211 protein-coding genes, 8 tRNA genes and 2 pseudogenes are annotated in these 223,734 nt (G+C 72.5%); 95 read left to right on the forward strand and 126 right to left on the reverse strand.

Annotated elements, in window-relative coordinates; genetic code table 11:
- From ACH4PU_RS22400 to ACH4PU_RS22445, 10 genes are all read left to right on the forward strand, one after another.
- Window positions 1-711, forward strand: coding sequence for a DUF2637 domain-containing protein (locus ACH4PU_RS22400; RefSeq protein ID WP_398274747.1), 711 nt, complete (start codon window positions 1-3; stop codon window positions 709-711).
- Window positions 712-730: 19 nt separating this feature from the next.
- Window positions 731-913, forward strand: coding sequence for a hypothetical protein (locus tag ACH4PU_RS22405; RefSeq protein WP_398274750.1), 183 nt, complete (start codon window positions 731-733; stop codon window positions 911-913).
- Window positions 914-917: 4 nt separating this feature from the next.
- Window positions 918-1,106, forward strand: a complete 189-nt coding sequence (locus ACH4PU_RS22410) for a mobile element transfer protein (RefSeq protein ID WP_398272602.1) — start codon at window positions 918-920, stop codon at window positions 1,104-1,106.
- Between the two features lie 12 nt (window positions 1,107-1,118).
- Window positions 1,119-1,274 (forward strand): hypothetical protein, encoded by a 156-nt coding sequence (locus tag ACH4PU_RS22415; RefSeq protein ID WP_398274753.1) that lies wholly within the window; start codon window positions 1,119-1,121, stop codon window positions 1,272-1,274.
- A gap of 23 nt (window positions 1,275-1,297) precedes the next feature.
- On the forward strand, window positions 1,298-1,594 hold the full coding sequence (locus ACH4PU_RS22420) for a SpdD-like protein (RefSeq protein ID WP_398274756.1): 297 nt from the start codon (window positions 1,298-1,300) through the stop codon (window positions 1,592-1,594).
- A 95-nt stretch (window positions 1,595-1,689) separates the two neighbouring features.
- Window positions 1,690-1,872 carry a hypothetical protein gene (locus tag ACH4PU_RS22425; RefSeq protein ID WP_398274759.1) on the forward strand — a complete coding sequence of 61 codons (183 nt, stop codon included), beginning with the start codon at window positions 1,690-1,692 and terminating at the stop codon, window positions 1,870-1,872.
- A complete protein-coding gene (locus ACH4PU_RS22430) occupies window positions 1,869-2,048 on the forward strand; it encodes a hypothetical protein (protein ID WP_398275323.1) in 180 nt (59 codons plus the stop codon). Before ACH4PU_RS22425 ends, ACH4PU_RS22430 begins: the two co-directional genes overlap by 4 nt.
- The gene (gene repSA / locus ACH4PU_RS22435) at window positions 2,045-3,439 is read left to right on the forward strand and encodes a replication initiator protein RepSA (protein ID WP_398274762.1); all 1,395 of its coding nucleotides are present in this window, start codon (window positions 2,045-2,047) and stop codon (window positions 3,437-3,439) included. The genes ACH4PU_RS22430 and repSA overlap by 4 nt, the downstream gene beginning before the upstream one ends.
- Window positions 3,436-3,624, forward strand: a complete 189-nt coding sequence (locus ACH4PU_RS22440) for a helix-turn-helix domain-containing protein (RefSeq protein ID WP_398274765.1) — start codon at window positions 3,436-3,438, stop codon at window positions 3,622-3,624. Before repSA ends, ACH4PU_RS22440 begins: the two co-directional genes overlap by 4 nt.
- Window positions 3,624-4,775, forward strand: coding sequence for a tyrosine-type recombinase/integrase (locus ACH4PU_RS22445; RefSeq protein WP_398274768.1), 1,152 nt, complete (start codon window positions 3,624-3,626; stop codon window positions 4,773-4,775). The genes ACH4PU_RS22440 and ACH4PU_RS22445 overlap by 1 nt, the downstream gene beginning before the upstream one ends.
- Window positions 4,776-4,843: 68 nt before the next feature.
- On the opposite strand, the gene ACH4PU_RS22450 is transcribed toward ACH4PU_RS22445, so the two are convergent.
- Window positions 4,844-4,918, reverse strand: a tRNA-Val gene (locus tag ACH4PU_RS22450).
- A 267-nt stretch (window positions 4,919-5,185) separates the two neighbouring features.
- On the opposite strand from ACH4PU_RS22450, the gene ACH4PU_RS22455 reads away from it, so the two are divergent.
- Together ACH4PU_RS22455 and ACH4PU_RS22460 are read left to right on the forward strand one after the other, a co-directional pair.
- The gene (locus ACH4PU_RS22455) at window positions 5,186-5,974 is read left to right on the forward strand and encodes a DUF4097 family beta strand repeat-containing protein (protein ID WP_398274770.1); all 789 of its coding nucleotides are present in this window, start codon (window positions 5,186-5,188) and stop codon (window positions 5,972-5,974) included.
- A 125-nt stretch (window positions 5,975-6,099) separates the two neighbouring features.
- Window positions 6,100-7,557 carry a hypothetical protein gene (locus ACH4PU_RS22460; protein ID WP_398274773.1) on the forward strand — a complete coding sequence of 486 codons (1,458 nt, stop codon included), beginning with the start codon at window positions 6,100-6,102 and terminating at the stop codon, window positions 7,555-7,557.
- A gap of 66 nt (window positions 7,558-7,623) precedes the next feature.
- Here the strand turns inward: ACH4PU_RS22460 and ACH4PU_RS22465 are convergent, their stop codons facing one another.
- Window positions 7,624-8,121, reverse strand: a complete 498-nt coding sequence (locus ACH4PU_RS22465) for an NUDIX hydrolase (RefSeq protein WP_398274777.1) — start codon at window positions 8,119-8,121, stop codon at window positions 7,624-7,626.
- Between the two features lie 70 nt (window positions 8,122-8,191).
- Between ACH4PU_RS22465 and ACH4PU_RS22470 the strand changes: the two genes are divergently transcribed.
- Complete coding sequence (locus ACH4PU_RS22470; RefSeq protein ID WP_398274780.1) at window positions 8,192-8,425, forward strand: zinc ribbon domain-containing protein; 234 nt, start codon at window positions 8,192-8,194, stop codon at window positions 8,423-8,425.
- Window positions 8,426-8,512: 87 nt separating this feature from the next.
- Here the strand turns inward: ACH4PU_RS22470 and ACH4PU_RS22475 are convergent, their stop codons facing one another.
- The 4 genes from ACH4PU_RS22475 to ACH4PU_RS22490 form a co-directional block, all read right to left on the reverse strand.
- Window positions 8,513-9,178, reverse strand: coding sequence for an O-methyltransferase (locus tag ACH4PU_RS22475; protein WP_398274783.1), 666 nt, complete (start codon window positions 9,176-9,178; stop codon window positions 8,513-8,515).
- Between the two features lie 215 nt (window positions 9,179-9,393).
- A complete protein-coding gene (locus ACH4PU_RS22480; RefSeq protein ID WP_398275281.1) occupies window positions 9,394-10,218 on the reverse strand; it encodes an HAD family hydrolase in 825 nt (274 codons plus the stop codon).
- A gap of 26 nt (window positions 10,219-10,244) precedes the next feature.
- Entirely contained in the window at window positions 10,245-12,695 is a 2,451-nt protein-coding gene (locus ACH4PU_RS22485) for a phosphoribosyltransferase (protein WP_398274786.1), read from the reverse strand.
- The gene (locus tag ACH4PU_RS22490; protein ID WP_398274789.1) at window positions 12,695-13,894 is read right to left on the reverse strand and encodes an HpcH/HpaI aldolase/citrate lyase family protein; all 1,200 of its coding nucleotides are present in this window, start codon (window positions 13,892-13,894) and stop codon (window positions 12,695-12,697) included. The genes ACH4PU_RS22485 and ACH4PU_RS22490 overlap by 1 nt, the downstream gene beginning before the upstream one ends.
- A gap of 280 nt (window positions 13,895-14,174) precedes the next feature.
- Here ACH4PU_RS22490 and ACH4PU_RS22495 point away from each other — a divergent pair, with 280 nt between their 5' ends.
- Window positions 14,175-15,269, forward strand: coding sequence for a TerD family protein (locus ACH4PU_RS22495; protein ID WP_398274792.1), 1,095 nt, complete (start codon window positions 14,175-14,177; stop codon window positions 15,267-15,269).
- 89 nt (window positions 15,270-15,358) lie between these two features.
- Here the strand turns inward: ACH4PU_RS22495 and ACH4PU_RS22500 are convergent, their stop codons facing one another.
- From ACH4PU_RS22500 to ACH4PU_RS22525, 6 genes are all read right to left on the reverse strand, one after another.
- The gene (locus tag ACH4PU_RS22500; protein WP_398275284.1) at window positions 15,359-16,093 is read right to left on the reverse strand and encodes a Tellurium resistance; all 735 of its coding nucleotides are present in this window, start codon (window positions 16,091-16,093) and stop codon (window positions 15,359-15,361) included.
- A 123-nt stretch (window positions 16,094-16,216) separates the two neighbouring features.
- The gene (locus ACH4PU_RS22505; protein ID WP_398274795.1) at window positions 16,217-17,353 is read right to left on the reverse strand and encodes a DUF475 domain-containing protein; all 1,137 of its coding nucleotides are present in this window, start codon (window positions 17,351-17,353) and stop codon (window positions 16,217-16,219) included.
- Window positions 17,354-17,538: 185 nt separating this feature from the next.
- Complete coding sequence (locus ACH4PU_RS22510) at window positions 17,539-18,114, reverse strand: TerD family protein (protein ID WP_398274798.1); 576 nt, start codon at window positions 18,112-18,114, stop codon at window positions 17,539-17,541.
- Window positions 18,115-18,258: 144 nt separating this feature from the next.
- On the reverse strand, window positions 18,259-18,834 hold the full coding sequence (locus tag ACH4PU_RS22515) for a TerD family protein (RefSeq protein WP_185940666.1): 576 nt from the start codon (window positions 18,832-18,834) through the stop codon (window positions 18,259-18,261).
- A 115-nt stretch (window positions 18,835-18,949) separates the two neighbouring features.
- Window positions 18,950-19,408, reverse strand: a complete 459-nt coding sequence (locus tag ACH4PU_RS22520; RefSeq protein WP_398274802.1) for a peroxiredoxin — start codon at window positions 19,406-19,408, stop codon at window positions 18,950-18,952.
- Between the two features lie 164 nt (window positions 19,409-19,572).
- Window positions 19,573-19,995, reverse strand: a complete 423-nt coding sequence (locus tag ACH4PU_RS22525; RefSeq protein ID WP_185940668.1) for a DUF3052 domain-containing protein — start codon at window positions 19,993-19,995, stop codon at window positions 19,573-19,575.
- Window positions 19,996-20,465: 470 nt separating this feature from the next.
- Here ACH4PU_RS22525 and aceE point away from each other — a divergent pair, with 470 nt between their 5' ends.
- On the forward strand, window positions 20,466-23,198 hold the full coding sequence (gene aceE, locus ACH4PU_RS22530; RefSeq protein WP_398274806.1) for a pyruvate dehydrogenase (acetyl-transferring), homodimeric type: 2,733 nt from the start codon (window positions 20,466-20,468) through the stop codon (window positions 23,196-23,198).
- Window positions 23,199-23,292: 94 nt separating this feature from the next.
- Here the strand turns inward: aceE and ACH4PU_RS22535 are convergent, their stop codons facing one another.
- Window positions 23,293-24,888, reverse strand: a complete 1,596-nt coding sequence (locus ACH4PU_RS22535; RefSeq protein WP_398274809.1) for an MFS transporter — start codon at window positions 24,886-24,888, stop codon at window positions 23,293-23,295.
- A 116-nt stretch (window positions 24,889-25,004) separates the two neighbouring features.
- Between ACH4PU_RS22535 and ACH4PU_RS22540 the strand changes: the two genes are divergently transcribed.
- The 5 genes from ACH4PU_RS22540 to ACH4PU_RS22560 all read left to right on the forward strand — a co-directional run bounded on the left by ACH4PU_RS22540 (window position 25,005) and on the right by ACH4PU_RS22560 (window position 30,130).
- Window positions 25,005-25,691, forward strand: coding sequence for a TetR family transcriptional regulator (locus tag ACH4PU_RS22540; RefSeq protein WP_398274812.1), 687 nt, complete (start codon window positions 25,005-25,007; stop codon window positions 25,689-25,691).
- A gap of 130 nt (window positions 25,692-25,821) precedes the next feature.
- Window positions 25,822-27,051: an alpha/beta hydrolase gene (locus tag ACH4PU_RS22545; protein ID WP_398274815.1), complete on the forward strand. Its 1,230-nt coding sequence runs from the start codon at window positions 25,822-25,824 to the stop codon at window positions 27,049-27,051.
- A 62-nt stretch (window positions 27,052-27,113) separates the two neighbouring features.
- Window positions 27,114-27,983, forward strand: coding sequence for a DUF4429 domain-containing protein (locus ACH4PU_RS22550; RefSeq protein ID WP_398274818.1), 870 nt, complete (start codon window positions 27,114-27,116; stop codon window positions 27,981-27,983).
- A gap of 240 nt (window positions 27,984-28,223) precedes the next feature.
- Window positions 28,224-29,456: a sensor histidine kinase gene (locus ACH4PU_RS22555; RefSeq protein ID WP_398274821.1), complete on the forward strand. Its 1,233-nt coding sequence runs from the start codon at window positions 28,224-28,226 to the stop codon at window positions 29,454-29,456.
- A complete protein-coding gene (locus tag ACH4PU_RS22560) occupies window positions 29,453-30,130 on the forward strand; it encodes a response regulator transcription factor (protein WP_004946755.1) in 678 nt (225 codons plus the stop codon). The genes ACH4PU_RS22555 and ACH4PU_RS22560 overlap by 4 nt, the downstream gene beginning before the upstream one ends.
- Here the strand turns inward: ACH4PU_RS22560 and ACH4PU_RS22565 are convergent.
- The gene (locus ACH4PU_RS22565) at window positions 30,094-30,573 is read right to left on the reverse strand and encodes a MerR family transcriptional regulator (RefSeq protein WP_398274825.1); all 480 of its coding nucleotides are present in this window, start codon (window positions 30,571-30,573) and stop codon (window positions 30,094-30,096) included. The genes ACH4PU_RS22560 and ACH4PU_RS22565 overlap by 37 nt on opposite strands.
- A gap of 140 nt (window positions 30,574-30,713) precedes the next feature.
- Between ACH4PU_RS22565 and ACH4PU_RS22570 the strand changes: the two genes are divergently transcribed.
- Window positions 30,714-31,541 (forward strand): serine hydrolase domain-containing protein, encoded by an 828-nt coding sequence (locus tag ACH4PU_RS22570; RefSeq protein WP_398274828.1) that lies wholly within the window; start codon window positions 30,714-30,716, stop codon window positions 31,539-31,541.
- 182 nt (window positions 31,542-31,723) lie between these two features.
- Here the strand turns inward: ACH4PU_RS22570 and ACH4PU_RS22575 are convergent, their stop codons facing one another.
- The gene (locus ACH4PU_RS22575) at window positions 31,724-32,389 is read right to left on the reverse strand and encodes a pirin family protein (RefSeq protein ID WP_398274830.1); all 666 of its coding nucleotides are present in this window, start codon (window positions 32,387-32,389) and stop codon (window positions 31,724-31,726) included.
- Between the two features lie 57 nt (window positions 32,390-32,446).
- On the opposite strand from ACH4PU_RS22575, the gene ACH4PU_RS22580 reads away from it, so the two are divergent.
- The 5 genes from ACH4PU_RS22580 to fabF all read left to right on the forward strand — a co-directional run bounded on the left by ACH4PU_RS22580 (window position 32,447) and on the right by fabF (window position 37,389).
- Window positions 32,447-33,622, forward strand: coding sequence for a CdaR family transcriptional regulator (locus ACH4PU_RS22580; RefSeq protein ID WP_004946766.1), 1,176 nt, complete (start codon window positions 32,447-32,449; stop codon window positions 33,620-33,622).
- Window positions 33,623-33,720: 98 nt separating this feature from the next.
- Window positions 33,721-34,668: an ACP S-malonyltransferase gene (locus ACH4PU_RS22585; RefSeq protein WP_398274834.1), complete on the forward strand. Its 948-nt coding sequence runs from the start codon at window positions 33,721-33,723 to the stop codon at window positions 34,666-34,668.
- A gap of 13 nt (window positions 34,669-34,681) precedes the next feature.
- Complete coding sequence (locus ACH4PU_RS22590) at window positions 34,682-35,698, forward strand: ketoacyl-ACP synthase III (protein ID WP_185940680.1); 1,017 nt, start codon at window positions 34,682-34,684, stop codon at window positions 35,696-35,698.
- Window positions 35,699-35,806: 108 nt separating this feature from the next.
- On the forward strand, window positions 35,807-36,055 hold the full coding sequence (locus ACH4PU_RS22595; RefSeq protein WP_398274838.1) for an acyl carrier protein: 249 nt from the start codon (window positions 35,807-35,809) through the stop codon (window positions 36,053-36,055).
- A gap of 71 nt (window positions 36,056-36,126) precedes the next feature.
- Window positions 36,127-37,389, forward strand: a complete 1,263-nt coding sequence (fabF, locus tag ACH4PU_RS22600; RefSeq protein ID WP_398274841.1) for a beta-ketoacyl-ACP synthase II — start codon at window positions 36,127-36,129, stop codon at window positions 37,387-37,389.
- Window positions 37,390-37,448: 59 nt separating this feature from the next.
- Here the strand turns inward: fabF and ACH4PU_RS22605 are convergent, their stop codons facing one another.
- From ACH4PU_RS22605 to ACH4PU_RS22615, 3 genes are all read right to left on the reverse strand, one after another.
- Window positions 37,449-38,927, reverse strand: coding sequence for a PQQ-binding-like beta-propeller repeat protein (locus ACH4PU_RS22605; RefSeq protein ID WP_398274844.1), 1,479 nt, complete (start codon window positions 38,925-38,927; stop codon window positions 37,449-37,451).
- 119 nt (window positions 38,928-39,046) lie between these two features.
- Window positions 39,047-39,937 (reverse strand): NAD(P)-dependent oxidoreductase, encoded by an 891-nt coding sequence (locus tag ACH4PU_RS22610; protein WP_398274847.1) that lies wholly within the window; start codon window positions 39,935-39,937, stop codon window positions 39,047-39,049.
- Between the two features lie 46 nt (window positions 39,938-39,983).
- The gene (locus ACH4PU_RS22615; RefSeq protein ID WP_398274850.1) at window positions 39,984-40,478 is read right to left on the reverse strand and encodes a DUF3145 domain-containing protein; all 495 of its coding nucleotides are present in this window, start codon (window positions 40,476-40,478) and stop codon (window positions 39,984-39,986) included.
- Between the two features lie 320 nt (window positions 40,479-40,798).
- Here ACH4PU_RS22615 and ACH4PU_RS22620 point away from each other — a divergent pair, with 320 nt between their 5' ends.
- The gene (locus ACH4PU_RS22620) at window positions 40,799-41,692 is read left to right on the forward strand and encodes an SGNH/GDSL hydrolase family protein (RefSeq protein ID WP_398274853.1); all 894 of its coding nucleotides are present in this window, start codon (window positions 40,799-40,801) and stop codon (window positions 41,690-41,692) included.
- Window positions 41,693-41,815: 123 nt separating this feature from the next.
- Here ACH4PU_RS22620 and ACH4PU_RS22625 read toward each other — a convergent pair whose 3' ends face one another.
- On the reverse strand, window positions 41,816-42,619 hold the full coding sequence (locus ACH4PU_RS22625) for an MgtC/SapB family protein (protein ID WP_398274856.1): 804 nt from the start codon (window positions 42,617-42,619) through the stop codon (window positions 41,816-41,818).
- Between the two features lie 109 nt (window positions 42,620-42,728).
- Between ACH4PU_RS22625 and ACH4PU_RS22630 the strand changes: the two genes are divergently transcribed.
- Both ACH4PU_RS22630 and ACH4PU_RS22635 read left to right on the forward strand, forming a co-directional pair.
- A complete protein-coding gene (locus ACH4PU_RS22630) occupies window positions 42,729-44,018 on the forward strand; it encodes a pyroglutamyl peptidase (RefSeq protein ID WP_398274859.1) in 1,290 nt (429 codons plus the stop codon).
- Window positions 44,019-44,025: 7 nt separating this feature from the next.
- The gene (locus ACH4PU_RS22635) at window positions 44,026-44,763 is read left to right on the forward strand and encodes a carbon-nitrogen hydrolase family protein (protein WP_398274862.1); all 738 of its coding nucleotides are present in this window, start codon (window positions 44,026-44,028) and stop codon (window positions 44,761-44,763) included.
- Between the two features lie 52 nt (window positions 44,764-44,815).
- Here ACH4PU_RS22635 and ACH4PU_RS22640 read toward each other — a convergent pair whose 3' ends face one another.
- Window positions 44,816-45,244 carry an organic hydroperoxide resistance protein gene (locus ACH4PU_RS22640; RefSeq protein WP_004946798.1) on the reverse strand — a complete coding sequence of 143 codons (429 nt, stop codon included), beginning with the start codon at window positions 45,242-45,244 and terminating at the stop codon, window positions 44,816-44,818.
- 29 nt (window positions 45,245-45,273) lie between these two features.
- Window positions 45,274-46,296 (reverse strand): NADP-dependent oxidoreductase, encoded by a 1,023-nt coding sequence (locus tag ACH4PU_RS22645; protein WP_398274866.1) that lies wholly within the window; start codon window positions 46,294-46,296, stop codon window positions 45,274-45,276.
- A gap of 88 nt (window positions 46,297-46,384) precedes the next feature.
- Here ACH4PU_RS22645 and ACH4PU_RS22650 point away from each other — a divergent pair, with 88 nt between their 5' ends.
- The 4 genes from ACH4PU_RS22650 (at window position 46,385) to ACH4PU_RS22665 (ending at window position 48,994) form a co-directional block, all read left to right on the forward strand.
- Window positions 46,385-46,849: a MarR family winged helix-turn-helix transcriptional regulator gene (locus ACH4PU_RS22650; RefSeq protein WP_398274870.1), complete on the forward strand. Its 465-nt coding sequence runs from the start codon at window positions 46,385-46,387 to the stop codon at window positions 46,847-46,849.
- Between the two features lie 47 nt (window positions 46,850-46,896).
- The gene (locus tag ACH4PU_RS22655) at window positions 46,897-47,475 is read left to right on the forward strand and encodes a hypothetical protein (protein WP_398274873.1); all 579 of its coding nucleotides are present in this window, start codon (window positions 46,897-46,899) and stop codon (window positions 47,473-47,475) included.
- Window positions 47,476-47,626: 151 nt separating this feature from the next.
- Complete coding sequence (locus ACH4PU_RS22660; RefSeq protein ID WP_398274876.1) at window positions 47,627-48,241, forward strand: sortase domain-bontaining protein; 615 nt, start codon at window positions 47,627-47,629, stop codon at window positions 48,239-48,241.
- A 24-nt stretch (window positions 48,242-48,265) separates the two neighbouring features.
- Window positions 48,266-48,994: a YoaK family protein gene (locus ACH4PU_RS22665; RefSeq protein WP_398274879.1), complete on the forward strand. Its 729-nt coding sequence runs from the start codon at window positions 48,266-48,268 to the stop codon at window positions 48,992-48,994.
- On the opposite strand, the gene ACH4PU_RS22670 is transcribed toward ACH4PU_RS22665, so the two are convergent.
- The 3 genes from ACH4PU_RS22670 to ACH4PU_RS22680 form a co-directional block, all read right to left on the reverse strand.
- Window positions 48,969-49,394 carry an OsmC family protein gene (locus tag ACH4PU_RS22670; protein WP_398274882.1) on the reverse strand — a complete coding sequence of 142 codons (426 nt, stop codon included), beginning with the start codon at window positions 49,392-49,394 and terminating at the stop codon, window positions 48,969-48,971. The two genes, ACH4PU_RS22665 and ACH4PU_RS22670, sit on opposite strands and share 26 nt — an antisense overlap.
- A 121-nt stretch (window positions 49,395-49,515) precedes the next feature.
- Window positions 49,516-50,154, reverse strand: a complete 639-nt coding sequence (locus tag ACH4PU_RS22675; protein ID WP_398274885.1) for a histidine phosphatase family protein — start codon at window positions 50,152-50,154, stop codon at window positions 49,516-49,518.
- Complete coding sequence (locus tag ACH4PU_RS22680) at window positions 50,147-50,533, reverse strand: thioredoxin family protein (RefSeq protein ID WP_398274888.1); 387 nt, start codon at window positions 50,531-50,533, stop codon at window positions 50,147-50,149. Before ACH4PU_RS22680 ends, ACH4PU_RS22675 begins: the two co-directional genes overlap by 8 nt.
- Window positions 50,534-50,723: 190 nt before the next feature.
- Between ACH4PU_RS22680 and ACH4PU_RS22685 the strand changes: the two genes are divergently transcribed.
- Window positions 50,724-51,776: a DUF1259 domain-containing protein gene (locus tag ACH4PU_RS22685; protein ID WP_398274891.1), complete on the forward strand. Its 1,053-nt coding sequence runs from the start codon at window positions 50,724-50,726 to the stop codon at window positions 51,774-51,776.
- 114 nt (window positions 51,777-51,890) lie between these two features.
- Here ACH4PU_RS22685 and ACH4PU_RS22690 read toward each other — a convergent pair.
- The 3 genes from ACH4PU_RS22690 to ACH4PU_RS22700 form a co-directional block, all read right to left on the reverse strand.
- Window positions 51,891-51,964, reverse strand: a tRNA-Ile gene (locus ACH4PU_RS22690).
- A 192-nt stretch (window positions 51,965-52,156) separates the two neighbouring features.
- Window positions 52,157-52,232 (reverse strand) — tRNA-Asn (locus ACH4PU_RS22695).
- Window positions 52,233-52,237: 5 nt separating this feature from the next.
- Window positions 52,238-52,310: transfer RNA gene (locus ACH4PU_RS22700), tRNA-Asn, on the reverse strand.
- A gap of 207 nt (window positions 52,311-52,517) precedes the next feature.
- Between ACH4PU_RS22700 and ACH4PU_RS22705 the strand changes: the two genes are divergently transcribed.
- Window positions 52,518-52,805 carry a YtxH domain-containing protein gene (locus ACH4PU_RS22705; RefSeq protein WP_398274894.1) on the forward strand — a complete coding sequence of 96 codons (288 nt, stop codon included), beginning with the start codon at window positions 52,518-52,520 and terminating at the stop codon, window positions 52,803-52,805.
- Window positions 52,806-52,847: 42 nt separating this feature from the next.
- On the forward strand, window positions 52,848-54,278 hold the full coding sequence (locus ACH4PU_RS22710) for an FGGY family carbohydrate kinase (RefSeq protein WP_398274897.1): 1,431 nt from the start codon (window positions 52,848-52,850) through the stop codon (window positions 54,276-54,278).
- 4 nt (window positions 54,279-54,282) lie between these two features.
- On the opposite strand, the gene ACH4PU_RS22715 is transcribed toward ACH4PU_RS22710, so the two are convergent.
- From ACH4PU_RS22715 to ACH4PU_RS22730, 4 genes are all read right to left on the reverse strand, one after another.
- On the reverse strand, window positions 54,283-55,425 hold the full coding sequence (locus ACH4PU_RS22715) for an RNA polymerase sigma factor (protein ID WP_398274900.1): 1,143 nt from the start codon (window positions 55,423-55,425) through the stop codon (window positions 54,283-54,285).
- 245 nt (window positions 55,426-55,670) lie between these two features.
- Window positions 55,671-57,581: a DNA primase gene (gene dnaG / locus ACH4PU_RS22720; protein WP_398274903.1), complete on the reverse strand. Its 1,911-nt coding sequence runs from the start codon at window positions 57,579-57,581 to the stop codon at window positions 55,671-55,673.
- 62 nt (window positions 57,582-57,643) lie between these two features.
- The gene (locus tag ACH4PU_RS22725) at window positions 57,644-58,906 is read right to left on the reverse strand and encodes an NAD(P)/FAD-dependent oxidoreductase (RefSeq protein ID WP_398274906.1); all 1,263 of its coding nucleotides are present in this window, start codon (window positions 58,904-58,906) and stop codon (window positions 57,644-57,646) included.
- Between the two features lie 149 nt (window positions 58,907-59,055).
- Window positions 59,056-60,384 (reverse strand): deoxyguanosinetriphosphate triphosphohydrolase, encoded by a 1,329-nt coding sequence (locus ACH4PU_RS22730; protein ID WP_398274909.1) that lies wholly within the window; start codon window positions 60,382-60,384, stop codon window positions 59,056-59,058.
- A 165-nt stretch (window positions 60,385-60,549) separates the two neighbouring features.
- Here ACH4PU_RS22730 and ACH4PU_RS22735 point away from each other — a divergent pair, with 165 nt between their 5' ends.
- Complete coding sequence (locus ACH4PU_RS22735; protein ID WP_398274912.1) at window positions 60,550-61,239, forward strand: vancomycin high temperature exclusion protein; 690 nt, start codon at window positions 60,550-60,552, stop codon at window positions 61,237-61,239.
- Window positions 61,240-61,354: 115 nt separating this feature from the next.
- Here ACH4PU_RS22735 and ACH4PU_RS22740 read toward each other — a convergent pair whose 3' ends face one another.
- Entirely contained in the window at window positions 61,355-62,284 is a 930-nt protein-coding gene (locus ACH4PU_RS22740) for a trypsin-like serine peptidase (RefSeq protein WP_398274915.1), read from the reverse strand.
- Between the two features lie 255 nt (window positions 62,285-62,539).
- Window positions 62,540-63,325 (reverse strand): TSUP family transporter, encoded by a 786-nt coding sequence (locus tag ACH4PU_RS22745; protein WP_398274918.1) that lies wholly within the window; start codon window positions 63,323-63,325, stop codon window positions 62,540-62,542.
- Between the two features lie 162 nt (window positions 63,326-63,487).
- Between ACH4PU_RS22745 and ACH4PU_RS22750 the strand changes: the two genes are divergently transcribed.
- Complete coding sequence (locus tag ACH4PU_RS22750; protein ID WP_398274921.1) at window positions 63,488-64,423, forward strand: oxidoreductase; 936 nt, start codon at window positions 63,488-63,490, stop codon at window positions 64,421-64,423.
- A gap of 214 nt (window positions 64,424-64,637) precedes the next feature.
- Here the strand turns inward: ACH4PU_RS22750 and ACH4PU_RS22755 are convergent, their stop codons facing one another.
- A complete protein-coding gene (locus tag ACH4PU_RS22755; protein WP_398274924.1) occupies window positions 64,638-66,518 on the reverse strand; it encodes an APC family permease in 1,881 nt (626 codons plus the stop codon).
- 234 nt (window positions 66,519-66,752) lie between these two features.
- On the opposite strand from ACH4PU_RS22755, the gene ACH4PU_RS22760 reads away from it, so the two are divergent.
- Window positions 66,753-67,328, forward strand: a complete 576-nt coding sequence (locus ACH4PU_RS22760) for a hypothetical protein (RefSeq protein ID WP_398274927.1) — start codon at window positions 66,753-66,755, stop codon at window positions 67,326-67,328.
- Between the two features lie 144 nt (window positions 67,329-67,472).
- Here ACH4PU_RS22760 and ACH4PU_RS22765 read toward each other — a convergent pair whose 3' ends face one another.
- Entirely contained in the window at window positions 67,473-69,494 is a 2,022-nt protein-coding gene (locus ACH4PU_RS22765; RefSeq protein ID WP_398274930.1) for a glycosyltransferase family 2 protein, read from the reverse strand.
- Window positions 69,495-69,864: 370 nt separating this feature from the next.
- Between ACH4PU_RS22765 and ACH4PU_RS22770 the strand changes: the two genes are divergently transcribed.
- From ACH4PU_RS22770 to ACH4PU_RS22780, 3 genes are read left to right on the forward strand one after another with little or no spacing between them, the layout of a single operon-like run.
- Window positions 69,865-71,124 (forward strand): ABC transporter substrate-binding protein, encoded by a 1,260-nt coding sequence (locus tag ACH4PU_RS22770; RefSeq protein ID WP_398274933.1) that lies wholly within the window; start codon window positions 69,865-69,867, stop codon window positions 71,122-71,124.
- Window positions 71,125-72,066 carry a carbohydrate ABC transporter permease gene (locus tag ACH4PU_RS22775; protein ID WP_398274936.1) on the forward strand — a complete coding sequence of 314 codons (942 nt, stop codon included), beginning with the start codon at window positions 71,125-71,127 and terminating at the stop codon, window positions 72,064-72,066.
- Between the two features lie 46 nt (window positions 72,067-72,112).
- Window positions 72,113-72,949 carry a carbohydrate ABC transporter permease gene (locus ACH4PU_RS22780; protein ID WP_398275287.1) on the forward strand — a complete coding sequence of 279 codons (837 nt, stop codon included), beginning with the start codon at window positions 72,113-72,115 and terminating at the stop codon, window positions 72,947-72,949.
- Between the two features lie 22 nt (window positions 72,950-72,971).
- On the opposite strand, the gene ACH4PU_RS22785 is transcribed toward ACH4PU_RS22780, so the two are convergent.
- The 4 genes from ACH4PU_RS22785 to ACH4PU_RS22800 all read right to left on the reverse strand — a co-directional run bounded on the left by ACH4PU_RS22785 (window position 72,972) and on the right by ACH4PU_RS22800 (window position 80,071).
- Window positions 72,972-73,994 (reverse strand): ArsR/SmtB family transcription factor, encoded by a 1,023-nt coding sequence (locus tag ACH4PU_RS22785; RefSeq protein WP_398274941.1) that lies wholly within the window; start codon window positions 73,992-73,994, stop codon window positions 72,972-72,974.
- 579 nt (window positions 73,995-74,573) lie between these two features.
- Entirely contained in the window at window positions 74,574-77,291 is a 2,718-nt protein-coding gene (gene ppdK, locus ACH4PU_RS22790) for a pyruvate, phosphate dikinase (RefSeq protein WP_398274944.1), read from the reverse strand.
- A 544-nt stretch (window positions 77,292-77,835) separates the two neighbouring features.
- A complete protein-coding gene (dusB, locus tag ACH4PU_RS22795; RefSeq protein ID WP_398274947.1) occupies window positions 77,836-78,969 on the reverse strand; it encodes a tRNA dihydrouridine synthase DusB in 1,134 nt (377 codons plus the stop codon).
- 181 nt (window positions 78,970-79,150) lie between these two features.
- Window positions 79,151-80,071: a helix-turn-helix transcriptional regulator gene (locus ACH4PU_RS22800; RefSeq protein WP_398274950.1), complete on the reverse strand. Its 921-nt coding sequence runs from the start codon at window positions 80,069-80,071 to the stop codon at window positions 79,151-79,153.
- A 264-nt stretch (window positions 80,072-80,335) separates the two neighbouring features.
- Here ACH4PU_RS22800 and ACH4PU_RS22805 point away from each other — a divergent pair, with 264 nt between their 5' ends.
- The 8 genes from ACH4PU_RS22805 to ACH4PU_RS22840 all read left to right on the forward strand — a co-directional run bounded on the left by ACH4PU_RS22805 (window position 80,336) and on the right by ACH4PU_RS22840 (window position 86,726).
- A complete protein-coding gene (locus tag ACH4PU_RS22805; protein WP_398275290.1) occupies window positions 80,336-81,661 on the forward strand; it encodes an MFS transporter in 1,326 nt (441 codons plus the stop codon).
- A 168-nt stretch (window positions 81,662-81,829) separates the two neighbouring features.
- Complete coding sequence (locus ACH4PU_RS22810; protein ID WP_398274953.1) at window positions 81,830-82,834, forward strand: aldo/keto reductase; 1,005 nt, start codon at window positions 81,830-81,832, stop codon at window positions 82,832-82,834.
- Between the two features lie 224 nt (window positions 82,835-83,058).
- Window positions 83,059-83,640 carry a TetR family transcriptional regulator gene (locus ACH4PU_RS22815; protein ID WP_398274956.1) on the forward strand — a complete coding sequence of 194 codons (582 nt, stop codon included), beginning with the start codon at window positions 83,059-83,061 and terminating at the stop codon, window positions 83,638-83,640.
- 119 nt (window positions 83,641-83,759) lie between these two features.
- Complete coding sequence (locus tag ACH4PU_RS22820; protein WP_398274959.1) at window positions 83,760-84,086, forward strand: SAV_915 family protein; 327 nt, start codon at window positions 83,760-83,762, stop codon at window positions 84,084-84,086.
- Window positions 84,079-84,384, forward strand: coding sequence for a DUF6317 family protein (locus ACH4PU_RS22825; RefSeq protein WP_398274962.1), 306 nt, complete (start codon window positions 84,079-84,081; stop codon window positions 84,382-84,384). Before ACH4PU_RS22820 ends, ACH4PU_RS22825 begins: the two co-directional genes overlap by 8 nt.
- Window positions 84,381-85,649 carry a hypothetical protein gene (locus tag ACH4PU_RS22830; protein WP_398274965.1) on the forward strand — a complete coding sequence of 423 codons (1,269 nt, stop codon included), beginning with the start codon at window positions 84,381-84,383 and terminating at the stop codon, window positions 85,647-85,649. The genes ACH4PU_RS22825 and ACH4PU_RS22830 overlap by 4 nt, the downstream gene beginning before the upstream one ends.
- Complete coding sequence (locus ACH4PU_RS22835) at window positions 85,633-86,130, forward strand: hypothetical protein (RefSeq protein ID WP_398274968.1); 498 nt, start codon at window positions 85,633-85,635, stop codon at window positions 86,128-86,130. Before ACH4PU_RS22830 ends, ACH4PU_RS22835 begins: the two co-directional genes overlap by 17 nt.
- Window positions 86,131-86,153: 23 nt before the next feature.
- Window positions 86,154-86,726: a hypothetical protein gene (locus tag ACH4PU_RS22840; protein WP_398274971.1), complete on the forward strand. Its 573-nt coding sequence runs from the start codon at window positions 86,154-86,156 to the stop codon at window positions 86,724-86,726.
- 24 nt (window positions 86,727-86,750) lie between these two features.
- On the opposite strand, the gene ACH4PU_RS22845 is transcribed toward ACH4PU_RS22840, so the two are convergent.
- Window positions 86,751-87,395: a response regulator gene (locus tag ACH4PU_RS22845; protein ID WP_398274974.1), complete on the reverse strand. Its 645-nt coding sequence runs from the start codon at window positions 87,393-87,395 to the stop codon at window positions 86,751-86,753.
- On the reverse strand, window positions 87,383-88,612 hold the full coding sequence (locus ACH4PU_RS22850) for a histidine kinase (protein WP_398274977.1): 1,230 nt from the start codon (window positions 88,610-88,612) through the stop codon (window positions 87,383-87,385). The genes ACH4PU_RS22845 and ACH4PU_RS22850 overlap by 13 nt, the downstream gene beginning before the upstream one ends.
- Window positions 88,613-88,783: 171 nt before the next feature.
- Here ACH4PU_RS22850 and ACH4PU_RS22855 point away from each other — a divergent pair, with 171 nt between their 5' ends.
- A complete protein-coding gene (locus ACH4PU_RS22855; RefSeq protein ID WP_398274980.1) occupies window positions 88,784-89,314 on the forward strand; it encodes a hypothetical protein in 531 nt (176 codons plus the stop codon).
- 9 nt (window positions 89,315-89,323) lie between these two features.
- On the forward strand, window positions 89,324-89,857 hold the full coding sequence (locus ACH4PU_RS22860) for an SMI1/KNR4 family protein (protein WP_398274983.1): 534 nt from the start codon (window positions 89,324-89,326) through the stop codon (window positions 89,855-89,857).
- A 19-nt stretch (window positions 89,858-89,876) separates the two neighbouring features.
- On the opposite strand, the gene ACH4PU_RS22865 is transcribed toward ACH4PU_RS22860, so the two are convergent.
- Window positions 89,877-90,275: a VOC family protein gene (locus ACH4PU_RS22865; RefSeq protein ID WP_398274986.1), complete on the reverse strand. Its 399-nt coding sequence runs from the start codon at window positions 90,273-90,275 to the stop codon at window positions 89,877-89,879.
- A gap of 109 nt (window positions 90,276-90,384) precedes the next feature.
- Between ACH4PU_RS22865 and ACH4PU_RS22870 the strand changes: the two genes are divergently transcribed.
- Entirely contained in the window at window positions 90,385-91,368 is a 984-nt protein-coding gene (locus tag ACH4PU_RS22870; RefSeq protein ID WP_398274989.1) for a helix-turn-helix transcriptional regulator, read from the forward strand.
- 145 nt (window positions 91,369-91,513) lie between these two features.
- Here ACH4PU_RS22870 and ACH4PU_RS22875 read toward each other — a convergent pair whose 3' ends face one another.
- The 5 genes from ACH4PU_RS22875 to ACH4PU_RS22895 form a co-directional block, all read right to left on the reverse strand.
- Window positions 91,514-91,864 (reverse strand): hypothetical protein, encoded by a 351-nt coding sequence (locus ACH4PU_RS22875; RefSeq protein ID WP_398274992.1) that lies wholly within the window; start codon window positions 91,862-91,864, stop codon window positions 91,514-91,516.
- A gap of 9 nt (window positions 91,865-91,873) precedes the next feature.
- Complete coding sequence (locus tag ACH4PU_RS22880) at window positions 91,874-92,422, reverse strand: hypothetical protein (RefSeq protein WP_398274995.1); 549 nt, start codon at window positions 92,420-92,422, stop codon at window positions 91,874-91,876.
- Complete coding sequence (locus ACH4PU_RS22885) at window positions 92,419-92,682, reverse strand: hypothetical protein (protein ID WP_398274998.1); 264 nt, start codon at window positions 92,680-92,682, stop codon at window positions 92,419-92,421. The genes ACH4PU_RS22880 and ACH4PU_RS22885 overlap by 4 nt, the downstream gene beginning before the upstream one ends.
- Window positions 92,679-92,921: a hypothetical protein gene (locus ACH4PU_RS22890; RefSeq protein ID WP_398275001.1), complete on the reverse strand. Its 243-nt coding sequence runs from the start codon at window positions 92,919-92,921 to the stop codon at window positions 92,679-92,681. The genes ACH4PU_RS22885 and ACH4PU_RS22890 overlap by 4 nt, the downstream gene beginning before the upstream one ends.
- A gap of 107 nt (window positions 92,922-93,028) precedes the next feature.
- Window positions 93,029-94,201 carry a helix-turn-helix domain-containing protein gene (locus tag ACH4PU_RS22895; RefSeq protein WP_398275003.1) on the reverse strand — a complete coding sequence of 391 codons (1,173 nt, stop codon included), beginning with the start codon at window positions 94,199-94,201 and terminating at the stop codon, window positions 93,029-93,031.
- Window positions 94,202-94,419: 218 nt separating this feature from the next.
- Between ACH4PU_RS22895 and ribD the strand changes: the two genes are divergently transcribed.
- The 3 genes and pseudogenes from ribD (at window position 94,420) to ACH4PU_RS22910 (ending at window position 96,595) form a co-directional block, all read left to right on the forward strand.
- Window positions 94,420-95,133, forward strand: a complete 714-nt coding sequence (gene ribD / locus ACH4PU_RS22900; RefSeq protein WP_398275006.1) for a bifunctional diaminohydroxyphosphoribosylaminopyrimidine deaminase/5-amino-6-(5-phosphoribosylamino)uracil reductase RibD — start codon at window positions 94,420-94,422, stop codon at window positions 95,131-95,133.
- 39 nt (window positions 95,134-95,172) lie between these two features.
- A pseudogene (locus ACH4PU_RS22905) lies at window positions 95,173-96,034 on the forward strand (maleylpyruvate isomerase family mycothiol-dependent enzyme).
- A gap of 126 nt (window positions 96,035-96,160) precedes the next feature.
- Window positions 96,161-96,595, forward strand: a complete 435-nt coding sequence (locus ACH4PU_RS22910; RefSeq protein WP_398275009.1) for an ester cyclase — start codon at window positions 96,161-96,163, stop codon at window positions 96,593-96,595.
- Window positions 96,596-96,604: 9 nt separating this feature from the next.
- Here ACH4PU_RS22910 and ACH4PU_RS22915 read toward each other — a convergent pair whose 3' ends face one another.
- The 3 genes from ACH4PU_RS22915 to ACH4PU_RS22925 are packed head-to-tail and all read right to left on the reverse strand — an operon-like array spanning window position 96,605 to window position 97,588.
- Complete coding sequence (locus tag ACH4PU_RS22915; protein ID WP_398275012.1) at window positions 96,605-97,207, reverse strand: GNAT family N-acetyltransferase; 603 nt, start codon at window positions 97,205-97,207, stop codon at window positions 96,605-96,607.
- Between the two features lie 43 nt (window positions 97,208-97,250).
- Window positions 97,251-97,418, reverse strand: coding sequence for a hypothetical protein (locus ACH4PU_RS22920; RefSeq protein WP_398275015.1), 168 nt, complete (start codon window positions 97,416-97,418; stop codon window positions 97,251-97,253).
- A gap of 2 nt (window positions 97,419-97,420) precedes the next feature.
- Window positions 97,421-97,588, reverse strand: coding sequence for a hypothetical protein (locus tag ACH4PU_RS22925; protein ID WP_398275018.1), 168 nt, complete (start codon window positions 97,586-97,588; stop codon window positions 97,421-97,423).
- A 148-nt stretch (window positions 97,589-97,736) separates the two neighbouring features.
- Here ACH4PU_RS22925 and ACH4PU_RS22930 point away from each other — a divergent pair, with 148 nt between their 5' ends.
- The 4 genes from ACH4PU_RS22930 (at window position 97,737) to ACH4PU_RS22945 (ending at window position 100,512) form a co-directional block, all read left to right on the forward strand.
- Window positions 97,737-98,204: a hypothetical protein gene (locus ACH4PU_RS22930; protein ID WP_398275021.1), complete on the forward strand. Its 468-nt coding sequence runs from the start codon at window positions 97,737-97,739 to the stop codon at window positions 98,202-98,204.
- Window positions 98,205-98,368: 164 nt separating this feature from the next.
- Window positions 98,369-98,980: a Uma2 family endonuclease gene (locus ACH4PU_RS22935; protein WP_398275024.1), complete on the forward strand. Its 612-nt coding sequence runs from the start codon at window positions 98,369-98,371 to the stop codon at window positions 98,978-98,980.
- 78 nt (window positions 98,981-99,058) lie between these two features.
- Entirely contained in the window at window positions 99,059-99,976 is a 918-nt protein-coding gene (locus tag ACH4PU_RS22940) for a phosphotransferase (protein WP_398275027.1), read from the forward strand.
- Window positions 99,977-100,002: 26 nt separating this feature from the next.
- Entirely contained in the window at window positions 100,003-100,512 is a 510-nt protein-coding gene (locus ACH4PU_RS22945; RefSeq protein WP_398275030.1) for a hypothetical protein, read from the forward strand.
- Window positions 100,513-100,618: 106 nt separating this feature from the next.
- Here the strand turns inward: ACH4PU_RS22945 and ACH4PU_RS22950 are convergent, their stop codons facing one another.
- A complete protein-coding gene (locus tag ACH4PU_RS22950; RefSeq protein ID WP_398275033.1) occupies window positions 100,619-102,001 on the reverse strand; it encodes a glycine--tRNA ligase in 1,383 nt (460 codons plus the stop codon).
- A gap of 186 nt (window positions 102,002-102,187) precedes the next feature.
- Here ACH4PU_RS22950 and ACH4PU_RS22955 point away from each other — a divergent pair, with 186 nt between their 5' ends.
- The 4 genes from ACH4PU_RS22955 to ACH4PU_RS22970 all read left to right on the forward strand — a co-directional run bounded on the left by ACH4PU_RS22955 (window position 102,188) and on the right by ACH4PU_RS22970 (window position 105,567).
- A complete protein-coding gene (locus tag ACH4PU_RS22955) occupies window positions 102,188-103,168 on the forward strand; it encodes a metal ABC transporter substrate-binding protein (protein WP_398275036.1) in 981 nt (326 codons plus the stop codon).
- Window positions 103,169-103,236: 68 nt separating this feature from the next.
- Complete coding sequence (locus tag ACH4PU_RS22960; RefSeq protein WP_398275039.1) at window positions 103,237-104,022, forward strand: metal ABC transporter ATP-binding protein; 786 nt, start codon at window positions 103,237-103,239, stop codon at window positions 104,020-104,022.
- Window positions 104,022-104,933 (forward strand): metal ABC transporter permease, encoded by a 912-nt coding sequence (locus ACH4PU_RS22965; protein WP_398275042.1) that lies wholly within the window; start codon window positions 104,022-104,024, stop codon window positions 104,931-104,933. Before ACH4PU_RS22960 ends, ACH4PU_RS22965 begins: the two co-directional genes overlap by 1 nt.
- A 217-nt stretch (window positions 104,934-105,150) precedes the next feature.
- Window positions 105,151-105,567 carry a Fur family transcriptional regulator gene (locus ACH4PU_RS22970; protein ID WP_398275045.1) on the forward strand — a complete coding sequence of 139 codons (417 nt, stop codon included), beginning with the start codon at window positions 105,151-105,153 and terminating at the stop codon, window positions 105,565-105,567.
- A 57-nt stretch (window positions 105,568-105,624) separates the two neighbouring features.
- On the opposite strand, the gene ACH4PU_RS22975 is transcribed toward ACH4PU_RS22970, so the two are convergent.
- The 4 genes from ACH4PU_RS22975 to leuA form a co-directional block, all read right to left on the reverse strand.
- Window positions 105,625-106,452, reverse strand: coding sequence for an isoprenyl transferase (locus ACH4PU_RS22975; protein WP_398275048.1), 828 nt, complete (start codon window positions 106,450-106,452; stop codon window positions 105,625-105,627).
- 18 nt (window positions 106,453-106,470) lie between these two features.
- On the reverse strand, window positions 106,471-107,217 hold the full coding sequence (gene recO / locus ACH4PU_RS22980; protein ID WP_398275051.1) for a DNA repair protein RecO: 747 nt from the start codon (window positions 107,215-107,217) through the stop codon (window positions 106,471-106,473).
- 211 nt (window positions 107,218-107,428) lie between these two features.
- Window positions 107,429-108,166, reverse strand: a complete 738-nt coding sequence (locus tag ACH4PU_RS22985; RefSeq protein ID WP_398275054.1) for a TerB family tellurite resistance protein — start codon at window positions 108,164-108,166, stop codon at window positions 107,429-107,431.
- A gap of 219 nt (window positions 108,167-108,385) precedes the next feature.
- Window positions 108,386-110,176 (reverse strand): 2-isopropylmalate synthase, encoded by a 1,791-nt coding sequence (gene leuA, locus ACH4PU_RS22990; RefSeq protein WP_398275057.1) that lies wholly within the window; start codon window positions 110,174-110,176, stop codon window positions 108,386-108,388.
- Window positions 110,177-110,560: 384 nt separating this feature from the next.
- Between leuA and ACH4PU_RS22995 the strand changes: the two genes are divergently transcribed.
- The 4 genes from ACH4PU_RS22995 to ACH4PU_RS23010 all read left to right on the forward strand — a co-directional run bounded on the left by ACH4PU_RS22995 (window position 110,561) and on the right by ACH4PU_RS23010 (window position 112,546).
- Window positions 110,561-111,625, forward strand: a complete 1,065-nt coding sequence (locus ACH4PU_RS22995) for a M4 family metallopeptidase (protein ID WP_398275060.1) — start codon at window positions 110,561-110,563, stop codon at window positions 111,623-111,625.
- A 29-nt stretch (window positions 111,626-111,654) separates the two neighbouring features.
- Window positions 111,655-111,921, forward strand: coding sequence for a protealysin inhibitor emfourin (locus ACH4PU_RS23000; protein ID WP_398275063.1), 267 nt, complete (start codon window positions 111,655-111,657; stop codon window positions 111,919-111,921).
- Window positions 111,922-111,995: 74 nt separating this feature from the next.
- Window positions 111,996-112,316, forward strand: a complete 321-nt coding sequence (locus ACH4PU_RS23005) for a hypothetical protein (protein WP_398275066.1) — start codon at window positions 111,996-111,998, stop codon at window positions 112,314-112,316.
- Complete coding sequence (locus ACH4PU_RS23010) at window positions 112,313-112,546, forward strand: hypothetical protein (RefSeq protein ID WP_398275069.1); 234 nt, start codon at window positions 112,313-112,315, stop codon at window positions 112,544-112,546. The genes ACH4PU_RS23005 and ACH4PU_RS23010 overlap by 4 nt, the downstream gene beginning before the upstream one ends.
- A 28-nt stretch (window positions 112,547-112,574) precedes the next feature.
- Here ACH4PU_RS23010 and era read toward each other — a convergent pair whose 3' ends face one another.
- The 3 genes from era to ACH4PU_RS23025 form a co-directional block, all read right to left on the reverse strand.
- Window positions 112,575-113,516: a GTPase Era gene (era, locus tag ACH4PU_RS23015; RefSeq protein WP_398275072.1), complete on the reverse strand. Its 942-nt coding sequence runs from the start codon at window positions 113,514-113,516 to the stop codon at window positions 112,575-112,577.
- A 99-nt stretch (window positions 113,517-113,615) separates the two neighbouring features.
- Window positions 113,616-113,969: a cytidine deaminase gene (locus ACH4PU_RS23020; protein ID WP_398275075.1), complete on the reverse strand. Its 354-nt coding sequence runs from the start codon at window positions 113,967-113,969 to the stop codon at window positions 113,616-113,618.
- Window positions 113,970-114,022: 53 nt separating this feature from the next.
- Window positions 114,023-114,913, reverse strand: coding sequence for a helix-turn-helix transcriptional regulator (locus tag ACH4PU_RS23025; RefSeq protein ID WP_398275078.1), 891 nt, complete (start codon window positions 114,911-114,913; stop codon window positions 114,023-114,025).
- Window positions 114,914-115,031: 118 nt separating this feature from the next.
- On the opposite strand from ACH4PU_RS23025, the gene ACH4PU_RS23030 reads away from it, so the two are divergent.
- Complete coding sequence (locus ACH4PU_RS23030) at window positions 115,032-116,510, forward strand: MFS transporter (RefSeq protein ID WP_398275081.1); 1,479 nt, start codon at window positions 115,032-115,034, stop codon at window positions 116,508-116,510.
- A 153-nt stretch (window positions 116,511-116,663) separates the two neighbouring features.
- On the opposite strand, the gene ACH4PU_RS23035 is transcribed toward ACH4PU_RS23030, so the two are convergent.
- Window positions 116,664-117,539 (reverse strand): helix-turn-helix transcriptional regulator, encoded by an 876-nt coding sequence (locus ACH4PU_RS23035; RefSeq protein ID WP_398275084.1) that lies wholly within the window; start codon window positions 117,537-117,539, stop codon window positions 116,664-116,666.
- A 95-nt stretch (window positions 117,540-117,634) separates the two neighbouring features.
- Here ACH4PU_RS23035 and ACH4PU_RS23040 point away from each other — a divergent pair, with 95 nt between their 5' ends.
- Window positions 117,635-119,044, forward strand: coding sequence for an MFS transporter (locus tag ACH4PU_RS23040; protein ID WP_398275087.1), 1,410 nt, complete (start codon window positions 117,635-117,637; stop codon window positions 119,042-119,044).
- Window positions 119,045-119,168: 124 nt separating this feature from the next.
- Here the strand turns inward: ACH4PU_RS23040 and ACH4PU_RS23045 are convergent, their stop codons facing one another.
- From ACH4PU_RS23045 to ACH4PU_RS23065, 5 genes are all read right to left on the reverse strand, one after another.
- Entirely contained in the window at window positions 119,169-119,579 is a 411-nt protein-coding gene (locus ACH4PU_RS23045; RefSeq protein ID WP_185945348.1) for an SRPBCC family protein, read from the reverse strand.
- Between the two features lie 89 nt (window positions 119,580-119,668).
- Complete coding sequence (locus ACH4PU_RS23050) at window positions 119,669-120,964, reverse strand: hemolysin family protein (protein WP_398275091.1); 1,296 nt, start codon at window positions 120,962-120,964, stop codon at window positions 119,669-119,671.
- The gene (ybeY, locus tag ACH4PU_RS23055; protein ID WP_398275094.1) at window positions 120,961-121,458 is read right to left on the reverse strand and encodes an rRNA maturation RNase YbeY; all 498 of its coding nucleotides are present in this window, start codon (window positions 121,456-121,458) and stop codon (window positions 120,961-120,963) included. Before ybeY ends, ACH4PU_RS23050 begins: the two co-directional genes overlap by 4 nt.
- Window positions 121,459-121,471: 13 nt before the next feature.
- Complete coding sequence (locus ACH4PU_RS23060; protein ID WP_398275097.1) at window positions 121,472-122,467, reverse strand: PhoH family protein; 996 nt, start codon at window positions 122,465-122,467, stop codon at window positions 121,472-121,474.
- Between the two features lie 135 nt (window positions 122,468-122,602).
- The gene (locus ACH4PU_RS23065; RefSeq protein WP_398275100.1) at window positions 122,603-123,790 is read right to left on the reverse strand and encodes a carbohydrate kinase family protein; all 1,188 of its coding nucleotides are present in this window, start codon (window positions 123,788-123,790) and stop codon (window positions 122,603-122,605) included.
- A 67-nt stretch (window positions 123,791-123,857) separates the two neighbouring features.
- Here ACH4PU_RS23065 and ACH4PU_RS23070 point away from each other — a divergent pair, with 67 nt between their 5' ends.
- Both ACH4PU_RS23070 and ACH4PU_RS23075 read left to right on the forward strand, forming a co-directional pair.
- On the forward strand, window positions 123,858-125,180 hold the full coding sequence (locus ACH4PU_RS23070) for a 6-phospho-beta-glucosidase (RefSeq protein WP_398275103.1): 1,323 nt from the start codon (window positions 123,858-123,860) through the stop codon (window positions 125,178-125,180).
- 188 nt (window positions 125,181-125,368) lie between these two features.
- Window positions 125,369-126,190, forward strand: a complete 822-nt coding sequence (locus ACH4PU_RS23075) for an HAD family acid phosphatase (protein WP_398275106.1) — start codon at window positions 125,369-125,371, stop codon at window positions 126,188-126,190.
- A 10-nt stretch (window positions 126,191-126,200) separates the two neighbouring features.
- Here the strand turns inward: ACH4PU_RS23075 and ACH4PU_RS23080 are convergent, their stop codons facing one another.
- The 8 genes from ACH4PU_RS23080 to hrcA form a co-directional block, all read right to left on the reverse strand.
- A complete protein-coding gene (locus ACH4PU_RS23080) occupies window positions 126,201-127,112 on the reverse strand; it encodes a ribonuclease Z (RefSeq protein WP_398275109.1) in 912 nt (303 codons plus the stop codon).
- A 27-nt stretch (window positions 127,113-127,139) separates the two neighbouring features.
- On the reverse strand, window positions 127,140-127,499 hold the full coding sequence (locus tag ACH4PU_RS23085; protein WP_398275112.1) for a histidine triad nucleotide-binding protein: 360 nt from the start codon (window positions 127,497-127,499) through the stop codon (window positions 127,140-127,142).
- Between the two features lie 98 nt (window positions 127,500-127,597).
- Window positions 127,598-128,191 (reverse strand): NAD(P)H-dependent oxidoreductase, encoded by a 594-nt coding sequence (locus ACH4PU_RS23090; RefSeq protein WP_398275114.1) that lies wholly within the window; start codon window positions 128,189-128,191, stop codon window positions 127,598-127,600.
- A 133-nt stretch (window positions 128,192-128,324) separates the two neighbouring features.
- A complete protein-coding gene (locus ACH4PU_RS23095) occupies window positions 128,325-128,531 on the reverse strand; it encodes a bacteriocin immunity protein (protein WP_398275117.1) in 207 nt (68 codons plus the stop codon).
- Between the two features lie 43 nt (window positions 128,532-128,574).
- A complete protein-coding gene (locus tag ACH4PU_RS23100) occupies window positions 128,575-129,324 on the reverse strand; it encodes a 16S rRNA (uracil(1498)-N(3))-methyltransferase (protein WP_398275120.1) in 750 nt (249 codons plus the stop codon).
- The gene (locus ACH4PU_RS23105; protein ID WP_398275293.1) at window positions 129,321-130,358 is read right to left on the reverse strand and encodes a nitronate monooxygenase; all 1,038 of its coding nucleotides are present in this window, start codon (window positions 130,356-130,358) and stop codon (window positions 129,321-129,323) included. The genes ACH4PU_RS23100 and ACH4PU_RS23105 overlap by 4 nt, the downstream gene beginning before the upstream one ends.
- Window positions 130,359-130,542: 184 nt before the next feature.
- The gene (gene dnaJ, locus ACH4PU_RS23110; protein WP_398275123.1) at window positions 130,543-131,679 is read right to left on the reverse strand and encodes a molecular chaperone DnaJ; all 1,137 of its coding nucleotides are present in this window, start codon (window positions 131,677-131,679) and stop codon (window positions 130,543-130,545) included.
- Entirely contained in the window at window positions 131,680-132,696 is a 1,017-nt protein-coding gene (gene hrcA / locus ACH4PU_RS23115) for a heat-inducible transcriptional repressor HrcA (protein ID WP_185945358.1), read from the reverse strand.
- A 230-nt stretch (window positions 132,697-132,926) separates the two neighbouring features.
- Between hrcA and ACH4PU_RS23120 the strand changes: the two genes are divergently transcribed.
- Together ACH4PU_RS23120 and ACH4PU_RS23125 are read left to right on the forward strand one after the other, a co-directional pair.
- The gene (locus ACH4PU_RS23120) at window positions 132,927-133,673 is read left to right on the forward strand and encodes an MBL fold metallo-hydrolase (protein WP_398275127.1); all 747 of its coding nucleotides are present in this window, start codon (window positions 132,927-132,929) and stop codon (window positions 133,671-133,673) included.
- Window positions 133,674-133,706: 33 nt separating this feature from the next.
- Window positions 133,707-134,537, forward strand: a complete 831-nt coding sequence (locus ACH4PU_RS23125) for a DUF3097 domain-containing protein (RefSeq protein ID WP_398275130.1) — start codon at window positions 133,707-133,709, stop codon at window positions 134,535-134,537.
- On the opposite strand, the gene ACH4PU_RS23130 is transcribed toward ACH4PU_RS23125, so the two are convergent.
- The 4 genes from ACH4PU_RS23130 to lepA form a co-directional block, all read right to left on the reverse strand.
- Window positions 134,534-135,118, reverse strand: a complete 585-nt coding sequence (locus tag ACH4PU_RS23130; RefSeq protein ID WP_398275133.1) for a Uma2 family endonuclease — start codon at window positions 135,116-135,118, stop codon at window positions 134,534-134,536. The genes ACH4PU_RS23125 and ACH4PU_RS23130 overlap by 4 nt on opposite strands.
- Window positions 135,119-135,201: 83 nt before the next feature.
- Complete coding sequence (gene hemW / locus ACH4PU_RS23135; protein WP_398275136.1) at window positions 135,202-136,434, reverse strand: radical SAM family heme chaperone HemW; 1,233 nt, start codon at window positions 136,432-136,434, stop codon at window positions 135,202-135,204.
- Between the two features lie 80 nt (window positions 136,435-136,514).
- Window positions 136,515-138,404, reverse strand: coding sequence for an AMP-dependent synthetase/ligase (locus ACH4PU_RS23140; protein ID WP_398275139.1), 1,890 nt, complete (start codon window positions 138,402-138,404; stop codon window positions 136,515-136,517).
- A 275-nt stretch (window positions 138,405-138,679) separates the two neighbouring features.
- Window positions 138,680-140,545: a translation elongation factor 4 gene (lepA, locus tag ACH4PU_RS23145; RefSeq protein ID WP_398275142.1), complete on the reverse strand. Its 1,866-nt coding sequence runs from the start codon at window positions 140,543-140,545 to the stop codon at window positions 138,680-138,682.
- Between the two features lie 205 nt (window positions 140,546-140,750).
- Between lepA and rpsT the strand changes: the two genes are divergently transcribed.
- Complete coding sequence (gene rpsT / locus ACH4PU_RS23150; protein ID WP_398275145.1) at window positions 140,751-141,017, forward strand: 30S ribosomal protein S20; 267 nt, start codon at window positions 140,751-140,753, stop codon at window positions 141,015-141,017.
- A gap of 291 nt (window positions 141,018-141,308) precedes the next feature.
- On the opposite strand, the gene holA is transcribed toward rpsT, so the two are convergent.
- Window positions 141,309-142,307 carry a DNA polymerase III subunit delta gene (holA, locus tag ACH4PU_RS23155; protein ID WP_398275148.1) on the reverse strand — a complete coding sequence of 333 codons (999 nt, stop codon included), beginning with the start codon at window positions 142,305-142,307 and terminating at the stop codon, window positions 141,309-141,311.
- 144 nt (window positions 142,308-142,451) lie between these two features.
- On the opposite strand from holA, the gene ACH4PU_RS23160 reads away from it, so the two are divergent.
- Window positions 142,452-142,679, forward strand: coding sequence for a hypothetical protein (locus tag ACH4PU_RS23160; RefSeq protein ID WP_398275296.1), 228 nt, complete (start codon window positions 142,452-142,454; stop codon window positions 142,677-142,679).
- Between the two features lie 88 nt (window positions 142,680-142,767).
- Here the strand turns inward: ACH4PU_RS23160 and ACH4PU_RS23165 are convergent.
- The 10 genes and pseudogenes from ACH4PU_RS23165 to ACH4PU_RS23210 form a co-directional block, all read right to left on the reverse strand.
- Window positions 142,768-145,275, reverse strand: a pseudogene (locus ACH4PU_RS23165) (ComEC/Rec2 family competence protein); the annotation flags it as partial.
- A 518-nt stretch (window positions 145,276-145,793) separates the two neighbouring features.
- Window positions 145,794-146,264, reverse strand: a complete 471-nt coding sequence (locus ACH4PU_RS23170; protein ID WP_398275151.1) for a helix-hairpin-helix domain-containing protein — start codon at window positions 146,262-146,264, stop codon at window positions 145,794-145,796.
- Between the two features lie 1,193 nt (window positions 146,265-147,457).
- Window positions 147,458-148,303, reverse strand: coding sequence for a DegV family protein (locus tag ACH4PU_RS23175; protein ID WP_398275154.1), 846 nt, complete (start codon window positions 148,301-148,303; stop codon window positions 147,458-147,460).
- 96 nt (window positions 148,304-148,399) lie between these two features.
- A complete protein-coding gene (locus ACH4PU_RS23180) occupies window positions 148,400-149,110 on the reverse strand; it encodes a hypothetical protein (RefSeq protein ID WP_398275157.1) in 711 nt (236 codons plus the stop codon).
- Between the two features lie 183 nt (window positions 149,111-149,293).
- Window positions 149,294-152,170 carry a leucine--tRNA ligase gene (gene leuS, locus ACH4PU_RS23185; RefSeq protein ID WP_398275160.1) on the reverse strand — a complete coding sequence of 959 codons (2,877 nt, stop codon included), beginning with the start codon at window positions 152,168-152,170 and terminating at the stop codon, window positions 149,294-149,296.
- Window positions 152,171-152,482: 312 nt separating this feature from the next.
- Entirely contained in the window at window positions 152,483-154,459 is a 1,977-nt protein-coding gene (locus ACH4PU_RS23190; protein ID WP_398275162.1) for a protease pro-enzyme activation domain-containing protein, read from the reverse strand.
- Window positions 154,460-154,704: 245 nt separating this feature from the next.
- A tRNA-Ala gene (locus ACH4PU_RS23195) sits at window positions 154,705-154,777 on the reverse strand.
- Between the two features lie 151 nt (window positions 154,778-154,928).
- The gene (locus ACH4PU_RS23200) at window positions 154,929-155,162 is read right to left on the reverse strand and encodes a hypothetical protein (protein ID WP_004944425.1); all 234 of its coding nucleotides are present in this window, start codon (window positions 155,160-155,162) and stop codon (window positions 154,929-154,931) included.
- A gap of 4 nt (window positions 155,163-155,166) precedes the next feature.
- Window positions 155,167-155,373 (reverse strand): hypothetical protein, encoded by a 207-nt coding sequence (locus tag ACH4PU_RS23205; protein WP_398275167.1) that lies wholly within the window; start codon window positions 155,371-155,373, stop codon window positions 155,167-155,169.
- A 67-nt stretch (window positions 155,374-155,440) separates the two neighbouring features.
- Window positions 155,441-156,940: an MFS transporter gene (locus ACH4PU_RS23210; protein WP_398275170.1), complete on the reverse strand. Its 1,500-nt coding sequence runs from the start codon at window positions 156,938-156,940 to the stop codon at window positions 155,441-155,443.
- 94 nt (window positions 156,941-157,034) lie between these two features.
- On the opposite strand from ACH4PU_RS23210, the gene ACH4PU_RS23215 reads away from it, so the two are divergent.
- Window positions 157,035-157,976: a helix-turn-helix transcriptional regulator gene (locus ACH4PU_RS23215; protein ID WP_398275299.1), complete on the forward strand. Its 942-nt coding sequence runs from the start codon at window positions 157,035-157,037 to the stop codon at window positions 157,974-157,976.
- Between the two features lie 70 nt (window positions 157,977-158,046).
- Here the strand turns inward: ACH4PU_RS23215 and ACH4PU_RS23220 are convergent.
- The 7 genes from ACH4PU_RS23220 to ACH4PU_RS23250 all read right to left on the reverse strand — a co-directional run bounded on the left by ACH4PU_RS23220 (window position 158,047) and on the right by ACH4PU_RS23250 (window position 162,428).
- Window positions 158,047-158,119 (reverse strand) — tRNA-Ala (locus ACH4PU_RS23220).
- A 135-nt stretch (window positions 158,120-158,254) separates the two neighbouring features.
- Window positions 158,255-158,911, reverse strand: a complete 657-nt coding sequence (locus ACH4PU_RS23225) for a histidine phosphatase family protein (RefSeq protein WP_398275302.1) — start codon at window positions 158,909-158,911, stop codon at window positions 158,255-158,257.
- Window positions 158,908-159,348, reverse strand: a complete 441-nt coding sequence (rsfS, locus tag ACH4PU_RS23230) for a ribosome silencing factor (protein WP_398275173.1) — start codon at window positions 159,346-159,348, stop codon at window positions 158,908-158,910. Before rsfS ends, ACH4PU_RS23225 begins: the two co-directional genes overlap by 4 nt.
- A 104-nt stretch (window positions 159,349-159,452) precedes the next feature.
- Window positions 159,453-161,261, reverse strand: coding sequence for an LCP family protein (locus ACH4PU_RS23235; RefSeq protein WP_398275176.1), 1,809 nt, complete (start codon window positions 161,259-161,261; stop codon window positions 159,453-159,455).
- A gap of 40 nt (window positions 161,262-161,301) precedes the next feature.
- A complete protein-coding gene (gene nadD, locus ACH4PU_RS23240) occupies window positions 161,302-161,913 on the reverse strand; it encodes a nicotinate-nucleotide adenylyltransferase (RefSeq protein ID WP_040889678.1) in 612 nt (203 codons plus the stop codon).
- A 62-nt stretch (window positions 161,914-161,975) separates the two neighbouring features.
- Window positions 161,976-162,137, reverse strand: coding sequence for a hypothetical protein (locus tag ACH4PU_RS23245; RefSeq protein ID WP_185945373.1), 162 nt, complete (start codon window positions 162,135-162,137; stop codon window positions 161,976-161,978).
- Window positions 162,138-162,248: 111 nt separating this feature from the next.
- The gene (locus ACH4PU_RS23250; protein ID WP_185945374.1) at window positions 162,249-162,428 is read right to left on the reverse strand and encodes a hypothetical protein; all 180 of its coding nucleotides are present in this window, start codon (window positions 162,426-162,428) and stop codon (window positions 162,249-162,251) included.
- Window positions 162,429-162,520: 92 nt separating this feature from the next.
- Between ACH4PU_RS23250 and ACH4PU_RS23255 the strand changes: the two genes are divergently transcribed.
- The gene (locus ACH4PU_RS23255) at window positions 162,521-163,693 is read left to right on the forward strand and encodes a M48 family metallopeptidase (RefSeq protein ID WP_398275181.1); all 1,173 of its coding nucleotides are present in this window, start codon (window positions 162,521-162,523) and stop codon (window positions 163,691-163,693) included.
- A gap of 25 nt (window positions 163,694-163,718) precedes the next feature.
- Here ACH4PU_RS23255 and ACH4PU_RS23260 read toward each other — a convergent pair whose 3' ends face one another.
- The 5 genes from ACH4PU_RS23260 to proB form a co-directional block, all read right to left on the reverse strand.
- Entirely contained in the window at window positions 163,719-164,828 is a 1,110-nt protein-coding gene (locus tag ACH4PU_RS23260; RefSeq protein ID WP_398275184.1) for a hypothetical protein, read from the reverse strand.
- A gap of 168 nt (window positions 164,829-164,996) precedes the next feature.
- On the reverse strand, window positions 164,997-165,632 hold the full coding sequence (locus ACH4PU_RS23265; protein WP_398275187.1) for a hypothetical protein: 636 nt from the start codon (window positions 165,630-165,632) through the stop codon (window positions 164,997-164,999).
- 143 nt (window positions 165,633-165,775) lie between these two features.
- Window positions 165,776-167,080, reverse strand: coding sequence for a glutamate-5-semialdehyde dehydrogenase (locus tag ACH4PU_RS23270; protein WP_398275189.1), 1,305 nt, complete (start codon window positions 167,078-167,080; stop codon window positions 165,776-165,778).
- A gap of 120 nt (window positions 167,081-167,200) precedes the next feature.
- Complete coding sequence (locus ACH4PU_RS23275) at window positions 167,201-167,698, reverse strand: hypothetical protein (RefSeq protein ID WP_398275192.1); 498 nt, start codon at window positions 167,696-167,698, stop codon at window positions 167,201-167,203.
- Between the two features lie 331 nt (window positions 167,699-168,029).
- A complete protein-coding gene (gene proB / locus ACH4PU_RS23280) occupies window positions 168,030-169,166 on the reverse strand; it encodes a glutamate 5-kinase (protein ID WP_398275195.1) in 1,137 nt (378 codons plus the stop codon).
- 331 nt (window positions 169,167-169,497) lie between these two features.
- On the opposite strand from proB, the gene ACH4PU_RS23285 reads away from it, so the two are divergent.
- Window positions 169,498-171,546 (forward strand): hypothetical protein, encoded by a 2,049-nt coding sequence (locus tag ACH4PU_RS23285; RefSeq protein ID WP_398275305.1) that lies wholly within the window; start codon window positions 169,498-169,500, stop codon window positions 171,544-171,546.
- 238 nt (window positions 171,547-171,784) lie between these two features.
- On the opposite strand, the gene obgE is transcribed toward ACH4PU_RS23285, so the two are convergent.
- The 15 genes from obgE to ACH4PU_RS23360 all read right to left on the reverse strand — a co-directional run bounded on the left by obgE (window position 171,785) and on the right by ACH4PU_RS23360 (window position 192,337).
- A complete protein-coding gene (obgE, locus tag ACH4PU_RS23290; RefSeq protein WP_185946241.1) occupies window positions 171,785-173,224 on the reverse strand; it encodes a GTPase ObgE in 1,440 nt (479 codons plus the stop codon).
- Between the two features lie 128 nt (window positions 173,225-173,352).
- Window positions 173,353-173,607, reverse strand: coding sequence for a 50S ribosomal protein L27 (gene rpmA, locus ACH4PU_RS23295; RefSeq protein ID WP_004950923.1), 255 nt, complete (start codon window positions 173,605-173,607; stop codon window positions 173,353-173,355).
- A gap of 14 nt (window positions 173,608-173,621) precedes the next feature.
- Window positions 173,622-173,942 carry a 50S ribosomal protein L21 gene (rplU, locus tag ACH4PU_RS23300; protein WP_184347503.1) on the reverse strand — a complete coding sequence of 107 codons (321 nt, stop codon included), beginning with the start codon at window positions 173,940-173,942 and terminating at the stop codon, window positions 173,622-173,624.
- 324 nt (window positions 173,943-174,266) lie between these two features.
- Window positions 174,267-178,451, reverse strand: a complete 4,185-nt coding sequence (locus ACH4PU_RS23305; RefSeq protein WP_398275200.1) for a ribonuclease E/G — start codon at window positions 178,449-178,451, stop codon at window positions 174,267-174,269.
- A 219-nt stretch (window positions 178,452-178,670) separates the two neighbouring features.
- A complete protein-coding gene (locus tag ACH4PU_RS23310) occupies window positions 178,671-179,441 on the reverse strand; it encodes a TIGR03936 family radical SAM-associated protein (RefSeq protein ID WP_398275203.1) in 771 nt (256 codons plus the stop codon).
- Window positions 179,442-179,691: 250 nt separating this feature from the next.
- Window positions 179,692-181,620, reverse strand: coding sequence for a TIGR03960 family B12-binding radical SAM protein (locus tag ACH4PU_RS23315; protein WP_398275206.1), 1,929 nt, complete (start codon window positions 181,618-181,620; stop codon window positions 179,692-179,694).
- Between the two features lie 200 nt (window positions 181,621-181,820).
- Window positions 181,821-183,335, reverse strand: coding sequence for a CHAD domain-containing protein (locus tag ACH4PU_RS23320; protein ID WP_398275209.1), 1,515 nt, complete (start codon window positions 183,333-183,335; stop codon window positions 181,821-181,823).
- Between the two features lie 118 nt (window positions 183,336-183,453).
- The gene (rodA, locus tag ACH4PU_RS23325; RefSeq protein WP_398275308.1) at window positions 183,454-184,653 is read right to left on the reverse strand and encodes a rod shape-determining protein RodA; all 1,200 of its coding nucleotides are present in this window, start codon (window positions 184,651-184,653) and stop codon (window positions 183,454-183,456) included.
- 14 nt (window positions 184,654-184,667) lie between these two features.
- Entirely contained in the window at window positions 184,668-186,812 is a 2,145-nt protein-coding gene (gene mrdA / locus ACH4PU_RS23330) for a penicillin-binding protein 2 (RefSeq protein WP_398275212.1), read from the reverse strand.
- A gap of 52 nt (window positions 186,813-186,864) precedes the next feature.
- Entirely contained in the window at window positions 186,865-187,548 is a 684-nt protein-coding gene (mreD, locus tag ACH4PU_RS23335; RefSeq protein WP_398275311.1) for a rod shape-determining protein MreD, read from the reverse strand.
- A 10-nt stretch (window positions 187,549-187,558) separates the two neighbouring features.
- Window positions 187,559-188,491: a rod shape-determining protein MreC gene (gene mreC / locus ACH4PU_RS23340; RefSeq protein ID WP_398275215.1), complete on the reverse strand. Its 933-nt coding sequence runs from the start codon at window positions 188,489-188,491 to the stop codon at window positions 187,559-187,561.
- A gap of 126 nt (window positions 188,492-188,617) precedes the next feature.
- On the reverse strand, window positions 188,618-189,637 hold the full coding sequence (locus tag ACH4PU_RS23345; RefSeq protein WP_004950903.1) for a rod shape-determining protein: 1,020 nt from the start codon (window positions 189,635-189,637) through the stop codon (window positions 188,618-188,620).
- Window positions 189,638-189,920: 283 nt separating this feature from the next.
- Window positions 189,921-190,334, reverse strand: coding sequence for a nucleoside-diphosphate kinase (gene ndk, locus ACH4PU_RS23350; protein ID WP_152262634.1), 414 nt, complete (start codon window positions 190,332-190,334; stop codon window positions 189,921-189,923).
- A gap of 108 nt (window positions 190,335-190,442) precedes the next feature.
- A complete protein-coding gene (locus tag ACH4PU_RS23355; protein ID WP_398275219.1) occupies window positions 190,443-190,784 on the reverse strand; it encodes a DUF4233 domain-containing protein in 342 nt (113 codons plus the stop codon).
- Between the two features lie 2 nt (window positions 190,785-190,786).
- Window positions 190,787-192,337, reverse strand: a complete 1,551-nt coding sequence (locus ACH4PU_RS23360; protein WP_398275222.1) for a bifunctional folylpolyglutamate synthase/dihydrofolate synthase — start codon at window positions 192,335-192,337, stop codon at window positions 190,787-190,789.
- A gap of 162 nt (window positions 192,338-192,499) precedes the next feature.
- Between ACH4PU_RS23360 and ACH4PU_RS23365 the strand changes: the two genes are divergently transcribed.
- The 5 genes from ACH4PU_RS23365 (at window position 192,500) to ACH4PU_RS23385 (ending at window position 198,512) form a co-directional block, all read left to right on the forward strand.
- The gene (locus ACH4PU_RS23365) at window positions 192,500-193,663 is read left to right on the forward strand and encodes an ATP-binding protein (protein ID WP_398275225.1); all 1,164 of its coding nucleotides are present in this window, start codon (window positions 192,500-192,502) and stop codon (window positions 193,661-193,663) included.
- The gene (locus ACH4PU_RS23370; protein ID WP_185946252.1) at window positions 193,660-194,340 is read left to right on the forward strand and encodes a response regulator transcription factor; all 681 of its coding nucleotides are present in this window, start codon (window positions 193,660-193,662) and stop codon (window positions 194,338-194,340) included. The genes ACH4PU_RS23365 and ACH4PU_RS23370 overlap by 4 nt, the downstream gene beginning before the upstream one ends.
- 291 nt (window positions 194,341-194,631) lie before the next feature.
- Window positions 194,632-195,759 carry a non-hydrolyzing UDP-N-acetylglucosamine 2-epimerase gene (wecB, locus tag ACH4PU_RS23375; protein WP_398275229.1) on the forward strand — a complete coding sequence of 376 codons (1,128 nt, stop codon included), beginning with the start codon at window positions 194,632-194,634 and terminating at the stop codon, window positions 195,757-195,759.
- A 53-nt stretch (window positions 195,760-195,812) separates the two neighbouring features.
- Window positions 195,813-197,177, forward strand: coding sequence for a glycosyltransferase (locus tag ACH4PU_RS23380; protein WP_398275232.1), 1,365 nt, complete (start codon window positions 195,813-195,815; stop codon window positions 197,175-197,177).
- 168 nt (window positions 197,178-197,345) lie between these two features.
- Complete coding sequence (locus ACH4PU_RS23385) at window positions 197,346-198,512, forward strand: hypothetical protein (RefSeq protein ID WP_398275314.1); 1,167 nt, start codon at window positions 197,346-197,348, stop codon at window positions 198,510-198,512.
- Window positions 198,513-198,776: 264 nt separating this feature from the next.
- Here ACH4PU_RS23385 and ACH4PU_RS23390 read toward each other — a convergent pair whose 3' ends face one another.
- Window positions 198,777-201,398, reverse strand: a complete 2,622-nt coding sequence (locus tag ACH4PU_RS23390) for a valine--tRNA ligase (protein ID WP_398275235.1) — start codon at window positions 201,396-201,398, stop codon at window positions 198,777-198,779.
- A 173-nt stretch (window positions 201,399-201,571) separates the two neighbouring features.
- Here ACH4PU_RS23390 and ACH4PU_RS23395 point away from each other — a divergent pair, with 173 nt between their 5' ends.
- The 5 genes from ACH4PU_RS23395 to ACH4PU_RS23415 all read left to right on the forward strand — a co-directional run bounded on the left by ACH4PU_RS23395 (window position 201,572) and on the right by ACH4PU_RS23415 (window position 206,172).
- On the forward strand, window positions 201,572-202,333 hold the full coding sequence (locus tag ACH4PU_RS23395; RefSeq protein ID WP_398275238.1) for a hypothetical protein: 762 nt from the start codon (window positions 201,572-201,574) through the stop codon (window positions 202,331-202,333).
- Between the two features lie 234 nt (window positions 202,334-202,567).
- The gene (locus ACH4PU_RS23400) at window positions 202,568-203,512 is read left to right on the forward strand and encodes a hypothetical protein (protein ID WP_398275241.1); all 945 of its coding nucleotides are present in this window, start codon (window positions 202,568-202,570) and stop codon (window positions 203,510-203,512) included.
- Between the two features lie 37 nt (window positions 203,513-203,549).
- Window positions 203,550-204,512 (forward strand): hypothetical protein, encoded by a 963-nt coding sequence (locus ACH4PU_RS23405; RefSeq protein WP_398275244.1) that lies wholly within the window; start codon window positions 203,550-203,552, stop codon window positions 204,510-204,512.
- Between the two features lie 32 nt (window positions 204,513-204,544).
- On the forward strand, window positions 204,545-205,255 hold the full coding sequence (locus tag ACH4PU_RS23410; protein ID WP_398275247.1) for a hypothetical protein: 711 nt from the start codon (window positions 204,545-204,547) through the stop codon (window positions 205,253-205,255).
- Between the two features lie 74 nt (window positions 205,256-205,329).
- Window positions 205,330-206,172, forward strand: a complete 843-nt coding sequence (locus ACH4PU_RS23415; RefSeq protein WP_398275250.1) for a hypothetical protein — start codon at window positions 205,330-205,332, stop codon at window positions 206,170-206,172.
- Window positions 206,173-206,253: 81 nt separating this feature from the next.
- Here the strand turns inward: ACH4PU_RS23415 and clpX are convergent, their stop codons facing one another.
- The 5 genes from clpX to ACH4PU_RS23440 all read right to left on the reverse strand — a co-directional run bounded on the left by clpX (window position 206,254) and on the right by ACH4PU_RS23440 (window position 211,130).
- A complete protein-coding gene (clpX, locus tag ACH4PU_RS23420; protein WP_398275253.1) occupies window positions 206,254-207,546 on the reverse strand; it encodes an ATP-dependent Clp protease ATP-binding subunit ClpX in 1,293 nt (430 codons plus the stop codon).
- Between the two features lie 194 nt (window positions 207,547-207,740).
- Window positions 207,741-208,430 carry an ATP-dependent Clp protease proteolytic subunit gene (locus ACH4PU_RS23425; RefSeq protein WP_004953018.1) on the reverse strand — a complete coding sequence of 230 codons (690 nt, stop codon included), beginning with the start codon at window positions 208,428-208,430 and terminating at the stop codon, window positions 207,741-207,743.
- A gap of 73 nt (window positions 208,431-208,503) precedes the next feature.
- Window positions 208,504-209,109: an ATP-dependent Clp protease proteolytic subunit gene (locus tag ACH4PU_RS23430; RefSeq protein ID WP_398275317.1), complete on the reverse strand. Its 606-nt coding sequence runs from the start codon at window positions 209,107-209,109 to the stop codon at window positions 208,504-208,506.
- A 422-nt stretch (window positions 209,110-209,531) separates the two neighbouring features.
- Window positions 209,532-210,911, reverse strand: a complete 1,380-nt coding sequence (gene tig, locus ACH4PU_RS23435) for a trigger factor (protein WP_398275258.1) — start codon at window positions 210,909-210,911, stop codon at window positions 209,532-209,534.
- Between the two features lie 142 nt (window positions 210,912-211,053).
- Window positions 211,054-211,130, reverse strand: a tRNA-Pro gene (locus tag ACH4PU_RS23440).
- Between the two features lie 288 nt (window positions 211,131-211,418).
- Between ACH4PU_RS23440 and ACH4PU_RS23445 the strand changes: the two genes are divergently transcribed.
- Window positions 211,419-211,489: transfer RNA gene (locus ACH4PU_RS23445), tRNA-Gly, on the forward strand.
- An 86-nt stretch (window positions 211,490-211,575) separates the two neighbouring features.
- On the opposite strand, the gene ACH4PU_RS23450 is transcribed toward ACH4PU_RS23445, so the two are convergent.
- On the reverse strand, window positions 211,576-211,770 hold the full coding sequence (locus ACH4PU_RS23450; RefSeq protein ID WP_185944962.1) for a hypothetical protein: 195 nt from the start codon (window positions 211,768-211,770) through the stop codon (window positions 211,576-211,578).
- A gap of 257 nt (window positions 211,771-212,027) precedes the next feature.
- On the opposite strand from ACH4PU_RS23450, the gene ACH4PU_RS23455 reads away from it, so the two are divergent.
- Window positions 212,028-213,230, forward strand: a complete 1,203-nt coding sequence (locus tag ACH4PU_RS23455; RefSeq protein WP_398275262.1) for an acyltransferase family protein — start codon at window positions 212,028-212,030, stop codon at window positions 213,228-213,230.
- On the opposite strand, the gene ACH4PU_RS23460 is transcribed toward ACH4PU_RS23455, so the two are convergent.
- The 4 genes from ACH4PU_RS23460 to ACH4PU_RS23475 all read right to left on the reverse strand — a co-directional run bounded on the left by ACH4PU_RS23460 (window position 213,148) and on the right by ACH4PU_RS23475 (window position 217,056).
- Window positions 213,148-213,915 carry a hypothetical protein gene (locus tag ACH4PU_RS23460; protein ID WP_398275265.1) on the reverse strand — a complete coding sequence of 256 codons (768 nt, stop codon included), beginning with the start codon at window positions 213,913-213,915 and terminating at the stop codon, window positions 213,148-213,150. The genes ACH4PU_RS23455 and ACH4PU_RS23460 overlap by 83 nt on opposite strands.
- A 329-nt stretch (window positions 213,916-214,244) precedes the next feature.
- Entirely contained in the window at window positions 214,245-215,390 is a 1,146-nt protein-coding gene (locus tag ACH4PU_RS23465) for a PP2C family protein-serine/threonine phosphatase (RefSeq protein ID WP_185944959.1), read from the reverse strand.
- A gap of 206 nt (window positions 215,391-215,596) precedes the next feature.
- Window positions 215,597-216,406 carry an Fpg/Nei family DNA glycosylase gene (locus tag ACH4PU_RS23470; protein ID WP_398275269.1) on the reverse strand — a complete coding sequence of 270 codons (810 nt, stop codon included), beginning with the start codon at window positions 216,404-216,406 and terminating at the stop codon, window positions 215,597-215,599.
- A gap of 161 nt (window positions 216,407-216,567) precedes the next feature.
- A complete protein-coding gene (locus ACH4PU_RS23475) occupies window positions 216,568-217,056 on the reverse strand; it encodes a ribose-5-phosphate isomerase (RefSeq protein WP_185944957.1) in 489 nt (162 codons plus the stop codon).
- Window positions 217,057-217,233: 177 nt separating this feature from the next.
- Between ACH4PU_RS23475 and ACH4PU_RS23480 the strand changes: the two genes are divergently transcribed.
- Together ACH4PU_RS23480 and ACH4PU_RS23485 are read left to right on the forward strand one after the other, a co-directional pair.
- A complete protein-coding gene (locus tag ACH4PU_RS23480; RefSeq protein WP_398275320.1) occupies window positions 217,234-218,646 on the forward strand; it encodes an amino acid permease in 1,413 nt (470 codons plus the stop codon).
- A 206-nt stretch (window positions 218,647-218,852) separates the two neighbouring features.
- Window positions 218,853-219,500, forward strand: a complete 648-nt coding sequence (locus ACH4PU_RS23485; protein WP_398275272.1) for a Uma2 family endonuclease — start codon at window positions 218,853-218,855, stop codon at window positions 219,498-219,500.
- Window positions 219,501-219,573: 73 nt separating this feature from the next.
- Here ACH4PU_RS23485 and ACH4PU_RS23490 read toward each other — a convergent pair whose 3' ends face one another.
- Complete coding sequence (locus tag ACH4PU_RS23490; RefSeq protein WP_185944954.1) at window positions 219,574-220,167, reverse strand: biotin transporter BioY; 594 nt, start codon at window positions 220,165-220,167, stop codon at window positions 219,574-219,576.
- A 394-nt stretch (window positions 220,168-220,561) separates the two neighbouring features.
- Here ACH4PU_RS23490 and ACH4PU_RS23495 point away from each other — a divergent pair, with 394 nt between their 5' ends.
- Both ACH4PU_RS23495 and ACH4PU_RS23500 read left to right on the forward strand, forming a co-directional pair.
- Complete coding sequence (locus ACH4PU_RS23495) at window positions 220,562-221,962, forward strand: amino acid permease (RefSeq protein WP_398275275.1); 1,401 nt, start codon at window positions 220,562-220,564, stop codon at window positions 221,960-221,962.
- Window positions 221,963-222,149: 187 nt separating this feature from the next.
- Complete coding sequence (locus tag ACH4PU_RS23500) at window positions 222,150-223,565, forward strand: amino acid permease (RefSeq protein WP_398275278.1); 1,416 nt, start codon at window positions 222,150-222,152, stop codon at window positions 223,563-223,565.
- Window positions 223,566-223,734: the final 169 nt, after the last annotated feature.

The raw sequence follows: 223,734 nt of genomic DNA on the forward strand, positions 1-223,734 counted from the left end.
ATGCTCCGCACGATCCGCTTCGACGCTGTGTTGATCCAAGCCGTCATCGCCGGCGCCTTGTCCTTCGCCCACCTGCACGACCTGGCCGAAGCCGCCGGGCAGGACGGATGGAAGGCATGGGCCTACCCCGTCAGCGTGGACCTCCTCCTCGTCGCGGCCTGGCGCCGCATGCGAACCCTGCGAGATGCCGCCGGCGCCACCCGCTCGGCCTGGACCTGGTTCACCGTCGCCCTCGGCGCCTCCCTCGGCGCCAACGTCTCCACCGCCGGACTACTCGACCTGCACCACATCCCCGCCTGGCTGCGCATCCTCGTCGCCGGTTGGCCAGCACTCGCCTTCCTCGGCGGCACCCTCCTCGTCCACACACCCACCACCGACCAACCCGTCCCGGTCACGCCGGCCGACACCGAGCCCGAACCGCTCCCCACCCCGGAGACGCCGGCGGTGTCCCTCGACCGACTGACCGACCCTGCTCCCGCGATCGATCCTGCGCCGAAGCCGGAGCCGAAGCCCGAGCAGGTCCCAGAGCACACTGCCCCGCCGCCGGCTGGTCCGGCCGTCCCCGTGGCCTTGCTCAACCACGCCCGCAAGCTCACCGAGAACCACCAGGCCACGACCGGGACCGCCATGGACGCGGCCACCCTCCGCGCCCGCCTGGCCCTTCCCGCCCCGATGGCCGACGCGATCGTCACGCAACTCCACCTCACCTGACCAGCAAAGGAGACACGCCGTGATCCGCTCCTTCGATCGGGCCTCGGACTACCTCGACGCCGCACGGGAGATGGCCGACACCGGCCGTCCCGCGCTCGCCCGCCTGCTCGCCGAGGAAGCCGCCAACCGCACCGCCGACCCGAGCGAGGCGGCGCGCATCCTCGCCGAATTTCCCGACCCCAGCCTGCGACGGGAGCACTGACCTCATGACCGTCCACCGGCGCTTCCGCGATCGTGCCCGCTTCGGGCCCGTGCAGGTCGCCACCTACCTCGACGGCCGGGGAGTGGAGAAGCACACCGCCGCCTGCACCGCCCCCGGCTGTGGCTTCTCCGCCGACTACCGCGACCGATCCGCCGCCGAACTCGCCGCCCGCACCCACCGCTGCAAGGCATAGGAGACCGGACCCATGCAGGTTCCTCTGTGGCTCGCCCTGATTGTCGTCGCCCTTCTCGGCATCAAGCTCGTCCGCCCGCCGTGGTGGCTGATCGCCCTGCTCCTGGCCGGCGGCTACCTCCTCGCCCACAGCCTCTTCGCCCCCGCGATCGACACCGCCATCAAGTAACCCGACCCGAAGGAGAAACAGCCATGCTGCGCCCGAAGATCCCGGTCAACCCGCACCCCACCGGCCAGATCACCCCGCCCACCGGCACCACCCCGGACACCCGACCCGCACCGCCGACGCCGGCCCCAGTGGCCTCTCGGCCCGCGCTCCAGCTCACCCCCGCCACGGCCGTCGCCCTCGTCGGCGGCGGAACGGCAGCGGTCCTCGTCATCGGCGCGGTCCTGGTCTCGATGCTCCTGGCGGTCGCCATCACCGGCATGGCCGTGGCCGTCGTCGCCGTGGTTCTGCGCCTGCTGCTCAAGGACCTGCGCAACCACTAAGCGGCCCCCGGGGCGGCTCCTGTCGCCAAACACTCACCGCCCCGGGCGCCTGCATCCCATCCCAGATCCAACGGACCCGAAAGGGACTTCTCATCATGCCTCAGCACGCCCCGGCCCCGCGCATCTGCCGCGACTGTGACGGCTTCGCCACGGCCGTCATCATCACCGGCAACCGCCACCGCGACGGCTCCCGCACCACCATCCCGGTCACCTGCCCGACCTGCAAGGGAACCGGCACCACCACCCCCGCCACCCTCACGTCCAGCGTGGGTCGGTGATCACCGTGGCCCTTCTCGACTGGCGCGACGCGAAGCACTTCGACAGCAGCGGCGACAAGCCGTGCGTGATCTGCGACAAGCCCACCCCGCTCCGCTCCGACCGTGGCAAGCCCGTCCACAAGGTCTGCGCTGAGGAATGGCTCGACTCCCACCGCCCGAAGGGAGACGACGCGTGACCCACCCCGCCGCGGCGGCGGGCCTGGACCCGACCACCCTCGCCGACCTGCTGAGGGTGGCCGGGTCCCCCGGCTTCGACCGCATCCAAGAACAGATCCGCCGCACCGGTGGCTGTTCCGACCCCATCCACCTGCAAGGCGCCACCGTCACCCGCGACCGCCGCACCGGCCAGATCCTCCACCACTACTCCACCGACACCGAACCCGACGGCCGACTGCGCATCGCCTGCGGCAACCGCCGCGCCTCCCGCTGCCCCTCCTGCGCCTGGACCTACGCCGGCGACACCTACCACCTCATCCGCGCCGGCCTCTCCGGCGACCCGAACAAGGGCACCCCGGAGACGATCCGCGATCACCCCCGCGTCTTCGCCACCCTCACCGCCCCGTCCTTCGGCCCCGTCCACAACCGCCCCGACAACCGGCCCTGCCGCTGCGGCACCCGCCACCCCGAGAACGCGCCCGAACTCGGCACCGCCCTGGACCCCGACACCTACGACTACGCCGGCGCCGTGCTGTGGAACAACCACGCCTCCGACCTATGGCGCTACTTCACGATCTACCTCCGCCGCGAAATCGCCCGCCACGCCGGCCTCACCCAAAAAGCCGCCCGCCAGCAATCTCGGGTCTCCTTCGGGAAGGTCGCCGAGTACCAAAAGCGTGGGGCCGTCCACTTTCACGCGGTGATTCGCTTCGACGGACCCGACGGCCCGAACGATCCGCCGCCGGCGTGGGCCACCCTCGACCTGCTCACCGACGCGATCCGTGCCGCCGCCGCCCGCGTCGCGGTCGATGTTCCAGCAGCGGGAGACCAGCCGGCCCGTGTCCTGCGCTGGGGCACCCAACTCGACGTCCAACCCATCGGCGCCTTCGGCCACGGCGAAGACATCAGCGAACAAGCCGTCGCCTCCTACGTCGCCAAATACGCCACCAAAGCCGCCGAGACCACCGGCACCGTAGACCACCGCATCGGCAACACCGAAGCGCTCGCCCTCCTCGACATCCCCGACCACCCGACCCGGCTCATCACCGCCTGCCTCGACCTCCACCCGCTCTACCCCGACCGCCGGCTTCGCGACTGGGCCCACATGCTCGGCTTCCGAGGGCACTTCTCCACCAAGTCCCGCACCTACTCGACCACCCTCGGCGCCCTCCGCAAGATCCGTGCCGACTACCGCGCCGCCCAGCAACGCGCCGCCCTCGGCCTACCCGACCCCGACGACCACCCGGAGGCCACCACACTCACCCTCGCCCACTGGACCTACGCCGGCCACGGCCACACCCCCGGCGAATCCTGGCTCGCCGCCAACATCCGCCGCGACATCGAGCAAAACCGCGAGACCGCCCGCCTGGAGCTGCCCACCTACCCCGACTCGGAAGGAGCCGCCGCATGACCACCGCAACCGCTGAACTCCTCACCGTGCCGGAGGTCATGGCACGACTCAAGCTTGGCCGTTCGGCTGTCTACGACCTGATCCGCTCCCGACGCCTGGTCTCGATCCGGATCGGCCGGTCGCGTCGCATCCCCGCTGATGCCCTGCGGGACTTCATCCTTCATGCCGTTGAGGAGGCCGCCTGATGCCGCAGCAGCGGAAGCGCAATCCGAACGGCGCCGGCACCATCACCAAGCGCAAGGACGGTCGGTACCAAGCCGCTGTCTACGTGCTCCAGCCGGACGGCACCCGCGCCCGCAAGTTCGCCTACGGCCGGACCTGGGAGGAGTGCGACGCGAAACGACGGCTGTTGCTCGACAAGGTGGACAAGGGCGTGCCCGTGCCCACTCGGTCCGCGAAGCTGTCGGAGTGGCTGCCGTACTGGCTGGACAACATCGTCAAGCCCCGGCGGAAACTGAGCACGTACGACAAGTACGAGGCGCACGTCCGGCTCTACCTCATTCCCGAGATCGGATCGAAGCGGCTCGAATCCCTCGGCGTCGCCGACGTCCGGCGTTTCCTCGTCCGGCTGGAGAACAAGACGACGGCGGCTACCGCCAAGGAGTCCCACCGCGTCCTGCGCACTGCCCTGACGGCGGCCTGCCGGGAGGAACTGATCACTCGCAACGTGGCAAGCCTGGTCGAGCCGCCTCAGGCCACGTCGAAAGAGATCAACCCCTGGACCTTGGACGAGACCCTGGACTTCCTTGCGGCGGCCCGCACGGATCTTCTCTACGCCGCCTTCGTCCTCGCCATCGCCATGGGGCTTCGGCGGGGTGAGATCGTCGGGCTCCGGTGGTCCGACATCGACTTGGAGCGGCGGGTGCTCCACGTCCGGCAGCAGATCCAGCGCCGGCGCGGTGTCCTCTACGACGACGTGACGAAGAACCGCCGGCGCCGCACGGTCCCGCTGCCGGCCATGTGCATCGCGCCGCTTCGTTGGCACCGGATGCGCCAGGCTGCCGCCAAGGAGCGCGCCGGGGAGCGGTGGAACAAGGGTGGCTTCGTGTTCACGACTCGGACCGGTCGCCCGGTGGAACCCCGGAACGTCTACCGCTCCTTCACCCGCGTCGCCAAGTCGGCCGGCCTGCGCGTCGTCCGGCTGCACGACGCCCGGCACGGCTGCGCCACGTTGCTCACGGCTGCCGGGGTGGCTCCCCGCGTCGTGATGGAGATCCTCGGGCACAGCCAGATCAACATCACCATGGACGTGTACGCGCACGTCTTCCAGGACACGCAGCGGGAGGCGATGAGCCACATGGACCGGCTGCTCAGGAAGCGGCCCAACCGCTCGTGACCGTGCCCGTTGATGTCAGGGCCGGATGTCAGACGCCCCGGAGCTTGATCGCTCCGGGGCGTTTCTGCTGGTGGGCACAGACGGATTTGAACCGCCGACATCCGCTTTGTAAGAGCGGCGCTCTACCGCTGAGCTATGCGCCCGCATTGAAAGGACAGCCTACATGGGCCCGGCGGCCGCCCCGCAAACCCGTCGGGCCCGGCCGGACCGCCCGGGGCCGTGCCCCGGGGGTTATCCCCACCCCCGATCCGGTGGAGCACGGTATGCCGGGCGGCGGGCGGGGGGCCGTAGCGTGACGGGGTCGGGGCGGGGCCCAGGGGGGCCGTCCGAACGTACGGCGCGCACCGCGCGGTGCGACCGGCGCTCAGATCACGCAGGCCACTCAGGTCACGCAGGACACGGAGATCACCATGGTTCGACCCGCCCGACCCGCCCGTCTCGCCCGCCCCGTCCGTCTCGCTCTGCTGGTCGGCGGGGTGGCGGTCGCCGGAATGGCGGTCGCCGGGTGCGGGTCGGTGGATCTTTCGGATGTGGAGCCGGAGCAGCAGTCGTTCGCGATCGCGGGCCGGACGCTGACCGTCGACACGGACGACTCCGCTGTCGAACTCGTCCCGGGGGACCGGAAGGACGTCAAGGTCACCCGGTGGTTCGACGGGTGGTCGGTGGGCGGGTCCGTGAAGACCACCTGGGCGATGGAGAAGGGCGACATCCTCAAGCTGCGGCAGCACTGCGACGGGATCAGCGTGGAGTGCAAGGGCAAGCACCGCATCGAGGTGCCGCGCGGGGTGCGGGTGGTGGTGAAGGACGAGAACGGCGGGATCAGCTCCCGGGGGATCAAGGGCGACCTGCGGCTCGAGTCGGAGAACGGCGACATCGCCGTCCACGACGCCGACGGGCGGCTGGAACTGGTCTCCGAGAACGGCGACATCCGCGCCGAGGACAGCATAACCTCCCGCGCCGTCTCCGCCCGCTCCGAGAACGGGAACATCACCGTCCGCCCGGCCCGCGTCCCCGACCGGGTGAGCGGCGAGAGCGAGAACGGCGACGTCACCGTGCGGGTGCCCGCCGGCTCGTACCGCGTCGACGCGCGCAGCGGCTCCGGACGGACGCGGGTCGGCGTCCCCCGCGACGGGGCGAGCCGGCACGTCGTCGGCGCGCACAGCGAAAACGGCGACGTCACCGTGCGGACGGCGGAGTGAGCCACGCGGAGTGACACCGCGGGGTGGACCGTGACCTGAGCGGCCACCGTCCTGTGTGATCGTCCCCAGCGGGTGGGACAATGGCCTCCGGGCCTGGGGCGATCAACGGGAGAGGCAGAGGGCACTTGACGGCTACCTTCGCGCAGTCCGTACGACCGGCCGGTCGGCTTGCCATATCCCAAGGGTCGGGACGGCCGGAAAGGTCCGGACGGCCGGAAAGGTCCCGGCGGGCTGCCGCGTCGGCGCTTCGCGACGCCGTCGCCCTCGTCCTCCTGCCGCTGCCCCTGCTCGCCGCCGCCGTCGCCGTCACCGCCGCGGCGGCCCCGGCCGCGTTCGCCGGCGGCGGGACGCGGCGCTGGGGGTGGGGCCGGGGCGACGCGCAGCGGGCCGAGGCACAGGCCGCGAAGGACGCGGCGGCCACGGCGTTCTACGAGCTGGACACGGCCCAGCGGGACCTGCGGATCTCCCTGGAGACGATCGCCGCGGTGGACTCCTCGCCCGCCGGCCGGCGGGCCGCCCAGGAGTTCGCGGCGCTGGGCGCCCGCATCGACGAGGTGTCGGGCGCGTACATCACCGCCGTCGACGCCCACGACCTGGACCGCGAGGACCTCGACTCCTCCGCCGCCGCCCGGGCCCGCACCGACCTCAACCGGGCGAAGGACGAGCTCGTCCGCGTCAAGGCGGACCTGGAACGGTTCGCACAGGGGCTCGGGCCGCTGCTGGCCGCCGCCGAGGCGGAGCTGGCGCGGCTGGCCCCCGCCGTCGAACGGGCCCGGCAGGCGCTGCTCGCGGCGACCGAGGCCCTGGACGCGACCCGCGCCGCCGGACTGCGGGCCGACGACCTGGCCGCCCGGCTCGCCGCGCTCTCCCCGGAGCTGACCAAGCTCAACCAGGGCGCCGGGCAGCACGGCGTGGCGGAGACGATCGGCCGCGCGGAACGGGTCCTGCGCGAGGCCGACGCGGTCCGCGAGGCCGCCGCGCAACTGCCACAGCGGGCCGCCGAGATCGACAAGCGGCTGGTGTCACTGCGCACCCGGGCCCAGGCGATCGCCACCCGCGCCACACAGGTGGTGCCCGTCCTCAGCGAACTCCGCCGCCGCTACAGCGCCGCCTGCTGGCAGGACCTCCAGCAGGTGCCCGAGGAGGCCCGGCAGGCCGTGGAGCAGGCGGAGGCCAAGCTCGCCGAGGCGCGCAGGGCCCGCGACGAGCAGCGGTGGCCGGACGCCACCGCCCTGCTGTCGACCGTCCGCGCACTCCTGACGACGACCGACGCGTCCGTCTCCGCCGCCGGCGACCGGCTGCGGCGGCTGGACGAGGTCTCCGCCGACCGCCAACAGGAGGTCGAACGCACCCGGTTCGCCATCCGGGACGCCCAGCGCCTCGCCATGGCCGGCCGCAGCACCCCGGACCCCCGCCACGCGGCACCCCTGGACGAGGCCGTGGCCCGCCTGGACCGCGCCGTGGCCGGCCTGGAGGGCCGCCACCCCGACTGGTGGCGCTTCCTGACGGAGACGGAGGCCGTACGGCAGTCGGTCGCGACCGTGGTCCAGGCGATCCGCGAGGAACGCGGCGCGGGCCGCTGACCGCCGGCGCCGGTCGCGGTCGACCGGCGCGCGGACGGGGCCGGGGCGCATCCCACGAGCCCCCTCCTACTCCCCCACCGTCTCGTTCCCGACGTACCCGAGGTCGACGGGCACCGCCGGCGCACCGTTCCCGCGCACATCCGCGAGCAGTTCGGGGAGCCGCGGCGGCCACAGCGGCTCGGTGCCGGCGGACAGCTCCTCCGGCGACCACCATCGCCACCGGAGGATCCCGTCCGCGGCGTGCGCGGCGGCGAGGTCGCCGGCCGGGTCCCGGCGGGGGCCCCGGGCGAGGAAGACGTGCTCATGCTGGCGGACCGGCACGCCGGCCCGGGTGAAGTCGTGTTCCCACAGGCAGAGCAGGGTGCCGTCGATCTCGATGTCGGTCCACCCGGTCTCCTCGCGCACCTCGCGCCCGGCCGCCCGCAGCGGTGACTCGCCCGGGTCCAGCCCGCCGCCGGGCAGCGCCCAGTGGACGCCGACCTCCTCGTTGTCGTACCGGAACATGAAGACCGACCCCGTCGGGTCCAGGACCGCGACTCTGGCTGCTCGTCTGGGTATCCGCATCGCACAAGCCTGCCACCGCCGGCCGGTGACCCGGCTCCCCCGGACGTCCTCCCTGGTTATGCTGCCTGACATGCCTCGCTACGAATACCGCTGCAAAGCCTGTGGTGCCACCTTCGAGCTGCGCCGCCCCATGGCGCAGTCGTCCGCACCGGCCATGTGCCCTCAAGGACACCTGGACAGCGTGAAGTTGCTGTCCACCGTCGCGGTGACCGGCGCGGCGTCCGCCGGGTCGTCGTCCGGGCCCTCCGCTGAGAGCGGTGGCGGAGGAGGCGGCGGGTGCTGCGGGGGCGGCTGCTGCGGCTGAGCGGCGGGGCGCGACCGTAGTCGCACGCAGCCGTTCGCAGCCGTACGAAGTGGGGCGCGCGGGCCGTCGCGCCCGCGCCCCCGCCCGTCAGTCCCGCTTCTTGCGCGCCAGCGTCAGGCCGTCCGCCACCGTGAGCATGACCGCCTCCATCCGCCGGTCCGCCGCCACATGGTCGTTGAACGCCTTGACGCCCTCGCCCGCCGCCGACGCCCCCGGGTCGACGACCTCGCCGTGGAAGAAGACGTTGTCCGCGACGATCAGGCCACCGGGGCGCAGCCGGGGGACGATCTCCTCCCAGTAGTCGACGTAGTGCTCCTTGTCCGCGTCCAGGAAGACGAGGTCGAGGTGCGGCTCGGCGGGGAGGGCGCGGACGGACTCCAGGCCGTCGCCCAGGCGCAGTTCGACGCGGTCGGCGACGCCGGCCTTGGCCCATGCCTCGCGGGCGTGGGCCGTCCACTCCTCCGAGATGTCGAGGGCGATCAGTCTGCCGCCGGCGGGCAGCGCCTGGGCCATGGAGAGGGCGGACAGGCCGGTGAAGGTGCCGATCTCCAGGATGTCGCGGGCGCCGGTCAGGCGGACCAGGAAGGCGAGCAGCGGGGCCTGCTCCTCCGCGACCTGGAGGTGCGCGCTGTCGGGCAGCAGCGAGCGGGTGGTCTCGACCAGGGCGCGCTGTACGGGGTCGAGCGGCGGATTGTGGTCGATCATGTACTCGTAGAGCTCGGAAGTGAGCGGACTGCTCTTGGACTCGGTCACACGAGGCTCCTCGGTTCGCTGACGCCGCGCGGCGACGCGGCGCCCCGGTGCTCGCCGGGCCACTGGACCGTCGACGGCACAGGGGTGGAGGGCACCGACGCCGCGCGTCTCCCGCGCACGTTGATGCCTCAACGAACGTTAGGTGCGGCCGCGTTCAGGGAAACAGCCGCTTATCAGACATTCCGTCCCTGCGTCACGGCGCCGCGGCAACGCGCTCACGGCGACGCCGAGGGCCGTACCCCCACCGCCTCCGCGAACGCCCGCGCGATCTCCTCCCCCGCCGCGACACCGACCGTCTCCAGCCCCACGACGTGCGGCGCCCCCCACCCCGTCTCGGCCAGCTCGCCGTGCCCCGGGCGCCAGCCGCGGTCGGCGGCGAGCAGCAGGTCGGCGTCGAGCAGGGAGTCACCGGCCGACAGGACGGACGTGGCGCCGGTGCGGCGGGCGACCTCGGCGACCGCCGCGCTCTTGGTGACGGGCCGCGGGACGGCGTAGATCTTGCGGCCCTGGAGCGAAACGTTCCAGCCGCGCTCGCCCGCCCACTCGGTGAGCTCCTTCACCCACGCGACGGGCAGCCGCTCCCGGTCGACGACCAGGTAGGCGAACAGGTCCTCGGCGGTCCGCTCGCGCAGCAGCCACGCCGGGTCGGCCGTCGCGACCAGGCGTGCCTGCACCTCGTCGAGCGTCGCGCACTCGGCGGCGACGGCCCGCCGCACCCCCTCCCGCCAGCCGGCGTCCGGCTCGCCGTCGACGAGGATCTCGCCGCCGTTGGCGCAGACCGCGAACCGGGGTACGGGCCCGGGCAGCCGGATGCGGCCGTACTGCGCCCGCGTCCGCGTGGTGGCGGGCACGAACGCGCCGCTCCGGGCGAGCCCGTCGAGCAGCGCCGCGGCCTTCTCCGTCACATAGGACAGCGGCTTCCCCTCGTACACCTCGACGCACAGCAGGCGCGGCGCCCGCGCGTCGTCCGCGCCGAGGCGGAGGGCGGCGGCGGAGTAGATGAGCGTGCGGTCGAGGTCGCTGGCGACGAGCGTGTCCATCAGGGGGACGTGCACGGAGTTCACCTTCACGAGGACCGCACCGCCCGCCCGTCGGTTCCCGTCGCGCCGCGCGTGTACCGCGGGTGGACGAGGCCGACGCAGCTGTACGGCAGCCCCTCGACCTCCTCCACCGGCACCCCGCGCTGGGCGGCCAGCAGCCGGACGTGGTCGAGGTCCGCGCCCGCGCCCCGCTCGGCGAGGATCTTCCAGGGGACGCGGCGCAGCAGGACGCGGGTGGTCTCGCCGACGCCGGGCTTGACCAGGTTGACGTCGTGGATGCCGTACTCCTCGCTGATCCGCTCGACCGCCGCCCAGCCCCGCCAGGTCGGCGCGCGGTCGGCGCCCGCGAGCTCCTTGGCGTCGTGGGCGACGCCCTCCTCGACCTCCGCGAACCGGGCGGCGACGGTGTCGAGGAAGGCGCGCGAGACGTCGGCGTCCGCCAGCTCCCGGTAGAACTTGGCACCGTGGAAGTCGCCCGGGCCGACGAGGTCGGCGCGCAGCACCGTCCGCGAGATCAGGCCGGAGACCGTCGAGTTGAGGCAGGCGGACGGGATGAGGAAGTCGTCCCGGGTGCCGTACGTCTCCACGCAGTGGCCGGGGTCGGCGAGAACGGCGAGCCGCGGGTCGAACCCCGTTCCGCGCAGGGCCTGTTCGAGCTCGCGGGTGATCGCGCCCTTGCCCGTCCAGCCGTCGACGAAGACGACGTCGGACGGGTCGTGGTGGTCGGCGAGCCAGCGCAGCGCCGCCGTGTCGATGCCCCGGCCGCGGACGATGGACACGGCGTAGTGCGGCAGGTCCAGACCGTGCGCGTGCCGCGCCCAGCGGCGCATCAGGACGCCGACGGGGGTGCCGGCGCGAGCCAGCGAGACCAGCACCGGACGCGGCGAGCGCTCCGCCAGGACGGTCTCGGTCACCGCGCCCACGGCACGCGCGATCCGGCCGGCGGACGACTCCAGCGCGGCGGCGTACAGGGCCTGGTAGCGCTCGGAGGGCTGGTACTCGACGGGCAGCGACTCCGCGTAGTGCGCGCCGCCGCTCTGGATCGCCTCCTCCCGCTCCTCGGTGGGCACTTCGAGGGTGACGGACGACAGGTCCTGGAGCAGCCAGCCGACGTCCTCCGGCGCGTAGGAGGAGAAGGCGGGGCCGCGCAGGGGCTCCCCGGCGGCGCGGTGGGACGGGATCACGGCCAGCAGGACCTTCCGGGTGTGCGCGGCGAGCCGGTCCAGGAGGCCGCCGGGGGCGTGCAGGGCGGGGGTGTCGCCCGTCGAGTCGGTGACGACGACGACCGCGTCGAAGCCGGCGCCGGCGACGTTGTAGGCGTAACGGTCGTCGGCGGGGCGGTCGTCGGGCGTCCCGGAACGGCCGTCGGCGGGCGCGTCGGAGGGGCCGCCGGCGGACGCGCCGGCCGATACGTCGTGGGCCGGGAAGACGAGGCGGGTGCGGATGGCGTACCCGGGGTCGTCGACGGGGACGACGGGCGACCGGGTCGTGGTGGAGAACAGCACGTCTGCGTCCGCGAGGCGCTCCTCCAGCGCCCCCGCCAGCCGCAGCGGCGCGTACATCAACTCCTCGGTCCCCAGCACGAGAACGCGCCGCGCCTCACCCCGGCCCTCCGGCAGCGCCTCCGCGATCCGCGCGGCCATGCGCGGCAGCGCCGCCTCCAGCCGGGCCCGGTGCTCGGGGGTGAAGCCGTGCCGCCCCCCGTCGGGCAGACCGGCCGGCCAGCCGAGGTCGATCCGCTCCGGGGCGGCCGCACCGCCCCCGGCGGGGGCGGTCTCGCCGCCGTCCCACTCCTCCGCCAGCTCCTGCCCCCGTCGCAGCACCCCTTCGGGCAGCGACACCGTCCCGGACGCGAGGGCGACGACGTCCACCCGTGCGCCGAACTCCGCCGCGAAGGCGTCCAGCGCGGCGCGCTCCGCCGCCGGGCGGAGGTCGACGAGGGCGACGACGACGTACCGGTCGCGCGGGCGGCGGGCGTGCAGGGCGGCGATGGTGTTGCGGATGGTACGGCCGGTGGAGAGCTCGTCGTCGACGAGCACCAGCGGCCCGTCGCCCGCGAAGAACCGCGGGTCCTCGGGGAGCAGCAGGTGGGACGTGGCGTGGCTGTGCTCCTCCTCGAAGCCTCCGGCGGGGGCGACACCGGCCACCGTCCGGCGCGTGGAGTGCAGGTACGGGGCGGTGCCGAGGCCGTCGGCGACCGAGTGGCCGAGGCCGGTGGCGGTCTCGGCGTAGCCGAGGACGACCGCCCGGGCGGCCGCGGCCTCGCCCAGCAGCGCCCGCACCCGGCGGCCGAGGTCCAGGCCCACGCCGTGGACGACGGACGGCCGCTGGGGCACGTGCTTGCCGAGCACGCGCGAGACGAGCAGGTGCGCCCGCTTGGGGTTGCGGCGCAGGGCCAGGCCGAGCAGCCCGGGCAGCTCCGCGTCGCCCTCCAGCCGTACGCCGAGCCGATCGGTCACCCACTGGCCCGACCACATCAGAACGTCACTCCCTCTCGCGCCACGCCTACCGTCGCCGTCGGCACGCTCGCGCCCAGCAGCTCCACGAAACCGACATCCTCTCGCGCCACACCGAACACCTCGGCCCTCAGCAGAGTCCTTTCCGCCCAGGCGCGGTGCGGCTTCACCTCGTTCATCTTGTTGGTGTAGGCGGACCGCAGCACTCCGCCGCCGCCGTCCACGGACCGCAGGATGTCCTGGGCGTCGGTGAACTCCTCGTGGCTGACCACGGAGAGGGCGTGCACCGGGGCGACGTGCGACGGGTGGATGCACGTCTTGCCCTGGAGGCCGTTGGCGCGGTCGAGTTCGATCTCGCGCAGCAGGCCGTCCATGTCGTGCTCGATCAGGGCGGAGCGCAGCGCCTCCGCGGGCCCGGCGAACGGGCTGCGGCGCAGCTGCGGTTTGAACATCCGCTGGTGCTGCCGGAAGTACTCCCACACCGGCCCGGTGACGGTGAAGCCGCTGCCGTCCGCGCGGCCGAGGACGTTGACGACGTCGGCGATGACGGAGGCGACGAGCTGGACGTCGTAGGCGGTCATGTCGGGTGCGCGGCGCAGCCCGTAGGCGGAGCAGAAGTCGGTCACGCCGAGCCGGAGGGCCAGCACCCGGTCGCGGTACTTGGTGACGGCGCGGGCGATCCCGCCGAGCGTCCCGGTCCTGGTCTCCAGGTGCAGCAGCTCCGGGGACTCCAGGACGGGCATGGCGAACAGCCGCTGTCCGTGCGCCGATTCGGCCTCGGCGAGCGCCTCCAGGAAGGGCAGGCCGCGGTCCTCGGTGAACTTGGGCAGGACGAAGCCGGAGAGCAGCCGCCGGGCGGGGCCGAAGCGGCGTATGAGGTCGGTGATCTGCCCGGGGCGGCGGACGCGGACGAACAGCAGCGGCACCCGGTCCCCGGGCACGGCGGCGAGCTCCGCGAACTGCCGGACCAGGTTCTCCTCCGCGTCGGCCACCTCGCCGTCCGCGATGGAGTCCTCCAGGCACAGGACCATGGACACGACACCCTGTCCGGCCTGCTTGACGACGTCCTGGGCCAGCGCGGGCCGGGTGGCGGGGCTGTAGAGGGTGGCGCCGAGGGCGACGGCGAGCGTACGGGCCGGGGAGTCGACGCCGAACTCGGCCGGCTCCCGGTGGAACAAACCGTTCCGGACCTCGGGCGCGAGGTGTCCAAAATGCCGCATCTTTCTCCCCGTTGTGCCGCGCCGTCCCGCCGGGCCGTCCAGCCGACAAGCGTGGCCGATTATCGTACGTCCGGGAACGGGTCAAGAGTTCCCCAAATACCGGAGGAATCTCTTCTCCTCTGCCACATCATCTGCCCCGCACCGTCTGCCCCCGTGGCTCCCGCGCACCCGCCCCGCGCCCCGGCGCTCCCCCGGCTCCCCGGCTTCACCCCGGCCGTGCTCCGGCCCGGGCCGGGGCCCGCGTTGTCCGCGGCCCGCGCGGGAGGGCAGGATTGCGGACATGACGCACGCGATGCTGAAGGGATCGAACATCCCGCTGGAGGCCCCGGCCGTACGGGCGGTGCTGCGCTGGACCCCCGGTGCCGGCGTCCCCGACGTGGACGTCTCCGCCCTCCTCCTGGGCGCCGACGACCGCGTGCGTTCGGACGAGGACTTCGTCTTCTACAACCAGCCGCGCCACCCCTCCGGCCTGGTCCGCCACCTGCCCAAGAAGCGGCTGCACGAGGGCCTCACCGACACCGTCGAGGCCGACCTCGCCCCGCTGGACGGCTCGGTACGCCGGGTGGTGATCGCCGCCTCCGCCGACGGCGGGACGTTCGGCCTGGTCAAGGACCTGTGCCTGCTGCTGTACGACGCCTCGGCCGCGACCCCGCCGCACACCGCCCCCGGCGACACCGCCGCCCTCGGCCCCCTCGTCGCCCGCTTCGACGTCCGGCCGGAGACGGGCGACGAGACCGCGATGATCTGCGGCGAGCTCTACCGCCGCGGGGACGGCTGGAAGTTCCGCGCCCTCGGGCAGGGCTATGCGTCGGGGCTGGTCGGGCTGGCCACGGAGTACGGCATCTCCGTCGAGGACGAGGAGGAGGCCGACGACGCGGCGGCCCACGGCCCGACGGGGTCCGGCACCGCGAGCGGTACGGGCGACGGGACCGGCACCGGCGCCCGGACGCCGTCGTCCCCCGGACTCGCTCCGGCCCCCGCCGCCCCGGCCCGCCATGCCGAGCCCATACCTCCGGCACCCGCCCAGGCCACGCCCGCGACGGCACCACCTTCCTCGCCGGCCACACCGCTCGCGCCCGCCGCCGCCGACGCGCCCACCGCAGCCGTCCCGCGCCCGGCCGCCCCCGGATACGGCTATCCGCCGCCGCCCGCCGTCCCCCCGACGGTCTCGCCTGTCCCGTCGGCGTACGGCTACCCGCAGTACCCGGCCGCCGCCCAGCCGTCCTACGGCTACCCCCAGCAGGCCCAGCAACCTCCGCAGCCCCAGCAGCCCTTCCAGGACGCCCCGGCAGACTACCCGCTCCCCCCGCCGGCGGCCCCCGACCCGGCGTTCCGGCTGCCGCCCCAGGGACCACAGTTCCTGCCGGGCCGCTGACGCCGGCGGCCGGGCCGCGGCCGGTACCGCACGCACGGACGGACGGGCGGCGACGTACGGCCGCCGCCCGCGCCTTCACACCGCGGCCCTCACACCTTCGACTTGTACCCCCGCCCCCACTGGAGCCCCCAGCCGTACAGCCGGTCCAGCTCCGACTGGAACCCGTACACGTACCGCATCTCCCGCCGGACGATGATCTCCTTCTTGTCGTTCTCGATCAGGACGACGGCGCACGACCGCGCCTCCGGCGCGCGCTCGTGGAGCGCGACCTCGAGCCGGGGGCCGTTGCCGGGATACAGCGTCACCGTCGCCTGGGTACGGTCGAACGCCGGGGTCCCGTCATAGATGTAGACGAAGATCAGCAGGCGCTTGATCTCATCCCGGTGGTCCATGTTGATGTAGATGGTCTCCCCCGAGCCGGAGCCGAACCGGTCGTCGCCGCTGAGCTGGACATACGGTGGAGAGTTGATGCTGCCCAGTATGTTGCCGAGCGGCTGCACTACGCCTTTCGCCCCGTCCCACAGCTCGTACATGCAGGCGAGGTCCAGGTCCACACTGACCATCGCCGGGCCCTGCGCCTGCACCATCTCCGGGGTGAACTTGCGGAAAGGGTGCCGCATCCCGCCGCGGGCCGGCTTCTCGTGGATGTCCGTGGTGCGCATCTGCCAGGACAGGTTGACCCGCATGTTGCCGCTGACCGCGCCGTTCTTGGTCAGCGAGTAGACCGGACGGCGTTTGGTCAGCTCGACCGCGCCCGACGCACTGTGCTGGGAGTCGAACTGCCAGGCCGCGCCGCGCCCCCAGTTGCCGAACAGCTTGTCCATGACCGTCATCTGCTACCCCCACCCCTCGCGGTCCGGTTCCCGCTCCGGAAACCGGTGAGCGGGACGGCCGTGAGGTGATCTCACCGCCGCCCCGCTCAGAGGGTTCCCGCACAGGTGCCGGGGTCACACCCCGGAGGTGACCTCCTGACGGCTGCCGTCGCCGTCCCCGGCCGCGGCCTCCTTGCGGTTGTGCGCCACCGAGGACCAGAACGAGAGGCCGATCAGGGCCACGCCGATGAGGCCGGTGACGACCTCGGGGACGTCGTACTTGATCGTCGCCAGCAGGATCAGGGCGAGCGCGCCGATCGCGTAGTGCGCGCCGTGCTCCAGGTAGACGTAGTCGTCCAGGGTCCCCTTGCGGACCAGGAAGACCGTCAGGGAGCGGATGTACATCGCACCGATGCCGAGGCCCAGCGCCATCACGAAGATGTCGTTGGTGATGGCGAAGGCGCCGATGACCCCGTCGAAGGAGAAGGAGGCGTCGATGACCTCCAGGTAGAGGAACATGAAGAACGCGGCCTTGCCGGCCAGCCCGACAACCGAGCCGCCGCTCTTCTTCTCCGCCGGAGCGGACTCCTCGGCGTCCTCCTCCTCGTCCTCCAGGCGCTCCTCGAAGAAGCCGGAGACGCCGCCGACCACCAGGTACGTCACCAAACCGCCGACCCCGGCCAGCAGCACGGTGGCGGCCTTGTCGATGGTGCCGTCCCCGCCGTGCACCGGGACGGAGGTGGCCACGGTGGTGGCCGCGATGATCAGGACCACCAGGGAGACGATGACCGACAGGCCCTCGACCTTGCCCAGCCTGGCGAGGAACCGCTCCACCGGGCCCAGCCACCGTATGTCCCGGTCCTCGAAGACGAAGTCCAGGAAGATCATCAGCAGGAACATCCCGCCGAACGCGGCGATCGCCGGGTGGGCGCTGGTGACGAGCTGCTCATAGCGGTGGTGGTCGTTGATCGCCACGTCGACGGCCTCGATGGGCCCGAGTTTGGCGGTGATGGCCACGATGACCACCGGGAACACCAGGCGCATGCCGAAGACGGCGATGAGGATGCCCACGGTCAGGAACATCTTCTGCCAGAAGGCATTCATCTTCCGGAGGATGCCGGCGTTGATGACCGCGTTGTCGAACGAGAGCGAGATCTCCAGGACGGACAGGATCGCGACGAGCGCCAGCCCTTTCCACCCCCAGAGCACGCCGGCCAAGGCAAAGCCGATCGCCGTGATGGCGAACGACCAACCAAAGGTTTTCAGGAGCACTGGCTACCCAATCCTTCACTGCGATGCTGTCCGCGCTGTACGCGGCTTTACTAAACGTTGACCACGCAGTCTAGAGGGCTCGCCCCGCAGCCGGGAGGGCCGACCTTCGGGCGCACGCGGCGCCGCCCGGCGCCACCAGGGCTCCCGTGACGACGCCGCGTACGCCCGCGCCTACCGTGCGCCGATCACGAGACGTTGACGCCGAAGTCCAGGGCGATCCCCCGCAGACCCGACGCATACCCCTGTCCGACCGCGCGGAACTTCCACTCACCGCCGTAGCGGTACACCTCGCCGAAGATCATCGCCGTCTCGCTGGAGGCGTCCTCGCTCAGGTCGTAGCGGGCCAGCTCGGAGCCGTCCGCCTGGTTGACCACGCGGATGTAGGCGTTGCTGACCTGGCCGAAGTTCTGGCCACGGAGGTCGGCCTCGTGGATGGAGACCGGGAACACGATCTTGTCGCAGGCCGCCGGGACCTTGGCGAGGTCGACCAGGATGGTCTCGTCGTCGCCGTCCCCTTCGCCGGTGAGGTTGTCGCCGGTGTGCTCGACCGAACCCTCGGGGCTCTTGAGGTTGTTGTAGAAGACGAAGTACTCGTCGCCGAGCACCCTCCCGGAGCCGCACAGCAGGGCGCTGGCGTCCAGGTCGAAGTCCGCGCCGGTGGTGGTGCGGGCGTCCCAGCCCAGACCGACCACGATGGCCGTCAGGTTCGGCGCGTGCTTGGAGAGGGAGACGTTGCCTCCCTTGGCGAGCGTGACACCCATGGTCCTGTTCCTCCCCGAGTTGAACGTAGGTCGCCGCGCACGTCCGGCGCCGTACTCCCGGACTGCCCAGTACGGGCTGCCCGAACACGGGAGTACGGCGCCGGAGGTGAGCCGCTGTGGCCGCTTGGGCGGCCGGGCCGTCGGTCAGACGTTGACGCCGAAGTCCTGCGCGATGCCGCGCAGGCCGGAGGCGTAACCCTGGCCGATGGCACGGAACTTCCACTCCGCACCATTGCGGTACAGCTCGCCGAAGACCATGGCGGTCTCGGTCGAGGCGTCCTCGCTCAGGTCGTAGCGGGCCAGCTCGGTGTTGTCGGCCTGGTTGACGACGCGGATGTACGCGTTCCGCACCTGGCCGAAGCTCTGCTGGCGGCTCTCGGCGTCGTAGATGGACACCGGGAACACGATCTTGTGTACATCGGCGGGGACGCCGGCCAGGTTGACCTTGATGACCTCGTCGTCGCCCTCGCCCTCACCGGTGAGGTTGTCACCGGTGTGCTCGACCGAACCGTCGGGGCTCTTCAGGTTGTTGAAGAACACGAAGTTCTGGTCGTTCGCGACCTTGCCCTGGTCGTTGGTGAGCAGCGCACTGGCGTCCAGGTCGAAATCCGTACCGGTGGTGGTACGGGCGTCCCAGCCGAGACCGACGATGACCGCGGTCAGGTTCGGGGCTGCCTTGGTCAGCGAGACGTTGCCGCCCTTGCTGAGACTGACTCCCACGAGTCCTCCATTGGTTCGAGGGGCCTGGCCGGCCGGCCCTGCCCCCGGTTGTGCGATGGCATCCGGTGAACGTGTGGATCCTAGTGACCGGTTCCCACCGATTACAGGGTCTTGCTCAGAGCGCGGCCAGTTCCCGGGTGTACTCGTTCAGGTCGCGCGCGTCGGGCAGCCCGTTGACGATCGTCCAGCGGACGACGCCCTGCTTGTCGATGATGAAGGTGCCGCGCACCGCGCAGCCCTTCTCCTCGTCGAAGACGCCGTAGGCGCGGCTGACCTCGCCGTGCGGCCAGAAGTCGGAGAGCAGCGGGTAGCCGAGCTTCTCCTGCTCGGCGAAGACGCGCAGCGAGAACGGCGCGTCGTTGGAGACCGCGAGCAGCTGGACGTCGTCGTTGACGAACGTCGGCAGCTCGTCGCGGAGGGCGCAGAGCTCGCCGGTGCAGACGCCGGTGAAGGCGAACGGGTAGAAGAGCAGGACGACGTTCTTCTCGCCCCGGAAGTCGGAGAGGCGGACGGTCTCGCCGTGCTGGTTCTTCAGCGCGAAGTCCGGGGCCTCGGTGCCGACGTCGATCGCCATGGTCGCATCCCTCTCTCGGCGGGCCGGCGGCCGGGCCCGCGGGTGCGCGGCCCCGGCCGCCGGCGCGGGTAGGCGGCCAGTCTGTCACTGCCGTCCCAGGGGAACGCACGGCGCCCCCGGCAGCGGGGCTGCCGGGGGCGTGGTGGGGCTGCGAGCGGCCGGGCTCAGCGCTTGGGGGACACCAGGCGCGTGCCGGTCCAGTCCTTGCCGACGCTGATGCTCTTGCTCTGGGAGAGGCCGGCGGTCTGGGCGGCCTCGGAGATGTCGCTCGGCTCGATGTAGCCGTCGCGGCCGGTCTTGGGCGTCAGCAGCCAGGTCACGCCGCCGTCCTCCAGCAGACCGATGGCATCCACCAGCGCGTCCGTGAGGTCTCCGTCCTCATCCCGGAACCACAGCAGGACGACGTCGGCCACGTCGTCGTAGTCCTCGTCCACGAGGTCCTGGCCGATGAGGGACTCGATACCTTCACGGAGATCGTGGTCGACGTCGTCGTCGTAACCGATCTCCTGGACCACCTGTCCGGGCTCGAAACCCAGCCTTGCGGCGGGGTTGGTCCGCTCCTCCGCGTGGTCCGCGGTCGCGCTCACGGATTGCCTCCTGTCATCTTTCGAGAAACTGTCGTGCCTCCCGCGTACGCGAGGCATGGGGCGTAGTCCACACGTGCCGGACGGATCGCGCAAGTACCCGCCCAGCGATCCCTCCCAAACGTTGACGTCTCGTGGCAACTCCCATCATGAGGCAGCAGCCGGGAGTGATTCACGCCACAGCGTTCCGCCGGGTTTGCGAAGTTACTCCCTGGGATTGCGGCGGCCGGGGCCGAACGGCCGTACGCGAGGGACCCCCATAGGGGGCGTATGGTTGCGATTTGGCCGCCGCGTGGCGGCCGCCCTCCGACGCTTCGTCTACCGAGTGGTGGTTACCGCCCAGTAGAGATGACGTTTCCGTCGCCGCGGTCCACGATGGGAGCCGGCGCGACATAAGCGAAGACAGTATGTGACCGCGTGCGCAGCGACGATTGCGTACAGGACACGACACACCCGAACAGCGAAGGAACAGCGTGGCTTCCGGATCCGATCGCAACCCGATCATCATTGGCGGTCTTCCCAGCCAGGTCCCGGACTTCGATCCCGAAGAGACCCAGGAGTGGCTCGACTCGCTCGACGCGGCCGTCGACGAGCGGGGCCGGGAACGTGCCCGCTACCTCATGCTTCGCCTGATCGAACGGGCGCGCGAGAAGCGGGTGGCCGTGCCCGAGATGCGCAGCACGGACTACGTCAACACCATCGCGACCAAGGACGAGCCGTTCTTCCCCGGCAACGAGGAGATCGAGCGCAAGGTCCTCAACGCGACCCGGTGGAACGCGGCCGTGATGGTCTCCCGTGCCCAGCGCCCGGGGATCGGCGTCGGCGGTCACATCGCCACGTTCGCCTCCTCCGCCTCCCTGTACGACGTGGGCTTCAACCACTTCTTCCGGGGCAAGGACGAGGGCGACGGCGGCGACCAGATCTTCTTCCAGGGCCACGCCTCGCCGGGTGTCTACGCCCGCGCCTTCCTGCTGGACCGCCTCTCCGAGCAGCAGCTCGACGCCTTCCGCCAGGAGAAGTCGAAGGCCCCCTACGGCCTGTCGTCGTACCCGCACCCGCGGCTGATGCCGGACTTCTGGGAGTTCCCGACCGTCTCCATGGGCCTCGGCCCGCTGGGCGCGATCTACCAGGCCCGGATGAACCGCTACATGGAGTCGCGCGGCATCGCCGACACCTCCAAGTCGCACGTCTGGGCGTTCCTGGGCGACGGCGAGATGGACGAGCCGGAGTCGCTCGGCCAGCTGTCCCTGGCCGCGCGTGAGGGCCTGGACAACCTGACCTTCGTCGTCAACTGCAACCTGCAGCGCCTCGACGGCCCGGTGCGCGGCAACGGCAAGATCATGCAGGAGCTGGAGTCGCAGTTCCGCGGCGCCGGCTGGAACGTGATCAAGCTGGTGTGGGACCGCTCCTGGGACCCGCTGCTGGCCCAGGACCGCGACGGCATCCTGGTCAACAAGCTGAACAGCACCCCCGACGGCCAGTTCCAGACGTACGCCACCGAGACCGGTGCGTACATCCGCGAGCACTTCTTCGGCGACGACCACCGTCTCCGCAAGATGGTCGAGGGCATGTCCGACGACCAGATCCTGCACCTGGGCCGCGGCGGTCACGACCACAAGAAGATCTACGCGGCGTACGCGGCGGCCAAGGCCCACAAGGGCCAGCCGACCGTGATCCTCGCGCAGACGGTCAAGGGCTGGACCCTCGGTCCGAACTTCGAGGGCCGCAACGCGACCCACCAGATGAAGAAGCTGACGGTCGAGGACCTCAAGCGCTTCCGTGACCGCCTCCACATCCCGATCGCCGACAAGGAGCTGGAGTCCGGCCTGCCGCCGTACTACCACCCGGGTCGCGACTCGGAGGAGATCCAGTACATGCACGACCGCCGCAAGGCGCTCGGCGGCTACGTACCCTCCCGTGTGGACCGCTCCAAGCCGCTGAACCTGCCCGGCGACAAGGCGTACGCGCCGATCAAGAAGGGCTCCGGCCAGCAGTCGATCGCCACCACCATGGCGTTCGTCCGCCTGCTCAAGGACCTGATGCGGGACAAGGAGATCGGCAAGCGCTTCGTGCCGATCGCCCCGGACGAGTACCGCACCTTCGGCATGGACTCGCTGTTCCCCTCGGCGAAGATCTACAACCCGCTGGGCCAGCAGTACGAGGCCGTGGACCGCGAGCTGCTGCTCGCGTACAAGGAGTCCCCGACCGGCCAGATGCTGCACGACGGCATCTCCGAGGCGGGCTGCACCGCGTCGCTGATCGCGGCCGGTTCCGCGTACGCCACGCACGGCGAGCCGCTGATCCCGATCTACGTCTTCTACTCGATGTTCGGGTTCCAGCGCACCGGCGACCAGTTCTGGCAGATGGCCGACCAGCTCGCGCGCGGTTTCGTCCTGGGCGCGACCGCCGGCCGGACCACCCTGACGGGTGAGGGCCTCCAGCACGCGGACGGCCACTCGCACCTGCTGGCCTCCACCAACCCGGCCGTCGTCGCGTACGACCCGGCGTTCGGCTACGAGATCGCGCACATCGTGCAGGACGGTCTGCGGAGGATGTACGGCGAGAACGCCGAGGACATCTTCTACTACCTGACGGTCTACAACGAGCCGATCCAGCACCCGGCCGAGCCGGAGAACGTGGACGCCGAGGGCATCCTCAAGGGTCTGTACCGCTACAAGGCGGCCGAGGCCGGCGCCATCCCGGCGCAGATCCTCGCCTCCGGTGTGGCCGTGCCGTGGGCGATCGAGGCCCAGAAGATCCTCGCCGAGGAGTGGAACGTCAAGGCGGACGTCTGGTCGGCGACCTCCTGGAACGAGCTGCGCCGCGACGCCATCGCGGTGGAGGAGCACAACCTGCTCCACCCGGAGGAGGAGCAGCGCGTCCCGTACGTGACGAAGAAGCTCTCCGGCGCCGAGGGTCCGAAGGTGGCCGTGTCCGACTGGATGCGTGCCGTTCCCGACCAGATCGCGCGCTGGGTGCCGGGCACGTACCAGTCGCTGGGTGCCGACGGCTTCGGCTTCGCGGACACCCGTGGCGCGGCCCGTCGTTTCTTCCACATCGACGCGCAGTCGATCGTCCTGGGCGTGCTCACCGAGCTCGCCAAGGAGGGCAAGGTCGACCGTTCGGCGCTGAAGCAGGCGATCGACCGCTACCAGCTGCTCGACGTGGCTGCGGCCGACCCGGGCGCCGCGGGCGGCGACGCGTAAGGGTCGTCCCTCAGGACACCTGAGACACCCGAAGGGGCCCCGGCCGGTGAGAACCGGCCGGGGCCCCTTCGCTCGTTCGGGCTATTCATGAGCGTCAGATGTGCGCGGCGCCCTGGGCGGCCTCGGCGTTCTCGCCGCGCCGGGTGAGCAGGGCGAGCAGGGCGGCGACGACGGAGACGCAGCCGGCGACGAGGAACGAGGTGTTCATCCCGGAGACGAAGGTCTCGTGCGCGGCCCCGGCGATCTTCCCGGCGATCTCCGGCGGGGTGCCCTTGGGCACCGGCGGGACGCCGACCTCGACCACGGCGGAGGCCGCGTCCTTCTGCTCCTTCGTCAGCGGCGGCAGCCCGGCGGCGGCCCACTTCTCCGGCAGCTCGTGCCCGACGCGCGAGGCCATGACTGCGCCGAGGACGGCCGTCCCGAGGGTGCCGCCGACCTGCATGGACCCCTGCTGGAGGCCGCCGGCCAGGCCCGCGTGCTCCAAGGGCGCGTTGCCGACGATGACCTCGGTGGCGCCGACCATGACCGGGGCCAGGCCGATACCGAAGAGGGCGAACCAGACGGACATCAGGCCGGTGCCCGAGTCCGCCTTCAGGGCGGACATGCCGAAGCAGGCGACGGCGGTGCAGACCATGCCGGCGAACAGCGGGATGCGCGGGCCGATGCGGCCGATCAGCGCGCCGGCCACCGGGGAGCACACGATCAGCATCCCGGTGAGCGGCAGCAGGTGCAGACCCGCGTTCACGGGCGTCATCCCGTGCACGTTCTGCAGGTAGAAGGTGACGTAGAACAGGGCGCCCATGAAGGAGAAGGCCATCAGGACGATGAGGGCCGCGCCGGCGGAGAGCGGCACGGAGCGGAAGAGCTTCATCGGCAGCAGAGGTTCGCGCACCCGGTTCTGCCAGAGGACGAAGACGACGAAGCCCAGCAGCGCCGCCCCCAGGAAGATCAGGGTCTTGGCGTCGCCCCACTGCCACGTGGGCGCCTTGATGAGGGCCCAGACGAGGCAGAACATCGCGCCGGAGAGCAGCGCGATGCCGAGGAGGTCGAAGGAGCGGGGGGCGTTCTCGGCCCGGTGGTCCTTGAGGATGAGCAGCCCGAGGACCAGTGCCAGCACGCCGACGGGCACGTTGATGAAGAAGACGGACTGCCAGTTCACGTGCTCGACCAGCAGCCCGCCGACGATCGGCCCGCCCGCGGTGGACGCGCCGATGACCATGCCCCAGAGGCCGATCGCCATGTTGAGCTTCTCGGGCGGGAAGGTGGCCCGCAGCATGCCGAGCGCGGCCGGCATCAGCAGCGCGCCGCAGAGGCCCTGGAGCACCCGGAAGGCGACGACCATCGACACGCTTCCGGAGAGGGCGATGAGTCCCGAGGCGGCGGCGAATCCGGTGGTACCGATGAGGAAGATCAGGCGGTGCCCGAAGCGGTCGCCCAGCTTGCCGGCCGTGATCAGCGCGACCGCGAGGGCGAGGAGGTAGGCGTTGGTGATCCATTGGACGTCGGCGAGCGAGGCGTCCAGGTCCTTCTGGATGGCCGGGTTGGCGATGGCGACGATCGTGCCGTCGAGCGCGACCATCATCACGCCCATCGCGACCGTCACAAGAGTCAGCCAGGGATGTCCCCGCAGTCCACTCCGGGGCCCGAGGTCCGGCGGCGTCGCGTCCGCGACGGTGGTCTGAGACGTCATGCACCGAGATTATGGCAGGTGCTGACAATTGACAAACGGCATCATGAGTCGTTATCTGACAACTTGTCCAGAGCACTATTCTGACCAGCGGAAACACCGAGCAGAGGCAGGGATCCATGCAGGCGATCGACGGCGTTGCGGAGCGTGAGGCGCTCCCCGGACTGCGGGAACGCAAGAAGCAGCGGACACGGAACGCCCTGACGCGGCACGCCCTGGAGCTGTTCGCCCGCCAGGGGTACGACGGCACCACCGTCGACGAGATCGCCGAGGCCGCCGACGTCTCCCAGCGCACCTTCTTCCGCTACTTCGCCAACAAGGAGGAGGTCGCGCTCGCCCTCCAGGAGATCGAGGAGGCCGTCGCGCTCGCCGCCCTGGAGAACCGCCCGCAGGAGGAGCCGCCGCTCACCGCGATGTGCCAGGCGGCCATGGCCACCTGGGACGCGATGGGCCCCGCCATCGAGGCCGTCGTCCCGCTCGAACTGCACCTGGCCACCCAGCGCCTGATCGAGTCGACCCCGCAGCTGCTGGCCGCCCGGCTGCGCCGCCTCGGCCACTTCGAGGACCGGCTGGCGGCCGTGATCGCCCGCCGCGAGGACGTCGACCTGGCCGCCGACCCCCGGCCGCGGGTCCTGGTCGCCGCGTGCAGCGGGGTGCTGCGGGCCGCCTCCAGGGTCTGGGGGGAGAAGGAGGACGGCGAGCTCGACGATCTGCTCCGCCTGGTCACGGACTACCTCGGCCTGCTCGGCCCGGCCCTGACGGACGCCTGGCGGCCCCCGACGGAGAGCGGCCCGGGCCCCAGGTGACCCCTGGGGCGCCGCCCGGCGTCGGAGCGGGGTGAGCCAACGCACGTATGTCCAACGCCACTCGCGATCAAACGTGATCCGCGTCACTGTCTTGGCGAACGCGCCGCCCCGTCTCCTAGGGTGGTCCGCGGTGACTTCCTTCCCGGAGCTCGGCTCTCCCTCCTCGCCGTGGACGAACACGGCCACGGTCTGGCGCGCGCTGCTCGCGCTCACCGTGGTCTTCGTCATGCTCGCCACGACCGGCTGGACCGCCGTCCGCGGCCGCGGCGGTGCGGCCGACCCGCGCCGCGCGGCACTGACCGCGTGGCTGCACGGCAGCGTCGCCGGGCACCCGCTCCCGTCCCCCTACGCGGACCCGGGCGTGCTCGGACGCTTCTTCGCCACGCTCTCCGGCACCGACCGCACCCGGCTCGCCGACCGCTACCCCCTCGTCGTCGGCAACCTCAACGGCGCCCCCCTGTCCCTCCGGTACCGCGCCAACCGGACGGCGCTCACTCAGGCCCGTACGGTCGAGGAGCACCGCACCCGCGACAACGGCCTCACCCCGGCCGGCCGCTACGAGGCCAAGCGGCGCATGCACCGCTTCGACTCGCTGCTCTCCCACGACCGGCAGATCCTCGCCTTCGACCCGAGCGGCAGCGGACGGGCCGCGGAGGTCCTCGGCGACCTCGAACGCGCCGAGCGCGTCTCCGTCGTGGTGCCCGGTGTCGATACGAACGTCCTTACGTTCGAGAAGAGCGGACGTCCGTACGCCGCCCCCGTCGGGATGGCCGACGCCCTCTACACCACCGAGCGCAGCATCCGCCCCGCCGCCCGTACCGCCGTCATCGCCTGGGCCGACTACACCTCCCCCGCCGGCGTGGGGGTGGACGCGGCCACCGGCAAGCTCGCCGCCGAAGGCGCGCTGCGGCTCCGCGCCCTGGTGCGCGGACTGCCCGGCGGCTCCTCCGTCTCCCTCTTCTGCCACAGCTACGGCTCGGTGGTGTGCGGCGTCGCCGCCCGCGACCTCGACCCCCGGGTCACCGACATCGCCGTCGCCGGCAGCCCCGGCATGCGCGCCCGGCACGTCTCCGACCTGCACACCAGCGCCCGGATATGGGCCATGCGCGACGCCGACGACTGGATCGGGGACGTCCCGCACCTGGAGGTCGGCGGCCTCGGCCACGGCGCCGACCCCGTGTCCTCCGGATTCGGCGCCCGCCTGCTCTCCGCCGCCGACGCCGACGGGCACGCCGGCTACTTCGCCCCCGGCACCGTCAGCCTCGCCAACTTCGCCCGCCTGGGCACCGGCGACACCAGCGGAATCCGCTGCTCCCCGTCCGACACCGACTGCGCCGCCGGCACCACCGTCCCCCGCTGACGCATGACGCGCGTAGCTCCGGAGGGGGGACGCGCGGGCGGGCGCCGCATACGATGACCCGCATGGGTGATGTGCTGGCCGGTTTCCACACCGTCTGGGAGTTCGACACCGACTCCGTGCTCATCCGCTTCGAACGGGGGATCCGGACACCGAAGCTGCTCCAGGCGCTCGGTGAACGGCGCATCCCCTACGAGGCGCTCGCGGCGGTCGAACACGTGCCGGGCAGACGCGGCACGGTGGTGCTGCGCGCCGTGCCCCGGCCCGGCGCCGATCCGCTGATGGACGCCGCCGACGGCCAGCTCAAGGAGGGCACCGACCCGTACCGGCTGGTCCTGCCCGCCGAGCGGGCCACCCTCGCCGAGTACTACGCCGAGGAGATACGCACCGCGCTCGGCCCCGACGCGGCCGAACCCGCGGAACACCCCCTCGTCGTCGCCCCCGAGCCGCCGCGCTCCTTCAAGGCATACGACGGCCGGGCCACCTTCGACGGCCGGACCGTCGCCTTCCGCTGGTTCTGGTCCGGCGCGACCTCCGCCAAGTGGAAGGCCGGCGACCAGCGCTTCGCCGTAGGCGAACTCGCCGACGTCCAATGGCGCTCACCCGACCTCATGGGCGGCCACCTCCGCCTCGTCCTCCGCGACCCGGAACGGCCCGCCCCCGGGCAGGCGGACCAGGACCCGGCGTCGGTGGTGTTCGGGATGGGGTACGGGCCCGTGCACGAGTCCTTGCCGTTCGCGGCGGCGGTGCTCCAGTCGGTGCGGGCGTCGTCTCCCGTGCCGGTGGCGCCGTCTCCGGCTCCGTCCCCCGCCGCGCGGCCGGATCCCGGCGCGATCGCGGACCGGATCCGGCATCTTGGGGATCTGCACTCGGCGGGATTGCTGACGGATGACGAATTCAGCGCGAAGAAGGCGGAGTTGCTCGCGGAGCTTTAGGGGGCCCTTCGGGAGGGGGTGCCCCGGTCCCGCCCCTTCGCCGTTTCCCGGGGCTGCGCCCCGGACCCCCTTGTCCTCAAACGCCGGACGGGCTGGATAGCCCGTCCGGCGTTTGAGGACCTCGCGGCGAAGCCGCGATGCCGGGGGTCCGGGGCCCTCCCCGGGAAACGGCGAAGGGGCGGGACCGAGGCACAGCCCGCCGCAGGCGCCCCACCCGCCTCCCCTTACCCTGAGCGAGCCATGCCCAAAGCCTCGCTCCGCCACCGCCTCCCCCACGCCTTCGCAGCCCTCCTCACAGCGATCCTCCTCCCGGTCACGGCCACGATCCTCCCCAACGACTACGGCGTACACCCGGGCCTGGCCCTGCTCTACGCCGTACTCGAAACGGGCCCCCTCCTCCTCGCCGTCCGCAAACCCCTCCTCGCCTGGACGATCACCCTCACCGCCGGCACCGCCTGCGCCCTCACCGTCCCCCCGCAAGCGGCACCGCACGGCGTCTGGCCCTGGCCCCCCACCCTCCTCATCGCCTACCTCCCGATGCTGTTCTTCCTGGGCCTGCGGGCACGCGCCCGCACGATGCTGGCGGTCTGGGCCGTCTACACGGCCCTGAGCTACGGCTTCGACGCGGCCGACCCGCAGCGCAGCAACGGCAGCTGGCTGATCGTGACGCTGCTCGGCGGCACGCTGCTGCTGCTCGGCGGGGCGTTGCAGAAGAGCGACCGGGCGCAGCGCGCCCTCGACGAGCAGGCGACGATCAGCGAGGCCGAGCGGGCCCGCCGCACGCTGCTGGAGGAGCGCGCGCGGATCGCCCGCGAGCTGCACGACGTCGTCGCCCACCACATGTCGGTGATCACCGTGCAGGCGGACAGCGCGCCGTACCGCATCGCCGGCCTGCCGCCGGAGGCCACCGAGGAGTTCGGCACGATCGCCGCCACCGCGCGCGAGTCGCTGAGCGAGATGCGCCGGCTGCTGGGCGTGCTGCGCAGCGAGGACGCGGGGCAGGGCGGCGGGGAGCGGACCCCGCAGCCCGGGGTGGACCGGGTCGGGCAGCTGGTCGAGGCGACGGTACGGGCCGGGCAGCCGGTGGAGCTGACCGTCGAACGGGAGGCGTTGCCGGAGCAGCTGCCGCAGGCCGTGGACCTGTCGGCGTACCGCATCGTCCAGGAGGCCCTGGCCAACGCCGTCCGGCACGCGCCGGGTGCCGACACCCGCGTCTCGGTCGCGGCGGACGCCGACGGGCTGACCGTCCTCGTCGTCAACGCCCCCGCCGGCCGCCCGCACGTCCCGCTGGAGACCACCGGCACCGGCCACGGCCTGGTGGGCATGCGCGAGCGCGTCCGCCTGGTCGGCGGCACCCTCGACACCGGTCCCCTGCCGGACGGCGGTTTCCGGGTGGCGGCCCGGCTGCCGTACGCGGCGGAAGCACCGGACACCGTCACCGAACCGACAGCGAAGGAACCCCCGGCCGCATGACCATCAAGGTGATCATCGTCGACGACCAGGCGATGGTGCGGGCGGGCTTCGCCGCCCTGCTCGCCGCCCAGCCCGACATCGACGTGGTCGGGGACGCCCCCGACGGCGTCCGGGGCGTGGAGCTGAGCCGCACTGTCCACCCGGACGTGGTGCTGATGGACGTCCGCATGCCGGAGATGGACGGCCTGGAGGCCGCCCGCCGCCTCCTCGACCCTCCGCCCGGCGTCGTCCACCGCCCCAAGGTGCTGATGCTGACCACCTTCGACGTGGACGACTACGTCTACGAGGCGCTGCGCGCCGGCGCCTCCGGCTTCCTCCTCAAGGACGCCCCGCCGGCCGACCTCATCTCGGCGGTCCGGGTGGTGGCGGCCGGCGAGGCGCTGCTCGCGCCGTCGGTGACGCGCCGCCTCATCGCGGACTTCGCCCGGCAGCGGCCCGCCCCGCGCCGGGACCGCTCACTGCGGCTGAAGGGCCTGACGCCGCGTGAGACGGAGGTACTGGAGCTGATCGCCCGCGGGCTGTCCAACCAGGAGATCGCCGGCTCGCTGGTGCTGGCGGAGCAGACGGTGAAGACGCACATCGGGCGGGTACTGGCGAAGCTGGGGCTGCGCGACCGGGCCCAGGCGGTGATCTTCGCCTATGAGTCGGGCCTGGTGAAGCCAGGGGCGGCGTAGCGCTCCTCGTTGGCCCGGCGGGCCTCCGCGTACCGGTCGATCTTGTGGTCGAGGACGTCGAGCGTGCTCCTGAGCTCGGCCATCCGCCGCCGGACGTCCTCGCGGTGCGCGCTCAGCAGCCGTTCGCGCTCGGCGACCGTCTCCTCGCCCTCGCGGACGAGTTCGGCGTAGCGGACCATGTCCGCCACCGGCATCCCGGTCAGCCGCAGCTTGCCGACCAGGTCGAGCCAGTCCAGGTCGCGGTCGGTGTAGCGGCGCTGGCCGGTGTGGGAGCGGTCGACGTGCGGCATCAGGCCGATCCGCTCGTACCAGCGCAGGGTGTGGGCGGACAGTCCGGTGTACGCGGCCACCTCGCCGATCGTGTACCGGCCGCGGCCGGCGCCCCGGACGCGGCGCCCGGTCTCGGCCGGTGCTCCTGCCGGTGCGGTATCCATGACGGTCATACGGTGTCTCCCCCTCGTGTCCCGGCGGTCCCTTCCGGCACCCTGTTCACTCCTGGGCAACGCCGAAGCGGTGCGCCGCACTCCGCACCCCCGGATCCTTGACGGAATCTTGGACCGGCGGGGCGGGTTAGGCTCGTCCCATGGAGAGCCTGCAGAGCCTGCGGAAGATCGAGAACTGGCCGGTGCCGACCGCCGCGGCGGCCGTCGTACGGGCCGACGGGACGGTGGCCGGGACGCACGGACCGACCGCGCACCGCTTCGCCCTGGCCTCGGTCACCAAACCGCTCGCCGCCTACGCCGCGCTCATCGCCGTCGAGGAGGGCGCGGTCGAACTCGACGAGCCCGCCGGGCCGGCCGGCTCCACGGTCCGTCATCTCCTCGCCCACACCTCAGGACTGGCCTTCGACGAGCACCGCCCGGCGGCCGAGCCCGGCACCCGGCGGCTCTACTCCAACGCCGGCTTCGAGGTCCTCGGTGACCACATCGCCAAGGCGACGGACATCCCGTTCGCCGAGTACCTCCGCCAGGCGGTCCTGGAACCCCTCGGCATGACCGCCACCGACCTCCCCGGCTCCCCCGCCAAGGACGGTGTCTCGACGGTGGACGACCTCGTGCGCTTCGCCGCGGAGTTGCAGGCACCGCGGCTGCTCTCGCGCGAGACGCTGGCCGAGGCGACGACGGTCGTCTTCCCCGGCGTCACCGGTGTGCTGCCCGGGTACGGCCACCAGCGGCCCAACGACTGGGGGTTGGGGTTCGAGTTGCGGGACGGCAAGTCGCCGCACTGGACGGGTTCGCTCAACTCGCCGTCTACGTACGGCCACTTCGGGCAGTCCGGGACGTTCCTGTGGGTCGACCCGGCGGCGGGGGCGGCGTGCGTCGCCTTGACGGACCGGGACTTCGGGGCGTGGGCGGTGGAGGTGTGGCCGGCGTTGTCCGACGCGGTGCTCGCCGAAATCGGCGGGAAGTAGCCCCGGTCCCGCCCTTTCACCGTTTCGTGCGGGGGCCAGCCCCCGCACCCCCGCAGCGCGCTGCGCGCGCTGTCCTCAAGCGCCGGACGGGCTATATAGCCCGTCCGGCGCTTGAGGACGAGCGGCGAAGCCGCGACAAGCGGGGTCTGGGGCGCAGCCCCAGGAAACGGCGAAAGGGCGGGTCAGGGGCACCACACCAAAACCTCAGCCCCACCCCCCACCGCAACCACGTCCAACCCCGGAGCACCAAGCACCCGAGCCGCATCCCCCACCACAAGCTCCTCAGCCTCCAGCCGTACAACTCCCCGCACCACGTGCATGTACAGCCACTCCCCCGCAGGCAAGGCGAGCCGCTCGCCGGCCCGCGGCCGCAGCACGTGCAGCGCGGCACCCGCGTTCGAGACCGTCAGCACAACCCCGTCGCGCACGGAACGCGCCACCTCGTACGCCGGCGCCCCACCGCCCTCGACCGGATCCAGCCACATCTGAACGAACCGCAGCGGCACCCCGGAAGCATTGCGTTCCACATGCCGCACCCCCGCCCCCGCACTCAACCACTGCACGTCACCAGGACGGACCGTCACGACATGCCCGGCCGAGTCCTCGTGCGTCAGCTCCCCTTCCACCACCCACGTGACGATCTCCACATCCCGGTGCGGATGCTCGTCGAACCCCGCACCCGGCGCGAGCGACTCCTCGTTGCAGGCGATCAGGGGGCCGAAGCGCACGTTGTCGGGGTCGTAGAAACCGGAGAAGGAGAAGGCGTGCCGGGTCTCGATGCCGGCCTCCGGGTCGCCGCCCCGGTACCGTTCCGCCGCCCGCCGCACCTGGATCCGCGCCTCGATCATCGGGCTACGGTAGCCCGGCCGCCCCGTGGCGCACCCGAATAGGGCAGGCTTGTCCCCGTGCCTGAATCCGCCGCTCACCCACCGCATCCGCACAGCGCCACCCTGCGCAACCTGGAGAAGTCGTCCGGGACCCTGGCCGCCGCCGCCATCGCCAGGATGGACGCGCAGCTTCCGTGGTACCGGGCGATGCCGCCGGAGAACCGTTCGTGGATCGGGCTGGTGGCCCAGGCCGGCATCGCGGCCTTCACGGAGTGGTTCCGGCATCCGGAGACCCCGCAGGCGATCAGTACCGACGTCTTCGGGACCGCGCCCCGCGAGCTGACCCGGGCGATCACTTTGCGCCAGACCGTGGAGATGGTCCGGACGACGATCGAGGTCATGGAGTCGGCGATCGACGAGGTCGCCGCGCCGGGTGACGAGTCGGCGCTGCGGGAGGCGCTGCTCGTCTACGCCCGGGAGATCGCCTTCGCCACCGCGCAGGTGTACGCGCAGGCCGCGGAGGCGCGCGGCGCCTGGGACGCCCGGCTGGAGTCGCTGGTGGTCAACGCCGTGCTGTCGGGCGAGGCGGACGAAGGGGTGCTGTCCCGGGCCGCGGCGCTGGGCTGGAACTCGCCGGCGCACGTCGCGGTGGTGCTGGGGACGGCGCCGAACGGCGACAGCGAGCTGACCGTGGAGGCCATCCGGCGGGCGTCCCGGCACGCCAAGCTCCAGGTGCTGACCGGGGTGCTGGGCACCCGCCTGGTGGTGATCGCCGGGGGCAGCGACAACCCGCTGCAGGCCGCGAAGGCGCTGATCGGGCCGTTCGCCGCCGGGCCGGTGGTGGCCGGTCCCGTCGTCCCCGATCTGCTGGCGGCGACCCGCTCCGCGCAGGCGGCCGCCGCGGGCCTGAAGGCGTGCGCGGCCTGGCCGGACGCCCCCCGCCCGGTGCTCGCCGACGATCTCCTGCCGGAGCGGGCGATGGCCGGTGATCCTGTGGCGCGGGTGCAGTTGGTGGAGGAGATCTACAGACCGCTGGAGGAGGCGGGTTCGGCGCTGCTGGAGACGCTGAGCGTCTACCTGGAGCAGGCGAGCAGCCTGGAGGGCGCGGCACGAATGCTGTTCGTCCACCCAAACACCGTGCGGTACCGGCTCCGACGTGTGACGGACGTCACCGGATGGTCACCCTCCGATGTCCGCTCGGCCTTCACCCTCCGCATCGCGCTGATCCTGGGGCGTCTGGCCGACACCGAGTGACAGCCGTAGGCTTTTGTGGAACGCAAACAATTCCCCTGACGGTTCTTCGTCCCTGTCCCCACGGGTGACCGAACCCGTCCACGAGAGAGAGTGTGAGGGTGCTCGTACTCGTCGCTCCCGGCCAGGGCGCTCAGACGCCCGGCTTCCTGACCCCCTGGCTCGACCTTCCCGGTGTCGCCGACCGCCTGCGGGGCTGGTCGGAGGCCATCGACCTGGACCTCGTCCACTACGGCACGGACGCCGGTGAGGATGAGATCCGAGACACCGCCGTCGCCCAGCCGCTGCTGGTCGCCGCCGCGCTGGTGTCCGCGGGTCAGCTCTTCCCCACCGGCGACGACGTCGCCCGGCTGGTGGGCGCCACCGCCGGGCACAGCGTCGGCGAGCTCGCCGCGGCCGCCCTGGCGGGCGTGCTGTCCGAGCGGGACGCGCTGCTGCTCGTCCGCAAGCGGGGCCTGGCGATGGCCGAGGCCGCCGCCGTCACCGAGACGGGCATGTCGGCGCTGCTGGGCGGGGAGGCCGACGTCGTCCTCCCGCATCTGGAGAAGCTCGGCCTGACCCCGGCGAACGTCAACGGCGCCGGTCAGATCGTCGCCGCCGGTACCATGGAACAGCTGGCGGCGCTCGCCGCGGACAAGCCCGAGGGCACCCGCCGCGTCGTACCGCTGAAGGTCGCGGGCGCCTTCCACACCGAGCACATGGCCCCGGCGGTCTCCGTCCTGGAGGCCGAGGCCCGCGAGCTGGAGCCGGCCGGTCCGCGTACCCGCTACGTCTCCAACCGCGACGGAGCGGTGGTGGCGGACGGCGCCGAGGTCGTGGCGCGGCTGGTCGGCCAGGTGGCCAACCCGGTCCGCTGGGACCTGTGCATGGAGACCTTCAAGGAGCTGGGCGTCACGGCGATCATCGAAGCGGCCCCCGGCGGCACCCTGACGGGCATCGCCAAGCGCGCCCTGCCGGGTGTGAAGACGCTGGCCCTGAAGACGCCGGCGGACCTGGACGCCGCCCGCGAGCTGATCGCCGAGCACGCCACCGACTCTTCGGTCGCGTAAGGAGCCCCCGGACATGACTGCCAAGATCAAGCCCTCCAAGGGCGCGCCGTACGCGCGCATCATGGGCGTCGGCGGCTACCGCCCGGTGCGCGTGGTGCCCAATGAGGAGATCCTCAAGCGCATCGACTCGTCGGACGAGTGGATCCGCTCCCGCTCCGGCATCGCCACCCGGCACTGGGCCGGCCCCGAGGAGACGGTGGCCACCATGTCGGTGGAGGCCGCGGGCAAGGCCATCGCCGCCGCCGGGATCGCCCCGGAGCAGATCGGTGCCGTGCTGGTCTCGACGGTGTCGCACTTCAAGCAGACCCCGGCCATCGCCACCGAGATCGCCCACCGGATCGGCGCCGGCAAGCCGGCCGCCTTCGACATCTCCGCCGGCTGCGCGGGCTTCGGCTACGGCCTGACCATGGCCAAGGCCCTGGTCACGGACGGCTCGGCCGAGTACGTGCTGGTCATCGGCGTCGAGCGGCTGTCGGACCTGACGGACCTCGACGACCGTTCCACCGCGTTCCTGTTTGGCGACGGCGCGGGCGCCGTGGTCGTGGGCCCCGCGCAGGAGCCGGCCATCGGCCCGACGGTGTGGGGCTCGGAGGGCGACAAGGCGGAGACCATCCGGCAGAACCTGCCGTGGGACGTCTACCGCGAGAGCAGCGAGGTCCGCACCGAGGTCCGCTTCCCGGCCATCACGCAGGAGGGCCAGGCGGTGTTCCGCTGGGCCGTCTTCGAGATGGCGAAGATCGCCCAGCAGGCGCTGGACGAGGCCGGGATCACCGCCGACGACCTGGACGTCTTCATTCCGCACCAGGCGAACATGCGGATCATCGACTCGATGGTCAAAACGCTGAAGCTGCCGGAGAATGTCGTGGTCGCCCGGGACGTGGAGACCACCGGCAACACCTCGGCGGCCTCCATCCCGCTGGCCATGGAGCGCCTCCTGGCCACCGGGGCGGCGAAGAGCGGCGACACCGCGCTGCTCATCGGCTTCGGGGCGGGTCTCGTGTTCGCCGCGACGGTCGTTACCCTCCCCTAGGCGAGATCCGCACGGAACGGCACCAGCCGACCACGGTGCGGGAGCTCTCCACAGCAGTTCCCTGAGCAGTTTTTCCAGAACCACCGCACAATTAAAAGGAGCGCCACCATGGCCGCCACGCAGGAAGAGATCCTCACGGGCCTCGCCGAGATCGTCAACGAGATCGCCGGCATCCCGGTCGAGGACGTCAAGCTGGACAAGTCCTTCACCGACGACCTGGACGTCGACTCGCTCTCCATGGTCGAGGTCGTCGTCGCCGCCGAGGAGCGCTTCGACGTGAAGATCCCCGACGAGGACGTCAAGAACCTCAAGACGGTCGGTGACGCGGCCGGCTACATCCTGAAGCACCAGGGCTGATCACCCCGCGTTCGTCGCCACCCCGGCGGGGTGGCGGTTCCAGCACCTCTATTCGTGGAGACAGAATTCCTGTGAACTCGACCAATCGCACCGTGGTCGTCACCGGTATCGGCGCAACCACACCGCTGGGTGGCGACAGCGCGTCTACCTGGGAAGGGCTGCTCGCCGGTCGCTCCGGCGTGAAGCCCCTGGAGGGCGAGCGGTTCGCCGACCTCCCGGTCCGGATCGCCGCCACGGCGGCGGTCGACCCGTCCGAGGTCCTGCCCCGTCCCCTCACCCGCAAGCTCGACCGGTCGGCGCAGTTCGCGCTGATCGCGGCCCGCGAGGCGTGGGCCGACGCGGGCTACACCGGCCGGGCCGGCGAGGACTCGGCCATCGCCCCCGAGCGGCTGGGCGCGGTCATCGCCTCCGGCATCGGCGGCGTGCAGACCCTGCTCGACCAGTACGACGTGCTCAAGGAGAAGGGCGCCCGCCGCGTCTCCCCGCACACCGTGCCGATGCTGATGCCCAACAGCCCGTCCGCCAACGTCGGCCTGGAGGTGAACGCCCAGGCGGGCGTGCACACCCCGGTCAGCGCCTGCGCGTCCGGCGCCGAGGCCATCGGCTACGCCGTGGAGATGATCCGTACCGGCCGCGCCGACGTGGTCGTCGCGGGCGGCACCGAGGCGGCCATCCACCCGCTGCCCGTCGCGGCCTTCGCCAGCATGATGGCGATGTCCAAGAACAACGACGAGCCGGAGAAGGCCTCCCGCCCCTACGACAAGGCCCGTGACGGCTTCGTCCTGGGCGAGGGCGCCGGTGTCGTCGTCCTGGAGTCGGCCGAGCACGCGGCCCGCCGCGGCGCCCGCGTCTACTGCGAGCTGCTGGGCCAGGGGCTGTCCGCGGACAGCCACCACATCGCGCAGCCCGAGCCCACCGGCCGGGGCATCGCCGCGGCGCTCCAGGGCCTGCTGGCCTCCAGCGACCTGAAGCCGTCCGAGGTCGTGCACCTCAACGCGCACGCCACCTCGACCCCGCAGGGCGACCTCGCGGAGATCAAGGCGCTGCGCAAGGTCCTGGGCGACGACCTCGACCACGTCGCGGTCTCCGCCACCAAGTCGATGACGGGCCACCTGCTGGGCGGCGCCGGCGGCATCGAGACGGTCGCGACCGTCCTCGCGCTGTACCACCGGACGGCCCCGCCGACCATCAACATCGACGAGCTGGACGAGGAGATCGACGCGGATGTCGTCCGCGGCGAGCCCCGTTCGCTCCCGGAGGGCACCATCGCGGCGATCAACAACTCGTTCGGCTTCGGCGGGCACAACGTCGTGCTCGCGCTGCGCTCGGTCTGACGCACGCACACCCACGAGGGCCCGCCCGGTCGTCCACCGACCGGGCGGGCCCTCGGCGTTCACCGGGGGCGGGCCCCGAAGACCGACGGCCGGGGGCCGGGGCCGCCGGATGTGGTGAAGGTGAAGCCGCGGCCGTCGTGGTGCAGTTCGGTCGTGCCGCCCGAGAAGAGCCGGTTCCGGCCGCTCACCGGCAGCGCCTCGCCCACCCCGCGGCCGGTGCGCGGGTCGAGGCGGTGCACGGTCCCGTCGTAGCCGTACTGGGTCAGCACGGCCAGATCGCCGTCGGCCCGCCGGGCCAGCGCCGTGACGTCGCGCCGGTACCGCTTCGTCCACAGCTCGCGCCCGTCGGCGAGGGAGTGGGCGGTGACGGTCCGGGTCCTGCGGGCCCCCGATTCCGTCGCGATCGCGACGACGACGCCATCGGTGACCACGACCCGTCCCGCGGGGCGGGCGGCGAAGCGGCTGTGCCCCTCGTACAGGTCGAGGTCGCGCCGTCCGGCGGAGCGCGGGACGACGACCGGCCCGCGGCCGCGGTCGTCGAAGGCCAGCAGGGCGTCGGTGCCGCGCTTGTCCTCCTCCTTGACGCGGAGCACGGCCGGCTCGGCGGAGACCACCTGCAGCTCGTCGAGGCCAGAGGCGACGGGCAGGGCGCTGACGCCGATCCGGTCGCCGGTCCTGGCGTCCAGGGTGACCAGCCGCAGGGTGACGGGGCCCCGGAGGGCGCCGCACTGCTCGACGAGGAGCGCCCGGCGGGCGCCCGCGTCGAGGGAGACGACCCGGCAGCCGGCCGGGGTGCGCCGGACCCACCGCTGCCGGCCGTCCGCGGCGTCCAGTCCTCGTACGGCGTCCCGCTCGCTCACCACGGCGGTGCCGTCGGCGAGGGCGATCCGGCCGTCCGTCGTGGCGGTGCCGGTGGCGTCGCCGGTGACGGGCCGCCGCCAGACCGTCCGTCCGGTGGAGAGGTCGACCAGCGCGGCGGTCGTGCACGGCTGTTCGTGCCGGGCGAACGCGACGAGCCCGGTGCCGCCGGCGGTGCGGGAGCTCATGGCGCACACGCTCTCGCGGGGCGGTGCGGCGAGCGTCCAGCGCTCCTCTCCGTCGCGGACGGCGTACGCGGTGAGCCCGTCGTCGCGGGCGCGGACGAGCGTGCCGCCGACGCCCCAGGCGCCCACGGTCGTCACGGAGGAGGGCCGGTCGGGCGCGGCGGTCCAGCGGACGTCGAGGCGGGGGCCGATCAGCGCGCCGTGGGCGAACCACCCGGGGACCAGTACGACCAGCAGCCCGCAGAGGGTCACGGCCACCGTGCGCCGCGCCCGCCACGCCCCGCCGGCCCATACCGCGCCGAAGCTCAGCACGATGGCCGCGAGGACCGCCAGGCCGATGTTCAGGCCGATGGCGGTGCCACTGCCGGCCGGGCGCTCGCCCCCGTCGTACCGGTCCGGGCCCCAGTTGTTCAGGACGAGGAACACCAGGGCCAGCCCGATGAGCGCCCCCGCCACACCGAGCGTGGCCGTCCTGGCCACGTCTCTCCGATTCATCTCCCGCACTCCCCCCACACCACGGACCACCGTGGTTACTTCTGGGACGAATGTATACGGGTGGGACGTCAGCACCCTTGTGGTGTCAGCCCCCTCGTGGTGTCAGCGCCCTTGCGGGGTCACCGCTCCCGCGGTTCCTCGAAGCTCGCGAAGTACGAGGCCGCCATGTCCTCGTCCCCGTGCCCCTGCTCGACGGCCCGCCGGAAGCGCTCCGCGCCGGCCGCCGCGACGTCGAGCCGGACGCCGGCCCGTTCCCCGGCGGCGACGATGAGGCGGGCGTCCTTCTCGGCGGTGGTGGTGGCGAAGCTCGGCGGGGTGAGGCCGCCGTCGAGCAGCAGGGCGGACTTGGCGCGCAGATAGCCCATGTCCAGCGGGCCGCCCTCGACGGCCGCCAGGAAGTCCCGGGCGTCCACGCCCAGTCCCGCGGCGAGGGCCAGCGCCTCGGCGGCGCCGTGCGTGACGGTCAGCACCCAGCTGTTGAGCACCAGTTTGAGCCGGGAGGCGCTGCCCGCGGCGCCGTCCTCGCCCGTCCACACGGTCCGCGTGCCCACGGCGTCCAGGACGGGGGCGAGCGCGGGGCGGACGGCGGCGGGCCCGGCGGCGAGGACGGTGAGCTCGCCCTTCTCGGCCGGCGCCCGGGTGCCCAGGACCGGGGCGTCCACGAGGACGACGCCGTGCTCGTCGGCGAGGGCCGCGAACGCGTCGAGGACGTCGAGGCCGGCGGTGGTCGACTGGAGCCACACCGCACCCGGCCGCAGCCCGGGGGCGGCCCGGCGCATGACGTCCAGGACGACCGCGCCGTCGTACAGCATGGTGAGGACGGTGTCGGCGTCGCGGACGGCGTCGGCGGGGGTGCCGGCGATCCGGACCCCGTCGGCGGCGAGCGGTTCGGCCTTGGCCGGGTCGCGGTTCCAGGCCCGGACGTCGAGGCCCGCGCGGGCGAGGTTGCGGGCCATGGCGGCGCCCATGATGCCGGTGCCGAGGACGGCGACGGAAGCGGTATCGGTCATGCCGGAACCGTACGGGCTGGAGCGCGCTCGAAGGCAAGTCCGCCGGTCACACCACCTGGTGCAGCCACCGCACCGGAGCGCCCTCGCCCGCGTGCCGGAAGGGTTCCAGTTCGTCGTCCCAGGGCTTGCCGAGGAGGGCCGCGACCTCGGTGGCCAGGTCGGTCTCGCCGCGCTGGGCGCGGTTGAGGGCGGCGCGGAGGCGGTCCTCGGGGACCAGGATGTCGCCGTGGACGCCGGTGACCGCGTGGTGGATGCCGAGGTCGGGGGTGGAGCTGTAGCGCTCGCCCTCGGTGCCGGCGGCGGGGTCGGCGGTGACCTCGAAGCGGAGGAGGTGCCAGCCGCGGAGGGCGGAGGCGAGGCGGGAGGCGGTGCCGGGGCGGCCCTGCCAGGAGAATTCGGTGCGCCAGGTGCCGGGGGCGGCGGGCTGCCGGATCCAGTCGAGCGTGACGCGGACGCCGAGCACGCCTTCGACGGCCCATTCGACGTGCGGGCAGAGTGCGCGCGGTGCGGAGTGCACGTAGAGAACGCCACGTGACGTCACCGGGACCTCCAGTGCGGTTCGAGGTTCGCCTTCCCCAGGGCCTCGCGTCCGTACCGGTCCCGCCCGGGGCGGCACCGGGCGTTCGTCCCTGTGGCCCCTCCCGCACCAGCTCGCGAGGTTACCAACAGTAAACACCATAGGGGGCAATTTTCCGGAAAGGAACAGGATGTGACGTGTTGTGATCCGGCGCAGTGGTGGTGCGGACAGGACCGGTAAGGCCCCGGTCACTCCCGGGAGGAACCCCGCACGCGGCCGGGTCGCCGGCCGGGTGACGTACCGTCGGTGCAGGACACCTGCAACCCGGCCGGAGGGGGAAGACGATGCGCACCAGCACCGACCGCCCGTCGCGCGCCGCCGCCGCGGCACTGACGGCGGTGGCGGCGCTCACCGCGGGGCTGCTCACCGCGGGCTGCGACGACCGGGCCCCCGGCGCGGCCGCGGAGCGCCCGGCGGCGAAGCCGAGAGCGAGCGCGGGGCCCGTCTGGAACACCCGTCCCGACTCACTGGCCTCCCTGGGTGACTCGATCACCCGGGGCTTCGACGCCTGCCGGCTGCTGAAGGACTGCCCGGAGGTCTCCTGGGCCACCGGCACCGAGGTGGACAGCCTCGCGGCCCGGCTGCTGCCGTCGCCGCAGACACGGAGCTGGAACTTCGCGCGCACCGGCGCGCGGATGGCCGACCTCCCCCGCCAGGTCGCCGCGGCCGTCCCGCACCGGCCGCAGCTGGTGACGGTGCTGCTCGGGGCGAACGACGCCTGCCGGGCCGACGTGGCCGAGATGACGCCGGTGAAGGACTTCCGCGCCGACTTCGAGAAGTCGCTCAAGGAGCTCCGCCGGTCGCTGCCGAAGACACAGGTGTACGTGGCGAGCGTCCCCGACCTCAAACGGCTGTGGTCGGAGGGGAGCAAGAGCCCGCTGGGCAAGCAGGTGTGGAAGCTGGGGATCTGCCCGTCGATGCTGCGGGACTCCGAGCTGGTGGACGCCCCCACCCGGGAGCGGCGGGAGAAGGTGGAGCGGCGGGTGAAGGAGTACAACGCCGTCCTGGAGGACGTCTGCCGCCGGGACCTGCTGTGCCGCTACGACGGGGGGTCGGTGCACTCCTACGGCTTCACCGGCGCGGACCTGAGCCACTGGGACTGGTTCCACCCCAGCAAGGAGGGGCAGCGGCAGCTCGCCGAGCTCGCCTACCGGCGGATCACGGCGGGAGGCCGCTGACGCCCGCGGTGGAAGGGCGGGGGCGGAGCCCGTCAGGTGACCCCGCCCCCGCCCGTTCCGCACGGTAGCGGATGACCGCCCTTCGGTGGGCCAACTCGCCCGCCGTGCACGTGCGTTCGACGGTCATTCGGTGCTGTCGCGGTGGGCGCGCAGCCCCACGGCGAGGACACCCTCCCAGTCCGTCAGCTCCTCGACGAGCGGATGCGCGGGCTTCCGTCCCTCCAGCCCCAGCACCACCTCCGCCTCCCGGCCCTTCCCCTTGCCCCTGCCGTTCTCGCCCTCCCGGGACTCGGAGTGGATGTGCACGTCCGTGACCCGGAACCCCTGGCTGGTGCAGAGCTCCAGGACCCGGCCCAGCACCCCGCGGCGGGTCCGGTAGGAGAGGAGAAGCTCGAACCGCTCGACCATGGGGACGGCCGTCAGCCGGCGGGTGAGCAGCGGGAAGCCGCGGACGACCAGGAAGTGCACCACCGTGGCGGCGGCGGCGAGCAGCGGCAGGCCGCCGCCGCAGGCCATGCCGACGGCGCAGGTGAGCCAGATGGTCGCGGCGGTGGTGAGGCCGCGGACCGCGTCCCGGCGGACGAAGATCAGGCCGCCGCCGATGAAACCGATGCCGGAGACGATCTGCGCGGCGACCCGCGAGCCGTCGAATCCCGTGCCCGCCAGCCCGTTCGCCGGGCCGAAACCGTGCAGCGAGACCTCCACGAAGAGGGCGCTGCCCACCCCGACCAGGGTGTGGGTGCGCAACCCCGCGCTCTTCTGCTGGAGTTCGCGCTCCAGGCCGATGAGGGAGGAGAGGAGCAGGGCGAGGCCCAGTTCGGTGAACTGCCGGGCGCCCTGGCCGCCGCCGACACCGAACAGCGCGGCGGCCCGGGGGAGGCCGAGGGATATGAGGGGGTGTGCTCCGATGAACTCGGCTGTGTGCATGCGTCATTGTGGCGTGAAAGCAGTGCTTCGGGGGCTGGAATCCTTCGGTATGGAGGCCCGCGGGGCCGCCCCTTCCGCGATGTGGACAACGCTGATTTCATACGGCCCCATGAAACCCACCACGCTCGCATCGCGTCTCCCGGGCGCCGCCCTCGTCGCCTCCGCGCTGGCCCTGGCACCTCTCGCCGCACCGGCGGCGGCCGCCGCCCCCGCGCCCGTACCGTCGTCCACCCAGGAGGAGAGCCGGCTGGACGGCCCGGCACCCCAGGAGATCCTGCGGCGCTCCGGCTTCGACGCGGCCGCCGGCGAGCTCGCCGGGGCGCTGGCGCGCGCCCGGACGCCCGGGCAGGCCGAGCGGGCCGCGGCCGACGCCGGGCACCGGCTGTGGCGCAAGGCCGTGGCCCGGGCCCAGGGCCGCGGCCCCGCGGCCGGCGACCTGGCGCGCGACGACGACCGGCCGCTGTACTGGGCCCGGCTGAGCATGACCCGCGAACTACGGCAGTGGAAGCCGCCGTTCGGGCTGTCCGACGCCCGGCGGGCGGCCCTGCTGGACACGCTGGAGCGCGGCTCGCGCGGCCAGGACTCGCTCGACTTCCCGGCCGGGTCCAAGGTCAAGCGGGTGCTGGTCACCGGGTTCGACCCGTTCCAGCTCGACGGCGACATCCGGCGCTCCAACCCGTCGGGCGCGGCGGCGCTCGCCCTGGACGGCACGGTGATCGACACCCCGTCGGGCCCGGCCCGGGTGGAGGCGGCCGTCTTCCCGGTGCGCTGGGAGGACTTCGCGCGGGGCACGGTGGAGCGGACGCTGCTCCCCCACTTCCGGCCGGGGCCGCGCCGGGTGGACCTGTTCACCACCATCAGCCAGGGCCGCCCGGACCGCTTCGACGTGGAGCGGACCAACGGCGCCTGGCGCGGCGGCAGTACGGACAACGAGCGGCTCCGGGGCGGCCCGGGGCTCGTCCCCGTACCGGCCGGGATACCGACCACGCACCCGCAGCCGCAGTGGACGCGGACCTCCCTGCCGTACGCCGCGCTGACCGCGGCGGCCACCGGCCCGTTCCCGGTGCACGACAACACCGAGGTCACCGAGGTTCCGGCGGGCTCGGACGCGCCCGTCGTCCGGCCGGACGGGCCGACGCCCGGCTCGGCGGCGCGCGCGGGCGGCGGGGGCGACTACCTGTCCAACGAGATCGCCTACCGGGCGACGCTGCTGCGCGACGCGACGCGGCTCGCGGTGCCGGGCGGTCATCTGCACACGCCGGTGCTGCGGTTCGGCGCGGACAACGGCTCCCCGGACGGCCGCGTCACCGACCCGGAGTTCGAGCGCAACCGGCAGGAGATCACCGCGCAGGTCCGGGCGCTGCTCGGGGTGGCCGCGGGGACCCTCCGGCGGTCATGATGGGCGCATGATCATCGCAAGTGCGCAGTTCACGGCCCGGCCGTGCGACATCGCGGCCAATGTCGCCACCATGGCCGGGCTGGTCCGCGAGGCGGCCGGGAGGGGCGCCGCGCTGGTCGCCTTCCCGGAGTTGGCCGTCACCGGCTACGAGTTGGCGGCGATCACCGCCGACCCCGGCCGGCTCGCCCTGGAACCGGACGACGCCCGGCTCGGCCCGCTCCGCGAAGCGTGCCGGGAGACCGGCACGGCGGCCGTCGTCAACTGCCCCGGAAGCCCCCGGGAGGCCGGGGCCGGGCCGACGATCAGCACGTTCGTGTACGGGCCCGACGGCGCGCCGCTCGTCCGCTACGACAAGCGGCACGTGACGGAGAAGGAGGCCGCCGCGGGCTTCGCGGCCGGCACCGAGGACGGCGGCCGGTGCGTCCTGGACGGCGTCCGGATCGGCCTCGCGATCTGCTACGACGTCGACTTCCCCGACATCGCCGCGCGCGCCGCCGCGGACGGCTGCGCGCTGCTGGTGGCCACGTCGCTCTACGGCAGCGACGGCGGCCGGGAGGAGCGGGACCGGCTGTTCCCGGCGCTGGCCCGGGACCACGGGATGCATGTGCTGCTCGCCAACCACGTGGGCCCGGCGGGCGGTTACGCCGGCTGCGGCGGCAGCGGGGTGTGGGGGCCGGACGGCGGCCTCCTCGCCGGGGCGCCGGAGGAGGCGCCGGGCGTGGTGACGGCGGACGTGCCGTTCTGACGGCGTCCGGCCCGCGCGAGCGTCATCCGACGCGTCCGGCCCCCGCGCGGCGTCAGCGGACGGAGAGGGTGACCTCGATGTTGCCGCGGGTGGCGTTGGAGTAGGGGCAGACCTGGTGCGCCTTCTCGACGAGGGCGAGGGCGGTGGCCTCGTCCACGTTCGGGATGTGCGCGGACAGGGCCACCTTCAGGCCGAAGCCGCCCTCCGGGGTCTTGCCGATGCCGACCTCGGCGGTGACGGTCGAGCCGGAGATGTCGGCCTTCTCCTGGCGGGCGACGACGCCCAGCGCGCCCTGGAAGCAGGCGCTGAAGCCGGCGGCGAAGAGCTGCTCGGGGTTGGTGCCCGCGCCGCTGCCACCCAGCTCCCTGGGCGGGTTGACGACGACGTCGAGCTTGCCGTCGTCGCTGGCGACCCGGCCGTCGCGGCCGTTCTCGGCGGTGGCGACGGCGGTGTAGGCGACGTCGACGGGCTGGATGCTCATGGGGTGCTCCTGAGGGGGGAAGAGGGGGTTCAGTCCGTGAGAGAGACGATCATCTTGCCGGTGTTCTCGCCGCGCAGCAGGCCGAGGAAGGCGTCGGCGGTGTTCTCGATGCCGTGCACGACGGTCTCGTCCCGCTTGAGGGCGCCGGACCGGATCCAGCCGCCGACCTCCTCGAAGAACTGCGGCCGCAGGTGGGCGTGGTCCATGACGATCATGCCCTGGAGGCGGATCCGGTTCTGGATGAGCAGGCCGAGGTTGCGCGGGCCGGGGGCCGGCTCGGTGGCGTTGTACTCGGAGATGGCGCCGCAGATGGTGGCACGGCCGTGCAGCTTGAGGGCGCCGATGGCCGCCTCCAGATGCTCGCCGCCGACGTTGTCGAAGTAGACGTCGATGCCGTCGGGCGCGGCCTCGGCGAGCTGCTCGGCGACCGGGCCGTTCTTGTAGTTGAACGCGGCGTCGAAGCCGTACTCCTCGACGAGGCGGCGGACCTTCTCGTCCGAGCCGGCACTGCCGATCACCCGGGAGGCGCCCTTGAGCTTGGCGATCTGCCCGACCTGACTGCCGACGGCACCGGCCGCGCCGGAGACGAAGACGGCGTCGCCCTCCTTGAAGGAGGCGACCTCCAGCAGGCCGGCGTAGGCGGTCATGCCGGGCATGCCGAGCGCGCCGAGGTAGGCGGAGAGCGGCACGTCGCCCGCGTCGGCCTTGACGGCGTACGTGGCGTCGAGGACGGCGTGCTCGCGCCAGCCGAGGTCGTGCAGGACGAGGTCGCCGACGGCGAAGCCCTCGGCGCGGGAGGCGACGACCTCGCCGACCGCGCCGCCGGTCATCGGCTTGTCCAGCGCGAAGGGCTCGACGTACGTCTTCCGGCCGGTCATCCGGCCGCGCATGTACGGGTCCACCGAGAGGTGCAGGTTGCGGACCGCGATCTGGCCCTCGGCGGGCTCGGCGAGCGGGATCTCGCGGAGGTCGAAGTCGGCGGGGGTGGGGGTGCCCTTGGGGTGGGAGACGAGGTGCCAGGCGCGGGTGGCGCCGGGGAGCGGTGCGGACATCGGAAGGACCTCCTGCGTTGTTTCAGGTGCTGAAACAATAGTTGACGTAGATATTTTAGGTTGTCAAGTAACTGGGTACTCTTCTTCCATGGCCCCGCCGACATCCCGCCCCGACCCCGTGACGATCGAGGTCGTCGAGCTCATCGCGACGGTCGTCGCGCGCTACCACGAGGAGTACGACGAGGCGGCCGGCCGGCACGCCCTCACCGGCGCCCAGGCCCGGCTCCTCGCCCTGCTGTCCCGGGAACCGCTGCCCATGCGCCGGATCGCCCGGAAACTCAAGTGCGAGCCGTCCAACGTCACCGGCATCGTCGACCGCCTCGCCGCCCGCGGCCTGGTCGAGCGCCGGCCCGATCCGGCCGACCGCCGCGTCAAGCTGGCCGCCGTCACCGAGGACGGCCGGGAGACCGCGCGGCAGCTGCGGGAGGAGCTGGACTTCGCCCGGGAGCCGCTGGCCGGGCTCTCCGCGGACGAGCGGGGGCAGCTGCGCGACCTGCTGCGGCGGGTGGTGGGCGGGATCCCGGACGGGGAGGGCGCGTCCGAACCCCATTGAGACGGGAACGCCCTCGCCGCCTCCGGGCCCACGGCACGATGGACCCCATGGACCCCACCGACACCGCGCCCTTCACCCCCCTGGACTTCCAGCTCGTCCTCCTGCGCCGGATGGCCGACCACCAGCCCGGCCTGGTCGAGGACGCCCTGCGGGAGCTGGATACCGGCCGCGCCGCCATGCGGGAGGCGAACCGGCGCTGGCAGGCCATGCTGCGCTCGCCGCGGCGGCGCGGGGCCGGGGCCCGCTACCGGTCCGTCCTCGGCCCGCCCGAGGCCGTCGGCGAGCGCCGGATCGGCGACCTCACCATGGAGGCCGCGTCCTGGCCGGTCCCCCTCTGGCCCGGCCTGCGGTTCGAGGTGCTCACCGCGCCCGGCGGCGCGGTCTGGAACGAGTGGCTGGTCCGGGCGCCCGGCGCCCCCTCCCCCGCCCCGCGCACCGTCGAGGAGCTGCGGCCCTGGTCGTGCACGGTGGACGAGGTGGCCCGCGCGTTCGCCCCGGCCCGCCCGATGGAGGGCACCGCGCCGACCCGCTGGCAGCTCGCCTTCACCGCCCCCGACGCCTCCGGTGAGCGGCGGGAGCACGTGGCCGAGTTCACCTGGGGGCTCTTCCAGCGGCTGGTGCGCTGACCCCGCCGTCCCCCCGCGGCGACGCCGCCGTTCTCCTCCTTTCGGACGAGGCGGGCGCGGACGGACCGGCCTTTTACCCGAGGCGGGGCTCCGCCCGGCGTCCGTAGCGTGGGCGCGTCCCCTGCCCCCGTCCCGGACGGACCGACCCCCCATGGCTCCCTCCCACCGCCCCGCCCTGGCCCGGACCCTGCTGGTCCTGGCCGCCCTGGTGCTGCCGGTGGCCCTGCTGACCGGGCTGACCGGCTGCTCCTGGGGCGGGATCGACAACTCCAAGGCCATCGGCACCCCCGCCTCCCCCGACGAGCCGCAGCGGGTGCGGATCCCCTCCCTCGGCGTGGACAGCCCGCTGATCCGCCTCGGCACCGACCGGCACACCGGCCGCCCGGTGCGGCAGCCGCCGAAGGACCACAGCGACACCGCGGGCTGGTGCACCGGCAGCGCCCTGCCCGGCCGGCCCGGCACCGCCGTCCTCGTCGGACACCGGGACGACGGCGACGCGGGCGGCGTCTTCCGGAGGCTCGGCACCCTGCGCGAGGGCGCGACGGTGGACGTCGAACGCGGCGACGGAAAGGTGCTGCGCTTCACGGTGACGGCCGTCCGCACCCTGGACGGCGACGCGGCGTTCGCCACCCGGAAGGAGCACCCCGCCGCCGGCTCCACCGGCCCTCCGGAGCGCGCCCTGCGGCTCGTCGCCTGCGCGGGCGAAGGCCCCGGCGGGCCGTCCGGGCACCGCTTCCTCGTCGTCGACGCGCTCCTGCGATCATGACGGCCCGCCGCCGACCATGAGGGCGTGACGCCCCGGCCCCTGCTCGCCGCGCTGCTCGCGCTCACCGTGGTGGGCGGGGCGCTCGACGCCGTCAGCTACCTGGGCCTCGGCCACGTCTTCACGGCCAACATGACCGGCAACGTCGTCATCCTCGGCTTCTCCGCCGCCGGCGCGGCCGGCTTCTCGGTCCCCGCGTCGGCGCTGGCCCTGGGCGGCTTCCTGTTCGGGGCGCTGCTCGGCGGCCGGTTCGGGACGGCGATGACGGGCCGCTCCCGGCGGCTCCGGCTGGGCGGGGCGCTGACGGCGGAGGCGCTGCTCACCGGCGGCGCGGCGGCGCTGGCGGCCGGCTTCCCGGGCGGCCTTCCCGGCGGTCTCCCCACCGACGAGGCCCGCCGCTTCGCCATGATCACCGTGCTCGCCGTGGCGATGGGCGTACGCGTCGCGACCGTCCGCGCCCTGGCCGTGCCGGACATGATGACGACGATCCTCACCCGCGTCCTCACCGGCATCGCCGCCGACTCCCGGCTCGCCGGCGGCTCCGACCCCCGGCTCGGCCGGCGGCTGGGCTCGGTACTGGCCATGGCCCTCGGGGCGCTGGCCGGCGGCTGGCTGCTGATCCACCACGGCCCGGTGTGGCCGCTGGCCCTCGCCGCCGGATCGGTGGCAGTGCTCGCCGCCGGCTGCCTGGCGGCCGGCACCGGGCGCGGGCCCGGCACCGGCCCGGACGTCAGGCCAGCTCGGCGGAGAGGGTGATCGTCGTCCCGGCGAGCGCCTGGCTCACCGGGCAGTTCTTCTTGGCGTCCTCGGCCGCGGCGACGAAGCCCGCCTCGTCCAGGCCGGGCACCTCGCCGCGGACGGAGAGGTGGATGCCGGTGATGCCCTCGCCCGGCTGGAAGGTGACGTCGGCCTTGGTCTCCAGGCGGGTGGGCGGGGTGCCCGCGCCGGTCAGGCCGTGCGAGAGCGCCATGCTGAAGCAGCTGGAGTGGGCGGCGGCGATGAGCTCCTCGGGGCTGGTCTTGCCGTTGGCCTGCTCGGCGCGGGACGGCCAGGAGACCGGCTGCGAGCCGATGCCGGACGAGTCGAAGGTGACGGTGCCGCTGCCCTTGAGCAGCTCGCCCTCCCAGACGGTGTGCGCGGTGCGGGTGGTGGCCATGGCGGTCCTCCAGGGATGTGACGGATGCCGGGGCGCCGGACCCCGGGAACACGGCTGAGCGATCGGACGGTACGGCCGTGACGGTACGGCCGTACGGCCATCGGGGCGATACCCCGTCCGATCATCCGGTTCCGTTCCCCGGCCGCCCGGCTCCGACACGCCCGTCCGGGGCCGGTGTGTTCCAGGCCACCAGGGCGGGCCGGCCGTGCTCGGTGCCGATCCGGCTGACGGTCCCGGTGTCCAGCCGGAACAGCGCGCCCGCCGCCGGCGGCAGGCCGAGCCGGCGAGCCGTCAGCACCCGCAGGAAGTGCGCGTGGGCGACCAGCACGACATCGCCTTCGTCCCCCTCCAGCCAGGGCGCGATCCGGGCCAGCACCCGGTCGGCGCGGGCGCCCACCTCGGCGGGCGTCTCCCCCGGGTGCCCGTCCGGGCCGGGGACCACGCCGTCGTCGAAGAGGAACCAGTCCGGCCGCTCCTTCTGGATCTCGGCGGTGGTGATCCCCTCGTAGCCGCCGTAGTCCCACTCCCGCAGGTCGGGTTCGATCCGTACGTCCCGCAGCCCGGCCAGTTCCGCGGTGCGCAGCGCGCGGGCGCGCGGGCTGGCCAGGACGTGCGCCACCGGTCGCCCGGCGAGCAGCGGGCGCAGTGCCGCCGCCTGCCGTTCACCGCGGGCGGTCAGCGGGAGGTCGGTCCAGCTGGTGTGGAGCCCGTCGCGGCTCCACTCGGTCTCGCCGTGCCGGACGAGGAGGAGCTCACTCACCGTCCCGCCCGCTCTCCTTCTGCTCGCGGGCCACGGCGGCGCGCACCTCGTCCATGTCGAGGGCGCGGGCCTGCCGGATGACGTCCTCCAGCGCGGCCTCGGGGAGCGCCCCGGGCTGGGCGTAGACGGCGATGTTGTCGCGGACGACCATCAGGGTGGGGATCGAGGTGATCTGGAAGGCGGCGGCCAGCTCCGGCTGCGCCTCGGTGTCGACCTTGCCGAACAGCAGGTCCTCGTGGCGCCCGGCCGCCCGCTCGTAGACGGGGGCGAACTGCCGGCAGGGGCCGCACCAGGCGGCCCAGAAGTCGATCAGGACGAAGCCGTGCTCCGAGACCGTCCCGTCGAAGTTCTCCTTGGTGAGCTCCACGGTGCTGCTCATATGCCTTCTCCCGCTTCCGTCGGCCGGCCCGGTGGTGGGACCCGTTCCCGGTCCCGGCAGCCCCAACCCCGTACCGGCACGCGCTATTCCGCGGCCGGCGCCCCCGTTCCGCAGCCACCGGATGGCCTACAGCCGCCTCCGCGGCGAACCGGTGTGACCGTGGTTACATCATCGCCGGAGGTGCTTTTGTATGACCGGCGACAGACCGCAGAGCGGTGGCAGAACCGACGACGAACAGGTCCGTACATCGACGTCCCAGACATCGCGGCGCCTGGTGCTGGCCACCGCCGCCCTGGCGCCGATACTGGCCGGACTGGCCGGCGCCGCCCCGGCCAGGGCCGGGGCCGCCGCGCAGGAGCGGACCACCGACCCGTGCCGGCGCCGCGCGCTGGTGCACCCGGCGACCACCAGCGAGTCCGACTGGGAGGACGTCGTCGACGTCCTCCAGCACCGGGGCCGGCTCGCCAACAACCAGGTCTACCGCATGGGCTTCCTCCGCCAGGACCTGAAGGTCACCTCGTACGGCTACTCCCTCACCCCGGCCCTGGGCGTCGGGTCGTTCGTCTCCTTCCTCCGCTACGAGGACGGCAAGGTGATGATGATGGGCGACATGGCGGTCACCGAGCGGGAGATGCAGCGCGTCATCGACATCCTCGACGCGCACGGCATCACCCAGACCGCGATCCACAAGCACCTGCTGACGCACGATCCGGCGGTCTGGTGGATGCACGTCCACGGCATGCACGACGACGCCACCTATCTGGCCGGCGCGCTCCGCTCGGCCCTGCGGGCCACCGGCACCCCGCCCGGCTCCGGAGTACCCGTCAAGAAGCCGCTGGACCTGGACACCTCGGGCATCGACCGGGCGCTCGGTGCCCAGGGCGACACCGAGGGCGAGATTTACAAGATCGTCTTCGCCCGCAACGAGACCGTCATCGACCACGACCGGATCCTGCCGCGGATGACCGGCTCGACCACCGCGATCTCCTTCCAGCCGGTCGGGAAGCGCAAGGCGATCGTCAACGGCGACTTCGTGATGCTGGCCCACGAGGTGCAGGACGTGGTCAGGGCGCTGCGGCGCGGCGGGATCGACATCGTCTCGATCCACAGCCACATGCTGACGGACGACCCGCGCCTGTTCTTCCTGCACTTCTGGGGCGTCGACGACGGCGTCCGGCTGGCCCGCGCGCTGCGTGCCGCGGTGGAGCGGACGAACGTCTCGGCGGCGGTGGCCCTCGGCTGACGGCGCGGGGCACGGGGTATGCGGGGTACGGAAGAGGGCCGCCCCGAAACGGGTGGCGGCCCTGGGGCCCGCGGGACGGCGGGCTGGATCGTTTATTCGAACGGATCGCTCGTGTGGGGCGGGTGGGACTCGAACCCACGACCGACGGATTATGAGTCCGCTGCTCTAACCGGCTGAGCTACCGCCCCGTTCACGGCGCGTCGCGCACATCTGTGCGCGCCGTCTGCCGCAGCATAGCCGCTCATACGATCTGTTGCCCCGGTGGGGGCACATCGTGTGACCAGCCTGACCTTGAGGACTGCGGGCGGGGCGGGATGGTTCCCGCGCGGCGGGAAATCCCGGCATGAAAAAAGGACCCCGTACAGGGGTCCTCTTCCGGATGGCTCCTCCGACTGGACTCGAACCAGTAACCTGCCGGTTAACAGCCGGCTGCTCTGCCAATTGAGCTACAGAGGATCGCGCTCCCCCGACTGGACTCGAACCAGTAACCTGCCGGTTAACAGCCGGCTGCTCTGCCAATTGAGCTACAGGGGATCATCGCGTGCCTCGAATGCATCTTCGTCCGGTCTCCCGGGCGGCGTGCGCTCGCTGCGAGACATACATTAGCGCAAGCAGGGGGGTGCTCCGCCAATCGGTACTCCCGGAGTGACCTCCGGGCACGCAGGGTAGGCGGCGGGCACAGCCCGGCAGGGGCCCGCGAGGCCGCGGGTTCCACGGGATCCGAGGGAAGGATGGGGTGTGATGCGCTACCGGCTGACGTTCATCGCCGGCGCCGCCGTCGGCTACGTGCTCGGCGCGCGGGCGGGCCGCGAGCGGTACGAGGAGCTGCGCAAGGGGGCGCGGCGGATCGCGCAGAACCCGGCCGTGCGGAACACCGCGGAAACGGCCGCGGTGAACGGCAGGGCCCTGGCCGGCCGCGCCCTCGGCAAGGTGGGCGACCGCGTCCCCGGCTCCGTGGCCGACCGGGTCCGCTCGCTGCGCGAGCAGCGGAGCCCCGACGAGGACGAGTGGGGCACCAGCAACACCTGACCGGATGCGGGCGGGCGGCCGCGGTTTGGCATCATCCTCCGCATGGGCATAGTCGCGGGGCTGGACAGTTCGACCGAGAGCACACGGATCGTCGTCTGCGACGCGGACACGGGCGCCGTGCTCCGGCAGGGGTACGCGCCGCACCCCCCGTCCGCCGCCGAGGGTGATCCCCAGGCGTGGCTGATCTCCCTCGGCGAGGCCGCCGCCGGCGGGCTGCTGGAGGGCGTCCAGGCCATCGGCGTCTCGGCACAGCAGCACGGGCTGCTCACGCTGGACGCCGGCGGGGTGCTCGTCCGCCCCGCGCTGCTGGGCAACGACAAGCGGGCCCAGCCCGCCGCCGCCGACCTCACCGACGCGCTGGGCGGCCGGGCCGCCTGGGCGGAGGCCGTCGGCACCGTCCCGCAATCCGCCATGGCGATCGCCAAGCTCCGCTGGCTGGCCCGGAACGAACCCGAGTCGGCCACCCGCACCGCCATGCTGCTCCAGCCGCACGAGTGGCTGGTGTGGCAGCTGCTGGGCCGCCCGGCGCGCCGGACCACGGACCGCGGGGCCGCCTCGGCCACCGGCTACTGGTCCGCCGCCACCGGCCAGTGGCGGCCCGACCTGGTCGAACTGGCGCTGGGCCACCCCGTCGCGCTCCCCGACGTCCTCGCGCCCGCCGAACCCGCCGGGCACACCCCCGAGGGCCTGCTGATCTCCGCCGGCACCGGCGAGACCATGGCCGCCGCCTTCGGCCTCGGCGTGGGCCCGGGCGACGCGGTGATCTCGCTGGGCGCCTCCGGCTCCGTCTTCGCCGTCCACCACCAGGCGCTGACCGACCCGTCCGGCACCATCACCTCGTTCGCCGACGCCACCGGCATGCAGCTGCCCGTCGTCCACACCCTTAACGCCGTCCGCGTGCTGCGCGGTACGGCCGAGCTGCTGGGCCTGGACCTGGCCGGGCTCTCGGAGCGGGCGCTGCTCTCGTCCTGGGGCTCGTACGGGCTGGTGATGCTGCCGTACCTGGAGGGTGAGCGCACCCCGCACCTGCCGCACACCGCCGGGACGCTGGCCGGGCTGCGGCGGGAGAGCATGAAGCCCGAGCACCTGGCGCGGGCCGCCTTCGAGGGGATGCTGTGCGGCCTCGCGGACGCGCTGGACGTGCTGCGCGGACGCGGCGTCGTCGTGCGCCGGGTGTTCCTGCTGGGCGCGGCGGCCGAGCTGCCGGCGGTGCAGGCGCTGGCTCCCGCCCTGTTCGGGGCGCAGGTCGTCGTGCCGCAGCCGGCCGACTACGCGGCCCTGGGCGCGGCCCGGCAGGCCGCCTGGGCGCTCGGGGTGCAGCACGGGATGCTGTCCCCGCAGGAGCCGCCGCGCTGGCCGCAGGGCGCCGGGCAGGCGTTCGAGCCGGGTGAGGAGCTGGCGTCGGGCCAGGCGGTGCGGCAGCAGTACGCGACGGTGCGCGAGCAGACGCATCCGGGGGCGTTCCAGCAGTAGCGCGTCAGTCGAGGTAGCCGCGCAGTTGGTCGGCGAAGGCGTGGTCCCGGAGCTTGTTGAGGGTCTTGGACTCGATCTGCCGGATCCGCTCCCGGGTGACGCCGAATATCCGGCCGATCTCCTCCAGTGTCCGCGGCCTGCCGTCCACCAGCCCGTAGCGCAGCTGCACCACCTTGCGCTCGCGCTCGCCCAGCGTGGACAGCACGGCCTCCAGGTGCTCGCGCAGCAGCAGGAAGGCGGCGGACTCGACGGGCGAGGCGGCGTCCCCGTCCTCGATGAGGTCGCCGAGCGCGACGTCGTCCTCCTCGCCCACGGGCGCGTGCAGTGACACCGGCTCCTGGGCGAGCCGCAGCACCTCGCTGACCCGCTCCTCGGAGAGGTCGAGGTACGCGGCGACCTCTTCTGCCGTCGGCTCGCTGCCGCGCTCCTGGAGCATGCGGCGCTGCACCCGGACCACCCGGTTGATCAGCTCGACGACGTGCACCGGGACGCGGATCGTCCGCGCCTGGTCGGCCAGGGCCCGGGACATGGCCTGGCGGATCCACCACGTCGCGTAGGTCGAGAACTTGTAGCCGCGCGCGTAGTCGAACTTCTCGACCGCCCTGATGAGACCGAGGTTGCCCTCCTGGACGAGGTCGAGCATGGTCAGGCCGCGCCCGATGTAGCGCTTGGCGACGGAGACGACGAGGCGCAGATTGGCCTCGATCAGGCGGCGCTTGGCCATCCGGCCCAGGACGACGAGGCGGTCGAGGTCGAGCGCCAGACAGGTGTCGAGGTCGGGGTCGTTCGACAGCTTCTCCTCGGCGAACAGCCCGGCCTCGACCCGGCGGGCCAGCTCCACCTCCTCGGCCGCGGTGAGCAGCGGGATCCGGCCGATCTCGCGGAGGTACTGGCGGAAGAGGTCCGAGGAGGGGCCGTTGCTCTCGGCGGCGCGGCGGTCGCGATCGCGGCCCCGGTTGCGCTCCGCGAGCGGCTCCGGCTCGTCGGCCAGGGTCTCGGGCGGTGGCGGTCCGGGCTGCCGCGGAACGGCCCCTACGGGGTCGGCCAGGGCCTCGGGGAGGGTAGGGGTCCGGGTCTGCACGGGGGCGACCTCCAGGGTGATCGCTGCGTTTGGCAGAGTCTCGGCCGCTGCGGCGGCGCCGCCCACCAGTGTGGGGCACGACGTGGCTCCGCCACGAGGGGCTTGCGACCACTTTCTGTGGTCGGGGGGTGACGCCCCGGTCCCGCCCTTTCACCGTTTCCTGGGGCTGCGCCCCAGACTCCTTGATCGCGGCTCCGCCGCTCGTCCTCAAACGCCGGACGGGCTGAAATCAGCCCGCCCGGGGGTGCGGGGGCGCAGCCCCCGCAAGAAACGGTGAAAGGGCGGGACCGGGGCACCCCCGCCCGTCAGGGCTACAGCGCGGCCGCGCCCCGCTCCTGCAACGCCTTCCCGTACTGCTGCAGCACCCACAACTCGTTCTGCACGGCAGCCAGATGATCCGGCGCGGATTGCGCACCGAGCCGCACCAGACTCCCCTGCACCTCCCGCACCCGCCGTTCCACGGCCCGCAGCCGCACCTGCACGAGCTGCTGTCCGGCGTAGACCTCGTCCACCGTCTTGGCGTGGATCGACTCGACGGCCAGTTCGGTGATCATCGAGCGGACGGTGTCGTCGGGGGCCACGTCCCGGACGCGGGTGAGGTAGTCGCCGTCGGCCAGGGCGACGCCGCCGGCCTGCTCGATCGCGCGGCGGACGACGGCGTAGGGCGGGGCGGTGAACTCGTCCTCGCCGTAGGCGTCGAAGGCGGGGGCGACCAGCTCGGGCCGCTGGAGGGCGAGCTTGAGGAGCTCGCGCTCGGTGCGGTGGGCGGGGCTGCGCAGGTTGAGGGCGGGCCCGCGCGGGCCCGGGGGCGCGGCCGGTCCGGCCGGCTGGACGGGGGCCGCCGCGCGGGGAGCCGTCCGGCCCCGGCCGCCGTCGCCGCGCGCGTCCCGCTCCCGCGCCCACCGCGCCAGCTGCCCCACCCGCATCACGACGAACTGCGTGTCGAGGATCCCCAGCAGTCCGGCCAGCCGCACGGCGTACTGGTGCCGGATGGAGCTGTCCTTGATGTGCGCGACGATCGGGGCGGCCTCCTCCAGGGCCGCCGCCTGGCCCTCGGGGGTGTCCACGTCGTGCCGGGCGACGACGGAGCGGAGGGCGAACTCGAAGAGGGGCGTGCTCTCCTCGATCAGCTGCCGGACCGCGTCGTCGCCCTTGTCGAGCCGGAGGTCGCAGGGGTCCATGCCGCCGGGCGAGACGGCGATGTTGGTGTGCGCGGCGAACTTCTGGTCGTCCTCGAAGGCGCGCAGGGCGGCCCGCTGCCCGGCCGCGTCCCCGTCGAAGGTGAAGATCACCTTGGCGCGGGAGTTGTCCATCAGCAGCCGGCGGAGGATCTTGACGTGCTCGCCGCCGAAGGCGGTGCCGCAGGTGGCGATGGCGGTGGTGACGCCGGCCATATGGCAGGCCATCACGTCGGTGTAGCCCTCGACGACGACCGCGCGGTTGCCCTTGGCGATGTCCTTCTTGGCGAGGTCGATGCCGTAGAGGACGTGGGACTTGCGGTAGATCGGCGTCTCGGGGGTGTTGAGGTACTTGGGGCCGTTGTCGTCGTCGCGGAGCTTGCGGGCGCCGAAGCCGACGACGTCGCCGGTGATGTCGCGGATGGGCCACATCAGCCGGCCGCGGAAGCGGTCGATGGGGCCACGCCGGCCGTCCTGGGAGAGGCCGGAGAGGATCAGCTCCTTGTCGGTGAAGCCGCGGCCGCGCAGGAACCGGGTGAGGTGGTCCCAGCCGGCCGGGCTGTAGCCGACGCCGAAGTGCTGCGCCGCCGCCTGGTCGAAGCCGCGGCCGGCCAGGAAGGCCCGGCCGATCTCGGCCTCGGCGCCGTCGAGCTGCTCGGCGTAGAACTTCGCCGCGACCTTGTGCGCCTCGACCAGCCGGGTGCGCTCGCCCTGCTGGCGGCCGGGCGTGTAGCCGCCCTCCTCGTAGCGCAGGGTGATGCCGGCCTGGGCGGCGAGCCGCTCGATGGTCTCGGTGAACGACAGGTGGTCGACCTTCATCACGAAGTCGACCGTGTCCCCGCCCTCCTGGCAGCCGAAGCAGTGGTACAGCCCCTTGGACGGGCTGACGTGGAAGGACGGGGACTTCTCGTCGTGGAACGGGCAGAGGCCCTTGAGGTTGCCGCCGCCGGCGTTGCGCAGCTGGAGGTATTCGGACACGACGGCGTCGATCGGGACGGCGTCCCGGACCGCCTTCACATCGTCATCGTTGATCCTGCCTGCCACGCGTGAAGTCTACTGGCGGCCACCGACACGCCCGGCCCGCGGTCCCCGGGATCAGGGGATTCTCAGGGAACCAGCGAGTCCAGCGGCACCCCGGGGTCCGCCAGCGCCTCGGGGTCCGGGCGGGCACCGGCCCGGATGAGCCGCTGGACGGACTCCGTGACGTCCCACACATTGACGTTCATCCCCGCCAGCACCCGGCCCTCCCGCAGCCAGAAGGCGATGAACTCCCGCTTGCCGACGTCCCCGCGGCACACCACCTGGTCGTAGGAGCCGGGCGGCGCGTAGCCCGAGTACTCCATGCCGACGTCGTACTGGTCGGAGAAGAAGTAGGGGACCCGGTCGTAGACGACCGGCCGGCCCAGCATGGCGCGGGCCGCCGCCGGGCCGCTGTGCAGGGCGTTGGCCCAGTGCTCGACGCGGAGCCGGCCCGTGCCGTCCGGGCGGCCGATCGCGGCGACGTCGCCCGCGGCGAAGACCTCCGGGTCGGAGGTGCGCAGCGAGGCGTCGACCGCGATGCCGCCGCCGTCCGCGCGGTCGACGAGGGCGAGCCCGGCGGCCTCGGCGAGGGCGGTGCGCGGGGCCGCGCCGATGGCGGCGAGGACGCTGTGCGCGGGGTGCTCCTCCCCGTCGTCGGTGTGCACGGCGAGCACCATGCCGTCCTGGCCGGTGATCTCGGTGAGGCGGGCGCCGAAGTGGAAGCGGACGCCGTGCTCGGCGTGCAGGTCGGTGAAGACCTGCCCGAGCTCGGGGCCGAGGACCCGGTGCAGCGGGGTGGGGTCGGGCTCGACGACGGTCACCTCGGCGCCGTAGCCGCGGGCGGCGGCGGCCACCTCCAGGCCGATCCAGCCGGCGCCGGCGATGACGAGGTGGCCGTTGTCCCGGCCGAGGGAGGCGAGGACGCCGCGCAGCCGCTCGGCGTGGGCGAGGCGGCGCAGGTGGTGGACGCCGGCCAGGCCGGTGCCGGGGATGTCGAGGCGGCGCGGCTCGGCGCCGGTGGCGAGCAGCAGCCGGTCGTAGTGGACGCACGTGCCGTCGCCCAGCCGGACCGTGCGGGCGGCGCGGTCGAGGTGGACGGCGGGCAGGCCGAGGTGGAGCTCGATGTCGGCGCGGGCGTACCAGGCGGGTTCGTGGACGAAGACGCTGTCCCGCTCGTCCTTCCCGATCAGGTACCCCTTGGAGAGCGGCGGGCGCTCGTAGGGGTGGTCGCGTTCGTCGCTGATGAGGATCACCCGCCCGGTGAAACCCTCCGCGCGGAGGGTCTCGGCCGCCTTCGCGCCGGCGAGCCCCCCTCCGACGATGACGAACGTCTGGTTCGCGTCCACCACTTGCTGCCTCCTCGCTCGATGTGCCACTTCGAGTCCCCGGTGCGTGCGCCGGAACGGCCAGTGCGAGCGTCCCGCACGCGGCGGGCCGCCGGAAGAGGGCCGCGCCGGGGACCGTCCGCGGCCCGGACCCTCGGATCCCCGCCCCGGGATCAGCCGGCGGACGGCGGACGGCCCCCGGTGAGCCGGGCGTGCAGGGTGCGCGCCGAGGCGTCGGTGAGGGCCGCGATCTGGTCGACGACGGCGCGCAGCCGGCCGGCGTCGTCGGCCGCGGCCGTGTACAGGGAGCGGAACTGCGGGTCGAGGCCGTCGGGCGCCCGGGAGACCAGCGCCTCCGCCAGCTCGGCGATCACGATGCGCTGGTCGGCGCGGAGCTTCTCCTGGTCCTCGCGCTGGATGACGTACCGGTCGGCGACGGCCTTGAGGACGGCGCACTCCAGCCGGGTGCCGTGCGGGACGACGAGGGCGGCGCGGTGGCGGGTGAGCCGGCCGGGACCCCACGCCTCCCGGGTGGCGGTCTCGGCCGCGAGGCAGAACCGGCCGATGAGCTGGCTGGTGGCGTCCTTGAGACGGGCCTGGGCGACGGCCGAGCCGTCGTAGCCGTGCGGCCACCACTCCTGGTCGAGCAGCCGGTCCAGGGCCTCGGCCAGCTCCTCGGGGTCCGCGCCGGGGGCGTAGCGGCGGGCGGCGACGGCGAAGATCTCGCGCCGCTCGGGCTCGGCGGTCAGGACGTTGGGGTCGAGGTGGCCGGCGTGCAGCCCGTCCTCGACGTCGTGGACGGAGTAGGCGACGTCGTCGGCCCAGTCCATGACCTGGGCCTCGAAGCTCCTGCGGTGCGGGGGCGCGCCCTGCCGCAGCCAGTGGAAGACCGGCAGGTCGTCGGGGTAGACCCCGAACTTGGTGGAGGTGGGGTCGGTGGGGTGGCCGGCGCGCGGCCAGGGGTACTTGGTGGCGGCGTCGAGCGCGGCCCGGGTGAGGTTGAGGCCGACGCTGGCCGGTTCGCCGGTCTCGGGGTCGGTGGTGAAGCGCTTGGGCTCCAGCCGGGTCAGCAGCCGCAGCGACTGTGCGTTGCCCTCGAACCCGCCGCAGGGAGCGGCGACTTCGTCGAGCGCCTGTTCGCCGTTGTGCCCGAACGGCGGGTGGCCGAGGTCGTGCGCGAGGCAGGCGGTCTCGACGAGGTCGGGGTCGCAGCCGAGGGCGGCACCCAGCTCCCGGCCGACCTGGGCGCACTCCAGGGAGTGGGTGAGCCGGGTGCGCGGGCTGGCGTCCCAGACCTGCCCGCTGACGCCGGGGGTGACGACCTGTGTCTTCCCGGCGAGCCGGCGCAGCGCGGCGGAGTGCAGGACGCGGGCGCGGTCGCGCTGGAAGGCGGTGCGGCCCGGCCGTTTGTCGGGCTCGGTGACCCAGCGCTCCAGGTCCGGGGCGTCGTAGCCGTCGAGGGCGGGCGCTGCGCTGCGGGCGGTTGCTGCTGAGCCGTTCATACCCCCGACGGTAGTCCCCGGGTCTGACAAGGGCATGGGGTCTCCCGGCCCGTTCCGGTCGGTCCGGGGACCCGTAGGGCCCGCCCGTACCCCGTCCGGCCTGCGCGTCAGGGGAACCGCGGCGGCCCGCGCGGCGTTCCTTACTGTCCGGAGGGGGAGGCGAACATGAGTGTGAAAAAGTGGCCGCGTCGCCGGCTGCCCGCCACCCGCAAGGGCAGGCGCCGGGCCGTCCAGGCGGTGATGGCGGCCTGTGTGCTGGCCCTGCTGCCCGTCACCTGGGTGCACGCCGCCGCCGATGCCCGGCTGCGGCGGGTCGAGGACGTGCCGTCGGCGCCGGTGGCCGTCGTGTTCGGCGCGGGCCTGTGGCAGGGCAAGCCGTCCCCGTACCTGGCGCACCGGCTCGACACCGCGATCGACCTGTACCGCGCGGGCAAGGTCCGCGTCGTCCTGGTCACCGGCGACAACGGCCGCCGGGAGTACGACGAGCCGGACGCCATGCGCGCCTACCTCCACGAGCACGGCGTCCCCGACGACCGCGTGGTCGCCGACTACGCCGGCTTCGACACCTGGGACTCCTGCACCCGCGCCCGCCGCGTCTTCGGGGTGCGCAAGGCGGTGCTGGTCACCCAGGACTTCCACATCCGGCGGGCGGTGGCGCTGTGCGACGCGGCCGGGATCGACGTGTACGGAGTGGGCGTGGCGGCCAAGCGCGACCGCACCTGGTACGCGGCGGGCGCCCGGGAGATCCTGGCGGCCGGGAAGGCGGCGGTGGAGGCGGCGGTACGGCCGGGGCCGAGGTTCCTGGGCCCGCGCGAGCCGGGGGTGGACCGGGCGCTGGAGGCGGCGGGGCGGTGATCCGCGGGCGGGGCCGCCACCGGTCGGACCCGCCCGCGCCGACCGCGCGTTCCCGTCGCCGCTCGGCGTCCGGCGGCCTCGCCTCCGGGCTCGCGGACCCGCGCCGCCCCCGGCGCTACCGCTTGGGCTCCCGGCCGTTTATGGCGTCGACGTAGAGCCGGAAGATCTCGTCGTCGTTCAGGGGGCTGTACGACACCTGCGACGCGCGGTCGCCGTCCGGGCCGCCGCCGTTGAGCCCGCCCAGGACGCCGACCAGGTCGCCGGTCCGCGTCCGCTCGTTGAAGTGGACCAGCCAGGGGCTGCCGGAGGTGCCGGAGAAGAAGCCGTCGCACCGCATCTTCAGCTGGTTGTGGTTCTCCAGCCTGCTCGTCAGGGCGGTGCAGCGGATGGCCTCGTCGGCGGGGTCGTCGTCCGCGCTGGGGTAGCCGATGACGGTCACCCGGTTGACGTAGCCGGGGGTACGGGCCAGCCGGTTGGCGCCGGTGACCTGCTCGATCTGACGTCCCTTCGCGTCGGGCCGGACGGTGGCGAAGGCGAAGTCCAGGTCGGAGCCCTCACCGGTGTCGGTGCGTCTGGGGTCGGTGAAGGTCCGGTCCACCGTCCACACGCCGTACGGCTGCTCCTTGGCGCCCGCCTGATAGTCCGGCACGAACGCGGCGTCCTCGCCGATCGAGCAGTGCCCGGCCGTGACCAGCAGGTTCCCCTTGGGGCTGTGGACGACGCTGGCCGTGCAGTGATGGCTCTTCATGTCCTCGCCGGTGTAGAAGAGGACGCCCACCGAGGGCACTCCGCCGAAGTGCCGTGCGCTGCCGGTGATGCGCTGCGCCGCGCTCCGGGCGTCGGCGTCCGCCGCGTCGTCGGACGCCGTCCCGGCGGACGGGGCGGTGGCCTCCGGGCCCCAGAACCGCCGCGCCTGCTCGCTGGTCCAGCTGCGGTCCTTCCCGTGGCCGCCGGCCTGCGGGACGGCCGCCGCCAGCACGACGACATAGAGTCCCGCCAGCGTGGCCCGGCCCCATCGGGCCCGGCTCCACCGGGGAAAACGCACAGGCACCCCCACCACGTTCGGAAGGTCGTTCACAGGCTAACCGCACCGTCCGGCGCGTACGGCCGCCGGACGGTTTTCCGTACCGTCGGACGACCGACGATCCGGTGTATGAACAGCGTACGAATGATCGTCAACCATTCACCACATCCGGTGCGGGAAGTCTCGTCCCGCCCGCCCCGATCACACGAACGGCGTCCGCCCTGCCCGGCCCACCGGTCGTACCCGGCCTACGCGGCTCACCGGTCGTCATCCGGCCTATCCGGCCCACTGGTCGTAACCGAGCTTGGCGAGCAGCCCCAGCACCACCACGACCAGGACCACGCGCACGAACCCGCTCCCCCGCTTCAGGGCCATCCGGGCGCCCAGCGTCCCGCCCGCCAGGTTGAAGACGGCCATCGGCAGGGCCACCGACCACAGCACCGCGCCCTGGAGCGAGAAGGTGACCAGGGCGCCGATGTTGGTGCAGACATTGACGATTTTCGCCGTGCCGGAGGCGGCCACCAGGTCCATGTGGAGGATCCCGGCCAGCGCGAGGACGAGGAAGGTGCCGGTGCCGGGGCCGATCAGGCCGTCGTAGAAGCCGATGCCCAGGCCGGCGACGAGGATCGCCGTCCACACCCGCCGCCGGCTCACCGGCCCGCCGGCCGCCGCGACGGCGCCGAAGCCCGGCCGCAGCAGGACGAAGGCCAGGACCGCGACCAGGATCACCATGATCAGCGGTCGGAGCAGGGCGCTGTCGATGCCGGCGGCGAACACCGCCCCGGCCAGCGAGCCGCCGAGCGCGGCGAGTCCGGTACGGAAGGCGGTGCGCAGGTCGAGGGGGGCGCGGCGGGCGTACGAGACCGCGGCGGCGGCGGTGCCCCAGATGGCGACGGCCTTGTTGGTGCCCAGCATGTGCGCGGGCGCGGCGTGCGGCAGGCCGACCAGCAGCGCGGGGAGTTGGAGCAGGCCGCCGCCGCCCACGACGGCGTCGATCCAGCCGGCGGTGGCCGCGGCGAGGCAGAGCAGCAGCAGGGTGGTCAGGGATATGTCGTGGGTCACCACGGGATCGTACGGGCGGCCGGCGCGCCAACTCCTGTCCCCGGCCCGCCCGCTGTCCCGATACCGGCCGTGCGCGGGCCGTTGTCGGTGCCGTCCCCTAGGCTGGGCGCGACAGGTGACGGTCACCCCTGATGTGCCTGGTGGGACAGGGCGGAGGAGCACATGACGAACGGCTGGACGCTCGACGACATGCCCGACCAGAAGGGCCGGACGGCCGTCGTGACCGGCGCCAACAGCGGCATCGGGTACGTCACCTCGCGGGAGCTGGCCCGGCGCGGCGCCCGCGTGGTGCTGGCCTGCCGGGACGAGACGCGCGGCAGAGCCGCCGAGGACCTGCTGCGGCAGCAGGTGCCCGGCGCGGACGTCCGCCTGGCCCGGCTCGACCTCGCCGACCTGGCGTCGGTGCGCTCCTTCGCCGCGGAACTGCCCGAGGAACGGATCGACCTGCTGATCGACAACGCCGGGGTGATGGCCCTGCCGCGGCGGCGCACGGTCGACGGCTTCGAGATGCAGTTCGGCACCAACCACCTGGGGCACTTCGCGCTGACCGGGCTGCTGCTTCCGCGGATGCGGGACGCCGGGTACGGCGCCCGGGTGATCGTCGTCTCCAGCTTCATGCACGTCCTGGGCACGGTCGACCCGCGCGACCCGCAGCTCGACCGGGGCTACCGCCGGTGGGCCGCCTACGCCCGCTCCAAGAGCGCCAACCTCCTCTTCGTCCACGAACTCGCCCGCCGCCTCGCCGCCGACGGCTCCCCCCTCGTCGCCGCGGCGGCCCACCCCGGCTTGGCGGCGACCGGCCTCCAGACGGCCGCGGTACGGCTGGAGGGCCGGCAGCGCACCGAGCGCGTCGTGGCCGGTGCGACGCGGCTGGTCGCGCAGAGCGCGGAGCAGGGCGCGCTGCCGACGCTGTACGCCGCGACGGCGGAGGGGGTCGGGCAGGACGATTTCATCGGTCCCGGCGGCCTGTTGATGCGGGGGGCGCCCGCGCGGTCGGCGCGTGCTCCGTGGACGCGGGACGATGTGGCATCGGCGGGGTTGTGGGGGTTGTCGGAGCGGTTGACGGGGGTGCGGTACGGGTGGCCGGCGGGGGTGTGATGCCCCGGTCCCTCCCCTTCGCCGCTTCCTGGGGCTACGCCCCAGACCCCCTTTTCGCGGCTTCGCCGCTCGTCCTCAAACGCCGGACGGGCTGAATATCAGCCCGTCCGGCGTTTGAGGACAGCGCGCGCGGCGCGGTTTCGGGGGGCTGGGGGCTCGGTCCCCAGGAATCGGCGAAGGGGAGGGACCGGGGCACAGTCCGCCGCGGGCGGCCTCAGCCCACCCGGAACCGCAGCCGGCAGATCACCGCGTCCGTATCCCGCCGCACCGCGTGCGCGACCACCGCCCCCCGCTGGTTCTGCAGCAACCGCTGCCAGAGCCGGGCGGGTTCCACCTCCGGGATCAGGACGATGACCCGGTTGTCGGGGTGACGGTCGGCGACCTCCTGAACGTAGTCGACGATAGGGCGCCCCAGCGCCCGGTCCCGGGCGGGGAGTTCGACGAGCTCGACACCCGGACTCCACAGCTCCCAGTCGCGCCGCAGCGATTCGACGGCACGCCGCCCCTCCGCGTCGGGCGGAGCGACGGTGACGGCGACGACCTCGTCGCCGAGGGAGACGGCGGCGGTCAGCGCCTTGCTGGTGAGGCGCGAGAGGGAGGAGACGGGCACGACGACGACGGAGTGGCAGCGGCGGGGCGGTTCCGGCACCCGGCCCAGTGCCAGCCGGTCGCCGATCCGGGCGTACGTGCGGTGGACCGCCTCGAAGGCCAGCACCATCAGGGGGAGCGCGAGGACGATGAGCCAGGCGCCCTCGGTGAACTTCGTGGCGGTGACGACGACCGCCGACACCCCGGTGAGCAGCGCGCCGAAACCGTTCAGCACGGCCTTGCCGCGCCACCCGGACGACCGTTCCAGACGCCAGTGCCGGACCATCCCGACCTGGCAGACGGTGAAGCCGACGAACACACCGATCGCGAACAGCGGCACGAGCGTGTTGACGTCGCCGCCGGAGAAGACCAGCAGCAGGGCCGAGACGGCGGCCAGCGCGAGGACGCCGTGCCGGTGCACCTGGCGGTCGGCCTTGAGGGCGAAGACGTGGGGCAGGTAGTTGTCCCGGGCGAGGAGGCTCATCAGGACGGGCAGCCCGCCGAAGGAGGTGTTGGCGGCCAGCGCCAGCAGCACGACCGTCGCGAACTGCACGACGTAGAAGGCCCAGTTGTGGCCGAGCGAGGCGTCCGCCAGCTGGGCGAGGACGGTGACGCCCTCCACCGGCTGGAGGTGGAAGCGGCCGATGAGCACGGACAGTCCGATGAGCATCGCGCCCAGCAGCGCGCCGAGCGCGACCTCCGTGCGCTGGGCGCGGCGGGCCCGCGGTGCGCGGAAGGAGGGGACGGCGTTGGCCACGGCCTCGACGCCGGTGAGGGCGGAGCAGCCGGCGGCGAACGCCTTGAGCAGCAGCAGGGCGCCGACCGTGGTCGCGTCGGAGCTCAGCGCGGACGCGTGTCCGGCGGCGGCCTCGGTGCTCGCGGGCGCGTCCCGGAACAGCCCGACGACGATCATGGCGAGGATCGAGCCGACGAAGACGGCGGTCGGGACGATGAACGCCTTCGCCGACTCCGCGATGCCCCGCAGGTTCACCCCGGTGACCAGCACCAGGACGCCGAGGCAGATCCACAGCCGGTCGGCGTGGAGGGCGGGGAAGGCCGAGGTCAGGGCGGCGACGCCGGCGGTGACGGAGACCGCCACGTTCAGGACGTAATCCAGGACCAGTGAGGCGGCGGTGACGAGGGAGGTGCGGCGGCCGAGGTGGCGCTTGGCCACGGCGTACGACCCGCCGCCGTCCGGGAAGGCGGCGATGACCTGCCGGTAGGAGGCGACGAGCACGGCGAGCAGGGCCGCGATGGCGAGGGTGACGGGCAGGGTGCAGCCCAGTCCGTGGGCACCGGCCGCGGCCAGCACCAGGACGATCGACTCGGGGCCGTACGCGACGGAGGCCATCGCGTCGAGCGACAGGGCGGCCAGGCCCTGGAGGGCGGTGAGCCGGTGCCGCTCCCCTTGCTGGTCCTCCCGGAGGTCCTCGTGCCCGGCCTTGGTATCCGGCGGTTCCTCGCCGGTCCCGTCGGGCCGTTCTTCCGTGTGGGCCGGCGTGGACATCGCTGTTCGTACCTCCGTGACGTGGGAGGCTCAGCCTGCGGCGGAGGCGACCGAAAGACACTGGTCCTTGGCGGTCTCTTGGCGCCTTCCGTTGCCATCTTGGCGCTTCTTTAACGGAAGTTGACCGATGCTCTATCAAGAGGGCGTCAGGAGGCCGTCAGGTTCGGACACGTTTCCGTCAGCTTGGCGTCAACGGGCGCGGGATCGTCGGGCGGACGGCCCTAACCTCACGCCATGGGACGGCGACCGACGGTAAGGACGCGCAGACACGGCCCCCGCTCCGGGCGCCCCACCGCCACGGCCACCGACGGCGTACTCGCCCGGGACCGCCACTGGCGGCGCGAGGCCCGCGAGGCGTGGTGCTGGGGGACGGCGCTCGGCGGCCTCCTCACCCTCGTCGACCTGCTGCGCGGCGAACTCGACGCGGTACGGGCCTGCTGCTGGGCCACGCTCGGCACGGCCCTGGTGGCGGTCCTGCGGCCGCCCCGCGTCACCGCCGGCGACGGCTGGCTGGCCTCCCGCGGCCTGTTCCGGGAGCGGCGGGTACGGACGGACCTGCTCACCCGGGTACGGCGGCTGGACGGCGTCGCGCCCCGGCTCGTCCTCCGGGACGTGGGCGGGGGGCGGGTGGAGCTGGACCCGCGGGTACTGCGGATGAACCCCTTGCTGTGGCATCAGGTGGAGACCGGGGCCCGGCGCGCTCTGGAACGGGGGTTGCTGCGGGAGGGCGCGCCGGTGCTCGCGGCTCTGGCGAGCCGGATCGATGGGGAGGGGGTGCGGGGTGTGCTCCGGGCGTCGGGGCTGGAGTGAGGGTGCCCCGGTCCCGCCCTTTCCCCAGCTACCGCTGGGAGGTGTGCCCCCAGTTCCCTGGGGCTGCGCGCCTCGGGGGGTGCGGGGGCTCTCCCCCGCAAGAAACGGTGAAAGGGCGGGACCGGGGCACCCACCCCCAAGCGGCTACCGCCGCTTCAAGCGGCCCCGCACCCCCTTCAACAGCTCCACCCTCCCCACCCGCACCACCAACACATCCCGCCCTTCAACAACCTTCGCGTACCAGGGCAACCCGAACCGCTGCCACTTCGCCGCCACCAACCGCCCCTGCGGCGGAACGGGAACCACCCACTCCCCGGCCCCGGCCGAAAGCCGCAGCTCGAAGCGCCACTCCCCCGGCGAGGCCGCGCAGTCGTGCCGCACGGAGAAAGCCCCGTCCGGACCCACCACCACGGGCACCGACCGCACGGCGCCGCCGGAAACCTCGGTGGCCCGCAGCGCCAACGCCCCGGCCGGCCAGCCGGAAAGGGTGCAGCGGCCGGTCACGGAAAGGGTGGCCGGGCCCTCCGAGGCCCACACGGCCCCGTCCACGGCCAGGTGCGGCAGGACGCGATGCCGCGTCTCCCCCACGTCGAGCGAGAGGTTCCCGTACGGCTTGGTGGTGAAGAGGGCCGCCGCCGTCCCCTCACCCGTCACCACCGTCACCGTCTCGGAGGTGACCGTCTCCGCGCGCCGGCTGCCGAGGCGCGCTTCCTTCCCGACGCCCCGGGCGTCGACCGCGAGGGTGAAGTCCCACAGGCCCGGGCCCAGCGGTGCCCCGCCGGCCGCCGTGGCGAGGTCCACGGTCACGTCGAAGCCCGCGTCGGAGTAGCGGAACTGCCCGCCGTCCTCGTCCGCGCCCAGGTCCGGGGTGGGGACGCGCCGCACGGGGAGGCGGTGTTCGACGGCGCTGCCGCGCTTGCGCAGGAGCAGTTCGACAGCGGTCTCGCCGGCTATTCGGTGCACGTACGCGTGCCCGGCCAGCCGCAGCGTGCCGCCCTCCAGCTCGGCGGTCTCCAGGAAGTGGCGGACGCGCAGTTCGGAGGTGATGTCGTAGCAGTCGTCGGGGATGTTGAGCGTGGAGTCGCGGAAGTAGGGGTACTCCGCGTACGCGCGGCCGTCCTCGGTGAGGATGTCGGGGCCCTGGGCGGCGGAGGCGGCGAGCGTGGTGATGCCGTAGCTTGCGGCGCCCCGGTCGAGTTCCCAGCGGACGACGGTGAGGAGCTCGTCGAGGAGGCCCTCGCGGATGAGGTGGCAGCGCAGCCGGACCATGGCGGGCAGCCGGGCGGCCAGGCCCTCGTGGTAGTACGGCTCGATCAGCTCGCCGAGCTCCTTGAGGAGCGCGTCCTGGGTGTCGCGGTAGGGCTCGCGGCAGAGCTGGAGGACGGCGTCGCGCAGTTCGACGGCGAAGTGACGGTGCATCAGGACGTCACGGCGGTCGCCGGGTTCGGTGTGCCGGGCGACCAGCTCCGTCATCATCCGGAACAGGTCCATGCGCATCCGGGTGCCGTGCGGCTGCGCGGTGATGTTGTTGCCGTCCTCACGGGCCACCCAGTACAGGCAGTCGTAGTCGGCGACGACGGAGATCGCCGCGGCCTCCAGGTAGGCGGTCGCGGTGAACGGCTGGTCCTCGCCGATCGACAGGCCGGTCTCGAAGCGCAGCCCGAGCCGGTCGATCAGCTCGCGCCGGAAGAGCTTCATCGGGTTGAGCGTCCAGTAGACGCGGGACGAGAACACGTCGGTCTTCGGCTGGTTCCGGCCGAACATGGAGGTGGGCGCGCGGCGGCCGCCCTCCCCGACGATCCGGCCGAGGACGACGTCGGAGCCGTTCTTGTCGGCGGCGGTGACCATGCGCTCCAGGGCCTCCGGCCCGAGGTGGTCGTCGGCGTCCAGGAAGAAGACGTGGCGGCCGGTGGCCCGGTCCAGGCCGAGGTTGCGCGGTCCCGCGGGGCCGCCGGAGTTCGGCTGGTGGATCACGCGCATGCACGGCGCGCCGGCCGCGAGCCGGTCCAGCTCGGCGGCGGTGCCGTCGGTGGACCCGTCGTCCACGACGATCAGCTCGATCCGGTCGGCCCCCAGGGTCTGGTCGAGCACGGACGTGACACTGCGGGTCACGTACGGCATGGCGTTGTACGCGGCGATGATGACCGTGACGTCCGGGCCGGGCATGGGTGCGCGCTCCGTTCCTGCGGTCGGGGCGTGGCTCCCGGCCGGGTGGGCTGGTCGGTGCCGGCCGGGTCCCCGGCACGGGCCATTTCAAGGGTATACGAGGGTGATATCCCGAACTACTGTCCGAAAATCGACCGGCCCGGGGCGTGACCCGGGCGTTCCCGGTGGCCGGAACGATCGACATGCCGGTGCAACACCCCTGTCGTGATCGCGCCGCATCGTTGATCGTTGACCTGTCGGGCCACCACCCGGGCCCGCACACCGGAAGGCCGGCGGAGCCGCTCGTTGATCTGTAAGGCCACGGAGGGCGGCCGGACCACCGGCCGTGCACGCACTGCCGAAGCACGAAGCACCCAAGGGGGACAGCACCATGCCGATCACCCGTAGACGACTCCTCGCCGCCGGCGGCGGTCTCGCGCTCGCCGGCGCGGCCGCCGCCGCGTGCGGCTCCAACACCGGCCGCGGGGGCGGCGGTTCGGGCGGCGGCCTGTCGCACTGGTACCACCAGTACGGGGAGGCGGGCACCGAACAGGCCGTCCGGCGCTACGCCGCCGCGTACAAGAAGACCCGGGTCTCCGTCCAGTGGCGGCCGGGCAACTACGACCAGCAGACCGCCGCCGCCCTGCTCTCCGGCTCCGGCCCGGACGTGTTCGAGGTCAACGGCCCGACCCTCGACCAGATCCTCGGCGGGCAGGTCGTCGATCTCACCGACCTCCTCAAGGACGTCAAGGACGACTTCCAGCAGGCCGTCCTGGCGCCCAAGACGCACGGCGGCCGGATCTGGGGCATCCCCCAGACCGTCGACGCCCAGCTCCTCTACTACCGCAGGAGCCTGCTCGACAAGGCGGGCGTCCGGCCGCCGCGCTCGCTCGACGAGCTGGTGGACGCCGCCCGCCGGCTCACCGACCGGCGGACCAAGGGCCTCTTCCTCGGCAACGACGGCGGCGCGGGCGTCCTCGGCGCGACCCCGCTGTACGCCGCCGGCCTCTCGCCCGTCACCGCCGACGGCAAGGTGGGCTTCGACGACCCGGCCGCCGCCCGAACCCTGGCCAAGATCCGCCGGCTGTACGAGGACAAGTCGCTGCTGCTGGGCGCGCCCGCCGACTGGTCCGATCCGTCCGCCTTCGTCCAGGGCCTCACGGCCATGCAGTGGTCCGGGCTCTGGGCGCTGCCGCAGATCACCAAGGCGCTCGGCGACGACGTGGGGGTGCTGCCGTTCCCCGCCGACGGCCCGGCGGGCAGGCCGGCCGTGCCGGTCGGGGCGTACGCGGCGGCGGTCAGCGCGCGGAGCGACAGGAAGGAGGAGGCCAAGGAGTACGTCCGCTGGCTGTGGGTCGAACAGACCGCATTCCAGCAAGACTTCGCCCTCTCCTACGGCCTGCACCTCCCGGCCCGGACCTCCCTCGCCCGGAAGGCGGACCGGCTCCGGCAGGGGCCGGCCGCGGAGGCGTCCCGGTTCGCGGCCGAGCACGGTCACGCCGACCCGCTGCTGTGGACGGTCGCGAGCAAGGTGGCCTACCAGGACGCGCTGAGCCGGATCATCAAGGACGGTGCCGATCCGGAGGGGCAGCTGAAGGCGGTGGTGCGGACGACGGAGGCCGAGCTCGCCCGCGTCCGGAAGAGGTCCTGAATGCCGTCGGCCGTCCTCCGGCCACCCAAGCCGAAGGCCACCCGCCGGCAGCGGAACCGTACCCTCTGGTTCTGGGTCTTCGTCGGCCCCTTCGCCGCCGGGCTCGCCCTGTTCACCTACGTCCCGCTCGGCTGGAGCGTCGTCCTCAGCTTCTTCGACGCGCACAACACGGTCACCCCCCGCGACTTCACCGGCCTCGACAACTACCGCCGCATCCTGTCCGATCCGGAGTTCCGCTCCTCGCTGACCACCTTCGCCGTCTTCTCCGCGATCATCGTTCCCGCCACGTTCGCGCTCTCCCTCGCCCTGGCGCTGGCGGTCAACCGGCTGCGGTGGGCGCGGGCGTTCTTCCGCTCGGTCTTCTTCCTGCCGACCGCCTGCTCCTACGTGGTCGCCGCCCTCGTCTGGAAGATGTCGATCTTCAACGGGGTGCGCTTCGGGCTGGCCAACACCGTGCTCGGCTGGTTCGGCGCCGAGCCCGTCGCCTGGCTGGCGACCACCCATCCGCCCTGGTACTGGCTGGTCATCGGCACGGTACGGCTCTGGCTCCAGACCGGTTTCTACATGATCCTGTTCCTGGCCGGGCTGCAGCGCATCCCCATCGGGCTGTACGAGGCGGCGGCGCTCGACGGGGCGCGCCCCGGCTGGCAGACGTTCCGGTACATCACGTTCCCCGCGCTGCGCGCCACCTCGGTGGCGGTGGCGCTGCTGCTGGTCATCAACGCCTTCCAGGCGTTCGACGAGTTCTTCAACCTGCTGTCGGACGCGCGCGGCTACCCGCCGTACGCCCGGCCGCCGTTGGTCTACCTGTACTACACCGCGCTCGGCCAGGGGCAGGACCTGGGTCTGGGCAGCGCGGGGGCGGTCGTGCTGGCGCTGGTGATCGCGGTGGTCACGGTCGTCCAGGCGCGCTGGTCCGGCCTCGGCCGGAGGGAGGAGTGACACCATGCCCAAGTCCCGTGAGCACCACGAGCACCGCGCGAACCCCGTGCACGACGCCCTCGTCCGCGCCGGCCGCGCGCTGCGGCTGACGCTGCTGATCGCGCTGGCCGCGCTGTTCCTGGTCCCGTTCTACCTGCTGCTGCGGAACGGGCTCGCCGCGGAGAGCGACATCACCGCCCCCGACTGGACCTTCTTCCCCCGCGCGCTGCACTGGTCGAACGTCCGGGAGCTGTTCGACGACCCGAACGTGCCGATGGCGCACGCGCTGCTCAACTCCACGCTGATCGCGGTCGCCACGACCGCCGGCACCCTCGTCCTCGCCTCCCTCGCGGGGTACGGCCTGGCCCGCATCCCGTACCGGCACGCGAACGCCGTCTTCTACGCGATCCTGGGCACCCTGATGGTCCCGGCGGCCGTCACCTTCGTGCCCTCGTTCGTGCTGGTGTCGTCGCTGGGCTGGGTCTCCACCCTGCGCGGCCTGATCGTGCCCACCCTGTTCAGCGCCTTCGCCTGCTTCGTCTTCCGGCAGTACTTCCTGGGGTTCCCACGGGAGTTGGAGGACGCGGCCCAGGTGGACGGGCTGGGGTACTGGCGGACGTACTGGCGCGTCGTCGTCCCCAACTCGCGGCCGGTCTTCGCCGCCGTCGGCACGATCGTCTTCATCGGCGCCTGGAACGCGTTCCTGTGGCCGCTGGTCATCGGCCAGGACCGGGACGCGTGGACGGTCCAGGTGGCGCTGTCGACGCTGAACAACGCGCAGACGGTCAATCTGCACGAGCTGTTCGTGGCGGCGGCCGTCTCGATCGTGCCGCTGCTGGTGGTGTTCCTGTTCCTCCAGCGGTACATCGTGGCGGGAGTGGAGCGCTCGGGAATCGACGACTGAGAGCGCGGCCGGCAGGCCCCGCTCAGACGGCCCAGGGCGACCGCTCCTTGAACGCCGGCCGGTCCCGGTGGGCCTGCGGCCGGTGGCCGCCGCGCAGCAGGGCCGCGCCCAGCGGGGTGAGGGTGTGGAGCACGGCGCTGCCGTGCCGCAGCGTGAGCACCAGGCCGGCCTCGCGCAGGACGCCCGCGTGCTGGCTGGCCGAGGCCGCCGACACCCCGACGCGGCGGGCGAGTTCGCTGGTGGTGCAGCCGCCGCCGATGGAGCCCAGCACCGCCGACCGGGTCTGCCCCACCAGCTTGCCCAGCGAGCGCGGCGCGTCCTGCACCGGAGGCGCGGACTCCGCGCAGTGCCGCGCCGGGTAGACGAGGACCGGCGTCAGGTCCGGGTTCCGCAGGGTGACGGGGTTGCCGCGGCAGAAGAAGGACGGCACCAGCAGCAGGCCCCGCCCGTTCAGGCGCAGGTCGCGGTCGACCGGGTAGTCGCACTCCAGCACCGGCGCGTGCCAGCGCATGGTGGGCGGCAGCGAGGACAGCAGCGCGTCCGCCCCGCCGTCGAGGAGGGCCCGGCCGCGTACGGCGCGGTCGGCCTCGATGCGCGCCTGGATGTGCGCCCAGTACGGCGCGATGGCCGCCTCGTGGTAGTCGTGCAGGGCGGTGATCAGCTTGCCGAACGCCCGGGCGTCGCCCTCGGCCAGCGATCGTATCCAAGCCGGCAGGGTGCGGACCGTGGGCAGCCGGCCCAGCTCGTCGTGGATCCGTTCGGCCGGAGTCGCGCGCAGCGCCTCGACGCCGGTCTCCAGTCCGAGTACGCCTTCGGCCGGTGTCAGGAAGTCCGGGAAATAGCCCCGGGGCGGAACCAGCGGGGCCAGCAACCGAGTTTCACTATTCAACCGAGTGCGGGTTTCGGTGCGCCAATCGCCGTAGATCGACTCGCCTTGTTTGTCCCGCAACCGGTGCAGACTCAATACGGTTTCCCAGAGCACGTCCGGGTCTCCGGCCAGGCGCAACCGGGCCAGATCGAGTCCAGTGAAATGGACACGCAGCACCAAACCCCCACATGAGACATCCGCCGTCACCCCCCGCCCACTGAGTATGCACACCGATACGTGCTGTTACCACGCCCTTTTGGCCACAGTTGAAAGGACTCGCGGCGAACACCCCTGGAGCGAAATGCTATTCACGCACTCAGGGCCGCCCCAGCTCGTTCCCGTGGGGGGTGGCGAGCGAAAAAGCGGTCGCTGAGTATGCGCGTTGCCGCCCGAGCCGATGCGGGCGGCAACAACTCCCGGTGGGGGAGTAAACGAGGGGCGGCGCTCCCGCACGAGCGCCGCCCCTCCGCCGTGCCGCGGGGTCCGGGGCGGCCGCCCGGGACACGTGCTGTCACACGCCGGTTCCGCTCCGGTGATCTCCCGGTGGCCCCCGCGTTACGCCCCGGTTAACCGGCCCCCGGGGGCAACCGCGTACCGGACACGGACGTCCTCCGTCCGTCTCGGGGCAGGCGGCGCCCCGAGACAGGCGGAAGGGGCGGCCCCGTGCGCGGAACCGCCCCTTCCCGGTACCGGAGCCGCCGTCGGTCCGAGGGTCGAGGTCATCCCATCGGCGGCTCCGGAGTCATCCGGCCGGTGTCACCGGCTGTCGCTCACCGCCCCGGTCAGGGCGGCGGCGCGGCCGGCCTCCAGGCGGGCGACGGGGATGCGGAACGGGGAGCAGGAGACGTAGTCCAGGCCCACCTCGTGGAAGAAGTGCACCGACTCCGGGTCGCCGCCGTGCTCGCCGCAGACGCCGAGCTTGAGGTCGGGGCGGGTGGCCCGGCCGGCCTCGGCCGCGGCGCGCACCAGGGAGCCGACGCCGTCCTTGTCGATCGTCTCGAAGGGGCTGACGCCGAAGATGCCCTTCTCCAGGTACGCGGTGAAGAAGCTGGCCTCCACGTCGTCCCGGGAGAAGCCCCAGACCGTCTGCGTCAGGTCGTTGGTGCCGAAGGAGAAGAACTCGGCGGCCTCGGCGATCTGACCGGCCGTCAGGGCGGCGCGGGGCAGCTCGATCATGGTGCCCAGGGTGAGCTTGAGGCTGGTGCCGGTGGCGGCCTCGACGTCGGCGATGACGCGCTCGGCCTCCTCGCGGACGATCTCCAGCTCCTGGACGGTGCCCACCAGCGGGATCATGATCTCGGCGCGCGGGTCGCCCTTGGCGTTCCGCCGCTCGGCCGCGGCCTCGGCGATCGCCCGGACCTGCATGGCGAACAGGCCGGGGATGACGAGCCCGAGGCGGACGCCGCGCAGACCGAGCATCGGGTTCTGCTCGTGCAGCTTGTGCACGGCCTGGAGCAGCCGCAGTTCGTTCTCGTGCGCCTCCTGGCGAGCCTCGGCGAGCGCGACGCGCACCGACAGCTCGGTGATGTCCGGGAGGAACTCGTGCAGCGGCGGGTCGAGCAGCCGGACGGTGACCGGGAGGCCGTCCATGGCCTCGAACAGCTCGACGAAGTCGGCCTTCTGGAGCGGCAGGAGAGCGCCCAGGGCCTCGTCGCGCTCGGTCTCGGTGTCGGCCAGGATCAGCCGCTCGACCAGCTCGCGGCGCTCGCCGAGGAACATGTGCTCGGTGCGGCAGAGGCCGATGCCCTGGGCGCCGAACCGGCGGGCGCGCGCGGCGTCCTCGGCGTTGTCGGCGTTGGCGCGGACGCGGAGCCGGCGCATCCGGTCCGCGTAGGCCATCATCCGGTGCACGGCCTGGACGAGCCCGTCGGCGTCGTCGGCGCCCGCGTGCATCCGGCCCTCGAAGTACTCGACGACCGGCGACGGGACGACCGGCACCTCGCCGAGGTAGACCTTGCCGGACGAGCCGTCGATGGAGACGACGTCGCCCTCCTCGATCACCACACCACCGGGCGCGGTCATCCGCCGCCGCTTGGTGTCGACTTCGAGCTCCTCGGCGCCGCAGACGCAGGTCTTGCCCATGCCGCGGGCGACGACGGCGGCGTGCGAGGTCTTGCCGCCGCGCGAGGTCAGGATGCCCTCGGCGGCGATCATGCCGTCGAGGTCGTCGGGGTTGGTCTCGCGGCGGATGAGGATGACCTTCTCACCGGAGCGGGACCACTTGACGGCGGTGTACGAGTCGAAGACCGCCTTGCCGACGGCGGCACCCGGCGAGGCGGCGATGCCCCGGCCGAGGAACTCGGTCTTCGCCTTCTCGTCGAAGCGCGGGAACATCAGCTGCGCCAGCTGGCTGCCCGTCACCCGCTGGAGCGCCTCGGCCTCGCTGATCAGGCCCTGGTCCACCAGCTGCGTCGCGATGCGGAAGGCGGCACCGGCGGTGCGCTTGCCGACGCGGGTCTGGAGCATCCACAGCTTGCCGCGCTCGATCGTGAACTCGATGTCGCACAGGTCGCGGTAGTGCGTCTCCAGCGTCTCCATGATCTGCATCAGCTGGTCGTACGACGTCTTGTCGATGCGCTCCAGCTCGGCGAGCGGCATGGTGTTGCGGATGCCGGCGACGACGTCCTCGCCCTGCGCGTTCTGCAGGTAGTCGCCGTAGACGCCCTGGTGGCCGCTGGCGGGGTCGCGGGTGAAGGCGACGCCGGTGCCGGAGTCCGGGCCGAGGTTGCCGAAGACCATGGAGCAGACGTTGACGGCGGTGCCCAGGTCGCCGGGGATGCGCTCCTGGCGGCGGTAGAGCTTGGCGCGGTCGCCGTTCCAGGAGTCGAAGACGGCCCTTATGGCCAGGTCCATCTGCTCGCGCGGGTCCTGCGGGAACTCCCGGCCGGTCCGCTCGGCGACGATCCCCTTGAACCGCTCGACGAGGGCGCGGAGGTCGTCGGCGTCCAGCTCGACGTCGGTCGAGACGCCCTTCGCCTCCTTGGCCTCCTCCAGCGCCTCCTCGAAGAGGTCGCCGTCGACGCCCAGCACGGTCTTGCCGAACATCTGGATGAGGCGGCGGTACGAGTCCCAGGCGAACCGCTCGTCGCCGGCCTGCGCGGCGAGGCCCGTCACGGACGCGTCGGAGAGCCCGATGTTGAGGACGGTGTCCATCATGCCGGGCATCGAGAACTTGGCGCCGGAGCGGACGGAGACCAGCAGCGGATCGTCGGCCTGCCCGAGCTTCTTGCCCATCCGGGCCTCCAGCGCGTCCAGGTGCGCCGTGACCTCGTCCCGCATCGCCGGCGGCTCCTGGCCCCCGGCCAGGTAGACCTTGCACGCCTCGGTGGTGATGGTGAATCCGGGCGGCACCGGGAGACCGAGGTTGGTCATCTCGGCGAGGTTGGCACCCTTGCCGCCGAGCAGGTCCTTGAGGTCCTTGTTGCCCTCGGTGAAGTCGTAGACGAACTTCTGCTGATCTTCGGATACCGGCACGGAACTCGACTCCTTCACTGGACCTCCCGGGGAAAAGCGCTGCCGCAGTGGGGAGGGTTGCCCTGACGGCGGGGAGCGTACCCAGATCGAAGGCTTCTGAGGAGGTCCACTCCAACGACATGAGGGCGTAACCGCCCGTCTGCCAGCAGATCGAAAGTCGCTTAGGGAGCCGGGGTTTACGGGCACCCCCTTCACATCTTGAACGCACTTTCGCGCTGAGGAGTCAGGGCAGCACGGTGCGTCGAGATTTGAGCCGTTCGGCCGTCAGTTTGTGAAGTCAGAGCGTGTGGCACTGAGTGCCACCCTTAGGAAGATGGACACCTCGATTTGGTGCTCATGTGAGCGGGACCCCTATCAGAGGTGGCGAGAATCACGCCGCCGCACTAGCCCGAACGCCGGACGGGAATCAGCCCGTCCGGCGTTTGAGGACAACCGCGCGGAGCGCGGTTTCGGGGGTGCGGGGGCAGAGCCCCTGCAAGAAACGGCGAAGGGGCGGGACCGGGGCACAGCCCGCCGCAGGCGCCCCCGCCGGGGCAAGGCGCCCTCACCCGCCCGACGTGTCGAGCTCCGCGTCAGCCCCCACCACCGCACAGTCGTACGGATCGTCCAGCCACCCCTCCGGCAGCACCACCCGGTCCCGCCCGGACGTCCGCCCGCGCGGCCCGTTCGCCCCCGCCGGCCACGCCTGGTCCAGGTCCAGCCCGCTCAGAAGAGCGTCCAGCTCCGCCAGGGACGACGTCACGGCGAGCTGCCTCCGCAGCTCGGACCCGATCGAGAACCCCTTCGTGTACCAGGCGACGTGCTTGCGGAAGTCGATGACGCCGCGCTCCTCGCTCTCCAGCCACTCCCCCAGCAGCTCCGCGTGGCGCAGCATCACCCGCGCCACCTCCCGCAGGGTGGGCGCGGCGGGCTCACCGGGGCCCTCGGGGTCGAAGGCGGCGACCAGGTCGCCGAACAGCCACGGCCGCCCGAGGCAGCCGCGCCCGACCACGACCCCGTCGCAGCCGGTCTCGCGCATCATCCGGACAGCGTCGTCGGCCGACCAGATGTCGCCGTTCCCGAGCACCGGGATCTCCGGGACGGCCTCCTTGAGGCGGGCGATGGAGTCCCAGTCGGCGGTGCCGCCGTAGTGCTGGGCGGCGGTGCGGCCGTGCAGGGCGATGGCGGTGACGCCTTCCTCGACGGCGATCCGGCCGGCGTCCAGGAAGGTGATGTGGTCGTCGTCGATGCCCTTGCGCATCTTCATGGTGACGGGCAGCGACCCGGCGTTGCCGACGGCCTCGCGGAGGATGGCGCGCAGCAGGTTCCGCTTGTAGGGGAGGGCGGAGCCGCCGCCCTTGCGGGTGATCTTGGGGACGGGGCAGCCGAAGTTGAGGTCGATGTGGTCGGCCAGGTCCTCTTCCACGATCATGCGGACGGCGCGGCCGGTGTAGACCGGGTCCACGCCGTAGAGCTGGATCGAGCGCGGCTTCTCGCTGCCGTCGAAGTGGATCAGCCGCATGGTCTTGGCGTCCCGTTCGACCAGCGCCCGGGTGGTGATCATCTCGCTGACGAACAGCCCCTTGCCGCCCGAGAACTCGCGGCACAGCGTGCGGAAGGGCGCGTTCGTGATCCCGGCCATCGGGGCCAGGACCACCGGCGGCTGCACGGTGTGCGGGCCGATCTGGAGCTGCGTCATGGAGGGGCTTCCTCGTTCGTGCGGGAGGGGCGGGCTGGGGACGGTCCGGGCGGTGGGCCAGGGGCGTCCGGCCGCCCCACGGACGTACCGGGCCTGTGAGGCGACCGTCCATTGTCCCTCATCCGGCGGACCGGATCCCGTGGCTCCGGTCACTCCGTTCCGCGCCCTGTGAACGCGGGGCTCACCCCTCCTCGGCCCGCACCAGCTCCAGCAGCCGCCGCAGCCGCGCGTGCGTCTCGTCGTCGGTCGGGGCGAAGACGAGCATCCGGGTGCCGGGGTGCGGGCCGGTCCAGAGGTTGGTGTAGTCGAGGTTCAGCAGGCCCACCCGGGCGTGCCGGAAGGTGCGCCGCCGGTTGGCCGTGGGCGGGACCACCTCGTGCCGCTCCCACATCTCCCGGAACTCGGGCGACGCGTCCTGCAACCGTTTCAGCAGGCACTTCCAGGCGGGCTCGGCGAGGTGCTCGGCCATCGCGGCCCGGAACTTCGCCGCCATGGCCCGCTTGGTCTCCTGCCGGTCGACCGCGTCGGTGTACCAGGTCGCGTTGGTGAAGTACAGCCAGAGGCAGTTGCGGTCCTCGGGCGGCAGGGCGTCGAGGTCGCAGATGAGCTGTTTGTACGTGCGGTTGTACGCCAGGATGTCGTAGCGCGCGTTCTGCACGCAGGCGGGGAAGGGCTCCAGCTGCTCCAGCATCACGCGCAGCCCGGCCGGGACGCCGACGGGCTCGGCGTTGGGGGCCGGGTCCGAGGCGTTGGCGAGGGCGAAGAGGTGGGCGCGCTCGGCGCGGTCGAGCAGCAGCGCGCGGGCGATGGCGTCGAGGACCTGGACGGAGACCTGGATGTCCCGGCCCTGTTCGAGCCAGGTGTACCAGGTGACGCCCACGGCGGCGCGCAGGGCGACCTCCTCCCGGCGCAGCCCGGGGGTCCGCCGGCGGCGCCCGCGCGGCAGGCCGACCTGCTCGGGGGTGATGCGCTCGCGGCGGCTGCGGAGGAAGGCCGCGAGCTCGGCGCGGCGGATCGCGTCGTCGTGGATGCCACGGGCCCCGGTCGCGTCGCCCGGGGCGACGAGCGGGGCGGCCGGCGGCTCCTGCACCATCGTGGTCATGCCTCCAGCCTGCAGTACGGGCGGCCCGCTGTCAGGGCCGTTGCCGGGTAGTCGTTGTACCAGGATAAGAACTCTCTGGTACCAGGTTGCGGAGTGCGTCATCGTCATCGTGTGAACGAAGCACGCGCAGCCGATGAGATACCCGCCCCGTCCCCGACACCCCCTGCCCCCGCCTCTTCCGGCACCCCGTCCCCGCCGCGCCCCCGCGCGGCGGCGCTGGGCACCGGCGGCCTCGTCACGGTGCTCCTCGGCGCCGCGCTGCCGATGGTGGACTTCTTCATCGTCAACGTCGCCCTGCCCGCCATCGACCGCGATCTGCACGCCGGCCCGGCCCTGCTGGAGATGGTCGTCGGCGGGTACGGCGTCGCGTACGCCGTCCTGCTGGTGCTCGGCGGACGGCTGGGCGACATGGTGGGCCGGCGCCGGATGTTCCTCTGGGGAACGGTCGCGTTCGGCGTGACGTCCGTGGCGTGCGGTCTGGCACCGGACGCCTGGAGCCTGGTGGCCGCCCGCGTCGCCCAGGGCGCCGCCTCGGCACTGCTGCTGCCACAGGCCCTGGCGACGATCCAGGCGGCGACCCACGGTGAGCGGCGCGTCCGGGCGATGAGCCTTTACAGCGCCACCGCAGGCGTGGCGAGCGTGATCGGCCAGATGCTGGGCGGCTTCCTGGTCTCCGCCGACATCGCGGGCTCCGGCTGGCGGCCGATCTTCCTGGTCAACGCGCCGCTCTCGGTGCTCGCGCTGCTGATGGCGGCGCGGCTGATCCCGGAGACGCGGTCGGACCGGCCGACCAAGGTGGACGGCGCGGGAACGGTCCTGCTGTCGGTGGCCCTGGTCTCGCTGCTGGTCCCGCTGACGGAGGGGCGTTCGACCGGCTGGCCGGTGTGGGCCTGGGTGCTGCTGGGCGTGTTCCCGTTCGCCGCGGTGGCGTTCTGGCGGGTGGAACGGCGGCTGGAGGCCGCCGGACGGACCCCGCTGGTGCCGCCGTCGCTGCTGCGGGTCCGCTCGGTCCGCAGCGGTCTGGCGGTGCTGGTGCCGTTCTCGCTGGGCTGGGGCGGCTTCATGTTCGTGGTGGCCGTGGTGTTCCAGGACGGGCTGCGGCTCAACCCGACCGAGGCCGGGCTCGCCCTGGCGCCGATGTGCGTCGCCTTCTTCGCCGGCTCCCTGCTCGGCCCCCGGCTGGGCGCCCGCTACGGCCGCCGCGCGGTGACCGGCGGAACGCTGGTGCAGGCCGCCGGCCTGCTGGGGATCGCCCTCACCTTCTTCTGGGGCTGGGACGGCCTCGGCGTCTGGGGCCCGATGCCGGCCCTGGCGGTGCAGGGCCTGGGCCAGGGCCTGCTGCTGCCGCCCACGCTGCGGGCGGTGCTGAGCGAGGTGCCGGCGACGCAGGCGGGCGTGGGCAGCGGGGTGATGGTCACCACGCAGCAGTCGTTCATGGCGCTGGGCGTGGCGACGCTCGGCTCGCTGTTCCTGTCGCTGTCCTCCTCGATGAGCATGCGGGACGCGGTGGTGACGACGTTCGGGGTGCAGCTGGTGGCGGTGGCGGCGACGGTGGTGCTGAGCACGCGGCTGCCGAGGGCGGTGAGCTGAGAGGAGGCCGGAGGGGCCGGGAGGGGCCGGGAGGGGCCGGGAGGGGCTCGGCGGCGGTGCGCGCACCGCATGGGTGACATGAATCGAATGACAGATATTGAAATCTGTCATTCGGTGTGCCACTCTGGTGGTGCCCTTCTCCCGCCTTCTCTCCGTGAAGGAGTCCCCGTGCTGTACCGCACCCTCGGCACCACCGGCCCCCAGGTCTCCGCCCTCGGCCTCGGCTGCATGGGCATGTCCGCCCTCTACGGCGAGACCGACCGGACCGAGTCGATCGCCACCGTCCACGCCGCCCTGGACGCGGGCGTCACCCTGCTCGACACCGGCGACTTCTACGCCATGGGCCACAACGAGATGCTCATCGGCGAGGCGCTGCGCTCCGCCCCGGCCACCCACCGCGAACGGGCGCTCACCAGCGTCAAGTTCGGCGCGCTGCGCGACCCGGACGGCGGCTGGTCGGGCTACGACGGCCGCCCGGCGGCGGTGCGCAACTTCGCCGCGTACTCGCTGCGGCGGCTGGGCGTCGACCACATCGACGTCTACCGGATCGCCCGCGTCGATCCCGACGTGCCGATCGAGGAGACCGTCGGTGCCATCGCCGAGCTGGTCCAGGCCGGGCACGTCCGCCACATCGGCCTGTCCGAGGTCGGCGCCGACACCCTGCGCCGTGCCGCCGCCGTCGCCCCGATCTCCGACCTCCAGATCGAGTACTCGCTGATCTCGCGCGGCATCGAGGACCGTATCCTCCCCACCGCCCGCGAGCTGGGCATCGGCGTGACCGCCTACGGCGTCCTGTCCCGCGGCCTGATCAGCGGCCACTTCGGCCGCGACCGCCGGCTCGCCGCCGACGACTTCCGCGGGGTGAGCCCCCGATTCCAGGGCGAGAACCTCCAGCGCAACCTGGACCTGGTCGACGCCCTGCGCGGGGTCGCCGAGCAGCGGGGCGCGACGGTCGCCCAGACGGCCATCGCCTGGGTCCTCGCCCAGGGCACCGACATCGTCCCCCTGGTGGGCGCCCGCACCCGCGAGCGGCTCGGCGAGGCGCTCGGCGCGCTGGACGTCACCCTGGGCCCCGACGACCTCGCCGCCATCGAGACGGCCATACCCGCGGACGCCGCCGCGGGCGAGCGCTATCCGGCGGACCAGATGGCGCACCTGGACAGCGAGCGGTGAGCGGGGGCGGGGGGCGCCGCCGGGCGCCGGGGCCGGGACTCACCGCGGACGTCCCCCGGCACCCGACGCCGGCGAGCACCCCGGGCCGCGCCCGCCCGTATCGCCCCTGCCCACCCTCCCCTCCCCGGTCCCAACGGGACCCGCCCCGCGCGCCCCGGCCCCGCCCCCGGCCGGGTACGGTCGTCCCAGGCGCGTAGGCGCCGGAGGAAAGGACCCGTACCCACATGCCGCCCGAGCCCCTGACCCAAGACCGCATCCTCGAAGCCACCGAGGACGTCCTGCGCCGCTTCGGCCCGGCCAAGGCGACCGTCGTCGACGTCGCCCGCGCGCTCGGCGTCAGTCACGGCAGCGTCTACCGGCACTTCGGCAGCAAGGCCGCCCTCCGGGAGGCCGTCACGGAGCGCTGGCTCGACCAGTCCCACACGGCCCTGTCCGCCATCGCCTCCGCCGACGCCCCCGCGGAACAGCGCCTGCGCGACTGGCTCACCGCCCTCTTCGCCGCCAAGCGCCGCAAGGCGGGCGACGACCCGGAGCTGTTCGCCACGTACATGGTCCTGGTCGGCGAGAACAGCACCACGGTCGAACGGCACGTCGCGACGATGGTCGGCCAGCTCGCCGGCATCCTCCGCGACGGCACCGAGAGCGGCGAGTTCTCCCTCCCCGACCCCGACCGCACCGCCCGCGCCGTATGGGACGCCACCAACCGCTTCCACGACCCGGCCTACGCGCCCGAGTGGTCCCACCCGGACATCGACACGGCCTTCGACACGGTCTGCGGCCTGGTCCTGCACGGACTGCGTGGCTGATACACCAACCCTGACGGCTCCTTGACACCTCGATAACGCGTCCTTGATGGACCGGCGCCACGCGCCTTCCTAGGCTGATCTCCTGCCTCAATTCACCCGCCCGGCAGGAGAGTTGCACCGTGAGTACTCCCACCCTCGCCGACGAGGACATCGTCCTGGCGCCGGCACGTCCCCGCCCGGCGGACGGCTGGCAACAGGTGGAGAACAAGGTCGAGTTCGAGACGCGGCGCGCCGCCGACGGAACCGACTGTGGGATGGCGTTCACGTCCGCCGAACGGCTCGTCGCCTGCCTCGGCCCCGACCAGCCGTGGGTCGCCCTGCCGCTCGGCGCACTGCGCCTCCTGTTGGGCGAGGCGGGTGTACCGCGCGTGATCGTGGATCCGCCGACCGCCCCGGCCTCGGAGGGGTCGTCCTCCTGGAACGAGCGGGAGGCCCTCCATGGCTGACCGGCTCAAGGCCACGGTCGAGCACATCGACGACGCGGGCAGGGGGTTCCACCGGGAGGCCCTGCACCTCGGGGAGTTCAAGCATCTCGCCTCCCCGCCAACCCCGGGAGTCGGCGACGCCGCCCTGAGCTCGGCCCTCCTCCGGCTCAGCGAGGCGTTCGGCATCGGCCACGAGCTGCTGACGAACCTGGTGACCAAGCACGGCGGCAACCTGCAGGCCGCCGCAAGCGATTACCAGAACCAGGACATCGACACCCGGAAAATCCTCGACGACCTGATGGGCAAGGTGTCGAAGTGATCGACGACGACCTCGCCGGCCTCAAGAAGGTCGCCACGGACTACACGTCGGCGACTGAGAAGTACGACACGACTTCCAAGGTCCTCGACAAGAAGGTGAGCAGCGTCGTCCACGAGGCCGGCTGGACCGGCGACGGCGCGGACGCCTTCCAGACGGTGTGGGGCCATGACAGCACGATCGGCGCGGCACTGGCCGAGGCCATGTCGCAGGTATCGGACGTCGTCACCGTCCTCTCCGAGGAGTTGGAGAAGGCCAAGGGCGACCTGGGCGACGTCCAGGACACAGCCCGCGCGGCCGGTCTGACCCTCGACAGCCAGGGCGGTGCCACGGGCAAGGCGGACCAGCAGGCGGAACTGGACGCGTACCAGAAGGGGCGCGACGCGGCACTGAAGCGGGCGCAGGACGCGCGTCAGCTGGCGACGGCCAGCCTGAACTCCGTACTCGACCAGATGCTCAACAAGGGAGATCCCCGCCTCCTCAACGGCGCCGACTCCTTCACTTGGGCCGAGATCCTGCGGGGGCTGTACACCACCCCTGCCGCGCTCTCCCAGGAAAGCGCCAAGAAGCTCGCCAAGCTCCAACAGGAAGCCAAGGACCTGAAGCGTGAGGCGCGAAAGCTCCCCAAGAACAGTGATGCTTGGAACGAGAAGTTGAGGGAACGCCGGCTGGTCCGAGCCAAGCTGACGGAGCAGCGGCTTCGAACAGCGTCCGTCGAGGGTTGGCAGCGCAGGGTCAAGGGCAGTGCCGCAGCTCGGGTAAGCATCGGCGACATCGCAGAGAACTACCGCGTCAGGAGCGCGGGTGTCATGGGCAGGTTCGGGGCCGTCAGCACCGGGCTGACCGGCGCCATGGTCGGGTTTCAGATGTACGACGACCACCGCAACAGGGGCTGGTCCTGGCGCGAGTCGTTCGCCCGGGACGCGACACCGGCGGCAGCAGGCATGTGGGTCGGCGGCGCGGCGGAAAGCGCGTTCATCGGCGCGTCGGCATCGAACCCCGTCATCGCGGCCGGTGTGCTGGGAGGCGTAGCCGTGGGCTACGGCGTCGGAACCTTCGGATACGAGCTCACCCACGCACACTGGGGCGACAACATCCACCGGTACGGAGTCTTCAGGGGCATCGGCCACAGCATCGGCGAAGCGAGCAACGCCTGGATCGACAATGACGTGGTGGCCATGAAGGACAAAACCGTCGAAACGGCGAAGAAGGTGGGTAGCAGCATAGGAAGCGGCGTCAAGAAGGTTTGGCATGGCGTCTTCGGCTGACGGCCGCCGCCACGGGCGGGCTGCCGGCGGCACGCCCCGAGAGCTTCAGTTCATCGGGACCACCTGGCTTCATCGGGGGGCTCCCTACTGGCTGCGCCGCATCAAGATGACGCTGATATGGCTCCTCATCACCGCGCTGACGGCTGCGATGACGGTAGGAGTGGGCGTAGCGGCGACCTCCGACGGTACTGTTCTGGTCGTTCTGGTGAGTCTCTACGCTGTACTCTGCGGCGGCACCGCCTACGTGGTCACGCGGCACATTCGAACCATCGATCGCTTCGGTGTCATGGGCGGCGGGAAATCGCCCTTCGGCAAGCGGTGGGACAAGGCCGCGACTGTGGCCACGGTACTTGTGGGTGTCTCCGTCATCTTCTCCTTCCCGGTCGGCCTCGGCGCGGCTCTCCCCTACCTCGTCCGCAGCTTCGGCCGCTACGCCCCCGGCGAGCGCTACGAGCGCAAGCGCGTCGGCCTCGGCGTCTGAGGACGGAAACGGGAACGAGCGACATGGCACACAGAACACGCCCGCGCAGACATCCGCCCCGGGTGGTCACACCCAAGACATCTGGTGCTGCGACGCGCTTCGGCGGGTTCCTCCTCGTCCTGGCAGGGCTGGTCTTCGGGGTGTTCGGGGGCGGTATTTCCGGCCATGCGTCCGGTCTGCTGGGGACGCGAGGGACGTTCACCGTCGAACGGTGCGAGCGCCTGCCGTCCTCACATCGCGGAGCCGAGGACTCCTTCCGATGCTCGGGTTCCTTCCGCCCCCGGGACGGCGGCAGGACGCGAACCGGATTCGACATCGACCGCGAGTATGAACCGGGCCGGCGCGTCAACGCTTCCTGTGGCCTCTTCAGCACGTGCTACAAGATCGACCGCGTCAACGCCTGCGGCTGGTTCTCGGGCCTCCTGGTCGCCCTGCTGGTGCTGTGCCTGGGCGGGCCGATGATGACCCACGGCACCGCCTGGCAGACGGAGCCGTACGCCCGGGCCCGCACAGTCCAGTGGCGGCTGGCCAAAGGACTCTTCTGCGCCGCGCTCGGCTTCTTCGTGGTGTTCCTCGTGCTGCGCCTGGCGCGGTGAAAGGCCGAGGCGAGCGGGGAGCCTTCAGCCCACCCCCAGGAACCGCAACACGGCCAGCACCCGCCGGTGGTCCGCGTCCGCCCTCGGCAGGTCCAGCTTGGCCAGGATGTTGTTGATGTGCTTCGCCACCGCGCTCTCGCTGACGACCAGTTGGGCCGCGATGCCCGCGTTGGAGCGCCCCGACGCCATCAGTTCCAGCACCTCGCGCTCACGTGGGGTGAGCCGGTCGAGCGGGTCGCTGTGCCGCCGGAGCAGCAGCTGGGAGACGACCTGCGGGTCCAGGGCCGTGCCGCCCGCCGCCACCCGCCGCAGCGCGTCGATGAACTCCTCGACGTCGGCGACCCGCTGTTTGAGCAGATAGCCGACGCCGCGGGTGTCGCCGGTGAGCAGGTCCGCCGCGTACCGCTCCTCCACGTACTGCGACAGCAGCAGCACCGCGACGCCGGGCCACTGCCGGCGGATGAGGAGCGCCGCCCGGACGCCCTCGTCCGTGAAGCCGGGCGGCATCCGGACGTCGCTGACCACCAGGTCCGGCCGGTGTTCCTCGACCGCCGCGAGCAGCGCCTCCGCGTCGCCGGCCTCGGCGGCCACCTCGAAGCCCGCCGCCTCCAGGACCTTCACCAGTCCCACCCGCAGCAGTACGGAATCCTCGGCGATCACGGCGCGCACGGCAGCTCCACAGTCACAACGGTCGGGCCCCCCACGGGGCTGCTGATCGAGAAGGTGCCGTCCACCGACGCGACCCGCTTGGCCAGCCCCGCCAGGCCCGTACCGCCCGACTCGTCCGCCCCGCCCACGCCGTCGTCGGAGACGACCACGAGCAGTATCCCCCCGAACCGTTCGACGGTGACCTCCGCCCGGGACGCCTGCGCGTGCTTGACGACGTTGGCCAGCGCCTCTGAGACGACGAAGTACGCCACGGCCTCGATCGCGGCCGCCGGCCGGGACGCCAGGTCCACCCGGACGCGGACGGGCAGCGGGGCGCGGTCGGCGATCCCGGACAGGGCCGCGTCCAGGCCGCGGTCCTCCAGGACCGCCGGGTGCAGGCCCCGGACGAGGTCGCTCAGTTCTTGGATCGCCGCCTTCGCCTCGCGGTGCGCCTCGTCGATGACCTTCCGCGCGTCCTCGGGCAGATCGGTCAGCGTGATCTTCGCCAGTCCCAGATTGACGGCCATCGACACCAGCCGCTGCTGGGCGCCGTCGTGCAGGTCGCGTTCGATGCGCCGCCGCTCGGCGTCGGCCGCGTCCACGACACCGGCCCTGCTCTCCGTGACCTCCTCGACCCGGCGTGCCAGCAGCTCGGCGGGGGTGGGCCCGAGGCGGCTCAGGGCGACACGCGCGTCGAGCCGGGCGAGGGCCTTCGTCGACCAGACCGCCGCGTACAGCCCGCCCACGCCGACGGCGGTCAGGTACGCGGCGTGCGTCGAGTAGCCGACGTCGGACAGCCGGACCTCCGGCGGCAGCGCCCAGATCCAGACGTACACACTCGCCGCCGCCACGGACGCCGCCGCGACGACCAGCGCCGTCAGCGCGGCGGCGGTGATCAGGGGACCGAGCACCAGGTGGTACTGCACCTGCCGCCAGAACCGCCCCGAACGGATGCCCGCCTTCCCCTCCGGCCGGTGTATGTCCACCCCCAGCCAGCCCCGGAAGCGCGCCCGCTGCATCGTCGTCAGCACAGGGGAGGCCGCCGCGAGCACCGCGAACATCCCGAAGATCGCCGCCAGGACGCTCAACGTCCGCGTCGGTCCACCGGACAGCCACGGCAGCGCGAGCACCGTCAGCCCCAGGGTGTGGATCAGGCCGCCGGAGAAGTGGAAGGCGACCGGACCGCCGCTGTTCTCGAAGGGGCGCAGCAGACGGCGCAGGGTGTTGGACATGTGCATGAAAGAACCGTAGGTCCGCAGGTCGGACCGGGGCCATGGCACACACTCCCGTCCCGGGGGTGAAGCCAGTGCCACCCCGGAACGGACAGCGGTACCAGTGACCGGCGAGGCCCGGCCCGCCATCGTGGAACACATCACCCCGCCGCCCGCCGACCGACCCACGGAGCCCCGATGACCGTCCTCCACCTCCCCCGCACCGCACCGCCCGGACGCGACGCGGCGGGCGAGCGCGGTCCGGCGGACGGAGCGGGCGCGCCGGCCGAGGTCGTCTTCCTGCACCCGCCCACCGCGCCCGCGCCCCGGCCGCGCCCTCGCCTCCTCGGCTACGCCCTGGCCGCCTGCGGTATCGCCCTGCTCCCCTGGCTGTTCGTCCTTGCCACGAGTCTGCCGTCCGAGACCACGGCCGCGAAGTGGTCGGCGGCCTGGGTCGGGCTGGACGCGCTGGAGGCCCTCGCCCTCATCACGACGGGCGTCCTGGCCGTACGCCGCCATGCCCTCCACACGCTCACGGCCGCGGTGGCCGCCACCCTGCTCGTCGCCGACGCCTGGTTCGACGTGATGACGGCTGCCCCGGGCGCCGACCTGGCCTCGGCCCTGGTCATGGCCGCCGCGGCGGAACTCCCGCTGGCGGCGGTGTGCGCGGTGGCGGCGGCCCGCGGCCACCGAGGCGGCTCCGGCGTGAGCAGCGGCGGCAACCGCTAGCGTGCGCCCATGACACCGACGGGCGACCACCGCCTCCTCCCCGCACCCCTCCACGCCCTGGCGAGCATCGAGTTCGGATACGGCGCGGAGGGCGACGGCATCGATTTCGAGTCCTACCCCGAGTTCCTGTCCGCCGAGGAGACCACCGCATGGTTCCGCGCCTGGACGGGCAACGGCGAGGTGACGGGCGACGCGTTCCGCGTCTTCGGCCAGGACGGGACGGGCGGTCTCACGGCCGCCTGGCTCGTCCGGCCCGCCGCCCCCCTCACCGCCCAGCCGGTCGTGCACCTCGGCTCGGAGGGCGAAATGGGCGTCGTCGCCCGCGACCTGCCGGCCTTCCTCTGGCTCCTGGCCGACGGTTTCGGCCCGTCCGAGGCCGTCGACCCGCGCGAACGCGCCCGTCCCGCCCACCGCGTGCCCGAACTCGCGGCGCTCGCGGCGCGGTTCGCCCCGGAGCGCCGGCAGTCCGGGAAGGCGGTCATGGACGAGGCGACGGACGAGTTCCCGGACTTCGAGGACGGCATCCTGCGACTCTGCGCCTGACCCCCGCGCCGCCACAGTGTCACCGCGCGAACTTCTCTTTGGCCGCCGGGGTCACGGGAGTGAAGAAGTTGACGAGGTTGCCGTCGGGGTCGCGGAACAGCAGCGACCGGTTGCCCCAGGGCATCGTGGTGGGCCCGCTGACGACGTCGGTGACGAAGCCGGCCAGGTCCCGGTGCACGCGGTCCACGTCGTCGACGAGGAACTCGGTGATCATGCTGTGGTTCTCCGCCGGGCGGGCGGAGCCGGGGGCGAACAGCGGGACGGTCCGGGTGCTCGCGATCGCGAGGGTCGCGCCCGCCGTCCTGAGTTCCGCGAAGTCCTCGGTGGCCCACACCGCCCGCGCGCCCGTGGCCCGCTCGTAGAACGCGACGAGACGCGCCACGTCGCCGGTGATGATGCGGATCGAGACAAAGTCCACGGGGATCTCCTTCAAAGGGCCGTCAAGGGCCGCGCCGGAAGCATGCACCGCGCAGACTAGGAGCAATAGCGGACAGAACCGGTCCTGTATGCGCATTACGTTGGTCCACATGTCCCGACCCACCGGCCGCGTGCTGACCCTCCTGGAACTCCTGCAATCGGGCGGCACCCGCACCGTGGCCGAACTCGCCGACCGCCTCGGCGTCGACGGACGCACCGTGCGGCGGTACGTGTCCCAGCTGACCGACCTGGACGTGCCCGTCGAATCGGTACGCGGCCGCCACGGCGGCTACCGCCTCGCCCCCGGATACCGCCTGCCCCCGCTCATGCTCGGCGACGACGAGGCGCTGGCCGTACTCCTCGGCCTGGTCGCCGGCCGCCGGACAGGGCTGACGACCGCCCAGCGCACGGCGAACGAGACGGCGTCCGCGAAGATCCGGCGGGTGCTCCCCCGGCACCTCGCCCACCGGCTCGACACCCTCCTGGAAGCCCTCGACTTCACCGACCGGCCCGGCGAGTTCGACACCCCGGACGCCGGGATCCTGCTCACCCTCGCCGACGCCGTGCACCACCGCCGCCCGGTCTCGATCCGCTACACCGACCGCGACGGGCGGCGCGGCGAACGCACACTGCACGCGTACGGGATCGTCGCCCACGCGGGCCGGTGGTACGTCACGGGCGAGGACCCTGGGGTCGGCGAGGACCGGACCCTCCGGCTCGACCGCGTCACGGACGCGCGGGCCCTGCCAGGTTCGTTCCCGGCGCCCGCGGGGCCCGGCCCGGCACAGCGGGTCCTGTCGGGGTTCGCCACGGCCGCGTACCGGCACGAGGTGACCGTGCGGATCCACGGAACGGTCGAGCGGATCCGCGCCCGCCTGCCCGCCTCCGTCGCCGTCCTGGACGAGCCCGAGGCGGAGGGGGATCACGAGGCCGAACGCTGGCGGCGCGTCGAACTGCGGGTGGAGCGGCTCGACTGGCTGCCCCCGGTCCTCGCCTCGCTCGACCGGCCGTTCGTCATCGAACGCCCCGACGCGCTGCGCGACCTCGTCGCCGCGCTCGCCGACCGCCTGGCGTCATACGCGCGCGGATCCTGACGGCTGCGGGCGGCGGCGGAAACGGCGGGCCGACCGGTACGCAGCGTACGAGACCACCGCACCGCGCGAACGGGACCGCCTCGCGCGCGCCCCGCGCCCGAACCCGCCCCGCCGCCCGATCAGTTCACCCCGAGCCGCGCGCCCCTCACTCCCCCTGCGCCCACGCCGCGACCGGCAGCGACAGATAAACGCCGACGTCGGACAGCCCACTCGCCGACCGGATGCCGGCGCACAGCCGGTCCACCCGCTCCTGGCGGTCGGCGGCCCGGCTCGCGAACCACTTCGACCGCACCTCGACGACCAGGTCCAGCCCGCCGCTGTCCAGCGGCCCGAGCGGCCGGAAGCGCAATTCGACGTCGCCCGGCCGCGGATCGCCGTCGTACGGCTCCTCGGGACACTCCACCGCGAGGGACACCAAGTGCGAAAGCGCGTCGCGCAGTTCACGGAGGGTGTCCTCGGGGACGTGGGGCGCGTAGGTGATCTCCACGAGTGGCATCGGCTCACCCTACGCCGATGACGGCCGCACCCCCCACGTCACGGTCGCCTCACCCCTCCCCGGCCGCCCGCCCGACCGCGCGAGCAGCGCACGCACCTCCACCGCCCCGGCCAGCACCTCGTCCGCGTGCGGCGGCGGCAGCAGCCAGAAGTCGCCCGGCCCCTCGCGCCGGCCGGGATGCGGCGTGCGCAGGTACCGCAGGTGGTCGTCGATCCCGACGGCGCGCGCCCCGTTGGCGGCCCACGTCCGCGCCGTACCCGCCCGCACCAGAACGCTGTAGACGTCCCGCCGCCGGGTCACCACCACGCCGTACGCGATCCCCGCCGCCCGGAACGCCGCCTCGACGACGTCGTCCGTCCGCACCCCGTCGAGGCCGCCCTCCACCGCCTCCGCCGCGAGGTGGATCACGTCGAAGCGCCGCCCGATCTCGATCGCGGGCGTCCGCCCCTCCGCCCACTCCTCGTGGATCTCGCGCGGCCGCAGGACCCGGGAGACGAGCCACAGCGCGCCGGGGTGGCGCTGGGTGGGGTAGGTCACGGGCAGCGGCGAGTACGTCACCGCGCCACCTCCTCAGGGGCGGCGGCAGCCGGGTCCACCCGCCAGAACGAGGTCGTCACCGCGCAGTGCGTACGGTGGTCCGGGTGCAGCCGCGTGTGCTTCAGCGCCCACACCTCGGCTCCCAGGGGGTCGCCCTCGCCCGCCCGGGACGTCTTCCGGCAGGCCCGGCACTGGAACTCGTACACCGGCTCGACGGGCAGCCCCCGCCCGCCGTCCCGCGCCAGCACGAACGCGGGCGCCACGCTGTCCACTTGCGTCACCGCCGCCTCCCGTGCGGGTGCCGCCGCAGCTCGACGTCGCAGTCGACGACGCGCGAGAAGTCACCGTCCCGCCGCGCGACGACCCGCTGCCGCGCGAGCGCTTCACAGACATCGCAACCGGGCGCGGGCGCGGGCCCGTTGCCGTCCGCCCCGGGCAGCTCCGCCGGAACGCCGCCCACGGCGGCATCCGCCAGCGCGGCCCTGCGGGCGCGGTCCTGTGGTGTTCGTTGGTGTGGCATGTTCGGCTCCACGCACAGACGATGTGTTGGTCGTCACATCGTGCTGGCGCGCAAGGGCCGGAACTGTCATAGCCCGCTGATAGCCAGGGCCAACCATTGACGCTGAGTCATGCACTTAGCCAGGCGCCGAAGCTGATGAAGTCCTCCGGCATGCGCCGTTTCGCCGACTCCAGGCCGGAGTACGTCTCACGGACGATCGGGTGGTAGCGGGTCTGCTGGGGCGCCAGCCTGCGCGCCTCCAACAGGTTGCCGAAGGCCGCTTCCGTGCGGCCGGTCCACATCTGTGCGCGCGCCACCTCGGCGTAGTGGTGGGACATCCGGGACCGCGGCCAGTCGGCGGGCAGCCGGATGCCGCGTGCCACGTCGACGGCCGCTCCGTACTCGTCCAGTTCGGCCAGCACGCTCACCCGGTGCACCCCGACATTGGCCGGCCCGAACGCCAGCCAGTGGACCTTCTCGGCCGGGCCCGTGTGCGCGGCGATCCGGCCCGCCTCGGTCAGGTGTGTCTCGGCCGTGTCACCTTCCTTGGCCCGGCCGGCCAGCACCGCGGCTCCCAGGTGCAGTTGTCCGGTGAGGACGTCGCGTTCCCGGCCGGGGTCCGCCTGTTCCAGCCTGGCCATCCCGAAGCGGATGAGCCGCTCCCCCGTACGGTAGTCACTGGCCCGGAGGTAGGCCAGGGCCCGCAGGTACTGCCGCATGCCTCCAAGCACCGGGTCGGAGGCGCGTTCCGCGGCCCACTCCAACCGGTCCAGGGCGATCGCCGCCAGGTCGATGAACCCCAGCTTCGTGGCGACGTCGTACGCGGTCCGGTAGCCGCTGGCCAGCGTCCGCCACGCCTCGGTCGTCCCCTCCGCGTGCGCGACCGTGGTCGCCTCGCCGATCAGGGAGGGCAGCTCGGACGCCGCCCGCTTGATGTCGGTGGCCCGGATCAGCATGCACAACTCGTCGGCCTTGGACGCCAGCTCGGCCGAACCGCGCGGGGTGAGATCCGGATCCACACCGAGGTCGTACACGTTCAGGGCCTCACGGATCGGGTTGATCAGTCCGTCGAGGTGGTCCTGCCGCAGCTCCTCAAGGTACGGCTGCCCCGTCAACTCGACGACGGGCACCGACAGGGCACGCGCGAGGGCGCCGATCACGGACGGGCTGGCCGGCATCTGGCCCTGTTCGACCTTGGTGAGGGTGCTGTACGAGACATTGCTCCGGTAGGCCAGTTCGCGCTGAGTCAGTCGGCGGCGCTTTCGCGTCTTCGCGATCCGCGCACCGGTGTGCTCCGACATGCTGAACTCCGATCTGCTCTCGACACCAGGACGATACCCATCCCGATCCCTGCAGCACGCGTCTTCATCACCCGCGCATCCGGAGCCACACCCGTACCGGCAATCCGCACAGCCCACCAGCCACGGGCACCAATCTGCCGCGGCGCCAGCGAACTCGGCCGAGTCGTCGCGAAGAATGAACACACGGCAGTCGCCATCACCCCCTCCGAAGGAGATGCATGCACACGAGCGAGCTGGTCGGCGCCGACGAGTGGCACACCGTCGAGGGGCGCCCCTACGTCGTCTACAAATACGCCGCCACGCTGGACGGCCGCATCGCCGCGGCGGACGGCACCAGCCAGTGGATCACCAGCGAGGAGTCCCGCGCCGAGGTGCACGCGCTGCGCGCCGCCTGTCAGGCGACCGTCGTCGGGTCGGGCACACAGCAGGCCGACGACCCGCACCTGGCCGTGCGGTCGGCGAAGGACGACCCGAACCTCAAGGTCACCGCACCGGCCGAGCGGCAGCCGTGGCGCGTCATCGTGGACACCCACGCCCGGACGCCGCGCAGCGCCCGCGTGCTCGACGATGCGGCGCCGACGCTGATCGCCGTGGCCGACGGTGCGGACGCGTCGCACCTGGAGGGCCGGGCGACCGTCGTCCGGCTGCCGAAGGCGGCGGAGGGCCTGGACATCGCGGCGCTGTTGCGCGAACTGTACGAGCGTGACGTGCGCGGCGTGTTCCTGGAGGGCGGACCCACCCTCGCCGCCTCGTTCGTCTCGGCGGGGCTCGTCGACCGCGTCATCGCGTACATCGCGCCCGCCCTCCTGGGCCGTGGCAAGAGCGCCCTCCAGGGCGGAACGATCGGCACGATCGGCGACACACTGCGCTGCGACCTGATCGACGTGGCCCGTTCGGGCCCGGACGTCCGTTTGGTGGCACGGCCGCGTTGAACGGTGGCCGGACGGGCGGCCGGTTGCCACGCTGTGGTCATGGAGTTCCGATCCGGCGACACGCCTGGCCCCGCGTGGCTCGGCGCCCCGATCGACGCCCGTCCGCTGTTCGGTCCCGAACACGCCGCGCTGATGGCCACGCTGCGCGGTCCGGCGCCCGCCGAGTGGGACAGGGAAGCGGTGCCGGGCTGGACCGTGCGCGATCTCGCCGCACATGTGCTGGGCGACTGCTACGGACGGCTGGCCCGCGACCGCGACCACCACGCCGGAGGGCCCGCCCCCGCGCCGGGCGAACCCCTCGAAACGTTCATCCACCGCATCAACCGGGAATGGGTGGCCGCCTGCGCCCGGGTCAGTCCCGCCGCGCTCATCGAGACCCTGGACGTGATCGGCGCGCAGACGACACGTTTCCTCGAGGCCGTCGACCTCACCGCACCCTCGCTGGAGTGTCCTGGGCCGGGATCGACCCGGCGCCCATGTGGCTAAACAGCCCCGGGAGTTCACCGAGTTCTGGACGCACCGCCAGCAGATCCGCCATGCCGTCGGCCTGCCGACCGACCCGGACCCACGGTCGCTGTCGGTGGTCCTGGACACGTTCATGCGCGCTGTGCCGCACACCCTACGCACGGTCGACGCGCCGCCCGGCACACAGGTCCGGGTGAAGGTTGACGGCCCGGCGGGCCGCGCCTGGACGACCACGGCCACGGCCACCGGGACCCGCTGGTCGCTGGCCGAACCGGACACCGGCCGTCCGGCCGCGCTGCTCCGCCTGGACACGGAAACGGCCTGGCGCCTGTGCACCCGGGGCATCCGACCGGGCACGGCCCTGGCCCGCGCCGGCATCGAAGGCGATCGCGCCTTGGCCGAGGCCGCCTGCCGCGTCGTGTCGATCGTCCACTGACGGCTGCCGTCCGCGCCACGGTTCTCGGGCTCGCCGAGGCCGCCCGGGAACTCCGGCGCGCGACCACCGCGCCGCCCACCCCTCCCCGCATCCGTCGCGGCACGAACGGAATGCCAGACTCTGCCGATGACCAACGCCAAGGACACAGTGCGCCAGTTCCTCCTCCAGGTGCGATCGGGCCTGCACCCCGACCGGGCCGACCGCTTCATGGCCGGCCTGGTCCGGGCCCACCAGGTCGTCTCGGAGGCGCCGGTGGTCGTGGAGCGGACACCGGGGCAGTACACCGAGCACGTCCAGGAGATGCTCGACGCGTACGGAGCCTTCACGCTGACCGTGGACGAGCTCATCGCCGAAGGCGATCGGGTCTACGCCCGCTGGACCCAGACCGGACGGCACGTCGGGCCGATCGGCGACCACACGCCGACCGGTGCGCAGGTCACGGCGATGACCAGTGCGGTCTACCGCGTCGAGGACGGCCTGATCGTCGAGTACTGGATCCAGATCGACCGGCAGGGCATCACGGCCCAGTTGGAGCGAGCCGCCGCGCGCGCGGAGCACTGACGCGCCCGGCTACCTGCCGGCGGCGGCCGTTCCGTTTCGTCCGGCGTCCGGGCGGGGCTCCGATGCCCGATCCGGACCGGTCCGGACCCAGAACCGCAGCTTGCCGGACCGTTCGTCCTCGAAAGCGCCACCGCACGCCTCGATGACCTTGCGGGAGCCGGTGTTGTCCGGGTCGCAGGTGACCAGGACCGGGTTGATGCCCAGGCCCGCGGCGACGGGCAGGACGGCACGCAGCATCGCCGTGGCGTGACCACGGCGACGCGCGGAGGGGCGGACGTCGTAGCCGATGTGGCCTCCCCATTCCAGCAGGCGCGGGGTGGCCCGGTGGCGGACGGCGATCCGTCCGAGATAGGTGTCGCCGTCGACGTACCAGAGGGTGGTGGAGGGAACGTGGCCCTCGGGCCGCGGGGTGTCCTCGTGCGCGTCGGCGAGCACCGACTCCACATAACCCGCGAAGACTTGGGGGTCCCGCCACCGGGGGTGATAGCGCAGGATGTCCCTGCCGACCATCGAATCGTCCTCGGGAACCCCTCGCCCCTCGGCTCGCAATTCCTCCATGGCCTCGACGAACGAGGCGTGAACACGCACATCGGGTCTGATCAGTTGAGGCATCCGCACAGTGTGCCCGATGCCGGCCCGATGCCCCTGTGCCCGATCACTCCACTACTGCGGATTCCCCCTGCTCGAAGGCGATGCGGCAGGCTTCGACCTGTCCGGCCACATGCTCCATGAACCAGCACACGATCTCGTAAGGGATCACGTGCCCCTCCGGGCTGAACACGCGGACGGTCGGCTCCAGGGCCGAATCCTCGTCGGGTATCACCCCTACAGACAGGCGGCCCCGGGAAGGTGCGTCTGCGCGTCGGGACGGTCGGCCCATGCGGCCGGCACCGGTACGGCCTCGCTCAATTCCACGCACCACGCGTCGTCGGGCAAGGCGTAGTGGTACTGGATGGCGTAGTGACGACCTGCGTGCACTCGGAGCTGCGACATGTCCGCAGGCTGCCACAATTCCGCGCCGGAGTCCCGCGAGATGGGTACGCACAGTCGCGGAAAACCGGCAGGACCCCGGTGATGCGCGCGATTCCGCGTCTGGGATTCTTGAACCGTTCCGGGAATTCGGGGATGCAGGGGGAATGTCATGCGCCTGCGTGCGCTTGGTCTGATATGCGGTCTGATCGCGGCCGTATCCGTCACCAACACCGGATGCGCTCGCGTCTTCGACTGCGGCGACGAGGGCGACCGCCCGGCCGGGCTCATCCGTCAGGACATGGTCGGCACATATCGCGCCGATCCCTTCGGCACCCTGACGCTGAAAAGCGACGGAACGTTCGAGGCCGGCGACTGGCCGGAGTTCGACTACCCGAAGAACCCCAAGCACACGGGCCGGGCCGTCGGCACCTGGACTCTCCAGCCGGAACGGAAAACCAGCGGGACGCGCGATGACCTCGAACTCTCTTTCACCGGAAGTCGGTACTGGGACTCCGATTTCTCCGAGTGGAGGAACCATTTCTCCTTCGACGTCACGGGCAACCGGCAGAAACCGCGCCTGTACCGCTTCACCACGGACCCGGACGTCTGCGAACTCCACACCCTCCGCCACGGCTGACGCGGCCGGGCGGGTTCATCACGGCGCGAAGCGCCGGACTGCCCAAGCGCCCCCTCCCGGAAGCTTCGCGGTCGCCGAGCCGAACGAACCCCGGACTGTCAGTGGGGGCCGCTACGGTGTGTAGTGCCCGGCATACTCATCAGGGGAGGCGCATGATGGCAATCATGACGGACATTCCACGCGAGGCGCTCCAGTCGATACACGGCGGTGGGGACGGGGACGAGCCGAAGGCCGATTTCGAGCAGCTCTGCCGCGATCTGGAGCCGGTCAACGACACCCTGCCCGACGGGTATCGCGTGGAGATCATCGGGGGGAAGATCATCATGTCGCCGTGGCCGCAGGGCCGCTACCTACGTGCCATGCGGAGCCTGGAGCGCCAGCTCAGGCCGCACGCCCCGGAACGGCATGAAGTAGGCACCGAACCCTGCCTGTTCCGCTTTCCCGAACAGGAGAGGGGTTACGGGCCCGACCTGCACGTGGCCGACGAAGCCCTGGTCGACGTCGAGAGCATCTTCTTGCCGGGCGAGGCCCTGTCCCTGGTCGGCGAAGTGACGTCGTCGTCAACACGGGCGTTCGACCTCACCGACAAGGTGGAGGTCTACGGCCGGGGAGGCGTCCCCGCATACGTCCTGATCGACATGGCTGTCAAGGCGGTCACCGTGTACCACGATCCCACTCCCGACCGCGGCTACCGGGCCCACACTCAGGTCAAGTTCGGCGACAAGGTGCGCATCCCCGCGCCCTTCGACTGCGAGGTGGACACTGCCACTTGGTGAACGCGGGGAGCGTCGAGGACAACCGCCCGCGCCAAAATCCCGTGACGGGGCCCGTCACCCCGCCTAGGATCGACTGCCATGCTCTCCCGCCCCTCCTTCATCGACGACCACACCGTCACCGACGCGGTCACCGCCCACTGGCCACTGCCCGGCGTGACCGAAGTCGCCTACCTGCCCTGGGGGTTCGGCGCCTACCACTGGCGCGTGACGGCCGCCGACGGTACGGCACTGTTCGTCACGCTCGACCGGCTGGAGCCGCGCCACACCGCCGCATCGCTGGAGGCCGCCTACGCGGGGGCCGCCGCGCTGGCGGCGGACGGGCTGGACGTGGTGTGCGCGCCGCTGCGCACCCGCGGCGGGCGGCTCACCGTGGGCGTGGGCGGCGGTGCGCTGAGCGTGACGCCGTGGCTGGACGGCCGGTCGCCCGGCGAGGAGGAGGCGGCCCGCCCGGAGCACGTCGGCAAGGTCGTCGAGGCGCTCGCCGCGCTGCACGGCGCCGTGCCGCCGGAAGGGCTGCGTCCCTGGGCCCCGCGGGTGGGGCCCGGGTTCGCCGAGGACGTGCGGGCCCGTACGGCCCGGCCCTGGACGTCGGGGCCGCTGGCGGAGGAGGCCAGGACGGCGATCGCCGCGCGCGGGGCCGCCATCGCGCGCTGGACGGACCGCTACCACGAGCTGGCGGACCTCGCCCGCTCCCGCCGGGACGCCTGGGTGCCGACCCACGGCGAGCCGCACAACGACAACCAGCTCGTCGGCGCGTTCGGCCTCCGCCTGGTCGACTGGGAGTCGCTGGCCCTCGCCCCGCGCGAGCGGGACTACGCGGACCTGCCGGCCGCCTGCCGGGAAAGCGCCGACCCGGCCATGCTCGAACTCTTCGCCCTCGACTGGCGCCTCTCCGAGATCGACGAGTACGTCCGCTGGTTCACCGCCCCGCACACCGGCACCGAGGACGACCACACCGCCCTCGCCGACCTCCACGAGGAACTCGCGGCGGACTAGCCGCGGATCCGCCGTACGGTGTCCCGATGGGCCTCCTCGACAGACTCAACGGCACCCGGCGCCCCGCCCCGGGGGCCACCCCGCGTCCCGCCGCCGACGTCCGCGCCGCGCTGCTGGCCGTCGCCACCGCCGACACCCCGTACGTCGTCCGCGGCGGCGCCCCGGAAGGCGTCGACCTGGTGGCGGAGTGGCGCGTCCGGGAGCCTGTCATCGGATCCGGGAGCGGCCACATCGACCGTCGCCTTCAGATCCGGATGAAACTGGCCCCGGCCGACCACGAGGTCCGCGCTCTCGACTTGCTCTGGGAGATCACGCGGTCCGGTCGCCGGGGGCGCCTGGCGACGGAAACCACGCACTCGTGGGGCAACGTGAACACGGTCTCCCGGCAGTGGACCGTCGGGAAGGGTCCCACGGGACGCCTGGAGACGACCGAGACGTTCCGCTTCGACACCTCGGCGCTCAAGGACCCCCTCCGCGACGCCGTGGTCACCGCGGGCTGGACATGGCGCGGAACGCTCCGCCGCAAGCTCCGGTAGGAACCGGTACGGCCCGGAGGCCCGGACGGCCCGGAGGCCCCGGCCCCGCGCCGAGGAGCGCGGGGCCGGGGCCTCCGGTGCGAGACGAGCTACAGGACCAACGACGTCAGCAGCCGAGCAGGCGGGCGCCCAGGTAGCTCTCGATCTGGTCGAGGGAGACGCGCTCCTGCTTCATCGTGTCGCGCTCGCGCACGGTCACCGCGTTGTCGTCGAGGGTGTCGAAGTCGACGGTGACGCAGAACGGCGTGCCGATCTCGTCCTGGCGGCGGTAGCGGCGGCCGATGGCGCCGGCGTCGTCGAACTCGATGTTCCAGTGCTTGCGCAGGTCCGCCGCGAGGCCCTTGGCCTTCGGGGAGAGCTGCGGGTTGCGGGACAGCGGCAGGACGGCGACCTTGACCGGGGCCAGGCGCGGGTCGAGGCGCATGACGACGCGCTTCTCCATGACGCCCTTGGCGTTGGGCGCCTCGTCCTCGACGTACGCGTCGAGCATGAAGGCGAGCATGGCGCGGTTCAGACCGGCCGCCGGCTCGATGACGTACGGGAAGTAGCGCTCGCCGGCCTCCTGGTCGAAGTACGACAGGTCCTGGCCGGAGGCGGCGGAGTGGGCCTTGAGGTCATAGTCGGTGCGGTTGGCGAGGCCCTCCAGCTCCGAGAACTCGGTGCCGCCGAAGTTGAAGCGGTACTCGATGTCAACGGTGCGCTTGGAGTAGTGCGAGAGCTTCTCGGCGGCGTGCTCGTACCACCGCATGTTCTCCTCGCGCATGCCGAGGCCGGTGTACCAGCTCCAGCGCTGCTCCATCCAGTACTCGTGCCACTGCTCGTCCTCGCCCGGCTTGACGAAGAACTCCATCTCCATCTGCTCGAACTCGCGGGTGCGGAAGATGAAGTTGCCCGGCGTGATCTCGTTGCGGAACGACTTGCCGGTCTGGGCGATGCCGAACGGCGGCTTGCGGCGCGAGGTCTGCTGCACCTGGGCGAAGTTGGTGAAGATGCCCTGGGCGGTCTCGGGGCGCAGGTAGCTCACCGAGCCGCTGTCCTGCGTCGGGCCGAGGTGGGTGGAGAGCAGGCCGGAGAACTGCTTGGGCTCGGTGAAGCCGCCCTTGTTGCCGCAGTGCGGGCAGTTGAGGTCGGCGAGGCCGTTCTCGGGGAGGCGGCCGTGCTTGGCCTCGTACGCCTCCTCCAGGTGGTCGGCGCGGAAGCGCTTGTGGCAGGAGGTGCACTCGGTCAGCGGGTCGGTGAAGGTGGCGACGTGACCGGACGCCTCCCACACCTCGCGGGCCAGGATCACCGACGAGTCGAGACCGACCACGTCGTCGCGCGAGGTGACCATGGAACGCCACCACTGGCGCTTGATGTTCTCCTTGAGCTCCACACCGAGCGGTCCGTAGTCCCAGGCGGCACGCTGACCGCCGTAGATCTCACTGCACGGATAGACGAAGCCACGGCGCTTGCTCAGGCTGACGATGGTGTCGATCTTCTCGGCGGCCACGGTGCTCTCTTCATTGCGACGATGAACAGCGAATGCTTCAGGTTACCGGCGTGGCACCCCCTCTCATCAAATCGGTTCCGCCCCGACCGCTCGTCAACCGGCCACCGGCTCGCCGGACCCCCTTCCGGGCCGTCCCGCGACCGCCGTTGTTGACAATCGTTTCCATTTTCGTTGAAAATGAGTGTCATGAACGACAACCCTCGCCGTCCCGCCTCCCGGTCCCCCCGAATAACCGGGATCGCCGTCGCCCTGGCGGCGGCGCTCGGTCTCGGCACGCTCTCCGCCTGTGCCACCGACGAGCAGACGGGGGCGAAGGACGGCAAGCTGGACGTCGTGGCGTCGTTCTACCCGATGGAGTTCCTCGTCCGGCAGATCGGCGGGGACCACGTCCACGTCACCGGCCTCACCAAGCCCGGACAGGAACCGCACGACCTGGAGCTCAAGCCCCGGCAGGTCGCCTCCCTGGAGAAGGCGGACGCCGTCGTCTACCTCAAGGGGCTCCAGCCCGCCGTGGACGAGGCGGTCAAGCAGTCCGGCGCGAAGAACGTCGCCGACGCGGCCTCCCTCACCACCATGGAGACCCACGGCGACGAGGTCGACGGCCATAACCACGGTGATCACGCCGACCACGGGGGCCACGAGGGCACCGCCGACCCCCACATCTGGCTCGACCCCGTGAAGTACGCCGAGGTCGCCCAGGGCGTGAACAAGACCCTCGCCAAGGCCGCCCCGGACCACCGGGAGATCTTCCAGAAGAACACCGACATCCTGGTGTCCCGCCTCAAGGACCTGAACACGAAGTTCGCGGACGGCCTGCGGAACCGCGCCTCCGACACCTTCATCACCACCCACGCCGCCTTCGGCTACCTCGCCGAGCGCTACGGGCTCACCGAGGAGGCCGTCAGCGGCGTCGACCCGGAGGCCGAGCCCAGCGCGGCACGGATCAAGGACCTGCACAAGCTGGCGAAGGACCACCACGTCAACACGGTCTTCTTCGAGACCATCGCCAGCCCGGCCACCGCGAAGACCATCGCGGGCGACCTCAACCTGCGGACCGACGTCCTCGACCCGCTCGAGGGCATCACGGACCACTCCAAGGGACACGATTACTTCGAGGTCATGGAGTCCAACCTGACGGCCCTGCGGAAAGCGCTCGGTGCGAAGTGAGCACGCGCACGGAGACCGGCACACAGAGCACGTCGGCGCCCGGCGCGCGCGCACCTGAGGAGGCGGACATGGAACAGACCGAACGGACCGAGCAGCCCGTCATATCCCTGCGCGGGGCGACCGCGTCGCTCGGCGCGCGGCCCGTCCTGCGCGGGGTCGACCTGGAGGTCCGGCGCGGCGAGGTCGTCGCGCTGCTCGGCGCCAACGGTTCCGGGAAGTCCACGGCGGTCCGGGCGATCGTCGGCCAGGTCCCGCTGACCGGCGGCGAGCTGGAGCTGTTCGGCACGCCGAAGCGCCGCTTCCGCGACTGGGCGCGGATCGGGTACGTACCGCAGCGCACCACCGCCGCGGCCGGCGTCCCGGCGACCGTGCGCGAGGTGGTCTCGGCCGGACGGCTGGCCCGGACGAAGCTGGGGTTCAGCCGCCGCGCCGACCGCGACGCCGTGGTGAAGGCGCTGGAGCTGGTCGGCATGGCGGACCGGCTCAAGGACTCGGTGAACGCCCTCTCCGGCGGCCAGCACCAGCGGGTGCTGATCGCCCGCGCGCTCGCCGTCGAACCCGAACTGCTGATCATGGACGAGCCGATGGCCGGCGTGGACCTCGCCAGCCAGGAGGTGCTGGCCAACGCCCTCCGCGAGGAGGTCGCCCGGGGCACCACCGTCCTCCTCGTCCTGCACGAACTCGGCCCGCTGGAGCCCCTCATCGACCGGGCGATCGTCCTCCGCGACGGCTGCGTCGTCCACGACGGGCCGCCGCCCGAGGCCGTGGGCCAGCACGCGCTCCCCGGCCACGACCACGTACACCCGCACGCCGGCCCGGCGGCGGAACCGACTCGGACAGGTTTGCTGAGCTGATGGAGATCCTCGACGCCGCGTTCATGCAGCGCGCACTGCTCGCCGCGCTCCTCGTGGGCATCACCGCCCCCGCGATCGGCATCTACCTCGTCCAGCGCCACCAGGCGCTGATGGGCGACGGCATCGGCCACGTCGCCCTCACCGGTGTGGGCCTGGGCTTCCTGCTCCACACCAGCCCGGTGTGGGTGGCCGCGACGGTGTGCGTCGTCGGCGCCGTCGTGATGGAGCTGATCCGCTCCTACGGCAAGGCCCGCGGCGACATCGCCCTCGCCATGCTGTTCTACGGCGGCATGGCCGGCGGCGTGATGCTGATCAACCTCTCGGACAACGGCTCCAACGCCAACCTGGTCACCTACCTCTTCGGTTCGCTGACCACGGTCTCGCAGCAGGACATCGTCGCGATCTGCATCCTGGCCGCCTTTGTGATCCTCGCCACACTGGGCCTGCGACGGCAGCTTTTCGCCATCTGCCAGGACGAGGAGTTCGCCCGCGTCACCGGCCTCCCGGTGCGCCTGCTCAACCTGCTGGTCGCCGTCACGGCCGCACTGACGGTCACGGTCGCCATGCGGGTGGTCGGGCTGCTGCTGGTCAGCGCCCTGATGGTGATCCCGGTGGCCGCGTCCCAGCAGATCGCCCGCAGCTTCGCCAGCACGCTGGCGCTGTCCGTGGGCATCGGGGTGCTGGTCACCCTCTCCGGCACCACGACCTCGTACTACGTGGACGTCCCGCCCGGCGCCACCATCGTGCTGATGGCGATCGGCGTCTTCATCGCCCTCACGGCGATCGCCGCGCCACTGGCCGGATCCCGCGCCCGGAAGAAGGCGCTCGACGAGGAGCGGTGCACGCTGACGGACCCCGGGGCTCCGGGCCCCCCGGGCGCTCCGGGCTCCACGGACGACGTACGCGTCTGAGGCCCCCGGCCGCCCGCGTGCGACGGCGGTCACATCGGCGATCACAACTGCTGCGGCGACAGCGGGGTGCAGGTTAGGCTAACCAAACCTGTACTCCGCAGGTCGTCCGGAACGCATGGATCATGGCAAACGACCGGTACGCGCGGCCTGGCACAATTGGCCCGCACGCCGCCGAAATCCGTGCGTGGGTGTGTCAGCCGAGCTTGAGGAGGCAACTGTGGCGACCGCCGGTCCCCCGGTACGCGGCCGAGCCACCAAGCAGCGCGCCGCCGTCGCGGCGGCGCTCGACGAGGTGGACGAGTTCCGCAGCGCTCAGGAACTCCACGACATGCTCAGGCACCGCGGCGCGTCCGTAGGGCTGACCACCGTCTACCGCACCCTCCAGTCCCTCGCCGACGCCGGCGAGGTGGACGTCCTGCGCACCAGCGAGGGCGAGGCGGTCTACCGCCGCTGCTCCAGCGGACACCACCACCACCTGGTCTGCCGGCTGTGCGGCAAGGCGGTCGAGGTCGAGGGACCGGCCGTGGAGACGTGGGCGGACACCATCGCCCGCGAGCACGGCTTCGTGGATGTGGCCCACACGGTCGAGGTCTTCGGCACCTGCGGGGACTGCGCCCGCACCGCCGGCGCCTGACGTACGGCAAACGCCCGGCCGGTAAGGCCGGGCGTTTGCCTTGCCCCGCTGCCCCGCTCAGGCCGGCGCGCCGTCCTCCTCCACCGCGTTGGGGATCGCCCCGCCGAACCGCCGGTCCCGCTGCGCGTACTCCAGGCAGGCGCGCCACAGGTCGCGGCGGTCGAAGTCCGGCCAGAGCACGTCCTGGAACACCATCTCCGCGTAGGCGCTCTGCCAGAGCAGGTAGTTGGACGTGCGCTGCTCGCCGGACGGGCGCAGGAACAGGTCCACGTCCGGCATGTCCGGGTAGTAGAGGTACTTCGCGAAGGTCTTCTCGGTGACCTTCGACGGATCGAGCCGACCGGCCCGGACGTCCTCGGCCAGCGCCTGGGCGGCGTCCGCGATCTCGGCACGCCCGCCGTAGTTCATGCAGAAGTACAGCGTGAGCAGGTCGTTGTCCTTGGTCTGCTCCTGGGCGATCTGGAGCTCCTTGGCCACCGAACGCCACAGCTTGGGCATCCGGCCCACCCAGCGCACCCGGATGCCGAGCGCGTCGAGCTGGTCCCGGGTCTTGCGGATGAAGTCCCGGTTGAAGTTCATCAGGAAGCGCACCTCGTCCGGGGAGCGCCGCCAGTTCTCGGTGGAGAACGCGTACAGGGAGATGCTCCCGACGCCCATCTCGATCGCGCCCTGGAGGACGTCCAGCACCCGCTCGGCGCCGACCTTGTGCCCCTCGGTGCGCGGCAGCCCGCGCTCCTTGGCCCAGCGGCCGTTGCCGTCCATGACGATCGCGACGTGCTCGGGAACGAGCTCACCGGGGATCTTCGGCGGCCGCGCGCCCGAGGGGTGCGGCTCGGGGGTGCGGTACTCGCGACGGGAACGGCCCAGAAGCCCGCGTCGTGCCATGGCTGCCACTACTCCTATTTACTTCTCCACGTAGCGGAGCGAACGAAGCCCCCGCTCGAGGTGCCAGTGCAGATATGCGGCGACGAGGCCGCTGCCCTCCCGGACGTGACGCGCCTCGCACGCGTCCGCCGTGGCCCAGTCCCCGGACAGCAGGGCGGCGAGGAGCCCGATCGCCTCCGAGGAGGGTACGACGCTTCCCGGCACCCGGCAGTCACCGCAGACCACGCCGCCGGCCGCCGTCGAGAAGAACCGGTTGGGGCCCGGCATCCCGCAGCGCGCGCACGCGTCGAAGCTCGGCGCGTACCCGTTGACGGCGAGCGAGCGCAGCAGGAACGCGTCGAGGATCAGATGCGGCGCGTGCTCGCCGGCCGCGAGCGTCCGCAGCCCCCCGACGAGCAGCAGGTACTGCTGGACGGCCGGCTCGCCCTCGTGGTCCGTGAACCGCTCGGCCGTCTCCAGCATGGCCGTCCCGGCGGTGTACCGCGCGTAGTCCGCGACGATCGGCCCGCCGTACGGCGCGATCGTCTCGCTCTGCGTGCACAGCGGCAGGCTCCGCCCCACCAGCTCGCCGCCGCGGGCGAAGAACTGCACGTCCACGTGCGAGAACGGTTCGAGGCGGGCCCCGAACTTGGACTTCGTCCGGCGCACGCCGCGGGCCACGGCGCGGACGCGGCCGTGGGCGCGGGTGAGGAGGGTGATGATGCGGTCGGCTTCGCCGAGTTTCTGGGTTCTGAGGACGATGCCGTCGTCACGGAACAGGGTCATCGCCCGCCGCCGAGCCTTTGCGTGCGGAGCACGGTGACTGCGTCGCGGGAGAGGGTCATGGGGCCATTGTCCCGCACGCGCGGGACGCTTGCGGCAGGGGCTGCGCCCCCGCGTGCGGCGAAGCCGCGAAAGGGGGTCTGGGACGCAGCCCCAGGAAGCGGTGAATGGGGGTGCCCCCTCTGGGGGAGGGACCGGGGCAAACCCCCGCCGTCTACGACGGCGTCCGCGCCGCCGCCGCCAGCAACCGGTCCGTATCCTCCGGACAGATCATCAACGCCCGCCCCACCGTCGCCAGAACCTCCCGCTCGGCCGGCCGATAAGGCCCGTCCGCGAGCGCGATCCGGGCCCCTTGCAGCAGGATCGACTCCCGCCCGGCGGGAGCGAGGTGCGGAGCCAGCGGCTCCAGCGCCTCGTGCAGTTCGATGGCGAGCGCAGTGCCGCACGGGTCGAAGCCGTCCCGCCCGGACACGGCCGGCCCGGCGGGGAATCTGCCGGGGCCGGGCAGCCGGCCCGTGTCGGCGGCCAGCGCCTCGATCAGCGTGACGAGCTGTTCCTCGCTGCAGTCGGCGAAGCCGGCCGCCCGCACCGCGCCCACCGCCGCCCGGCGGACGGTACGGGCCTCCGTGCCACCCGCCGCGAGGACCGCGAGCGCGACCGTGTGCACGGCGTCCCGCAGCATCGCGGAGAAGCGGGTGGTCGTGGGGTGGTCGAGGACGTCCATCGGGTACCGCTCGCGGCACGCCGTGCACTCGACGACCGGCCCCACCGGCCCGCGCGGCAGCAGCGGCAGCCCCAGGACGACGAGGCGGCGGCGGCCGGTGCGCCGGTGGTAGTTGCGGTCGCCGCCGCAGCCGGGGCAGAAGAACTCGCCGTCGCCGATGGTGCGCCATACGGTGCGCACGCCCAGCACACACCGGTCGGGGCTCGGTCGGCCTTGCGCGTGCTTCACGGCGCACACCTCCTAACGCCACGGCCTCGTCGCCGCGTTGACGTGATGTTAGCCACATCGTCGACGTGCCGTCAGCACCCCGTGCGCAGACTCGGGCCGGTTTGGGGCGCCCTCGGTATCGAACGCGCCCCCGAGCGCACCGGATGCGGTGGTTTCGGAGGCGCGACGTTGACGATCAGGGCGCCACGCCCCTGAGCCGGGCGCCAACTCCCGCCTCCGTCAGGGCCGGTACGCGCGGTTCACCGCGGACACGACCGCCTTGATGGAGGCGCGGGTGGTGTTGGGGTCGATGCCGATGCCCCACAGCACCTTGCCGTCGATCACGCACTCGATGTACGAGGCGGCCTGGGCGCTGGCGCCCTCGCTCATGGTGTGCTCGGTGTAGTCGAGCAGGCGGGCGTCGATGCCGGTGGCGGCGAGCGCGTCGAAGAAGGCGGAGATCGGGCCGTTGCCCGTACCGGTCAGGACCGTCTCCTCGCCGTCCACGACGGCCTCGACGGTGAGGACGTCGGCGCCCTCCCCGGCCGTGGTGGTCTGGGCGGCGCGCAGTTCGACGCGCCCCCAGGGGTTCTCGTCGGTGGGCAGGTACTCGTCGCGGAAGACGGACCAGATCTCCTGCGGGGTGACCTCGCCGCCGCCCGCGTCGGTCCGCGCCTGGATGATCTTCGAGAACTCGATCTGCATCCGGCGCGGCAGGTCCAGCTTGTGGTCGTTCTTCAGGACGTAGGCGATTCCGCCCTTGCCGGACTGCGAGTTGACGCGGATGACGGCCTCGTACGACCGCCCGACGTCCTTCGGGTCGATGGGCAGGTACGGGACCGCCCACTCGATCTCGTCCACGCTCCGGCCCTCGGCGGCGGCGGTGGCCTCCATCGCCTCGAAGCCCTTCTTGATGGCGTCCTGGTGGGAGCCGGAGAAGGCGGTGTAGACCAGGTCGCCCGCGTAGGGGTGGCGCGGGTGGACCTCCATCTGGTTGCAGTACTCGGCGGTGCGGCGGATGTCGTCGATCCGGGAGAAGTCGATCTCGGGGTCGACGCCCTGGGAGAACAGGTTCATGCCCAGCGTGACCAGGTCGACGTTGCCCGTCCGCTCGCCCTGGCCGAACAGGCAGCCCTCGACGCGGTCGGCGCCGGCCATCACGGCGAGCTCGGCGGCGGCGACGGCGGTGCCGCGGTCGTTGTGCGGGTGGGCGGAGAGGCAGACGAACTCGCGGCGGGACAGGTGGCGGCCCATCCACTCGAAGCGGTCGGCGTGGGTGGAGGGGGTCGAACGCTCGACCGTGGCGGGCAGGTTGAGGATGATCTCCCGGCCCTCCTCCGGCTGCCAGACGTCCATGACGCCCTCGCAGACCTCCAGGGCGAAGTCCAGCTCGGTGTCGGTGAAGATCTCCGGGCTGTACTGGTAGCCGAACACGGTGTCGTCGCCGAGGATCTTGTCGGCGTACTCCATGACCAGCCGCGTCCCGTCCACCGCGATCTGCTTCACCTGCTCGCGGGAGCCGCGGAACACGACGCGGCGGAAGACGGGCGCGGTGGCGTTGTAGAGGTGCACGGTGGCCCGGTGGGCGCCGCGCAGTGACTCCACGGTCCGTTCGATCAGTTCCTCGCGGGCCTGGGTGAGGACGGAGATCGTCACGTCCTCGGGGATCGCGCCCTCCTCGATGATCGAGCGGACGAACGCGAAGTCGGTGGCGCCGGAGGAGGGGAAGCCGACCTCGATCTCCTTGTAGCCCATGCGGACCAGGAGGTCGAACATCTCCCGCTTGCGGGCCGGCGACATGGGGTCGATCAGGGCCTGGTTGCCGTCGCGCAGGTCGGTGGAGAGCCAGCGCGGGGCCTCGGTGATGCGGCGGTCCGGCCAGGTGCGGTCCGGCAGGTCCACGGCCTCGTACCGGCCGTACTTGTGCACCGGCATCCCGGACGGGCGCTGGGTGAGGGTGGTGGCGGTGAGGGGGGTGGGACGGCCCACGGAATCGGGGGCGGCATCGGGGATCCGGATCGTCTGGGACATCTGCGCAGGTCTCCTCGGGTGCTCCACGTGGGTCCCGGGCTCCGTCACGGCGGAGCCGGGGGGCCGACGGGGCGGGCGATGCTCCCAGGGGTGCCCGAGGGGTTCCCGGGCCGGGCACCGCACCACCGGTCTCCGCGGGGAGGGGGTCGGCCGACGACTACGGACCCTCACCGCGGCAGCTAAGGAGAAGCAGCCCATAACGCATGATGCACGGCACGGTAGTCGAGAACGGCAGGATGCGACGGGCCGTATCAGCATGCGGGACGCGCGGTCACCTAGCAGCTGCGACCGGCCCTGGCCTGCCCGCAGGACGCGAAGCACTCTTTTTCATTAATCCTGACCTCAGGGAGTGACAACGTGGTGACGCGGTGCCACATTCGGGCCATGAATGGCGACCCCACCGGGACGGCATGCCGCCCCTTCTGCACGATCATTCCTCCCCACGTGCTCGACCGGCTCGCCGAGTCCGAGGACCCGCTGCACCACGAGCCCGCCCGCCGCACCCTCGAACACGACGGCGCCCTGCGCACCCGCCGCCGGATCGTGTCCGCCCGCGGTTCCGCCGCCCCCACCGGCACCCCGTCCGACACCCCGGAACGCACCCTCTGCGACGCCCACCACCTGACGAACCTGCCCGGCACCCGGGTGCGCGGCGAGGGCGACCCGCCCGGCAAGGACGCCACCGTCAACCGCGCCTACGCGGGCCTCGGCGCCACCTTCGACTTCTACCTCAAGGCCTTCGGACGCCACTCCATCGACGACGCCGGACTCCCGCTGACCGCCTCCGTCCACTACGGCGTCAAGTACGGCAACGCCTTCTGGGACGGCGACCAGATGGTCTTCGGCGACGGCGACGGCGCGGTCTTCCTGGACTTCACCATCCCGCTCGACGTCATCGGCCACGAGCTCACCCACGGCGTCACCCAGTACACCGCCAACCTGGAGTACTACGGCCAGTCCGGCGCGCTCAACGAGTCGGTCTCGGACGTCTTCGGCGTGATGATCAAGCAGTACGCCCTGGGGCAGACCGCCGCCGACGCGGACTGGCTGATCGGCGAGGGACTCCTCGGCCCGGGCCTCGGCGGCGCGCTGCGCTCCATGAAGGCGCCCGGCACGGCCTACGACAACCCGACGATGGGCAAGGACCCCCAGCCCGGCAGCATGGACGACTACGTCCGCACCCCGCGCGACAACGGCGGCGTCCACATCAACTCCGGCATTCCCAACCGGGCCTTCTACCTGCTGGCCACGGCCCTCGGCGGCCACGCGTGGGAGCGCGCCGGCAAGATCTGGTACGCCACGCTGACCGGTGGCGAGCTCAGTCCCACCGTGGACTTCGCCGGCTTCGCCCGGCAGACCGTGGCGTCCGCCAAGCAGCTGTACGGGGAGGGCGAGGTGACACAGGCCGTCCTCAAGGCGTGGTCCCAGGTGGGCGTCCCCACCTCGTAAGGCGGCCCCCGGCGGGCCACAATGACGCCATGCGGATCGTCATCACACGGACCGGCGGCTTCGCCGGGATCGAGCGCCGGGCCGAACTGGACACCACAGGCCGGCCCGACGCCACCCACCTGGAAGCCCTCGCCCACCGCGCCCTGTCCCCCGGCCGCGACGCCCCCGGCCGCGGCGTCCCCGACGGCTTCCACTACGAGATCACGGTCGACAACCGCAAGGTCCACCTGGCGGACCCCCACCTCACGGAGGACCAGCGGGAACTGATCCGGACGGTGCTGCGGGAGGGGGCCTGAAGCGGCCTCACCGGGCGCGGTTCACGGGCCGTCAACCTGTTCGGGCGCGATGGCTCGAAACAGGGGGAACAGTCGTGACATGGCCCGATCTCGGCGTGAAGGACGGCAGACCGAGGAGCGTCGCCGCCGAATTCCACACCGCCGGCTCCGAGGGGAAGGGCACCGCGAAGCTGGACGACCCCGTGGCCGCGGCGAAGGCCCACGGCGGCTGGACGGCGTCCGCGGCGAGCGACGACTGCGTCGCCGTGTGGAGCAAGCACCTCCACGAACTCGGCAAGTCGGCCCGCGCCGCGGCGGGCTCCATCACCAAGGCCATGGACGAGTACGCCGGCACGGACCGCTCCTCGACGCGGCCGTCGGCTGCGCGGACCGGAAGTCCCAGGGGTCGGCAGTGATCGACTGCACCACCGGCAAGAGGTCCGGCGCCCCGAACTGCGCGACTCTGGCGCTGCACGCCACCCCCGCCGACCGGGACCGCACGCTGCGGGAGGCCATCGCGTACAAGGGCGTCCCGGCGACCCTGGTGGCCGCCGGGAACTGGACCGTCAACCTCTGCGGCGACGGGCTGGGCGAGCGCGTCGCGCGGGCGCTGCACGGCCGGGTCGTGCGCTACGACCGGGGCTGACGCACAGCCCCCGCCCCGGCCCGGCGTTCTAGAAGCCCAGCTTCCGCAGCTGCTTCGGGTCCCGCTGCCAGTCCTTGGCGACCTTGACGTGCAGGTCGAGGTAGACGGGCGTGCCCAGCAGGGCCTCGATGTGCTTGCGGGACTTCATGCCGACCTGCTTCAGGCGGGCGCCCTTGGGGCCGATGATGATGCCCTTCTGGCTGGGGCGCTCGATGTAGACGTTGGCGTGGATGTCGAGCAGCGGCTTGTCGGCCGGCCGGTCCTCGCGGGGGATCATCTCCTCGACGACGACGGCGATGGAGTGCGGCAGCTCGTCGCGGACGCCCTCCAGGGCGGCCTCGCGGATCAGTTCGGCGACCATGATCTGCTCGGGCTCGTCGGTGAGGTCGCCCTCGGGGTAGAGCGGCGGGCTCTCGGGGAGCATCGGGGCCAGCAGGTCGGCGAGGAGCGAGACCTGCTGGTCGCCCACCGCCGAGACCGGGACGATCTCCGCCCACTCGATGCCCAGCTCCTGGCCGAGCTGCTGGACGGCGATCAGCTGCTCGGCGAGGGCCTTGGAGTCGACCAGGTCCGTCTTGGTGACGATGGCCACCTTGGGCGTCTTCTTGATCCCGGCCAGCTCGCCGGCGATGAAGCGGTCGCCGGGACCGAGCTTCTGGTCGGCCGGCAGGCAGAAGCCGATCACGTCGACCTCGGCCCAGGTGGTCCGGACGACGTCGTTCAGCCGCTCGCCGAGCAGGGTGCGCGGCTTGTGCAGGCCCGGGGTGTCGACCAGCACCAGCTGGGCGTCGGGCCGGTGCACGATGCCGCGCACGGTGTGGCGGGTGGTCTGCGGCCGGTTGGAGGTGATCGCGACCTTCGTCCCCACCAGAGCGTTGGTCAGGGTCGACTTGCCCGCGTTGGGGCGGCCGACGAAGCACGCGAAACCCGCGCGGTGGGGCGCCTGGGAGGGGGATGAAGCTCTGTCCATGGGGTTCATTCTCCCCGATCGCCCGGCCTTCGCCGACCAGCGGGCACGGGGAGCCCGTCAGCGGGCCCCGGGAGCCTGCCGGCAGGCGGGAGCGGTTCCTCAGCCCGCCGGCACGACCGCCGACGGGACGCCGTCCGGCCCCGCGAGCAGCACCGGGGTGTCCGGGCCGCCCAGGTCGCGGACGACCGCGCGGTCGGCGTCGGGGACGGCCGCCGCCTCGGAGACGACCGCCGCCGCCTCCAGGGAGCGGGCGCCGGCGGCCACGGCCATGGCGACGGCGGTGGCCAGCGCGCTGAGCCGCAGCGAGTCGAGGGCGACGGTGCCGGCCACGTACGTACGGCCGGTCTCGTCCCGTACCGCCGCGCCCTCCGGCACGGCGTTGCGGGCGCGGGTGGCCCGGGCGAGGGTGATGAGCTTGCGGTCCTCGGGGTCGAGCTCGGTGATCTCCGTCATGGCCCGAGGATAGTGAAGCGGTCGGGCGCGCCCGCCACCGGTCGGGCCACCCGTCAGCTCGCCGCCGAGACGGAGTGCAGGCCGCCCCGCCGCGCCTCCGGCGAGTTCAGCCAGGCCACCCGCTCGGCGGTGTTCGTGCCCGGCACCGGGTTGTGCATCACGATGGTGAGGTCCGGCCGGGCCGGCACCTGGAGCGCGGTGTTCTCGAAGGACAGCGTGCCGACGACCGGGTGCTCGTACTCCTTGACGAGCTGCCCGGCGGGCTGCACGTCGTTGCGCGCCCACAGTTCCGCGAACTCCGGGCTCTCCGCGGACAGTTCCTCGATGATCAGCGCGAACCCCTCGTCGTCCGGGCGCTGCGCGCAGGCGGCGCGGTACTGGGCGACGACGTGCCCGGCGTTCCGCTCCCAGTTCGCCGCGCGTGAGCGGTAGACGGGGTCCGTGAAGAAGGAGATCAGGCAGTTCTGCCGGATTTCCGGGCGGAAGCCCATGACGACGGCGGCCGACTCGTTGTAGGCGACCGTGTTCCAGTAGGGGTCCATGATGTGCGCGGGGTTGGGCAGCCAGCCTTCGATCAGCCGCATCAGGCCGTCGCACAGGTGATCCGGGTCGTCGACGACGGAGTCGGGCAGCGGCGGGTTCAGCCCGGCGAGGACGTACAGGTGGCGGCGCTCGCTCCCGGTCAGCCGGAGGACCCGGGCCACCGCGTCGAGCACCTGCGGGGAGACGGTGATGTCCCGCCCCTGCTCCAGCCACTGGTACCAGGAGGCGCCCACGCCCGCGAGGACGGCGACCTCCTCGCGGCGCAGCCCCGGCGTGCGGCGGCGTCCACCGCCGTCCGGCAGGCCGGCCTCCGCCGGGCTCACCCGGGCCCGCCGGCTCATCAGGAAGTCGCGCAGCTCCGGGCGGCGGTTCGCCCCGGCGGCGTGCGTGCGTGTCGTCACGGTCCCCCCTCGTCCGCGTGTCGTACGCGTCTCGTCGCATCCTCGTGTGTCTGGTGGTGCGGCCACCACCATAAGTACCGACTCCCCGGCCTTATTCCGGGAGCCCGAGGGTGGACGCATGCCGCTCGACACGTCCCCTTCCCCGGCCCTCGCCGCCACCCCCGCCGCACCTTCCGCCCCGCTGCCGACGGACGGCCGGATGACCACCCGTGCGAAGCTCGTCCTGCTGGTGCTGTGCGCCGCGCAGTTCATGGTCGCGCTCGACTTCTCCATCCTGAACGTGGCGCTGCCCGTCCTCGGCGACGACCTCGGCATGAGCCGGGCGAACCTCCAGTGGGCCGTCACCGCGTTCGCCCTGCCCTCCGGCGGCTTCCTGCTCCTCTTCGGCCGGATCGCCGACCTCTACGGCCGGCGCCGCCTCTTCCTCGCCGGACTGGCCCTGTTCACCGCGGCCTCCGTCCTCGCCACCCTCGCCTGGGACCCCGCCTCCTTCCTCGCCGGACGGGCCCTCCAGGGCCTCGGCGCGGCGGTCATCGTCCCGACGGGCATGTCCCTGCTGACCACCACCTTCCGCGAGGGCCCGCAGCGCGAACGCGCCCTCGGCATCAGCAGCACCCTCATGTCCCTGGGCTTCACCATCGGCATGGTGCTCGGCGGCGTCATGACGGACGGTTTCGGCTGGCGCTCCACCATGGGCCTGCTCGGCGTCGCCGGCCTCGCCGTGCTGCTGCTCGCCCCCGGCCTGCTCACCGAGTCCCGGCCTGCCGCACGCCCCCGGCTCGACCTGCCCGGCGCGGCGACCGTCACCGGCGGACTGCTGGCCCTGATCTACGCCCTGTCCACCGCCGCCGAAAGCGGATTCGGCCGCACGGACGTCATCGTCGCCCTCGTCGCCGGAGTCGTCCTGCTCGCCGCGTTCGCCGTCGTCGAGTCCCGGACCGCCGAACCGCTGGTGAACCTGTCCATGCTGCGCCGCCCGACGGTCGCGTTCGGCAACCTCGCCGGCCTGACGACGTTCGCGACGATGACCGCGGCCATCTTCCTCCTCACCCTCTACCTCCAGGACGTCCTGCACCTCTCGGCGTTCCGCACCGGCCTGATCTTCGGCGTCGAGGGCGTGGTCGCGGTGCTCTCCGGCACCGTGGCGTCCAAGGTGATCGCCCGCTTCGGCACCCGCACCACCCTCTTCGCCGGGCTGCTGAGCCAGGCGGCCTGCACCGCGCTGCTCCTCGGCATCGGCCGCTCGTCGGGCGCCTGGCTGACGCTCGTGGGCATCTCCCTCGCCGTCATCGGCCACCTGTGGGTGATCGTCGCCTACGGCGTCACCGCCACCTCCGGCCTCCCGGACGGCGAACAGGGCCTGGCCACCGGCCTGGTGACCAGCTCCCAGCAGATCGGCATCACCATCGGCATCCCCCTGCTCAGCGCCCTCGCCTCGGCATACACCGCCGCCCTGCGGACGGATGGCGAGGACGCCGTCGGGGCCACGCTGGGCGGGATCAGGCTGGGGCTCGGGGCCGACGCGGCGGTCGTGGCGGCGGTGGCGGTCCTGGTGGCGGTGGGGCTGCGGACGCGGGGCGCGCAGGGTAAGCCCTGACGGGGGGCTGTTCAGCCCGTTGGGGGTGCCCCCTCTGGGGGAGTTTGAGGACCTCGCGGCGAAGCCGCGATGCGGGGTCCGGGGCTTGCCCCCAGGAAACTGGGGGCACCTCCCAGCGGTAGCTGAGGGAGAAGGGGCGGGGCTGGGGCAACCTCACCCCGCGAGCAGCCGCTCCACCTTCTCCGCCGTCCCCGTCCCGGGAACCGGGTTGTGCACCGCGATCGTCAGATCCGGCCGCGACGGAATCCGCAACGGACTGCTCTCGAAGCACAACCGCCCAACCCCCGGGTGATCGATCTCGTACACCAACTGCCCCTCCGGACGCACATCCCCCGCCTCCCACAACCGCGCGAACTCCCCGCTCAGCGCGCACAGCCCGGCGACCGTCCCGGCCACCTCCGCCGCCGCCTCCGACCCCGGCCGCTCGCTCCGGGAGGCACGGAACTGGGCGACGAGGCGGCGGGCGTTCTCCTCCCGCCGGGCGGCCTCCGCCGGGCCGGCCGCGGCCGTCCGGTAGCCCGGGTCGGTGAAGAAGTCGGCCAGCCAGTTGCGGCGCTCGCCCGGGCGGAAGCCCCAGACGAGCGCCGCCGCCGCGTTGTGGGCCACGGTGTTCCAGCAGGGGTCCAGGATGTGCGCGGGCCAGGGCAGCCACCCGTCGATCAGCCGCCGCAGCCCCGGGCAGAGGTCGTCCGGCCGCTGCCCGGACTCCGGCAGTGGCGGGTTCAGCCCGGCCAGGACGTAGAGGTGGCGCCGCTCGGCGGACGACAGCCGCAGCACTCGGGCGACCCCGTCGAGGACCTGCGGCGAGACGGTGATGTCCCGCCCCTGCTCCAGCCACTGGTACCAGGTGGTGCCCACCCCGGCGAGGACGGCGACCTCCTCGCGCCGCAGCCCCGGCGTCCGGCGGACGCCCCCGGCCGGCAGGCCCGCCTCCGCCGGGGTCACCCGGGCCCGACGGGTCATCAGGAATCGGCGCAGTTCGTCACGGCGGTGCGGCCGTCCGCCGTCCGCGCGCGGTGCGGTGGTCACGGGTCCCCCCTCGTTCTGCCACCCCGGCTGGTAGTCCGACTGCCACCATAAACACGCTCTCCCCGGCGGTATTCCGGACGCCCGAGGGTGGCGGCATGCCGTACGACACGTCCGACGCCCTCGGAACCTCCTCACCCTCCGTCCCCGCCCTCTCGGCCCGGGCCCGGCTGACGCTCCTGGTGCTGTGCACCGCGCAGTTCGTCGTCACGCTCGACTTCTCGATCCTCAACGTGGCGCTGCCCGTCCTCGGCGACGACCTCGGCATGAGCCGGGCGAACCTCCAGTGGGCCGTCACCGCGTTCGCCCTGCCCTCCGGCGGTCTCCTGCTGCTGTCCGGCCGGCTCGCCGACCGGTACGGGCGACGGCGGCTGTTCCTGCTGGGACTCGCCGTGTTCACCGTGGCGTCGGTGCTCGTCACCCTCGCCTGGGACCCCGCCTCGTTCCTGGCCGGCCGGGCCCTCCAGGGCGTCGGCGCGGCACTGATCGTCCCCACCGGCATGGCCCTGCTGACCACCACCTTTCCCGAAGGACCGCAGCGCGAACGGGCCTTGGGCATCAGCGGCACCCTGCTCTCGCTCGGCTACACCACCGGCATGGTGCTCGGCGGAGTGCTGACGGACGGCCTCGGGTGGCGGTCGACGATGGGGCTGCTCGCGGCGGCGGGGGCCGCGGTCCTGGTGGCGGCTCCGGGCGCGCTGCCGTCGCACGGCGCCGAGGCGGAGGCCGGCCGCCGTCGCCCGGTCGACCTGCCCGGCGCGCTGACCGTCACCGGCGGGCTGTTCGCCCTCGTCCACGCCCTGTCGACAGCGGCCGAGCACGGGTTCGGCGGCGCCGACGTGATCGCCTCGCTCGCCGTCGCCGCGGTCCTGCTGGGCGCCTTCGTGGCCGTCGAGTCGCGGGTCGCCGACCCGCTGGTCCCGCTGGCGATGCTGCGCCGGCCGACCGTCGCCTGGGGGAATCTCGGCGGGCTGGCGACGGTCTCGACGATGACCGCCCTGATCTTCCTGCTGACCCTCTGCTTCCAGGAGGAGCTGGGGCTCTCGCCCTTCCGCACCGGCCTGCTCTTCGGCGTACAGGGCCTGTTCGCCGCCCTCGCCGGGCTGACCGCCTCCCGCGTCATCGCCCGCCTCGGCGCCCACCGGACGCTGGTCGCCGGACTGCTGCTGCAGACCGTCTGCACCGCGCCGCTGCTCTGGCTGGGCACCGGCCCGACCGCCGCCTGGTGGGCCCTGGCGGCGGCCTCCGCCGGCGTCGTCGGCAACCTGTGGGCCGTCGTCGCCTACGGCGTCACCGCCACGGCCGGCCTGCCACCCGCCGCGCAGGGCCTGGCGACGGGCCTGGTGACCACGGCCCAGCAACTGGGGACGACGGTCGGGATCCCCTTGCTCAGCGCGGCGGCGTCGGCGTGGGGGCTGCGGACGGCGTTCGGGGTGGACGCGGTGGCAGTGGGTGCTGTGGCGGTGGTGGTGGCGGTGGGCCTGCGGATCAGCCCGTCCGGCGTTTGAGGACGAGCGGCGGAGCCGCGACAAGCGGGGCCTGGGGCGCAGCCCCAGAAAGCGGCGAAGTGGGGCCCCCTCTGGGGGAGGGACCGGGGCACCAGCCCGCCGCAGGCGCGCTCCGCGCCCACCCTCACCCCGGCCCCTCCCCCCGCAACCGCACCTCCTCCTCCAGCCGCTCCAGGCTCCTGTCCAGCGCCTCCTCCACCACCCCGTCGTCCGGCCGCTGCGAGCCCTGGTGGAAGGAGAGGTGCACGGTGACCTGGCTGGAGCCGCTGCCGTTGCCCTCGACCTGGAGCCAGCCGCTGTAGCGGCCGTCCTCGCGGGTCCCCCACTCCAGCCGCATCTGTTCCTTGCGCGCGCGGACGAGGGCGTCGGCGTCCTCGCCCGTCCGGTCCTCGTGGACGGTGACGGCGGGCGGGTCCTCGGGGTGGACGTGCAGGTCGCGGGGGAGCCAGCTGTCGAGCCGGTTGAGGTCGCAGACCTGGTCGAAGACCATCTCGGGCTGCGCGGGCAGGGTGCGGGTGCGTTCGAACTCGCTCATGGAGGGCGGGTAACCGGCCCCGCCCCCATCCATGCGGCGGGACGGCCCGGATTCCCCCGGACGGCCCGCGCGGCGGCGGGACGCCGCCGCTACTCCGCCCGCACCGGCTCCACCAGCACCGTCACGATCCGGTTCCGCCGCCCCGCCGGCGCCTCGGCGGTCAGCCGCAGCGCCGTCACCGACGGGTCGGCGCCGTGCTCGGGGAGCGGCACGTCGGCCGTCGCACCCGCGATCGGGACCCGCCCCAGCGCCTTGGCGAGCAGCCCGCCGACCGTCTCCACGTCCTCGTCGTCCAGCGCCTCGATCCCGTACAGCTCACCGAGGTCGCCGATGTCGAGCCGGGCCGTGACCCGGTGGCGGCCGTCGCCCAGCTCCTCCACGGGCGGCAGCTCCCGGTCGTACTCGTCGGTGATCTCGCCGACGATCTCCTCCAGGATGTCCTCGATGGTGACGATGCCGGCCGTGCCGCCGTACTCGTCGACGACGACCGCGCAGTGGTTGCGCTGCTGCTGCATCTCGCGCAGCAGGTCGCCGGCGTTCTTGGTGTCGGGGACGAAGACGGCGGGCCGCATGGCCGTGGAGACCGGCTCGGACTCGGCCTCGCGGTTGATGTGCGTCCGCCGCACCAGGTCCTTCAGATACACCACACCGACGACGTCGTCCTCGTTCTCGCCCGTCACCGGTATCCGGGAGAAGCCGGAGCGCAGCGCCAGGGTGAGCGCCTGCCGGATGGTCTTGCCGCGTTCTATGACGACGAGGTCGGTGCGCGGCACCATCACCTCGCGGACGAGGGTGTCGCCGAGCTCGAAGACGGAGTGGACCATGCGCCGCTCGTCGTCCTCGATCAGCGACTCCTTCTCGGCCAGGTCGACCATCGCCCGCAGCTCCGCCTCGGAGGCGAACGGACCCATGCGGAAGCCGCGGCCCGGGGTGAGGGCGTTGCCGATGAGGATCAGCAGCCGGGGCACCGGGCCCATGATCCGGGCCAGCGGCAGCAGGACGTACGCCGCGGCGGTCGCGGTGTTCAGCGGGTGCTGGCGGCCGATGGTGCGCGGCGAGACGCCGACGGCCACGTAGGAGACGAGGACCATCACCGCGACGGCGACGGTCAGCGCCTCCCAGGTGGCGTCGAACTCGCGGAGGCAGACGTACGTGGTGAGCACCCCGGCCGCCATCTCGCAGGCGACCCGCACCAGCAGCGCCACGTTGAGGTAGCGGGTGGGGTCGGAGGCGACGGCCATCAGTCTGCCGCTGCCGCGGCGGCCCGCCCGTACCGCCTCCTCGGCCCGGAACCGGGTGGTCCGGGCGAGGCCGGCCTCCGCGCAGGCGGCGAGCCAGGCGATGACGAGCAGGAGGACCGCCGCGGCGATCAACTGGCCGGTCACGTGATCGTGGGAGCCGGGGAGGGCCCTTCGATCCCGCGCTCGGCGCGCCAGCCGTCGATGATCGCCGCCTGGAGGCCGAACATCTCGGCCTTCTCGTCGGGTTCCTCGTGGTCGTAGCCGAGGAGGTGGAGCACCCCGTGCACGGTGAGGAGCTGGAGCTCCTCGTCCATCGAGTGCCGGGTGGGGGCCGCCTCGCCCTGCTGCTGGGCGACCTCCGGGCAGAGCACGATGTCACCGAGGAGCCCCTGCGGGGGCTCGTCGTCGTCCTTGGCCGGCGGACGGAGCTCGTCCATCGGGAAGGACATCACGTCGGTCGGCCCGGGCAGGTCCATCCACTGGATGTGGAGCTGCTCCATGGCCTCGGTGTCGACGACGATGACCGAGAGCTCGGAGAGCGGGTGGATGCGCATCCGGGCGAGGGCGTAGCGGGCGACGTCGAGGATCGCCTTCTCGTCGACCTCGGTGCCGGATTCGTTGTTGACGTCGATCGCCATGGTGCTCAGCTTTTTACTTTCCCTCGCCGCGGCTGTCGTACTTCTCGTACGCGTCCACGATACGGCCGACCAGCTTGTGCCGGACGACGTCATTGCTGGTGAGGCGCGAGAAGTGGACGTCCTCGACGCCCTCCAGGATCTGCTGCACCTGACGCAGGCCACTCTTGGCGCCGCCGGGCAGGTCGACCTGGGTGACGTCACCCGTGATCACGATCTTGGAGTCGAAGCCGAGCCGGGTGAGGAACATCTTCATCTGCTCGGGGCTGGTGTTCTGCGCCTCGTCGAGGATGATGAACGCGTCGTTCAGGGTGCGGCCCCGCATATATGCGAGCGGCGCGACCTCGATCGTCCCCGCCGCCATCAGCCGGGGGATGGAGTCGGGGTCGATCATGTCGTGCAGCGCGTCGTAGAGCGGGCGCAGGTACGGGTCGATCTTCTCGTAGAGGGTGCCGGGCAGGAAGCCCAGGCGTTCGCCGGCCTCGACGGCGGGGCGGGTGAGGATGATGCGGTTGACCTGCTTGGACTGGAGGGCCTGGACGGCCTTGGCCATGGCCAGGTAGGTCTTGCCGGTGCCCGCGGGGCCGATGCCGAAGACGACGGTGTGCTTGTCGATCGCGTCCACGTACCGCTTCTGGTTGAGCGTCTTGGGACGGATGGTGCGGCCGCGGTTGGAGAGGATGTTCTGGGTGAGCACCTCGGCGGGCGTCTCGGGCTGGGACTCGGCGTCCCGCAGCATGGCGATCGAGCGTTCCACCGCGTCCTCCGTCATCGGCGCACCGGTCCGGAGCACCAGCATCATCTCGTCGAACAAGCGCTGGACGAGGGCGACTTCCCGCCGGTCCCCCGTCGCGCTGACCTCATTGCCCCGTACGTGGATGTCCGTCGACGGGAACGCGTTCTCGATCACGCGCAGGAGGCTGTCGCCGGAGCCCAGAACGGTCACCATGGGGTGCTTGGCGGGGACCGTGAAGCGGGCTTGTGCCTGCGCTCGTGTGGGTGTCTGAGTCATGGGCCGGCACTCGGGCCTGCTCATCCCTCTTTCCGTGTGCGTGCGTCCGGCGGCGGGCGCTCTCGCGTCCGTCCGCCCCGTACGGTCCAGGGTACGCCGGTGGCCGGACGGGCCCGAGGGGTTTTCCGCGCTGTCTCAGGCGCCTCGGAAGCCCAGTGTGGGCTGCGCGCGGCGGAGCGGCCAGGGGCGGGCGGCGCCCGGCAGCAGGCCGTCGAGGAAGGCGTAGCGGCGCAGGGTGTCGCGGGACTGGTCGTCGTAGGCGCGGACGTGCTGCCACCAGGCGGCGACCTCCCGCCAGCCGGGGGCGGAGAGCGAGCCGCCGAACTCCTGGACGGAGAGGGCGGAGGTCAGGCAGGCGAAGGCGAGGCGGTCGGCGAGCGGCCAGTCGGCGAGGGTGCCGGCGACGAAGCCGGCGACGAACACGTCCCCGGCACCGGTGGGGTCGAGGGCCTCGACGACGATCGCGGGGACCTCGGCGGTCTCGCCGGTGCGCCCGTCGGCGGCGTAGGCACCCTTCTCGCCCATGGTGACGACGGCCAGCGGGACCCGGTCGGCGAGGGCGCGGGCGGCGGCCCGGGGGCAGTCCGTGCGGGTGTAGCGCATGGCCTCCTCGGCGTTGGGGAGGAACGCCTCGCAGTGCTCCAGGTCGGCGAGGTCGGACGGGTCCCAGCGGCCGGTGTCGTCCCAGCCGACGTCGGCGAAGACGCGGCTGCCGGAGCGGGCGGCGTTGGCGAGCCACTCCTCCCGGCGCCCGGGGACGAGCAGGGCGACGGCGGCCTTGGCCGGGACCGGGCGGACGGGGGCGGGCGGCTCGGGGGGCGGGGCCTCGTGGCCGTGCGAGACCATGGTCCGCTCGCCCTCGTAGGCCATGGAGACGGTCACCGGGGAGTGCCAGCCGGGGACCGTCCGGGAGGGGCCGAGGTCGATGCCCTCGCCGCGCGAGAGCGCCTCCCAGCAGTACTCGCCGTACATGTCGTCGCCGAAGGCGGCGGCGAGGGTGGTGCGCAGACCCAGCCGGGCCAGGGCGGTGGCCATGTTGGCGACGCCGCCGGGGCTGGAGCCCATCCCGCGCGCCCAGGACTCGGTGCCGCGCACGGGGGCGGAGTCGAGTCCGGTGAAGATGATGTCGAGGAACACGGTGCCGGTCAGGTAGACGTCGAACTCCGGTCCGCCCTCCGCCCGTACGCCCGCGAGGGGGTCGAGCACCGGGGCCCGCCCGCCGAGGGACGGCAGGGGGCCGCCCGTGGCCGGCGTCCGGTCCGGCCGGCGCCGGGCACCGCCCTCGGCAGGGTCCGCAGAGGCACGGTCCGCAGAGATCGTCATGCTTTCGCTGCTCCTCTCAGGGGGTGCGGTCCGGACAGTGTGCCCGATGCTGCGGTACGTTCCGGCCATGAGGCTGACGATTCTCGGCGGTGGCGGCTTCCGGGTGCCGTTGGTGCACCGGGCCCTTCTTGACGACGCGCGGCGCGACGCGCCCGGCCGCGTCACCGAACTGGTGCTCTTCGACACGGATTCGATGCGGGCACGGGTGATCAGATCCGTGCTCGCCGCGCAAACGGAGGGGGTGCCCGGCGCCCCCTCCGTCCGGGTGGCCGACGACCTCGACGACGCCCTGCGCGGCACGGACTTCGTCTTCTCCGCTATCCGCGTGGGTGGTACGGCGGGACGGGTGCGGGACGAGCGGATCGCCCTGGACGAAGGGGTGTTGGGGCAGGAGACGGTCGGCGCGGGCGGTGTGCTGTACGGGCTGCGCACGGTCCCGGTGGCCCTGGACATCGCGCAGCGGGTGGCCGAACTGGCCCCGGACGCGTGGGTCATCAACTTCACCAACCCGGCGGGCATGGTGACGGAGGCGATGTCCGCCGTCCTGGGTGACCGCGTCATCGGCATCTGCGACTCACCCGTGGGGCTGGTGCGCCGCGCGGCGCGGGCGGCGGGCGCCGATCCGGACCGGGTGGAGTACGACTACGTGGGGCTCAACCACCTCGGCTGGCTGCGCCGGTTGACGCTGGACGGCCGTGACCTGCTGCCGGGCCTGCTGGGCGACGGGGAGGCGCTGGCCTCGTTCGAGGAGGGCAAGCTGTTCGGCGCCGAGTGGCTCCGGGCGCTGGATGCGCTGCCCAACGAGTACCTCCAGTACTACTACTTCCGGCGGGAGACGCTGCGGGCGACGAGCGACGCGGAGCACACGCGCGGCGAGTATCTCGACCGCCAGCAGGGTGACTTCTTCTCCCGGGCGGCGGGCGCGCCGGAGCGGGCGTACGAGCTGTGGGAGCGCGCCCGGCTGGAGCGCGAGGAGACGTACGGCGCCGCGAGCCGGGCGGCGAGCGGAGGCTGGCAGCGGGACTCCTGCGACCTGGAGGGCGGCGGCTACGAGCGGGTGGCGCTGGCGCTGATGCGGGCCGTGGCCCGGGACGAGCGGGCGCGGCTGATCCTCAACGTCCGCAATATGGGCACCGTTCCGGAGATCGACCGTGAGGCGATCATCGAGACGGTGTGCGAGGTGGGCGCCAAGGGCGCGCGGCCGCTGCCGTGCGACCCGCTGCGGGCGGACCAGCTCGGGCTGATGCTCCAGCTCAAGGCGGTGGAGCGGGCGGTGATCGAGGCGGCGGTGAGCCGGGACCGGGACGCCGCGCTCCGGGCACTGGCGCTGCATCCGCTGGTGGACTCGCCGGCGGTGGCGGCGCGGATCCTGGAGCGGGCGGGGGCGTGAGGAGTCCGGTGCGGGCGGGGGTGTGAGGAGTCGGGTGCGGTGGGGCGCGAGGAGCCCGGTACGGCGGGAGCCGAAAAGCCCGGTACGGCCCTTTCGGTGATCTTTCGGCGGCCTACCGGCGAAGGGTGATCCATCCGACATTGACCGGGTGTGGAGTGGGGCCCTAGCTTCGCGCTGCACCCGCTCACATGTTCATCAGGAGTTCATACGTGTCGCCTTCGCTGAAGTCTTCCCGCCGGCGCGTCCGCATCGCGGTCGCCGGTGCCGCCGCCGTCGCCGTCGGCGCCGGCCTGTTCGCGACCGGCGCGGCGACCGCGGACCGCTCGGTGCCCCGCTCGGACAAGGAGATCCCGAACCTCACCCTCGTCCAGGAGAAGATCAAGTCGTACTACGGCGACACGGTCGACAAGAAGGGCGAGCACTACGCCTCCCCGAAGAGCAGCTACGCCCAGCAGGTCGCCGAGATCGAGAAGAAGGCCAAGGCCCACCTCGAGGGCGTCGTGCGGAACGCGCCGAAGAAGGGCGCCAAGCCGGCCATCGTCCTGGACGTGGACGACACCACGCTGCTGACCTACAACTACGAGCTGAAGCAGGGTTTCCACTTCACGCCCGAGTCGCAGGACGCGTACCTGAAGTCGACCGACATGACCGCCGTCTTCGGCATGCCGAAGCTGGTCAACTGGGCGCAGTCGAAGGGCATCACGGTCTTCTTCGTGACCGGCCGCGGCGAGCACCAGCGCGCGTGGAGCGTGCGCAACCTGAAGAACGCCGGTTACAAGCCGGCCGCCGACCGGGCGCACTTCTTCCTGAAGGACAAGAAGAACCCGCCGTCCTACCTGAAGTGCGGCGCGAACTGCACCACGGTCGAGTACAAGTCCGGCACCCGCAAGCACATCGAGGCCCAGGGCTACCGGATCGTCGCCAACTTCGGCGACCAGTACAGCGACCTGCAGGGCGGTGCCTCGGGCCGCGCGTTCAAGCTCCCCAACCCGATGTACTACCTGCCGTAAGGCCCCTCGTTCACCGTTCCCGCTTGGGAACGGGGACGCGTGTGAGGTCCCGGGCGACGGTGAGCTCCCCGTCGAAGCCCGCCGCCCGGGCCTGCCGTTCGAAGACCTCCGGGTCCGCGTACCGCTGCGAGAAGTGCGTCAGCACCAGGTGCCGTACCCCGCTCTCGGCCGCCACCCGGGCAGCCTGACCGGCCGTCAGGTGCCCGTGGTCGGCGGCCAGGGCCGCGTCCTCGTCCGTGAACGTGGACTCGATGACGAGCATGTCGCACCCCTCCGCCAGGGCGTACACCCCGTCGCAGAGCCGGGTGTCCATCACGAACGCGAACCGCTGGCCGCGCCGCGGCTCGCTGACGTCCGCCAGCGTCACCCCGCCGAGGACGCCGTCCTTCTGGAGCCGGCCCACGTCCGGGCCGGTGATGCCGTGCTCGGCCAGCAGCGCCGGCAGCATCCGCCGCCCGTCCGGCTCCACGACCCGGTACCCGTAGGACTCGACGGGATGGGAGAGCCGGCGCGCCTCCAGCGTGTACGACGGCGTCTCGGCCAGCACCCGGCCCTTGCCGGACACCGGCTCCTGGGCCAGCTCCACGGTCTCCCGGTAGGCGGTCGCGTAGCGCAGGCGCTCGAAGAAGCGGCGGCCGCTCGCCGGGTAGTGCGCGGTGACCGGGTGGGGCACCTGGTCCAGGTTGATCCGCTGGATCACGCCGGCGAGGCCGAGTGAGTGGTCGCCGTGGAAGTGCGTGACGCAGATCCGGTTGAGGTCATGGGCGGCCACCCCGGCGCGCACCATCTGGCGCTGCGTGCCCTCCCCCGGGTCGAAGAGCAGGCCCTCGCCGTCCCAGAGCAGGACGTAGCCGTTGTGGTTGCGGTGCCGGGTGGGCACCTGGCTGGCGGTGCCGAGGACGACGAGTTCACGTACGGACATGGTGGAGGCTCCCGTTGTGCTGTGGCTCTAGCCGGGCGGCCAGTTGAGCCCACGGCCCCCGAGCACGTGCGCGTGCGCGTGGAACACGGTCTGCCCGGCGCCGGCCCCGGTGTTGAAGACGATCCGGAACCCCGAGCCGTCCACGTCCTCCCCGGCGGCCACCTCGCCCGCCTCCCGCAGTATGTCCGCGGCGATCAGCGGCTCGGCGGCGGCGAGCGACGCGGCGTCCGGGTAGTGCGCCTTGGGGATCACCAGGACGTGCGTGGGCGCCTGGGGGTTGATGTCCCGGAACGCCACGGTCGTCTCGGTCTCCCGGACGACCGTCGCGGGCACCTCCTTAGCGATGATCTTGCAGAACAGGCAGTCGGCCTGCGGTTCTCCCGCCATCGTGCACTCCCTCCGGGGCGTCGGCTGATCGTGATCGGATCGTACCGGGCGGGACTGACAACGAGGGCGGCCGCCGGTCGGGACAGGGGACGGGACCCTCAGGCCACCAGCGCGGCGGCCGCCTCCCGCGCCTCCGCGAGCCACGCCTCCCGCTCCGCCGCCGTGGAATCCGAGACCGTCCGGAAGACCTTACGCCGCACGTCGGTGACACCGACGTAGGGCAGCACGCAAGCGGCCCAGATCCGCTGGAGCGGATCACCGAACTCCTCCCGCTCCCGGGTCTCCGGGGTGTCGGACGTGTTGAGCACCAGCGCCCGGCCGGCCCGGAGCAGCCCCTCGGGTTCGCCGTCCGCGTGCTCCAGCTTGTAGGCGACGCCGGGCGCGAGCACCCGCTGCACCCAGCCGGCCAGCACGGCCGGGGGCATCCCCCACCAGTTGGGGTGGACGAACACCAGACCGTCCGCCCTGGCGAGCTCCGCGCGGTACCGGGCCACGAGCGCGTCATCCGCCGTCCCGGCACCCGCCACCGTGCCCGTCTCGTCGGCCCGCAGGAGCGGATCGAACCCCTCCGCGCAGAGGTCGTGCGCGAGGACCTCACACCCGCGGGCACCCAACTCGTCCGTCACCGCCGCGAAAAGCGTGTGGTTGAAGCTGCCGGGCTGGGGGTGGGCGAGGAGAGCGAGGACGCGCACGGGGAACTCCCTTCAGAGGTGCGGCGCTTCCCGCGCCGCGTGGTCGTGGGTGAGGAAAACCGGTTCGCGGCGCACCGGCGGATGTCCGGACGCCGGCCCGGCGACGGCCGCGTCCTCGGACACCACCCGGGGGTCACAGCGCGATCGGGCGGTACGCCAGTGCCGCGGCGACGACCTGCTCCGCCGTCGGTTCCGGGCGGGTGTGGAAGATCAGGTCGGTGACGGCCGGGTGGGGGACATGGCGCTCCAGGAGGGCGACGAGGGCGTCGTGCTCGGCTTCCGTGGCGCCGTCCGCGTCCATGACGCGCCGGACCAGTGCGACCAGTTCGTCCTCGGTCATGCCGCGGGCTTCCCTCCCCGCGGCACTCCGCCGCGGCCCCGGCTCAGCTCCACCGCCCCGTCCGTCCCAGCAGCAGTGCCGTCGCCGCCGTGCCCGCCGTGGAGGTGCGGAGGACGCTGGGGCCGAGGCGGTAGGGGTGGGCGCCGGCGGCTTCGAAGGCCGCCAGTTCCTCGGGGGAGACGCCGCCCTCGGGACCGACGACGAGGACGATGTCGCCGGTCTCCGGGAGGCCCGCGGTGGCGAGGGGGGTGCTGCCCTCCTCGTGGAGGACGGCCGCGAAGGCGGCGTCGGCGAGGAGGGCGGCGACCTGGCGGGTCGTCATCAGGTCGGCGACGTCCGGGAAGCGCAGGCGGCGGGACTGCTTGCCGGCCTCTCTCGCCGTCGCGCGCCACTTGCCGAGGGACTTCAGGCCGCGGTCGCCCTTCCACTGGGTGACGCAGCGGGAGGCGGCCCAGGGGACGATCGCGTCGGCGCCGGTCTCCGTCATGGTCTCGACGGCGAGTTCGCCGCGGTCGCCCTTGGGGAGGGCTTGGACGACGGTGATCCGCGGCTCGGGCAGCGGCTCGGAGCGGACGGAGGTGACGGCGACGTCGAGGTGGTCCTTGCCGCTGACGGCGGCCACCGTGCCGTGCGCGCCCGTGCCCCGGCCGTCCGTCAGCACGATGTCCTCGCCGACGCGCAGCCGGCGGACGGAGACGGCGTGCCGGCCCTCGGGGCCGTCGAGGGGGAAGACGGTGCCGGGGAAGACGCCCGTGAGGGAGTCCTCCTCGACCAGGAAGACCGGCGCTGTCATGAGTCGCTCCCTCGCGATGGTGCTGTCAAGGACGCGCGGGCCGCGTCGAGTTCGGTGACCAGGACCTCGACGAGGCGGGCCGCCGGGAGGTCGCGGGCCAGGCGGTGGCCCTGGCCCGCCCACAGGTTGACGGCCTGCGGGTCGCCCGCCGCGGCGGCGGCCTTGCGGAGGCCGGCCGTCAGGTAGTGGACCTGGGGGTAGGCGGCGGGGGCGTAGGGACCGTGCTCCCGGATGAATCGGTTCACCAGGCCACGGGCCGGGCGCCCGGAGAAGGCGCGGGTCAGTTCGGTGCCGGTGAACAGCGGGTCGGTCAGCGCCCGTTTGTGCAGCTCGCTCGCGCCGGACTCCGGGCAGGCGAGGAACGCCGTGCCGAACTGCGCGGCACAGGCGCCCGCGGCGAGCACGGCCGCTATCTGGGCGCCGCGCATCAGCCCGCCCGCGGCGACCAGCGGCAGCGGGACCGCCTCCCGGACCTCGGTGAGCAGGGCGAGCAGCCCGGCACCGGCCCCCGCGCCGTCCAGCCGGGGATCGTCGTGGTGGGTGCCCTGGTGGCCGCCGGCCTCGACGCCCTGGACGCAGAGCGCGGCGGCGCCCGCCTCCCGGGCGGCCCGCGCCTCGGCGACGGAGGTGACGGTCACCGCCGTCACCGTGCCGGCCGCGGCGAGCGCCGCGAGGTCCTCGGCGGACGGGCAGCCGAAGGTGAACGAGACGACCGGAACCGGGTCGTCCAGGAGGATGGCGAGCTTGGCCTCGTACCCGTCGTCGGTGGCCCGGTCCCAGTCGCCCAGGGGCGCGTCGTACCAGGTGGCCTCGCCCGCGAGTTGCTCGGCGTAGACCTCGACGGCCGCGGGGTCCGCGGCGGGCGGCTGCGGCATGAACAGGTTCACGCCGAAGGGCCGGGACGTACGGGCACGGAGCTGCTTGATCTCCTCGTACATCGCGGCCGGCGTCTTGTAGCCGGCGGCGAGGAAGCCGAGGCCGCCGGCCTCGGAGACGGCCGCGGCGAGCGGCGGGCAGGAGCCGCCGCCCGCCATCGGGGCCTGCACGATCGGGTGCCGGAACAGGCCGGTCAGCGCGGTGTCCCCAACGGGTTCCCCTACGGATTCCCCAACGGATTCAAAGGCCATGACCACATCGTGTCACGCTCCTCGGACCGTGCCGAACGGAACCCGGGCCGCGCCGGCCCGGACCCGGACGCCCCCGGATCCGGCCCGTCCGCTAGCGCCCGTTGAACGCGTCCTTCAGCCGCGAGAACAGCCCCTGCTGCCCCGGCTTGAACTCGCCCGTCGGCCGCTCCTCGCCACGGATCTTGGCGAGCTGCCGGAGCAGCTCCTCCTGCTGTGCGTCGAGCTTGCCGGGCGTCGTCACCTCGACGTGCACGATGAGATCGCCGCGCCCGCCGCCGCGCAGGTGCGTGACACCGCGCTGGTGCAGCGGGATCGCCTGGCCGGACTGGGTGCCGGGCCGGATGTCGATCTCCTCCAGGCCGTCCAGCGTCTCCAGCGGCACCTTGGTGCCCAGCGCCGCCGCGGTCATCGGGATGGTGACCGTGCAGTGCAGGTCGTCACCGCGCCGCTGGAAGACCGAGTGCGGCTTCTCGTGGATCTCGACGTAGAGGTCGCCGGCCGGGCCGCCGCCGGGGCCGACCTCGCCCTCGCCCGCGAGCTGGATGCGGGTGCCGTTGTCGACACCGGCGGGGATCTTGACCGTCAGCGTGCGGCGGGACCGGACACGGCCGTCGCCGGCGCACTCCGGGCACGGCGTCGGCACGACCGTGCCGAAGCCCTGGCACTGCGGGCACGGGCGGGAGGTCATGACCTGGCCCAGGAACGAGCGGGTGACCTGCGAGACCTCACCACGGCCGCGGCACATGTCACAGGTCTGCGCGGACGTGCCGGGGGCGGCGCCCTCGCCGCTGCACGTGGTGCAGACGACGGCCGTGTCGACCTGGATCTCCTTGGTCGTGCCGAACGTCGCCTCGTCCAGGTCGACTTCCAGCCGGATCATCGCGTCCTGGCCGCGGCGGGTGCGCGAGCGCGGGCCGCGCTGCGACGCCTGACCGAAGAAGGCGTCCATGATGTCGGAGAAGTTGCCGAACCCGGCACCGAAGCCGCCGGCGCCACCGCCGCCGCCCGAGGACGAGAGCGGGTCGCCGCCGAGGTCGTAGACCTGCTTCTTCTGCGGGTCCGAGAGCACCTCGTAAGCGGCGTTGATCTCCTTGAACCGCTCCTGCGTCTTCGGGTCCGGGTTGACGTCCGGGTGCAGCTCGCGGGCGAGGCGGCGGAAGGCCTTCTTGATCTCGTCCTGCGAGGCATCGCGCCGTACGCCCAGGACCGCGTAGTAGTCCGTGGCCACTTACGACTCCGCCAGGATCTGTCCGACGTAACGTGCCACTGCGCGTACCGCTCCCATCGTTCCGGGGTAATCCATGCGGGTCGGTCCGACCACGCCGAGTTTGGCGACGGCTTCGTCGCCCGAACCGTAGCCGACGGCGACGACGGATGTGGAGTTCAGGCCCTCGTGGGCGTTCTCATGACCGATGCGGACGGTCATGCCTGAATCCGTGGCCTCGCCGAGCAGCTTGAGGAGGACGACCTGCTCCTCCAACGCCTCCAGCACGGGCCGGATCGTCAGCGGGAAGTCATGACCGAAACGGGTGAGATTGGCGGTGCCGCCGATCATCAGCCGCTCCTCGGTCTCCTCGACCAGGGTCTCCAGGAGAACGGCCAGGACCGTCGAAACGGTTCCGCGATCGTCCTGCTCGAAGGAATCGGGGAGATCCTGCACCAGCTGCGGCACATCCGTGAACCGCCGGCCCACCACGCGGCTGTTGAGCCGCGCCCGCAGATCCGCCAGCGCCACCTCGCCGACCGGCGCCGGGCAGTCGACCATCCGCTGCTCGACCCGCCCGGTGTCCGTGATCAGCACCAGCATCACCCGCGCGGGGGCGAGCGGCAGCAGCTCCACGTGCCGGACGGTCGACCGGGTCAGCGACGGGTACTGCACGACCGCCACCTGCCGGGTGAGCTGCGCCAGCAGCCGCACCGTGCGGGCCACCACGTCGTCCAGGTCGACCGCGCCGTCCAGGAAGTTCTGGATCGCGCGCCGCTCCGCGGAGGACAGCGGCTTGACGCCCGCCAGCCGGTCGACGAAGAGGCGGTAGCCCTTGTCGGTCGGGATCCGGCCGGCGCTGGTGTGGGGCTGGGCGATGAACCCCTCCTCCTCCAGCACCGCCATGTCGTTGCGCACCGTCGCAGGGGACACGCCGAGGTGGTGACGCTCGGTGAGGGCCTTGGAGCCGACGGGCTCCTCGGTGCCCACGTAGTCCTGGACGATGGCACGCAGGACCTTGAGCCTGCGTTCGCTCAGCATCCGCGCACACCTCCAGTCCAGCGGGTCCAGCCGTCTCGCGGGGTCCTGCCCGGGTCTTACCCGGGTCTCGTGCCTGGCACTCAAAGGTCACGAGTGCCAAACCCCACACGTCAGTGTACGGCGGTCCACCACGGCCACGGCAAGGCAGTCGCGCTCCGTATCCGATCCGCGTCCGATCCGCGTGCGCCGCCGGACGGGTCACCGTACCGCGCGCGCGTTAGGTTCCCGGCATGGGAAACCACGGAGGAACGGACCAGGAGCAGCACAGGGGGGCGCGCTGGGAACGGCTCGCGCCGGGGGTGGCCCGGCGCAGGCTGCCGCGCTGGGACGCGACGACGGGGGCGGTCGTCGGGGCGTCGGGCGTCCTGGTCGTGGACACGGGGGCGACGCTCCGTGAGGGTGGGGAGATCGAGCGGGAGGTGCGGGAGCTCTTCGGGCGGCCCGTGACGCACATCGCACTCACACATGGCCACTTCGACCACGTCTTCGGCACCGCCGCGTTCGCGGGCGCGGCGGTGTACGGGGCGGCGGGGCTCGCCGATCAGCTCGCCCCCGGGGAACTGCGGGAGGACGCGGTCCGGTACGGGATGGACGCGCGCGACGCCGCCGAGGCCGCGGCCCGGCTGGTGACCCCGGCCCACGAGGTCGCCGACGGAGCGGAGCTCGACCTCGGCGGCGGGCGGCGGGCCCGTCTCGTCGCGCTGGGAGCCGCCCACAGCCGGCACGACCTGGCCGTCCTGGTGCCGGGCGACGGCGGGGCCCCGGACGTCGTCTTCTGCGGCGACCTCGTCGAGGAGTCCGGCGAACCGCAGGCCGGCCCCGACGCCGCACCGGCCGCCTGGCCGGCGGCGCTGGACCGGCTGCTCGCCCTCGGGGGCGACGACGCGGTGTACGTACCGGGGCACGGCGCGGCGGTCGATGCCCGGTTTGTCCGTGAGCAACGCAACGCGCTGGCACGCCGCTTCGGCGTGTCGTAGGCCGGGAGGGCGGGTTTTTCCTATCGTCTGCGCGTGCGCAGCAGACAGTACGGCCCCGACCTGACGCCTCCCTGGAAGCGGAGCGTCCCCGTCCCGGAGGTGCCGGCCGAACCGGACCTGGTGGTGGAGGAGGTCACGACCGGCTTCTGCGGGGCGGTCGTCCGCTGCGAGAAGACCGCACAGGGGCCGGCCGTGACCTTGGAGGACCGCTTCGGCAAGCACCGCGTCTTCCCGCTGGAACCGCGCGGCTTCCTGCTGGAGGGCCGCGTCGTCACCCTCGTCCGTCCCTCCGCGGCGCCGCGCACACCGTCCGGACCCGCCCGTACCGCCTCCGGTTCGATCGCCGTCCCCGGCGCCCGGGCGCGCGTGGCGCGGGCCGGACGGATCTACGTCGAGGGGCGGCACGACGCGGAACTGGTCGAACGCGTCTGGGGTGACGACCTGCGCATCGAGGGCGTCGTCGTCGAGTACCTGGAGGGCGTCGACGACCTCCCGTCCATCGTCCGCGACTTCGCCCCCGGGCCGGACGCGCGGCTGGGCGTCCTGGTGGACCACCTGGTGCCGGGATCGAAGGAGTCGCGCATCGCGGCGGAGGTCACGGGCGAGCACGTGCTCGTCGTCGGGCATCCGTACGTGGACGTGTGGGAGGCGGTGAAACCGTCGTCCGTGGGGATCGCGCGGTGGCCGTCCGTGCCGCGGGGGCAGGACTGGAAGACGGGGGTCTGCCGGGCGCTGGGCTGGCCGGTGAACACGGGAGCCGCGTGGCAGCGGATCCTGGCGGGGGTGCGGTCGTACAAGGACCTGGAGCCGGAGTTGCTGGGGCGGGTGGAGGAGCTGATCGACTTTGTGACGGTGGGGAGTTAGCGGGGGGTGCCGGGGAGGGTGCGGAAGTCGGACGTGTCCAGGGTGACGCCCATCAGGTCGAGCGGCACGGGTTCGCCGAACTTGCTGGTGCGTTCCGTCCGGTAGTCGGCCTTTTCGCCGGCGCCGAAGGGCTCGGTCAAGAGCACGCACTTGGCGGCGAACGGATCGATGATCAGGTAGGCGGGGACGCGACCGGCCGCGTACATCGAGCGCTTCTGGTGGTAGTCACGGAGGGCGCTGGTCTTGGAGACGACCTCCACGAGCAGCGTGGCGGCCGCGGCGGGGACCAGCCGGCCGGGGCCCTCGAACGCACCTTGCTCCATCACCAGCAGGTCCGGCTGCGGTTCGCTGTCCTCGCCAGGGATGGCGATGTCCTGGGTCTGGAGCGGTTCCCAGCGGTCGAGCGAGAACTGCCGCTGCGTCCAGAGAACGATCTTGTTGTGAACCCAGTCGGGCCCCGCCATCATCACGATGTCCCCCCGCAACAACTCGATCTTGTACCCCTCGAAGACCTCGGGGTGCTCGTCAATGAGCGCGATCAGTCGTTCGTCCACAGCCATCATCTCCGTGGTCCTCCGCATCGCCGCTCCTGGTTTCGGCGACGGCCTAGGGAGAGGCTAGGCGCAGACGGGGGCGATACGCGTCAGTTCACCCGATCAGGCAATCAGTCCACCAGGTCCCGCACCACCGCGTCCGCCAGCAGCCGCCCCCGGAGCGTGAGCACGGCGCGCCCGGCCTCGTACGGCGCGCGCTGGAGCAGACCGTCCGCCAGGGCCTTCTCCGCCGCCGCGAGCCCCGCCGGCTTCAGGAGGGACAGCGGGGAGCCGTCCACCAGGCGCAATTCCAGCAGGATGCGCTCGACGCGCCGGTCCTCTTCGGCCAGGATCTCGCGGCCCGCCCCCGGGGAGCGGCCCTCGGCCAGGGCCTGCGCGTAGGCGCCCGGATGCTTGACGTTCCACCACCGCACCCCGCCGACGTGCGAGTGGGCGCCGGGCCCCGCGCCCCACCAGTCCGCGCCGCGCCAGTACAGCTCGTTGTGGCGGCAGCGGCCGGCGTCCGTGGTGGCCCAGTTGGAGACCTCGTACCAGGAGAAGCCCGCCGCCGTGAGCCGCTCCTCGGCGATCAGGTAGCGGTCGGCGTGGACGTCGTCGTCGGTCATGGGGACCTCGCCCCGGCGGATGCGGCGGGCCAGCTGGGTGCCCTCCTCCACGATCAGGGCGTAGGCCGAGACGTGGTCGGGGCCGGCGGCGATGGCGGCGTCCAGCGAGGCGCGCCAGTCGTCGTCGCTCTCGCCGGGGGTGCCGTAGATCAGGTCGAGATTGACGTGGTCGAAGCCGGCGGCGCGGGCCTCGGCGACGCACGCCTCGGGGCGGCCGGGGGTGTGCGTGCGGTCGAGGATCTTCAGGACGTGCTGCCGGGCGCTCTGCATGCCGAAGGAGACTCGGTTGAAGCCGGCGGCCCGCAGTTCCTCCAGGTAGCGGGGGTCGACGGACTCCGGGTTGGCCTCGGTGGTGACCTCGGCGCCGGGGGCGAGGCCGAACTCGTCGCGGACGGCGGCGAGCATCCGGCCCAGATCGGCGGCGGGCAGCAGGGTGGGCGTGCCGCCGCCGACGAAGACCGTCTCGACCGGGCGCGGGTCGTCGCCGAGCACCTTGCGCGCCAGCCGGATCTCCTCGGCGACGGTGTCGGCGTAGTTGTCGCGGGAGGCCAGGGCGCCGCCGGAGCCGCGCAGCTCGCTCGCGGTGTAGGTGTTGAAGTCGCAGTAGCCGCAGCGGGTGGCGCAGTACGGGACGTGCAGGTAGAAGCCGAGGGGCCGCCGGCCCGCGTCGGCGAGGGCGTGCGGGGGCAGCGCCCCGTCGTCGGGCACGGGCTCGCCGTCGGGCAGTACGGAAGGCATGGGTCCATTGTCCGGCATGACCGCCGGACGCCGGACCGTGCTCGAGCCCTCGGGCACCGGGGCGCGGGGAGGCGCCCCGGTCAGCGCTCGCGCGTGCCCTCGTACATCTCCTCGATCAGGTCCTTGTACTCCCGCTCCACGACGGGCCGCTTCAGCTTGAGGCTGGGCGTGAGCTCCCCGTGCTCCACGTCCAGGTCGCGCGGCAGCAGCCGGAACTTCTTGATCGTCTGCCAGCGCTGGAGGCCCTCGTTGAGCCGTCGGACGTACTCCCCGACCATCTCCTCGGTCTGCGGCGCGGCGACCACCTCGGCGTACGTGCGGCCGCCGAGGCCGTGGTCGGCCGCCCACTTGAGCAGGGAGGGCTCGTCCAGGGCGATGAGGGCGGTGCAGTAGTTCCGGTCGGCGCCGTGGACGAGGATGTTGGAGACGAACGGGCAGATGCCCTTGAAGCGGCCCTCGACCTCGGCGGGGGCGACGTACTTGCCGCCCGACGTCTTGATCAGGTCCTTCTTGCGGTCGGTGATGCGCAGGAAGCCGTCGGGCGACAGTTCGCCGATGTCGCCGGTGTGGAACCAGCCGTCCGGTTCGAGGACTTCCGCCGTGCGCTCGGGCAGTCCGTGGTAGCCCTCCATGATCCCGGGACCGCGCAGCAGGACCTCGCCGTCGTCCGCTATGCGGACCTCGGTGCCGGGGAGCGGCTTGCCGACGGTGCCGGTGCGGTACGCCTCGCCGGGGTTGACGAAGTTGGCGGCGCTGGTCTCGGTGAGGCCGTAGCCCTCCAGGATGTGGATGCCGGCGCCGGAGAAGAAGAGGCCGATGTCGGGGGCGAGGGCGGACGCGCCGGAGATGCAGGCGCGCAGCCGGCCGCCGAACGCCTCCCGGATCTTGGCGTAGACGAGGACGTCGGCGGCCTTGTGGCGGGCGGCGAGCGCGAAGGGGACGGAACGGCTGCCGGTGCGGCGGTAGTTGTCCTGCGAGACTCTGGCGTACTCGCGGGACACCTCGGCGGCCCACTGGAAGATCTTGTACTTGGCCCCGCCGCCCTCCCGGGCCTTGGCGACCACGCCGTTGTAGACCTTCTCGAAGACGCGGGGCACGGCCGCCATATAGGTCGGCCGGACGACCGGCAGGTTCTCGACGATCTTGTCCGCGCGGCCGTCGACGGCGGTGACGTGGCCGATGCCGATGTGCCCGGCCGTGAGCACCTTGCCGAAGACGTGCGCGAGCGGGAGCCAGAGGTACTGGACGTCGTCGGGGCGGACCAGGCCGGTGGCCTCGATGGCGCGGGCCATGTACGACCAGCTGTCCTGGCGGAGGCGGACGCCCTTGGGGCGGCCGGTGGTGCCGGAGGTGTAGATGAGGGTGGCGAGCTGCTCGGAGCGGATCGCGGCGACCCGGTCGCGGACCAGGTCCGGGGTCTCCTTCAGGCGGGCCGCGCCGCGTCGTTCCAGCTCGGCGAGGGAGAGCACCCAGCCGTCCGGGTCCCCTTCGGCGGGTACCGCGTCCGCTTCGTCGATCACCACGACGTGCGCCAGGCCGGGGAGGGCGTCGCGCTGCTCGCGGGCCTTGGCGAGCTGGGCGGCGTCCTCCGCGATGAGCACCTTGCTCTCGGAGTCGGCGAGCATGAACGCCGACTCCTCGGCGTTGGTGCTGGGGTAGAGCGGGGTGGTGGCGGCGCCGGAGCAGAGGATGCCCAGGTCGGCGAGGATCCACTCGACGCGGGTGTTGGAGGCGAGGGCGACGCGCTCCTCGGGGGCGACGCCGAGTCCGATCAGCCCGGCGGAGATCGCGAACACCCGCTCGGCGGCCTGTTTCCAGGTGAGCGAGGCCCAGGCGGACGGGCCGCGGCCGGAGGGGGGCGGCACGGGATACCGGTAGGCCTCGGCATCGGGAGTGGCGGCGACGCGTTCGAGGAAGAGCGTCGCCACGGAGGGCGGCCGGTTCTCGAGCAAAGTCCTGGTGTCGGTCACGGCATCCTCCGGGGCCCGCCTCGTTGCTGGGTGACTCGCGAGTAACCTTCAAGCAGTGATCAGACTAGAGGCGCCGGGGCCGTCATGTAAGAGGCCCAGAAAGCCTTGTTGAACCTGTGACCGAAAGTGATTGGTGGCGCGTACACGTACCGCGCGGGATGCCGCCCGGGGCGACGGGAACTCCCCGGGGACCCCATGGGCCTACGGAAACGCCCGCTCCCTCGCGGGGAGCGGGCGTCCGTGCGCCGCCGGGGGCGCGGCGGGGGCGGGACCGGCTACTTCTTGCCCTTCTCGCCACTCTCGTCCGAGGAGAGCACCGCGATGAAGGCCTCCTGCGGAACTTCCACACTGCCGACCATCTTCATTCGCTTCTTGCCCTCCTTCTGCTTCTCCAGGAGCTTCCGCTTACGGGAGATGTCACCGCCGTAGCACTTCGCGAGAACATCCTTGCGAATGGCGCGGACGGTCTCACGGGCGATGACGCGGGAGCCGATCGCGGCCTGGATCGGCACCTCGAAGTTCTGCCGCGGGATGAGCTCGCGGAGCTTGGCGACGAGCCGGACGCCGTAGGCGTACGCCTTGTCCTTGTGGGTGATCGCCGAGAAGGCGTCGACCTTGTCGCCGTGCAGCAGGATGTCGACCTTGACCAGGTCGGAGATCTGCTCGCCGGTGGGCTCGTAGTCCAGCGAGGCGTAGCCGCGGGTCTTGGACTTGAGCTGGTCGAAGAAGTCGAAGACGACCTCGGCGAGGGGCAGCGTGTAGCGGATCTCGACGCGGTCCTCGGAGAGGTAGTCCATGCCCAGCAGGACACCGCGGCGGGTCTGGCAGAGCTCCATGATCGCGCCGATGAACTCGCTGGGCGCCAGGATGGTGGCCCGGACGACCGGCTCGTGCACCTCGGCGATCTTGCCGGTCGGGAACTCGCTCGGGTTGGTCACCTCGTGCTCGGTGCCGTCCTCCATGAGGACGTTGTAGACCACGTTCGGCGCGGTGGCGATCAGGTCGAGACCGAACTCGCGCTCCAGGCGCTCGCGGATGACCTCCAGGTGGAGCAGGCCCAGGAAGCCGACGCGGAAGCCGAAGCCCAGCGCGGCGGACGTCTCCGGCTCGTACACCAGCGCGGCGTCGTTGAGCTGGAGCTTGTCGAGCGCCTCGCGCAGCTCCGGGTAGTCCGAGCCGTCCAGCGGGTACAGGCCGGAGAAGACCATCGGCTTGGGGTCCTTGTACCCGCCCAGCGCCTGGGTCGCCCCGTTCTGGAACTGGGTGATGGTGTCGCCGACCTTGGACTGGCGGACGTCCTTCACGCCGGTGATCAGGTAGCCGACCTCACCGACGGACAGACCGTCCGCGGACAGCATCTCCGGGGAGTTGGTGCCGATCTCCAGCAGCTCGTGCTGGGCGCCGGTCGACATCATCTTGATCCGCTCGCGCTTGCGCAGCGTGCCGTCGACGACCTTCACGTACGTCACGACGCCGCGGTAGGCGTCGTAGACCGAGTCGAAGATCATCGCGCGGGCCGGGGCGTCCTTGACGCCGACCGGGGCCGGGACGTCGCGGACGACGCGGTCCAGCAGCTCGGGGACGCCGACGCCGGTCTTCGCGGAGACCTTGAGGACGTCGGACGGGTCGCAGCCGACGAGGTTGGCCAGCTCGGCGGCGAACTTCTCGGGCTGCGCGGCCGGCAGGTCGATCTTGTTGAGGACCGGGATGATCGTGAGGTCGTTCTCCATCGCCAGGTAGAGGTTGGCGAGGGTCTGGGCCTCGATGCCCTGGGCGGCGTCCACCAGGAGGATGCAGCCCTCGCACGCGGCGAGGGAGCGGGAGACCTCGTAGGTGAAGTCGACGTGGCCCGGGGTGTCGATCATGTTGAGGATGTGCGTCGTCTTCGACTCGTCCTCGGAGGGCGCCCAGGGGAGGCGGACCGCCTGCGACTTGATCGTGATGCCGCGCTCGCGCTCGATGTCCATCCGGTCGAGGTACTGCGCGCGCATCTGCCGCGAGTCGACCACGCCGGTCAGCTGAAGCATCCGGTCGGCGAGCGTCGACTTGCCATGGTCGATGTGCGCGATGATGCAGAAGTTACGGATCAGAGCCGGGTCGGTACGGCTCGGCTCGGGCACGTTGGTAGGGGTCGCGGGCACGCAGGATCCATTCGGTGACTTCGGCGTTTGCACGCCAGTCTCGGCGGGAGTCGGGTATACGACCCCTCCATGCTCCCATGAGCGGCGGCCGCCGTCCGGTTTGGGACGGCCCGGGGCGGGCTGGTAGCCTGGTCCACTGTGCTTCGCGACCCTCTCACGCGCGGAGCGCACTCTCGAAATCCAACGAACCTGAAAAGGCTCTTTCGTGGCGAACATCAAGTCCCAGATCAAGCGGAACAAGACCAACGAGAAGGCGCGCCTGCGCAACAAGTCCGTCAAGTCCTCGGTCAAGACCGCTGTCCGCGCGGCCCGCGAGGCCATCGTCGCCGGTGACGCCGCCAAGGCCACCGCCGCCGTCGCCCTGGCCGGCAAGAAGCTCGACAAGGCCGCCAGCAAGGGTGTCCTGCACAAGAACGCCGCCGCCAACAAGAAGTCGGCGCTGGCCAAGCAGGTTGCCGCCCTCAAGGGCTGAAGCCTTTCCGGGGCGTGAGCCCCGGTCCCTGCCGGTACCGGAACCAGCGGCCCCTCTACCGCTCCGGAACGGCACCCCGCCGCGCTCGGTCGTTCGCCACGCGGGCGCGGCAAGAGCCTGACGGCTCACCGAACGAAACCGAGGCCCCGGGCCCGTCCTTCCCCAGGACGGACCGGGGCCTTCGGCGTACTCGGGGCTCGGGAGGAACTCGGGGTACGCGGCGGCCCTCCGGGCATGCCGCGTCGCTCAGGAACGGCTTCGGGGTACCTGGCGGCCCGGGCGGGCGCGCGCTCAGGAGCGACTGCGGGCCGCCCGGGCCACCGCGACCACGGCCTTCTCCAAGGCGTACTCCGGATCGTCGCCGCCGCCCTTGACCCCAGCGTCCGCCTCGGCGACGGCGCGCAGCGCGGCCGCGACGCCGTCCGCCGACCAGCCGCGCATCTGCTGGCGCACCCGGTCGATCTTCCACGGCGGCATGCCGAGCTCACGGGCCAGGTCGCCCGGCCGGGCACCGCGCGGTGCCGAGGCGAGCTTGCCGATCGAGCGCACGCCCTGGGCGAGGGCGCTGGTGATCAGCACCGGCGCGACGCCGGTGGACATGGCCCAGCGCAGCGCCTCCAGGGCCTCGGCGGCCCGGCCCTCCACGGCCCGGTCGGCGACGGTGAAGCTCGACGCCTCGGCCCGGCCGGTGTAGTAGCGGGCGACGACCGCCTCGTCGATCGTGCCCTCGACGTCGGCGACGAGCTGTGCGCAGGCGCTGGCCAGCTCGCGCAGGTCGCTGCCGATGGCGTCGACGAGCGCCTGGCACGCCTCCGGCGTCGCGGACCGGCGCGTGGACCGGAACTCCTGCCGGACGAACGCCAGCCGGTCGGCCGGCTTGGTCATCTTGGGGCAGGCGACCTCCCGGGCCCCCGCCTTCCGGGCGGCGTCCAGCAGCCCCTTGCCCTTCGCACCGCCGGCGTGCAGCAGAACGAGGGTGATCTCCTCGGCCGGGGCGCCCAGGTAGCCCTTGACGTCCTTGATCGTGTCCGCCGAGAGGTCCTGGGAGTTGCGCACGATCACGACCTTGCGCTCCGCGAACAGCGACGGGCTGGTCAGCTCGGCGAGGGTGCCGGGCTGGAGCGCGTCCGGCGCGAGGTCACGGACGTCGGTGTCCGCGTCGGCGGCGCGGGCCGCGGCCACCACCTCCTGCACGGCGCGGTCGAGGAGAAGCTCTTCCTGCCCCACGGCGAGCGTGACGGGGGCGAGCAGATCGTCGTTCGCGGCTTTGCCCGCGGTGTTCCTGGCCATCGGACCCAGCATCCCACGCGGGTCGGACACTCCGTCCCGCGCGGGCCGGGCGCTCCCCTCCACGGTCGTGCGGGCATGCCGCACAATGAGCGGGTGAGCAGCGTTCCCCCTTCCTCTTCCTCCGTCGACCGCCCTTCCCGCTTCCTGCTGGTGCTCCCGGACCGGGAGGCCGCCGAGGAGGCGGCCGAGCGGGCCGCGGCCGAACACCCCCTGGACGGGACGCCGCAGATCGTCCGCGAGGCGCTGGCCGGAGAGGACGACGCGGAGGACGCTCAGTGGCTGGTCGTCCTGGAGGACCCGGACGGCGTCCTGGACTCCGCCGCGCTGCACGCCCTCGCCGAGGAGTACGAGGGCTGGATCGAGACGGACTGAACCGTCCGCTCCCCCGTTCCGTTCCCCGCCCCGTCCCCCGTTCCGGAGGCCGCGCCGCCGGGTCCTGGCCGCCCAGGACGGCGTCGGCCGCGCCCGTCACCGCCACCGGCCCGTCACGGTCGGTCCGCAGCACCACCGCGCCCTCCGCGCGCAGGGCGGTGAGCGTCCGCGGCGCGGGATGCCCGTAGGAGTTGCCCGTCCCCACCGAGACGACGGCCAGCCGGGGCCGCGCACGGTGCAGCAGCTCGGCGTCCTGGTGGGCCGAGCCGTGGTGGGCGACCTTCAGGACGTCCACCGGCGGCAGCTCCGGATGCCGCTCCAGGAGGGCGTGCTGGGCCGGCGGTTCGAGGTCGCCGAGGAGCAGGAGGGTCAGCTCCCGGGCGCGGACGAGAAGGGTGACGCTGGCGTCGTTGGGGCCGTCCTCCGCCTCGGCCGCCTCCCCCGGAGACGGCGGCCACAGCACCTCCCAGGACAGCGGACCGAGCCGGCCGCGTTCGCCGGGTGCCGCGGCGACGACCGGGACACCCGCGCGGCGTGCCTCGCCGCGCACGAACGCGGCCTGCCCGGGCGGTTCTTCGAACGGGGTGCCCTCGATCGTCCCCACCGCCCGGCCGCGCAGGACGCCGGGCAGTCCGTCCACGTGATCGGCGTGGTAGTGCGTCAGCAGCAGGAGCGGCACGGTCCGCACGCCCAGCGCGCGCAAGCAGTGGTCGACGGCCCGGGGCTCGGGCCCGGCGTCCACGACGACGGCCGCTCCGTCACCCGCCGCGAGCGCCAGGGCGTCGCCCTGCCCCACGTCGCAGGCCGCGAACCGCCAGCCGGGCGGCGGCCAGCCGGTGACGATCCGGGTCAGTGGAGCCGGCCGGATGATCGCCAGGGCGAGAAGGAGCGCACAGAGCGCGCCGAACCAGCGCCGTCGGCGTCGGCGGCGGGGCAGGTGCCGCTCGGAATGCCGCTCGGAGCGCCGGGCGGCTCGGTGGACCGCGTACCCGGCGGCCACGACGCCCGCGGCCATCAGCGCCGCTCCCGACCAGCCGCTCGGCCAGGCGACCTCCGCGCCGGGGAGGGCCGCGCCGGTCCGCGCCACGGCCGCCGTCCAGCCGGCGGGCCGGCCCGCGAGCCAGGCGAGGCCGTGTGCCACGGGAGCGGTGAACGGGGCGGTGACCAGGGTCGCGAAGCCCAGGATCGTGGCCGGGGCGACCGCGAGCTCCGCGAGCAGGTTGCAGGGAATGCCGACCAGGCTCACCCGGGACGACAGCAGCACGATCACCGGCGCGCAGGCGGCCTGCGCCGCTGCGGTCGTCGCGAAGGCCTCCGCGAGCCGGGCCGGCACACCACGCCGGCGCAGCGCCGCGCTCCAGCGCGGAGCCACCGTCAGCAGGGCGCCGGTGGCCAGGACGGACAGCAGGAACCCGTAACTCCGCGCCAACCAAGGGTCGTAGAGCACCAGCGCCAGGATGGCCGCCGCCAGGGCGGGCAGCAGGGTGCGGCGGCGGCCCGTGGCGAGGGCGAGCAGGGCGACCAGGCCGCAGGCCGCGGCCCGGAGCACGCTCGGCTCCGGCCGGCACACCACGACGAACCCCAGCACCAGCAGCCCGCCCACGACCGCCGTCCCCCGCAGAGGGATGCCCAGCCGCCCGGCCAGGCCCCGGCGTTCGGCCCGCGCCGCCAGATGCGCGGGGCCGATCAGCAGGGTGAGCAGGATGGTCAGGTTGCTTCCGGAGACGGCAAGCAAATGAGTGAGGTCCGTGGCGTGGAACGCCTCGTCGAGATCGGGCGGGATGCGGGACGTGTCCCCGACCACCAGGCCCGGCAACAGGGCCCGCGCGTCCGGCGTCAGTCCGTCGGTGGCCTCGCGCAGGCCCGCGCGGAGCCGTGCGGCGGTCTTCTGGAGCCCGGTCGGTTGCCCGATCACCTGGGGCGGTCCGTGCCGGACCCGGACGACGGCCGCGATCCTGTCGCCGTCGTACGTGGGCGGCGCCAGCCGGCCGGTCACCCGGAGTCGGGTGGACGGCAGGATGCCCAGCCAGTCGGGCCGGACGAGGAGCAGGACCGGCGTCCGGACCTTGGTCGCGGTCGCCGTCCCCCGCCGGGTGACCTCGACCCGGGTCGCCTCCCCCTCCACGGTGACGGCCGGGGCGGCCCGCACCGCCCCGCGTGCCCGCGGCCGGACCGCACGGGGGTCCTTGACCACCGTGACGTCGAGCGTCGCCTCCGCGTACTCCGCCGCCAGCCCCGGCACCGGCCCCCGCCGGCCGTCCGCTGCCCGCAGCGCGCCGACCGCGGCGCCGGCGGCACCGCACAGCAGCGCGGCGGCGGTGGCCGCGGCGAGGACCGAACCCCAGCGGCGCGGCGCGCGGCGCGGCCAGTCGGTCCGGGAAAGGCGGAGACGACGCGCTGTGCCGTCAGGCCGCGCGGGTCCGTCGGAGGGCGGCTGACGGTCGGAGTGCCGGCTTCCGCCGGGGTGCGCGGGCCCTTGCGCACGCGCCGGGCCGTCGGCAGGCGTCGCCCGCGTCCGGTGAGCGGGCGTGGGCCGGTCGACGCGCGCCGCACCATCCGGGCGTGCCGGGCGGTCGGGGCGTGTCGGCCGCTGCATCGCGCCGTGCGACGGCGGCGCCTTGTCGGACCGCGCGGGCGCGACGGGTGCGTCGGGTGCGACGGGTGTGTCCGGATGTCTCCGTCCGCCGTGGCTCGCCGGTCCGTCGGACTGACCGGGCCTGGCGACGCGCGCGTTTCCGCCCGGGCGTGCGGTCTCGTCCCGGCGGGCCGGTCCGTCGCCGTCGGGCAGCGCACGGGGAGCTGTTGCGGGAGCCGGCCGGCGGGTGGGGTGAGGTGGAGGGGCGGGGTGCGTCGGGCGGGCGGTGGGAGCTCGAAGTGGCGCGGCCCGCTTACGGCACCTGACTGCGATGCCGGCCGACACGGCGGAGAGGAACAGGGCCACCGTGCACAGCGCGGTGACCGTCGTCGCGTCCGCCGTCAGTGCGGCGGCGGCTCCGGCCCAGGCGGCGAGCGCCGGCACCATCAGCCGGAGGTCGGCGGGGATCGCGGGCGGGGGCTCGGGCCGGGCCGGCGGGGTGTCCGGCGGGTCGGTCGCGGTCGGCGGGAGAGTTTTCCTCATGGCTGCACCAAGGGGCGCAGGTCGGCGAAGCGGCGGGCCCCGATGCCGTTGACCTGGCGGAGGTCGGTGACCGAGCGGAAGCCGCCGTGTTGGGTGCGGTAGTCGACGATGTGCTGCGCCAGGACCGGGCCCACGCCCGGCAACGCGTCCAGTTGCTCCACCGTCGCCGCGTTGAGGCTGAGCGGGCCGTTGGCGCCTGTCGCGAGTGCGGTCCCCGTCGCCGGCCTGGGGCCGCCGCCCGGGCCCGCATCATTCGTGCGGGCCGGTGCGTTGGGCGGGGGTTGGCCGGCGCCAGGAGGTGCTCCGACCACGATCTGCTCGCCGTCCGCGAGCACCCGCGCCCGGTTGAGTCCGGTCATGTCGACGCCGGGGCTCGCGCCGCCCGCCGCGTCCAGGGCGTCGACGACGCGGGAGCCGGCCGGCAGTCGCTGGATGCCGGGGCGGCGTACCTTGCCGGAGACGTCCACCACCACTCCCCCGGCGCTCGGGCCCGGCGTACCGGCCGGTGGGACCGATACGGCGGCCACCGGTGCGGGTGGGGGTGCGCCCGGGCGGGCGCGCACCGATGGCAGGGGCGCCGCGACGGGCGTTTCCCGGGTGGGGGCCGGGACGGTCCGCGGTCTGCCCGTCCAGAAGTGAAAGGCCGCGAAGAGGCCCGCGGCGGCCAGGACGATCGCGAGGGCGGCGAGGGTTCTGGGCTCGATGCCGCATCGGAGTTGGACCCAGAGGGGCAGTTTCTCCTGGAGTGCGAGGCGCCAGCGGGTGGGGCGTGGGAGGGGCTCGGGGCTTCCCGCCGTCGGTCGGGGGGCGGTGGAGGCGGGACGGCTCGCTCCTGGACGCGGCCCGCCCGCGCGTGGCCGTTCCGTCGTCCCGGCGTGTGTCCCTCGTCCCGGACCCGCTCCGGCTCGGCAGCCGCCTCGGACTCGGCGAGAGGGGCGGCCCGGTGGGCGGTCGTGGGTGGGCGGGGGTGCGGATGCCTTCGGTGCGGCGGTCTCTTGTGATGTGGCGGTTTCTTTTGGTCCTGCGGATCCCATCAGTGCGGAGGCGCGGTCGCGGAGGGTGGTGTCGGGTGTGGGGATGGTCGCGTCGAGTGCTGCTGTCGTCGTCATGGGAGTTGACGGTAGGAGTGCGCCGCGGGAGTGGGTGATCTTGCTTAAATCCGGTGGACGGGTGCGGAGTTGTGGATAACTTCGTCACCCGATCGAGGGGGTGTGAGTGATTGCGAGCCGGGGGTGCGACCGGGGAGGTTACGGTGGGTGGTGGGTGAGGGGAGTGCCCCAGCCCCGCCCTTTCACCGTTTCTCCGGGGGCTCCGCCCCCGCGCCCCCAACTCTGCGCTCCAGGCTCCTCCGAGGCTCCGCCACGGGCCCCCGCCCCGCGGCCACGGCCCTCCTCGGGGGCTCCGCCCCGCCTGCCCCTGCACCCGCAAGCTTCCGGGACCCGCCCCGGGCCCCCGGGCCCACAGTCACAGCCCTCCTCGGGAGCTCCACCCCGTACCCCGGCCGTACGGTCGTGGGCCTCTCTGGGGCCCTACCCACGCACCCCCCAGCCCTACGCCCCCGGGCCCCGCGGCCCCTCCGTGCCCCCACCGCTCATTCCTCGGACACCGGGCGGAGCTGGGGGGAACTGGGGGAGGACTGTCCGGCCCCCGCCCCCACCCCCTACCGCGCCGACACCACCACCCCCAGCAGCCCCGGCCCCGTATGCGCCCCGATCACCGCGCCCACCTCGCTCACGTGCAACTCGCCCAGATTCGGGACCCGTTCGCGGAGATGGTCCGCCAGGTGGGTCGCACGATCGGGGGCGGCCAGGTGGTGTACGGCGATGTCGACGGGGGTGGAGCCGGCGTGGGTGAGGGCGATTTCCTCCAGGCGGGCCACGGCCCGGGAGGCGGTGCGGACCTTTTCGCGCAGGTCGATGCGGCCGTCGACGAGTTGGAGCAAGGGCTTGACCGCCAGCGCCGAGCCCAGCAGGGCCTGGGCGGCGCCGATGCGGCCTCCCCTGCGCAGGTAGTCGAGGGTGTCGACGTAGAAGAAGGCGGCCGTGCCCGCCGCGCGCTTCTCGGCGGCGGCCACCGCCTCGTCGAGCGTGCCGCCGGCCGAGGCCGTGTCGGCGGCGGCCAGGGCGCAGAAGCCGAGGGCCATCGCCACCATGCCCGTGTCGACGACCCGGACGGGGACCGGCGCCTCGCGGGCCGCGAGCAGTGCGGCGTCGTACGTGCCGGAGAACTCGGCGGACAGGTGGAGGGAGACCACGCCCTCCGCTCCGGATTCGGCCGCCGCCCGGTAGGCGGCGGCGAAGACCTCGGGGGCGGGCCGGGACGTCGTCACCGGCCGGCGTTTCTGCAGGGCGTGGGCGACCGAGCGGGCGGAGACCTCGGTGCCCTCCTCCAGGGCCGTGTCGCCCAGCACCACCGTCAGCGGCACGGACGTGATGCCGTGCCGCTCCATCGCCTGTCGGGGCAGGTAGGCCGTGGAATCGGTGACGATCGCGACATGGCGGGACATGAACCGGAGGTTACCCGCACGGCGGCGGGACAAGCAGCCCGGGCCGAGATGGTGATCGCTTCGGATCGCGGAGGCCGTCCTCGGGGCGGCCGCCGGTCAGCTCGTGCCCTCGGGGTGTCCGTTCTTCTGCCATTTCTCCCAAGGGCGGGCGTCTTTCCGCCACATGTCCTGTCCCGCTATCGCGGGCCGCGCCGACTCCGGTTCCGGTGAGGGTTCCGCTTCCCGCTTCGGCTCAGGAGTCGACGTGGCCCCCTCCGCGTCCACCGGCGTCCAGTGCCGCAGCGCCCCCGCCTCCATCCGGATCTGCTCGCTGAGGTCCGCCAGGTCGTCGTCCGAGAACCGGCGGGCGCGGTCCTGGGCGGCCCAGCGCAGCGAGTCCGCCGCCTGCCGGATGCGCTCCGTGCGCTCGCGCATCTCGGGAAGGGCGGCGTCCACCCGCTCGCGGCTGGGCTCGGTCTCCAGCCGCCGGAGGTCGTCGTCCAGCTCGTGGCCGTGGGCGCTCAGGCGCTCGAAGAGGGCGAGGGACTCGGACAGCGACGGGTCCTCGGGGGCGCGCAGCCGCAGCGCCTCCTGGGTGGCCCGCATCGTCGTCCGCAGGGACAGCCGCAGCTGGGCCACCTCGCCCGCGGCGCCCGGCACCGTGTACTGCCGGGCCTTGAGCCGGGTGTCCTCCACCGTGCGCCGGGCCTGGGTCACCGTGCGGTCCACGCCGCGCTTGACGGCCTTCACGGTCCGGACGGTCGCGACTACGGCGAGCGCGACGAGGACCGCGAAAATCAGGGCGATGATCACGGCCACGGCTTCCATGGGCGCTCCTCGACGGGCTCTCGGTCGGACCGGCGGGCCGGTCGGTTCACGGGTTCTTGAGGCACCTCTCCACGGTAAACGGCACGGGCAGGCCGTGGGTTCCATCGGAACCCCCAACCTGCCCGTAGGGGAAACCCCCGAGCCCCGGACGTCACACCCGGGACACCACCGAAGCCACCGACGTCACGCCGGAACGATGTTCACCAGCTTCGGCGCCCGCACGATCACCTTGCGGACGCCCGCCCCGCCCAGCGCCGCGACCACCGCGGGCTCGGCCAGCGCCACCCGCTCCAGCTCCTCCTCGGAGATCGACGGGGCGACCTCCAGCCGCGCCTTGACCTTGCCCTTGATCTGGACGACGCAGGTCACGGCCTCGTCGACCAGGTACGCGGGGTCGGCCACCGGGAAGTCCCGGTGCACGACGGACTCGGCGTGGCCCAGCCGGCGCCACAGCTCCTCCGCGATGTGCGGGGCCAGCGGCGCGACCAGCAGCACCAGCCGCTCCGCGACCGAGCGCGGCACCTCGGTCAGCTTGGTGACGTGGTTGTTCAGCTCGGTGATCTTGGCGATGGCGGTGTTGAAGCGCAGGTTGGCCATGTCCTGGCCGACACCGTCGATCGTCTTGTGCAGGACGCGCAGCGTCGCCTCGTCCGGCTCGGCGTCGACGACGGTGACCTCGCCGGTGTTCTCGTCGACGACGTTCCGCCACAGGCGCTGCAGCAGCCGGTACTGGCCGACGACGGCGCGGGTGTCCCAGGGGCGGGAGACGTCCAGGGGGCCCATCGCCATCTCGTACAGGCGCAGGGTGTCGGCGCCGTACTCGGAGCAGATCTCGTCCGGCGTGACGGCGTTCTTCAGGGACTTGCCCATCTTGCCCAGCAGCCGGGAGACCTTCTCGCCCTGGTACCAGTAGGCGCCGTCGCGCTCCTCGACCTCGGCGGCCGGCACGGCGATGCCGCGGGCGTCGCGGTAGACGTACGCCTGGATCATGCCCTGGTTGAACAGCTTGTGGAACGGCTCGGCCGAGGAGACGTGCCCCAGGTCGAACAGCACCTTGGACCAGAAGCGCGCGTACAGCAGGTGCAGCACGGCGTGCTCGGCGCCGCCGACGTACAGGTCGACGCCGCCGTGCGGCTTGTCCTCGCGCGGGCCCATCCAGTAGCGCTCGGCCTCGGGCGAGACCAGCCGCTCGTCGTTGTGCGGGTCCAGGTAGCGCAGCTCGTACCAGCAGGAACCGGCCCAGTTGGGCATGGTGTTGGTCTCGCGCCGGTAGGGCTTCACACCGTCGCCCAGGTCCAGCTCGACGTTGACCCAGTCCGCGTTGCGGGACAGCGGGGTCTCCGGCTCGGTGTCCGCGTCGTTCGGCTCGAAGGTGCGCGGCGCGTAGTCCTCGACCTCGGGCAGCTCCAGCGGCAGCATCGACTCGGGCAGCGCGTGGGCGACGCCGTCCTCGTCGTAGACGATCGGGAAGGGCTCGCCCCAGTAGCGCTGGCGGCTGAACAGCCAGTCGCGCAGCCGGAAGTTGACGGTGCCCTCGCCGATGCCCCGCTCGGTCAGCCAGGCGGCCACGCGGGCCTTGGCCTCGGGCACGACCAGCCCGTCCAGGGAGATCTCGGGGCCGGCCGAGTTGATGATCTCGGCTTCCTTGGAGTCGAAGGAGTCCGCCCACTCCGCCGGGTCGGTGCCCCGGTCGTCCGACGGCTTGACGACGCAGCGCATGGGCAGGTCGAAGGCGCGGGCGAAGGCGAAGTCGCGGCTGTCGTGCGCGGGGACGGCCATGATGGCGCCCGTGCCGTAGCCCATCAGGACGTAGTCGGCGACGAAGACGGGGATCCGGTCGCCGGTCGCCGGGTTGACGGCGTACGCGCCGGTGAAGACGCCGGTCTTCTCCTTGGCGTCGGCCTGCCGCTCGACGTCCGACTTGGCGGCGGCCTCCTTGCGGTACGCGGCGACGGCCTCGGCCGGGGTGGCGTGCCCGCCGGTCCAGTCCTCATGGGTGCCCTCGGGCCAGCTCGCCGGAACGACGGAGTCCTCGGTGACCAGCGGGTGCTCGGGCGCCAGCACCAGGTAGGTGGCGCCGAACAGGGTGTCGTGCCGGGTGGTGAAGACGGTGGCCTTCGCCCCCGGACGGCCGTCGATCGCGAAGTCGACGTGCGCGCCCTCGCTGCGGCCGATCCAGTTGCGCTGCTGCAGCTTGATGGCCTCGGGCCAGTCCAGCGCGTCCAGGTCGTCCAGCAGCCGGTCGCCGTAGGCGGTGATGCGCATGTTCCACTGGCGCAGCTTGGACTTGAAGACCGGGAAGTTGCCGCGCTCGGAACGGCCGTCGGCGGTGACCTCCTCGTTGGCCAGCACGGTGCCCAGACCCGGGCACCAGTTGACCGGCGCGTCGGAGGCGTACGCCAGGCGGTACTCGCCCAGCACGTCGGCGCGCTCGACGGCGCTCAGCTCACTCCACGAGCGCCCATCCGTCAGAGAGCGCTCCCCGCTCTCGAACTGCGCCACCAGCTCGGCGATCGGCCGGGCCTTCTTCGCGTCCTCGTCGAACCACGAGTTGAAGATCTGCAGGAAGATCCACTGCGTCCACTTGTAGTACTCGGGGTCGATCGTCGCGAACGACCGCCGCTTGTCGTGGCCCAGGCCCAGGCGGCGCAGCTGCGCCTTCATGTTCTCCATGTTGGCCTCGGTGGACACCCGCGGGTGGGTGCCGGTCTGCACCGCGTACTGCTCGGCGGGCAGGCCGAAGGCGTCGAAGCCCAGGGTGTGCAGGACGTTGTGGCCGGTCATCCGGTGGTACCGGGCGGTGACGTCCGTGGCGATGTAGCCCAGCGGGTGGCCGACGTGCAGGCCCGCGCCCGAGGGGTACGGGAACATGTCCATGATGAACTTGCGCGGCCGGGCCACGACCTCGGCGTCACCGGCCAGCTCGCCGTCCGGGTTGGGCGCCTCGTACGTCCCGTTCGCGTCCCAGAAGTCCTGCCAGCGTGCCTCGATGTCGGCGGCCAGCGCGGCCGTGTAGCGGTGCGGGGCAGCCACCTCGGCGGCGGTAGTGGTCTCGCTCATCGTCCTCAAAGCTCCATCGATCGTCGTCTCTGCCTGCGGTCGCGTCGCGGTCCCCGGGTCCCCTACGGGTCCGGAAACGAAAAATCCCCTCGCACAGGAGGGGACGCCGCGCCGATGCCGACCTGACCGGTCGGGATTGATCAGCGCGGCTCGCTAAGCAGGAGGCGTACGGCACGCATGGGGCCAGGTTACCGCAGGGGCCCCGAGGCCCGCACCGAGCCCGGGGCCGGTGCGGCGGGCCCCGGCGGCCTCAGCGGGCCTCGGACGGGCCGGACACCGCCCCCGCGGGAGCGACGGCGTCCGGCCCCGCGCTCAGCGCCGGTGTCCGGGCACGTACGACGTGACGTAGTCACGTCCCGGCGAACCGACGCCGGTCACGTCGTCGTAGCCGACGGTCGCCGAGAGCGAGCCGTCGTCGCCCAGGCTGCGCAGCGACACCGTGGTGCCGCCCTTGGCGTCGACACCGTTGTTGAAGTCGACGCGGACGTTGCCGATGCCCTGGCCCTTGCCGAGCGGGTGGTCGGTGACGTCGTGGTACGCGGCGGTGCCGTAGCGGTCGTAGATGCCGGGGTTGGCGAAGCCGATCGGCACGCCGTGCCGGGCCTGCTGGGCCAGCGCCTGCACGCCGGCGATCACCGGGGCGGCGAGCGAGGTGCCGCCGATGCGGTACTCGCCGTACTTCACGGACTTGTCCGGGAAGGTCTGCGTCTGGCCGACCAGGAAGCCGGTGGTGGAGTCGGCGACCGCCGCGATGTCCGGTCCGACGCGCATCGGCTTGGCCGCGCCGTCGGCCTTGGCGAGCGCGTCGGGGACCACGCCGCGCTGGTAGTACGGCTGCTCGAAGATCTTGCTGGTGCCGCCGCCGGCCCCGCCGGTGAACTCGCCCGGGAAGCCGCTCCAGGTGCGCCCGTCCTTCGACAGCGGCGCCTTGTGGGTGCCCCAGCCGGTCTCCCACAGGTAGTGGTCGCCCTTGCCGACGGCCAGCGAGGTGCCGCCGACGGAGGTCACCCACGGCGAGTTGGCCGGGGTGTCGACCGTCTTCTCGCCGTGCTTGTGGCTGTTGTCGCCGTCGTCGCCGGACGAGAAGTAGAAGCCGATGCCCTCCACGGCGCCCTGCTGGAAGACGTGGTCGTAGGCGGTGGCGATGTCCGGCGTCTCGTGGGTCTCGATGTCGCTCCAGGAGTTGGAGACGATGTCGGCCAGCCGGTTGTCGACGATCTTGTGCAGCGAGTCGATCAGGTCGTCGTCCTGGCAGGAGGCCCCGGCCACGTAGACGATGTCCGACTCGGGGGCCACCGCGTGCACGGCCTCGATGTCGAGGGTCTCCTCGCCGTACCAGCCGGCCGCGTCGCACTCCTCGGGCGAGCCGTGCTTCCAGTCGGCGGGCAGCACCTGCGAGAACTGGCCCTTGCGGTACGCCTTGTCGCCGTTGCGCTTCGCGTACTGCTCGATGTCCTTGGCGATCGTCGGCGAGGCGTACGCGTCGGTGATCGCGACCGTGACGCCCTTGCCGGTGAAGTTCTTGGCGCCGTACGCGGCCCGCAGCTGCTTGCCGGTGTAGCCCTTGATCGCGTACGGGGCGTGGCCGCCGTAGGCCGACGGCAGGCTCTTGTTCACGTTCGAGCCGTAGTACGTCGAGAACGGACCGGCGTTGACGAACGCGGCGCTCGGTCCGGGCAGGGACTCGTCCCGGTGGGCGCGCCGCGGGGCGTCGTTGAGGCCGACGACGGTGAGGACCGCGCCGTGCAGGGAGGCGGGGACGGAGGCGGTCGAGGACGGCGCGTGATACGTCCGGCCGTCCTTGACGTAGTCGTGCAGCCGGGTGCCGAACGCCTTCTGCACCGCCGCGGCGTCACCGGTGACGGTGACGTAGTGCTCGTTGGTGCCGGTCACCTTGAGGCCCGCGGACTGCAGCCATCCGGTGACCTCGGCTATCTGCCCCCTGGTCGGGCCGAAACGATCCTTCGCCTGGCCTGCCGTCAGGTACTTGCCGTAGGAGGCGGACCGGGGGTCGGAGACGGCCCGGGCGTAGGCGGCGAGCCCCTTGGCGTCCCGGCCGGCGAGGTAGACGCGGGCGGTGACGGCCTTCTTCGCCGAGGTGGCGCCCCGGTCGGCGGCGACCGTGGCCCACCCGGGCTTGGTGCCGGCCAGCGACTGCCGGGCGGGCGGTCCGCTGTCGGCGCCGGCGGTGGGCGCGCCGAGCGCCAGCACTCCGGTCACCAAGGGCAGCGCGGCGGCCAGGGCCAGGCCCGCGCGGGCTCCGGAGTGACGAGAACGGCGAGATCTCATAAAACCCCCTGCGATGCGATGAGTCGCGTGTGGTCATGTGTGACGGCCGCGTCGGAAGCGGCGCGCACACGGCACGTCACTCTTTCGGCGAACGGTTCATGCAGGGGACATGTGTTCGCCAACAAGCGGGCAAGGAAGGGTCATGAACATGCAAGAAGCGCGCGAGCCCCGGAAAGAGTGATCGCAAGAAGGGGACCGCACAACGAAAAGCGGGCCGCCCTTTCGGACGACCCGCTCATCTTCTGTGGAGCTAAGGAGAATTGAACTCCTGACCTCCTGCATGCCATGCAGGCGCTCTACCAACTGAGCTATAGCCCCTTGTTCTCTTGTCCGCCGCCCGGGCTTTCCCGCCGTTTCCGGCCGGTTCCCCCTGGCGACATCGACTACATTACACGGACCCCCCTGCCATCTGCCAAATCGGTGGTTCCCCTGGTCGGTTTCGCCCGATTTGCCCGAGGGTTCGGGGTCCTCACGCGGTCGCGAACGAGTAGAACCGCTTCAGCGCGCAGTGCTCGTCGAGCAGCCGCCCGTAGATCGGTTCCCCCTCGAGCTCGCGGTAGGTCTCGATGGGGTCGCCTTTTATGATCAGCGCCCGTGCGCACTCGACGCACCAGTACTGGTAGTCGGCGTTGATCGGTTCCATGTCGCGAACGATGGGCGTCCCGCTGCCGCACCAGTCGCATTTCCGGCTGTGTGCACCCATTCACTCAGCTCCAGCTGTGGCCGCAGGCCGTGCGGACGTACGAAACACCGCCGTTGTCGCCGAGCACCTGGGCCACCTGAGCGGATCCACAAGCCGGGCATTGGAGGGCGGTCACTCCGGGAGATCCGGGAATCCCGGAAAACCCGGAAGCTCCGGGAACGGCGGGCACTCCGGGAAGGGCGTCGGTCGTCGCGAACACGCACCCCGGCATGTCAGCTTCCCTCCCCTTCACCCGTCCGCGCCCGGCCGTCCGATTCTGCCACGGGACGGGCGCCGGGTCAGCGCCGCCGACGCAGCAGGGCCGTCCCCACCGCGGCCACCGCCGTGCCCGCCAGCGCCAGCGAGGTGACCCACACCCCGTGCGCCGAGGAGGCCGCCGTCCCTCCGCCGGCCTCGGCGAGGTAGACGGCACCGTAGACGGCCACCCCGGTGAGCAGGCCGAGCTGGCTGGTGGTGGTGAGCAGTCCGCTGGCGTCGGCGGCGTGCTCCGGCCGCACCCCGGCCAGCGTACGGCCGAGCGTCGGGCTGAAGGCCAGGCCGAGCCCGCCACCGCCGCCGAGCAGCACCAGGTACAGCCACAGGCCGCCGTCGCCGCCGTCGCGCAGGACCAGCCCGGTGCCCGCGAAGGAGACCGCCGCCAGCAGCAGCCCGGCCGTGGGCAGGGCACCGTGCCAACGCTCGGGGAGCCTGCGCCAGTTGAGACCGACGCCGCCGAAGGCCACCGCCGTGGGCAGGAAGGTCAGCCCGGTGCGCAGCGGCCCGAAGCCGAGCCCGCTCTGCAGGTGCAGGGAGAGCGACAGGAGGACGCCGGCGTTCATCGCCATGGTGAGCCCGAGCCGCGCCACCGCCTGCGGCACACCCGGCGCCCGCAGCACCACGGGGGCGATCAGCGGCGCCCCGCCACGGCGGGCCAGCCGCGCCTCGTACCCGGCGAAGGCCGCCGCGAGCACGGCGCAGAGCGCGAACGACAGCCAGGTCCACAGCGGCCAGTCCTGCTCCTCGCCCAGCACCATCGGCACCGTGAAGCACATGACGGCCGCCGCGAGCAGCACCAGGCCCGGCAGGTCGAGCCCCCGCGCGCGCTCTCCGGCGCGCGGCTCGTCGCGGGGCATCAGTCGGACGCCCAGGAGGAGGAGCAGCAGCCCGATCGGCACGTTGACCAGGAAGACCGGCCGCCAGCTCCAGCCGAACAGGTCCGCGCCGATCAGCAGGCCGCCGACGATCATCCCGATCGCGGCGCCGGAGGCGATCACGGCCGAGAAGAGGCCGAGCGCCCGGGCCCGCGCGGGGCCGTCGTAGGTGCGCTGGATCAGGCTCAGCACCTGCGGCAGCATCACGGCCGCGCCGGCGCCCTGGACGAACCGGAAGGCGATCAGCGCCCCGGTGCCGTCGGCCAGTCCGCAGCACAGCGAGGCCAGGGTGAACAGGGCGAGTCCGGCGAGGAAGACCCGCCGGTGGCCGTGGCGGGCGCCGAGCCGGGCGCCCGTGATCAGCAGCACCGCATAGCTGATCGTGTAGCCGGCGACGACCAGTTGCAGCCCGGAACCGGACGCGTGCAGCTCCGTCCGGATGGTCGCGGTGGCGACGTTGACCACGAACGAGTCGAGGATCGCCATGAACTGGCCGAGCAGCACGATCAGCAGCAGCCAGCCGGGCCGCACGGGCCTGCCGGGCCTACGGGCACCGGCGCCGTTGTCAGTGGGGTCCGCTTCACTGGAACCCGGCACTTCACCGGGGCCGGGAACGGACGTCGTTCGGGGGGACGGAATCGTGGACATGCCCTACAGGCTGTGTTCGGACGGGTACGGGTGGCGAGAGCCCGCCACACCTATTACCAGCGGCACCTGGCGGCATTCCCGCGCCGCGATGACCATGGGGGACGTGACGACGATGGCGACGCTGAACGGACGCAGGCGAACGGAGCTGGCCGCCTTCCTGCGCGGTCGGCGGGCGAGGGTGAGACCGACCGACGTGGGCATCCCCGAGGGCCTGCGCCGGCGCACCCCCGGCCTCCGGCGCGAGGAGGTGGCGCAGCTCTCCGGGGTCGGCATCACCTGGTACACCTGGCTGGAACAGGGCCGCCCCATCAACGCCAGCGTGCAGGTGCTGGACGCCATCGCCCGGACGCTGCGCCTGGACGAGAACGAGCGCGAGCACCTCTACCAGCTGGCCGAAGTCCCGTACGCGCCGCGGCGGGTGGCCGACGCGGACGCGGTCGGCCCGGCGGTGCAGGCGGTCGTGGACGCCCTCGGCCCGAACCCGGCCGTCGTCTACAACGCCCGCTACGACGTGCTGGCCACCAACGCGTCCTACCGCGCCCTCTTCCCGCTGGTGTACCTGACGGCCGACTGGAAGGCCAACGTCCTCTGGCAGCTGTTCGCCCGGCCCGAATGCTGCAGCCCGGTCGTCGACCGGGAGGCGGAACTGCCGCTGCTGGTGGCCACGTTCCGCGGGGCGTACGGGCGGCACGTCGGCGAGCCGGCGTGGGAGGAGTTCCTGCGCCTGCTCACCACGTCCAGCGAGGAGTTCCGCCGGCTGTGGGAGGCCGGGGACGTCATCCCGCCGGGCCGTCGCACCAAGGTCATGCGGCACGCCTCGGTGGGCGAGCTCCGGCTGGTCTCCACCTCGCTCGCGCTGGCCGAGGCGCCCGAGACGCGCGTGGTGGTCTACACCCCGGAGGACGCGGAGACCGCCCGCCTCCTGGCCGCGCTGGCCGCCCTGGAGGACCCGCTGGTGGGCTGCCCGGAGCACGGCATGCGGCTGTCGGAGATACGGGGCCGGCTGGCGGAGAAGGAGCCGCAGGGGGTGCGGTGACCGCGGGCCCGGCGGGGCGGAAAGCGAAGATCCCGCCCGGTCGTGCCGACCGGACGGGATCCCTTTTCTGTGGAGCTAAGGAGAATTGAACTCCTGACCTCCTGCATGCCATGCAGGCGCTCTACCAACTGAGCTATAGCCCCGCTGTTCTCGGCTCCCCCGGAGGTTTTCCCCCGCGTTCCCCGCGAACAAGAAGAACTTTAGCCTGCCACCTGCCCGAATGGGAAATCGGGCCCGGTGGCGGGCCCGCCCCACGGAACGAGGGGCTCCGGGAGGGCTCAGTCGTCGTCGCCGAGGACCGGCTCCGGCAGGGTGCCCGCGTTGTGCTCCAGCAGCCGCCAGCCGCGCGCGCCCTCGCCGAGGACGGACCAGCAGCAGTTGCTGAGCCCGCCCAGCGCCTCCCAGGAGAGCGGGTCCAGCCCGAGCAGCCGCCCGATGGTGGTGCGGATGGTGCCGCCGTGGCTGACGACGACGAGCGTGCCGCCGTCCGGCAGCCGATCGGCATGGGCCAGGACGACGGGGGCCGCCCGCTCGGCGACCTCGGTCTCCAGCTCGCCGCCGCCCCGCCGCACGGGCTCCCCGCGCTTCCAGGCCGCGTACTGCTCGCCGTACCGCTCGCTGATCTCCTCGTGCGTGAGGCCCTGCCAGGACCCGGCGTACGTCTCGCGCAGCCCGGGGTGGTGGGTGATCTCCAGGCCGGTGAGCGCCGCCAGCTCGGCGGCGGTGCCGGCGGCGCGCCGGAGGTCGGAGGCGACGACGGCGTCGGGCTTCATCGCCGCCAGCAGCCGGGCCGCCCGGCGCGCCTGGGCGACGCCGGTCTCCGTCAGCTCGATGTCCGTGGTGCCCTGGAAGCGGCGTTCCACGTTCCAGGCCGTCTGGCCGTGCCGCCACAGGACGACGCGGCGGCCCCGGCCGCCTCCCCTGCTGCCGTTCAGCTCAGCTCACCGTCCAGCCCGTCGGCGGCCTCCTGGGCGCGGGCGTGCTCCGCGGCCTTGCCGCGGGTGGCCACCGCGTCGGCGGGCAGCTCCATCTCGGGGCAGTCCTTCCACAGCCGCTCCAGGGCGTAGAAGACGCGCTCCTCGCTGTGCTGGACGTGCACGACGATGTCCATGTAGTCCAGGAGCACCCAGCGCGCGTCACGGTCGCCCTCGCGCCGGACCGGCTTGGCGCCCAGCTCCTTGAGCAGCCGCTCCTCGATCTCGTCGACGATCGACTTGACCTGGCGGTCGTTGGGAGCCGAGGCCAGCAGGAAGGCGTCGGTGATCGACAGCACGTCGCTGACGTCGTACGCGACGATGTCATGCGCGAGCTTGTCGGCGGCAGCCTGGGCGGCGGCCTGAATGAGCTGTGCGGAGCGGTCCGTGGCGGTCACTGGCCATGCTTTCGGTAGAGAGCGGGTACGCCCTCAAGGGTCTCACGACCCGCCGCGGCCCCTCCCGGGCTTTCCCGGCGCTCCCCGCACCGGCACGGCGCCGCTCAGCCCTTGTAGTTCCTGCCGAGCACCACGGTCACGTCCGCGTTGGCCGCGACGTCCGACGCCTGCCCCTTCCGTACCGCGCCGGCCGGCAGCCCCAGCGTCTTGGCGACCTCCTTGGCGTCCGCCGCCCGCTTGTCGTCCGTGTAGTAGACGGTGGAGGCGCCCGCCGCGGCGGCCGTGCCCGCGTCGAGGTAGGTGTAGCCGCCGTTGACCAGGGCGACCCGGGCCGCGCCCGCGCCGGCCGCGCCGCCTGTGGCGTTCTTCACGCTGACCCGGGGCGTGCTGCCGGCGCCCGCGCTCCCCACCGCGCCGCCGAGCACCTCCTTCACCACGCCGTCCGCCTCCTCTCCGCCGAGGGTGCCGTCCTGCCGCACGGGCAGCACGGTGGTGCGGTACGCGCCCGCCTTGGCGCGGGCCGCGAGCTGGGCCAGGGAGGCGCCGAGCTGCGGGACGGAGAGCGACGGGTCGGGGATCTGCGCCAGCGCCTCGACCGTGGTGGTCGCGGCCTTGGGGTCGGTGGACATCTTCTTCAGGACGGCCTGCATGACCTGCCCGAACCGGCTGAGCTGCCGGTCGGGGGCCTCGCCCGGCGCCCGGTGGGTGGCGTAGGCGACGGCCGCCTGGCCGTTGAGGCTCTGCCCGGCGCCCCGCCGCACCAGCGGGTCGTCACCCGGCTTGGCCCCGGGAACGTCCGTGTCCGCGTCCACCGTCACCCCGCCGACGAGCTGGACGAGGTTCTCCAGGTACGGGGTGTCCAGCCGCCAGCTGCCCTTGATCCGCGAACCGAGCAGGGTGTTGAGGGCGTCACGGGTGCCCCCGGTGCCCGCCTCCTGCACGGACTTGCCGAGGGTCGTGGACCCGCCGCCCTCCTTGGCGACGGCGAGCGCGTTGGGCAGCAGGACGGCGGTGGCCTTCTTCGTCGTCGCGTTGTCGACGAGCAGGACCGTCGAGCTGCCGCCGCCCTTGGTCTGCCGCAGGTGGACGACGATGACGTCGCGCTTCTGCCCGGTGCCCGCCGAGGCGCCGCCGTCCTTGTCGTCGCCGCCCGCCAGGAAGAGGTAGCCGAGCACTCCGCCCAGGACCAGCACGAACGCCACGGCGAGCGCGACGTAGCGGTTGCGGCCCCGGCGCTTGCGCTCGTCCCGGCGCTCGGTGCGGCTCTCGCTGAACTTCAGCCAGTCGATGACGTCCTCGGCGTCCTCGTCCGGCGCCTCGACGAAGGAGAACTGCTCGGTGCGGTAGCCCGGGGCCTCCGCCGGGTCGTCGTCGGGCGCCTGCCGCGGCTCGGGGACGGCTCCGGCCGGTGCCGCGCCCTCCGCGCCGCCGGGGGACTCCGCGCGTCCGGCGCGGTCCGCCTGCCGGGGGATCCACTCCTGCGGGTGCTCGTCGTCGACGGCGGGAGTCTGGGCCTGCCGCTGTACTTGGACGTGGCCTTGCGACTGGGTGTATCCCTGCTGCTGCTGGAACGCGGGGTACTCCTGCGCCTGCTGGTACCCGCCCTGGCCACCGCCGCCGACGCTCTGTCCGCCGGCGCCCTGGCCCCCGACGGCGTACGGGTCGTAGCCGCCGTACCCCTGTCCGTACCCCTGCCCGTAGTCCTGACCGCTCCCCTGCTGCTGCACCGGGGCGTCGAACCCGGCGAGCGGCCTGCCGTAGGCGTCGTACGCCATCCGCGGATCGTCCGGACGGTGGACCGGGCCGCCGTAGGCGTCGTAGCCGTACACCTGCGGCTGCTGTCCGTACGGATCCCCGGCGTGGGGGTCATGCGCGTGAGGATCGTGCGCGTACGGGTCCTGGCGGTCGTTCAACGGTGCCCCTCGATGGCGCTGGAGCCGGTTCGGCCGGATGTCAGCCGTCGTGACGGTACAGCTTGCGCTTGGCGATGTAGCGCACGACACCGTCCGGCACCAGATACCAGACGGGCTCGCCCTCGGCCACGCGCGCGCGGCAGTCGGACGAGGAGATCGCGAGGGCCGGCACCTCGACGAACGAGACCCGGTCGTCCGGCAGCCCCGGGTTGGCCAGTATGTGCCCGGGGCGCGTGACGCCGATGAAATGGGCGAGGGAGAACAGCTCGTCCGTGTTGTGCCAGGTGAGGATCTGCGCGAGCGCGTCCGCACCGGTGATGAAGAACAGGTCCGCGTCGTCGTTGAGGGCGCGCAGGTCCCGGAGCGTGTCGACGGTGTACGTCGGTCCCCCGCGGTCGATGTCGATCCTGCTCACCGAGAACTGCGGGTTGGACGCCGTGGCGATGACCGTCATCAGGTAGCGGTCCTCGGCCGGGGACACCGCCTTGTGGCTCTTCTGCCAGGGGTGGCCGGTCGGGACGAACACCACCTCGTCCAGGTGGAACTGCGAGGCGACCTCACTCGCGGCGACCAGGTGGCCGTGGTGGACCGGATCGAACGTCCCGCCCATGACGCCGAGCCGCCGCTTCGCGGGCTCTGTCTGCTCTTCCATGCGTGCAGACCCTACTGGGCACGGCGGAACACCGGCCCTGCGGGGAGGTGCGCCCCGGCCGGTCAGCGGTCCCGGTTGAAGCGGGTGGTCACGTAGAGCAGGAGCAGCAGGATGAAGAGCGCGGCGCCGCCGGTGACGTAGGGGCTGAGGCTCTCGTGGGTGTCGACGTGCTCGCTCTCGGAAGCGAGCGTGACCAGGGCCGAGTGGGCTGAGGTGAGGGACATCGTCGGCAGGACCTCTCCGGAGGCGATCGGTTGGAGACTTCCGCCACATCGTATGCGGACGTGGTCGTCGGGCTCACGCCGACTCCGCGCGGCGGCGCCGGCGCCGCGCCGTCAGCCCTTCTTGCGGTACCCGCGGAGCAGCAGCCAGGCGGTGAGCGGCACGCCGATCAGGGCGACGATGACGACCGTGCGCAGCACCGGCCCCGGCCCCTGGTCGTGGGCGGAGACGGCCAGCGTCCCGGTGAACGCCGGGGACGCCGCGAGGTGGGTGAAACCCTGGAGAGCGGACATGCCTCCACGGTAGCCCTGTCAGTGGCAGCGCCTAGGGTGGGGTCCGTCAGCCGGGGGACGGGCCACGATCGAGCCCAGTTGAGGGGGTCGCCATGAGTGACAGCAACGCCGCGAACGGCTCCGGACGCGCGGAGGGGGACGCGGAGGGGCGCGTTCCGGGCCGCGACCGGAGGCGTTTCCCGGACATCTCGTCCCGGGCGTACGAGCACCCCGCGGACCGCTCCGCCTTGGTCGCGCTGCGCAAGCTCAGCGGTTTCGACACCGTGTTCAAGGCCCTCAGCGGCCTGCTGCCGGAGCGCAGCCTGCGACTGCTGTTCCTGTCCGACTCGGTGCGGGTGAGCGACCAGCAGTTCCCGCACCTGCACACGATGCTCCTGGACGCCTGCTACATCCTGGACCTGCCCAAGGTCCCGCCGATGTACGTCACCCAGGACCCTCAGCCCAACGCCATGTGCGTCGGCCTCGACGAGCCGGTCATCGTGGTGACGACGGGCCTGGTCGAGCTGCTGGACGAGGAGGAGATGCGGGCGGTCGTGGGCCACGAGGTGGGCCACGCCCTTTCGGGCCACTCGGTCTACCGCACGATCCTGCTGTTCCTGACGAACTTCGCGCTGAAGGTGGCCTGGATCCCGCTGGGCGGCATAGCGATCACGGCGATCGTGACGGCGCTGCGCGAGTGGTTCCGCAAGTCGGAGCTGTCGGCGGACCGGGCCGGGCTGCTGGTGGGCCAGGACCTCCGGGCGTCGCTGCGCGGCCTGATGAAGCTGGCGGGCGGCAATCACCTGCACGAGATGAACGTGGACGCCTTCCTCGCCCAGGCCGCCGAGTACGAGGCGGGCGGCGATCTGCGGGATTCCGTCCTGAAGATCATGAACGTGCTGCCGCGCAGCCACCCGTTCGCCACCGTGCGGGCGGCCGAGCTCAAGCGCTGGGCGGAGAGCCGGGACTTCCAGCGGCTGATGGACGGCCACTACCCGCGGCGCGCGGAGGACAAGGACGCGTCCATAACGGACTCCTTCCGCGAGTCGGCCAACCACTACGCGGAGTCCGTGCGGTCGAGCAAGGACCCGCTGATGGGGCTGGTCCGGGACATCGCGGGCGGAGCCAACGACCTGGGCAGCCGGCTCCGGGACACCTTCACCGGGCGCTCCGGCGGCGGCCCTAAGGACACGCCGCGGGACGCGACGGACGGTCCGCGGGACCCGAAGGACGGGCCGCGCGACGAGCCCCGGGACGAGCCGCGCGACGGCGGGGACGAGGGCTGACGGGAACGGGAGACAGGCGGCGCGGTCAGCGTCCCGGCGGGGCCGGCCCGCCCGCCGGGGCCAGGGGTCCCGGCGCCAGCACGCCGCACAGTCCGACGGACGGACGGCCCGTCGCGTAGGGGTCGGTGAGGGGCTGCCGGCTGTTGTCCGCGGTGCGGCCGGCCAGGACGGGCCGCAGGTACGCCGCGTCGTCCGCGCCGCAGGACTCCGGCCCCGCCTCGACCGTGCTCCGCAGCACCTGCACATGGTGGTCCTGGAGGTCGTCGCGATCGAAGCGGAAGCGGACGATCCGGCGGACGGTGAACAGCGAGGTGTCCGCGGCCGCCCCCGCCTTCGCCGGTCCCGTGCCCGCCGGACGGACGGCGTAGACGAAGGTGTGGTCGGCGGAGACCTCCAGCGCGGCCGGGGAGGCCTCGGTGAGGGAGAAGGCGCCCCCGACCCGGACGGGGGCGTCGTCGACGGCCACCTGGGCGGGGTCGAAGCGGACCACCCAGCCGGTGATCGCGTGCTGTCCGTCGGCCGCGGGCCGCTCGAAGCTGCGGTCGTACTGCTCCACCTGCGAGGGGGCGAGCAGCACGCGCACGGCCCGGCCGTCGCCGCCGCCGAGCAGCTCCCGGTCCAACGCGGACCTGACCGTGTACTCCTTGGCGGTGGCGAGGGCGGCCATCACCAGCCCCTCGGAGAAGTTCTGGGTGCGCCGCACGTCCGGCAGGGTCACGCCCTCCGCGCCCTCCTCGAACCGCTGGGCCGGGCTGCCGGCGAAGAGCCGCGCCGCGGGCCCGCCGGGCACCGTCCCGCGCGGGGCGAGCGGTATCACCGTGGTCTGCAGCGGCTCGGCGGACGGCGGCCTGGGGTCCTTGTAGGGGTGGCGCAGCCCCATGTAGACGGCCGTGCCGAAGGCCAGCGCGATCAGCAGGACGAGGAGCAGCAGCTGGCGGGAGGCGCCGAGCCGGGCCCAGACGTGCCGGGTGCGCACGGCGGGGGCGTGGTCGCCGAGCCGCTCCCGGGCCGAGGACTCCTGGAGGCGGGCAGCCCGGACGAACGATTCGTCGAAGACGACCGACCGGTACTCTTCGTCACCACCTCCCGGGGCACCCTCGGGCGTCCCCTCAGGCGGGTCTCCAGGCCCTTCCATACCTCAAGGGTAGGTCGCCGGGCCCGTCCGTAAACGCGCTGGTACACGACAACTTGCCGCGAGGGTCCACGGAATCGCCACCCGGTACCACGGCTTCCGGGCGGGTGCCGTCACCGCAGGTCACCCCTGCCATGATCACGCAGGGTGACGAACGGGCGCGGGGAGAGGTCATCCGTGCCGCACCCCCGGGGCCGTGGCCGCCGCCAGTGACGCCGCCGAGGCGACCGGAGCCCTGGGATCCGCCGCGGCGCCCGGCCGGCCCGCGTGCGGCAGGGCCTCCTGCCGCTGCGGGGGCGCGTCCACCCCGGTGGTGGCGGGCGGCGGCGCGGGATCGCGGTCGCCGGAGGACGCCCCGCGGTAGACGGCAGCGAACGCCAGGGCCACCGCGCCGATGCCCAGCAGCACACAGAGCAGCCAGGCCACCGGCCGGTACCAGCGCGGGCGGCCCCGGTAGGGCCGCCGGCGGGCGCCGTAGCGGCCGTAGGGCCCGTACGCGTCGTCCGGATCCAGGTCGTGGGTGAGCGTCCGCCAGGCGCCCGGCCCGCCCGTGCGGCGGCGGGTCCGCCCGTCGGCACGCCGCTCGTACGCGTCGTAGCCCTCGTACCCGTCGTCCTCGCCCGGTCCGCCGCCCGAGCGGGCCCGGGCGGCGAGCACGCGCTCGGCCGCGCTGGGCTCGTGCACCACGGCGGCCCGCACGAACTCCTCGTCGAAGACCACCGCGGCGAACTCGTCCTCGCCTCCGCGGCGGTGGCTGTCGGGCTCCTCGCCGTCCGGGAACGGCTTGCCCCCCACGTCGTCCGGCACGCCCCCAGCGTAGACCCGGAACGGTCAATCCGCGCGGGCGGTACGGGAATTAGGGCCGCCGCCGAACCTCCGGGAAGCCGGCCGCGGACCGCGCGGCCACCGCCCCGTACCGCCCCCGTCGCAGGTCAGCCCCGGCAGCCCGGTCAGCCCCGGACGTGCCCGTCGCCCGTGACGATGTACTTGGTCGAGGTGAGCTCCGGCAGCCCCATCGGCCCGCGCGCGTGCAGCTTCTGCGTGGAGATCCCGATCTCGGCGCCGAAGCCGAACTGCCCGCCGTCGGTGAACCGCGTCGACGCGTTCACCGCGACCGTCGTGGAGTCCACCAGTTGGGTGAACCTACGGGCCGCCTGCTGCGAGGTGGTGACGATCGCCTCGGTGTGTCCGGAGGACCACTGCCGGATGTGCCGCACGGCGTCGTCCAGCGAGTCCACCACCGCGGCCGCGATGTCGTAGGAGAGGTACTCGGTCGCCCAGTCCTCCTCCGTGGCGGGCACCACGGTCGCCTTCGTCCCGCCGGCCAGCGCCCGCACCCGTTCGTCGGCGTGCACCGTCACCCCGGCCTCCGCCAGGGCGTCCAGCGCGGCCGGGAGCAGGCGCTCGGCGATGTCCCGGTGGACGAGGAGGGTCTCGGCGGCGTTGCACACGCTGACGCGGTGCGCCTTGGAGTTGACGAGCACCCGGACCGCCGTGTCGAGGTCGGCGTCGGCGTCCACGTACACGTGGCAGTTGCCGGTGCCCGTCTCGATCACCGGGACCGTGGACTCCTCGACGACGGTCCGGATCAGCGAGGCGCCGCCGCGCGGGATCAGCACGTCGACCAGGCCGCGGGCGCGCATCAGCTCCTTCACGGACTCCCGGCTCTCCCCCGGCACCAGCTGCACGGCGTCCGCGGGCAGCCCGGCGCCCGCCACCGCGTCGCGGACGACGGCGACCAGGGCGGTGTTCGACGCGTACGCCGAGGAGGAGCCGCGCAGCAGGACCGCGTTGCCGGACTTCAGGCAGAGCGCGGCGGCGTCCACCGTCACGTTCGGCCGCGCCTCGTAGACGATCCCCACGACGCCGAGCGGCACCCTGACCTGCCGCAGGTCGATGCCGTTGGGCAGGGTGGAGCCGCGCACCACCTCGCCGACCGGGTCGGGCAGCCCGGCCACGCTGCGCACGTCCGCCGCGATGGCCCGGACGCGCTCGGGGGTGAGCGTCAGCCGGTCGACGACGCCCTCGGCGGTGCCGGCGGCGCGCGCCCGCGCGACGTCCTCGGCGTTGGCGGCGACGATGTCGCCGGACCGGGCCTCGAGGGCGTCCGCGACGGCGAGCAGCGCCGCGTCCTTGGCCGCTCGTGGCAGCGGCGCGAGCTCGGCGGCGGCGGTACGGGCGCGGACCGCGGCACGGAGCACGGGGGACTCGGGGAGAGTGCCGGAGGGGCTGGACGGGAGGGTGTCGCTGCTCATGGGGACGCAGCTTAGTTGCGGCCCGGCCGGCGTGCGCCGAGCGTTCACACCTCGGACGGACGGGCGGGACGCGCGACGGGACGCCGGGGGGGCCGCCCGGCGTCGTCGGAACGGGCGCCGTCAGAACGGGTGCACCCCCACCGGCGCGGCCGGCAGCGGACCGCAGCCCTCCGCCACCCGCTGGTGGTACGTCTCCCGGTCGATGACCTCGAGGCCCACGATCTCCCAGGGCGGCAGCCGGGCCGTCGAGCGGTGCTCGCCCCAGAGCCGCAGGGCGACGGCCGCCGCATCGTGCAGGTCGCGGGCCTCCTCCCAGTACCGGATCTCGGCGTGGTCGTTGGCGTAGCGGCTGGTCAGCAGGAAGGGGTGGTCGTGCGCGAGCTGCTCCAGCGCCCGCCGCACCTCGCCGAGCGGCGCCTCCGCCCCCGAGACGCTGAGGGTGACGTGCCACAGCCGGGACCCGCCCGTGCCGGACCCGTCCGGGCGGTCCGTGCCGGTGTCCTCCCCCCTGCCGTACGCCCCGACGCTGGTCAGGACGGGCTCCTCCCCCGCGGCGCGCGGGATGCGGGAGACCGATCCCCCACCTCGGGGCGGGGCCCCTGGGCGCCCTCGTCTCACCGGCGGCCTCCCTGTTCTGGCCGGCCCCGTGCGCGTCTGCGGCGGAGCCGTGTCGTGCTGGTTCTCCCGCGTACCCGGATTCCCGTCCGGGGCACCGCCCGCCCGCGGCGTCCCCGGCCGGAACGGACCCGGCTCTTAAGAGTTGACCAGCCCGGGGACGGCCGCGGGGTGGTTTTCCGGAAAGGCCGGAGGAAAGGCTGGACTTACCTCGGGACGGGCCTCGGCAGGCGCCCGGATGCCGTACATTTCCCCGCCGAGTCCCCGCCACGGTCCCGCCGAGTCCGGCCCCGCCGTTCCGCCCGCCTGCCGGCCGTCGGGAAGACGCCGGAATTCAGGGGTGGAGAACGACCAGATCGTCCCGGTGCACGACCTCGCGCTCATACTCGGGCCCGAGCTCGCGGGCCAGGTCCCGGGTGGAGCGGCCGAGCAGCTGCGGGATCTCCCCCGCGTCGTAGGCCACCAGCCCACGGGCCACCGCGCGGCCCGCGCCGTCCCGCAGTTCGACCGGATCGCCCGCGCTGAACTCGCCCTCGACGGCCGCGATGCCCGCCGGCAGCAGCGAGCCGGTGCCCCGGACCACCGCGCGCACCGCGCCGTCGTCCAGCGTGAGCGCGCCGCGCGGGGTGGAGGCGTGGGCCAGCCACAGCAGCCGGTCGGCGGAGCGGCGGCCGGTGCGGTGGAAGAGGGTGCCGGTGGGCCGGCCGAGGAGGGCGTCGGCGGCGCGGCTGGCGGAGGTGAGGACGACCGGGATGCCCGCGGCGGCGGCGATCCGGGCGGCCTCGACCTTGGTCACCATGCCGCCGGTGCCGACGCCGGCCTTGCCGGCGCTGCCGATGGAGACGCCTTCGAGGTCGGCGGGACCGGCGACCTCGGCGATCCGCGAGGTGCCCGGGGTGCTGGGGTCGCCGTCGTAGAGGCCGTCCACGTCGGAGAGGAGGACGAGCAGGTCGGCGCGGACGAGGTGGGCGACGAGGGCGGCGAGCCGGTCGTTGTCGCCGAACCGGATCTCGTCCGTGGCCACCGTGTCGTTCTCGTTGACGACCGGGACCGCGCCCATGGCCAGCAGCTGGTCCAGGGTCCTGCGGGCGTTGCGGTAGTGCGCGCGCCGGCTGGTGTCGTCGGTGGTCAGCAGCACCTGCCCGACGCGGCGGCCGTAGCGGGCGAAGGACGCGGTGTAGCGGGCGACCAGGAGCCCCTGGCCGACGCTGGCGGCCGCCTGCTGGCGGGCCAGGTCCTTCGGCCGCCGGTCGAGGCCCAGCGGCGCCAGTCCGGCGGCGATGGCGCCGGACGAGACGAGGACGATCTCCTTCGCGGCCGCGGAATCGTCCAGCACCCGGGCGAGGACGTCGACGAGCGCGTCAACCCGGTCGGCGTCCAGTCCCCCGCCCGCGGTGGTGAGAGAGGACGAGCCCACCTTGACCACGATCCTGCGGGCGCCGGTGACCTCCGGCCGGATCCCTCCGTCCACTCCGGTCGCCGTTTCCTCCGCCGTCCCTGCCCGCACCGTGCTCCGCACCTCTGCTCTCGCCCGCCGGTCCTGCCGTCTTCCGCTGGAAACGGCCAATCTACCGCCTGACGATTGTGGTCGTTCGACCCTATTTTGTGACGGTTGCCGTGACCGAAGATTGCTCCTGGCCCAGCGGCCGTCATACGGTCGGTTGCGGCCGTTGTCCAGACCGTTGTCCCATGACGTGTCCGACCCGGTCCATCCCGATCCCTCAGTTCTCCTGCCAGGAGCCCGCCCAGTGCCTGCCGGAACAGTCCCCCGCCGAGCCGTACAGGCCGCGGCGCTACTCGCGATGCTGGTGTCGTTCGTACTCCAGCTCGTGGGCGCGCTGCTGCCCAACGTGCCGCTCTTGATCGCCACCTCGGCGGCGGGCCTCGCGCTCGATCTCTATCTGCAGCACCGCGACCCCGGTCTGCTCGCCCTGCTCGGCAAGGTCCGGTTCGACGTCATGGTGCGGCAGCTGCTGCGCGACATGGTGATCATGCTGGGGCTGCTGCGGCTGCACGACGACGGCTCGCTGCGCGACTACGCGCCGGTCTTCGTCGGCGTCGTCCTCTTCTACGCGGCCCACCTCGGCTGCCAGGCCGTCGCGATCCTGGTCCGCCGCTCGCGCACCCTGCCGTTCGTGACCCGCAACATCGACGCGTCCGGTCTGCACCTGACCGCCGCCCCGCCGCGCATCCTGGCCCGCCAGCACGGCCGCCGCCTGGTCCGCTTCGCCGTCCCGGCGACGGTGGGCCTGCTGGTCACCGTGGGCACCGGCAAGGCCGCGGGGGCCATGGCCGGCGTCGGCCTGGCCCTGGCCCTGGCCGTCGGCGGGCTGCTGTACCTGGCGAGCTGGCTGCGTCCGGCCAAGCGGATCGCCACCGACGAGCAGGCCATAGAGTGGCTCGACCGCTGGCTGGCCGACTACCGGCCGACCGTGGGCATGTACTTCTCCGGCGGCACCAGCTCCGCCTACCAGGCGAACATGTGGCTCTCCACGCTCGCCCAGCTCGACGGCAAGCCGATCATCGTGCTGCGCGAGCGCTTCATGGTGAAGAAGATCGACGCCACGGACATCCCGATCGTCTGCATCCCCAAGGTCCACCACCTGATGGCCCTGGAGCAGTCGACCCTCAAGGTGCTGCTGCACCCGTCGAACTCCGGCAAGACCTCGCAGGTCCTGCGGATGCCGTCGATCAAGCACGCGTTCATCAACCACGGCGAGAGCGACAAGCTCTCCAGCTGCAACCCGTACTCCAAGGCGTACGACGAGATCTGGGTCGCCGGCCCGGCCGCGCGCGAGCGCTACCAGCTCGCCGACATCGGCGTCGACGACCGGGACGTCGTCGAGGTCGGCCGTCCGCAGCTGGCGCCGATCCTGCCGTACACGGGCGCCCCGACCCGCCCGTTCACCACCGTCCTGTACGCCCCCACCTGGGAGGGCTGGGACGGCAACCCGGGCAACACCTCGGTCATGCTGGCCGGCGAGAACATCGTCCGCGAGCTGCTCGCCGACCCCGCCGTCCGGCTGCTCTACAAGCCGCACCCGATGACCGGCTCCGTCGACCCCCGCGCGGGCGAGGCGAACCGCCGCATCAAGGACATGATCCGCGAGGCCAACGAGCGCCGCGAGGGCCCGCGCCCCGGCCCGGAGGCCGCCGCCGAGCTGGAGCGGATGACCGCCGAACTCCAGGCGCTCACCACCAGCACCTTCCGTCCCAGCGTGGACGAGGCGGAGCGGATGCTCGTCCAGACCGCCCCCGAGCCGGGCCGGTCCGCGGCGGTCGAGGCCGCCACGGCCGCCTGGGAGGCGGCGTACTGGGCCTCGCTGCCCGAGTGGGAGCACCAGATCGTCACCGGCCCGCGGCCGGCCCTGTTCAGCTGCTTCAACCAGGCCGACGTGCTGATCAGCGACGTCTCCAGCGTCGTCTCGGACTACCTGATCAGCGAGAAGCCGTACGCGGTGGCCAACACGAGCGGCATGAGCGAGGAGGAGTTCCTCGCGAACTTCCCGACCGTCACCGCGGCCACGATCCTGACGCCCGACGGCTCCGGCGTCCGCGGCCTGCTCGCCGCCGTCCGCGACCCGCGCCTGGACCGCCTCGCCGAGGCCCGCGCCCAGCTCAAGGTCCAGCTGCTCGGCCCGTCCGACCCGCCGTCCCTGGTCCGCTTCAACCAGGCGGCCCTGGATCTGGCCCACGAGGCCGACGAGCGCGCGGCGCGGGTCGCCGCACGGGCGGCGGCCTCGGAGATCCCGGGCCAGCGGGAGGCGGCAGGCGCCGCTCTGCCGGACGACGACGCGGCTCCCGCCGCTCAGGGTGGGGGCGACTGGTTCAGCCCCGCACAGGGCCGCTGACGCGGTTCTCACATGCGTGAGGGCGGGACCGGGGTGTGGTTGCCCCGGTCCCGCCCTTTCTCCGTTTCTTGCGGGGGCAAGCCCCCGCACCCCCGGACGGGCTGATATTCAGCCCGTCCGGCGTTTGAGGACGAGTGGCGAAGCCGCGAAAAGCGGGGTCTGGGGCGGCAGCCCCAGGAAACGGCGAAGGGGCGGGTCAGGGGCACAAACCCCCGAACCCGCCCCCGCAGGGCACCGCTTACGCGAACGGGTCGAACCCCTGATACTCCTGCTCCGCCTCATCCCGCTCGGCCTGCTTGTCCCGCCGCCGCTGCGCGGCAGGCCGCGGCGCCTCCAGCCGGTGGTCCTCGCCACGACGCCCGAGCATCTCCGCGCCGGCGGCCATCGTCGGCTCCCAGTCGAAGACGACCGCGTTCTCCTCGGAGCCGATGGCGACGCCGTCGCCCGCGCGGGCACCGGCCTTCATCAGCTCCTCCTCGACGCCGAGGCGGTTGAGGCGGTCGGCCAGGTAGCCGACGGCCTCGTCGTTGTTGAAGTCGGTCTGCCGCACCCACCGCTCGGGCTTCTCGCCGCGCACGCGGTAGATGCCGTCGTCCTCCAGGGTGACGGTGAAGCCGGCGTCGTCCACGGCCTTCGGCCGGATGACGATGCGCGTCGCCTCCTCCTTCGGCTTGGCGGCGCGCGCCTCGGCGACGATGCCGGCGAGCGCGAAGGACAGCTCCTTCAGGCCCTGCCGGGAGACGGCCGACACCTCGAAGACGCGCAGGCCGCGGGCCTCCAGGTCGGGGCGGATCATGTCGGCGAGGTCCTGGCCGTCGGGGATGTCGACCTTGTTGAGGACGACGATCCGCGGCCGGTTCTCCAGCCCGCCGTACTCCTTGAGCTCCGCCTCGATGACGTCGAGGTCGCTCAGCGGGTCGCGCTCGGACTCCAGCGTCGCCGTGTCCAGCACGTGCACCAGCACCGAGCAGCGCTCGACGTGCCGCAGGAACTCCAGGCCCAGCCCCTTGCCCTGGCTGGCACCGGGGATCAGGCCGGGGACGTCGGCGATGGTGTAGACGGTCGAGCCGGCCGTCACGACGCCGAGGTTCGGGACGAGCGTGGTGAACGGGTAGTCGGCGATCTTCGGCTTCGCGGCGGAGAGCACCGAGATCAGCGAGGACTTGCCGGCGCTCGGGTAGCCGACGAGCGCCACGTCGGCGACGGTCTTCAGCTCCAGGACGATGTCCTGCACGTCACCGGGCTCGCCGAGCAGCGCGAAACCGGGCGCCTTGCGGCGGGCCGAGGCCAGCGCCGCGTTGCCGAGGCCGCCGCGGCCGCCCTGGGCGGCGATGAAGGTGGTGCCCTGGCCGACGAGGTCCGCGAGGACGTTCCCGCGCCGGTCGAGCACGACGGTGCCGTCCGGCACCGCCAGGACCAGGTCCTGGCCGTCCTTGCCGGAGCGGTTGCCGCCCTCGCCGGGCTTGCCGTTGGTGGCCTTGCGGTGCGGGCTGTGGTGGTAGTCCAGCAGCGTGGTGACGGACTGGTCGACGACCAGGATCACGTCGCCGCCGCGGCCGCCGTTGCCGCCGTCCGGGCCGCCGAGCGGCTTGAACTTCTCACGGTGCACGGAGGCGCAGCCATGGCCTCCGTTACCCGCGGCGACATGCAGCTCGACGCGGTCCACGAAGGTGGTCATAGCGGGTTGCCTCCGATACGTAGGTGGGGGTGTGTCTGTTGTAACGCAGCGAGGGCGGACCCGCTTCCCCGCAGGGGAAGGGAGGTCCGCCCTCGCTGTATCGCTCTACGGAAACCGTGATCGGAAGATCAGGCGACCGGAACGATGTTGACGACCTTGCGGCCACGGTGCGTGCCGAACTGCACGGCACCGGCGTTCAGCGCGAACAGGGTGTCGTCGCCACCGCGACCGACACCGGCACCCGGGTGGAAGTGGGTGCCGCGCTGGCGGACCAGGATCTCACCGGCGCTGACGACCTGACCGCCGAAGCGCTTCACGCCGAGCCGCTGAGCATTGGAGTCGCGACCGTTCCGGGTGGACGATGCGCCCTTCTTGTGTGCCATGTCTCCTCAGTCCCTTACTTCGCGGCCGTCGGGATGCCGGTGATCTTCAGCGCGGTGTACTGCTGGCGGTGACCAATCCGCTTGCGGTAACCGGTCTTGTTCTTGTACTTCAGGATGTCGATCTTGGCACCCTTGTGGTGGTCCACGATCTCGGCCTGAACCTTGATGCCCGCCAGGACCCACGGGTCGCTGGTGACGGACTCGCCGTCGACGACGAGCAGCGTCGAGAGCTCGACCGCGTCGCCCACCTTGCCGTCGGAAATCTTGTCAACCTCGACGATGTCGCCGACAGCAACCTTGTGCTGACGACCACCGCTACGCACGACTGCGTACACGCGGATCTCACTCTCGCTAGTAATCGGGACCTCTGATGCCAGCCGCTCAGACGGGCGGAGCCCGTGCTCTCCGAGTGGATGAGCGGCCTCTCCCGGCGAGGCCGGGAGGGATTTGCTCAGGGGTAGGCGTACAGACGCCGAAAGGCAAGGTTACGGGCCCCCGGGCAAGGGGTCAAACCGGGCCCCGTCCAGCCCGTCCGGCGTTTGAGGACAACCGCGCGGAGCGCGGTTTCGGGGGGGGTGCGGGGGCACAGCCCCCGCAAGAAACGGGAAGGGGCGGGACAGGGGCGACACCCCCATCCCGCCCCGCCCAAGGGCGAACCCTTACTCCTCCGAAGCCTCCGAAGCCGCCGCCTTCTTGGCCGGCGCCTTCTTCGCAGCGGTCTTCTTCGTGGCCGCCTTCTTGGTCGTGGCCGCCTTCTTGGCGGTCGTCGACTTGGCAGCCGTCTTCTTGGCCGCGGCCTTCTTCGCGGTCGTCGTCGTCTTGGCCGCCGCCTTCTTGGTGGTGGCCTTCTTCGCGGCCGTCTTACGGGCCGTCTTCTTGGCCGGAGCCGCCTCGGGCTCCTCCACCACCGTCTCGGCCGCCTCCGGCGTCTCCGGCGTCACCAGAGCCTCGCCGGTCTCGGCCACCGCGGTCGCCTGGACGGCCTCCGGAGCGGTCTCGACCGCCGCGGGAGCGGTGACGACGACCACGGCCGCCTCCTCGCCGCCCGCGGGCGGCCCCGCCGGAGCGGTGACCTTCCGGGTCGCACGACGGCGCGGACGGGCGGGCGCCGCCGGAGCGGGCTCCGGCTCGGCGACGGGCTCGACGACCGTTTCGGCCACCGGCTCGACGACGGGCTCGGCAGCGGCCTCCACGACCGGCTCGACGACGGCTTCCGCCACCGGCTCGGCGGCCGGCTCGACGACGGCCTCCGCCTCCGCCCGCTCCGCCTCGGCACGCTCCATGCGCTCGGCCCGCTTCGGCGCACCCGCCGGCGCGGACGCCTTCCGGGTCGCCCGGCGGCGGCCACGGCCGCCACGGGTCGCCGCGGCGGCCTCCGCCTCGGCCGGACTGGAGAACCACTCGTCCTCGTCCCCGCCGACCGACGGCACCAGCTCCGCCTCGGTCACCGGGGCCGGCTCCAGCTCGGGAGCCGAAGGCCCCTCCAAGGTCTCCTCGGCGGGCTCGACGGACTCGACGGACTCGGCCGACTCGACGGACTCGCCCTGCGAACCGGCGCCACCCTTGCCGCCGCCCCGCTTCTTGCCGCGCTTGCCGCCGCCACCACCGCCACCGCCGACCGAAGCCGGCTGGTCCATGTGGACGATCACGCCACGGCCGTTGCAGTGGACGCACGACTCGGAGAAGGACTCCAGCAGCCCCTGCCCGACCCGCTTGCGGGTCATCTGCACCAGACCCAGCGAGGTCACCTCGGCGACCTGGTGCTTCGTCCGGTCCCGGCCCAGGCACTCCAGCAGGCGCCGCAGCACCAGGTCCCGGTTGGACTCCAGCACCATGTCGATGAAGTCGATCACGATGATGCCGCCGAGGTCGCGCAGCCGCAGCTGGCGCACGATCTCCTCGGCCGCCTCCAGGTTGTTCCTGGTGACCGTCTCCTCCAGGTTGCCGCCCTGGCCGGTGAACTTGCCGGTGTTGACGTCGACGACGACCATCGCCTCGGTCCGGTCGATGACGAGCGAGCCGCCGCTCGGCAGCCAGACCTTGCGGTCCAGCGCCTTCATCAGCTGCTCGTCGATCCGGTACGTGGCGAAGACGTCGACGTCCGACGTCCACTTCTGCAGCCGGTCCACCAGGTCGGGCGCGACGTGCGAGACGTAGCCGTGGATGGTCTCCCAGGCGCCCTCGCCGCTCACGATGACCTTGGAGAAGTCCTCGTTGAAGATGTCGCGGACCACCCGGACGGTCATGTCCGGCTCGCCGTAGAGCAGGCTCGGCGAGCTGGTGGAGATCATCTTGGACTTCTTCTGGATGTCCTCCCACTGCGCCTGCAGCCGCTCGACGTCACGGCGCAGCTCGTCCTCGCTCGCGCCCTCGGCCGCGGTGCGCACGATGACGCCGGCGTCCTCGGGGACGATCTTCTTGAGGATCTGCTTCAGGCGCGCCCGCTCGGTGTCGGGCAGCTTCCGGCTGATGCCGGTCATCGAGCCCTCGGGCACGTAGACCAGGTAGCGGCCGGGCAGCGAGACCTGGCTGGTCAGGCGGGCGCCCTTGTGGCCGATCGGGTCCTTGGTGACCTGGACGAGCACGGACTGGCCGGACTTCAGCGCGGACTCGATGCGGCGCGGGCCGTTGCCCATGCCGAGCGCGTCGAAGTTGACCTCACCGGCGTAGAGCACGGCGTTGCGGCCCTTGCCGATGTCGACGAACGCGGCCTCCATCGAGGGCAGCACGTTCTGGACCTTGCCCAGGTAGACGTTGCCGACGTAGCTGGTGGCCTGCTCCTTGTTGACGAAGTGCTCGACGAGGACGTTGTCCTCCAGCACGCCGATCTGCGTCCGGTCGCCGTTCTGGCGGACGACCATCACGCGCTCGACGGCCTCGCGGCGCGCCAGGAACTCGGCCTCGGTGATGATCGGCACCCGGCGGCGGCCCTGCTCGCGCCCCTCGCGGCGGCGCTGCTTCTTGGCCTCCATACGGGTCGAGCCCTTGATGGACTGGACCTCGTCGAAACCGGTGCCGCCCTCCTTGAGGCGGTCGCGCGGCTCGCGGACCTTGACGACGGTGCGCTCCGGGTCGTCGGTGCCGTTCGCCTCCTCCATCGCCTCGCCGGACCGGCGGCGGCGACGGCGGCGACGGCGGCTGCCCGCGGTCGAACCGGCGGACTCGGCACCGGACTCCTCGGCCTCGGCACCCTCGTCGTCGGCCTGCTCGGCCTCCTCGGGCTCCTCGGCTTCTTCCGTCTCCTCGCCCTCGGCCTCGGCGTCCGCGGCCTCGCCGCGACGACGGCGGCGGCCGCCCCGACGACGACGGCGGGAGGGACGCTCGCCCTGCTCCTCGTCCTCGGCGGCACCCTCGGCGGTCTCCGCCTCCTCGGCCTCCTCGGCCTCGGGCTCACCGGCGGTCACGACGGTCTCGGCCGCCTCGATGGGCTCCGCGGGCTCGCCCCGGCGGCGGCGACGGCGACGGCCGGACGTGACCGGCTCCGCCTCCTCCGCGGCGGGCTCCACGACGGTCCGCTCCTCGGCCGCGTACGCGGCGGCGGCGGACTCCGGTGTCTGGAACATCGGCTCGGTGAACACCGGCGCCTGGAACACGGCGGTCGGCGGGCGCACCGCCCGGCGGCGCGTACGGCCCGGGGCGGCCTCCTCGACGGGCGCGGCGGTCTCGGTGGCGGCCTGCTGCTCGGCCTCGGCGCTCACGGCCCGGCGGCGCGTACGGCGGGACCGCGGCTCCTCCTCGGCGACGGCCGGCTCGGCGGCGGGCGCCTCCGCGCCCTCGACGGCACCGGCCCGACGGCGGGTGCGGCGGGCGCGCGGCTCCTCGGCCACGGGCTCGGCGGCGGGCGCCGGCTCCGGCGCGGCCTCGGCGGCGGCGTTGCCGGCCGCGCGGGTCGCCCGGCGACGGGTCCGCGCCGGACGCACCGGCTCGACGGGCGCCTCGACGACCGCCTCAGCCTCCACGTCCTCTTCCGGCTCCTCGGCCTCTTCCGGCTCCTCGACCTCGTCCTCGACCGGGACGACAGGCGCGGTCACCGGACGGACCGCACGCCGGCGCGTACGCGCCGGGGCGGCGGGCGCGGCGTCCTCGACAGGCTCCACGGGCTCTACGTGCTCCACGGCCTCGGCGGCGGGCGCGGAGGCCGGATCGGCGATCACAGCGGCCTCGGTCTCGGATGCGGCACGCGGCGGACCCGCCGGAGCGCCGGCCCGGCGGACCGCGCGACGACGCGGACGGGCCGGGGCCTCCGCCTCCGCGGCGGGCGCGGCCTCGGGCTCGGCGGCCGGCTCGACCGGGGCGGACGCCTCACCGGCGGTCATGACGGGGCTGGTGGCCTTGCGCGTCGCCCGGCGGCGCGGACGGGCCGGGGCGGCGGGCGCCTCGGACGGCTGGTCCGGCTCGGCGGCGGGCTCCGCGGCGCTCGTGTCGTCGGCGGGCTGCTGGGCAACGGCCTCGGCGGGTCCGCCGGCCTTGCGGACGGCACGGCGGCGCGGACGCGCCGGCGTGGCGGGCGCCTCGGCGGCGGCCTCGGCGGTGTTCTCAGGGGTCTCGGCCTTCTCGGCCGTGGCCGCGGCGCGGGTCGCACGGCGGCGCGAACGCGCCGGAGCGGCGGGCTCGGCGGCCGGCTCCGGGGCAACGGAAGCGGCCCCGGACGCCTCGGACGCCTCGGCGGCGTCGGTCACCGGCGGGCCGGCCGGGCGGGAGGCCACCCGGCGACGGCGGCGCGGGGGCAGCGTGTCGCTGGGGCTCCCGGTCGCGCCGCCGGCGGCCGGCGACGCGCTGGTGGTGTCGTTCCCGGGCGCGTCGTGCGCGTTCCCGGATTCCATGGGCTCAGTGGGTTCGAGCATGCGGGCGGTTCTCCCGTCACGCTCCCGGGCGCCGCGCCGGATTCCGGCCCGCCGGCCCGCGTGATGTGCGCGGTACCGGCGTCCGGGGCGCGGTCGCCGCACGGGAGCTGTCGTCTCGCTCGCCGGGTCCGATCTGCGGCACCGGCGAAAGTCTCCTGGTCAATGCGCCGTACCGGACCGGGGAGGCTCCCTGGTGCACCGGCGGCGCGCGACGCGTCCTTACGCTGGTCCGCCCACCGCCGTCGCCGCGCCGGCGGCCGGTGATGAATCGGCCGTGGCAGCGTCGCGATCGGGCGCGAGCGGATCGGTCACCGTTCCGGTCTCATCGTCAAGCGGCCCCTGCGCCAGCCTGGTCACCGCAGCGGGGACCGGCGGCGCCAGGTCGGCCGTGGCGCGGAGCCCGGACAGGACGTCGTCGGGTCGAACGGCGGGTGTCGAATGCCGAACAACCAGCCGCAGTATCGCACAGGCACCGGTACCGGGCCTATCGGCCGGAGCGGCCGCGGCCTCGAGCCGGCACACGGCACCCCGCGCGTCGAAGGTACGCATCCCGTTCTTGGTGCGGCGCGCGACCTCCACGGTCTCCGCGGCGAGGAACGCCGCCACGGCCCGCTCGGCGTCGGCGACCTCCACCCCGTCCAGCCGCAGCTCCCAGAGGGAGCCCTCCAGCCGGTCGGCGAAGGAGGACGTCCGCGCCTCCACCGCGTCGACGATGTCGAGCCCGGCGGGCAGCGACTCGTCGAGCAGCTCCCGCAGCAGCGCGGGATCACGCGCCTCGGCGAGCTGGATCTCCAGGTACTCGGCCTCACTGCCCGTGCCGGTGGGTGCGGCATTGGCGTACGACACCTTGGGGTGCGGCGTGAAGCCGGCCGAATACGCCATGGGCACCTCGGCCCGGCGCAGCGCCCGCTCGAAGGCGCGCTGGAAGTCACGGTGGCTGGTGAACCGGAGGCGGCCGCGCTTGGTATAGCGGAGGCGGATGCGCTGCACCGCGGGTGCGGGCGGCGGGCCTTCGGGCTGTCGCTTGCCCAGTGGTCTGATCCTTCGTGAGAGCGGTCGTACTGCTACCTAGAGTACGTGCTACAGCGGCCCCTCAAACCCGGCAGGGCCCCTTCTCGGACTCACGTCCTATTCGGTGACGCTCAAACGGGACGTCCTCCCGCACCTCTCCCGTTGACGCCGTCGGCCCCGTCCGAGGTGGACAGGGCCGACGGGGCGGGCGGGTGCTACCGGTCGACGACTACTGGTTGACGACCGAGAGCGGCAGCAACTTCTTGCCCGTGGGACCGATCTGGATGCTGGTGTCCATCTGCGGACACACGCCACAGTCGAAGCACGGCGTCCACCGGCAGTCGTCGACCTCGGTCTCGTCGAGGGCGTCCTGCCAGTCCTCCCAGAGCCAGTCCTTGTCGAGGCCGGAGTCCAGGTGGTCCCAGGGGAGGACCTCCTCGTAGGTGCGCTCGCGAGTGGTGTACCAGTCGACGTCGACGCCCTGCGGGGGCAGGGTCTCCTCGGCGCACTTCATCCACTGGTCGTAGCTGAAGTGCTCGCGCCAGCCGTCGAAGCGGCCGCCGGACTCGTAGACCGCGCGGATGACCGCGCCGACGCGGCGGTCGCCGCGCGAGAGGAGGCCCTCGACGATGCCGGGCTTGCCGTCGTGGTAGCGGAAGCCGATCGAGCGGCCGTACTTCTTGTCGCCGCGGATCTTGTCGCGCAGCTTCTCCAGGCGGGCGTCGGTCTCCTCGGCGGAGAGCTGCGGCGCCCACTGGAACGGGGTGTGCGGCTTGGGCACGAAGCCGCCGATGGACACCGTGCAGCGGATGTCGTTGGAGCCGGAGACCTCGCGACCCTTGGCGATGACGTTGACCGCCATGTCGCCGATCTGGAGGACGTCCTCGTCGGTCTCGGTCGGCAGGCCGCACATGAAGTACAGCTTCACCTGGCGCCAGCCGTTGCCGTACGCGGTGGCGACGGTCCGGATCAGGTCCTCTTCCGAGACCATCTTGTTGATGACCTTGCGCATGCGCTCGGAGCCGCCCTCGGGGGCGAAGGTCAGGCCGGAGCGGCGGCCGTTGCGGGTCAGCTCGTTCGCGAGGTCGACGTTGAACGCGTCCACGCGGGTCGACGGCAGCGAGAGGCCGATCTTGTCCTCTTCGTAGCGGTCGGCGAGGCCCTTGGCGATGTCACCGATCTCGGTGTGGTCGGCGGAGGACAGCGACAGCAGGCCGACCTCCTCGAAGCCGGTCGCCTTCAGGCCCTTCTCGACCATCTCGCCGATGCCCGTGATCGAACGCTCCCGCACCGGGCGGGTGATCATGCCCGCCTGGCAGAAGCGGCAGCCGCGGGTGCAGCCGCGGAAGATCTCGACGGACATCCGCTCGTGCACGGTCTCCGCGAGCGGGACCAGCGGCTGCTTGGGGTACGGCCACTCGTCGAGGTCCATGACGGTGTGCTTGGACACGCGCCACGGCACGCCGGAGCGGTTGGGGACGACGCGGGCGATCCGGCCGTCGGCCAGGTACTCGACGTCGTAGAACCGCGGGACGTACACGCCACCGGTCTTCGCCAGGCGGAACAGCACCTCGTCGCGCCCGCCCGGCCGGCCCTCCGCCTTCCAGGCCCGGACGATCTCCGTCATCTCCAGGACGGCCTGCTCGCCGTCGCCGATGACCGCGCAGTCGATGAAGTCGGCGATCGGCTCCGGGTTGAACGCCGCGTGCCCGCCCGCGACGACGATCGGGTCGTCCACCGTGCGCTCGCTCGCGTCCAGCGGGATGCCCGCCAGGTCCAGCGCGGTGAGCATGTTGGTGTAGCCGAGCTCGGTGGAGAAGCTGAGGCCGAAGAGGTCGAACTCCTTGACCGGGCGGTGGGCGTCCACCGTGAACTGCGGCACGCCGTGCTCGCGCATCAGCGCTTCCAGGTCCGGCCAGACGCTGTACGTGCGCTCGGCGAGCACGCCCTCGCGCTCGTTGAGGACCTCGTACAGGATCATGACGCCCTGGTTGGGCAGCCCGACCTCATAGGCGTCGGGGTACATGAGCGCCCAGCGGACGTCGCACTCGTCCCACGGCTTGACAGTGGAGTTGAGCTCGCCGCCGACGTACTGGATGGGCTTCTGCACATGCGGGAGCAGGGCCTCGAGCTGTGGGAAGACCGATTCGACAGGCATCTCGACGAACTTTCGTGAGCTGGCAAGGGGCGACTCTCAAGCGTAACGTGCCGCGGCCGCGCCCCCGCACGGCGATCTTCAGCACCCCGCGACGGCGGGGACCACACCCGGGACATTCGGCGTGTGCCGGTCGACTCGGTCGGAGCACTCCCGCCGCGGCGGGAACCACCGCCCTCCCCAACGACCGCGCCGCGGCCGCGTCACCCCTCCGCCATTCGCTCCCACACCCCCGCCAGCGCCCGCTCCCCCTCCGCCGCCCGCGCCTCCTCGCGCCCGTACAGCAGCCCGTACGTGAACGTCGCCTCCCCCGCCACCGCCGCCTGGGCGCTGATCAGGCGCAGGGCGTTCCGGGTGAGGACGCTGTCCTGGTGGTCGCCGAGGACGGTCTGGACGGCCTTGAGGCGCTTGGCGAGGCGCCTGGCGTCCTTGCCCAGCGCCGGGACCGCCGCCTCGGCCGCGTAGCGGGCGCGCTTGGCGGCTTTGCGGGCCTCGTGGAGGGCCGCGTCGCGGGCCGGTCCCGGGTCGGTGGCGAGGGCGTGCGCGATCCGGGCCGCGAGCCGCTCGTGGTCCCGGCGCACCGCCTTGACCAGCACCTTCTCCGAGGCGCCGGCGGCGGACGGGCGGAGCGGCGGGTCGGTGACGAGGGCGTCGAGCCGGTCCAGCAGGGCCAGGTGGCGCTCGCTGTCGAGGGCGGCGGCGACCCGGCGGCGGGTCTCGGCGCGGCTGCGGTTCGACCAGATGCGCAGGCGGGCGCGGACCGGGCCGCGGACGAGGGGGCGCGGGAGGTCGTCGAGGTGGTGCCGGAGTCGTTCCACGACCACCTCGCGGTCGCGGTCCGCACCCAACTCGACGGCCAGCCAGCGGAGTTCCGCACCCAGGGTGTCGGTGGTCCGGGGGTCGAGGAGCCTGCCGTAGGTGCGGAGGGCGCTGCGCAGCCGCCGGGTGGCGACGCGCATCTGGTGGACGGCGTCCTCGGTGCCGAGGCGGGCGCCGGGGTCGAGGGCGACGACGGCCTCGGCCTGCTCGCGGAGGTGGTCGAGGACGACGCGGGCGGCTTCGCCTGCGGCGGGGGCGGGCGGCGGGGGCTCCGGAGTGGTCTCTCCGGCGAGGGCCCGCGCGAGTTTGCTGCCGGCGCGCGACGGGCGCAGTCCGGCCTCGCGCAGGCGTGGTTCGAGGACGTCGAAGAGGCCGGGGTCGGCGCCGGGGGCGAGTTCCACCTCGACCTCGGTCCAGGCGGCCATCGCCCCGGGGTCCTCCCCCGCGGGCCGCCCGGCGGTGACGGAGTCGGTGCTCACGTCGGCGAGGAGGGTGCCGTGCGCGTCGAGGAGATGCCGTACGTCGCGGCGCGAGACGACGTGGGCCAGCGGGACGAGCGGGTTGCCCCGGGTGCGGGCGCGGACGAGGGCGGCGAGCCGGCGTGGGATCCCGTCCGTGAGCGGGGCGCGCACCTCGTCGCGCACTCCGGGGGCGACGGGCAGCTTGAGGTGCCATCCGGCGTCGCCTCCGGTGCGGCGGCGCAGGGTGATGCCGGCGGCGAGGAGGCGGCGGTCGGCGGTGTCGTAGTAGACGGCGTCGAGGACGTCCGTCCCGCGGTCGACGACGCGGGCGACGGGTCCGGCCCCGCCGAGGTCGGGCAGCCGTACCGGGGACGTTCCGTCGCCGGCCTCGTACTTCCGCTCGATCTCCCGCGCGATCGCGCTCCGGACCCGGTCCATGCCGTCGAATCTAGCCGCCGGACGCGCCCGGCGGCAGACCCGATCTCGGACACCGCCGGGCCGCGGCCCCGGTGCCGGCCGCCGACCGCCGGCGGCGCCCCCGAAGCCCGGCCCCGGGCTACGCCGACGCCAGCGGCCGCTGCACCTTGATCGATTGAAGGAGTCCGACGGCGATCCAGGCGACGAACATCGACGTGCCGCCGTACGAGACGAACGGCAGCGGCAGTCCCGTCACGGGCATGATCCCCAGCGTCATGCCGATGTTCTCGAAGGCCTGGAAGGCGAACCAGGCGATGATCCCGGCGGCCACGACCGTCCCGTAGAGCTCGGTCGTCTCGCGGGCGATGCGGCAGGCGCGCCAGAGGACGACGCCGATCAGGAAGATGATCGTGCCCGCCCCGACGAAGCCCAGTTCCTCGCCCGCGACGGTGAAGATGAAGTCCGTCTGCTGCTCGGGGACGAACTGCCCGGTGGTCTGGGAGCCGTGGAAGAGGCCGGAACCGGTGAGGCCGCCGGAGCCGATGGCGATGCGGGCCTGCTTGGTGTTGTAGCCGACGCCGGCGGGGTCGAAGGCGGGATTGGCGAACGCGGCGAAGCGGTTGATCTGGTACTCGTCCAGTATCCCGAGCTGCCAGATCAGCACACAGCCCAGTACGCCCGCGCCCAGCAGCCCGGCGATCCACCGGTTGGAGGCGCCGGAGGCCAGCAGCACGGCGAGCACGATGACGACGAGGACCATCACCGAGCCCAGGTCCGGCATCAGCAGGATGACGAGGATGGGCACGGCGGCGATGCCGAGCGCCTGGAGGACGGTGCGGTGGTCGGGGTGCGGCCGGTCCCCGGCGTCCACGGCCTGGGCCAGCAGCATGGCCATGCCCAGGGTGATGGTGATCTTGGTGAACTCGGAGGGCTGGATGGAGAACCCGCCGCCGAGCTGGATCCACGACCGGGCGCCGTTGATCGTCGCGCCCAGCGGGGTGAGCACGGAGAGGCAGCCGAGCACGGAGACCACGTAGAGCACCGGGACCGCGCCGCGCAGCGTCCGGTGGCCGGCCCAGACGGCGCCGGCGGCGAGGGCGAGCCCTATGCCGATGTTGAGGAGGTTGCGCAGCAGGAAGTAGTACGGGTCGCCGTGGGTGAGCTCGGTGCGGCCGCGGGTGGCGGAGTAGACGAGCAGGGTGCTGAAGCCGGACAGGACGAGCGCGGCGAGGAGCATCACCCAGTCGAGGCGGCGGACCACGGAGTCGCGGTCGGTGAGCCGGGCCCAGGCCGAGCGCTGCGGGGCGAAGCGGCGGATGCGGAAGCCGTCGGCGCTCATACCGCTCATGTCGCTCACTCTTCCTGCTTCTCTTCCTTGCGGGCGGGCTCGGACGGCGGCGGGTCGATGTGCGCGGCGACGATACTGCCGTCCTTGTCGATCTTCGGCAGGCCGGCCTCGGGCCGCGGCAGGAGCGCCTTCTTTGCGTCGATCTTCCCTTGTTCGTCCACCCCGTAGAGGGCGTTGTAGATCTTGCGGACGGCCGGTCCGGAGGCGCCGGAGCCGGTGCCGCCCTGGGAGATCGTCATGACGATGGTGAAGTCCTTGGTGTACGTGGCGAACCAGGACGTCGTCTGCTTGCCGGCGACCTCGGCGGTGCCGGTCTTGGCGTGCATCGGGATCTCCTTCTGCGGCCAGCCCTGGAAGCGCCAGGCGGCGCTGCCCTGGGTGGCGACGCCGGCCAGCGCGGCGTCGAGCTGGTCGCGGGTCTTCCCGTCGAAGGGCAGCTTCCCGTGCGCCTTCGGCCGGATCTCGCGGATCCGCTTGCCGTCGGGGCTGACGATCGCCTTGCCGACGGTGGGGTCGTGGAGGGTGCCGCCATTGCTGATGGCCGCGTAGATGGTGGCCATCTGGATGGGGGTGACGAGGGTGTCGCCCTGCCCGATGGAGTAGTTGACGGAGTCGCCGGCGCGCATGCGGGCGAACGACTCGCAGTTCTCCTTGGCGATCTCGGCCGCGTAGTCGCCCTTCCCCGCCCCCTGGCCCTGTTTGCACCAGGTGTCCTTGTTGGCCTCCCAGTACCGCTTCTTCCAGTCGCGGTCCGGGACCCGGCCGCGGACCTCGTTGGGCAGGTCGATGCCGGTGGGCTTGCCGAGGCCGAACTCGTGGGCGGTCCGGTAGAACCAGTCCTTGGGGTGCTTGGGGTTGTTGCCGCCGTCCTTCTGCCACTGCCGGTAGGCCAGGTCGTAGAAGACGGTGTCGCAGGAGACCTCCAGGGCCCGGCCGAGGTCGATCGGGCCGTACCCCTTGGACTCGAAGTTCTTGAAGACCTGGTGGCCGATGTTGTACGAGCTCGAACAGTTGTATTTGTCGGTGAACGGGTACCCCGCGTTGACGGACGCCGTGGCGGAGATGACCTTGAACACCGAGCCGGGCGCGGACTGGCCCTGGATGGCCCGGTTGAGCAGCGGGTAGTCGGAGTCCTTGCCGGTCAGCGCCTGGTAGTCCCTGGCGGAGATGCCGCCCACCCAGACGTTGGGGTCGTAGGTGGGGTTGGAGGCCATGGCCACCACCCGGCCGGTCTTGGACTCCATGACGACGACGGCGCCCGCGTCGGCCTTGTAGGTGGTACCGGTGTTGCGGTCCATCTCCTGCCGGGCGTCCTTCATCGCCTGGTCCAACTCCCGTTCCGCTATGGCCTGCACGCGGGCGTCGATGCTGGTGACGACGTTGGAGCCGGGCTCGGCCCGGTCGCTCCTGGCCTTGCCGATGACGCGGCCGAGGTTGTCGACCTCGTACCGGGTGACGCCGGCCCGGCCGCGCAGCTCGGCGTCGTACTGCCGCTCCAGACCGTTGCGGCCGATCTCGTCGGAGCGCATCAGCGGGGTGCGGGAGTCCTTGGCCTGGGTGATCTCGTCGTCCGTGACGGGCGACAGATAACCCAGCACCTGGGCGGTGTTGGAGCCGCCGGGGCCGGGGTAGCGGCGGACGGCCATCGGCTCGGCGGTGATGCCGGGGAAGTCCTCGGCGCGCTCGCGGATCTGCAGGGCCTGCTGGGTGGTGGCCTCGTCGGTGATGGGGATCGGCTGGTACGGCGAGCCGGCCCAGCAGGGCTTGGGCGTCTTCGCGTCGCACAGCCGCACCTTGGCCGCCACGTCCTCCGGCTTCAGCCCGAGCACCCCGGCGAGCCGGGTGAGCACGCCCTTGCCCTTGTCCCTCATCTTCATCAGGTCGGTGCGGTCGGCCGAGACGACCAGCCGCGTCTGGTTGTCGGCGAGCGGAATGCCGCGCGCGTCCAGGATCGAGCCGCGGGTGGCGGGGACGATGACCTGCTGGATGTGGTTGCTGGCCGCCTCGGCGGTGTACTCGTCGCCGTTGCGGATCTGCAGGTACCAGAGGCGTCCGCCCAGCGTCAGCAGGAGCGAGACGACGAGGATCTGGATGACGACCAGCCGGATGGTGATCCGGGAGGTCCGGCCGGTCTCGGGGATGTTGCTCACCGGGCGGCTCCTCGGGGTCGGTCCGGCCGGCGGTGCGCGAACGGATCGGCTGTCACAGGTGCTTGCCGCCCTTCCACTTGCTCCGCGTCCCCCGGGCCCCCCGTGACAGCCGCGTTCTGCGGACCTGAAGGCCGCCCAGCCCCTTGCCGCGCCCGCGCCCGCCCAGGCCGGGCATCCGGCCGTACGCGCCCTCGCCGGCCGCGACGGCGGTGGCCCCCTCGCCGGTGAGCGGGTCGTTCTCCGCCCGCCGGGCCAGCGCCATGATCAGCGGCACGGTGAAGGGCGCCAGCAGCAGGTCGTAGAGCGCGGCGGTGAGCAGCAGCCCGGTGAGGCCGACGTGCCGGGCGGCGGTGTCCCCGACCAGGGCGCCCACGCCCGCGTAGAGCAGGGTGGAGACGACGGCCGCGCCGAGGACGACGAGCAGTGGCACGGTGGCCGAGCGCAGCCGCCCGGTCTCCGGCCGGGCGAGGCCGACCAGGTATCCGACGACGCACAGCACCAGCGCGTAGCGGCCGGTCGCGTGGTCGGCGGGCGGGGCGAGGTCGGCGAGCAGGCCCGCGCCGAAGCCGACCAGGGCGCCGCCGGTGTGCCCGTAGACCAGGCCGAGGGCGACGACGACGAGGAGCAGCAGGTCGGGGACGGCACCGGGCAGATGGAGCCGGGCGAAGACGCTCACCTGGAGGACGAGGGCCACCACCACCAGCGCGGTCGAGAGCAGGATCCGGTTCAGGCGCATGGGCATGGGGTCAGTCCCTGGGTTCGGCGCTCGGCGTCGGGGTGGCCGTGACGGTCACCGTGGGCGTGGGCTTGGGGGCCTCGGGCTTGGGCGGCAGCACGCTGTCGCGCGGGTCGGCCTTGGGCGGTTCGACGACGACGCCGACGAGGTCGAGCTTGCTGAACCCGACGAAGGGCCGCACCTGGAGGGTGCGGGTGAGCCGGCCGCCGGAGGGCTCGACGCGGACGACCTCGCCGACCGGGACGCCGGGGACGAACGGCTTGTCCTTGCTGGAGCCGAAGGTGACCAGGCGGTCGCCGGGCCGGACGGCGGCCTTGCCGTTGAGCAGCTCGACGCGCAGGCTGCTGTCGCCCTGGCCGCCCGCGAAGCCGATCTCGCCGCTCTTCTCCAGCCGGGTGCCGACGGTGAACTTGGGGTCGGTGACGAGGAGGACGGTCGAGGTGGACGGGCCGACGGTGGTGACGCGGCCGACGAGCCCGTCGCCGTTGAGGACGGTCATGTCGCGCCTGACGCCGTCGTGGCTGCCGAGGTCGATGGTGACGGTCCAGGAGAAGCCCTGGGCCGCTCCTATGGCGATGACCTGGGCGCCCTTGATGCCGTACTGGCCGCGTCCCGCGGTGCCGAGCATCTTGTCGAGCTCGCGGACCCGGGCGTTGTTGCGGTCGTCGCTGCCGAGCCGCTGCTTGAGGGCGGTGTTCTCGCGCTCCAGCCGGGTGATCCGGTCGCTGCGGCCGCCCGAGTCGCGGACGGCGGCGACCGCGTCGGCGACCGGGTCGACGATCCCGGCGACGCCCTTCTCCACCGGCCCGAAGGCGGTGGCGGCGGCGCGCCGGGCGCCGTCGAGCGGAGACCGGTCGCCGCCCCGGATGTCGACCGTGATCAGCGCGAACGCGACGGCGATCAGCAGTACCAACAGCAGCCGGCTCTCTCGTGTGTCCCTCACGTGCGGCGGCATGCCCTTCTCGTCGGGTCTCCTGTGACCGGCGGGCCGGGCGGACGCCGGTCACCGGCAGCAGCGTTCTGCCTGTATATCAGGTTGTTTCCGCGGGGCGGCGGTGCCGGGGGCGGGTCACCTGCGGGGCTGTGCGTCCAGCACCTGCTGGAGGGCCTCGAACTCCTCCACGCACTTGCCGGAGCCGAGCGCGACGGAGTCCAGCGGGTCCTCGGCGATGTGGATCGGCATGCCGGTCTCGCGGCGCAGCCGCTCGTCCAGGCCGCGCAGCAGGGCGCCGCCGCCGGTGAGCACGATGCCGCGGTCCATGACGTCGCCGGAGAGCTCGGGCGGGCACTTGTCGAGGGTGGTCTTGACCGCGTCGACGATGGAGTTGACGGGCTCCTCGATGGCCTTGCGGACCTCGGCGGCGGAGATGACGACGGTCTTGGGCAGCCCGCTGACCAGGTCGCGGCCGCGGATCTCGGTGTGCTCGTCCTGCTCCAGGTCGTAGGCCGACCCGATGGTGATCTTGATCTGCTCGGCGGTGCGCTCGCCCAGCAGGAGGCTGTACTCCTTCTTGATGTGCTGGATGATCGCGTTGTCCAGCTCGTCGCCCGCGACGCGGATCGACTGGGCGGTGACGATGCCGCCGAGGGAGATCACCGCGACCTCGGTGGTGCCGCCGCCGATGTCGACGACCATGTTGCCGGTGGCCTCGTGGACCGGGAGGCCCGAGCCGATCGCGGCGGCCATGGGCTCCTCGATGATGTGCACCTGCCGGGCGCCGGCCTGGGTGCTGGCCTCGATCACCGCGCGCCGCTCCACGCCGGTGATGCCGGAGGGGACGCAGACGACCACGCGCGGGCGGGCCATCCAGCGGCGCTTGTGGATTTTGAGGATGAAGTAGCGGAGCATCCGCTCGGTGATCTCGAAGTCGGCGATGACGCCGTCCTTCAGGGGACGGACCGCCACGATGTTGCCGGGCGTCCGCCCGATCATCTTCTTCGCCTCGGCGCCGACCGCGAGGATGCCACCGGTGTTCGTATTGATGGCGACGACGGACGGTTCGTTGAGGACGATCCCGCGGCCTCTGACGTACACCAGCGTGTTGGCGGTCCCGAGGTCGACAGCCATGTCACGGCCGATGAACGACATGTTGTTCCCCATGAGGATACGTCTGGCCTTCCCAGCTGGAGCGATTGCTTACTTGAGGTCGGCAGGTGGTGCGCTGCGGGGCGCGGAAGCTCTCATCGTAGTCTCGCCGACGGAAAGCGACGCGACAGCTGCTCCGCCATTGTCGGCGGAACGCGAGCCCGCCCCGGTAATGGTGACGTCGTGTCGGAGTGAGAGGTTCCCCCGATCGCCACGCATATGTCGGAGGGCGACCGAAAAGAAATCGGTCGCCCCTGATCAGAATGGGAGCCGGCCTGATCCGGTATCAGCCGTGGTCGGGAAAGAAAATCTTGATTTCCCGCTCGGCGGACTCCACCGAGTCCGAGGCATGGATGAGGTTCTCGCGCGTGATGGTGCCGAAGTCACCACGGATGGAACCCGGGGCGGCCGAAATCGGGTCGGTCGGACCCGCCAGCGCCCGGACACCCTCGATGACGCGCTCGCCCTCGACGACCATGGCGACGACCGGACCGGACGACATGAACCCCATCAGCGGCTCGTAGAAGTCGCGGCCGACGTGCTCGGCGTAGTGCTGTTCGAGGACGGCACGGTCCAGGGTGCGCAGCTCCAGCGCGCTGATCGTCCAGTTCGCCTTCCGCTCGATGCGGGCGATGATCTCGCCCACGAGCTTGCGGGCGACCGCGTCGGGCTTGAGGAGGACGAGGGTGCGCTGGCTCATACTGCGGCTCCTTGCGGAAGATCGAGTGTGTGGGGCCAGAGGGTACAGGGGCGCGGGGGGCCCGCCGTCACCCGGTACGGGCCGGCCGCCCCGCGGTGACGCGTACCGCTACGACGCCTCGGCCTCCGCCGCGAACCGCGCCTTCGCCGCGTCGATCTTCCGGCCGAAGTGCACCGACGCCCACCACAGGGCGCCGAAGACCAGCCCCAGGGCGAACATCAGCGGGACCACGAAGCCGCTGGCGATCAGGCCCACCTGGAGCAGCCAGCCCAGCTGCACCCCGCCGGGACGGGTGATCATCCCGCACAGCACCACGCTGAGCAGCATCGCCGTCCCGCTGACCGCCCAGACCGTCCCGGTGGACAGATCCTCGTCCTTCATGGCCACCAGGCCGGCGAAGCCGATGATGAAGAATTCACCGATCAGAGTGCTCGCGCACAGCGTCCGCATGGTCAGTCCCTCCCGAGCAGCAGCAGGCGGGCGTCGCCCACCGTGAAGACCGAGCCGGTCACCAGGACGCCGGCGCCGGCGTACTCGCCCTCCTCCTCGGCGAGCGTGATCGCCGCCTCCAGGGCGTCGTCCAGCCGGGGCTCCACCTGGACCCGCTCCTCGCCGAAGACCTCGACGGCGAGCGCGGCCAGCTCGTCGACGTCCATCGAGCGGCCGGTGGAGTTGCGGGTGACGACGATCTCGGCGAAGACCGGCTCGAACGCCTCCAGCACCCCGCGCACGTCCTTGTCGGCGCTGGTGCCCACGACGCCGATCAGCCGGCTGAAGCCGAACGCCTCGGTGACCGCCTCGGCCGCCGCCCGGGCGCCCGCCGGGTTGTGGGCGGCGTCCAGGACGACGGTGGGGCTGCGGCGGACGACCTCCAGCCGGCCCGGCGAGGTGACGGAGGCGAAGGCGCGGCGGACCACGTCGAGATCCAGGGTGCGGGCGTGCTGCGAACCGATGCCGAAGAACGCCTCGACCGCCGCCAGCGCCACCGCGGCGTTGTGCGCCTGGTGGGCGCCGTACAGCGGCAGGAAGACCTCCGGGTACTCACCGCCGAGGCCGCGCAGGGTGAGCAGCTGGCCGCCGACCGCGACCTCGCGGGCGACGACGCCGAACTCCATGCCCTCGCGGGCGACCGTGGCGTCCACCTCGACGGCGCGCTTCAGCAGCGCCTGCGCGGCGTCCACCGGCTGCTGGGCGAGGACGACGGTGGCGTCCTGCTTGATGATCCCGGCCTTCTCCAGGGCGATCTCCCCGGGCGTCGAGCCGAGCCGGTCGGTGTGGTCCAGCGCTATCGGCGTCACCACGGCGACCGTGCCGTCCACGACGTTGGTCGCGTCCCAGGTGCCGCCCATGCCGACCTCGACCACCGCGACGTCCACCGGGGCGTCGGCGAAGGCGGCGAAGGCCATGCCGGTGAGCACCTCGAAGAAGGACAGGCGGAATTCCTCGCGCTCGTCGACCATCCGCACATAGGGCTCGATGTCCCGGTACGTCTCGACGAACCGCTCGGCGCTGATCGGCGCGCCGTCCAGGCTGATCCGCTCCAGGTAGGTCTGCACGTGCGGGCTGGTGTAGCGGCCGGTGCGCAGGTCGAAGGCGCCGAGCAGGGCCTCGATCATGCGGGCGGTGCTGGTCTTGCCGTTGGTGCCGGTGATGTGGATGGACGGGTACGCGTGCTGGGGCTGGCCCAGGACGTCCATCAGCTTCCGGATGCGCTCCAGCGACGGGTCGAGCTTGGTCTCCCCCCAGCGGCCCGCCAGCTCGGCCTCCACCTCGCGCAGCGCCCGCTCGACCTCGGGGTCGGCGGGGCGGGCGGGGATGCCGTCGCCCTGCGGCGGTCCGGCCTGGGCGCGCAGGGTGCGGCTGCCGGCCTCGATCACCGCCAGGTCGGGGTCTCGGGTGGTCTCGGCGTCGACGATCTCCTCGAACCGGTCGGCACCGTCGGGGCCGCCGGTTCTCTTCTCGCCGAGGTCGTCGTGGTCGTCGTTCTGGGGGCGCTCGCTCACGCCGCCCAGTCTACGGAGCCGGGGCGGTGCGCCGGGGCAGGGGCCGGATGCGGGACGACGCTGCGGGAGCGTTATGTTCCGCTTTGCCCTACGGTTTTAGTGCGGATTTCGTTTGATTGCGGAGGGATTCGCCGGAGACGTCCGTGGGAGCGGGTGAGAAACATGGGCCCCGAGGACCGTGACCTGCTCCAGGACCGTGACCTGCTCCAGGCCGTCCTGGAGGCCCTGCCCGCCGGCGCCCTGCTGCAGAGCCCCGCCGACGAGATCCTCGCCGTCAACCGCCGCTTCGCCCGCATGTTCGACCTCGAAGGGCGGGTCGACCTTTCCCGGGGCGCCCCGATGCGCCCGGTCGTCCCCCTGGTCCGCGCCCGTTTCGCCCCCGGCTACACCGGCACCGGCAGCCCCGGCGAGATCCTGGCCCGCCGGCCCGTCCACCGGGAGGCCGAGATCCCGCTCGCCGACGGGCGCGTCGTCCGCCGCGAGGTGGAGCCCCTGCGCCACGGCGGCACCTACCTGGGCGCCCTGTGGTTCTTCACCGACATCACCGACCGCAAACGCCGCGAACACGACCTCGAACGGGACAACGTCGCCCTCACCGAGCTGGCCCGGCAGCGCAACGCCTTCACCGCCGCCGCCTCCCACGAGCTCCGCACCCCGCTCACCACCGTCATCAGCTTCGGCGAACTCCTCGTCGACCCGGCCTTCGGCGCCCTCACCGACCAGCAGCGGGCCTTCGTGGACGCCATCCGCCGCAACGGCGAACGGATGCAGCGGGTCATCGCCGACCTGCTGTTCACCACCCGGATGCGAGCCACCGGGCCGGAGCTGGAGTTCGGCTGGGTGGACGTGCCGGACATGCTGCGCGACGCCGTCCTGGAGTCCCTCTGCGTCCCGGCCGACGGCCCCGGGCCGGTCTTCACCACCCTGCACTGCGCCCCCGGACCGCCGCTGCGCGGCGACCGCCACCGGCTGCGGCACGTGCTCGGGAACCTGCTGGAGAACGCCGCCAAGTTCACCCCGCCCGACGGCCGGATCACCGTCACCGCCGCGCCGCACGGCGACCACTGGGAGATCGAGGTCGCCGACACCGGCATCGGCATACCCGAGGCCGCCCGCGAGGAGATCTTCACCGGCTTCGTCCGCGCCGCCAACGCCCGCTCCGGCGGCTACCCCGGCACCGGACTCGGCCTGGCCATCGGCCGCACCCTCGTCGAACTGCACGGCGGCACGCTCACGGCGGGCGGTACGGAGGGCGAGGGCGCGGTCTTCCGCCTCGTCCTGCCGGTCGCGGGCCCGCCGGGCGTGAGCGAGGAGGACGTCCCATGACCCGCATCCTCGTCGTCGAGGACGACCCCGACCTCGCCCTCGCGCTGCGCGTCCTGCTCGAACGCGCCGGCCACACCGTGATCCCCGCCGACGACGGCCGCGAGGCGCTGCGACTCCTCTTCGCCGAACGGCCCGCCCTGGTGATCCTCGACATCGGGCTGCCCGAGCTCGACGGCTGGGAGGTCCTGGAACGCACCCGCGACCTCAGCGACCTCCCCGTCCTCCTGCTCACCGCACGCGGCGCCGAGACCGACCGCGTACGCGGCCTGCGCTCCGGCGCCGACGACTACCTCCCCAAGCCCTTCGGCAACGAGGAGCTCCTCGCCCGCGTCGAGGCCCTGCTCCGCCGCGCCGCCCCCGCCCGCTGGGCCGGCGAGTCCTTCGACGACGGCCTCCGCCTCGTCCCCGAGCGTCGCTCCGCCGTCTGGCAGGGCCAGGAGGCCCGCCTCAGCGACATCGAGTACCGCCTCCTCCAGATCCTCGTCCGCAACCGCGGCCGCGTCATCACCACCGAGCAGCTCCTCGACCGCGTCTGGGACGACCACGCCGCCACCGGCCGCGAACGCGTCAAGTTCGCCGTCCTGCGGTTGCGCCGCAAGCTGCGGCAGGCGGCGGGGGACGAGGCGGCGGATCCGGTGGAGGCGGTACGGGGGCTGGGGTACCGGTACCGGACGTAGTCCGAGGGGTGCGTCCCAGACCCCTTGTCCTCAAACGCCGGACGGGCTGATGTCAGCCCGTTGGAGGTGCCCCCTCTGGAGGAGTTTGAGGACAACCGCGCGGAGCGCGGTTTCGGGGTCTGGGGCAGCGCCCCAGGAAACGGTGAAAGGGCGGCGGGACCGGGGCACCCCACCCGGGACGAAAGTCCCGATCCGAACCCGCAACCGTCGAGCAACCGGCGCTCATCCGGGCCCGCAACCGACCCATCCCACTCTCGAGGCTGCCCAGTCCCCGCAGCCTCAGGAGACCCCGTGCCCGCGCCCCTGCCCACCCGCAGCATCGCCCTCGTCCTCGGCACCCGCCCCGAGCTCATCAAGCTCACGGACCTGGCCCGTCTCCTCGGCCCCGCCGCCCACCTGATCCACACCGGCCAGCACTACGACGAGAACCTCTCCGGCCGCTTCCTGACCGAGCTGGGGCTCCCCGAGCCCACCCTCCTCACCGGCGTCGGCGGCAAGCCCCGCGCCGTGCAGATCTCCGCCGCCCTGGAGCAGCTCGACGAGCTGTTCGCCGCCGAGCCGCCGCTCGCCGTCGTCGTCCAGGGCGACACCAACGCCGCCCTGGCCGGCGCGCTGGCCGCCAACGCCCGGGGCATCCCGCTGGTGCACGTCGAGGCCGGCCTGCGCAGCCACGACCGGAACATGCCCGAGGAGCACAACCGCGTCCTCATCGACCGCGTCGCGGACGTGCTCTGCGCGGCCACCGGGGACAACCGCGCCAACCTCCTCGCCGAAGGCCTGGAGGACGCCCGGATCGCGGTCACCGGCAACACCGTCGTCGAGGCCGTACGCAACCAGCTCCCCGCCGCCGGCGAGCGCGCCGCCCTCCTGCGCGCGCACGGCCTGACCGCCGACGGCTACGTCCTGGCCACCGTGCACCGCCCGGAGAACACCGACGACCCCTCCGCCCTGCGCGCGGTCCTCACCGAGCTCGCCGCGCTGGTCACGGACGACCGCCCGGTCCTGCTGCCGCTGCACCCGCGCACCCGCGCCCGGATCGAGGCGGCCGGCCTCTCCGGCCTGCTCGCGCCGCTGACGGTGACCGCGCCGCTCGGCTACTCCGAGTTCCTGGCGCTGGCCCGGCACGCGGCGCTGCTGGTGTCCGACTCCGGCGGCATCCAGGAGGAGTGCACGGTCCTCGGCCGCCCGCTGGTGGTCGTCCGGCGCTCCACGGAGCGGCCGGAGGCGATGACCGACTTCGCGGAACTGGTTATTCCGGGCCCGGCGATCGGCGCGGCGGCGCGCCGGCGACTCGCGGAGGGCCCCGAGGGGCTGGCCCGCCTCGCCGCGCTGCCCAGCCCGTTCGGCGACGGCCTCGCCTCGGAGCGGATCACGGCCCTGCTGGCCGGAATCGCGACGCCGGTGCGGCTGGCGGCGTAAGCGCACCAGCCCCCGCCACCGCCGCCCGCTCCCCCGCCCCACCAGGACTCCGCGTGTTCCAGCACCCCTTCTTCCATATATTCCCCTTCTTCCTCCTCACCTGCTTCCTTCTCTACTGGGCCGGCGCCCGCCACGCCTACACCCGCCGCCCGCTCGCCGAGCACGGCGACCCGAACGCCTTCGACTGGCACTTCTTCGTCCCCTGCCGGGACGAAGAGGCCGTCGTCGCGACGACCGTCGGCCGGCTGCGCGCCGACCACCCCCGCGCGCACGTCTGGGTCATCGACGACGACAGCGACGACCGCACCGGCGCGATCGTCGCCGAGCTCGCCGAGCGCGACCGCCGCGTCCACCTGGTGCGCCGGCACCGCCCCGAGGCCCGGCAGGGCAAGGGCGCGGCGCTCAACGCCGCGTACGACGAGCTGAACCAGTTCCTCTCCCGGGACACCGACCGCGAGCGGGTCGTCGTCTGCGTCGTCGACGCCGACGGGCAGCTGGACCCGAACGCCCTGAACGTCGTCAGCGGCCCGCAGGGCTTCGGCGACCCCGAGACCGGCGGCGTCCAGGTCAGCGTCCGGATGCGGAACACCGAGGACGAGCGCCCGCTGCCCGACCGCGGCCGGGTGCGGAACGCCTTCGCGCGCCTGCTGGTGCGCATGCAGGACATGGAGTTCTCCGTCTCCAACGCCGGGATGCAGCTGCTCCGCGCCCGCACCGGCTCCGTCGGCCTGGGCGGCAACGGCCAGTTCACCCGGCTCGCCTCGCTCGACCGGATAGCCGCGGCCGAGCGGCGGCCCTGGAAGCGCGGCGCCCTGCTGGAGGACTACGAGCTGGGCCTGCACATGATCCTCACCGGTGACCGGATCAACCACCTCGCCGACACCTGGGTCTCCCAGGAAGGGCTGCCGCACGGCCGCCGGTTCCTGACCCAGCGCACCCGCTGGGCACAGGGCAACCTCCAGTGCGTCCGCTACGCGCCGCGCATCGTCTCCTCCCGCCACTACGGCGGCCGGGGCATCCTGGAGACCCTCTACACCTTCCTCCAGCCGGTCGCCCATCTGGTGACCCTCGCCCTGTGCGCGCTCATGTTCGCCCTCCTTGGCCTGACCGCGGCCGAGGACGGTCCCGGCGCCGCGTTCGGCGGGATGCTGGCCCTGTGGCCGCTGGTCCTCGCACTGGCCGTCGTCTCCGTGCTGCCGTTCGTGCTGTGGGGCCCGGTCTACCGCCGCGACCGCGCCGACGACCGCTCGCTGCTCACCGCCCTGCTGTGGGGGCTGGCCCTGTGGCTGTACGCCTACCACCTCTTCCCGGCGTCGGCCCGCGGCTTCGTGCGGATGCTGCGCGGCCGCAACGGCTGGGCGAAGACCCGCCGCAACGCGGAGGCGACGGATTCCGGACCGGTCGCCATCGAGGCTTGAGTTCGAACACAGTTTGGAACGCGGTGTTCCGCTGCTCACATTGGCCGCCCGGAGGGCAACCTCCGGGCGGCTTCCGCCATCTGACCGCCGGTGACAGTTGTGCCCGGACCCGACGGTGGCCGGGTGGTGGACGGGAGCGTTGTGCGGATACCGGAACTCAGCACGCGGATGCACTTGCTGCTGCTCACCGCGTGGGCCGCGCTCTGGTTCGTGGTCGTGGAACCGAGCGGCGGCTTCTCCTGGCACTACCTGCGCACGGGCGGCGAACTGATCTACGACGGCTCGTCCGGCGACGGCGGCCTCAACCTCTACGCCCGCCACCCGGAGCTCCAGATGGGGCCCATCAGCTTCCTGGTGGCCGGGCTGTTCAACCCCTTCCCCGCCGAGGTCGGGCAGGTGCTCGCCGAGGCGTTCATGTCGGTGCTCGGCCTGGTGGTCCTGGTGCTCACCGGGCGCAGCGCCGCCCGGCACTTCCTGGGCACCGGCACCAACCACCAGCGGCTGCGGCGGCGCGTCCTCATCGCCGGGCTCGCCTTCATCCCGATGTGGATCGAGGTCTCGGTCCGCTTCGCCCATCTCGACGACGTGCTGGCGCTGTTCTTCACCGCCCTCGCCGTCCGCTCCATGACGCGCTGCGACGCGGCGGCCACCGGCATCTGGATGGCCTTCGCCCTGGACTCCAAGCCGACCGCGCTGGCCTTCGTCCCGCTCCTGCTGGCGCTGCCGAAGGAACGCTGGCTGCGGGCCGGGCTCTGGTGTGCCGCCCTGGTCGCCGTCGCCTGGGTGCCGTTCTTCCTCGTCGACGCGCACTCCTTCGCCGCCGCCGAGTTCACCATCCCCAACAACCCGGCGTCCGCCCTCCGCTGGCTCGGCGCCAACGACCCCGAGACCCCGAGCTGGGCCCGCCCGGCCCAGGCCGCCCTCGGCCTCTTCCTCGGCACCGTCGCCGTCTGGCGCGGCCGCTGGGCGGCGGTCGTCCTGCTGGGCGCCAACGCGCGCATCGTCCTCGACCCGAGCGTCTACACGTACTACACGGCGTCCGTACTGCTCGGCACGCTGCTGTGGGATGTGTGCGGGCAGCGGCGGCTGGTGCCGCTGTGGAGCTGGCTGGCGTTGGTGGCGCTGTACGGGAGTGTGTTCGTCGTCCACGACGATGCGGTGCGGGGCCTGATCCGGCTGGCGTTCGTCGTCGTCTCGACGGCGTACGTCCTGTTCGCGCCGGTGCGTGACCGCCGCCAGCGGGTCCGTGACCGCGCGGAGTTGCACGACGAGCCCGTCGAGGGGCCGTGGGGGCCGATGTGGGACCCGGGGCGCTCGCGGCCATGGGCGCGGTGAGGGTGCCCCAGACCCGCCCTTTCTCCCCCAGCTACCGCTGGGAGGTGCCCCCAGTTTCCTGCGGGGCAAGCCCCCGCACCCCCTGAAACCGCGCTCCGCGCGGTTGTTTTCAAGCGCCGGACGGGCTGGTGTTCAGCCCGTCCGGCGCTTGAGGACGAGCGGCGAAGCCGCGACAAGGGGGTCTGGGGCGCAGCCCCAGGAAACGGCGAAGGGGCGGGACAGGGGCAACCCCCATCCCGCCCCAGCCACAGGCGAACCCGAACGCTACGCGCCCGGCAGCGCGTCCAGCTGAGCCCCGATCCGCTCGATGTCAGCCTCAGCCTTCGCAAGCCGCGTACGAATCTTCTCGACGGCCGCTTCGGCCGCCTTCGCCAGGAACGCCTCGTTCCCAAGCTTGGCCGTCGCCTGAGACTTCTCCTTCTCCGCCGCCGCCAACGCCTTGGCAAGCCGCTTCCGCTCCGCCTCCACGTCGATCGTCCCGGACAGGTCCAGAGCCACGGTCGCCCCACCGATGGTGAGGTTGGCGGTCGCCTGGAAACCCTCACCCTCCGGCTGCAGACGCAGCAGCTGCCGGATCGCACCCTCGTGCGCGGCAAGGGCGGTACCGGACAGGCCGAGCCGCGCGGGCACCCGCTGCCCCGGCTGGAGCCCCTGGTCGGCGCGGAAGCGCCGGACCTCGGTGATCACCTGCTGGAGGTTCTCGATCTCCGCCTCGGCCGCGGCGTCGCGGAACCCCCTGTCGGTCGGCCAGTCGGCGACGACGAGCGACTCCTTGCCGGTGAGCGTCGTCCACAGCGCCTCGGTGACGAAGGGGACGACCGGGTGGAGCAGCTTGAGGGTGACGTCCAGGACCTCGCCGAGGACGCGGGCCGACACCTTCGCCTGCTCGCCGCCGCCCATGAACGTGGTCTTGGACAGCTCGACGTACCAGTCGAAGACCTCGTCCCACGCAAAGTGGTAGAGGGCGTCCGAAAGCTTCGAGAACTGGTAGTCCTCGTAGTACGCGTCCACCTCGGCGACGGTCGCGTTCAGCCGGGAGAGGATCCACCGGTCGGTGGCCGACAGCTGCTCGGCCGACGGGAGTTCGCCCTCCACGGTCGCGCCGTTCATCAGCGCGAACCGCGTCGCGTTCCAGATCTTGTTGGCGAAGTTGCGGGACGCCTGGACCCAGTCCTCGCCGATCGGCACATCCGTACCGGGGTTGGCGCCCTTGGCCAGGGTGAAGCGGACGGCGTCGGAGCCGTACGCGTCCATCCAGTCCAGCGGGTCGACCACGTTCCCGAAGGACTTGGACATCTTCTTGCCGCGCTCGTCGCGCACCAGGCCGGTGAGGGCGATGGTGTGGAACGGCGCGACGCCGTCCATCGCGTAGAGGCCGAACATCATCATCCGGGCGACCCAGAAGAAGATGATGTCGTGGCCGGTGACCAGGACGTCGGTGGCGTAGAACTTCGCCAGGTCCGGCGTCTTCTCCGGCCAGCCGAGCGTGGAGAACGGCCACAGGCCGGAGGAGAACCAGGTGTCGAGGACGTCGGTGTCCTGGTGCCAGCCCTCGCCGGACGGCGGCTCCTCGTCCGGGCCGACGCAGACGACCTGGCCCTCGGGGCCGTACCAGACCGGGATGCGGTGCCCCCACCACAGCTGGCGCGAGATGCACCAGTCGTGCATGTTGTCGACCCAGTCGAAGTAGCGCTTCGACATGTCCTCCGGGTGGATCTTCACCCGGCCGTCGCGGACGGCGTCGCCGGCGGCCTGCGCCAGCGGGCCGACCTTGACCCACCACTGCATGGACAGCCGCGGCTCGACGGTCGTGCGGCACCGGGAGCAGTGGCCGACGGAGTGGACGTACGGGCGCTTCTCGGCGACGATCCGGCCCTGCTCGCGCAGCGCGCCGACGATCGCCGAACGCGCCTCGAAACGGTCCAGGCCGAGGAACGGCCCATGCACGGTGATGACGCCGTGCTCGTCCATGACGGTCATCGACGGCAGGCCGTGGCGCTGGCCGATGGCGAAGTCGTTGGGGTCGTGCGCCGGGGTCACCTTGACGGCGCCGGTGCCGAACTCCGGGTCGACGTGCGTGTCGGCGACGACGGGGATCGTGCGGTCCGTCAGCGGCAGCTTGATCTGCTTGCCGACGAGGTGCGCGTACCGCTCGTCCTCCGGGTGGACGGCGACGGCCGTGTCACCCAGCATCGTCTCGGCGCGGGTGGTGGCGACGACCAGCGACTCCTCGCCCTCGCCGTACCGGATGGAGACGAGCTCGCCGTCGTCCTCCTGGTACTCCACCTCGATGTCCGAGATGGCCGTGAGGCAGCGGGGGCACCAGTTGATGATGCGCTCGGCGCGATAGATCAGCTCGTCGTCGTAGAGCTTCTTGAAGATCGTCTGGACGGCCTTGGACAGGCCCTCGTCCATGGTGAAGCGCTCGCGCGACCAGTCGACGCCGTCGCCGAGCCGGCGCATCTGGCCGAGGATCTTGCCGCCGTACTCCTCCTTCCACTGCCAGACGCGCTCGGTGAACGCCTCCCGGCCGAGGTCGTGGCGGGACTTGCCCTCCTCGGCGAGCTGCTGCTCGACCTTGTTCTGTGTGGCGATGCCGGCGTGGTCCATGCCCGGCAGCCACAGCGCCTCGTAACCCTGCATCCGCTTGCGGCGGGTGAGGGCGTCCATCAGCGTGTGCTGGAAGGCGTGGCCCAGGTGGAGCGAGCCGGTGACGTTGGGCGGGGGGATGACGATCGTGTACGGCTTCTTGTCGCTCGTCGCGTCGGCCGTGAAGTAGCCCCGCTCTACCCAGCGCTCGTACAGCGGCCCCTCTACTTCGGCCGGCGCGTACTGGGTCGGCAGTTCGGGGACGCTGTCGTGTTGCTGCTGAGTGTTCTCGGTCACGGGGGAAATTCTACGGGGCCCGGGCGGTCCGCCACGAACCCGTTTGCCCCTGACATGACCCGGAACCGGACCCTGAGAGGCGTCGGGGGAAACTGACGCAAACGCCGCACCCGTCCCACGCGGCGCAGGAGACCTCTCGGTCCCGCGAAAACCAGCAAAGAACGGCACGCACGATGACCACGTCCCTCCCGGTCCCTCCTCCCCTGCCCCAGCAGCCCCCGCGCCGCGGCGGAAAGCGCCGGACGGCCCTCCTGGCCGGCGCCGCCGCCCTCCTGATCGCGGGCGCGGCCGCGGGCGGCGTCCTCTGGTTCCGGGACGGCGACGGCGACGACGGCACGAAGCCGTACACCATCGCCCTGCCCGACCGCCTCCTCGACGGCGCGTACAAGAAGGAGGACGCCCGCCCCGGAGACGCCGGCGGGACCGAGGACCTGACCGGCGACGCGCAGGCCGGGAAGCTGGGCATCACCCACGGCAAGGGCTTCATGGGCGGCTACGTCAACGACAAGAAGCAGAAGCTGAACGTCTACGGGGCGAACGGTGACATCGCCGACCCGCGCAAGACGCTCGACGCCCTGGTGGCCCTGGCCGACGAGGGCAGCGCGAAGCACCCGTCCGGTGCGGTCGGCGGCACGCCCCGCACGGTCACCCCGTGGACCGAGTTCCACCCGCCGGGCGCCAACGGCCTGATCATGAAGTGCACGACCTCGAAAAGCGCGAGCGGAACGGGCGCCGTCTCCGTCAGGCTGGGGATCAGCCAGTGCTTCTGGGCCGACCACAGCACCATGGGCGGCGTCCAGCACATGGTGATGGCCTTCGACGGCCTGCCGCCCAACGGCCGGGACACCCCGGGCGCCACCGGCGAGGTGATGTCGGCCGAGGAGCTGTCCGAGGCGACGGTTAAGGTGCGGGACGAAGCGCGCAGCGAGAAGTAGCGACCGCGGGGAGCGGTCGCGACGGGGGGAGAACGCGATGAGTCGCATCCGGTTGCCCGGATCCGGGCGCCCATGCCCGTGTGCCGCGGCCGGCCCCACACCCCCCCCGGCCGCCGCTCCCGGATGTGCCGAAACCGTTGCCGACCCGAGGTAAAGCCGGGATAAGGCATCGGAAAGGATGACGCGGAACGCCGCCCCCGTCCCCCCACACGTCGAGAGAGACAGCCACACACCATGAGCTTCAACCAGCCGGGCCCCTACGGCCAGCCCCCACAGCAGCCGCACGCCCCGCAGGGCCCCAACCCCTACGGCCAGGGCGGCGCCCCCGGCCAGCCCGGTTACGGCTACCCCCCGCCGCCCCAGGCCGGCCCGTACGGCGCGCCCCCGCCGGCACAGCCCGGCCCCTACGGCGCGCCCCCGCCCCAGCCGGGCCCCTACGGCCAGCCGCCCCAGGCCCCCTACGGCCAGCAGCCCGGCATGCCCGGCCCGTACCCGCCGCCGGTCCCCCCGCAGGGCGGCGGCAAGGGCAAGACGATCGCCATCGTTCTCGGCATCGTCCTGGTGATCGGCGCGCTCGCGGGCGGCGGTTACATGCTCCTGGGCAAGGGCGGTGACGGCGGCGCGTACACGATCGTGCTGCCGGAGAAGCTGCTGGACGGGAAGTACACCAAGACGGCGGGATCCGGCTCCGGTGACGCCCCCAAGAAGGGCAACGACTCCAAGCTGAAGGAACACGGCATCAACAGCGGTGAGGCCGTGTCCGGCGCCTACACCAGTGACGCCAAGGTGAATCTTCGCATCACGGGTATCTACGGTGACGTGACGGACCCGAAGAAGGCCGTCAACGACGTGATCGCCGACACGGACAAGAGCCCGGCCGCCTCGAAGTTCGAAACCGTGACGCCCTATACGGAGTTCCACCCCTCCGGATTCGACGGCACGGTGATGAAGTGCACCATGAAGAAGATGACCACTTCCTACGGCTCCTACAGCAGTGAGGTGCGTATGAGCCAGTGCATCTGGGGTGACAACAGTGCCCTGGGGATCGTGGCCAACAGCTCGACCAAGAGCAACTCCTCCTTCAGCTCGGGCACCGGCTCCACCGCCGACGCCATGACCGCCGAGGAACTGGCCGAGGCCACCGCCAAGATCCGCAACGAGGTCCGCAAGGACAAGTAGCAAGCGCCGTAAGGCGATCGGTCCCGAAGGGAAAGACATGAGCTCAGACCAGCCCAACCCGTACGGGCAGCAGCCCCCGCCCACCCCCTACGGGCAGGGTGCCGGTGCGCCGGGCGGGCAGCCGGGCTACGGCTACCCTCCGGGACAACCGCCTTACCAGCAGCCGCACCCGTACGGGCAGCCGCCGCAGCAGCCCCCGGTGAACCCCTACGGACAGCCGCCGCAGGCCGGCCCGTACGGTCCGTACGGGCAGCAGCCCGGCGTGCCCGGCCCGTACGGCCCGTACCCGCCGCCCATACCCCCGCAGCGCTCCGGCAAGGGCAAGGCGATCGCGATCACCGTCGGCGTACTGGCCGTCGTGGGCGCGCTCGCCGGCGGTTTGGTGCTTCTCGGCAAGAGTGGTGGCGGCGGCGGTTCCGTGCCCGACGACGGGAAGCGGTACACGCTGACGGCTCCCGCCACGGTCCTCGGGGACTACAAGAAGGACCCCAGCGAGACCACCAAGGGCTTCGGGCCCAACGGCAAGGAGAAGGCCGAGGCGTTGGGCGTCGTCGACGCGGAGAACACGGGTGCCGGCTACGAGTCCGGCGAGGGCTTCTCCCAGAAGTACCTCTTCTTCAACGGCGTCTACGGGAAGATCAAGAACCCGGACAAGACCCTCGACCGGCTCTTCGACCTGATGGGCGAATCCCTCAAGAGGGACTCCAAGGGCGACAAGGGCGAACTCGTGGGCAGCCCGGAGAAGGTCACCCCGCAGGGGCTCGGGAACGCCGTGATGAAGTGCCAGTACGTGAAGACCGCCGGCACCGGCGACTCCTCCAGTGGGACGCCCGCCAACTTCAAGGCCCCCCTCTGCGCCTGGGCCGATCACAGCACCACCGCCATCGTCATGCACGTCGACGTGGCGTCCGCCATGGGCGGCGGCAGCGCGACGCTCCAGCAGGCGGCCGAGCAGGCCGTGAAGTTCCGCAACGAGGTCCGCGTCGAGGCGGGCGCATGACGTAGCCGGCCCCGTACGGCCCGCGGCCCGGCATGGCCTGCCCTCCGCCCCCGTCGGCGCCCCCGCCCCTGCCGCCGCCGGGCGGACGGGGCAAGGGCAAGGCCCTGGCCCTGGCCGCCGGCGCCCTGGTGCCGGCCGGCGCGGCCGTCGGCGGCTTCCTCTCCTTCGGCGGCGAGGAAGGCGACACCCGGCACTACCGGCTCACCGCCCCCGAGACCGTCCTCGACGCGTACCGGAAGGCGGAGGACCAGCCGGACGAAGTCGCAGGCAACGACAACCGCGAGGAGAACCGGACGCTGGGAATCGAGGATTCCCGGGAGATCACCGCCTTCTACGCCGACGGCAACGGTCCGGATCAGCGGCGCCTCGTCTACCACGGCGCCTGGGGCCGCATCGGCGACCCGAGCGGAACCCTCGACCGCCTGTTCCGGAAGTTCACCCGGGAACCCATGGGCGGGGTCGACGGCACCTTCGTCGGGTCCCCTCAGGATTTCCACCCGAAGGCGCTCGACGACGCGGTGATGAAGTGCCGGAAGGTACGGATCAAACGCAACGGCGGGCTGCTCGGCAAGCCGGTCGAGACCGAACTGCCCTTCTGCATGTGGGCCGATCACAGCACGATGGCCTTCGCGTTCACCCTGGATCCCACGACGGCCGGGAGCAGCCGGCCGGTCTCTCTGGACACGGCCGCCGAGGACCTAGCCCGCCTCCGGAAGGAGGTCCGGGCCGAGGCAGGCACCTGAGCCGGATCTCGAAGGCGGGCCACGCCCCTGACCAGGTACGTTGGCGGAACTCGCACCACCTTCAGGAGCTCGTCATGGCCGCAGTACCCCCACAGGCGTCCCCCCGCCCCCGCGTCCTCTACGTCACCGACCTCGCCTACGAGGCCAAGGGGCGCCGGTACTGCGACGAGGACATCTTCCTCACCTCCCGGCTCCGCGCGTGGTTCGACATCGCGCTCTGCCACCCGCTGGACGCCGTCGCGCTGATGGACGGCTTCGACCTCGTCGTCGTCCGCAACAGCGGCCCCGTGCTCAACTACCAGGCGGCGTACGACCACTTCCGCGCCGAGGCCGCCCGCCGGGGCACCCGCGTGCACAACAGGCTCACCGGCAAGGGCGACATGGCGGGCAAGCAGTACCTGCTCGACCTCACCGCCGCCGGGTACCCGGTCATCCCGACCGTCGACCGGGCGGCGGACGTCGGCCGGCTTCCGGTCGTCGACGAGTACGCGGTCAAGCCGAAGCTGGGCGCCGACTCGATAGGTCTGGAGTTCGTCCCCCGCGAGCGGCTCGCGGAAGGCGTCGCGGACGGCGAGGTCCTCGTCCAGCCGCGGATCCGCTTCGCGTACGAGGTGTCGTTCTACTTCGTCGACGACGCCTTCCAGTACGCGCTGTACGCGCCCGACCCGGCCCGCCGCTGGGACCTGCAGCCCTACGAGGCCACCGAGGCCGACCTCGCGTTCGCCCGGCGCTTCGTCGAGTGGAACGGCACCGACCACGGCATCCAGCGCGTCGACGCCTGCCGTACGCCGGAGGGCGGGCTGCTCCTCGTCGAGCTGGAGGACCTCAACCCGTACCTCTCCCTGGACCTGCTGCCTGCCGTCACCCGCGACGCGTTCGTCGACGCCCTGGCCGCTTCCCTACGCAGGGCTCTCTGACAGCACGGCACGGCACACGACAAGGCGCCCGGCCGCCGGTTCGGAAACCGGCGGCCGGGCGCCCGCGAAGACCGCTGAGCGCTACGCGCTCTTCTCGTGCCGCTCCCCCGAGCCCGGCTCGTTGCCCCGAGTGCGCGGCACCAGGGTGGGGTTGACGTTCGACTGCACGACGTCCGCCGTGATGACGACCCGGGCGACGTCCTTGCGGGACGGCACCTCGTACATCACCGACTGGAGGACCTCCTCCATGATGGCCCGCAGCCCCCGCGCGCCGGTGCCGCGCAGGATCGCCTGGTCGGCGATGGCCTCCAGCGCCGGGCGGTCGAAGTCGAGCTCCACGCCGTCGAGTTCGAAGAGGCGCTGGTACTGCTTCACCAGGGCGTTGCGCGGCTCGACGAGGATCTTCAACAGGGCCGCGCGGTCCAGGTTGTGGACGCTGGTGATCACCGGCAGCCGGCCGATGAACTCCGGGATCATGCCGAACTTGACCAGGTCCTCCGGCATGACCTCCTGGAACTGGTCGCTCGCCTCGATCTCGCGCTTGGAGCGGATCGTCGCGCCGAAGCCGATGCCCTTGGCGCCCGCCCGCGACTCGATGATCTTCTCCAGGCCGGAGAACGCGCCGCCCACGATGAACAGCACGTTCGTCGTGTCGATCTGGATGAACTCCTGGTGCGGGTGCTTCCGGCCGCCCTGCGGGGGCACCGAGGCCGTGGTGCCCTCCAGGATCTTCAGCAGCGCCTGCTGGACGCCCTCGCCGGAGACGTCCCGGGTGATCGACGGATTTTCGCTCTTTCGGGCGACCTTGTCGATCTCGTCGATGTAGATGATGCCGGTCTCGGCCTTCTTGACGTCGTAGTCGGCGGCCTGGATCAGCTTCAGCAGGATGTTCTCGACGTCCTCGCCCACGTAGCCCGCCTCGGTCAGCGCCGTGGCGTCCGCGATGGCGAACGGGACGTTCAGCATGCGGGCGAGCGTCTGCGCCAGCAGCGTCTTGCCGGACCCGGTGGGACCGAGCAGCAGGATGTTGGACTTGGACAGCTCGATGGCGTCGTCACGGTCGCGCCCGCCGGTCTCGCCGGCCTGGACGCGCTTGTAGTGGTTGTAGACGGCCACCGAGAGGGCCTTCTTGGCGGCCTCCTGGCCGACGACGTACCCCTCGAGGAACTCGTAGATCTCCCGGGGCTTGGGCAGTTCCTCCCAGCGCACCTCGGAGGTCTCCGCGAGCTCTTCCTCGATGATCTCGTTGCAGAGGTCGATGCACTCGTCGCAGATGTACACACCAGGACCCGCGATGAGCTTCTTCACCTGCTTCTGGCTCTTCCCGCAGAACGAGCACTTGAGCAGGTCGCCGCCGTCACCGATGCGTGCCACGAGGTGCTTCCCCTTCGCCTGGGATCCGCCTTGCTCTGCGAACCCGAGTGCTTGCCTATCGACGGTACCTTGCCGGGCCCCCCGTGCGGGCCCCCCTCGCACCTACTCGGCCAAGGGGGGTACCGGCGGCACGGTGTCCGGGAGGTCCGGGAGCGCCCGCCCCCGGCCGGTTCCCGGACCGTCACGTCAGAACGTCAGACCGCGACGGACGACTTGCGCGTCGAGACGATCTGGTCCACGAGACCGTACGCCAGCGCGTCCTCGGCCGTGAGGATCTTGTCGCGCTCGATGTCGTCGCGGATCTTCTCGATCGGCGTGGTGGAGTGCTTGGCCAGCATCTCCTCCAGCTGCGTCCGCATGCGCATGATCTCGTTCGCCGCGATCTCCAGGTCGGAGAGCTGCTCACGGCCCGTCTGGCTGGACGGCTGGTGGATCAGGACACGGGCGTTGGGCAGCGCCATGCGCTTGCCCGGGGTGCCGGCGGCCAGCAGGATCGCCGCGGCGGAAGCCGCCTGGCCCATGCAGACCGTCTGGATGTCCGGCTTCACGAACTGCATCGTGTCGTAGATGGCGGTCAGCGCGGTGAACGAGCCGCCGGGCGAGTTGATGTAGATCGAGATGTCCCGGTCGGGGTCCATCGACTCCAGGCACAGCAGCTGCGCCATCACGTCGTTGGCGGAGGCGTCGTCGATCTGCACGCCGAGGAAGATCACACGCTCCTCGAAGAGCTTCGCGTACGGGTCGTACTCGCGGACGCCCTGCGAGGTGCGCTCGACGAAGCGGGGGACGACGTAACGACTCTCGGCGGGCAGGCCGGAGAACTGCGCCTGCGGGCCCGTGTAGAGGCCGCTGCCGGGGAAGTTGTTCATGCGGGTGTTCACCATCCTGATGGCGGTCGTTGGCTGGGATTCGACGGTCGGGCGGTACTCCCGGGGGCCGACCCCCGGGCTCCGGGGCTCAGGCCCCGGTGCCGCCGCCGCCCGGAACGCCGGAGGCGTGCGTGATGATCTCGTCGATGATCCCGTACGCCTTCGCCTCCTCCGCGCTGAACCAGCGGTCGCGGTCGCCGTCACGGATGATCGTTTCGACGCTCTGACCGGTGTGGTGGGCGGTGATCTCCGCCATGCGCTTCTTGGTGCGGAGCAGCTGCTCGGCCTGGATCTTGATGTCCGAGGCGGTACCGCCGAGACCCGCGGAACCCTGGTGCATCAGGATGTCGGTGTTGGGCAGCGCGAAGCGCTTGCCCGGGGTGCCACCGGTCAGCAGGAACTGGCCCATCGAGGCCGCGAGGCCCATGCCGATGGTCACCACGTCGTTCGGGATGTACTGCATGGTGTCGTAGACCGCCATGCCGGCCGTCACCGAGCCGCCGGGGCTGTTGATGTAGAGGTAGATGTCCTTGTCGGGGTCGGCGGCAAGGAGCAGCAGCTGAGCCGTGATCTTGTTGGCGATGTCGTCGTCGACCTGCTGGCCCAGGAAGATGATCCGCTCGTCGAGCAGTCGGCTGTAGACCTGGTCGCCGAGGCCACCACCGATGGAAGGACCGCCGGCGGCGGAAGGCATCAGATTCGTCACGTGATCCACCTGCTCGTCTCTGACGGCAACGGGCCGTCTCCGCGTCTTCTCTCGGGGCCGGGGGGCCTTCGGGCCGGTACGGTCCGGCGCGCTCAAAGTCTCCCCTGCCCTCGTATCTACGGACCCTAACGCGCTGGTCGGCGGGCGCCATCCCGCATGAGGAACTGTTCGCTCTGAGCGCATGTTCCGGCCGGTACGGCCCTGTGGGGCCACCGCCCACGGCGCCCGGGGGTGCCGGACGCGCCCCCGCGCGCACGCGGTCCGGCGGCCGGAGCCGGGACGGGCCCGGACACGGCCCGCGCCGGGCGGCGGCGGGGTCGTGTCCGGGCCCGTCCCGGAAGGCCGTCCCCGCGGCCGCCGCACCCGGGGGCACGGCGGTCGCGGAGGGCGGCCGGTGGGCGTTCGGGGGCTCAGCCCTCGTTCTTCGCCTCGGCGGCCTCGGCGGCCTCGGCGCCCTCAGTGGCCTCGGCCTCGTCCTCGCCGTCCTCCAGGTCGACGACCTCGCCGTTGGAGTCCTTGACCGTGGCGGCCTCGACGACGGTCGCGAGGGCCTTGCCGCGGGCGACCTCACCGACGAGCATCGGGACCTGGCCCTGCTCGACGACGGCCTGGGCGAACTGGTCGGGGCTCATGCCGGAGGACTGGGCACGGCGCATCAGGTGCTCGGTGAGCTCGTCCTGGCCGACCGACAGCTTCTCCTTGTTGACGATCTCGTCGAGGACGAACTGGGTGCGGATGCCCTTCTCGGCCTGCTCCTTGAGCTCGGCGTCGAACTCCTCGGCGGTCTTGCCCTGGATCTCCAGGTACTTCTCCAGGGTGAGGCCCATCTGGCCGAGCTGGTGGTGCTCCAGGTTGTGCTTCCGGGTGTTGATCTCGTCCTCGAGCAGCTTCTCCGGCATCGGGACCTCGACCAGCTTCAGGAGCTCCTCGAGCACCTTCTCCTGGGCCTGGGTGGCCTGGTCGAACTTCTTCATCCGGGCGAGGCGCTCACGGCTGTCGGCCTTGAGCTCCTCCAGCGTGTCGAACTCGCTCGCGAGCTGGGCGAACTCGTCGTCCAGGGCGGGCAGTTCGCGGGACTTCACCGCGGTGACGTCGACCTTGACCTCGGCCTCCTTGCCCTCGGCGCTGCCGCCCTTGAGCTCGGAGGTGAAGGTGGCGGTGGCGCCGGCCTCCAGGCCGGTGACGGCCTCGTCGATGCCGTCGAGCAGCTGGCCGGAGCCGATGGTGTAGTCGACGCCCTTGGCGACGCCGTCCTCCAGCACCTCGCCGTCGACCTTGGCCTCCAGGTCGAGGGTGACGATGTCGCCCTCGGCGGCGGCGCGCTCGACCGGGGAGGCGGTGGCGAAGCGCTCGCGGAGCTGCTCGACCGACTTCTCCACGTCCTCGTCGGTGACCTCGACGGCGTCGACGGTGACCTCGATGCCGGAGTAGTCCGGGATCTCCAGGGCGGGACGGATGTCGACCTCGGCGGTGAAGGTCAGCAGCTCGCCGTCCTTCAGCTCCGTGATGTCCACCTCGGGCTGGCCGAGCGGGTTCAGCTCACCCTCGTTGACGGCCTCGGTGTAGAACTTCGGGAGGGCGTCGTTGACGGCCTCCTCCAGCACCGCACCGCGGCCGAAGCGCTGGTCGATGACCCGGGCCGGGATCTTGCCCTTCCGGAAGCCAGGCACCGAGACCTGCTGGTTGATCTTCTTGTACGCCGCGTCGAGGCTGGGCTTGAGCTCCTCGAAGGGCACCTCGACAGTGAGCCGAACCCGGGTCGGGTTCAGGGTCTCCACGGCGCTCTTCACGGTTCGGTCTCCTTGGGGCTGACTTCGGGTTTTTCTGCCGAGGTTCTGCTGAGCCTCAGCCGATCGCGCCCGGTAGTAGAGACACAGACGCGCAACCTGCATAGTAACCGCACGCTGGATGAGCCCCACAAGGCGATCTTGCTGGTCGGGGTGGCCGGATTCGAACCGACGACCTTCCGCTCCCAAAGCGGACGCGCTACCAAGCTGCGCCACACCCCGTCGGTGCGACACGTAGGGTACATGCCCGCAGGAGCGGCGGCCGACCTTTGACCGCGCCGTGACCGTGCGGATGCCCGGCCATGACCATGGCGGTGACCACGGGGGTTGCCTGCGGGGCAAACGGGGCGGAGGGGCCGCGACGGGGTCGCGAAGGGGCCGCGCAGAGGCCGGGGCGGGCGCCGGCGGGCCCCGGGGAGGCAGTCCCGGCACCGGGGTGTGCGGCGAGGGGCCCGGACCCGCTACGATGCACGTCAGTGCCGCACCCCCCGCGGGGTGGAAGCGGCACGCGCGGGCGTAGCTCAATGGTAGAGCCCCAGTCTTCCAAACTGGCTACGCGGGTTCGATTCCCGTCGCCCGCTCGGACGACGCCCCCGGCCACCGGCCGGGGGCGTCTCTCGTGCGCCGCGCCGCACCTTCCGGAGGGTCCCCTCCGGAAGGCGGCGGGTCAGAGCTTGATGTTGCTGATCGTCTGGGCGAGCGAGTTGAGGAACCGGTGGATCGACGGGGCCATGCCCGACGACGCCAGGAAGAAGCCGAAGAGGGCCGCGACGGTGGCCGCCCCGGCCTTGATCTTCCCGCCGCGGATCATCATCACCAGGATGATCGCCAAGAGCAGCACCGCAGACACCGATATGGCCACAACTGATCACACCCTCGGTCGAAGAACCTGGCCCGGCCCCCGGAGCTCCACCTCGTCGGGCTCCACCGCACCATCGTGCCATCAACTCGCGCCCCGTGGAGGTGATGTGACGATTCATCGACGATTTGACCGGCTCCGTCACGGGTCGATTTCCGGCCGCGGTGGCCGGACACCGGGGAAAGCTCCCTCCGGGGCACTCTTGGGTGTCAACCGGAATCATTGCCACCGCTTTGCCGGACCCCGCTAGTGTGCGTCGAATGTCCCGTACCGCCACGTCCCCGGCGCGTACCGCGGCCCCCGCTCCCGGCCCGCCCCAGGCCGGCCCCGCCGCCGTACCGCGCGACCCGTTCTTCGACAACGCGAAGTACCTGGCCATCGTGCTCGTCGTACTCGGCCACGCCTGGGAACCGCTCACCCACAGCAGCCGGGCCGCGACGGCGCTCTACCTCACCGTCTACGCCTTCCACATGCCGGCGTTCATCCTGATCTCCGGCTACTTCTCGCGGGGCTTCGACCTGAGCCCGCCCAAGGTCAAGCGTCTGATCACCAGCGTCCTGGTGCCGTACCTGATCTTCCAGCTCGCCTTCGTGGAGTTCCAGCACCTGGCCGAGGACGGCGCAGCCCCGGAGCCGTTCACCCTGCTGGAGCCCTGGTACCTCAACTGGTTCCTGGCCGCGCTCTTCCTCTGGCGGCTGACGACGCCGGTGTGGCGGGCGGTGCGCTGGCCCGTCCCGCTCTCCTTCGCCGTCGCGATCGTGGCGATGCTCTCCCCGGAGGTGGGGAGCGAGTTCGACGTGATGCGGGTGATGCAGTTCCTGCCGTACTTCGTGATCGGGCTGCATCTGAAGCCCGCCCATTTCGAGCTGGTGCGGCGGCGCTGGGTGCGGATCGCGGCGGTGCCGCTGTTCGCCTGCGCGATGGCCACGGCGTATCTGCTGGCCCCGCGGCTGGACAGCGGCTGGTTCTACCACAACTCCACCATCCGGGACCTGCGCGAACCCGCCTGGACGGCGCCCGTGATGACCTTCGCGCTGTTCCTGTGCGCCGCCGCGCTGACGGTGGGCTTCCTGGCCTGGGTGCCGCGCCGGCGGACCTGGTTCACGGCGCTCGGGACCGGGACGATGTACGGCTTCCTGCTGCACGGCTTTGTGATCAAGCTGTCGCGCTGGTGGGAATGGTACGACCTGTACGACTGGATCCGGCGGCCGGCGGGCGAGGTCCTGGTGTCGGTCCTCGCCGTCGCCCTGGTCACCGTGTTGTGCACGTCTCCGGTGCGGCGGGTGTTCCGTCCGGTGATCGAACCACGGATGGACTGGGCCTTCCGCGTGCCGCCCCGGCCCGCCCCGGTGGCGGCCACCACCACGGCCCCGAGCGCTGCTACAGATGCAGCACGATCTGCGTCGCCAGCGCCACCCACCATCCCACCGGCACGATCAGACCGATCGCTCCAGGACGGCTGAACAGCGGCGCCCCCGGGTCGGGCTGCGGCCCGTGGCCGCCGGGGACCGGGGGCGCCAGCTTCTTGAGCTTCGCGTGCACGCTCAGGTTCCAGAGCAGGGTCAGCGGAGTGAAGATGATCAGCGAGAAGGGGCTCCACCACTGCCAGCAGGTCTTCGCGGTCATCTCGCGGAGCAGCGCGGTGCCGCAGGTCCGGCAGAACAGGCCCTTCTGCGAGAAGAACCGCATCATGAAGACGAGGCCCTGGTGGCGGCGGATGGTCATCTGGGCGGCCGGGAAACCGCCGCATATCTGACAGCTGCCGTGCGCGCCCGGCATCGGCTGCGGATGCGGCTGCGGGTGGGGGTGGGGGGCGATGACGTAGGGGTCGGGCTGCTGCTGCGGCGGCGCCGCGTAGGGCCCGGCGGTCCCGTACGGGCTCCCCTGCGGAGCGGCGGTCCCGTAGGGGTGGCCCTGCGGGGCGGCGGTCCCGTAGGGGTTCGCCTGCGGCGCGGCACCGTACGGATTCCCTTGCGGCGCGGCCCCGTAAGGGTTCCCCTGCGGCGCGGCGGGCGGGGCCTGAAACGGGCCGGGCTGCTGCGGGGCGTACGGGTTGTTCTGCGGCGGGGACGGCGGCGCGGCGCCCTGCGGCTGCTGCGGGTATCCGTAAGGCATCTGCGGCTGTTGGGGCTGCTGAGGCGTGGTCATGAGAATCCCCCGTGGAAATTCGTGAACGCGATGAGCGCGATGAGCGGGGTGCGTCACCGGCACGGCGGGACAACGTGACGCGGCGGAAATGCCGGCGGCCCCACGGCGGCGCACACATCCGCCGTGCGCGGCGGACGGACATGTCTATCAACGCGCGCGAAAACCGCAATGCCGTGACGCCGCGATGCGGTGGCGGCCCCTGGCGTCGTGACAAGCGGGCGTCACGGGTGCGAGCGGGGAGAAATCACGCGGCCGGAATAGCGGTCGCGGAGGAGCCGGAAAGGGGAAGCCCACCAGGAATTCACCCCGCCCGCTCGCGGGCGCGTCGCTCAGTCGCGCCGGTCGCGGCAGATCAGCAACAGCGCCCGGTCGTCGTTGACGTCCTTGGCCACGGCCTCGATCAAGTGCCAGGCGGCGCCCGCGAATCCGGTGGTGACGTACCGGTCGGCCTCGCCGGTCAGCCGGTCCATGCCCTCGGTCAGCTCGCGTTCGGCGGTCTCCACCAGGCCGTCGGTGAACAGCATCAGGACGTCGCCGGGGCGCAGCCGCCCCTTGACGGAGTCGAACTCGGCGCCGTCGTAGACGCCGAGCAGCGGCCCCTCCGCGGCCTTCTCCTCCCAGCGGCCGGTCCCGGCGCTGAGCTGGAGCGCGGGCACGTGTCCCGCGGAGAAGAGCTCGTAGTCGCCGCTGTCCAGGTCCAGGACGAGGTGGACGGAGGTGGCGAAGCCCTCGTCCCAGTCCTGCCGGAGGAGGTAGCCGTTGGCGGCGGGGAGGAAGGCGTGCGGGGGCAGCGAGCCGAGCAGCCCGCCGAAGGCGCCGGAGAGCAGCAGCGCGCGGGAGGCGGCGTCCATGCCCTTGCCGGAGACGTCCGTGAGGACGACTTCGAGCGTCCGGCCGCCGTTGGTGCGGGCGGCGACGACGAAGTCGCCGGAGAACGACTGCCCGCCGGCGGGCCGCAGGGCCATCTCGCGGTGCCACCCGCGGGGCAGTCCGGGCAGTTTGCTCTGGACGCGGATGCGTTCGCGGAGGTCGAAGAGCATCGTTCCGCCGCGCCGCCAGGGGACGCCGACGCGGCTGCGGAACTGGGCGATGAGCAGGCCGAGGAAGCCGACGGCGGCGACGACGAGGATGGTGCCGGGGGTGACGCGGTCGGCGCCGTACGCGGCGGGGTCGAGGACCGCCGACTCGACGATGAGGGCGGTCGCCGCCGCCGCGTAGAGGCCGAGGAGGCTGGCGGGGCGGAGCAGCAGTCCGCCGGCGACGATGGGCAGCACCAGCGCGGCGGGGGCGCACCATTCGGGCTGGGCGATGGTGCCGATGGCGAGGGCGGGGACGGAGAAGAGGAGGGTGCTGAGGGCGACCCAGTCGGAGCCGTCGCCACGGAAGTAGTCGACCCCGGCCTTGCGCACGCTCGTACGGGCCCGGTGCAGTGCTTTGCGCATCCGGGCCGTCGGGGTCTCCGCACCGCCAGTCATTGCTTCGGGACCTTATCCACCCATTCGGCGGCGCGTCGATTCACGCCGCGCCGACACGGCTGCCCGCGGGGCACCTGGGGTGCAACCCTATGCGAAAGACGCTCACCTGAGCGGTTATACGGCTCCTCGCATGGCTGTACAGCGGGGAATCCGGTCGTACGACCGGAGCGCGCCGGCCCGGCCGCACTCCCCTGATCCCCCTGTTCTCAGTTGCGCTGGCAGCCCGGGCACCAGAAGAGGTTGCGGGCGGCGAGCCCGGCCGTACGGACCTCTTCCCCGCAGACGTGGCACGGCTGTCCGGCGCGCCGGTAGACGTAGACCTCACCGCCGTGGTCGTCCACCCGCGGCGGCCGGCCCATGGCCTCGGGGGTGTGGTCGGGCCGTACGGTGTCGATTCTGTTGTCGCGCACGCCCTCGCGCATCAGTGCCACCAGGTCGTGCCAGATGGCGTCCCATTCGGACCGGGTGAGATCGCGGCCCGCCCGGTAGGGGTCGATTCCATGGCGGAAGAGAACCTCCGCCCGGTAGACGTTGCCCACCCCGGCGACCACCTTCTGGTCCATCAGCAGGGCGGCGACGCTCGTCCTGCTGCGCGATATCCGCCGCCAGGCCGGCTCGGAGTCCTCGCCCTCCCGGAGCGGGTCGGGCCCCAGCCGGTCGTGTATCGCCTGCTTCTCACCGTCCGTCAGCAGGGCACAGGCCGTCGGGCCGCGCAGGTCGGCGTACGCGTCAGGGTTGGCGAGCCGCAGCCGGACGGTGTCCGTGGGCGGGGGCGTGGGGGCGGTGCCGAGCGTGTACTTGCCGAAGAGGCCGAGGTGGACGTGGATCCAGCCGGTGGGCCCGAAGCCGAGGAAGAGGTGCTTGCCGTGCGCCTCCGCCTCCTCCAGCACCCGGCCGTCCACGAGCGCGGCGCCGTCCGAGAACTTGCCCTGCGGGCTCGTCGCCCGGACCGGGCGGCCGGCGAACAGGGCGCGGTGGTCCGCCGCCAGGCGGTGGATCGTGTGCCCCTCGGGCATGGCGTGCGTCCTCCCGGACGGTGTGAGCGGTACGGGCGGTGTGAGCGGTACGGGCGGTGCGGACGGCCGGTGGAACCGCGAGGGGCCCGCCGCAAGGCTGCGGCGGGCCCGGGGACGTCCAGGGACCCCTTGACGTGCGGGGCCGCGCTCCGTCCGGCTGGTCAGTCCTGCTGCGGGTGGTGCGCGGGGATGGCGGGCAGCTCGCCCGTCGTCTCGTAGCGGCTGAGCATCTCGATGCGGCGGGTGTGACGCTCCTCACCCGAGTACGGCGTGGCGAGGAACACCTCGACGAACTTCGTCGCCTCCTCCTCGGAGTGCATCCGGGCGCCCACCGCGATCACGTTCGCGTTGTTGTGCTCCCGGCCCAGCGCGGCCGTCTGCTCGCTCCAGGCCAGCGCGGCGCGGACGCCCTTGACCTTGTTCGCGGCGATCTGCTCGCCGTTGCCGGAGCCGCCGATCACGATGCCGAGGCTGCCCTCGTCCGCGGCGGTCCGCTCGGCGGCCCGCAGGCAGAACGGCGGGTAGTCGTCCTGGGCGTCGTAGAGGTGGGGGCCGCAGTCGACGGGCTCGTGGCCGTGGGCCGTGAGCCACTCGACGAGGTGGGTCTTGAGTTCGTAACCGGCATGGTCGGAGCCGAGGTACACGCGCATGCGTCCGAGTGTGGCACGTCCCGGCGCGTGGCCGCGCCAGTGGCCTTGATCGGTACACGGGGTGAACACAACGATACGGATTCGGGTCTTCCGAAATACACCTTCGAAAAGTTCTAATGCGGGGGCTCGCAACCCGAGAACCAAAGGAAACTGCCCATGAGCGCGATACCGCCGACCATGACGAAGGCGTCGTCCGGCGATCCCGCGGACGCCGCGCCGGCGACGGGGGACGGCCTCAAGGCCGGCCTCAAGAACCGCCACCTTTCCATGATCGCCATTGGTGGGGTCATCGGCGCCGGACTCTTCGTGGGTTCCGGATCCGGTATCGCCGCCGCCGGCCCCGCCATTCTGATCTCGTACGCCCTCGTGGGCGCGATGGTCGTCCTTGTCATGCGGATGCTCGGCGAAATGGCCGCCGCCAACCCGACCTCCGGTTCGTTCTCCGCCTACGCGGACCGCGGTCTGGGCCGCTGGGCCGGTTTCACCATCGGCTGGCTCTACTGGTTCTTCTGGGTCGTCGTGCTGGCGGTCGAGGCCACGGCGGGGGCCGCGATCCTCAACAGCTGGGTGCCGGACGTCCCCAAGTGGGCCTGGGCGCTGATCGTCATGGTCGTGCTCACCGCCACCAACCTGGCCTCGGTCAGCTCGTACGGCGAGTTCGAGTTCTGGTTCGCGGGCATCAAGGTCGTCGCCATCGCCGCGTTCGTGATCGTCGGCGGGCTCGCGGTCTTCGGCGTGCTGCCCGGTTCGAAGAACGACGGTGCGGGCCTGGCCCACCTCACCGACGCGGGCGGTTTCCTGCCGCACGGTCCCGGCGCGATCCTCACCGGCGTGCTGATGGTCGTCTTCTCCTTCATGGGCAGCGAGATCGTCACCCTCGCCGCCGGCGAGTCCGAGAACCCCCAGAAGGCCGTCCGGCAGGCGACCAACAGCGTCATCTGGCGGATCGCCGTCTTCTACCTCGGCTCGATCTTCGTCGTCATCACGCTGCTGCCCTGGAACTCCAAGGCGATCGCCAAGGACGGCAGTTACGTCGCGGCGCTGAACTCGATCGGCATCCCGCACGCCGGCCAGGTCATGAACGTCATCGTTCTGACCGCCGTCCTCTCCTGCCTCAACTCGGGTCTCTACACCGCCTCCCGCATGGCCTTCTCGCTCGGCCAGCGCGGCGACGCGCCGAAGGCGTTCGCCCGCGTCAACGGCCGGGGCGTGCCGCAGGCGGCGATCCTGGGATCGGTCGTCTTCGGCTTCCTCTCGGTCTTCTTCAACTACATGTGGCCCGACACGGTCTTCAAGTTCCTGCTCAACTCGTCGGGCGCGGTGGCCCTGTTCGTGTGGCTGGTCATCTGTTTCACGCAGCTGAAGATGCGCGGCATCATCCTGCGCGAGATGCCGGAGAAGCTGGTCGTGCGGATGTGGCTGTTCCCGTACCTGACCTGGGCCACGATCGGCATGATCACCTTCGTGCTCGGCTACATGGTCTACGACGGCGGCGACAACCGCGAGCAGGTCGCCCTGTCCGTCCTGGTGGCCGTGGTGGTCCTGGCCATCGGCCTGGTCCTGGACCGTCGCCGGCGGGCGGTGCGGTAGCCTCCGGCGGACCTCGGCGTCGAACGGCGGTGGGCCACACCCTGCGGGGTGCGGGCCCACCGCCGTTCCCGTTCACCCGACGGTCGGTACGTGGCATCCGGCGTCCGATGTCGGTCACGCTGCGTCCGGTCACGGGCTTCCCGGCCGGGGCGGCGGAGGCGGTCCTACGGTGTGGTCCGGGATCCGTACGGGGAAAGGGTGCGCAGGTGGCCGTCGACGACCGCGTCCGGGACGACAGTGCCCGGCGGGACTCCGGCCGGCACCGGCCGCGGATCCCGGGGGTGCCCGGGAATCTCAGGGAGGTCGCGGGGTTCATCCGGGAGAAGACCGGCCTCCGGGTGGAAGTCATCCGCGGCAACGTGCTGGCCACGACCACACGTTCCCTGGCCGACGCCCTGGTCATGAGCGAGTTACACGAGGCCGTGCGCCGGTGCCACTCGGACGGGCTGGGGACCTTTCAGAACGCGTCGATCGGCCTCGCCGGCGACCCCGACGACTTCGTCACGCCCCTCATGGTGGTCTGCGCCCTGTCGGTGATGGACTCCGACGCGTGGCTGCTGTCCGGTGACGAGGTGGAGCTGGCCGTCGAAGTGACGTCGTCACCCCGCGATCCGAGGATCGGGCTGGCGGACCGGATCGCCTGGTACGCCGAGGCCAAGGTGCCCCTCGTGCTCTGTCTACAGCCGGGGGACAGGGAATGGATGCTGCACGCCCGCCCGACCGACGAGGGCTACCGCACCCTCACCCGGGGCCGCTACGGCGAGCCCGTCCCGCTTCCGGATCGGTTGGGCGGTGCCCTGCCGACGGATCGGCTGACCGGCTACCACCGCGTCAAGCGCGCCGGCGCGATGTGAGGCACGTACGGGCGCGGGCCCGCACCCCTCTCGGAGAGGGTGCGGGCCCGCGCCCGTAAGGAAAGAAGGAGCCTCAGCCCCGCCGGCCCAGGAGCTTCCACGCCGTGGGCAGCGCCCCCATCGCCAGCGCCGCCTTGAGCGCGTCGCCGATGAGGAACGGGGTCAGGCCGGCCGCGACGGCGTCACCGAGCGGCATGTGGAGGGCGAGGGCCAGGTACGGGACGCCGACGGCGTAGATGATCGCCGTGCCGAGGGCCATGGTGCCCGCGGTGCGCAGGACGGAGCGGTCGGCGCCGCGGCGGGCGAGGGCGCCGACGACGGTGGCGGCCAGCAGCATGCCGAGCACATAGCCGAAGGAGGGGAAGGCGGCACCGGACTTGCCCTCGGCGAACCAGGGCATGCCGGCGATGCCGGCGAGCGCGTAGAGGGCCAGCGAGAGGAAGCCGCGGCGGGCGCCGAGGGACGTACCGACGAGGAGGGCCGCGAAGGTCTGGCCGGAGACCGGGACGGGCGAGCCCGGGACCGGCACGGTGAGCTGGGCGGCGAGGCCGGTGAGGGCGGCGCCGCCGACGACGAGGGCGACGTCCCGGGCCCGGGAGGAGGACGCGGGCAGGAGATCGGCGAGGACCGTACCGGTCCGGGGGACTGAAACTGCGGCGCTGGCCATCGGTACTCCGCTGGAGGAAGGGTCGGATACAGGACTCGGGACTCGTACGAGAGCCGAGGACTTACGGGGCTCATACACAGAACACCGCGACGTTAGCCCAGCTCTCTCGAATCGGCATGAGGCAGCCGTCACAAAGGCCCTCCGCCCGCTTTGGAAGGTTCCCGAAGGCGGCGACGGGCCGAGTGATGCTCGTCACCGAAAGGGCCGCTCGGCTTGGTTCACGCCGTCGCACCGGGAGAATGGTGAGACTTGCGCGCACTTTTCACGTGTCGCATGCTTTGCGCCCTCCGCCGACCGGTGGGCGGCGCGGGCACCGCAGGCACCGCCGAGACGTCGCGCCACCGCATCCCGTGCGCCCCGGGCGCGCGCCGCACGAACCGAGAGTACGAGCCCCATGCACGACGCACCCCCCACCGCCGAGCCGCTCGCCGGTGAGAGAGAGCCGCTGTCCGCGGGGCTCAAGCAGCGGCACCTGACGATGCTGGGGCTGGGCGGTGTGATCGGCGCCGGCCTGTTCGTCGGCTCGGGCGCCGGAATCTCCGTCGCGGGCCCCGGAATCATCGTTTCCTACCTGCTGGCGGGCGCCCTCGCCATGCTGGTGATGCGGATGCTGGGCGAGCTGTCGTCGGCGATGCCCGCGTCCGGTTCGTTCTCGGTGCACGCGGAGCGGGCGCTCGGCCGCTGGGCCGGGTTCACGGTGGGCTGGCTCTACTGGTTCCTGCTGGTGATCGTGCTGGCCGTGGAGGCGACGGCCGCCGCGCAGATCGCGCACGGCTGGGTGCCGGGGATGCCGCAGTGGGCCTGGGTGCTGGTGTTCATGGTGGTGTTCACCACCGCCAACCTCACGGCCGTGAAGAACTTCGGCGAGTTCGAGTTCTGGTTCGCTGCCCTGAAGATCGGCGCGATCCTCCTCTTCCTCGGCCTCAGCCTGCTGGCGATCTTCGGGCTGCTCCCGGACACCGACCCCGTGGGCCTCTCCAACCTCACCGGCCAGGGCGGTTTCCTGCCCAACGGCTGGAGCGGCGTGATCTCCGGCGTGCTCGCGGTGGCCTTCGCCTTCGGCGGCCTGGAGGTCGTCACGATCGCCGCCGCCGAGTCCGAGGACCCGGAGCGCGCGGTGGGCCGTGCGGTGCGCAGCGCCGTCTGGCGCATCCTCTTCTTCTACGTGGGCTCGATGCTCGTCATCGTCACCCTTCTCCCCTGGTCGTCGCTGAAGCCCGGGCAGAGCCCCTATGTGGCGGTGCTGGACCGGATCGGGGTGCCGGCGTCCGGCCAGATCATGCAGGCCGTGATCTTCGTGGCGCTGCTGTCGGCGCTCAACGCCAACCTCTACGGCTCGTCCCGCATGGTGTTCTCGCTCGCCGAGCGCGGCGAGGCCCCGCGCTCCCTGCTGACGGTCTCGCGCGGCGGGGTGCCGCGCCGGGCGGTGTTCGCCTCCGTGGCGTTCGGCTTCGGGTCCGTCGTCCTCAACCTCGAGTGGCCGGATTCGATCTTCCGCTATCTGCTCAACTCGGTCGGCGCGGTGCTCCTCTTCGTCTGGGGCCTGATCGCCGCCTCGCAGCTGCGGCTGCGCCGCCGCATCGAACGGGAGATGCCCGAGCGGCTGACGTTGCGGATGTGGTGCTTTCCCTATCTGACCTGGGCCGCCCTGGCCGGGATGGCCGCGGTGCTGGTGCTGATGCTCACCGATGACGCCGCCCGTCCGCAGTTGCTGTGGTCGGCGGCGGCCACCGGAGCGGTGCTCGCCGTCGCCGGGATCCGGGAGTTCCGCATCCGCCGTCGCGACCGTGCTTAGCGCGTAAAGATATTGATTCTGGCGATATATCAGGTGCGGAGAGTAATCGTCGCGTCTAAATATCGGACATCCGTGTGACAAGTGTTGTCCTGAGCGAACATCACCCCCACACTGAGGCAACTTTTCCGGGTTGTTGCCTGTTGTAACAACCCTTTTCATCACTCATTCCACGGGGACAGACACGACCATGACTCGGACAGATGCGACCCCCGCGCCCGAGCGCGAGGTCACCGATGCGGCGCCGGGCCACGGCGCCGCCCTGTCGCACGGCCTCAAGCAGCGCCATCTCTCGATGATCGCCCTGGGCGGCGTCATAGGCGCCGGCCTCTTCGTCGGTTCGGGCACCGGCATCGCCGCCGCGGGCCCGGGCATCGTCCTCGCCTATGCGGTGTCCGGGCTTCTGGTGATGCTCGTGATGCGCATGCTGGGCGAGATGGCCGCGGCCAACCCCGCGTCCGGCACCTTCTCGGTGCACGCGGAGAAGGCCATCGGCCCGTGGGCCGGCTTCACCGCCGGCTGGATGTTCTGGATCGAGCTCTGCGTGGGCATCGCCGTCGAGGCGATCGGCGCCGCCGCGATCATGGTCAAGTGGTTCCCGTCCACGGACTCCTGGATGTGGGTCCTGCTGTTCATGGCCGTCTTCTGCGGCACGAACCTGGCGGCCGTCGGGAACTTCGGCGAGTTCGAGTTCTGGTTCGCCACCCTGAAGGTCGCGGCGATCGGCGCCTTCCTGGTCCTGGGCGTGCTGGCCATCTGCGGCCTGCTGCCGGGCACCGACGCGCCCGGCACCGACAACCTCACCGGCCACGGCGGCTTCCTCCCCAACGGCACCGACGGCCTCGTCGCCGGCCTGCTCGCCTCCGTCTTCGCGTACGGCGGCCTGGAGACGGTGACCATCGCCGCGGCCGAGTCCGAGCAGCCGGTCAAGGGCGTCGCCAAGGCGGTGCGCACCGCGATGTGGCGGATCGCCCTCTTCTACGTGGGCTCCATGCTCGTCGTCGTCACCCTGATCCCGTGGACCGACAAGTCCGTCCTGGAGGGCCCCTACGTGGCGGTCCTGAAGTACCTGGACGTCCCCGCCGCCGGCGAGATCATGAATGTGATCGTGCTGATCGCGCTGCTCTCCGCCATGAACGCCAACATCTACGGCGCGTCCCGGATGGCGCACTCGCTCGTCGAGCGCGGCGAGGGCCCCCGCTTCCTCGGCAAGGTCTCCTCCGGCGTCCCCCGGCGGACCGTGGTCGCCTCCTCCGCCTTCGGCTTCTTCGCGGTGCTGCTCAGCTACTGGTGGCCGGACACCGTCTTCAAGTGGCTGCTCTACATGACGGGCGCCGCCGTCCTCGTGGTGTGGGGCTTCATCGCCGTCACCCAGCTGATGATGCGGCACCGGATGCAGCAGGAGCAGCCGGGGAGGCTCGTGGTGCGGATGTGGTGGTTCCCGTACCTGACCATCGCCGCGCTCCTCGGCATCCTCTGCACCCTCGGCCTGATGCTGCGCGAGAAGGACACCGCCCAGCAGCTCTACGCCACGGCCGCCCTCACCGTCGCCCTCGCCCTCATCGGCTACCTGCGGCAGCGCGCCACGGCGCGGCGGCGGAGCTGACGGCCCGTCCATCTCCAGCAACCCCGAGGCGGGGGGGGGGGGGGGGCCCCCCCCCCCCCCCCCCCCCGGGGGGTGGGGGGGGGGGGCCCCCGGGCCCCCGGGGGGCGGGGGTGGGGGGGGGAGGGGGGGGAGGGGAGAACAGGCCAGGAATTTGGCTAAACACTTGGGG

This window comes from Streptomyces sp. NPDC021100 (assembly GCF_044333095.1).
Lineage (GTDB): Bacteria > Actinomycetota > Actinomycetes > Streptomycetales > Streptomycetaceae > Streptomyces.

Coding starts and splice junctions, on each gene's coding strand:
- ACH4PU_RS23465 (WP_185944959.1), bottom strand. CDS start 215,390: ATGACTGGCGGTGCGGAGACCCCGACGGCCCGGATGCGCAAAGCACTG.
- ribD (WP_398275006.1), top strand. CDS start 94,420: ATGCACACGAGCGAGCTGGTCGGCGCCGACGAGTGGCACACCGTCGAG.
- ACH4PU_RS23065 (WP_398275100.1), bottom strand. CDS start 123,790: ATGACGATCTCTGCGGACCGTGCCTCTGCGGACCCTGCCGAGGGCGGT.
- ACH4PU_RS22755 (WP_398274924.1), bottom strand. CDS start 66,518: ATGTCCACGCCGGCCCACACGGAAGAACGGCCCGACGGGACCGGCGAG.
- ACH4PU_RS22410 (WP_398272602.1), top strand. CDS start 918: ATGACCGTCCACCGGCGCTTCCGCGATCGTGCCCGCTTCGGGCCCGTG.
- ACH4PU_RS23130 (WP_398275133.1), bottom strand. CDS start 135,118: ATGCGGAGGACCACGGAGATGATGGCTGTGGACGAACGACTGATCGCG.
- ACH4PU_RS23215 (WP_398275299.1), top strand. CDS start 157,035: ATGGGGGACGTGACGACGATGGCGACGCTGAACGGACGCAGGCGAACG.
- ACH4PU_RS22605 (WP_398274844.1), bottom strand. CDS start 38,927: ATGAATCGGAGAGACGTGGCCAGGACGGCCACGCTCGGTGTGGCGGGG.
- ACH4PU_RS22685 (WP_398274891.1), top strand. CDS start 50,724: ATGACCGGCGACAGACCGCAGAGCGGTGGCAGAACCGACGACGAACAG.
- ACH4PU_RS22895 (WP_398275003.1), bottom strand. CDS start 94,201: ATGTCGGAGCACACCGGTGCGCGGATCGCGAAGACGCGAAAGCGCCGC.
- ACH4PU_RS23475 (WP_185944957.1), bottom strand. CDS start 217,056: ATGCGCGTGTACCTCGGCTCCGACCATGCCGGTTACGAACTCAAGACC.
- ACH4PU_RS23075 (WP_398275106.1), top strand. CDS start 125,369: ATGTTCATCAGGAGTTCATACGTGTCGCCTTCGCTGAAGTCTTCCCGC.
- ACH4PU_RS22540 (WP_398274812.1), top strand. CDS start 25,005: ATGCAGGCGATCGACGGCGTTGCGGAGCGTGAGGCGCTCCCCGGACTG.
- ACH4PU_RS22955 (WP_398275036.1), top strand. CDS start 102,188: ATGAACGACAACCCTCGCCGTCCCGCCTCCCGGTCCCCCCGAATAACC.
- ACH4PU_RS22620 (WP_398274853.1), top strand. CDS start 40,799: ATGCGCACCAGCACCGACCGCCCGTCGCGCGCCGCCGCCGCGGCACTG.
- ACH4PU_RS23040 (WP_398275087.1), top strand. CDS start 117,635: ATGCCGTACGACACGTCCGACGCCCTCGGAACCTCCTCACCCTCCGTC.
- ACH4PU_RS22910 (WP_398275009.1), top strand. CDS start 96,161: ATGACCAACGCCAAGGACACAGTGCGCCAGTTCCTCCTCCAGGTGCGA.
- ACH4PU_RS22490 (WP_398274789.1), bottom strand. CDS start 13,894: ATGCGGCATTTTGGACACCTCGCGCCCGAGGTCCGGAACGGTTTGTTC.
- ACH4PU_RS23255 (WP_398275181.1), top strand. CDS start 162,521: ATGAGTGACAGCAACGCCGCGAACGGCTCCGGACGCGCGGAGGGGGAC.
- ACH4PU_RS23470 (WP_398275269.1), bottom strand. CDS start 216,406: ATGCCCGAGGGGCACACGATCCACCGCCTGGCGGCGGACCACCGCGCC.
- ACH4PU_RS23120 (WP_398275127.1), top strand. CDS start 132,927: ATGGGAAACCACGGAGGAACGGACCAGGAGCAGCACAGGGGGGCGCGC.
- ACH4PU_RS22465 (WP_398274777.1), bottom strand. CDS start 8,121: ATGCGGATACCCAGACGAGCAGCCAGAGTCGCGGTCCTGGACCCGACG.
- ACH4PU_RS22750 (WP_398274921.1), top strand. CDS start 63,488: ATGACGAACGGCTGGACGCTCGACGACATGCCCGACCAGAAGGGCCGG.
- ACH4PU_RS22480 (WP_398275281.1), bottom strand. CDS start 10,218: ATGGACACGCTCGTCGCCAGCGACCTCGACCGCACGCTCATCTACTCC.
- ACH4PU_RS22560 (WP_004946755.1), top strand. CDS start 29,453: ATGACCATCAAGGTGATCATCGTCGACGACCAGGCGATGGTGCGGGCG.
- ACH4PU_RS22775 (WP_398274936.1), top strand. CDS start 71,125: ATGCCGTCGGCCGTCCTCCGGCCACCCAAGCCGAAGGCCACCCGCCGG.
- ACH4PU_RS22555 (WP_398274821.1), top strand. CDS start 28,224: ATGCCCAAAGCCTCGCTCCGCCACCGCCTCCCCCACGCCTTCGCAGCC.
- ACH4PU_RS23455 (WP_398275262.1), top strand. CDS start 212,028: ATGTCCCGTACCGCCACGTCCCCGGCGCGTACCGCGGCCCCCGCTCCC.
- ACH4PU_RS22455 (WP_398274770.1), top strand. CDS start 5,186: ATGGTTCGACCCGCCCGACCCGCCCGTCTCGCCCGCCCCGTCCGTCTC.
- ACH4PU_RS23175 (WP_398275154.1), bottom strand. CDS start 148,303: ATGTCCCGCCATGTCGCGATCGTCACCGATTCCACGGCCTACCTGCCC.
- ACH4PU_RS22550 (WP_398274818.1), top strand. CDS start 27,114: ATGGGTGATGTGCTGGCCGGTTTCCACACCGTCTGGGAGTTCGACACC.
- ACH4PU_RS22965 (WP_398275042.1), top strand. CDS start 104,022: ATGGAGATCCTCGACGCCGCGTTCATGCAGCGCGCACTGCTCGCCGCG.
- ACH4PU_RS22440 (WP_398274765.1), top strand. CDS start 3,436: ATGACCACCGCAACCGCTGAACTCCTCACCGTGCCGGAGGTCATGGCA.
- ACH4PU_RS23030 (WP_398275081.1), top strand. CDS start 115,032: ATGCCGCTCGACACGTCCCCTTCCCCGGCCCTCGCCGCCACCCCCGCC.
- ACH4PU_RS22710 (WP_398274897.1), top strand. CDS start 52,848: ATGGGCATAGTCGCGGGGCTGGACAGTTCGACCGAGAGCACACGGATC.
- ACH4PU_RS23500 (WP_398275278.1), top strand. CDS start 222,150: ATGACTCGGACAGATGCGACCCCCGCGCCCGAGCGCGAGGTCACCGAT.
- ACH4PU_RS22415 (WP_398274753.1), top strand. CDS start 1,119: ATGCAGGTTCCTCTGTGGCTCGCCCTGATTGTCGTCGCCCTTCTCGGC.
- ACH4PU_RS22945 (WP_398275030.1), top strand. CDS start 100,003: ATGGGCCTCCTCGACAGACTCAACGGCACCCGGCGCCCCGCCCCGGGG.
- ACH4PU_RS22840 (WP_398274971.1), top strand. CDS start 86,154: ATGGCACACAGAACACGCCCGCGCAGACATCCGCCCCGGGTGGTCACA.
- ACH4PU_RS23495 (WP_398275275.1), top strand. CDS start 220,562: ATGCACGACGCACCCCCCACCGCCGAGCCGCTCGCCGGTGAGAGAGAG.
- ACH4PU_RS23245 (WP_185945373.1), bottom strand. CDS start 162,137: ATGTCCCTCACCTCAGCCCACTCGGCCCTGGTCACGCTCGCTTCCGAG.
- ACH4PU_RS22495 (WP_398274792.1), top strand. CDS start 14,175: ATGACGCACGCGATGCTGAAGGGATCGAACATCCCGCTGGAGGCCCCG.
- ACH4PU_RS22975 (WP_398275048.1), bottom strand. CDS start 106,452: ATGGCACGACGCGGGCTTCTGGGCCGTTCCCGTCGCGAGTACCGCACC.
- ACH4PU_RS22645 (WP_398274866.1), bottom strand. CDS start 46,296: ATGTCCGCACCGCTCCCCGGCGCCACCCGCGCCTGGCACCTCGTCTCC.
- ACH4PU_RS23200 (WP_004944425.1), bottom strand. CDS start 155,162: ATGGGTGCACACAGCCGGAAATGCGACTGGTGCGGCAGCGGGACGCCC.
- ACH4PU_RS22835 (WP_398274968.1), top strand. CDS start 85,633: ATGGCGTCTTCGGCTGACGGCCGCCGCCACGGGCGGGCTGCCGGCGGC.
- mreD (WP_398275311.1), bottom strand. CDS start 187,548: ATGCGCCTGAACCGGATCCTGCTCTCGACCGCGCTGGTGGTGGTGGCC.
- ACH4PU_RS22595 (WP_398274838.1), top strand. CDS start 35,807: ATGGCCGCCACGCAGGAAGAGATCCTCACGGGCCTCGCCGAGATCGTC.
- rodA (WP_398275308.1), bottom strand. CDS start 184,653: ATGAGCGCCGACGGCTTCCGCATCCGCCGCTTCGCCCCGCAGCGCTCG.
- ACH4PU_RS22800 (WP_398274950.1), bottom strand. CDS start 80,071: ATGACCACGATGGTGCAGGAGCCGCCGGCCGCCCCGCTCGTCGCCCCG.
- ACH4PU_RS22485 (WP_398274786.1), bottom strand. CDS start 12,695: ATGTGGTCGGGCCAGTGGGTGACCGATCGGCTCGGCGTACGGCTGGAG.
- ACH4PU_RS22655 (WP_398274873.1), top strand. CDS start 46,897: ATGGACCCCACCGACACCGCGCCCTTCACCCCCCTGGACTTCCAGCTC.
- hrcA (WP_185945358.1), bottom strand. CDS start 132,696: ATGCTGAGCGAACGCAGGCTCAAGGTCCTGCGTGCCATCGTCCAGGAC.
- ACH4PU_RS22860 (WP_398274983.1), top strand. CDS start 89,324: ATGACACCGACGGGCGACCACCGCCTCCTCCCCGCACCCCTCCACGCC.
- ACH4PU_RS22930 (WP_398275021.1), top strand. CDS start 97,737: ATGCGCCTGCGTGCGCTTGGTCTGATATGCGGTCTGATCGCGGCCGTA.
- ACH4PU_RS22640 (WP_004946798.1), bottom strand. CDS start 45,244: ATGAGCATCCAGCCCGTCGACGTCGCCTACACCGCCGTCGCCACCGCC.
- ACH4PU_RS23085 (WP_398275112.1), bottom strand. CDS start 127,499: ATGGCGGGAGAACCGCAGGCCGACTGCCTGTTCTGCAAGATCATCGCT.
- ybeY (WP_398275094.1), bottom strand. CDS start 121,458: ATGGCGATCGACGTCAACAACGAATCCGGCACCGAGGTCGACGAGAAG.
- ACH4PU_RS23425 (WP_004953018.1), bottom strand. CDS start 208,430: ATGGTGAACACCCGCATGAACAACTTCCCCGGCAGCGGCCTCTACACG.
- ACH4PU_RS22875 (WP_398274992.1), bottom strand. CDS start 91,864: ATGCCACTCGTGGAGATCACCTACGCGCCCCACGTCCCCGAGGACACC.
- ACH4PU_RS22470 (WP_398274780.1), top strand. CDS start 8,192: ATGCCTCGCTACGAATACCGCTGCAAAGCCTGTGGTGCCACCTTCGAG.
- ACH4PU_RS23250 (WP_185945374.1), bottom strand. CDS start 162,428: ATGTCCGCTCTCCAGGGTTTCACCCACCTCGCGGCGTCCCCGGCGTTC.
- ACH4PU_RS23095 (WP_398275117.1), bottom strand. CDS start 128,531: ATGACCGAGGACGAACTGGTCGCACTGGTCCGGCGCGTCATGGACGCG.
- ACH4PU_RS22850 (WP_398274977.1), bottom strand. CDS start 88,612: ATGCACATGTCCAACACCCTGCGCCGTCTGCTGCGCCCCTTCGAGAAC.
- ACH4PU_RS22995 (WP_398275060.1), top strand. CDS start 110,561: ATGAATGGCGACCCCACCGGGACGGCATGCCGCCCCTTCTGCACGATC.
- ACH4PU_RS23045 (WP_185945348.1), bottom strand. CDS start 119,579: ATGAGCGAGTTCGAACGCACCCGCACCCTGCCCGCGCAGCCCGAGATG.
- ACH4PU_RS23020 (WP_398275075.1), bottom strand. CDS start 113,969: ATGACGGAGATCACCGAGCTCGACCCCGAGGACCGCAAGCTCATCACC.
- ACH4PU_RS23100 (WP_398275120.1), bottom strand. CDS start 129,324: ATGACAGCGCCGGTCTTCCTGGTCGAGGAGGACTCCCTCACGGGCGTC.
- hemW (WP_398275136.1), bottom strand. CDS start 136,434: ATGCCTTCCGTACTGCCCGACGGCGAGCCCGTGCCCGACGACGGGGCG.
- ACH4PU_RS23190 (WP_398275162.1), bottom strand. CDS start 154,459: ATGAGATCTCGCCGTTCTCGTCACTCCGGAGCCCGCGCGGGCCTGGCC.
- ACH4PU_RS22575 (WP_398274830.1), bottom strand. CDS start 32,389: ATGATCGAGGCGCGGATCCAGGTGCGGCGGGCGGCGGAACGGTACCGG.
- ACH4PU_RS22770 (WP_398274933.1), top strand. CDS start 69,865: ATGCCGATCACCCGTAGACGACTCCTCGCCGCCGGCGGCGGTCTCGCG.
- ACH4PU_RS23405 (WP_398275244.1), top strand. CDS start 203,550: ATGAGCTCAGACCAGCCCAACCCGTACGGGCAGCAGCCCCCGCCCACC.
- ACH4PU_RS23000 (WP_398275063.1), top strand. CDS start 111,655: ATGCGGATCGTCATCACACGGACCGGCGGCTTCGCCGGGATCGAGCGC.
- ACH4PU_RS22625 (WP_398274856.1), bottom strand. CDS start 42,619: ATGCACACAGCCGAGTTCATCGGAGCACACCCCCTCATATCCCTCGGC.
- ACH4PU_RS22630 (WP_398274859.1), top strand. CDS start 42,729: ATGAAACCCACCACGCTCGCATCGCGTCTCCCGGGCGCCGCCCTCGTC.
- ACH4PU_RS23305 (WP_398275200.1), bottom strand. CDS start 178,451: ATGCTCGAACCCACTGAGCCCATGGAATCCGGGAACGCGCACGACGCG.
- recO (WP_398275051.1), bottom strand. CDS start 107,217: ATGACCCTGTTCCGTGACGACGGCATCGTCCTCAGAACCCAGAAACTC.
- ACH4PU_RS23285 (WP_398275305.1), top strand. CDS start 169,498: ATGCTGGTGTCGTTCGTACTCCAGCTCGTGGGCGCGCTGCTGCCCAAC.
- ACH4PU_RS22765 (WP_398274930.1), bottom strand. CDS start 69,494: ATGCCCGGCCCGGACGTCACGGTCATCATCGCCGCGTACAACGCCATG.
- ACH4PU_RS23355 (WP_398275219.1), bottom strand. CDS start 190,784: ATGCGGACGCTGTGCGCGAGCACTCTGATCGGTGAATTCTTCATCATC.
- ACH4PU_RS22730 (WP_398274909.1), bottom strand. CDS start 60,384: ATGAACGGCTCAGCAGCAACCGCCCGCAGCGCAGCGCCCGCCCTCGAC.
- ACH4PU_RS22825 (WP_398274962.1), top strand. CDS start 84,079: ATGGCTGACCGGCTCAAGGCCACGGTCGAGCACATCGACGACGCGGGC.
- ACH4PU_RS22400 (WP_398274747.1), top strand. CDS start 1: ATGCTCCGCACGATCCGCTTCGACGCTGTGTTGATCCAAGCCGTCATC.
- ACH4PU_RS22660 (WP_398274876.1), top strand. CDS start 47,627: ATGGCTCCCTCCCACCGCCCCGCCCTGGCCCGGACCCTGCTGGTCCTG.
- ACH4PU_RS22535 (WP_398274809.1), bottom strand. CDS start 24,888: ATGACGTCTCAGACCACCGTCGCGGACGCGACGCCGCCGGACCTCGGG.
- ACH4PU_RS23180 (WP_398275157.1), bottom strand. CDS start 149,110: ATGGAAGCCGTGGCCGTGATCATCGCCCTGATTTTCGCGGTCCTCGTC.
- era (WP_398275072.1), bottom strand. CDS start 113,516: ATGGACAGAGCTTCATCCCCCTCCCAGGCGCCCCACCGCGCGGGTTTC.
- ACH4PU_RS22680 (WP_398274888.1), bottom strand. CDS start 50,533: ATGAGCAGCACCGTGGAGCTCACCAAGGAGAACTTCGACGGGACGGTC.
- ACH4PU_RS22445 (WP_398274768.1), top strand. CDS start 3,624: ATGCCGCAGCAGCGGAAGCGCAATCCGAACGGCGCCGGCACCATCACC.
- ACH4PU_RS23490 (WP_185944954.1), bottom strand. CDS start 220,167: ATGGCCAGCGCCGCAGTTTCAGTCCCCCGGACCGGTACGGTCCTCGCC.
- ACH4PU_RS22650 (WP_398274870.1), top strand. CDS start 46,385: ATGGCCCCGCCGACATCCCGCCCCGACCCCGTGACGATCGAGGTCGTC.
- nadD (WP_040889678.1), bottom strand. CDS start 161,913: ATGGAAGAGCAGACAGAGCCCGCGAAGCGGCGGCTCGGCGTCATGGGC.
- ACH4PU_RS22735 (WP_398274912.1), top strand. CDS start 60,550: ATGAGTGTGAAAAAGTGGCCGCGTCGCCGGCTGCCCGCCACCCGCAAG.
- ACH4PU_RS22610 (WP_398274847.1), bottom strand. CDS start 39,937: ATGACCGATACCGCTTCCGTCGCCGTCCTCGGCACCGGCATCATGGGC.
- ACH4PU_RS23060 (WP_398275097.1), bottom strand. CDS start 122,467: ATGACTCAGACACCCACACGAGCGCAGGCACAAGCCCGCTTCACGGTC.
- ACH4PU_RS23385 (WP_398275314.1), top strand. CDS start 197,346: ATGCACTTGCTGCTGCTCACCGCGTGGGCCGCGCTCTGGTTCGTGGTC.
- ACH4PU_RS22510 (WP_398274798.1), bottom strand. CDS start 18,114: ATGGGTGTCACGCTCGCCAAGGGAGGCAACGTCTCCCTCTCCAAGCAC.
- ACH4PU_RS22855 (WP_398274980.1), top strand. CDS start 88,784: ATGACCGTCCTCCACCTCCCCCGCACCGCACCGCCCGGACGCGACGCG.
- ACH4PU_RS23410 (WP_398275247.1), top strand. CDS start 204,545: ATGGCCTGCCCTCCGCCCCCGTCGGCGCCCCCGCCCCTGCCGCCGCCG.
- ACH4PU_RS22590 (WP_185940680.1), top strand. CDS start 34,682: ATGACTGCCAAGATCAAGCCCTCCAAGGGCGCGCCGTACGCGCGCATC.
- ACH4PU_RS22925 (WP_398275018.1), bottom strand. CDS start 97,588: ATGTCGCAGCTCCGAGTGCACGCAGGTCGTCACTACGCCATCCAGTAC.
- ACH4PU_RS22570 (WP_398274828.1), top strand. CDS start 30,714: ATGGAGAGCCTGCAGAGCCTGCGGAAGATCGAGAACTGGCCGGTGCCG.
- ACH4PU_RS22670 (WP_398274882.1), bottom strand. CDS start 49,394: ATGGCCACCACCCGCACCGCGCACACCGTCTGGGAGGGCGAGCTGCTC.
- ACH4PU_RS23260 (WP_398275184.1), bottom strand. CDS start 164,828: ATGGAAGGGCCTGGAGACCCGCCTGAGGGGACGCCCGAGGGTGCCCCG.
- ACH4PU_RS23460 (WP_398275265.1), bottom strand. CDS start 213,915: ATGACCACGCCTCAGCAGCCCCAACAGCCGCAGATGCCTTACGGATAC.
- ACH4PU_RS22805 (WP_398275290.1), top strand. CDS start 80,336: ATGGTGGACTTCTTCATCGTCAACGTCGCCCTGCCCGCCATCGACCGC.
- ACH4PU_RS22960 (WP_398275039.1), top strand. CDS start 103,237: ATGGAACAGACCGAACGGACCGAGCAGCCCGTCATATCCCTGCGCGGG.
- ACH4PU_RS22520 (WP_398274802.1), bottom strand. CDS start 19,408: ATGGCGATCGACGTCGGCACCGAGGCCCCGGACTTCGCGCTGAAGAAC.
- ACH4PU_RS23430 (WP_398275317.1), bottom strand. CDS start 209,109: ATGCCTTCCGCCGCCGGCGGTCCTTCCATCGGTGGTGGCCTCGGCGAC.
- ACH4PU_RS22870 (WP_398274989.1), top strand. CDS start 90,385: ATGTCCCGACCCACCGGCCGCGTGCTGACCCTCCTGGAACTCCTGCAA.
- ACH4PU_RS22705 (WP_398274894.1), top strand. CDS start 52,518: ATGCGCTACCGGCTGACGTTCATCGCCGGCGCCGCCGTCGGCTACGTG.
- ACH4PU_RS22760 (WP_398274927.1), top strand. CDS start 66,753: ATGGGACGGCGACCGACGGTAAGGACGCGCAGACACGGCCCCCGCTCC.
- ACH4PU_RS23070 (WP_398275103.1), top strand. CDS start 123,858: ATGAGGCTGACGATTCTCGGCGGTGGCGGCTTCCGGGTGCCGTTGGTG.
- ACH4PU_RS23105 (WP_398275293.1), bottom strand. CDS start 130,358: ATGGCGGGCGGCGGCTCCTGCCCGCCGCTCGCCGCGGCCGTCTCCGAG.
- ACH4PU_RS22425 (WP_398274759.1), top strand. CDS start 1,690: ATGCCTCAGCACGCCCCGGCCCCGCGCATCTGCCGCGACTGTGACGGC.
- ACH4PU_RS23415 (WP_398275250.1), top strand. CDS start 205,330: ATGGCCGCAGTACCCCCACAGGCGTCCCCCCGCCCCCGCGTCCTCTAC.
- ACH4PU_RS23395 (WP_398275238.1), top strand. CDS start 201,572: ATGACCACGTCCCTCCCGGTCCCTCCTCCCCTGCCCCAGCAGCCCCCG.
- ACH4PU_RS22565 (WP_398274825.1), bottom strand. CDS start 30,573: ATGACCGTCATGGATACCGCACCGGCAGGAGCACCGGCCGAGACCGGG.
- ACH4PU_RS22915 (WP_398275012.1), bottom strand. CDS start 97,207: ATGCCTCAACTGATCAGACCCGATGTGCGTGTTCACGCCTCGTTCGTC.
- dusB (WP_398274947.1), bottom strand. CDS start 78,969: ATGACGCAGCTCCAGATCGGCCCGCACACCGTGCAGCCGCCGGTGGTC.
- ACH4PU_RS23080 (WP_398275109.1), bottom strand. CDS start 127,112: ATGTCCGTACGTGAACTCGTCGTCCTCGGCACCGCCAGCCAGGTGCCC.
- rpmA (WP_004950923.1), bottom strand. CDS start 173,607: ATGGCACACAAGAAGGGCGCATCGTCCACCCGGAACGGTCGCGACTCC.
- ACH4PU_RS23210 (WP_398275170.1), bottom strand. CDS start 156,940: ATGTCCACGATTCCGTCCCCCCGAACGACGTCCGTTCCCGGCCCCGGT.
- ACH4PU_RS23370 (WP_185946252.1), top strand. CDS start 193,660: ATGACCCGCATCCTCGTCGTCGAGGACGACCCCGACCTCGCCCTCGCG.
- ACH4PU_RS23365 (WP_398275225.1), top strand. CDS start 192,500: ATGGGCCCCGAGGACCGTGACCTGCTCCAGGACCGTGACCTGCTCCAG.
- ACH4PU_RS23320 (WP_398275209.1), bottom strand. CDS start 183,335: ATGGACCGGGTCCGGAGCGCGATCGCGCGGGAGATCGAGCGGAAGTAC.
- ACH4PU_RS22420 (WP_398274756.1), top strand. CDS start 1,298: ATGCTGCGCCCGAAGATCCCGGTCAACCCGCACCCCACCGGCCAGATC.
- ACH4PU_RS23400 (WP_398275241.1), top strand. CDS start 202,568: ATGAGCTTCAACCAGCCGGGCCCCTACGGCCAGCCCCCACAGCAGCCG.
- ACH4PU_RS23345 (WP_004950903.1), bottom strand. CDS start 189,637: ATGTCGTTCATCGGCCGTGACATGGCTGTCGACCTCGGGACCGCCAAC.
- obgE (WP_185946241.1), bottom strand. CDS start 173,224: ATGACCACCTTCGTGGACCGCGTCGAGCTGCATGTCGCCGCGGGTAAC.
- ACH4PU_RS22890 (WP_398275001.1), bottom strand. CDS start 92,921: ATGCCACACCAACGAACACCACAGGACCGCGCCCGCAGGGCCGCGCTG.
- ACH4PU_RS22635 (WP_398274862.1), top strand. CDS start 44,026: ATGATCATCGCAAGTGCGCAGTTCACGGCCCGGCCGTGCGACATCGCG.
- ACH4PU_RS23315 (WP_398275206.1), bottom strand. CDS start 181,620: ATGCCTGTCGAATCGGTCTTCCCACAGCTCGAGGCCCTGCTCCCGCAT.
- ACH4PU_RS23480 (WP_398275320.1), top strand. CDS start 217,234: ATGACGAAGGCGTCGTCCGGCGATCCCGCGGACGCCGCGCCGGCGACG.
- ACH4PU_RS23205 (WP_398275167.1), bottom strand. CDS start 155,373: ATGCCGGGGTGCGTGTTCGCGACGACCGACGCCCTTCCCGGAGTGCCC.
- ACH4PU_RS22935 (WP_398275024.1), top strand. CDS start 98,369: ATGACGGACATTCCACGCGAGGCGCTCCAGTCGATACACGGCGGTGGG.
- ACH4PU_RS22500 (WP_398275284.1), bottom strand. CDS start 16,093: ATGGACAAGCTGTTCGGCAACTGGGGGCGCGGCGCGGCCTGGCAGTTC.
- ndk (WP_152262634.1), bottom strand. CDS start 190,334: ATGAGCCAGCGCACCCTCGTCCTCCTCAAGCCCGACGCGGTCGCCCGC.
- holA (WP_398275148.1), bottom strand. CDS start 142,307: ATGGCCAGGAACACCGCGGGCAAAGCCGCGAACGACGATCTGCTCGCC.
- ACH4PU_RS22940 (WP_398275027.1), top strand. CDS start 99,059: ATGCTCTCCCGCCCCTCCTTCATCGACGACCACACCGTCACCGACGCG.
- leuS (WP_398275160.1), bottom strand. CDS start 152,170: ATGAGCGAGACCACTACCGCCGCCGAGGTGGCTGCCCCGCACCGCTAC.
- leuA (WP_398275057.1), bottom strand. CDS start 110,176: ATGTCCCAGACGATCCGGATCCCCGATGCCGCCCCCGATTCCGTGGGC.
- ACH4PU_RS23270 (WP_398275189.1), bottom strand. CDS start 167,080: ATGAGCAGCGACACCCTCCCGTCCAGCCCCTCCGGCACTCTCCCCGAG.
- ACH4PU_RS22815 (WP_398274956.1), top strand. CDS start 83,059: ATGCCGCCCGAGCCCCTGACCCAAGACCGCATCCTCGAAGCCACCGAG.